This is a genomic window from Streptomyces sp. NPDC093109 (genome assembly GCF_040701725.1).
Lineage (GTDB): Bacteria > Actinomycetota > Actinomycetes > Streptomycetales > Streptomycetaceae > Streptomyces.
This window is the reverse complement of sequence record NZ_JBFBEZ010000001.1, coordinates 345,479-558,372: the sequence shown is the minus strand read 5'-3', so window position 1 is coordinate 558,372 and position 212,894 is coordinate 345,479. Positions and strand designations below refer to the sequence as shown.

The 212,894-nt window shown below is 71.7% G+C and carries 180 protein-coding genes and 4 pseudogenes (1 of these 184 cut by a window edge); 97 read left to right on the top strand and 87 right to left on the bottom strand.

The annotated features are described in order from the left end of the window. Nucleotides 1-6 precede the first annotated feature (6 nt). Complete coding sequence (locus AB0389_RS02370) at nucleotides 7-3,228, top strand: amino acid adenylation domain-containing protein (RefSeq protein WP_366393444.1); 3,222 nt, start codon at nucleotides 7-9, stop codon at nucleotides 3,226-3,228. A gap of 16 nt (nucleotides 3,229-3,244) precedes the next feature. Continuing rightward, nucleotides 3,245-3,457, top strand: a complete 213-nt coding sequence (locus AB0389_RS02365) for an MbtH family protein (protein WP_366393443.1) — start codon at nucleotides 3,245-3,247, stop codon at nucleotides 3,455-3,457. Between the two features lie 165 nt (nucleotides 3,458-3,622). On the opposite strand, the gene AB0389_RS02360 is transcribed toward AB0389_RS02365, so the two are convergent. The 5 genes from AB0389_RS02360 to AB0389_RS02340 all read right to left on the bottom strand — a co-directional run bounded on the left by AB0389_RS02360 (nucleotide 3,623) and on the right by AB0389_RS02340 (nucleotide 8,460). Then, complete coding sequence (locus tag AB0389_RS02360) at nucleotides 3,623-4,588, bottom strand: pirin family protein (protein ID WP_366393411.1); 966 nt, start codon at nucleotides 4,586-4,588, stop codon at nucleotides 3,623-3,625. A gap of 170 nt (nucleotides 4,589-4,758) precedes the next feature. Further along, the gene (locus tag AB0389_RS02355) at nucleotides 4,759-6,465 is read right to left on the bottom strand and encodes a putative PEP-binding protein (protein WP_366393410.1); all 1,707 of its coding nucleotides are present in this window, start codon (nucleotides 6,463-6,465) and stop codon (nucleotides 4,759-4,761) included. 8 nt (nucleotides 6,466-6,473) lie between these two features. After that, a complete protein-coding gene (locus AB0389_RS02350) occupies nucleotides 6,474-6,743 on the bottom strand; it encodes an HPr family phosphocarrier protein (protein WP_366393409.1) in 270 nt (89 codons plus the stop codon). A gap of 74 nt (nucleotides 6,744-6,817) precedes the next feature. Continuing rightward, entirely contained in the window at nucleotides 6,818-7,429 is a 612-nt protein-coding gene (locus tag AB0389_RS02345; RefSeq protein WP_366393408.1) for a histidine phosphatase family protein, read from the bottom strand. Next, nucleotides 7,426-8,460, bottom strand: coding sequence for a Gfo/Idh/MocA family oxidoreductase (locus AB0389_RS02340; RefSeq protein WP_366393407.1), 1,035 nt, complete (start codon nucleotides 8,458-8,460; stop codon nucleotides 7,426-7,428). The genes AB0389_RS02345 and AB0389_RS02340 overlap by 4 nt, the downstream gene beginning before the upstream one ends. 425 nt (nucleotides 8,461-8,885) lie before the next feature. On the opposite strand from AB0389_RS02340, the gene AB0389_RS02335 reads away from it, so the two are divergent. The 7 genes and pseudogenes from AB0389_RS02335 to AB0389_RS02305 all read left to right on the top strand — a co-directional run bounded on the left by AB0389_RS02335 (nucleotide 8,886) and on the right by AB0389_RS02305 (nucleotide 18,441). Next, nucleotides 8,886-10,775, top strand: a complete 1,890-nt coding sequence (locus AB0389_RS02335) for a beta-glucoside-specific PTS transporter subunit IIABC (RefSeq protein WP_366393406.1) — start codon at nucleotides 8,886-8,888, stop codon at nucleotides 10,773-10,775. Nucleotides 10,776-10,783: 8 nt separating this feature from the next. Then, nucleotides 10,784-12,226 (top strand): glycoside hydrolase family 1 protein, encoded by a 1,443-nt coding sequence (locus AB0389_RS02330; protein ID WP_366393405.1) that lies wholly within the window; start codon nucleotides 10,784-10,786, stop codon nucleotides 12,224-12,226. A 77-nt stretch (nucleotides 12,227-12,303) separates the two neighbouring features. Beyond that, on the top strand, nucleotides 12,304-13,167 hold the full coding sequence (locus tag AB0389_RS02325) for a PRD domain-containing protein (protein ID WP_366393404.1): 864 nt from the start codon (nucleotides 12,304-12,306) through the stop codon (nucleotides 13,165-13,167). Then, the gene (locus AB0389_RS02320) at nucleotides 13,154-13,447 is read left to right on the top strand and encodes a PTS transporter subunit EIIB (RefSeq protein WP_366393403.1); all 294 of its coding nucleotides are present in this window, start codon (nucleotides 13,154-13,156) and stop codon (nucleotides 13,445-13,447) included. The genes AB0389_RS02325 and AB0389_RS02320 overlap by 14 nt, the downstream gene beginning before the upstream one ends. Nucleotides 13,448-13,491: 44 nt before the next feature. After that, a pseudogene (locus tag AB0389_RS02315) lies at nucleotides 13,492-13,584 on the top strand (short-chain dehydrogenase/reductase); the annotation flags it as partial. Nucleotides 13,585-13,816: 232 nt separating this feature from the next. Further along, entirely contained in the window at nucleotides 13,817-16,060 is a 2,244-nt protein-coding gene (locus tag AB0389_RS02310; RefSeq protein ID WP_366393402.1) for a protein kinase, read from the top strand. A gap of 830 nt (nucleotides 16,061-16,890) precedes the next feature. Continuing rightward, a complete protein-coding gene (locus AB0389_RS02305) occupies nucleotides 16,891-18,441 on the top strand; it encodes a stealth conserved region 3 domain-containing protein (protein ID WP_366393401.1) in 1,551 nt (516 codons plus the stop codon). A 533-nt stretch (nucleotides 18,442-18,974) separates the two neighbouring features. Here the strand turns inward: AB0389_RS02305 and AB0389_RS02300 are convergent. Further along, nucleotides 18,975-19,676, bottom strand: a complete 702-nt coding sequence (locus AB0389_RS02300; protein WP_366393400.1) for a MerR family transcriptional regulator — start codon at nucleotides 19,674-19,676, stop codon at nucleotides 18,975-18,977. Between the two features lie 88 nt (nucleotides 19,677-19,764). Here AB0389_RS02300 and AB0389_RS02295 point away from each other — a divergent pair, with 88 nt between their 5' ends. The 11 genes from AB0389_RS02295 to AB0389_RS02245 all read left to right on the top strand — a co-directional run bounded on the left by AB0389_RS02295 (nucleotide 19,765) and on the right by AB0389_RS02245 (nucleotide 31,972). Continuing rightward, nucleotides 19,765-20,190: a DUF3291 domain-containing protein gene (locus AB0389_RS02295; RefSeq protein WP_366393399.1), complete on the top strand. Its 426-nt coding sequence runs from the start codon at nucleotides 19,765-19,767 to the stop codon at nucleotides 20,188-20,190. A 350-nt stretch (nucleotides 20,191-20,540) separates the two neighbouring features. After that, nucleotides 20,541-21,797: an ATP-grasp domain-containing protein gene (locus tag AB0389_RS02290; RefSeq protein WP_366393398.1), complete on the top strand. Its 1,257-nt coding sequence runs from the start codon at nucleotides 20,541-20,543 to the stop codon at nucleotides 21,795-21,797. Between the two features lie 47 nt (nucleotides 21,798-21,844). After that, nucleotides 21,845-22,729 carry a DUF364 domain-containing protein gene (locus tag AB0389_RS02285; RefSeq protein WP_366393442.1) on the top strand — a complete coding sequence of 295 codons (885 nt, stop codon included), beginning with the start codon at nucleotides 21,845-21,847 and terminating at the stop codon, nucleotides 22,727-22,729. Then, nucleotides 22,726-23,811 carry a cysteine synthase family protein gene (locus tag AB0389_RS02280; protein ID WP_366393397.1) on the top strand — a complete coding sequence of 362 codons (1,086 nt, stop codon included), beginning with the start codon at nucleotides 22,726-22,728 and terminating at the stop codon, nucleotides 23,809-23,811. The genes AB0389_RS02285 and AB0389_RS02280 overlap by 4 nt, the downstream gene beginning before the upstream one ends. Beyond that, complete coding sequence (locus tag AB0389_RS02275; RefSeq protein ID WP_366393396.1) at nucleotides 23,808-24,965, top strand: dipeptide epimerase; 1,158 nt, start codon at nucleotides 23,808-23,810, stop codon at nucleotides 24,963-24,965. The genes AB0389_RS02280 and AB0389_RS02275 overlap by 4 nt, the downstream gene beginning before the upstream one ends. Then, a complete protein-coding gene (locus AB0389_RS02270; protein WP_366393395.1) occupies nucleotides 24,962-26,227 on the top strand; it encodes an MFS transporter in 1,266 nt (421 codons plus the stop codon). The genes AB0389_RS02275 and AB0389_RS02270 overlap by 4 nt, the downstream gene beginning before the upstream one ends. Before the next feature lie 11 nt (nucleotides 26,228-26,238). After that, on the top strand, nucleotides 26,239-27,093 hold the full coding sequence (locus AB0389_RS02265; protein WP_366393394.1) for a class I SAM-dependent methyltransferase: 855 nt from the start codon (nucleotides 26,239-26,241) through the stop codon (nucleotides 27,091-27,093). A gap of 10 nt (nucleotides 27,094-27,103) precedes the next feature. After that, entirely contained in the window at nucleotides 27,104-28,699 is a 1,596-nt protein-coding gene (locus AB0389_RS02260) for an ABC transporter substrate-binding protein (RefSeq protein ID WP_366393393.1), read from the top strand. Continuing rightward, nucleotides 28,696-29,670, top strand: a complete 975-nt coding sequence (locus AB0389_RS02255) for an ABC transporter permease (protein WP_366393392.1) — start codon at nucleotides 28,696-28,698, stop codon at nucleotides 29,668-29,670. The genes AB0389_RS02260 and AB0389_RS02255 overlap by 4 nt, the downstream gene beginning before the upstream one ends. Then, nucleotides 29,667-30,491, top strand: a complete 825-nt coding sequence (locus tag AB0389_RS02250; RefSeq protein ID WP_366393391.1) for an ABC transporter permease subunit — start codon at nucleotides 29,667-29,669, stop codon at nucleotides 30,489-30,491. The genes AB0389_RS02255 and AB0389_RS02250 overlap by 4 nt, the downstream gene beginning before the upstream one ends. Before the next feature lie 29 nt (nucleotides 30,492-30,520). After that, nucleotides 30,521-31,972, top strand: a complete 1,452-nt coding sequence (locus tag AB0389_RS02245) for an ATP-binding cassette domain-containing protein (RefSeq protein ID WP_366393390.1) — start codon at nucleotides 30,521-30,523, stop codon at nucleotides 31,970-31,972. Between the two features lie 163 nt (nucleotides 31,973-32,135). On the opposite strand, the gene AB0389_RS02240 is transcribed toward AB0389_RS02245, so the two are convergent. Beyond that, on the bottom strand, nucleotides 32,136-33,080 hold the full coding sequence (locus AB0389_RS02240; RefSeq protein ID WP_366393389.1) for a sugar-binding domain-containing protein: 945 nt from the start codon (nucleotides 33,078-33,080) through the stop codon (nucleotides 32,136-32,138). Between the two features lie 155 nt (nucleotides 33,081-33,235). Here AB0389_RS02240 and AB0389_RS02235 point away from each other — a divergent pair, with 155 nt between their 5' ends. From AB0389_RS02235 to AB0389_RS02195, 9 genes are all read left to right on the top strand, one after another. Beyond that, nucleotides 33,236-34,852 (top strand): sugar ABC transporter ATP-binding protein, encoded by a 1,617-nt coding sequence (locus AB0389_RS02235; RefSeq protein WP_366393388.1) that lies wholly within the window; start codon nucleotides 33,236-33,238, stop codon nucleotides 34,850-34,852. Further along, nucleotides 34,849-35,865 (top strand): ABC transporter permease, encoded by a 1,017-nt coding sequence (locus AB0389_RS02230; protein WP_366393387.1) that lies wholly within the window; start codon nucleotides 34,849-34,851, stop codon nucleotides 35,863-35,865. Before AB0389_RS02235 ends, AB0389_RS02230 begins: the two co-directional genes overlap by 4 nt. A 129-nt stretch (nucleotides 35,866-35,994) precedes the next feature. Continuing rightward, entirely contained in the window at nucleotides 35,995-37,065 is a 1,071-nt protein-coding gene (locus tag AB0389_RS02225) for a substrate-binding domain-containing protein (RefSeq protein WP_366393386.1), read from the top strand. Nucleotides 37,066-37,172: 107 nt separating this feature from the next. Further along, on the top strand, nucleotides 37,173-37,847 hold the full coding sequence (locus AB0389_RS02220; protein ID WP_366393385.1) for an SIS domain-containing protein: 675 nt from the start codon (nucleotides 37,173-37,175) through the stop codon (nucleotides 37,845-37,847). After that, on the top strand, nucleotides 37,844-39,307 hold the full coding sequence (gene xylB / locus AB0389_RS02215; RefSeq protein WP_366393384.1) for a xylulokinase: 1,464 nt from the start codon (nucleotides 37,844-37,846) through the stop codon (nucleotides 39,305-39,307). The genes AB0389_RS02220 and xylB overlap by 4 nt, the downstream gene beginning before the upstream one ends. After that, the gene (locus AB0389_RS02210; protein ID WP_366393383.1) at nucleotides 39,304-40,065 is read left to right on the top strand and encodes a hypothetical protein; all 762 of its coding nucleotides are present in this window, start codon (nucleotides 39,304-39,306) and stop codon (nucleotides 40,063-40,065) included. Before xylB ends, AB0389_RS02210 begins: the two co-directional genes overlap by 4 nt. Continuing rightward, nucleotides 40,062-41,120, top strand: a complete 1,059-nt coding sequence (locus AB0389_RS02205; protein WP_366393382.1) for an NAD(P)-dependent alcohol dehydrogenase — start codon at nucleotides 40,062-40,064, stop codon at nucleotides 41,118-41,120. The genes AB0389_RS02210 and AB0389_RS02205 overlap by 4 nt, the downstream gene beginning before the upstream one ends. A gap of 64 nt (nucleotides 41,121-41,184) precedes the next feature. After that, a complete protein-coding gene (locus tag AB0389_RS02200) occupies nucleotides 41,185-41,949 on the top strand; it encodes an SDR family oxidoreductase (RefSeq protein WP_366393381.1) in 765 nt (254 codons plus the stop codon). 15 nt (nucleotides 41,950-41,964) lie between these two features. After that, nucleotides 41,965-43,002: an alcohol dehydrogenase catalytic domain-containing protein gene (locus AB0389_RS02195; RefSeq protein WP_366393380.1), complete on the top strand. Its 1,038-nt coding sequence runs from the start codon at nucleotides 41,965-41,967 to the stop codon at nucleotides 43,000-43,002. A gap of 101 nt (nucleotides 43,003-43,103) precedes the next feature. Here AB0389_RS02195 and AB0389_RS02190 read toward each other — a convergent pair whose 3' ends face one another. After that, the gene (locus AB0389_RS02190; RefSeq protein ID WP_366393379.1) at nucleotides 43,104-43,898 is read right to left on the bottom strand and encodes a DUF3050 domain-containing protein; all 795 of its coding nucleotides are present in this window, start codon (nucleotides 43,896-43,898) and stop codon (nucleotides 43,104-43,106) included. A gap of 238 nt (nucleotides 43,899-44,136) precedes the next feature. Between AB0389_RS02190 and AB0389_RS02185 the strand changes: the two genes are divergently transcribed. The 5 genes from AB0389_RS02185 to AB0389_RS02165 are packed head-to-tail and all read left to right on the top strand — an operon-like array spanning nucleotide 44,137 to nucleotide 51,250. Next, nucleotides 44,137-44,748, top strand: coding sequence for a hypothetical protein (locus tag AB0389_RS02185; RefSeq protein ID WP_366393378.1), 612 nt, complete (start codon nucleotides 44,137-44,139; stop codon nucleotides 44,746-44,748). A gap of 23 nt (nucleotides 44,749-44,771) precedes the next feature. After that, nucleotides 44,772-46,940 carry an aminodeoxychorismate synthase component I gene (gene pabB / locus AB0389_RS02180; protein WP_366393377.1) on the top strand — a complete coding sequence of 723 codons (2,169 nt, stop codon included), beginning with the start codon at nucleotides 44,772-44,774 and terminating at the stop codon, nucleotides 46,938-46,940. Beyond that, nucleotides 46,937-48,439: an AMP-binding protein gene (locus tag AB0389_RS02175; RefSeq protein WP_366393376.1), complete on the top strand. Its 1,503-nt coding sequence runs from the start codon at nucleotides 46,937-46,939 to the stop codon at nucleotides 48,437-48,439. The genes pabB and AB0389_RS02175 overlap by 4 nt, the downstream gene beginning before the upstream one ends. Before the next feature lie 14 nt (nucleotides 48,440-48,453). Next, nucleotides 48,454-50,070, top strand: a complete 1,617-nt coding sequence (locus tag AB0389_RS02170; protein ID WP_366393375.1) for an AMP-binding protein — start codon at nucleotides 48,454-48,456, stop codon at nucleotides 50,068-50,070. Between the two features lies 1 nt (nucleotide 50,071). After that, nucleotides 50,072-51,250, top strand: a complete 1,179-nt coding sequence (locus AB0389_RS02165) for an FAD-dependent oxidoreductase (RefSeq protein ID WP_366393374.1) — start codon at nucleotides 50,072-50,074, stop codon at nucleotides 51,248-51,250. 102 nt (nucleotides 51,251-51,352) lie between these two features. Here the strand turns inward: AB0389_RS02165 and AB0389_RS02160 are convergent, their stop codons facing one another. Beyond that, on the bottom strand, nucleotides 51,353-51,844 hold the full coding sequence (locus AB0389_RS02160) for a carboxymuconolactone decarboxylase family protein (RefSeq protein WP_366393373.1): 492 nt from the start codon (nucleotides 51,842-51,844) through the stop codon (nucleotides 51,353-51,355). Nucleotides 51,845-51,920: 76 nt separating this feature from the next. Next, nucleotides 51,921-52,793 (bottom strand): aldo/keto reductase family oxidoreductase, encoded by an 873-nt coding sequence (locus tag AB0389_RS02155; RefSeq protein WP_366393372.1) that lies wholly within the window; start codon nucleotides 52,791-52,793, stop codon nucleotides 51,921-51,923. A 143-nt stretch (nucleotides 52,794-52,936) separates the two neighbouring features. On the opposite strand from AB0389_RS02155, the gene AB0389_RS02150 reads away from it, so the two are divergent. Continuing rightward, nucleotides 52,937-53,800: a LysR family transcriptional regulator gene (locus AB0389_RS02150; RefSeq protein ID WP_366393371.1), complete on the top strand. Its 864-nt coding sequence runs from the start codon at nucleotides 52,937-52,939 to the stop codon at nucleotides 53,798-53,800. A gap of 106 nt (nucleotides 53,801-53,906) precedes the next feature. Here AB0389_RS02150 and AB0389_RS02145 read toward each other — a convergent pair whose 3' ends face one another. After that, the gene (locus AB0389_RS02145; RefSeq protein WP_366393370.1) at nucleotides 53,907-55,409 is read right to left on the bottom strand and encodes an MFS transporter; all 1,503 of its coding nucleotides are present in this window, start codon (nucleotides 55,407-55,409) and stop codon (nucleotides 53,907-53,909) included. A gap of 127 nt (nucleotides 55,410-55,536) precedes the next feature. Next, nucleotides 55,537-56,739 carry a sensor histidine kinase gene (locus AB0389_RS02140; protein ID WP_366393369.1) on the bottom strand — a complete coding sequence of 401 codons (1,203 nt, stop codon included), beginning with the start codon at nucleotides 56,737-56,739 and terminating at the stop codon, nucleotides 55,537-55,539. Nucleotides 56,740-56,903: 164 nt separating this feature from the next. Between AB0389_RS02140 and AB0389_RS02135 the strand changes: the two genes are divergently transcribed. Further along, nucleotides 56,904-57,482 carry a MarR family transcriptional regulator gene (locus AB0389_RS02135; RefSeq protein ID WP_366393368.1) on the top strand — a complete coding sequence of 193 codons (579 nt, stop codon included), beginning with the start codon at nucleotides 56,904-56,906 and terminating at the stop codon, nucleotides 57,480-57,482. Nucleotides 57,483-57,554: 72 nt separating this feature from the next. Next, a complete protein-coding gene (locus AB0389_RS02130; RefSeq protein WP_366393441.1) occupies nucleotides 57,555-58,499 on the top strand; it encodes a RimK family alpha-L-glutamate ligase in 945 nt (314 codons plus the stop codon). Nucleotides 58,500-58,743: 244 nt separating this feature from the next. Here the strand turns inward: AB0389_RS02130 and AB0389_RS02125 are convergent, their stop codons facing one another. The 6 genes from AB0389_RS02125 to manD all read right to left on the bottom strand — a co-directional run bounded on the left by AB0389_RS02125 (nucleotide 58,744) and on the right by manD (nucleotide 66,946). Then, the gene (locus AB0389_RS02125) at nucleotides 58,744-60,174 is read right to left on the bottom strand and encodes a cellulase family glycosylhydrolase (RefSeq protein ID WP_366393367.1); all 1,431 of its coding nucleotides are present in this window, start codon (nucleotides 60,172-60,174) and stop codon (nucleotides 58,744-58,746) included. Nucleotides 60,175-60,247: 73 nt separating this feature from the next. Beyond that, nucleotides 60,248-61,369, bottom strand: a complete 1,122-nt coding sequence (locus AB0389_RS02120) for a cellulose binding domain-containing protein (RefSeq protein WP_366393366.1) — start codon at nucleotides 61,367-61,369, stop codon at nucleotides 60,248-60,250. Between the two features lie 187 nt (nucleotides 61,370-61,556). After that, nucleotides 61,557-62,651 (bottom strand): L-idonate 5-dehydrogenase, encoded by a 1,095-nt coding sequence (locus AB0389_RS02115; protein ID WP_366393365.1) that lies wholly within the window; start codon nucleotides 62,649-62,651, stop codon nucleotides 61,557-61,559. Next, nucleotides 62,648-64,096, bottom strand: coding sequence for an MFS transporter (locus AB0389_RS02110; RefSeq protein ID WP_366393364.1), 1,449 nt, complete (start codon nucleotides 64,094-64,096; stop codon nucleotides 62,648-62,650). Before AB0389_RS02110 ends, AB0389_RS02115 begins: the two co-directional genes overlap by 4 nt. A gap of 124 nt (nucleotides 64,097-64,220) precedes the next feature. After that, nucleotides 64,221-65,732 carry a mannitol dehydrogenase family protein gene (locus AB0389_RS02105; protein WP_366393363.1) on the bottom strand — a complete coding sequence of 504 codons (1,512 nt, stop codon included), beginning with the start codon at nucleotides 65,730-65,732 and terminating at the stop codon, nucleotides 64,221-64,223. 5 nt (nucleotides 65,733-65,737) lie between these two features. Further along, the gene (gene manD / locus AB0389_RS02100) at nucleotides 65,738-66,946 is read right to left on the bottom strand and encodes a D-mannonate dehydratase ManD (RefSeq protein WP_366393362.1); all 1,209 of its coding nucleotides are present in this window, start codon (nucleotides 66,944-66,946) and stop codon (nucleotides 65,738-65,740) included. 180 nt (nucleotides 66,947-67,126) lie between these two features. On the opposite strand from manD, the gene AB0389_RS02095 reads away from it, so the two are divergent. Both AB0389_RS02095 and AB0389_RS02090 read left to right on the top strand, forming a co-directional pair. Continuing rightward, nucleotides 67,127-67,840: a GntR family transcriptional regulator gene (locus tag AB0389_RS02095; RefSeq protein ID WP_366393361.1), complete on the top strand. Its 714-nt coding sequence runs from the start codon at nucleotides 67,127-67,129 to the stop codon at nucleotides 67,838-67,840. Between the two features lie 47 nt (nucleotides 67,841-67,887). Beyond that, nucleotides 67,888-68,316: a protein-tyrosine phosphatase family protein gene (locus AB0389_RS02090; protein ID WP_366393360.1), complete on the top strand. Its 429-nt coding sequence runs from the start codon at nucleotides 67,888-67,890 to the stop codon at nucleotides 68,314-68,316. A gap of 43 nt (nucleotides 68,317-68,359) precedes the next feature. On the opposite strand, the gene AB0389_RS02085 is transcribed toward AB0389_RS02090, so the two are convergent. The 3 genes from AB0389_RS02085 to AB0389_RS02075 all read right to left on the bottom strand — a co-directional run bounded on the left by AB0389_RS02085 (nucleotide 68,360) and on the right by AB0389_RS02075 (nucleotide 70,242). Then, nucleotides 68,360-68,545, bottom strand: coding sequence for a hypothetical protein (locus AB0389_RS02085; protein WP_366393359.1), 186 nt, complete (start codon nucleotides 68,543-68,545; stop codon nucleotides 68,360-68,362). Nucleotides 68,546-68,677: 132 nt separating this feature from the next. Continuing rightward, nucleotides 68,678-69,079: a DUF6221 family protein gene (locus AB0389_RS02080; RefSeq protein ID WP_366393358.1), complete on the bottom strand. Its 402-nt coding sequence runs from the start codon at nucleotides 69,077-69,079 to the stop codon at nucleotides 68,678-68,680. A 191-nt stretch (nucleotides 69,080-69,270) separates the two neighbouring features. Next, the gene (locus AB0389_RS02075) at nucleotides 69,271-70,242 is read right to left on the bottom strand and encodes an acetylxylan esterase (protein WP_366393357.1); all 972 of its coding nucleotides are present in this window, start codon (nucleotides 70,240-70,242) and stop codon (nucleotides 69,271-69,273) included. 177 nt (nucleotides 70,243-70,419) lie between these two features. On the opposite strand from AB0389_RS02075, the gene AB0389_RS02070 reads away from it, so the two are divergent. From AB0389_RS02070 to AB0389_RS02040, 7 genes are all read left to right on the top strand, one after another. Further along, complete coding sequence (locus tag AB0389_RS02070) at nucleotides 70,420-71,721, top strand: alpha/beta fold hydrolase (protein WP_366393356.1); 1,302 nt, start codon at nucleotides 70,420-70,422, stop codon at nucleotides 71,719-71,721. Nucleotides 71,722-71,902: 181 nt separating this feature from the next. Continuing rightward, nucleotides 71,903-72,160 (top strand): DUF5133 domain-containing protein, encoded by a 258-nt coding sequence (locus AB0389_RS02065; RefSeq protein ID WP_366393355.1) that lies wholly within the window; start codon nucleotides 71,903-71,905, stop codon nucleotides 72,158-72,160. 151 nt (nucleotides 72,161-72,311) lie between these two features. Next, nucleotides 72,312-73,286, top strand: a complete 975-nt coding sequence (locus AB0389_RS02060) for an NADPH:quinone oxidoreductase family protein (protein ID WP_366393354.1) — start codon at nucleotides 72,312-72,314, stop codon at nucleotides 73,284-73,286. Further along, nucleotides 73,283-74,515, top strand: a complete 1,233-nt coding sequence (locus AB0389_RS02055; RefSeq protein WP_366393353.1) for an acyl-CoA dehydrogenase family protein — start codon at nucleotides 73,283-73,285, stop codon at nucleotides 74,513-74,515. Before AB0389_RS02060 ends, AB0389_RS02055 begins: the two co-directional genes overlap by 4 nt. Beyond that, the gene (locus AB0389_RS02050) at nucleotides 74,512-75,615 is read left to right on the top strand and encodes an acyl-CoA dehydrogenase family protein (RefSeq protein ID WP_366393352.1); all 1,104 of its coding nucleotides are present in this window, start codon (nucleotides 74,512-74,514) and stop codon (nucleotides 75,613-75,615) included. Before AB0389_RS02055 ends, AB0389_RS02050 begins: the two co-directional genes overlap by 4 nt. 118 nt (nucleotides 75,616-75,733) lie before the next feature. Beyond that, nucleotides 75,734-75,928, top strand: coding sequence for a hypothetical protein (locus tag AB0389_RS02045; protein ID WP_114664233.1), 195 nt, complete (start codon nucleotides 75,734-75,736; stop codon nucleotides 75,926-75,928). A 159-nt stretch (nucleotides 75,929-76,087) separates the two neighbouring features. Beyond that, a complete protein-coding gene (locus AB0389_RS02040; protein ID WP_366393351.1) occupies nucleotides 76,088-76,543 on the top strand; it encodes a lamin tail domain-containing protein in 456 nt (151 codons plus the stop codon). Nucleotides 76,544-76,584: 41 nt separating this feature from the next. Here the strand turns inward: AB0389_RS02040 and AB0389_RS02035 are convergent, their stop codons facing one another. Then, nucleotides 76,585-77,274 (bottom strand): pyridoxal 5'-phosphate synthase, encoded by a 690-nt coding sequence (locus AB0389_RS02035; RefSeq protein ID WP_366393350.1) that lies wholly within the window; start codon nucleotides 77,272-77,274, stop codon nucleotides 76,585-76,587. 157 nt (nucleotides 77,275-77,431) lie between these two features. Between AB0389_RS02035 and AB0389_RS02030 the strand changes: the two genes are divergently transcribed. After that, entirely contained in the window at nucleotides 77,432-79,099 is a 1,668-nt protein-coding gene (locus AB0389_RS02030; RefSeq protein ID WP_366393349.1) for a serine/threonine-protein kinase, read from the top strand. A 45-nt stretch (nucleotides 79,100-79,144) separates the two neighbouring features. Here the strand turns inward: AB0389_RS02030 and AB0389_RS02025 are convergent, their stop codons facing one another. From AB0389_RS02025 to AB0389_RS02015, 3 genes are all read right to left on the bottom strand, one after another. Then, nucleotides 79,145-79,828 (bottom strand): response regulator transcription factor, encoded by a 684-nt coding sequence (locus AB0389_RS02025; RefSeq protein ID WP_366393348.1) that lies wholly within the window; start codon nucleotides 79,826-79,828, stop codon nucleotides 79,145-79,147. 49 nt (nucleotides 79,829-79,877) lie between these two features. Continuing rightward, complete coding sequence (locus AB0389_RS02020) at nucleotides 79,878-81,062, bottom strand: sensor histidine kinase (protein ID WP_366393347.1); 1,185 nt, start codon at nucleotides 81,060-81,062, stop codon at nucleotides 79,878-79,880. Nucleotides 81,063-81,173: 111 nt separating this feature from the next. Continuing rightward, nucleotides 81,174-83,384 (bottom strand): MMPL family transporter, encoded by a 2,211-nt coding sequence (locus AB0389_RS02015; protein ID WP_366393346.1) that lies wholly within the window; start codon nucleotides 83,382-83,384, stop codon nucleotides 81,174-81,176. A gap of 209 nt (nucleotides 83,385-83,593) precedes the next feature. Between AB0389_RS02015 and AB0389_RS02010 the strand changes: the two are divergent. Continuing rightward, nucleotides 83,594-83,728: pseudogene (locus tag AB0389_RS02010) on the top strand (cytochrome P450); the annotation flags it as partial. 129 nt (nucleotides 83,729-83,857) lie between these two features. On the opposite strand, the gene AB0389_RS02005 reads toward AB0389_RS02010, so the two are convergent. Next, the gene (locus tag AB0389_RS02005) at nucleotides 83,858-84,253 is read right to left on the bottom strand and encodes a DUF5997 family protein (RefSeq protein WP_366393440.1); all 396 of its coding nucleotides are present in this window, start codon (nucleotides 84,251-84,253) and stop codon (nucleotides 83,858-83,860) included. Between the two features lie 59 nt (nucleotides 84,254-84,312). Between AB0389_RS02005 and AB0389_RS02000 the strand changes: the two genes are divergently transcribed. Further along, on the top strand, nucleotides 84,313-85,101 hold the full coding sequence (locus AB0389_RS02000; RefSeq protein WP_366393345.1) for a LysR substrate-binding domain-containing protein: 789 nt from the start codon (nucleotides 84,313-84,315) through the stop codon (nucleotides 85,099-85,101). Between the two features lie 41 nt (nucleotides 85,102-85,142). Here the strand turns inward: AB0389_RS02000 and AB0389_RS01995 are convergent, their stop codons facing one another. Together AB0389_RS01995 and AB0389_RS01990 are read right to left on the bottom strand one after the other, a co-directional pair. Further along, nucleotides 85,143-86,138, bottom strand: coding sequence for a sugar phosphate isomerase/epimerase (locus AB0389_RS01995; protein WP_366393344.1), 996 nt, complete (start codon nucleotides 86,136-86,138; stop codon nucleotides 85,143-85,145). Nucleotides 86,139-86,248: 110 nt separating this feature from the next. Further along, on the bottom strand, nucleotides 86,249-87,430 hold the full coding sequence (locus AB0389_RS01990) for a Gfo/Idh/MocA family oxidoreductase (protein WP_366393343.1): 1,182 nt from the start codon (nucleotides 87,428-87,430) through the stop codon (nucleotides 86,249-86,251). Between the two features lie 216 nt (nucleotides 87,431-87,646). Between AB0389_RS01990 and AB0389_RS01985 the strand changes: the two genes are divergently transcribed. Then, entirely contained in the window at nucleotides 87,647-88,735 is a 1,089-nt protein-coding gene (locus tag AB0389_RS01985) for a LacI family DNA-binding transcriptional regulator (protein ID WP_366393342.1), read from the top strand. A 90-nt stretch (nucleotides 88,736-88,825) separates the two neighbouring features. On the opposite strand, the gene AB0389_RS01980 is transcribed toward AB0389_RS01985, so the two are convergent. After that, a complete protein-coding gene (locus AB0389_RS01980; protein ID WP_366393341.1) occupies nucleotides 88,826-89,704 on the bottom strand; it encodes a deoxyribose-phosphate aldolase in 879 nt (292 codons plus the stop codon). Between the two features lie 319 nt (nucleotides 89,705-90,023). On the opposite strand from AB0389_RS01980, the gene AB0389_RS01975 reads away from it, so the two are divergent. Genes AB0389_RS01975 through AB0389_RS01965 form a run of 3 tightly spaced genes read left to right on the top strand, consistent with a single transcriptional unit; the run spans nucleotide 90,024 to nucleotide 93,026 of the window. Beyond that, the gene (locus AB0389_RS01975) at nucleotides 90,024-91,034 is read left to right on the top strand and encodes a sugar ABC transporter substrate-binding protein (RefSeq protein ID WP_366393340.1); all 1,011 of its coding nucleotides are present in this window, start codon (nucleotides 90,024-90,026) and stop codon (nucleotides 91,032-91,034) included. A gap of 5 nt (nucleotides 91,035-91,039) precedes the next feature. After that, nucleotides 91,040-92,113: an ABC transporter permease gene (locus AB0389_RS01970; RefSeq protein WP_366393339.1), complete on the top strand. Its 1,074-nt coding sequence runs from the start codon at nucleotides 91,040-91,042 to the stop codon at nucleotides 92,111-92,113. Nucleotides 92,114-92,120: 7 nt separating this feature from the next. Further along, nucleotides 92,121-93,026, top strand: a complete 906-nt coding sequence (locus AB0389_RS01965; protein WP_366393338.1) for an ATP-binding cassette domain-containing protein — start codon at nucleotides 92,121-92,123, stop codon at nucleotides 93,024-93,026. Nucleotides 93,027-93,098: 72 nt separating this feature from the next. On the opposite strand, the gene AB0389_RS01960 is transcribed toward AB0389_RS01965, so the two are convergent. From AB0389_RS01960 to AB0389_RS01950, 3 genes are all read right to left on the bottom strand, one after another. Further along, on the bottom strand, nucleotides 93,099-94,103 hold the full coding sequence (locus AB0389_RS01960) for a Gfo/Idh/MocA family oxidoreductase (RefSeq protein ID WP_366393337.1): 1,005 nt from the start codon (nucleotides 94,101-94,103) through the stop codon (nucleotides 93,099-93,101). Between the two features lie 84 nt (nucleotides 94,104-94,187). Next, nucleotides 94,188-94,964, bottom strand: coding sequence for an SDR family oxidoreductase (locus AB0389_RS01955; protein WP_366393336.1), 777 nt, complete (start codon nucleotides 94,962-94,964; stop codon nucleotides 94,188-94,190). Between the two features lie 15 nt (nucleotides 94,965-94,979). Beyond that, nucleotides 94,980-96,158 carry a phytanoyl-CoA dioxygenase family protein gene (locus AB0389_RS01950; RefSeq protein WP_366393335.1) on the bottom strand — a complete coding sequence of 393 codons (1,179 nt, stop codon included), beginning with the start codon at nucleotides 96,156-96,158 and terminating at the stop codon, nucleotides 94,980-94,982. A 109-nt stretch (nucleotides 96,159-96,267) separates the two neighbouring features. On the opposite strand from AB0389_RS01950, the gene AB0389_RS01945 reads away from it, so the two are divergent. Next, the gene (locus tag AB0389_RS01945; RefSeq protein WP_366393334.1) at nucleotides 96,268-97,302 is read left to right on the top strand and encodes a LacI family DNA-binding transcriptional regulator; all 1,035 of its coding nucleotides are present in this window, start codon (nucleotides 96,268-96,270) and stop codon (nucleotides 97,300-97,302) included. Here the strand turns inward: AB0389_RS01945 and AB0389_RS01940 are convergent. Both AB0389_RS01940 and AB0389_RS01935 read right to left on the bottom strand, forming a co-directional pair. Continuing rightward, entirely contained in the window at nucleotides 97,284-97,571 is a 288-nt protein-coding gene (locus AB0389_RS01940) for a Gfo/Idh/MocA family oxidoreductase (protein ID WP_366393333.1), read from the bottom strand. The two genes, AB0389_RS01945 and AB0389_RS01940, sit on opposite strands and share 19 nt — an antisense overlap. Next, the gene (locus tag AB0389_RS01935; protein WP_366393332.1) at nucleotides 97,568-98,773 is read right to left on the bottom strand and encodes a Gfo/Idh/MocA family oxidoreductase; all 1,206 of its coding nucleotides are present in this window, start codon (nucleotides 98,771-98,773) and stop codon (nucleotides 97,568-97,570) included. The genes AB0389_RS01940 and AB0389_RS01935 overlap by 4 nt, the downstream gene beginning before the upstream one ends. A gap of 170 nt (nucleotides 98,774-98,943) precedes the next feature. On the opposite strand from AB0389_RS01935, the gene AB0389_RS01930 reads away from it, so the two are divergent. The 5 genes from AB0389_RS01930 to AB0389_RS01910 all read left to right on the top strand — a co-directional run bounded on the left by AB0389_RS01930 (nucleotide 98,944) and on the right by AB0389_RS01910 (nucleotide 106,288). Then, nucleotides 98,944-99,960, top strand: coding sequence for a LacI family DNA-binding transcriptional regulator (locus AB0389_RS01930; protein ID WP_366393331.1), 1,017 nt, complete (start codon nucleotides 98,944-98,946; stop codon nucleotides 99,958-99,960). A gap of 281 nt (nucleotides 99,961-100,241) precedes the next feature. Then, nucleotides 100,242-101,819: a tannase/feruloyl esterase family alpha/beta hydrolase gene (locus tag AB0389_RS01925; protein WP_366393330.1), complete on the top strand. Its 1,578-nt coding sequence runs from the start codon at nucleotides 100,242-100,244 to the stop codon at nucleotides 101,817-101,819. 263 nt (nucleotides 101,820-102,082) lie between these two features. Further along, entirely contained in the window at nucleotides 102,083-104,326 is a 2,244-nt protein-coding gene (locus AB0389_RS01920; RefSeq protein ID WP_366393329.1) for an MMPL family transporter, read from the top strand. A 7-nt stretch (nucleotides 104,327-104,333) separates the two neighbouring features. Beyond that, nucleotides 104,334-105,602 carry a sensor histidine kinase gene (locus AB0389_RS01915; RefSeq protein WP_366393328.1) on the top strand — a complete coding sequence of 423 codons (1,269 nt, stop codon included), beginning with the start codon at nucleotides 104,334-104,336 and terminating at the stop codon, nucleotides 105,600-105,602. Further along, nucleotides 105,599-106,288 (top strand): response regulator transcription factor, encoded by a 690-nt coding sequence (locus AB0389_RS01910; RefSeq protein ID WP_366393327.1) that lies wholly within the window; start codon nucleotides 105,599-105,601, stop codon nucleotides 106,286-106,288. The genes AB0389_RS01915 and AB0389_RS01910 overlap by 4 nt, the downstream gene beginning before the upstream one ends. A 40-nt stretch (nucleotides 106,289-106,328) precedes the next feature. Here the strand turns inward: AB0389_RS01910 and AB0389_RS01905 are convergent, their stop codons facing one another. Further along, nucleotides 106,329-107,558 (bottom strand): FAD-dependent monooxygenase, encoded by a 1,230-nt coding sequence (locus tag AB0389_RS01905; RefSeq protein ID WP_366393326.1) that lies wholly within the window; start codon nucleotides 107,556-107,558, stop codon nucleotides 106,329-106,331. Further along, entirely contained in the window at nucleotides 107,555-108,949 is a 1,395-nt protein-coding gene (locus AB0389_RS01900) for an MFS transporter (protein ID WP_366393325.1), read from the bottom strand. Before AB0389_RS01900 ends, AB0389_RS01905 begins: the two co-directional genes overlap by 4 nt. A 363-nt stretch (nucleotides 108,950-109,312) precedes the next feature. Between AB0389_RS01900 and AB0389_RS01895 the strand changes: the two genes are divergently transcribed. After that, nucleotides 109,313-110,677: a glycoside hydrolase family 43 protein gene (locus tag AB0389_RS01895; protein ID WP_366393324.1), complete on the top strand. Its 1,365-nt coding sequence runs from the start codon at nucleotides 109,313-109,315 to the stop codon at nucleotides 110,675-110,677. A 25-nt stretch (nucleotides 110,678-110,702) separates the two neighbouring features. Then, complete coding sequence (locus AB0389_RS01890) at nucleotides 110,703-112,730, top strand: alpha-glucuronidase (protein ID WP_366393323.1); 2,028 nt, start codon at nucleotides 110,703-110,705, stop codon at nucleotides 112,728-112,730. On the opposite strand, the gene AB0389_RS01885 is transcribed toward AB0389_RS01890, so the two are convergent. From AB0389_RS01885 to AB0389_RS01865, 5 genes are read right to left on the bottom strand one after another with little or no spacing between them, the layout of a single operon-like run. Then, on the bottom strand, nucleotides 112,692-114,767 hold the full coding sequence (locus AB0389_RS01885) for a beta-galactosidase (protein WP_366393322.1): 2,076 nt from the start codon (nucleotides 114,765-114,767) through the stop codon (nucleotides 112,692-112,694). The genes AB0389_RS01890 and AB0389_RS01885 overlap by 39 nt on opposite strands. Next, nucleotides 114,764-115,456: a hypothetical protein gene (locus tag AB0389_RS01880; protein WP_366393321.1), complete on the bottom strand. Its 693-nt coding sequence runs from the start codon at nucleotides 115,454-115,456 to the stop codon at nucleotides 114,764-114,766. Before AB0389_RS01880 ends, AB0389_RS01885 begins: the two co-directional genes overlap by 4 nt. A 6-nt stretch (nucleotides 115,457-115,462) precedes the next feature. Continuing rightward, nucleotides 115,463-117,118 (bottom strand): extracellular solute-binding protein, encoded by a 1,656-nt coding sequence (locus AB0389_RS01875; RefSeq protein ID WP_366393320.1) that lies wholly within the window; start codon nucleotides 117,116-117,118, stop codon nucleotides 115,463-115,465. A gap of 42 nt (nucleotides 117,119-117,160) precedes the next feature. Further along, nucleotides 117,161-117,979, bottom strand: a complete 819-nt coding sequence (locus AB0389_RS01870; protein ID WP_366393439.1) for a carbohydrate ABC transporter permease — start codon at nucleotides 117,977-117,979, stop codon at nucleotides 117,161-117,163. 56 nt (nucleotides 117,980-118,035) lie between these two features. Continuing rightward, entirely contained in the window at nucleotides 118,036-118,959 is a 924-nt protein-coding gene (locus AB0389_RS01865; RefSeq protein WP_366393319.1) for an ABC transporter permease subunit, read from the bottom strand. 310 nt (nucleotides 118,960-119,269) lie between these two features. On the opposite strand from AB0389_RS01865, the gene AB0389_RS01860 reads away from it, so the two are divergent. Continuing rightward, nucleotides 119,270-120,259, top strand: coding sequence for an acetylxylan esterase (locus tag AB0389_RS01860; RefSeq protein WP_366393318.1), 990 nt, complete (start codon nucleotides 119,270-119,272; stop codon nucleotides 120,257-120,259). A gap of 333 nt (nucleotides 120,260-120,592) precedes the next feature. Continuing rightward, nucleotides 120,593-121,558: pseudogene (locus tag AB0389_RS01855) on the top strand (non-reducing end alpha-L-arabinofuranosidase family hydrolase); the annotation flags it as partial. A 6-nt stretch (nucleotides 121,559-121,564) separates the two neighbouring features. On the opposite strand, the gene AB0389_RS01850 reads toward AB0389_RS01855, so the two are convergent. Next, a complete protein-coding gene (locus AB0389_RS01850) occupies nucleotides 121,565-123,343 on the bottom strand; it encodes a DUF4328 domain-containing protein (protein WP_366393317.1) in 1,779 nt (592 codons plus the stop codon). A 207-nt stretch (nucleotides 123,344-123,550) separates the two neighbouring features. Here AB0389_RS01850 and AB0389_RS01845 point away from each other — a divergent pair, with 207 nt between their 5' ends. Then, a complete protein-coding gene (locus tag AB0389_RS01845; RefSeq protein WP_366393316.1) occupies nucleotides 123,551-125,239 on the top strand; it encodes a protein kinase in 1,689 nt (562 codons plus the stop codon). Between the two features lie 30 nt (nucleotides 125,240-125,269). Here the strand turns inward: AB0389_RS01845 and AB0389_RS01840 are convergent, their stop codons facing one another. Continuing rightward, the gene (locus AB0389_RS01840; RefSeq protein ID WP_366393315.1) at nucleotides 125,270-127,684 is read right to left on the bottom strand and encodes an excinuclease ABC subunit UvrA; all 2,415 of its coding nucleotides are present in this window, start codon (nucleotides 127,682-127,684) and stop codon (nucleotides 125,270-125,272) included. Nucleotides 127,685-127,762: 78 nt separating this feature from the next. On the opposite strand from AB0389_RS01840, the gene AB0389_RS01835 reads away from it, so the two are divergent. The 5 genes from AB0389_RS01835 (at nucleotide 127,763) to AB0389_RS01815 (ending at nucleotide 132,748) form a co-directional block, all read left to right on the top strand. Further along, a complete protein-coding gene (locus tag AB0389_RS01835) occupies nucleotides 127,763-128,542 on the top strand; it encodes an AraC family transcriptional regulator (RefSeq protein WP_366393314.1) in 780 nt (259 codons plus the stop codon). A 216-nt stretch (nucleotides 128,543-128,758) separates the two neighbouring features. Then, nucleotides 128,759-129,814 (top strand): iron-siderophore ABC transporter substrate-binding protein, encoded by a 1,056-nt coding sequence (locus AB0389_RS01830; RefSeq protein WP_366393313.1) that lies wholly within the window; start codon nucleotides 128,759-128,761, stop codon nucleotides 129,812-129,814. Then, nucleotides 129,811-130,854, top strand: coding sequence for an iron ABC transporter permease (locus AB0389_RS01825; protein ID WP_366393312.1), 1,044 nt, complete (start codon nucleotides 129,811-129,813; stop codon nucleotides 130,852-130,854). The genes AB0389_RS01830 and AB0389_RS01825 overlap by 4 nt, the downstream gene beginning before the upstream one ends. Continuing rightward, the gene (locus tag AB0389_RS01820; RefSeq protein WP_366393311.1) at nucleotides 130,851-131,903 is read left to right on the top strand and encodes an iron chelate uptake ABC transporter family permease subunit; all 1,053 of its coding nucleotides are present in this window, start codon (nucleotides 130,851-130,853) and stop codon (nucleotides 131,901-131,903) included. The genes AB0389_RS01825 and AB0389_RS01820 overlap by 4 nt, the downstream gene beginning before the upstream one ends. Next, nucleotides 131,900-132,748 (top strand): ABC transporter ATP-binding protein, encoded by an 849-nt coding sequence (locus AB0389_RS01815; RefSeq protein ID WP_366393310.1) that lies wholly within the window; start codon nucleotides 131,900-131,902, stop codon nucleotides 132,746-132,748. Before AB0389_RS01820 ends, AB0389_RS01815 begins: the two co-directional genes overlap by 4 nt. Here AB0389_RS01815 and AB0389_RS01810 read toward each other — a convergent pair. From AB0389_RS01810 to AB0389_RS01795, 4 genes are all read right to left on the bottom strand, one after another. Then, nucleotides 132,720-133,817, bottom strand: coding sequence for a hypothetical protein (locus AB0389_RS01810; RefSeq protein ID WP_366393309.1), 1,098 nt, complete (start codon nucleotides 133,815-133,817; stop codon nucleotides 132,720-132,722). The two genes, AB0389_RS01815 and AB0389_RS01810, sit on opposite strands and share 29 nt — an antisense overlap. Before the next feature lie 51 nt (nucleotides 133,818-133,868). After that, nucleotides 133,869-134,378, bottom strand: coding sequence for a carboxymuconolactone decarboxylase family protein (locus AB0389_RS01805; protein WP_366393308.1), 510 nt, complete (start codon nucleotides 134,376-134,378; stop codon nucleotides 133,869-133,871). Between the two features lie 22 nt (nucleotides 134,379-134,400). Next, complete coding sequence (locus AB0389_RS01800) at nucleotides 134,401-134,919, bottom strand: VOC family protein (protein ID WP_366393307.1); 519 nt, start codon at nucleotides 134,917-134,919, stop codon at nucleotides 134,401-134,403. A 90-nt stretch (nucleotides 134,920-135,009) separates the two neighbouring features. Beyond that, on the bottom strand, nucleotides 135,010-136,002 hold the full coding sequence (locus tag AB0389_RS01795) for a zinc-binding dehydrogenase (protein ID WP_366393306.1): 993 nt from the start codon (nucleotides 136,000-136,002) through the stop codon (nucleotides 135,010-135,012). Nucleotides 136,003-136,167: 165 nt separating this feature from the next. On the opposite strand from AB0389_RS01795, the gene AB0389_RS01790 reads away from it, so the two are divergent. Further along, nucleotides 136,168-136,827: a TetR/AcrR family transcriptional regulator C-terminal domain-containing protein gene (locus AB0389_RS01790; RefSeq protein WP_366393305.1), complete on the top strand. Its 660-nt coding sequence runs from the start codon at nucleotides 136,168-136,170 to the stop codon at nucleotides 136,825-136,827. A 15-nt stretch (nucleotides 136,828-136,842) separates the two neighbouring features. Here AB0389_RS01790 and AB0389_RS01785 read toward each other — a convergent pair whose 3' ends face one another. Continuing rightward, entirely contained in the window at nucleotides 136,843-137,562 is a 720-nt protein-coding gene (locus tag AB0389_RS01785; protein WP_366393304.1) for a PAS domain-containing protein, read from the bottom strand. A gap of 159 nt (nucleotides 137,563-137,721) precedes the next feature. Here AB0389_RS01785 and AB0389_RS01780 point away from each other — a divergent pair, with 159 nt between their 5' ends. Beyond that, on the top strand, nucleotides 137,722-140,937 hold the full coding sequence (locus AB0389_RS01780) for a cytochrome P450 (RefSeq protein ID WP_366393303.1): 3,216 nt from the start codon (nucleotides 137,722-137,724) through the stop codon (nucleotides 140,935-140,937). A gap of 14 nt (nucleotides 140,938-140,951) precedes the next feature. Here AB0389_RS01780 and AB0389_RS01775 read toward each other — a convergent pair whose 3' ends face one another. Continuing rightward, nucleotides 140,952-142,262 (bottom strand): DUF3533 domain-containing protein, encoded by a 1,311-nt coding sequence (locus tag AB0389_RS01775; protein ID WP_366393302.1) that lies wholly within the window; start codon nucleotides 142,260-142,262, stop codon nucleotides 140,952-140,954. A 141-nt stretch (nucleotides 142,263-142,403) separates the two neighbouring features. Beyond that, the gene (locus AB0389_RS01770) at nucleotides 142,404-143,207 is read right to left on the bottom strand and encodes an MBL fold metallo-hydrolase (protein ID WP_366393301.1); all 804 of its coding nucleotides are present in this window, start codon (nucleotides 143,205-143,207) and stop codon (nucleotides 142,404-142,406) included. Between the two features lie 240 nt (nucleotides 143,208-143,447). On the opposite strand from AB0389_RS01770, the gene AB0389_RS01765 reads away from it, so the two are divergent. Then, a complete protein-coding gene (locus tag AB0389_RS01765; protein WP_366393300.1) occupies nucleotides 143,448-144,098 on the top strand; it encodes an NAD(P)-binding oxidoreductase in 651 nt (216 codons plus the stop codon). 23 nt (nucleotides 144,099-144,121) lie between these two features. Here AB0389_RS01765 and AB0389_RS01760 read toward each other — a convergent pair whose 3' ends face one another. Beyond that, the gene (locus AB0389_RS01760; RefSeq protein WP_366393299.1) at nucleotides 144,122-146,077 is read right to left on the bottom strand and encodes a BTAD domain-containing putative transcriptional regulator; all 1,956 of its coding nucleotides are present in this window, start codon (nucleotides 146,075-146,077) and stop codon (nucleotides 144,122-144,124) included. Between the two features lie 436 nt (nucleotides 146,078-146,513). Here AB0389_RS01760 and AB0389_RS01755 point away from each other — a divergent pair, with 436 nt between their 5' ends. The 8 genes from AB0389_RS01755 to AB0389_RS01720 all read left to right on the top strand — a co-directional run bounded on the left by AB0389_RS01755 (nucleotide 146,514) and on the right by AB0389_RS01720 (nucleotide 156,489). After that, nucleotides 146,514-147,686, top strand: a complete 1,173-nt coding sequence (locus AB0389_RS01755; protein WP_366393298.1) for a radical SAM protein — start codon at nucleotides 146,514-146,516, stop codon at nucleotides 147,684-147,686. Next, nucleotides 147,674-148,702, top strand: a complete 1,029-nt coding sequence (locus AB0389_RS01750) for a radical SAM protein (RefSeq protein WP_366393297.1) — start codon at nucleotides 147,674-147,676, stop codon at nucleotides 148,700-148,702. Before AB0389_RS01755 ends, AB0389_RS01750 begins: the two co-directional genes overlap by 13 nt. After that, nucleotides 148,699-149,472, top strand: coding sequence for an iron-containing redox enzyme family protein (locus AB0389_RS01745; protein ID WP_366393296.1), 774 nt, complete (start codon nucleotides 148,699-148,701; stop codon nucleotides 149,470-149,472). Before AB0389_RS01750 ends, AB0389_RS01745 begins: the two co-directional genes overlap by 4 nt. 81 nt (nucleotides 149,473-149,553) lie before the next feature. After that, entirely contained in the window at nucleotides 149,554-151,200 is a 1,647-nt protein-coding gene (locus AB0389_RS01740) for an MFS transporter (RefSeq protein WP_366393295.1), read from the top strand. A gap of 63 nt (nucleotides 151,201-151,263) precedes the next feature. Further along, nucleotides 151,264-151,467, top strand: a complete 204-nt coding sequence (locus tag AB0389_RS01735; RefSeq protein ID WP_366393294.1) for an aroma-sacti cluster domain-containing protein — start codon at nucleotides 151,264-151,266, stop codon at nucleotides 151,465-151,467. Nucleotides 151,468-151,544: 77 nt separating this feature from the next. After that, nucleotides 151,545-155,021 carry an adenylate/guanylate cyclase domain-containing protein gene (locus AB0389_RS01730; RefSeq protein ID WP_366393293.1) on the top strand — a complete coding sequence of 1,159 codons (3,477 nt, stop codon included), beginning with the start codon at nucleotides 151,545-151,547 and terminating at the stop codon, nucleotides 155,019-155,021. Then, entirely contained in the window at nucleotides 155,018-155,839 is an 822-nt protein-coding gene (locus tag AB0389_RS01725) for a S8 family serine peptidase (protein WP_366393292.1), read from the top strand. The genes AB0389_RS01730 and AB0389_RS01725 overlap by 4 nt, the downstream gene beginning before the upstream one ends. 77 nt (nucleotides 155,840-155,916) lie before the next feature. Next, complete coding sequence (locus AB0389_RS01720) at nucleotides 155,917-156,489, top strand: GAF domain-containing protein (RefSeq protein ID WP_366393438.1); 573 nt, start codon at nucleotides 155,917-155,919, stop codon at nucleotides 156,487-156,489. A gap of 44 nt (nucleotides 156,490-156,533) precedes the next feature. On the opposite strand, the gene AB0389_RS01715 is transcribed toward AB0389_RS01720, so the two are convergent. From AB0389_RS01715 to AB0389_RS01665, 11 genes are all read right to left on the bottom strand, one after another. Next, nucleotides 156,534-157,496 carry an alpha/beta hydrolase gene (locus AB0389_RS01715; protein WP_366393291.1) on the bottom strand — a complete coding sequence of 321 codons (963 nt, stop codon included), beginning with the start codon at nucleotides 157,494-157,496 and terminating at the stop codon, nucleotides 156,534-156,536. A 46-nt stretch (nucleotides 157,497-157,542) separates the two neighbouring features. Next, nucleotides 157,543-161,685, bottom strand: a complete 4,143-nt coding sequence (locus AB0389_RS01710; protein WP_366393290.1) for a bifunctional nitrate reductase/sulfite reductase flavoprotein subunit alpha — start codon at nucleotides 161,683-161,685, stop codon at nucleotides 157,543-157,545. A gap of 204 nt (nucleotides 161,686-161,889) precedes the next feature. Further along, entirely contained in the window at nucleotides 161,890-162,615 is a 726-nt protein-coding gene (locus tag AB0389_RS01705; RefSeq protein WP_366393289.1) for a class I SAM-dependent methyltransferase, read from the bottom strand. Between the two features lie 87 nt (nucleotides 162,616-162,702). Next, complete coding sequence (locus AB0389_RS01700; RefSeq protein ID WP_366393288.1) at nucleotides 162,703-163,458, bottom strand: ferredoxin reductase; 756 nt, start codon at nucleotides 163,456-163,458, stop codon at nucleotides 162,703-162,705. Next, nucleotides 163,451-164,056, bottom strand: coding sequence for a sulfite oxidase-like oxidoreductase (locus tag AB0389_RS01695; protein ID WP_366393287.1), 606 nt, complete (start codon nucleotides 164,054-164,056; stop codon nucleotides 163,451-163,453). Before AB0389_RS01695 ends, AB0389_RS01700 begins: the two co-directional genes overlap by 8 nt. Then, on the bottom strand, nucleotides 164,053-165,372 hold the full coding sequence (locus tag AB0389_RS01690; RefSeq protein ID WP_366393286.1) for an amidohydrolase: 1,320 nt from the start codon (nucleotides 165,370-165,372) through the stop codon (nucleotides 164,053-164,055). The genes AB0389_RS01695 and AB0389_RS01690 overlap by 4 nt, the downstream gene beginning before the upstream one ends. Further along, nucleotides 165,369-166,121, bottom strand: a complete 753-nt coding sequence (locus tag AB0389_RS01685; protein WP_366393285.1) for a purine-nucleoside phosphorylase — start codon at nucleotides 166,119-166,121, stop codon at nucleotides 165,369-165,371. The genes AB0389_RS01690 and AB0389_RS01685 overlap by 4 nt, the downstream gene beginning before the upstream one ends. After that, entirely contained in the window at nucleotides 166,118-166,987 is an 870-nt protein-coding gene (locus AB0389_RS01680) for an ABC transporter permease (protein ID WP_366393284.1), read from the bottom strand. Before AB0389_RS01680 ends, AB0389_RS01685 begins: the two co-directional genes overlap by 4 nt. Beyond that, nucleotides 166,987-168,072, bottom strand: a complete 1,086-nt coding sequence (locus AB0389_RS01675; RefSeq protein WP_366393437.1) for an ABC transporter permease — start codon at nucleotides 168,070-168,072, stop codon at nucleotides 166,987-166,989. Before AB0389_RS01675 ends, AB0389_RS01680 begins: the two co-directional genes overlap by 1 nt. A gap of 19 nt (nucleotides 168,073-168,091) precedes the next feature. Next, nucleotides 168,092-169,705 (bottom strand): ABC transporter ATP-binding protein, encoded by a 1,614-nt coding sequence (locus AB0389_RS01670; RefSeq protein WP_366393283.1) that lies wholly within the window; start codon nucleotides 169,703-169,705, stop codon nucleotides 168,092-168,094. Beyond that, a complete protein-coding gene (locus AB0389_RS01665) occupies nucleotides 169,686-170,744 on the bottom strand; it encodes a BMP family ABC transporter substrate-binding protein (RefSeq protein WP_366393282.1) in 1,059 nt (352 codons plus the stop codon). The genes AB0389_RS01670 and AB0389_RS01665 overlap by 20 nt, the downstream gene beginning before the upstream one ends. Nucleotides 170,745-171,111: 367 nt before the next feature. Between AB0389_RS01665 and mtnA the strand changes: the two genes are divergently transcribed. Further along, complete coding sequence (gene mtnA, locus AB0389_RS01660) at nucleotides 171,112-172,131, top strand: S-methyl-5-thioribose-1-phosphate isomerase (RefSeq protein WP_366393281.1); 1,020 nt, start codon at nucleotides 171,112-171,114, stop codon at nucleotides 172,129-172,131. A gap of 60 nt (nucleotides 172,132-172,191) precedes the next feature. Here mtnA and mtnB read toward each other — a convergent pair whose 3' ends face one another. The 11 genes from mtnB to AB0389_RS01605 form a co-directional block, all read right to left on the bottom strand. After that, nucleotides 172,192-172,800: a methylthioribulose 1-phosphate dehydratase gene (gene mtnB, locus AB0389_RS01655; protein ID WP_366393280.1), complete on the bottom strand. Its 609-nt coding sequence runs from the start codon at nucleotides 172,798-172,800 to the stop codon at nucleotides 172,192-172,194. Next, complete coding sequence (gene mtnC, locus AB0389_RS01650; RefSeq protein WP_366393279.1) at nucleotides 172,797-173,519, bottom strand: acireductone synthase; 723 nt, start codon at nucleotides 173,517-173,519, stop codon at nucleotides 172,797-172,799. Before mtnC ends, mtnB begins: the two co-directional genes overlap by 4 nt. Beyond that, nucleotides 173,516-174,115: a cupin gene (locus AB0389_RS01645; protein WP_366393278.1), complete on the bottom strand. Its 600-nt coding sequence runs from the start codon at nucleotides 174,113-174,115 to the stop codon at nucleotides 173,516-173,518. Before AB0389_RS01645 ends, mtnC begins: the two co-directional genes overlap by 4 nt. 381 nt (nucleotides 174,116-174,496) lie before the next feature. Then, nucleotides 174,497-175,588, bottom strand: a complete 1,092-nt coding sequence (locus AB0389_RS01640) for an LLM class flavin-dependent oxidoreductase (protein ID WP_366393277.1) — start codon at nucleotides 175,586-175,588, stop codon at nucleotides 174,497-174,499. Next, nucleotides 175,585-177,414 carry an ABC transporter ATP-binding protein gene (locus AB0389_RS01635; protein WP_366393276.1) on the bottom strand — a complete coding sequence of 610 codons (1,830 nt, stop codon included), beginning with the start codon at nucleotides 177,412-177,414 and terminating at the stop codon, nucleotides 175,585-175,587. The genes AB0389_RS01640 and AB0389_RS01635 overlap by 4 nt, the downstream gene beginning before the upstream one ends. Continuing rightward, nucleotides 177,396-178,355 carry an ABC transporter permease gene (locus AB0389_RS01630; RefSeq protein ID WP_366393275.1) on the bottom strand — a complete coding sequence of 320 codons (960 nt, stop codon included), beginning with the start codon at nucleotides 178,353-178,355 and terminating at the stop codon, nucleotides 177,396-177,398. The genes AB0389_RS01635 and AB0389_RS01630 overlap by 19 nt, the downstream gene beginning before the upstream one ends. Beyond that, nucleotides 178,352-179,311, bottom strand: a complete 960-nt coding sequence (locus AB0389_RS01625) for an ABC transporter permease (protein WP_366393274.1) — start codon at nucleotides 179,309-179,311, stop codon at nucleotides 178,352-178,354. Before AB0389_RS01625 ends, AB0389_RS01630 begins: the two co-directional genes overlap by 4 nt. 3 nt (nucleotides 179,312-179,314) lie before the next feature. After that, nucleotides 179,315-180,946 (bottom strand): ABC transporter substrate-binding protein, encoded by a 1,632-nt coding sequence (locus AB0389_RS01620; RefSeq protein ID WP_366393273.1) that lies wholly within the window; start codon nucleotides 180,944-180,946, stop codon nucleotides 179,315-179,317. 228 nt (nucleotides 180,947-181,174) lie between these two features. Beyond that, nucleotides 181,175-181,300, bottom strand: a complete 126-nt coding sequence (locus tag AB0389_RS01615) for a putative leader peptide (RefSeq protein WP_366393272.1) — start codon at nucleotides 181,298-181,300, stop codon at nucleotides 181,175-181,177. 113 nt (nucleotides 181,301-181,413) lie between these two features. After that, nucleotides 181,414-182,169 carry a glutathione S-transferase C-terminal domain-containing protein gene (locus AB0389_RS01610; protein WP_366393271.1) on the bottom strand — a complete coding sequence of 252 codons (756 nt, stop codon included), beginning with the start codon at nucleotides 182,167-182,169 and terminating at the stop codon, nucleotides 181,414-181,416. 142 nt (nucleotides 182,170-182,311) lie between these two features. After that, complete coding sequence (locus tag AB0389_RS01605; protein WP_366393436.1) at nucleotides 182,312-182,383, bottom strand: putative leader peptide; 72 nt, start codon at nucleotides 182,381-182,383, stop codon at nucleotides 182,312-182,314. A 516-nt stretch (nucleotides 182,384-182,899) separates the two neighbouring features. Between AB0389_RS01605 and AB0389_RS01600 the strand changes: the two genes are divergently transcribed. From AB0389_RS01600 to AB0389_RS01580, 5 genes are all read left to right on the top strand, one after another. Continuing rightward, nucleotides 182,900-183,754, top strand: coding sequence for a GNAT family N-acetyltransferase (locus tag AB0389_RS01600; protein WP_366393270.1), 855 nt, complete (start codon nucleotides 182,900-182,902; stop codon nucleotides 183,752-183,754). Nucleotides 183,755-183,803: 49 nt separating this feature from the next. Then, the gene (locus tag AB0389_RS01595; RefSeq protein WP_366393269.1) at nucleotides 183,804-183,929 is read left to right on the top strand and encodes a putative leader peptide; all 126 of its coding nucleotides are present in this window, start codon (nucleotides 183,804-183,806) and stop codon (nucleotides 183,927-183,929) included. 93 nt (nucleotides 183,930-184,022) lie between these two features. Then, a complete protein-coding gene (locus tag AB0389_RS01590; RefSeq protein WP_366393435.1) occupies nucleotides 184,023-185,240 on the top strand; it encodes an LLM class flavin-dependent oxidoreductase in 1,218 nt (405 codons plus the stop codon). A 19-nt stretch (nucleotides 185,241-185,259) separates the two neighbouring features. Next, complete coding sequence (locus AB0389_RS01585) at nucleotides 185,260-186,660, top strand: NtaA/DmoA family FMN-dependent monooxygenase (protein ID WP_366393268.1); 1,401 nt, start codon at nucleotides 185,260-185,262, stop codon at nucleotides 186,658-186,660. Between the two features lie 20 nt (nucleotides 186,661-186,680). Continuing rightward, nucleotides 186,681-187,808, top strand: coding sequence for an LLM class flavin-dependent oxidoreductase (locus AB0389_RS01580; protein ID WP_366393267.1), 1,128 nt, complete (start codon nucleotides 186,681-186,683; stop codon nucleotides 187,806-187,808). Nucleotides 187,809-187,857: 49 nt separating this feature from the next. Here the strand turns inward: AB0389_RS01580 and AB0389_RS01575 are convergent, their stop codons facing one another. After that, nucleotides 187,858-188,862, bottom strand: a complete 1,005-nt coding sequence (locus tag AB0389_RS01575; RefSeq protein WP_366393434.1) for an NADP-dependent oxidoreductase — start codon at nucleotides 188,860-188,862, stop codon at nucleotides 187,858-187,860. 108 nt (nucleotides 188,863-188,970) lie between these two features. Here AB0389_RS01575 and AB0389_RS01570 point away from each other — a divergent pair, with 108 nt between their 5' ends. Continuing rightward, nucleotides 188,971-189,546: a TetR/AcrR family transcriptional regulator gene (locus AB0389_RS01570; protein WP_366393266.1), complete on the top strand. Its 576-nt coding sequence runs from the start codon at nucleotides 188,971-188,973 to the stop codon at nucleotides 189,544-189,546. A 49-nt stretch (nucleotides 189,547-189,595) separates the two neighbouring features. On the opposite strand, the gene AB0389_RS01565 is transcribed toward AB0389_RS01570, so the two are convergent. Then, nucleotides 189,596-190,462 (bottom strand): alpha/beta hydrolase, encoded by an 867-nt coding sequence (locus AB0389_RS01565; protein WP_366393265.1) that lies wholly within the window; start codon nucleotides 190,460-190,462, stop codon nucleotides 189,596-189,598. Between the two features lie 165 nt (nucleotides 190,463-190,627). Further along, a pseudogene (locus tag AB0389_RS01560) lies at nucleotides 190,628-190,741 on the bottom strand (NADP-dependent oxidoreductase); the annotation flags it as partial. Nucleotides 190,742-191,012: 271 nt separating this feature from the next. Here AB0389_RS01560 and lpdA point away from each other — a divergent pair. Further along, complete coding sequence (gene lpdA, locus AB0389_RS01555) at nucleotides 191,013-192,425, top strand: dihydrolipoyl dehydrogenase (RefSeq protein WP_366393264.1); 1,413 nt, start codon at nucleotides 191,013-191,015, stop codon at nucleotides 192,423-192,425. 16 nt (nucleotides 192,426-192,441) lie between these two features. Here the strand turns inward: lpdA and AB0389_RS01550 are convergent, their stop codons facing one another. Then, a complete protein-coding gene (locus tag AB0389_RS01550; protein ID WP_366393263.1) occupies nucleotides 192,442-193,497 on the bottom strand; it encodes an aldo/keto reductase in 1,056 nt (351 codons plus the stop codon). A gap of 60 nt (nucleotides 193,498-193,557) precedes the next feature. Continuing rightward, nucleotides 193,558-194,244 (bottom strand): SDR family oxidoreductase, encoded by a 687-nt coding sequence (locus tag AB0389_RS01545; RefSeq protein ID WP_366393262.1) that lies wholly within the window; start codon nucleotides 194,242-194,244, stop codon nucleotides 193,558-193,560. Nucleotides 194,245-194,359: 115 nt separating this feature from the next. On the opposite strand from AB0389_RS01545, the gene AB0389_RS01540 reads away from it, so the two are divergent. The 4 genes from AB0389_RS01540 to AB0389_RS01525 all read left to right on the top strand — a co-directional run bounded on the left by AB0389_RS01540 (nucleotide 194,360) and on the right by AB0389_RS01525 (nucleotide 197,132). Next, entirely contained in the window at nucleotides 194,360-194,920 is a 561-nt protein-coding gene (locus AB0389_RS01540; protein WP_366393261.1) for a TetR/AcrR family transcriptional regulator, read from the top strand. Nucleotides 194,921-195,012: 92 nt separating this feature from the next. After that, nucleotides 195,013-195,639, top strand: coding sequence for a GNAT family N-acetyltransferase (locus AB0389_RS01535; protein WP_366393260.1), 627 nt, complete (start codon nucleotides 195,013-195,015; stop codon nucleotides 195,637-195,639). 94 nt (nucleotides 195,640-195,733) lie between these two features. Continuing rightward, a complete protein-coding gene (locus tag AB0389_RS01530) occupies nucleotides 195,734-196,576 on the top strand; it encodes an alpha/beta hydrolase (RefSeq protein ID WP_366393259.1) in 843 nt (280 codons plus the stop codon). Between the two features lie 22 nt (nucleotides 196,577-196,598). Continuing rightward, nucleotides 196,599-197,132 (top strand): TetR/AcrR family transcriptional regulator, encoded by a 534-nt coding sequence (locus tag AB0389_RS01525; RefSeq protein WP_366393433.1) that lies wholly within the window; start codon nucleotides 196,599-196,601, stop codon nucleotides 197,130-197,132. Between the two features lie 42 nt (nucleotides 197,133-197,174). Here AB0389_RS01525 and AB0389_RS01520 read toward each other — a convergent pair whose 3' ends face one another. From AB0389_RS01520 to AB0389_RS01510, 3 genes are all read right to left on the bottom strand, one after another. After that, nucleotides 197,175-197,999 carry an SDR family oxidoreductase gene (locus AB0389_RS01520; protein ID WP_366393258.1) on the bottom strand — a complete coding sequence of 275 codons (825 nt, stop codon included), beginning with the start codon at nucleotides 197,997-197,999 and terminating at the stop codon, nucleotides 197,175-197,177. A gap of 53 nt (nucleotides 198,000-198,052) precedes the next feature. Next, a complete protein-coding gene (locus tag AB0389_RS01515; protein WP_366393257.1) occupies nucleotides 198,053-198,538 on the bottom strand; it encodes a VOC family protein in 486 nt (161 codons plus the stop codon). Nucleotides 198,539-198,725: 187 nt separating this feature from the next. Then, nucleotides 198,726-199,433 (bottom strand): response regulator transcription factor, encoded by a 708-nt coding sequence (locus AB0389_RS01510; protein WP_366393256.1) that lies wholly within the window; start codon nucleotides 199,431-199,433, stop codon nucleotides 198,726-198,728. 110 nt (nucleotides 199,434-199,543) lie between these two features. Between AB0389_RS01510 and AB0389_RS01505 the strand changes: the two genes are divergently transcribed. Genes AB0389_RS01505 through AB0389_RS01485 form a run of 5 tightly spaced genes read left to right on the top strand, consistent with a single transcriptional unit; the run spans nucleotide 199,544 to nucleotide 203,727 of the window. Continuing rightward, entirely contained in the window at nucleotides 199,544-200,107 is a 564-nt protein-coding gene (locus AB0389_RS01505) for an RNA polymerase sigma factor (protein WP_366393255.1), read from the top strand. After that, nucleotides 200,104-200,952: a zf-HC2 domain-containing protein gene (locus AB0389_RS01500; RefSeq protein WP_366393254.1), complete on the top strand. Its 849-nt coding sequence runs from the start codon at nucleotides 200,104-200,106 to the stop codon at nucleotides 200,950-200,952. The genes AB0389_RS01505 and AB0389_RS01500 overlap by 4 nt, the downstream gene beginning before the upstream one ends. Next, nucleotides 200,949-201,782 carry an ABC transporter ATP-binding protein gene (locus AB0389_RS01495; RefSeq protein WP_366393253.1) on the top strand — a complete coding sequence of 278 codons (834 nt, stop codon included), beginning with the start codon at nucleotides 200,949-200,951 and terminating at the stop codon, nucleotides 201,780-201,782. Before AB0389_RS01500 ends, AB0389_RS01495 begins: the two co-directional genes overlap by 4 nt. Next, nucleotides 201,779-203,170 carry a hypothetical protein gene (locus tag AB0389_RS01490; RefSeq protein ID WP_366393252.1) on the top strand — a complete coding sequence of 464 codons (1,392 nt, stop codon included), beginning with the start codon at nucleotides 201,779-201,781 and terminating at the stop codon, nucleotides 203,168-203,170. The genes AB0389_RS01495 and AB0389_RS01490 overlap by 4 nt, the downstream gene beginning before the upstream one ends. Next, entirely contained in the window at nucleotides 203,167-203,727 is a 561-nt protein-coding gene (locus tag AB0389_RS01485) for a hypothetical protein (RefSeq protein WP_366393251.1), read from the top strand. Before AB0389_RS01490 ends, AB0389_RS01485 begins: the two co-directional genes overlap by 4 nt. A 77-nt stretch (nucleotides 203,728-203,804) precedes the next feature. Here the strand turns inward: AB0389_RS01485 and AB0389_RS01480 are convergent, their stop codons facing one another. From AB0389_RS01480 to AB0389_RS01455, 6 genes are all read right to left on the bottom strand, one after another. Beyond that, on the bottom strand, nucleotides 203,805-205,337 hold the full coding sequence (locus tag AB0389_RS01480) for a polysaccharide deacetylase family protein (protein ID WP_366393250.1): 1,533 nt from the start codon (nucleotides 205,335-205,337) through the stop codon (nucleotides 203,805-203,807). Between the two features lie 208 nt (nucleotides 205,338-205,545). After that, nucleotides 205,546-208,215: an endo-beta-N-acetylglucosaminidase gene (locus AB0389_RS01475; RefSeq protein ID WP_366393249.1), complete on the bottom strand. Its 2,670-nt coding sequence runs from the start codon at nucleotides 208,213-208,215 to the stop codon at nucleotides 205,546-205,548. Between the two features lie 40 nt (nucleotides 208,216-208,255). Continuing rightward, the gene (locus tag AB0389_RS01470) at nucleotides 208,256-210,529 is read right to left on the bottom strand and encodes a glycoside hydrolase family 3 N-terminal domain-containing protein (RefSeq protein WP_366393248.1); all 2,274 of its coding nucleotides are present in this window, start codon (nucleotides 210,527-210,529) and stop codon (nucleotides 208,256-208,258) included. Between the two features lies 1 nt (nucleotide 210,530). Further along, nucleotides 210,531-211,370, bottom strand: a complete 840-nt coding sequence (locus AB0389_RS01465) for a carbohydrate ABC transporter permease (protein ID WP_366393247.1) — start codon at nucleotides 211,368-211,370, stop codon at nucleotides 210,531-210,533. Then, nucleotides 211,370-212,320, bottom strand: coding sequence for a sugar ABC transporter permease (locus AB0389_RS01460; RefSeq protein ID WP_366393246.1), 951 nt, complete (start codon nucleotides 212,318-212,320; stop codon nucleotides 211,370-211,372). Before AB0389_RS01460 ends, AB0389_RS01465 begins: the two co-directional genes overlap by 1 nt. Next, nucleotides 212,317-212,894: the 3' portion of an extracellular solute-binding protein gene (locus tag AB0389_RS01455; protein ID WP_366393245.1), read on the bottom strand. Its footprint extends 724 nt past the window's final position; only the last 578 of its 1,302 coding nucleotides appear in the window; the start codon falls outside the window, past its right edge; its stop codon occupies nucleotides 212,317-212,319. Before AB0389_RS01455 ends, AB0389_RS01460 begins: the two co-directional genes overlap by 4 nt.

Genomic DNA, 212,894 nt, shown 5'->3' with positions numbered 1-212,894 from the left:
GACGACCTGGTCGGGTTCTTCGTCAATACTTTGGTGATGCGTACGGATCTGTCCGGTGATCCGACGTTCGTGGGTCTGCTGGAGCAGGTTCGTGATAGTGGCCTGGCGGCGTTCGCGCATCAGGATGTGCCGTTCGAGCGGCTGGTGGAGGATCTGGCTCCGGCGCGGTCGATGGCCCGCCACCCGCTCTTCCAGGTCATGCTCGCCCTGCAGAACAACGCCGAGGCAGCACTGGACCTGCCGGGTATCGACGCCGAACCCGTACCCACCGGCGAACCGGCAGCCAAATTCGACCTGTTCTTCGCTTTGAGCGAGACCTTCCACACCGACACCGACACCGACACCGACCCCGATACCAGCATGGGTACGGGTGATCGTCCGGCCGGTCTGCGCGGCGGTATCGATTACGCCCTCGACCTGTTCGACCCCGAAACGGTGGAGACACTGGCCGAACGCTTCATCCGCGTCCTGGACACTGTCACCGCCAACCCGCACCAGCGGGTCAGCGGTGTGGAGGTGCTGTCGGCGGAGGAGCGGCACCGGGTGGTGACGGAGTGGAACGACACCGACCAGGAGGTGCCCGGGGCGGCGCTGCCGGAGCTGTTCCAGGCCCGGGCCGCGAGGCATCCTGGCGCGGTCGCGGTGGTCTTCGGCGGCGTTGAGGTGACGTATGCGCAGCTCGACGAGCGTGCGAACCGGCTTGCCCGGTTGCTGATCCGTCGCGGTATCGGTCCCGAGCGCATCGTCGGGCTGGCCGTCCCCCGCTCGGTGGACCTGATCGTCGGTCTGCTGGCGGTGCTGAAGTCGGGCGCCGGTTACCTGCCGATCGATCCGGAGTACCCGGCCGAGCGGATTGCCTTCATGCTGGCCGATGCCGTCCCCTCGCTGACGCTGACCACCGCGGAGGTCGCCGGGCGCGTGGCTGCCGGGCCCGCGCTACTGCTGGACGACCCCGCGGTCGTCGTCGAACTCGGCACACTGCCGGCCGGCGCTCCCGGTGACGAGGAGCGGACCGGTCCGCTGCTGCCGCAGCACCCCGCGTATCTGATCTACACGTCCGGCTCGACCGGGCGTCCCAAGGGTGTGGTGATGTCCTGCGGCGGGCTGGTCAATCTGATGTCCTGGCACGCTTCCGCCATCCCCGCCGAGGCCGGCTCGCGGGTCGCCCAGTTCACCGCGATCAGCTTCGACGTCTCGGCCCAGGAGATCCTCTCAACCCTCTTGGACGGCAAGACCCTTGTGATACCGGACGAGGAGATCCGGCGTAGCCCGGAAGAGTTCGCGGTGTGGCTGAGGGAGCAGGAGGCCACCGAGCTGTACGCCCCCAACATGATGGTGGACGCGCTCGGTGAGGCGGTGGCGGAGCTGGGCACGGACCTGCCGCGGCTGCGCCATGTCTCGCAGGCCGGCGAGGCCCTTGTGCTCGGTGACCGGGTCCGTGACCTGTGCGGGGCGACCAGGACGGTGCTGCACAACCACTACGGTCCGTCCGAGACCCATGTGGTCACCGCCCATACCCTGCCCGGGGACCGGTCGGCATGGCCCGTGGGTACGGCGCCGATCGGCCGTCCGGTGTGGAACACCCGGGTCTATGTCCTGGACACGGCTCTGCGGCCGGTGCCGGTGGGTGTCGCGGGGGAGCTGTACGTCTCCGGCGCCCAACTGGCCCGCGGCTACCACGCCCGGCCAGGCTTGACCGCACAGCGGTTCGTCGCGAACCCCTTCAGCGCGGGGGAGCGGATGTACCGTACGGGCGACCTGGCCCGGTGGAACACCGACGGTCAGCTCGAATACCTGGGCCGTACGGATGACCAGGTGAAGGTCCGTGGCTTCCGTATCGAGCTCGGTGAGGTCGAGGCCGCGCTGAGCGCGCATCCGTCCGTGGCCCGGGCGGCGGTGACGGTGCGAGAGGACCGCCCCGGTGACAAGCGCCTGGTCGGCTACCTCGTCCCCAACGGTGGCAACACCGGCGGTGACGGCGACACCGCCGTGTGCGACCTGACTGCCCTGCGCGCCCATCTCGGCACGATGCTGCCGGAGTACATGGTGCCGTCCGCGCTGGTGGTGCTTGACGCGCTGCCGTTGACGGCGAACGGGAAGCTGGACCGACGGGAACTCCCGGCGCCGGAGTACACCTGGTCCGCACCGAGCCGGGAGCCCTCCTCGATCCAGGAGGAAGTCCTGTGCGGAATTTTCGCCGAAGAGCTGAATATGCCCCATATCGGGGTCGATGACAATTTCTTCGAATGCGGCGGGCATTCGCTTCTGGCGGTCAAGCTGGTGAGTCGGATTCGTTCGGTCATGGGTGTCGATGTCTCCGTCCATATGCTGATGGAAGCCCCCAGCGTCGCCGGACTTGCGCATCGGCTCAGTCTTCCCGCGATGAAGGACTCGCTCCGTACGCTTCTTCCCATCAGGACACAAGGGAACCTGCCGCCCCTTTTCTGTGTCCACCCGCGTTCCGGGCTGAGTTGGTGCTTCGCGCCGCTGGCCGGATTCGTACCTCCTGGCATTCCCTTGTACGGCCTGCAGGCGCGGGATGTCGACGGTTCGGGTGAGCTGCCGGGATCCATCCGGGAAATGGCGCAGGAGTACGTCAAGGAGTTGCGCACCGTGCAACCTTCCGGTCCCTATCGTCTGCTGGGATGGTCGATGGGAGGCCGCGTGGCCCAGGAGATGGCGGTACAACTCCAGGAAGACGGCGAGCAAGTGGCACTCGTCATCATGGGAGGCTACGCACCCGCCCCGATCGGCACACTCGACTCGGACGAGATCGGCCGGGAGTCCGCAGAACTTGTCCGGCAAGCGATCCAGGAACGGGCCGGCGGCGACGACGATCATTCGGATATGTCGGAAACCATCGACGAAGCGCCTTCTCTCCGCGATCTCGCCGGACTTCCGGACTACTTCCGCAGCGAGATTTCGGAAGAGGAGGCTGAAGTAAGGGCGAGGATTATCGCGAACAACACCCGTATCTATGTGAACAATTATCCTCGCAGATTCCGCGGCGATGTCCTCTTCATCTCGTCGGACGAACTCGAGGACGGTTGGGGCCGTGCCATGTGGCAGCCCTATACTTCCGGCCGGATAAGTGAGTCACGGTTGCCCTGTTCTCACGACGAAATGGCTGATCCCCCCATGCTCTCTCTGCTGTGGGGTTCGATTGCTGGTTGGCTTTCCATGGAATGGACCGGGGCCGGCCGCCCCGATGCTGCTACCTCCGAGTGACGGATAGGAATAAATGATGACGAACCCTTTTGAGGATCAGGACGCCACCTACCTTGTTCTGAAGAACGAGGAGGGTCAGTTCTCGCTCTGGCCCACATTCGTCGATGTGCCGGACGGATGGGAGCCGGTCTTCGGCGAGGCGGACCGTCAGGGATGCCTCGACTTCATTGAGAAGACCTGGACGGACATGCGCCCCAAGAGCCTGATTGACGCGATGGACGCCGGCTGAGCGGGCGCGGGGGCTGGAGCGGTGGTACTGCTGCTCCGTTCCGGCCCCCGTCGGGCATGCCGGTGCGGTGTTGCCCGCCGCCGAGGAACCCGGGAACCGCCGAAGCGCTTGATGCTGCCCGGCAGCGCGCGAAGCCGACCTCCTGGCCATCGGCATAAGGGCAGCTCAACGTACCCTTCCCCGCGGTTTAAGCCGAGTCGCGGGCAGTTCCGGGGCCGGAAGCGGAGGGCCGTCGTAGCCCCTCACCTCGCCGAAGCGGGTGCCGTTCATCCAGTCCTCGCGGGCCTGTTCGATCTCCTCCTGGGACCGTCCGATCCAGTTCCAGAACATCACGATCTCCTCCTCGAAGGGCTCGCCGCCGAGGAGCATCAGGCCGGCTTCGGAGTCGGCGCGCAGGGGGAGTTCGGTGCGGCCGCAGCCGAGGTAGAGCATGGAGCCGGCGGTGACGGGGACTCCGTCGACATGGGCCTCGCCCGACATGGCCAGGACGGCGTACTCGAAGTCCGGGTCCAGCGGGAGGCGGGTCTCGCTGCCTCGGGCCAGGGCGAGATCGGCGCCGACGAGCGGGGTGTAGGTGGTGCCGGGCGAGACGGCTCCGTCGAGTGTGCCCATGATGACCGTGGCCGTTACTCCGGGGGCGGTGACGACGGGCAGGTCGGCGTGGTGCTCGAAGTGGGGCGCGACCTGGCGGTGCGCGGCCGGGAGGGCGACCCAGAGCTGGGCGCCGTGCAGGAAACGGGCGTGCGGGCGCGGGCTCTCCTCGGAGTGGGAGATCGCCCGTCCCGACATCATCAGGCCCAGCTCCCGGGGGCGTACGGTCTGGAGACTGCCGAGACTGTCGCGGTGCAGCACCTCGCCCTCGTGCAGCCAGCTGACCGTCTGGAGGCCCATGTGCGGATGCGGCGGCACCTGCATACCGGGCTCGTCCGCGATGTCGTCCGGGCCGTAGTGGTCGACGAAGGCCCAGGCGCCGATCATGCGGCGGCCCAGGTTGGGCAGCAGTCTGCGGACCTCCGTGGACTCGCCCAGCTGGACGCGGCGGGGGCTCAGCAGTTCCCGTACCGGCTCGGCGACGACGAACCCGCGCCCGCCGCAGACGGAGACGGCGGCCTGACGATCAAGATTACTCATGCCGCCCAACCTAATCCTCCGCCCCCGCAACCAGGTCGCGTGACCGTTGACCGGTTCATATCCCGGTACTGGCATACGCGTTTACGTACCCGCACGCTGATCACAACTGCCCAACGTCACGGGTCCCGACGGCGCACTCGCCGAGAGTCCACGCGCTGTGCCGGTGTGGCTCAGACGGCCACGGGGACGGTGAACCGCGCGTCCGCGAGGGCGAGGGCGGCCCGGCGGGCCTCCACGGCGGTCGGTGCGGCCGACGCGGCCTCGGCGATCGCCCGGCAGCGGGCGAGCGAGTGGTGACGGAGGGCGTGGCGTACCGCGGGCAGTGCAGGCGCGGACATCGAGAGGCTGGTCACGCCCATTCCCGTGAGGGCCAGGGCCATCAGGGGATCGGCCGCGGATTCCCCGCACACCCCGACCGGTTTGCGCGCCCGCTCCCCGGCGCGGGCGGTCGCCGCGACGAGATCCAGCACGGCGGGCTGCCAGGGGTCGAGCAGGTCCGCGAGATCGCCGCCGGTACGGTCGGCCGCCATCGTGTACTGGGCGAGGTCGTTGGTACCGACGGAGACGAAGTCGACCTCAGCGAGGATCGAGGCGGCCCGGAGGGCGGCGGCCGGGACCTCGATCATCGCTCCGACGGTCCGGATACCGTGCGCCCGGGCGAGACGGGCGAAGGTCCGGGCCTCGTCGGCGGTGGAGATCATCGGAGCCATCACCCAGATACGGGCGCGCTCCGCCGGCGGCAGCGCACGCGTGGCCCCGCCCAGGGCAGCGAGCTGCTCTTCGAGCAGGTCGGGCACCGTACGGACGAGCCGGTAGCCGCGTACCCCCAGCGCCGGGTTCTCCTCGTCCTCCTGGGCGGCGAACGCGAGCGGCTTGTCGGCGCCCGCGTCGAGGGTGCGCACCACCGTCCTGGCGCCCTTCACCGCGGCGAAGGCGCGCGCGTACACCGGGGTCTGCTCTTCGCGCGACGGCGCCCGCACCGCGTCGAGGAAGAGCACTTCGGTACGGAAGAGCCCCACGCCCTCGGCGGCCGAGGGGCCGAGCCGCTCGATGTCGTGGACGGTGCCGACGTTGGCGAGCAGCGCGACCGGACGGCCGTCCTCGGTCGCGCCGGGAGAGGTGTCCTCGGCCAGTCCGCGCTCGCTCTCCGCTCGGGCGCGGAGGGAGTCGACCAGTGCCGGTCCGGGGTCGGCCGTGACGGTTCCGTTCGCGGCGTCGACGGCGACGACTGTCCCCTCGGGAATGCGCGTCGCCCCGGTCGCCCGTACGACACACGGTATGCCGAGCTGCCGGGCGATGATGGCCGTGTGGCCGGTCGGCCCGCCCGACTCCGTGACGAGAGCGGCCACTTTCGTCAGATCGAGGGAGGCGGTGTCGGCGGGGGAGAGGTCGACGGCACAGACGACGGACGGGCCACGCAGTCCTGACAGTCCGGGTGCGGGCAGCCCGAGTATGCGGGCGACCGCGTGATCGCGCACGCTCGTCAGATCGGTCGAACGCTCGGCGAAAAGCCCCCCGGCGGCGGTCAGCAGCGCCATGATCTCGGCGATGGCTCCGTCCACGGCGACGGCCGGGCCCTGACCGTCCTCGATCCGGTCGCGCACCCTGTCCGCCAGCTCGGGATCCGCCGCCATACCGGACGTGGACCGCAGTACGTCGCCGAGCGCGCCCGGTGCGGCGGCGGCCCGTTCGGCGAGATCGGCGGCCACCTCGGCCAGCGCGCGCCGGGCCAGGGCGAGCGCCGCGGGGGCGTCCGACGGATCGAGCGGGCGCCGTGCCTCCGGGGGGATGACGGGCGCGGACCGGACGAGGACGAGCGGCGCGACGGCGCCCGAGCGCCCGACCCCCAGTCCAGACACCGTACGGGGCTGGTTCACGGTGGCCGTCACTGTCCGTCGAGCTCGGTGGCGAGCAGCGCCGCGAGCCGGTCGAGTGCGGGCCCCGCCGTGTCGTCGTCGGAGGCGAGGACGACGTTCTCCCCCTCCTTGAGGCCCAGGCTCATCAGCATGAGCGTGCTGCTCGCCGAGACCGGGTTCCCGTCCGCCCGGCGGATGGTGACGCGGTGACTGGTCTCCGCCGCCGCGCGGGCGAGGGCGGCGGCGGGTCGGGCGTGCAGCCCCTGCGAGCACAGAACAGTGGCGTGGCGCTCCGGCATTTTCCACTCCTTGGATATGTAAATCACGAGCGCCGCTCAATTCACGACGCTGAGGGGGGTAATGGGGAAATGGGTCAGACGGTGGTACGGCCGACGGGTACGGGGGGTACGAACCCCACGCGGACGATCTCGGTACGGGCCCCGGTGATCTCGACCGTCGACACGCTGCAATTGGCAAGAGGTATGACGCCCGTGCTCCCGACGAGTGTCAGATAGGTAACCAGCGTGATGCCATGACTGACGACCAGGATCTCGCCGTCCGGGTGGGCACGCGCGATCCGTTGGAAGGCATCGGCGACGCGGGAGAGGTAGACGGCGGCCGGTTCCCCGCCGGGCAGCCCCGGATGTCTTCCACCGATCACATCCGCAAAGAACTCACGGGGATCGGTCCGACCGAACAGCTCGCTCTCGGGCTGCCCGTCCAGCGAGCCGAACGCGTACTCCCGCAGTCCGTCGTCCGCGCGCAGCCCCAGCCCTTCATGGTGCCCGAGGATCTCCCGCGCGGTGGCCATCGTCCGCCCGGAGGGGCTGGCCCACGCCGCCGTCAGCTCGATGCCGGCCAGGTGGGCGGCGGTCGCCCGCAGCTGTTCGCGGCCGTCGGGCGTCAGGGGCGAGTCGCACCAGCCCTGGAGCCGGCCGGCGGCGTTGTACTCGGTGCGCGCGTGCCGTACGAGATGCAGCCTCATCGCGGGCCCGCCCCCGGAGCGAGTGCCGGTGCGGCGCCTGCCGGTGCGGCGGGGCCGACGATTTCGGCGCGGATCAGGTCGAGCGCGCTCATCACCGCGACGCTCTCGTCCAGCGGCATGAGCGGGCTCTCCCGCTCGCCCGCACGCAGGCACCGTTCCACTTCGAGAGCCTGGAAGTGCATGCCGCGCCCGGGATGGGCGGGCGGTTCGTAGCGCCGTACGGGGCTGCCGGGGCGGCCCGCGTCGTACCGCGTGAAGCCCGTCGAGGTGAACCAGTAGGGGTCCAGCTCGATCCATCCCTCCGTGCCGATCACGGCGGCGCTGTTCGGACCGGGCGTGTCCATGCTGGTGACGGTGGTGGACGTCGTCCCCCCGCCGTGCCGCATCAGGACCGCAGCGCTCGTGTCGACGCCGGCCGGGGTCGCGGAGCCCGTGACGGTGATTCCGTGCGGGGGGCCCAGCAGGTGGAAGGCGCACGAGAGCCCGTACACGCCCAGGTCCGCGACGGCGCCGCCGCCGAGCGCCGGGTCGTAGTGCCGGCCGGACGGTGAGCCGTCCAGCTTCTGGAAGTGATGGGTGACGACGCTTCTGAGCTCCCCGATCGCGCCGCGGGCCAGCTCGGCACGTACCTCGCCGAACGTGGGCAGGAACCGGGTCCACATCGCTTCCATCAGGAACACCGACCGGCCGCGGGCCGCGTCCACCAGGCGGCGTGCCGAGGGGGCGTCGGAGGTGAACGACTTCTCGACGAGTGCCGCCTTGCCCGCCTCGATCGCGAGCAGCGCCTGGTCGGCGTGGAAGGGCTGCGGTGTCGCGACGTACACGACGTCCACCTCGGGGTCCTCGACGAGGGCCCGGTACGAGCCGTGGGCGCGCGGTATCCCGGTCTCCCGCGCGAACCGCTCCGCACGGGCGGGGTCGCGTGCCGCCACCGCCGACACATGCAGCCCGGCGGCGGCGAGGTCCGCCGCGAAGACACGGGCGATCTTGCCCGCGCCGAGGATTCCCCACTGGACGTCACGCGTTCGCATTCGCCACTCCCGGTCGCCGTAAAGCCGCCTCTGACGGACGTGCCCGCACAAAAAAAGACCCGGGAGCGCCGCCTCTCGGCAACTCGTCCCAGGTCTTGCCCGACTGACGCCGGTCACAATCCGTCTGCCGCACGGTAGCCGCGAGTCCGTCCCGACGTCAATGCCACCGCCACCACGCCGTATACGACCCTCGTCGGGCAAACTGGTCGTGCGTGACCTCTGGACACGGATAAAACCGACGTCTACTGTCTCGCCCCAAGACACCTCCGGGTGTCGCACCAAAGCTGGGATTGTTACTGGACCACAGGCAAAACCCAAGCTGAGACCCGCCTATTCTCCGGAATGGCGAAGGGGTCGCGGCTTGGGTTTTTTTGTTGCCCGATACCGGGCACGCGGTTCAGGGCAGCGGGGCTCAAGGAGGAGCCGTGACAACCACAAGCACGAGCAAGTACGCATTGATCGCCGAAGAGGTCCTGAAGGGCGTCGGCGGCAAGGAAAACGTCAGGTCCCTCGCCCACTGCGCGACCCGGCTGCGCTTCGTTCTCGTCGACCCGGCCAAGGCCGACAAGGCCGCCGTGGAGTCCACACGCGGTGTCATCACGGTCGTCGAGGCGGGCGGCCAGTTCCAGGTCGTCATCGGCAACACGGTCGGCCAGGTGTACGAAGAGGCCGTCTCCCAGGGCGTGGAGACGGGCGGCACCGGCGCCGGCGGCGGGAGCCTTCTCGCCCGCACGATCGACCTCGTCACCAGCATCTTCACCCCGTTCCTGTGGGTCCTGGCGGCCGTCGGCCTGCTCAAGGCGTTCCTCACGGTCGCGGTGAAGATCAGCCCGGACTTCGGCACCACGTCGACGTACGCGATCTGGTTCGCGGCCTCCGACGCCGCGATCCAGTTCCTGCCGATCCTGCTGGCCATTACGGCCGCCAAGCGCTTCAAGGCGAACCAGTTCACGTCGGTCGCCATCGCCGCAGCCCTGGTCTACTCCGCCACCATCGCCGTCATCCCCGGCCCGGACGGCACGAGTGTGACGCTCCAGGCATTCGACCAGGCCGGCGGAGATCTGACCTTCCTCGGTATCCCGGTGGTGATGGTCAGCTATCTGTCCGCCGTCATCCCGACCATCCTGGCGGTGTACTTCCAGTCGCACGTGGAGCGCCTGGTGGGGCGGGTGCTGCCGGAGGTGGTGCGCAACTTCGTCACTCCGCTGGTCACCCTCGCGGTCGTCGTCCCCGTGACGTTCCTCGCCATCGGGCCGGCCTCGACCTGGGTCGGCGACGGCCTCGCGTCCGGCGTCGACTGGCTCTGGGGGGTGGCCCCCTGGGCGGCCGGCGGTGTGCTCGCCGGTCTCTGGCAGGTCTTCGTCCTCTTCGGTGTCCACTGGGCCTTCGTGCCGATCATCGTCCAGCAGCTGGCGAACACGGGCCACTCGGAGATGACGGCGGCGCTGTTCGCCCCGGTGCTGGCCCAGGCGGCGGCGACCTTCGGGGTGTTCCTCAAGACGCGCAACCGTGATCTCAAGGTGGTGGCCGGTCCGGCCGCCGTCTCCGCCTTCCTGGCGGGCATCACCGAACCGGCGATCTACGGTGTCACACTGCGGCTCAAGCGCCCGTTCGTCTTCGCCTGCGTCGGCGGCGCGATCGGCGGAGCCGTCGCGGCGGCGGGCGGCACGGCGGCCACGGGCTTCGTCGTCCCGGGCGCCATCACCGTGACCGCGACCCTGGGTGTCGGCAACTTCGCTCTCCAGCTGATCGGCTGCGCGGTCGGCATGATCGTCGCCTTCACCCTGACGATGGTCGTCGGATTCAAGGACCTGCCCGCGACGGTCGGGACGGCCGAGGGCAGTGCGGACGCCGCGGCCGAGGAGGTCGTGGCGACGCTCCAGACGCCGGTCGCGGGCAAGGTCGTACCGCTGGACGAGGTTCCCGACCAGGTGTTCGCCTCCGGGGCGATGGGATCCGGCCTGGCGGTGATCCCCAGCGAGGGCAAGGTGTACGCGCCCGTGTCGGGCACCCTCCTGAGCGTGATGCCGCACGCCTTCGGCATCCGCAGCGACACCGGTGTGGAGGTGCTCGTGCACATCGGACTGAACACCGTCGAACTGAAGGGCCGGGGATTCACCCCCGCCGTCACCCAGGGACAGCGGGTGCACGCCGGCGATCTGCTGACCGACGTCGACCTTCAGGTGATCACCGACGCGGGCTACAACCCCATCACCGTCCTGATCGTGACCGACCCGGGCAGCCACACCGCCGTCGTGCCCACCGCCACCGGCGACGTACAGCCCCGTCACGCCGCACTCGAACTCATCGGCTGAGGAGAGACATGACCGACCCGACCACCCCGCGCCCCTTCCCCGCGAACTTCCTGTGGGGCGGCGCGACGGCCGCCAACCAGATCGAGGGCGCCCACGACGCGGGCGGCAAGGGCGTATCCATCCAGGACGTCCTGCCCCGTGGCATCTTCGGCCCGCGCGCCGAGCACCCCACGCCCGACAACCTCAAGCTGGAGGGCATCGACTTCTACCACCGCTACGCCGAGGACATCGCCCTCTTCGCCGAGATGGGCTTCACCGTCTTCCGCTTCTCGATCGCCTGGAGCCGCATCTTCCCGAACGGCGACGACGAACTGCCCAGCGAGGAGGGCCTGGCCTTCTACGACCGCGTCCTCGACGAGCTGGAGAAGCACGGGATCGAACCGCTCGTCACGATCTCCCACTACGAGACACCGCTGGCGCTGGCGGACAAGTACAACGGCTGGGCCAGCCGCGAACTGATCGGCTTCTACGAGCGGTACGTCCGCGTCCTGTTCGACCGCTACGGCCGTCGCGTGAAGTACTGGCTGACGTTCAACGAGATCAACTCGGTGCTGCACGTGCCCTTCATGAGCGGCGCCATCGCGACGCCGAAGGAGGAACTGTCCCAGCAGGAGCTCTTCCAGGCCGTCCACCACGAACTGGTGGCCAGCGCGCTGGCCACCAAGATCGCCCGCGAGACGGTGCCGGACGCGAAGGTGGGCTGCATGGTGATCGCCATGCCCCTGTACCCGCTCACCCCCCACCCCTCCGACGCCCTCGCCGTGATGCACGCCGACCACGCCAACCTGATGTTCGGCGACGTCCACGTACGGGGCGCCTACCCGGGATACGCGCTGCGCCACCTGCGCGAGAACGGCATCGAACTCGACATCACCGACGAGGACCGCGAGATCCTCACGCACACCGTCGACTTCGTGTCCTTCAGCTACTACATGAGCATCTGCGAGACCGCCGACCCCGAGCTGCGCAAGGCGGGCGAGGGCAACATCATGGGCGGTGTGCCGAACCCGACCCTCGAAGCCAGCGAGTGGGGGTGGCAGATCGACCCGACGGGTCTGCGCATCGTGCTGAACCAGTTCTGGGACCGGTGGCAGAAGCCGCTGTTCATCGTCGAGAACGGCCTCGGGGCCAGGGACGAACTGATCCAGGTGGACGGCCGGCCCACGGTGGAGGACGACTACCGCATCGCCTACCTCAACGACCACCTGGTCCAGGTCGGCGAGGCGATCGCCGACGGCGTCGACGTCCTCGGCTACACCTCCTGGGGCTGCATCGACCTCGTCAGCGCCAGCACCGCCCAGATGAGCAAGCGCTACGGGTTCGTCTACGTCGACCGCGACGACGACGGCGGTGGCACCCTCGCACGCCACCGGAAGAAGTCCTTCGGCTGGTACGCCGATGTCATCCGCAGCCAGGGCGCCAGCCTGCTGCGGGGCGACGGGACACCGTAGCCCCGCCCTGCTCCCCGCGAGGCCCAGGAGCACGACTATCCTGCTCCTGGGCCTGGTCAGTAAGGACTCACGCAACGATGCGCGTCAAGAAGATCTTCAACAACAACGTGGTGCTCGGCGTGGACGAGCACGGCGCCGAAACCGTGTTCCTGGGCCGGGGGCTCGGCTTCCAGGTCAAGCCCGGAGACGCGGTGGACGCCGACCGGGTCGAGCGGCAGTTCGTGGCGCAGGCGATGCCCGCCGAGCGTCTCGCCGCCCTGGCCGCCGAGATCCCCCTCGACGAGATCGCGGTCATGGAAGAGGTCGTCGCCGCCGCACGGGCCCGGCTCGGCGAGAAGATCAGCGAACACGTCCTGCTGCCCCTGGCCGACCACGTCCACTTTGCCCTCGCCCGTGCCCGCGCCGGAGCGTCGATCGAGTACCCGCTGAAGTGGGAGATCGAGAATCTCTACCCGGCGGAGACCGAGATGGGCACGGTGGCCCTGGACATCATCGAGCGGCGGCTCGGTGTGCGGATGGACCCGGCCGAGGCACTGCCCCTCGCCCTCCACTTCGTCAACGCCCAGATCGGTTCCGGCGACATCGCGGCGACCGTGGAGATGACGCAGTGGCTGAGGGTCGCGCTCGAGACGATCGGTGAGGACTTCGGCGTCACGATCGACCAGCGCTCCCTGTCGGCGGCGCGCTTCGTCACCCATCTGCGCTACCTCTTTCTGCGCGCCCGGGACGGCAAGCAGTCTCCCGAGGTCGGCGACCAGATCGGCGACGCGATCAAGAACGCCAGACCGCTTGAGTACGCCTGCGCCGAACGGCTGGCGCACCGGATGGAGGAGCTGTTCGACTGGGAGGTCGGCCGGGAGGAGATCCTCTACCTCGCGCTGCACGTCAGCCGGCTGACGGGGCAGTCCGACACGGCGGAGGGGACCCATGCCGGCGCTTAGCGGGGAGCAGGGAGGCGAACAGGGAGGCGAGCAGGGACCGGACGCGATTCTCCGTGGCGTCGGCGGCCGGGAGAACGTCACCCGGCTGACACACTGCTTCGTCCGCCTCCGGTTCAGGCTGCGTGATCCGCAGGCCACCGACCTCGATGCCCTCCGAGCGCATCCTCTCGTCGCCTTCGCCCTGTGGCAGGCGGACGAGCTGCACGTCGCGCCCCGCCGCGACCTCTTCCGGCTGTTCGCGGAGCTCCACGACGCGCTCGGCGACACCGGAACCCCCTGAGCACGGCGACAACCCGGTGGGATCGGCACCCTGTGGACGCCGCCGCCACGGCTCGCAAGCCCGAGCAGCCGGACGACCTCGCTCAGCGGTACGGCGACCGCGTACTGCCCGTCGCCCTCGACGTCACCGACCGGTCGTCACCATCGTCGTCGTCAGTGCTCCTCCCCGGAAGTGTCCTCCGCATCAGATGCCGGTCCCTGTACGCGTCCAGCTCCGGGCGCGGTGAACCAGTCGGCCGGGAGCGCCCCCGGGCTCCCTGTTTGTCCCCCGCTTTGCACTGCGGTACTGCCCTGCGGCTAGTTTGTGTGCAGGAACAGGTACGCGGGCCCGTGGCGACAGAGGTGCACGGGGAACGAGAGGTCGGGAAGAGTGTCGCTGCGCGGAGGTGATCCAGCCGAGATCGGCGGCTATCCGCTTGAGGCGCGGCTCGGTTCGGGAGGCATGGGCACGGTCTTTCTGGCCCGTACCAGCTCGGGACGGCCTGTCGCGATCAAACTGATCCATCAGCAGTTCGCGGGGGACGACGAGTTCCGCATCCGTTTCCGGCAGGAGGTGGCGGCGGCGCGGCGGGTGAGCGGCGCGTTCACCGCCGCCGTGGTCGACGCCGCCCCCGAGGCCGAGCAGCCGTGGATGGCGACGACGTATATCGAGGGACCCACCCTCGCCCAGCACATCGCGGCGAAAGGCCCGCTGAACGGAGCGGAGCTGAGGAGTCTCGCCATCGGGCTGGCGGAGGCGCTGCGCGACATCCACCGCGTGGGGGTCGTCCACCGTGACCTGAAGCCCTCGAACGTGGTGCTCTCGCCCGAGGGCCCGCGCGTCATCGACTTCGGTATTTCGCGCGCCGTGGACCAGGAGACGCTGACGATGACGGGGCGGGTCATCGGTACGCCGCCCTTCATGTCGCCGGAGCAGCTGCAGGCGCCGCGGGGTGTGGGGCCGCGGTCCGATGTCTTCTCGCTGGGCACGCTGCTGGTGTACGCGGCGACGGGCCGCGGGCCCTTCGACGCGGACAGCCCGTACTTGACGGCGTATCAGGTCGTGCACGAGGAGCCGTCGCTGGGTGCCGTGCCGGCGGCCCTGCGCGCGGTCGTCGGGTCGTGCCTGGCCAAGGAGGTCGAGGAGCGCCCCTCGACGGACGAACTCCTCGTGCTGCTCCGGGACTTGCCGGCCGACCTCGGCGGGACCGACGCGGACGGGGTCGGCGCGGGCCACACCCGCGACGAGATCACCCAGCAGCACGTGGCGGTGCGGGCCACCCCGGCACCGACCGACCCGGCCACCGACCCGGCCGGTCCCGATTCAGGGAGTACGGTCACCTCCGTCCGCCGCGGTCTCCGTCGCCGATGGCGGCCCGTGCTCACGGCCGCGGTCGCGGTGGCCGCGATCGGCGGGGGAGCCGCCGTGCTGAGGGCGGGCAGCGCCGGGGAGAACAGCGGCGGCGACAAGCGCAACACCGTCGCGGCGCCGGGTGCCGCGCTTCCGGACGGCTTCGCGCCGTGGCACAGGATTGTGCGGGGCGGCCGTGAGGACATCCCCGACGAGCTGCGCTGCGTCGCGCACGACGAGGCGCTGTTCTGCGGGGGCGGCGGTGTTGTCGCCACGCGTATCAGCGCCTCGGACGGCTCGCGGGCGTGGACGGTGAAGAGTCCTGGCATCCCCGTCCAGGGCGAGCACCTGGTCGGCGCCACCGACGACACGGTGCTCGGTTACCGCAACGCCGCCCAGGACTCCCCGCAGGGCCCGCCCAGCGAGGTGGTGGCCGTCGACGCGGACAGTGGCCGGGAGTTGTGGTCCGTGCCGTCCGGAGCCCAGTCGGCGGCCGTCACGGGCCGGACCCAGGACGCCGTGGTGGTCGGCTCCACCGTGGTGACGGTCAACGCTTCCGACTCCGGCTTCGAGGCCCGGGATGCGCACAGCGGAACGGTCACCTGGCGGACGCCGTTCCCCGCGGGCACCCAGTGCGCTCCCGTACCGGTGGGCGCGCGGCTCCTCGCGATGTGCGCGACGGATACGGAGGCGGACGCCCTGGAGGTGCGCCACCTCACCCTGTACACGGTCGCCCTCGCCTCGGGGACCCTGGGCGCGCCCATCGCGGTGGACGGCCCCGCCGTGCCGATGGGCGTCTCGAACGGCAGGCTCGTGCTCCTTCAAGTACACATGGAGGGAACGGCGTCGGCCGGCTACGACAGGGTGGCGCTGGTCCACCCGGCCTCGCGGAAGGTCACGTACTCCGCGCTGGCCAAGACGTACGAGGGGACGCCCGGTATGGCGGACGGCACCCTCTACATGAGCGGGCAGACCGGTCTCGTCACGGCGCTCGACCCCGCGACCGGCCGGGCGAAGTGGTCCCGGCAGACGAGCGTGGAAGGCGCGTCGGGTCCCGTGGCGGGAGCCGGGGCGCTGTACTTCAGCTCGGCCACCGGCCGGGTGGTCGCGCTGTCGCCGGATGACGGCACACCCCTGTGGGCCACGGATCCGCAGGCCGACGGCCTGACGGGCGAGCAGGGCGCGAGCCCGCGTGTGACCGTCGTGGGGCGTGCGGTGATCGTGGCCGCGGCCCAGAACACTCTCTTCGCCTTCGACACGCGGAAGCCGCCGAAGGCGGGCTGACCCCGGGGAACGAGCCGAGACACCGCCCCGGACGCCCGGTGCGTGACGGAGCTCGGTCCCGTTCTGGCGCCGCCTGCTCCGCGGTGGTCACCCGCGCGACCGTCAACGACCGTCCCGTCGCGATGACCTCCAGCGGCTCCGGCGACCTGTCCGTGTGGGACATGACCACCCACCGGCTGCGCCGGCGGAACGACCCGGCCGCTCAGTGTCAGCACGGTCGCCCGTCACGCGGCCACGGGCGCGTCGCAGAAGATGCCTCGCCAGCAACATGCCACAGGCCCCCAGAAGGAGCACTGAGACAACCCTCAGCCAGGGCTCGGTGCCGCCACTGGCCGCTGTCCATCCGCAGGACAGGATGCCCAAGCCCATCCAGCCCGGGCTGTCGTCAGAGTGCCTCTCGTGTCGCGACATATCCGTCCCCCTCCGCCTTCAGTAAAAACCGTCTCCACCCTCGCGATCCGCGCCCGCGGCTCCTTCAGTGTGGCGGATGTGACGTACGGACAGTTCCGGGGCCCATGTCGAACGTGGCAGGTGGAGGGAGAGCACGAGTCGATAAAGATGAATGGTCGGTGAAACTTTCGAGGACATTCCCACATCCAGGAAGTTAATATGAAGGGGGCCGTCGCGAGCTGCTTCCCCCCGGTCAGCGCAACGTCAGCCACCTCAGAACGCTGTCGCCTCCCGGAGTGGAAAAAATGAGTCTGCGTACCGTCGTCCCCGTTCCCGTCCGCAGAAGAATCATGGCGGCTCTGCCGCCGGAATACGCGGACAAAGTACGGGTAGCGGCGCTCAACGGGGGTCCCAGGAAGCGGACTCGGCGTGTTCTGCAGATGCGCCGCGCCAGCGCCCAGTCCCGTGCACTGCTCGGTTCGACGGGGGACATCAAGGTCGCGCACATCGGCAGCCGGGCATGGGTCTGCCATGTCGAGGACGGGGTCAGCGCGGAGGAGGCACGGCGGCGCAACCTCGCGCTGGTCGCCGACGCGCTGGAGAACGAGGGCATCGAGTACTGGGTGCTCGACAGCGGGAACCGGCCGCGCGTCACCATCGGCGCCCGCCAGGAGGACCGCGCCCGCGCCCTGGCCGCACTGCGGTCCGTGTACGCGCGCAGCGCCGTCTACGCCGGTGACCTGACCAGGTCGGCCGGGCGCAGCAGGCTGGTGGCCACACTGCCCGACACCGAGACCGGCACCCGGGGTGTGCGGGTGTTCCGGGTCTATCTGTCGTCCTCGGGGACCGCGTCGCTCGGTGCCAAACACGCCTGCGAGCTGGAGTTCTGGGACACCGACGAGGAGGACGGCTCGCTGGTCGCGCCGGTCTCGAACCGGACCGCGCCACGCGTTCCCGCCGCCGATCTGATCCCCGCCGTACTGCCGGTCGGAGACCGCGCCTTCCCGACGCTCCAGCCGTTCTCCGGGCCTCATCTGTTCGACGTCACCTTCCCCGTCGACGCCGTCTACACCTGGGTCGACGGCAGCGACCCGGCGTGGCGGGAGCGCAAGTCGCGGACGATGGTCTCGCACGGGCTCGGGCAGCTCAACGAACAGGCGGCCAACGACTCGCGCTTCACGAGCCGCGACGAACTCCTGTACTCCCTGCGGTCGCTGGAGAAGTTCGCCGGATTCATCCGCAATGTCTTCATCGTCACCGACGACCAGGTCCCGGCCTGGCTGAACACCGCGCACGAGCGGATCCGGGTCGTCTCGCACAAGGAGATCTTCGGCGACGCGGGTCGGCTCCCCACCTTCAACTCGCATGCCATCGAGACCCGGCTGCACCACATCGAGGGCCTGGCCGAGCACTACCTCTACCTCAACGACGACATGATCTTCGGCAGGCCGGTCACCGCCGAGAAGTTCTTCCACGCCAACGGACTGAGCAAGTTCTTCCTGTCGAAGGCCCAGCTGGAACTGGGGGCGCCGAGCCCCGAGGACCTGCCGGTGATGGCGGCGGCCAAGAACAACCGCGACCTCATCGAGGCCGCGTTCGGGCGCGTGCCGCGCAACAAGTTCAAGCACACGCCCTACCCGCAGCAGCGCAGTGTGCTCATGGAGCTGGAGGAGAAGTACCCGGAGATCTTCGCCGAGACGAGCAAGCACCAGTTCCGGCACGCCGGTGACTACGCCATCCCCTCGTCGCTCGTGCACTACTACGCGTACATGACCGGGCGGGCCATGCCCAGCAACATCCAGTACACGTACCTGGACCTCGCCAGTCCCGACACCCCCGCCCGGCTGCGCAGGCTGCTGGCCCGCCGAGACATGGACGTCTTCTGCGTGAACGACACCGACTCGGGGCCCGAGGAGTTCGAGGCGCAGGAGAAGTACCTCTCCGCCTTCTTCGACGCGTACCTGCCCGAGCGCGGTTCGTTCGAACTCTGAGCGGCGGCGAGCGGGGCGAAGCCGACGGCCGTACGCCGTGTCAGGCTCTGTCGGAACGGGAGCGGGAACGGGAGCGGATCGCGGGGGCGCCTCAGCAGGGTTCCGAACGCGGGCGTGGCCGAGCGCCGGATTGGCGATGCGTCGGCCACGCCCTGCACCAGGGGCGCGAGGAGTCTGCCGTCATGCCGAAAGGGAACCGCCCATGTAGTGGTGAAGACGTTCGTCCTCAACTTCTCGCTGTGCCCCGGACCCGTGGAGACGAAGTTCTTCGAGGCGATCGGCGCCCGCGACGCCGCCGTCGCCGGCAGCTTCACCACAACCCGAGCCGGTCGTCCGCTCGGCGCCGGCGGCCCTCGACCGCGACCGTGCGTATGTGACCCCCGGGCTGGGCAACGCGCTCGCGGCGCATCTGACACCCCGCCGGCCGCGCACCCCGGTGGTCTGGGTGGGCGAGCGGATCTGCCGCAAGGCACTGAGGCCGGGACGTCCCGCCCCGGGACTGGGGCCCGCCCCCGGGCGGAGACGAGTACCGCTCACTCATGTTCCACGGCGGGTTCCGGATCGGACGGGGGATCGGACGGGGGACCGGCGGGCGAGCGGCCCTCGCCGTAGCGGACCGTCGACTCGTCCTCCTGCGCGAGCCGGCGCAGCGCCATCAGGGCCGGTTCCAGCAGGAAGGTCAGCAGCACCGCCCGCTCGGCCTTCTCCAGCGGGTCCGTGAAGTGCTGGAGCTCGTCCAGGTCGTGCCGCGCCGTCTCCTCCGCCAGCCGGGCGTACGGCAGCAGGTGCCGCCAGTCGTAGTCCATGCCCAGTGAGCGCAGGGTCCGTACGGTCTGGTCGATGATCTGCCGGGCCGGGTTGTAGTCCGAGACCGTCCAGCCCATCGCGTCGACCAGCGCGCCGGCCTCCGGGCTCGACCCGGCGGGGTTCTCGCCTTCGGCCGTCTCGGGTGCGCCGGTGTCCGAGGGCCAGATACCGAAGACCAGCCCGAGTGTCCGGTGCGTGTCGGTGTGGTCCTCGGCGAGCATGTCCAGGACCTTCTTGGTCGCCGCGACGGACAGCCCGCGGACCCCGATGAGCGCGCGGATCAGGCGCAGCCGTTTGAGGTGCGACTCGTCGTACTCCGCCTGGGTCGCCCCCGTGGCGCGCCCGGCGGGCAGCAGCCCTTCGCGCAGGTAGTACTTGATCGTCGCGTTGGGTACACCGCTGAGACGGCTGAGTTCCGAGATCCTCATATGCTTCTCCGCTCTTCCGCTGGCGATTGGTGAGTGGCACTGTCTAATATGGACAGTGCCACTCACCAATCGTGGAGGCGAGACTACCGTGCCAACTCTTCCCTGGGTCAAACCGAACCCGGCCCGCCCTGACACCAGTGCCTTCGTCATGGCCTCCCGGCTCGAGGTGCGCTCCAAGAAGGACGTCCCCCGCTTCTTCCTGAAGTCCCTCTCCGCGTGGGGCCAGGTCCGCAAGGCGCCGGGAGCGCTCGGCGCCTCCCTGGAGGCCCAGTTGTTCAGCGGGGTCTTCTACACCCTGTCCGCGTGGGAGAGCCGGGACGCGCTCTACGCCTACGCCAGGGCGGAACCCCACAAGAGCATCATGATCGGCCTGCGCGCCACGATGCGGGACTCGACCTTCACCTTCTGGGAGGTTCCGGCCGATCAGCTGCCGATCGACTGGAAGGACGCCAAGCGGCACATCGAGGAGCAGGCGCGCAAAGACGCGGCGAACGGCCCTCGCGCCGCCCGCTGAACGCCTGCCCCGAGGTCGCCTCCGCCCTCGGGCCGGGCTCCGTCTCTGTCGGGGGAAGTGTCGTGGGAGTCACCGCCCGGCGGTGACTCCGCGGCGCCCGGCTCGTCGGGTGCGACAGGACGCACCACAGGTACGCAGGACGCGCCGCACCCGTTCCGGGGTGCGGCGCTTTCGTCGTTGTGCGCGACGCGCGGGCCGCGGAAAAAGGCCGGGGAGGAAGAGAGGTGCCGAATCGGATGACAATGAAAACGATTGTCGATAGCGTGGCGTCCAGTCACGGTGCGCGGCCCTCCGGCAGAGGGCCGCCGCCCCGTCGTGCTTTCTCAACCAGCCTGTGAAGAGGGGTAGTTGTGTCTCATCTGCTGATGGTCGAGAGCTGGGTCGGGTCAATGAGCCGGCTGTTGCCCCGGGCGATCAGGGAGGGCGGACACGCATTCACCTTCCTCACCCGCGATCTCCACCATTACCTGCGCGCGGCCCCGGAGGGCACCGCGCATCCGCTGCTCGGCGCCCGCCATGTGCTGACGGCGGAGACCAACGAGACCGACGCACTGACGGACTTCGCCGCGCGCGCCCACGAAACCCTCCGGTTCACCGGGGTGATCACCTCCTGCGACTACTACCTGCCTGCCGCGGCCCGGATCGCCGCCAGGCTCGGACTGCCGGGCCCCTCCGCCGAGGCCGTCGAGAACGCCTGCCGCAAGGACGCGACCCGCCGGATCCTGGCCGAAGCCGGGCTGCCGGGACCGGAGTTCGCGGTCTGCGAGGAGTGGGCCGAGACCGCCGCCGCGGCCCGGGAGATCGGCTATCCGCTGGTCCTCAAGCCCGTCGACCTGTGCGCCGGCATGTACGTACGGCGCGTGGACGACGAAGCCGGACTGGCAGCCGCTTACCACGCGCTGGCCGCCTTCCCCGTCAACGCGCGCGGCCGGCGCCGTACGCCCGTGGTGCTGCTCGAAGAGCTGCTCGACGGGCCCGAAGTCAGCGTCGAGACCGTGTCGTTCGGCGGCACGGCGCACGTGATCGGAGTGACCGACAAGAGCGTCGGCGCGGCACCGGCCTTCGTCGAGACCGGCCACATGTTCCCCGCCGCGCTCGACCCGGCGGACGAGGCCGCCGCCCGTGACACCGCGCTGTACGCGCTGAAGGCCCTCGGCCTCGACGACATCGTCGCGCACACCGAGATCAAACTGACCTCCGGCGGACCGCGGGTGGTCGAGGTCAACCCCCGCCCGGCCGGCAACCGCATCACCGAACTGGTCCGCCACGTCACCGGGATCGACCTCGCCGCCGCCTGCGTGGACGTCGCCCTCGGCCGCGAGCCCGATCTGCGGCCCCGGCCCACCGGACTGCGCAGCGCCGCCATCGGCTTTCTGGTGCCGGACACCGAAGGGGAGCTGGAGGCGATCGACGGCGCCGACGCCCTGCGCGCGGAACCCGGGCTGCTGGAGGTCCAACTCGCCGACCCCGGAAGGGCGGTGAGAGCGGCACAGAGCAACAACGACTACCTCGGGCACATCATGGCCGGCGACCCCGACGGCCCCGGCGCCCGTGACCGGGTGGCCGCGCTGCTGGCGGGACTCGGGCCGCGGGTGGTGACCCGATGACCCCCACGATCCCCATGCCCTCCGGGCCTCCCACGACGACGGCCAGGATGCCCGCCGCCACCGCCACCGCCGCAACCTCAGCCGCCACCTCGTACGACGACCTCCTCGCCCGCGTCCTCGCCGGTGAACTCGGCCCCGACCCGCGCACCCGCCGCGTCTCCGTCGCGTTCACCACCCGTCAGGCCGTACGTCACGAGGGCCGCTCCACCGGCTACCGCAACGAAGTACTCAGCCTGCGGCTCGCCGAAGCCGTCGGCTCCTGCGCGGTCGAGCCCGGCACACTGCCCGACGGCGCGCTCGACGACTGCGTCGGCGCCGACATCGCCCGGCTGCTGGCGCACGAGCTGACGCCGGTACGGGTCGCCGCGCTCGACGCGTATCTGATGCACATCCTCCCGCACGCCCCCACCACCGGCGCCCGCTCCTGCCCGCTGCCGGCCGGCGGTTCGCTGGACAAGTCCCGGTCCCGCGCCCGGGCCGTCGCCGGACTGCTCGACGCGGCGGCCCCGGGACGTACGACCGTCCTGGTCGTGGGGGTGGTGAACTCCCTGCTGGCGGCGGTACGGGAGCGCGGATTCACCTGCGTACCGTGCGACCTCAAGGGCGGTACGACGGAGTGGGGCGAGCCGGTGAGGACCGACGCGCTCGCCGAACTGGAGCGCTGCGACGCCGTACTGGCCTCGGGCATGACGCTCGGCAACGGCACCTTCGAGCCGCTGCGCGCCCATGCCCTGCGCCACGGAAAGCCCCTGGTGATGTTCGCCCAGACCGGCAGCGCGGTCCTGCCCCGGCTGATCGGCGCCGGTGTCAGCGCGGTGTGCGCCGAGCCGTACCCGTTCTTCTGGCTGGACGGCGGACCCGGGACGATCCACCTGTACGGAGCGGATGCCGCCGCGGTCGTCACCGAGGGCGCCGCCGGGGCCGCCCTGTGACCACCGCCGTACTGCGCCCCGCGGGCAACCGGGAGCTGCTCGCGCTCCTCGGACGGACCCCGCTCGCCCGCGTCACCGTCGATCTGCCCTGCCCGCAACCCGGCTTCTGGGCCAAGCTCGAAGGGCTCGGCGCGGGCGGCATGAAGGCCCGCGCCGCCGTGTCCATGCTCCTGGGCGCCGAGGAGCGCGGCGAACTCCGCCCGGGAGCACCCGTGGTGGAGTCCACCTCCGGCACGATGGGCCTCGGCCTCGCCTACGCCGGTCAGGCGCTCGGGCATCCGGTCGTCCTGGTCGGTGACGCCGAACTCGAACCGTCCATGCGGCAGTTGCTGCGCGCCCACGGCGCCCGCCTCGAACTCGTCGACCGCCCGGCCGCGCACGGCGGCTGGCAGGCCGCCCGGCTGGACCGGCTGCGCGACGTGCTGGCGCGGCTGCCGGACGCGTACTGGCCCGACCAGTACAACAACCCCGACAACAAGGCCGGTTACGCCTCCCTCGCCGCCGAACTGACCGCACACCTCGACCATCTCGACATTCTCGTGTGCAGTGTGGGCACCGGGGGCCACAGTGCCGGCATCGTGGGACCGCTGCGCGGATACTGGCCGGGCCTGCGGCTGATCGGTGTGGACGCCACCGGTTCGACGATCTTCGGCCAGCCCGCCGGACCCCGCCTCATGCGCGGCCTCGGCAGCAGCATCCATCCCCGCAATGTCGCCTACGAGGCGTTCGACGAGGTCCACTGGGTCGGTCCGACGGAGGCGGCGGACGGCTGCCGGCGGCTGGCGCGGGGCAACTTCGTCAGCGGCGGCTGGAGTACGGGCGCGGTCGCGCTCGTCTCGGCGTGGGCCGCCCGCGTCCACCCGGGCGCGGTCGTCGCCACCGTCTTCCCCGACGGCCCGCACCGCTATCTCGGCAGTGTGTACGACGACGACTTCGCCGCCGCCCACGGGCTCGACCCCGCGGGCGCGGCCACCCGCCCCGTGGAGATCCCGCACCCGCGGGCCGCGGTGGCCACCGGCTGGGCGCGATGCGGCTACGTGACCGACCCGACGAGGGACCACCGGGGGGAGGAGGCCGGGTGAAGCTCGCCCATCGCACCGTACGGCTCCAACTCGCCGAACCCCTGCGGATATCCCGCTCCACCATGGCGGCCAGGGACGCGGTATGGGTCTTCATCGAGCACGAGGGGCGGTGCGGCCGGGGAGAGGCGGTCGCCAGCGCGTACCAGGGCCTCGACGCGCACACCATCGAACGGCTGCTGGCGTACCAAGTCGCCCCGGAGATAGGCGCGTTCGGTGACCCCGAGAGCGCGCTGGACACACTGCGCGCCCGGAACACACCGCACGCCCGGCACCCGGCCGTACGGGACACACCGTCGTCACCGACCCTGCCCCCGGCGGTCACCGCCGCCGTCGAGTCCGCGCTGCTCGACCTCGTCGGCAAGCGGGCCGGTCTCCCCGTGCACCGCCTCCTGGGCACCCGTACCCCGCCCCGCGCGGCCACCGCCCGTACCATCGGCATCACCTCGCCCGGCGGCGCCGCGGCCCGCGCGGCCCGCCTCGCGCACGCCGGATTCTCCGTCATCAAACTCAAGGCGGGCTCGGCCGACCCCGAGGACGATCTCGCGCGCGTACGGGCCGTCCGCGCCGCCGCTCCCCACGCGCGGCTGCTCGTCGACCCCAACGGCGGCTGGCGCGCCGAGGAGGCCGGCGTCCTGCTGGGACGCTGCGCCGAACTCGGCGTCGAAGCGGTCGAACAGCCCATCGCCCCCGGCGACCCCGAGGCGCTGGCCCGGCTCGCCGAACGCGCGCCCCTGCCCGTCATCGCCGACGAGGACGCCGTCGGCCTCGACGACGCCCGCCGCCTCGCGGGGCGGGTCCAGGGCGTCAACGTCAAGCTCGCCAAGTGCGGGGGTGTCACCGCCGCGCTGCGCATCGCCGAGCTGATCGACGGCAGCGGCACGGAGCTGATGCTCGGCTGTCTGACGGCCAGCACCCTCGGGATCGCCCCGGCCGTCCACCTCGCCGGGCGCGCCCGCTGGATCGACCTGGACGGACATCTGCTGCTAGCCCGGGACCCGTGGTCCGGCATCGGCGGCGGGGACGGAACCGTACGGGCGAGCGGCCACCCCGGTCTGGGCGTACGGCCACGTGTGGCGCGGCACACCGCACCCGGCGAACCCACCGCGGCCGACCGCACCCACCACACCCACCACCTCATGAAGGACCAACCGTGAAGACCTGGCGCGAGATACGCGCTTTCCCGCTCGCGATCCGGCTTCTCCTGGTCAATCAGCTCGGCGTCAACATCGGCTTCTACCTCCTCATCCCCTATCTCGCCCTGCACCTGAGCGACGATCTCGGGATGTCGGCCGCCGTCGTCGGCATCGTGCTGGGCGTACGCAACCTCAGCCAGCAGGGCCTGTTCCTCATCGGCGGCTCCGCCGCCGACCGGCTGGGCGCCCGTGGGGTCATCATCGCCGGCTGCGCCCTGCGCACCGTGGGCTTCGGCCTCTTCGCGCTCGGCGACGGGCTGCCCGTCCTGCTCGCCGCATCCGTGCTCAGCGGGCTCGCCGGGGCGCTCTTCAACCCCGCCGTACGCGCCTACCTCGCGCGGGAGGCGGGGGAGCGCAAGGCCGAGGCGTTCGCGCTCTTCGGTGTCTTCGCCACCACGGGCGCGCTGATCGGACCGCTGCTCGGCAGCGCCCTGCTGCTGGTGGACTTCCGTACGTCCGCGCTCACAGCGGCCGGCATCTTCGCGCTGCTGACCGCCGCCCAGGCGCTGGTACTGCCGGCGCGCCCGGCCACCCCGTCCACGAACAGCGTCCTCGGCGACTGGCGCGAAGTGGTCCGCAACCGGGCGTTCCTGGCCTTCTCCCTGGCCATGGTCGGCATGTTCACCCTGGAGAACCAGCTGTATCTGCTGCTGCCCGCCGGCGCGCGGGCCGCCACCGGCTGGGACGGCGCGGCCGGGGCCGTCTTCCTCGTCGGCACCCTCGCCAACCTCTGGCTCCAGCTCCGCGTCACCCGGGCGCTGAAGGCGCGCGGCGCCCGGGCGCGGTGGATCGGTGCGGGGCTCCTGCTGATGGGGCTCGCCTTCGTACCGCCGATGACGGTCGCGGGCGGCGGGGGAGCCACGGCCGGGGCGGGCACCGCGCCGCGTGTGCTGGCCCTGCTGCCCGTGCTCGCCGGGGCGCTGCTGCTGTACGTGGGGATCATGGTCGCGCAGCCGTTCGTGATGGAGCTGATACCCGACTTCGGCAGGCCCGAGCTGACCGGCACGTACTTCGGTCTCTTCTACGTGGTCTCGGGCATCGCGGCGGCGCTGGGCAACACACTCGTCGGCTGGGCGATGGACACCGGCGAGAGCGCGGCGGCGCACTGGCTGCCCTGGGTGTGCTGTCTCTTCTTCGGCCTGGTCTCGGCGGCCGGCGTCGGCGCGCTGCACCGGCTGAGGGCGCTGCCCACCGGTTCCGCGGCCGTACCGGCGACGGTGTAGGGGGATACGGGATGACAACGGAACACACCGAAGCGCGGCACACTCCCACCCGGCACACCGGCACCCCAGCCGCCCGCAACCTGCTCACCGACCATCCCGCGCTGTACGAAGCGCGCTTCCCCGACCCCGAACGCCTCGCCGGACGCTGGGCCGAGGACCGCCTGCGCCGGTACGGAGCCGGGCCGCGCGTCCTCGACCTCGGCTGCGGCACCGGCCGCGACGCCGCCCATCTGCACCACGCGGGCCACCGCGCGGTCACCGGCGCCGATCTGTCCGACGCGATGCTGGAGTACGCCCGCGCCCACCATCCGGGACCGCGGTACGTCCGGGCCGACCTGCGCGCCTTCGACCTGGGGAAGGGCGCCTTCGACGCCGTGGTGTGCCTGGACAGCGCGCTGCTGTACTGCCGTACCAACGACGAACTCGACGGGCTCCTCTCCTCCTGCCGGCGCGCGCTGGCCCCCGGCGGCCTGCTCGTCGCGGAGATGCGCAACGGCGCGTACCACCTGGGCCGCACGGACCTGCTCGACACCCCCGTCCAGCACACCTTCACCTGGCGGGGCACCGTCCACCGTTCCACCACCACACTCTCCGTCGACCGGGCCGCGCAGCTGCTGCGCCGCCGCCGTATCTGGACCGCCGACGACGGCTCGCCCCCCGTCGAGCAGTGCTCCGCGTGGCGGCTGCTCTTCCCCCAGGAGCTGCGGTACGTGCTCGCCCGGCACGGCTTCGAGGTGCTCGGCCTGGACGACGGGCCGGGGCCCCGTACCGAACCGCCGTGGCACGAGGGGGCCGGCGGGCCCGGCACCGCGGACGGCGACCGGCTGCATGTGACAGCGCGCCGCACCACTTCAACGACCTTCTAAGGAAGCGGACATGACCCACCACACGCACCTCCCCGGCCCGCACCGCCGGAGCCTGCTCACCGCCGCCGGAGGCCTCGCCGCCGGGCTCGGCGCGCTCGCGCTCACCGGCTGCTCGGGCCAGGACACCCCCCGTACCTCCTCCGACAACAACAGCGGCGGAAAGCCGAGACGCGGCGGGCGGCTGCGCGCCGCCTTCGCCGGCGGCGGCGCCAGCGAGACACTCGACCCGCATCTGAGCAACCTCTTCGCCGATGTCGCCCGCGCCAAGGCGCTCTTCGACAAGCTCGCCGACTACGGACCCGATCTCGCCGCGCGACCGCGCCTGGCCGAGAAGTGGGAACCCAACGCGCGCCTCGACCGGTGGAAGGTCACCCTGCGCGAGGCGGCCTTCCACCACGGCAAGCCGGTGACGGCCGCCGACGTCCTGTACAGCTACCGCCGGATCGCCGACCCGAAACAGGCGTTCCGCGCCAGGGCGTCCCTGGAACCCATCGACCTGACCGCCAGCAGGGCGCCGGACGACCGCACCGTCGAGTTCGTCCTCAAGCGGCCGACCGCCGAATTCCCCAATGTGCTCGCGGCGTTCGGCGCGTACATCGTCCCGGAGATCTCAGGACCGGCGGACTTCGACAAGAAGCCCGTCGGCAGCGGCCCCTTCCGCCTCGTCTCCTTCGCCCCTGGCCGTTCCGCGCTCTTCCGGCGCAACGACGACTACTGGGACGGCCCGCCGCACCTCGACGAGCTGGAGATCGTCGTCGCCAACGAGGAGTCCGCGCGCGTCAACGCGCTCCTCGGCGGCCAGGTCGAGTACGCGCACGAACTCAACCCCGCCACCGCCCGCGCCCATGAGAACAAGGGGCGGATCGAGATCGTGCGGCTGCGCAACAGCGCCATGCAGGCGTTCGCCATGAAGACCGACCGGCCGCCGTTCGACGACCGGCGGGTCCGCGAGGCGTTCTTCCTGATCGCCGACCGCGAGGAACTGGTGGCCGGAGCGCTGTCCGGGGCGGGCGAGATCGGCAACGACCTGTTCGGCAAGGGGTACGAGTACTACGCCGACGGCCTGCCCCAGCGCACCCAGGACCTCGACCGCGCCCGCGCCCTGCTGAAGAAGGCGGGCGCCGACGGCCTGCGGGTCACCCTCGACACCTCGCCGGTGGCGGCCGGATTCACCGAGGCCGCCACCGTCTTCCGGGACCAGGCGGCGAAGGCCGGGGTGAGGATCGAGGTGCGCACGGGCAGCAAGGACAGCTACTGGAAGGACATCCTCGACTCCGGGACGCTGTGCAGCTACCGGTCCGGGGCCATGCCCATCGAGTCGCACATCTCCCAGCGCCTGCTGACCGATTCGACGACGAACGCGACCAAGTGGCACCACCAGGACTTCGACGACCTCTACCAGCAGGCGCAGTCCACCGGGGATCCCGCCCGCCGGGCCGCCGTCTACGTGCGCATGCAGCGCCGGCTCCATGCCGAGGGCGGCTTTCTGATCTGGGGATTCGCCGACTGGATCCTGGGAACGTCCCCGAAGGTGAAGGGAGTTGCCCCCCAAGCACCGGCCAACACACTGGACTGGGCACGCTTCGACAAGGTGTGGCTGGCGTGAGACGGGACGGTCCTGCCTTCACACCGCTCCGGAGCTGGACCGCGCGACGGCTGCTCCTCGGGACGGCGCAGACCGCGGCCGTGGTGCTGCTCGTCTTCGTCCTCACCGAGGCGCTGCCGGGCGACGCCGCCGTGGCGCTCGCCGGTGACCAGCCCGATCCGGCGCGCATCGCCGCCATCCGCGAGGCGATGGGGCTGGACCGGCCCGCGTACGTACGTCTGCTGGACTGGACGGCGGGGCTGGCGCACGGCGATCTCGGCACCTCGCTGGCCTCGGGCCGGCCCGTCTCCTCGTACCTCGCCGACGGCTACGGACCGACCCTGCTGCTCGCCGCCCTCACCGTGACACCGCTGGTGCCGCTCGGTGTCGGCCTGGGGGTGCTGGCCGCCCGTTACGAGGGGCGTCTGCCGGACCGGCTGGTCAGCTCGGTGACGCTGGGCGTCTACGCCGTACCGGAGTTCGCCCTCGGCACCCTGCTGATCACACTCTTCGCGCTGCGCCTGGAGTGGCTGCCGCCGACCGCGTTGGGGTACGGCACGGATCTGCTGTCCCATCCGGCGGCGCTGGTGCTGCCGGTGCTGATCCTGCTGTCGCGGCCGGTGTGTTCCCTGACCCGGCTGGTGCGGGCGGGCATGATCGACGCGCTGGCGTCACCGTACGCCGCGCAGGCCAGGCGGTACGGGATCGCCGGGGCCCGGGTCCGCTACGCGCACGCCCTGCCGAACGCGATCGCACCGGCGGTGCAGCAGCTGGCGCGTACGGTCGACTGGCTGCTCTGCGGTGTGATCGTGGTGGAGGCGCTGTATGTGATCCCGGGGCTGGGGACCGTACTGATGAACGCGGTGGCGGAGCGCGATGTGCCGGTGGTGCAGGGGCTGGCGGTCGTCTTCGGGGTCACCACCGTCGTCCTCAATCTGGGGGCGGATCTGGTGGCGCGCAGGCTGACGCCGCGGGCGGGGATGGCGGCGTGAGCGCGCGACCTGGCGCCGGTGGGGGCGCGGTGCGGGTGGCGGCGGCCGTACTCTTCGCCGTTCCGGCCGTACTGGCCGTGTGCGGACCGCTGTGGGCGGGGGAACCCGGCCCGCGCGGCACGTCCTTCACCACGGGCGGCGGCCACTGGCTGGGGACGGACTTCGTGGGGCGCGACGTGTGGCGCCTGGTGCTGCTGGGAGGCCGCCCCGTACTGCTGACCGCCCTGGCGGCGACGGCCCTGACGTACACGGTGGCGCTGCCGCTGGCCCTCACCGCCGCGCTCACGCACCGCCGCCGGCTCGAAGAGCTGCTGATGCGGCCGCTGGACGTGCTGCTCGCCGTGCCGTCGCTGCTGATGATCCTGCTGGTCTCGGCCGTGCTGGCGCCCGGTCCCGTGGGTCTCGCGGTGCTGGTGGCGCTCGTCAACATCCCGGACGCGGCCAGGATCGTACGGGCCGCGGCGGCGGAGGCGGCCTCGCGTCCGGCGGTCGAGGCGCTGCGGATGCAGGGGGAGACCTGGTGGCGTACGGCGGTCGGCTATGTCGGCAGATCGACCGCCCGCACCGTGGCCGCGGACATGGGAGTGCGCCTGACGGGCGTGCTGTATCTGGTGTCGACAGCGGCCTTCCTGGGCGTGGGAGTCGCTCCGGACGCGGCCGACTGGGCGGTGATGGTGGACCGCAACCGTACGGGGCTGTTCCTCCAGCCCTGGGCCGTGGTGGTGCCGGCCCTGCTGATCGTCGCCCTGACGATGGGCGGCAATGTGCTCTTCGACGCCGTGCGGGACCGGCGGCCGGCCGTGGACGAGAGGCACCAGTGAACGCGATCGCCGAGGTCAGGGACTTGAGGGTGGAGATTGGAGGCGGCGCGGGCCGGGTGGGCCGTGCGATCGTCGACGGGGTGAACCTGCGCGTCGAGCCCGGCAGGATCATCGCGCTGGTGGGCGCCTCCGGCAGCGGCAAGACGACGACGGGCCTGGCCCTGCTGGGCGAGTTCCCGGCGGGGGCGAGGGTGACGGGCGAGGTACGGGTGCCGGACGGGCTGGTCGGATACGTACCGCAGCACCCGGCCGCGGTGCTGAATCCGGCGCGCCGGGTGGACGCGCTGCTGCGGGACATCGCGCGGGGCGGGCGGGGGGAACCGCGCCGCCGCGACCGGAGAGCGACGGCGCGTGCACGGGTGCGCCAGGCGCTTCGGGACGCCCAGCTCGACCCGTCCGAGGCCCTGCTGAGCCGCTATCCCCATCAGCTGTCGGGCGGCCAGCAGCAGCGGGTGGTGCTGGCGCAGGCCCTGCTGCTGGGCGCCCGGGTGCTGGTGGCGGACGAGCCGACGACCGGCCAGGACCCGCTGACGAAGAGGCTGATCGCCGAGCAGCTGGCGGCGGTGGCGCGCCGGGGCATGGGGGTGCTGCTGCTCACCCATGACCTGGGCATCGTCAGGGAGTTGGCGGACGAGGTGCTGGTGATGCGCGGCGGAAGAGTGGTGGAGTCGGGACCGCCGGAGCGGCTGTGGGAACGGCCGAGGGACAGCTGGACGAAGGAACTGCTGTCGAGCGAGGACGAGGCGACGGCGACGGTGAACGCGCCGGCGGAGCCCGGAAGGACGGTCCTGGAGGCCCGGGGCATCACGGTGGGACACCGCGGCGGGCGGCACACCGCGCTGACACTGCGCGGAGCCGCCCTGACGGTGCGCGAGGGCGAGTTCCTGGCGGTGGTGGGCCGCTCGGGCAGCGGGAAGACGACCCTGGCCCGCTGTCTGGCGGGGCTGCACCGGGACCACGAGGGGGAGGTACTGCTGGACGGCGTCCCGCTGCCGCGCAGTGTGCGGGCCAGGAGCAGGGAGCAACTGGCGGCGGTGCAGTACGTGTTCCAGGACGTGCGCGCGGCGTTCGACGAGTACCGCCCGGTCCTCGACCAGGTGGCCCGTACGGCCGTACGGCTGCGGAACACGCCCGCCCCCGAGGCCCTGGCCGAGGCACTGACCACGCTGAACGCGCTGGGCCTCGATGACGATGCGGTACGCCGGCGCCCAACGGACCTGTCCGGCGGCGAACTTCAGCGTGCCGCCCTGGCCCGCGCGCTGCTGGCCCGCCCCCGCGTACTGATCTGCGACGAGATCACGTCCGGGCTCGACACCGTCACCCGCCGCTCCCTCCTGTCCCTCCTCGCCACGCTGCCGCACACCCACAACGGTCTGTCCCTGGTCCTCATCACCCACGATCCGCACACCGCGGCCCGGGCCCACCGGGTCGTCCGGCTGACGGACGGGGTGTGCCGGAGCGATCCGCCTAGGGCGTGTTGAGAAAGTAGCGCCGTCCGCCCGTAGGGCGGGCCTGGCGGCGTCTGGTGCGTGCGATCGCAAGGCGGAGGGGCGCCCCAGTACTGGACGTACTGGGGTGATCCCGACAACGCGGCGAGCGTGCGTGCCAGGCGTCGCCTGGCAGGCGGGACTTTCTCAACACGCCCTAGGGCCAGGTGAGCAGTGCGCGGGCGGTGGGTTCGTCGACGACGAGGGTGTTCAGGATCCCGGAGCGGAGAAGCGCCGAGATGGCGTCGCGCTTGGTGGGTCCCCCCGCGACGCCGATGACGTTGTCGATGGCGCGGAGATCCTGGAGCGAGATGCCGATCCTGCGGTCGTCCAGGCCGCGCAGCGCCTGGCCCTCGGCGTCGAACATGAGGGCGCAGGTCTCGGCCGCCACGCCGGAGGCCAGCAGCGCTTCCCGCTCGGCCGGGACGAGCCGGTCGTACACCTGTGACTCCGGCGGAGTCCACGAGCCGACCGAGACGACGGCCCGGGTCACCTTGCGGTACTGGGCGATGGTCGACTTGACGCCGGGCTGACGGCGGAGCGACTCGGCGGAGTCGGGGTCGGGCGTGATCATCGGGGCGTAGATGGGATGGGCCCGGCCCCCGCTGACCGAGGTGATGCGGCCGAGTATCTCCAGGCCCGTCTGCTGGACCGTGCCGGTCAGCCCGGTGAGCTGGACGACGTCGCACGGCGGCAACCGGGCCAGATGGTCCGCGATGTGACTGACCGTCCGCCCGCTGTCGAGGCCGAGGACATCGTCCTTGGTGACCGTCTCGGCCAGGACGCCGGCGGCCACTCTGCCGAGGCGGTCGTGGATCTGCGCGCGGTCCGCCTCCTCGTCGCCGGTCTCGTCGACCCGTACCGCGTACGCGTGCCGCAGCCCGAACCGTCCGGCGAGGGCGTCGGAGACCTCCGGCGCGATGAGGGCGCTGGGCTTGATGGTGATGGTGACCAGGCCCGTCTCCAGCGCGGCGTCCAGCAACCGGCCCGTCTTGAACCGGGAGATGCCGAGGCGCTCCGCGATCTGAACCCGGGTCAGACCGCCCAGGTAGTACAGGCGCGCGACGCGCCCCATGAGTTCCACATCTCTTGTCCCGGCCATGACGTCATCCTGCCCTAATGTGAGTCGAGTCAGCAAATGAGTGCTCACATGAGCAATGCATTGACGTGTGAGCAATCCGGGGTCAGCATGGCACCACTCGCCACGGGAGGCGGGGAGAACGCCCCAGCCATCGTTGCCTCGGGGAAGGAGCCGTGATGGATAGCGACGGAGCAATAGCAGCCGCGCCCGCCATGCTGGAATGCCGGGAGCTGTACAAGTCCTTCGGCGGCGTGCCGGTCCTCAAAGGAGCCGGTCTCGCCCTGCAGCCGGGGACGGTCACCGCCCTCGCCGGGGAGAACGGCGCCGGCAAGTCGACCATGATGAAGATCGCCTCGGGCCAGCTCAGGGCCGACCGCGGCGTCGTACACGTCCGCGGGGAGCGGCTGACCGCGGGCGACCCCAAGGCCGCCCACCGGCTCGGGGTCGCGATCGTGCCGCAGGAGCTGGCCTCCATCGACGACATGACCGTCTACGAGAACCTGTTCGTCGGCCACGAGACCCGCACACGCCTCGGGCTGCTGGACCGGCAGGCCATGATCGCCGCCGCCCGCAGCGCCCTGGACGTCTTCGAGGTCGGGATCGAACCGACCACGCGGATGTCCCGGCTGCCGGTGGGACTGCGCCAGATCGTGGAGATCGTCAAGTGCACCCACCGCGGTGCGAAGGTCCTGCTGCTCGACGAGCCGACCTCGGCCATCGCCAAGCACGAGGTCGACAGCCTGTACACACTGATCAGGCGCCTCAGGTCGACCGGCGTGGCCGTGATGTACACCACGCACAAGATGGAGGAGATGCGGGCGCTCGCCGACCGGGTGGTGGTCCTGCGCGACGGCACCCTCGTCGCCGACCGGAGCATGGCCGAGGTGAGCGACGACGACATCGTGACCGCCATGATCGGCCGCGATCTGGAGAGCCTCTTCCCCCCGGTGCGGCCCCCCGCCGCCGAACCGGTCCTGGAGGTCCGCGACCTGCGGGTCACCGGCAGCCCGGCACCGGTCACCCTCACCGTCCGCAAGGGCGAGATCCTCGGCCTCGCCGGTCTCGTCGGCGCCGGGCGCACGGAGCTGCTGGAGAGCATCTTCGGGGCGCGCTCCGACGACGGCGGAACGGTCTCCGTGGACGGCACCCCCGTGGCACGGCGCACCCCGGCAGGATCGATCCGCAGCGGGATCGCGTTCGTACCGGAGGACCGCAAGGGCGCCGGGGCCGTGCTGTCCATGAGCATCCTCGACAACGCCACACTGCCCCGCCTCGCGGACTTCAGCATCGCCGGCTGGCTCAGGAACTCCGCCCGTACCAGCAAGATCGACAAGGCCATGGAGTCGGTACGGCTGCGCAGCCGCGGCACCGGCCAGTCCGTCGGCACCCTGTCCGGCGGCAACCAGCAGAAGGTCGTGATCGCCCGCTGGCTCACCAGCGACGTCCGCGTACTGCTGCTGGACGAGCCCACCCGGGGCGTGGACGTCGGCGCGCGGTCGGAGATCTACCGGATCATCGCCGACCTGGCCGCCGAGGGCATGGCCGTGGTGATGGCCTCGTCCGACATGCCGGAGATCCTCGGTCTCTCCCACCGGGCGCTGGTCCTGCGCGGCGGCGCCGTCGCCGCGGAGCTGGACCGCGAGCAACTCGACAGCGCCGATGTACAGGCCACCATCTTCCGGATCGCGGCCGGTCTGGCGGGCAGTGGGACGACTGCCGCACCGGCCGGCCGCCCCGCCCCATCGCCGGCGGACACACCATCCCCCTCACCGGGCAAGGACAACGCCTCATGACCGCACTCTCCACCCACGACACCTCCCCGGGCCCCTCGGCGCCGGACGGGCAGGGCAGCCGCATCAGCGCCGCCTGGCTGAAGGCCATGGCGCTGCGGTACTCGATGTTCCTCGTACTGCTGCTGGTGATCGGCTACTTCTCGTACCGCAGCGCCCGGTTCGGAACGGTCGACAACCTCCAGACCATCCTGATCGCCGCGGCCCCGTTCGCGCTGATCGCCCTGGGCCAGACCCTGGTGATCCTCACCGGGGGCATCGACCTCTCCGTCGGCTCGGTCATCGCCGCCTCGGGGATGACCGCGGCCTGGACCGCGAAGAACTACCCGGGCAACCTGTTCCTGCCCATCGTGGCCGCCATGCTGGTCGGGCTGGTGGCGGGGTCCGTCAACGGATTCCTCGTCTCCCGGCTCAACGTGCCACCGTTCATCGCCACCCTCGGCATGCTCACGGCCGGCAGCGGGATCGCGTACGTCATCGGCGGCGGTGCGCCCATCAGCGGGCTGTCGTCCGACTTCGGGAAGATCGCCAACTCCAGCTTCCTGGGCCTCAAGGTCCCGGTGATCGTCATGATCGTCGGAATCGTCGTCCTCGCGGCGATCATGCGCAGGACGGCCTACGGCCTGCGCGTCTACGCCGTCGGCGGCAACCGCGTGGCCTCCGAGATCGCCGGCGTCAACGCCCGCAACGTGCTCTTCAGCGTCTACGCGATCTCCGGGATGCTCGCCGGCCTCTCCGGGGTCATGCTCGCCTCCCGGGTGATCTCCGGCGCCCCCGACCTCGGCCGGGGGTACGAACTCGACGCCATCGCGGCGGTCGTCATCGGCGGCGCCAGCCTGATGGGAGGCCGCGGCACGGTCTTCGGCACCGTCCTGGGCCTGCTGCTCATCCAGACGCTCAACAACGGCCTGGACATCCTGACGGTCCCCGCCTACTGGCAGAACGTGATCAAGGGCGTCCTGATCGTCGCGGCGGTCGCCGTCGACACCTGGTCCGCCCGCCGACGCGTCACCTAGCGGTACGCCGCGACTCGTAAGCCGTACGCGTTGAGCCCCGAGCCCCGCGCCCCCGCACCTTCTCCGCCACTTCCTCCTCCGTGCTGCCCGTGTGCCCGCACGCCCGTACCAGCAAAGGAAAAAAGAGCCATGAACCGTCCCGCCAGAAACAGAATCCTCACCGGTATCGCCGTCTCCGGCATGGCCGTCGGCCTCGTGGCCTGTGGCGCCGGGGACCCGGCCAAGAACTCCGGCGGCAACGACGCGGACCGCCGTCTGCGCGTCGGTGTCACCGTCTACAACATGTCCTCCTTCATCACCGAGGGCAAGGAGGGCATGGAGACCTACGCCAAGGCCAACAACATCGAGCTGGTCTGGAACTCGGCCAACAACGACGTCTCCACTCAGGCCAACCAGGTCGACCAGCTGATCAACGCAGGCGTCGACGCCATCATCGTCGTCCCCGTGCAGGCCGACTCCCTGGCCCCGCAGATCGCCGAGGCCAAGAAGAAGAAGATCCCCGTCCTCGCCGTCAACGCCGAACTCAACAGCAGCGACCTGGCCGCGAGCGTGCAGCCGGACGATGTCGCCGCCGGCGCCCAGGAGATGGAGATGATGGCGAAGAAACTGGGCGGCAAGGGCAACATCGTCGTCCTCCAGGGTCCGCTCGGCGGCTCGGGCGAGATCAACCGCGGCAAGGGCATCGACAAGGTCCTGGCCAAGTACCCGGACATCAAGGTCCTGGCCAAGGACACCGCGAACTGGAAGCGGGACGAGGCCGTCAACAAGATGAAGAACTGGATCTCCGCCTTCGGCGGAAAGATCGACGGCGTCGTCTCCCAGAACGACGACATGGGCCTGGGCGCCCTCCAGGCGCTCAAGGAAGCCGGCCGGAACGTCCCGATCGTCGGTATCGACGGCATCCAGGACGGCCTCAACGCGGTCAAGGACGGCAGCTTCATCGGCACGTCGCTCCAGAACGGCACCGTCGAGCTCTCCGCCGGACTCGCCGTCGCTGACAAGATCGTCCGCGACGAGAAGGTCTCCACCGAGCCCGTCTACATCATGCCCGCCATCACGAAGGACAACGTCGGGGTCGCCATCGAGCACGTCGTCACCGGCCGGTCGGACTTCCTGGCCCAGCTGCCGAAGATGACGGAGGAGAACCTCAAGACGGGCGACATCGCCTACGAGGGCATCCCCGGCCAGAAGCAGCAGTGATTCCCCGCGGGAAGCAGACCGGGCGCGACCGCCCCGGCCGGGACCCCCGGCCGGCCGAGAGAGCCCGGCTGCTTCCCACCACGTTCCTACACCCCCACGAGGCGCCCATGAACGGCACGCCCGACGCGTCCGTCCAGACCATACTCGACGCCGCTCGCGACCTGATCCGGCTCGAAGCGGCCGCTCTGACCAACCTGGTGGACCAGGTGGACCGGAGCACCGCCCATGTCGTCGGCCTGATCCTCGCCGGAACCGGCAAGGTGATCACGACGGGGACCGGCACCTCCGGCATCATGGCCGAGCGCCTGTCCCATCTGCTCGCCGTCACGGGCACCCCGGCGTTCTACCTCCCCTGCCTGGACGCCCTGCACGGCGGAATGGGCTCGATCGCCCCCTCCGACCTCGTCATCGCCTTCTCCAAGGGCGGCAAGTCCGCGGAACTGACCCAGCTGGTCACCCGGCTGGAGGAGCGCGACGTCCGGGTCGTCGCCGTCACCGAGAGCCCGGCCTCCGAATTCGCCGCCGCCGCCAGCCATGTCGTCACGATCACCACCGACCCGGCGGAAGCGGACCTCGGCGGACTCGTCGCCACCGGATCCACCCTGGTGGCGGGCGCCTGGGGAGACGCCCTGGTCGCCGTGTTGATGAGCGCGCGCCAGTACAGCTGGGCCGAGGTCATCTCCACCCATCCCGGAGGTATCGTCGGGCAGCAGGAGACCCTCCCGGACCAGATGCGTCTGGACACGCACACCGGACCCCGTACCGCCGAGGAGGCCCCGTGACCGGCACACTCGTCGCAGGTGTGGACTCCTCCACACAGTCGTGCAAGGTCGAACTGCGCGGCCTCCACGACGGCCGGCTCGTGGGCAGCGGCTCGGCCCCGCACCCGCCGGCCACCCCGCCGGCCAGTGAGCAGGACCCGCAGGCCTGGTGGGACGCGTTCGTCCTGGCCTTCGCCGCCGCCGTGCGCGACGCCGGCGCGGCGCCCGGCGACATCGCCGCCATCAGTGTCGCGGCGCAGTGCCACGGACTGGTCGTGCTCGACGCCCACGACGAGGTGATCCGGCCGGCCAAACTCTGGAACGACACCACCTCCACCCCCGAACTCCTCGACCTGCGCTCCCGGATCGGCGACACGGCCCTCATCCACCGCACCGGATCCCTGCCCACGGCGGCCTTCACCCTGAGCAAGATCGCCTGGCTGGCCCGCCACGAACCGGACTCCTTCGCCCGGGTGCGCCGCATCCTGCTGCCGCACGACTACCTCACGTTCCGGCTCACGGGCCGCGCCGTGACCGACCGCTCCGAGGCGTCGGGCACCGCGTACTACGACGCGTCGGAGAATCGTTACCTCACCGAGCACCTGGACCTCATCACCGCCGCCGACTGGCTGCCCATGCTCCCGGCCGTCCTCGGACCCGACGAGCCGGCCGGCGAGCTCACCTCCGAGGCGCTGAACGCCCTGGGCCTGCGCGGACCGGTCCTGGCCGGCGCCGGCGGCGGCGACCAGCACGCCGCCGCCCTGGGGCTCGGCATGGTCCCGGGCGACCTCATGTACTCCTTCGGCACCTCCGGTGTCGTCATGGGCGTCAGCGAGAACGCCGTCCACGACCTGGAGGGCTTCGTCGACGGTGTCGCCGACATGGCCAACGGCTATGTCCCCCTGGTCAGCACGCTCAACGCGGCCAAGGTCACCGACACCTTCGCCCGGCTCCTGGGCGTGGCACACGAGGAGCTCTCCCGGCTCGCCCTGAGCGCCCCGGCCCTCGGCCCGCGCCCGGTGATGGCCGCGTACCTCGACGGGGAGCGCAAGCCCAACCGCCCCGCCGCCCGCGGGCTCCTCAGCGGCATCACCTCCCACACCACCAGGGAACAACTGGCCCGCGCCGCCTACGAAGGAGTCATCTTCGGGCTCTACACGGGCCAGGGCCACCTGGAGCGCAGCGCCGTGCCCACGTCGGGACGCGTGCTCGCGGTGGGCGGCGGCGCCCGCTCCGCCGCGTACACCCAGCTGCTGGCCGACACCGTCCGGCGCCCGGTCCTGCTGGCCGACGCCGCAGAGGCGACGGCCCGCGGCGCCGCCGTACAGGCCGCGGCCGTCGCCACCGGCACACCGGTCGTCTCCGTACGCGACGCCTGGGCCCCGCCCACCCGTGTCGCGGCCGAACCCGGTACGTTCCCGGCGGGGGCGTGGCACGACTACCGGGCCACCGCCGCGGTGACCGGGCTGGACCCGGCATGACCGCGACCGCGCACGACCCCCTCCGTGATCCTCGCGATCCGCTGCGCGACTGGTACCGGGAGTTCCCGCCCTTCACCGTCGGCGGCAGCCTCTACGCCGTACCGCCCGCGCACCGCGCCACCACCGCGGCGGCGCTGGCCGCGCGCGACTGCCGGGTGCACGTCGACATCATCGTCGACGCCACCGGGCGCGGCCTCGGTGTCAGCGGGCGGGAGCTGGCGGCGGCGCGCGCCGCCGCTCCGCACGCCAGGATCGATCTGCACCTCATCGCCGCGGACACCCTGCCCGCCGCCCTGGCCGCCGAACTCGTCGAGGAGACGGTCGCGACCGCAGTCCGCGCCGGTGCGGAGGCCGTCACCATGGACCTCGCCCGTATCGGCGGGCACCCCGCCGCGATCGACACGCTCCACCGCGGCGGGGTCGCGCTCTGGCTGGAACACACTCCGCGCGCGCGGGTCCTGGAGCTTCCCCCCGGCATCGACGGCGCGCTCGTCATGTTCATCCCGCCGGGCACCAAGCAGAGCGCCGACCCGTCGATGCTCACCGAGGTCACCCGCCTCGCCGCCATGCTGCCGACGGCCGTCGACGGAGGCATCACGGGGCCCGTCGCCGAGCGGTGTGCCGACCAGGGGGCCTCCTACATCGTGGCGGGCCGCAGTCTGCTCACCGCGGCGACACCCGTAACCGCACCCGTAACCGCACCCGCCGTAAGCACACCCGCGCCTCGTACCGAGACCCACCGAGAGGATCTGCCATGACCAGCACCGGCACCGTTCCGTCCACCATGAAGGCCAGTGTGCTCACCGGTCCGCGCACCCTGACCGTCAAGGAAGTCCCGGTCCCGGACTGCGCCTCCGACGAGGTCGTCATCCGCGTCGCCGCGGTCGGTGTGTGCGGATCCGACACCCACTACTTCCGCCACGGCCGCATCGGCGACTTCGTCGTGGACGCGCCCCTCATCCTCGGCCACGAGCTGTCCGGACGCATCGTGGCCGTGGGTACGGACGTCCCCGCCACGCGCGTCGGCGAACGCGTCGCCGTCGAACCGCAGCGCCCCTGCCGCCGCTGCCGGCAGTGCCGCGCGGGCCGCTACAACCTCTGCCCCGACATGGAGTTCTACGCCACCCCGCCGGTGGACGGCGCCTTCGCCGAATACTGCGTCATCCGCACCGAGTTCGCGCACACCGTGCCCGACGCACTCTCCGACGAGGCAGCGGCCCTCCTGGAGCCCCTGTCGGTGGCCATTACCACCATGCGCAAGGCCGGTATCGTCCCCGGATCCAGCATCCTCATCGCCGGCGCCGGGCCCATCGGCATCATCTGCGCCCAGACCGCGCGGGCGTTCGGAGCCGCGCGGATCGTGGTCTCCGACCCCGTCGCGGAGCGCCGCGAGCGCGCCCTGCGCTTCGGCGCCACCGAGGTGATCGACCCGGTCAACACCGACATCGCCACCGCGGGCCTCGACGTCGACGCCTTCGTCGACGCCAGCGGCGCCCCGGCGGCCGTCATGGCCGGCATCAAGGCCGTCGGGCCGGCCGGCCGCGCCGTGCTCGTCGGACTCGGCTCCTCGGAGATGCCGCTGCCCGTCGAGCACATCCAGAACCGTGAGATCACCGTCACCGGCATCTTCCGGTACACCGACACCTGGCCCGCCGCCATCCATCTGGCCGCGAACGGGCAGGTCGACCTCGACTCCCTGGTCACCGGCAGGTTCGACCTCGACCACGCCCCCGAGGCGCTGGAGAGCGACCTCGACCCGGCCGGTCTCAAGTCGGTCGTCTACCCGGTCTCCGCCCCCACCACCGCTCCGTAGCAAGGGCGTTCGCGCCACATCGGGTCCTGGCCCGGTCCCGTACTCACCGAAAGGTCACCCGCACATGTCATCTCCCTTCAGCCTGGAAGGCCGTACCGCGCTCGTCACCGGCGGCAACCAGGGGCTCGGCAAGGCCTTCGCGTTCGCCCTCGCGCAGGCCGGCGCCCGCGTCGCCATCTCCGGCCGGCGCGCCGAGGCCAACCGCGCCGCCGCCGACGAGGCCGCCGCGGCCGGCCATGAATTCGCCGCCATCACCGCCGACATCACCGACGACGCCCAGGTGACGGCCATGACGGAGGAGGCCGAGTCGGCTCTCGGCGGACACATCGACATCCTCGTCAACAACGCGGGTACGTGCTACCACGCGCCGTCCTTCGAGGTCACCGACGATCAGTGGTCCTCGGTGTTCGACCTGAACGTCCGCGCCCTGTGGAAGACCTCCCTCGCCGTCGGCGCGGGCATGTGCCGGCGGGGCTCAGGATCGATCGTCAACATCGGCAGCATGTCGGGGCTCATCGTCAACCGGCCCCAGTGGCAGCCCGCGTACAACGCCTCCAAGGCCGCCGTCCACCACCTGACCAAGTCGCTCGCGGTCGAATGGGCGCCCCACGGTGTGCGTGTCAACGCGCTGGCCCCCGGATACACCAAGACCGAGATGGCCCCGGTCGACCGTCCCGACCTGCGCCGCCACTGGATCGACGACTGCCCCCAGCAGCGCGCCGCGCTCCCCGAGGAGATCGCCCCCAGCGTGGTCTTCCTCGCCAGCGACGCCGCCAGCTTCATCACCGGATCCATCCTGGTCGCCGACGGCGGCTACACCGCGGTCTGAACAGGAGACACGCCCATGAGCACCCTCGCCACCAACCGTCAGGTCGTCGTCAACTCCGCCGACGACATCAGGGTCGAGCGGATCCCGCGCCCCGAACCCGGGCAGGGCCAGGTCCTGGTCCGCTCCACCGTCGTGGGCATCTGCGGCTCCGACATGCACGCGGTCCACGGCCGCCACCCCTTCGTCAGCCTGCCCATGCGCCCCGGCCACGAGGTGGTCGGAGTCGTCGCCGCGACGGGCCCCGGGGTGGACCCCGCGGTCACCGGCGGCCGTGTGGTCATCGAGCCCAACCTCGCCTGCGGCACCTGCGCGCAGTGTGCCCGGGGCCGCTACAACATCTGCGCCACCCTCGATGTCTTCGGCTGCCAGACCCCCGGCGGGATGACCGACTACTTCGCCATCGCCGCCGACCGGGCCGTGCCCCTCCCCGACGACCTCGACGACCTCAGGGCCGCCCTCGTCGAACCGGCGGCCACACCGGTGCACGCCGTCCGCCGGGCCGGTGACCTCACCGGGCGGCGGGTCGTCGTGGTCGGAGCAGGACCCATCGGCCTGTTCGTCCTCCTCGCCGCGCGAGCGGCCGGCGCCGCGCACATCGCCGTCGCCGACCTCCTCGGCAGCAAGCGGGACCTCGCGCTCCGCCTCGGCGCCGACTCCGTCCTCGACCCGGCGGACCCCGGCGCCGCCGACCACGCCGTCGCGGCGCTCGGCGGGAAGGCGGACGTCGTGTTCGACTGCGTGTCGCGCGAGTCGACCGTACGCCTGGCCATCAACGTCCTGGACAAGGGCGGCCTGCTGATGACCGTCGGGGTGCCCAGCGGCCCCACCTCGATCGACCTCGACCTGGTGCAGGACCGCGAACTCACCATCATGGGCAATCTCATGTACACCCGCCAGGACATCGACCGGGCCATCGAGCTGCTGCGCGACGGTACGTTCGCGCTGACCGACATCGTCACGGCGACGTACGACATCGAGGACGCCGCCGACGCCTTCCACGCGTCCGACGACCCGCAGCACGTCAAGGTGCTCGTCACCGTCGCCCAGCCCTGAGCCCCGGCACCGTCCTGACTCCCTGAGCCACCGTCCCGCCGACGGTGGCTCAGGGCTTTCCGCGCCGCTTCCGCCACACGCCCCGGGGGTCCGTGCCGGTGTTACCGCCCCGGCCCGTCGTCGATGGCCGTCACGATCGCGTCCCAGAACCGGGACCTGGCCCGCAGGGCGAGGTCCGCCGTCTCCGCCGCCTCCTGCCAGCGGGTGTCGTCGTCGCCGCAGAGCTCGGCGAGCATCGCCATGGCCATCGGAGTGTGTTCCTCGCCGTCCACCTCGATGTGGCGCGCCAGATAGTCGCGGAAGAGCGGGTACCGGTCGGCGCCCTCCTCCTTGATCACCTGGTCGAACATGTCCGGGATGAGGTCCTCCCGGGCGAAGGCGAAGGCCGCCGCCCGGCAGTGGAGCGGCCCTTCGGCGATGATCCCGAACGTTGTGCTGACGAACTCGGCAGCGGCGCGCGGGACTTGGGCGACGCGCAGCGCCGCTGTCACGTCGTGGCCCTCCACGAGCAGTGCCAGGAAGGTGTCCAGACGCGTGGTGTCGGCGCCGGCCTCGGCCATGCCGGCGCGGTACAGCTCGAAGTGGCTGATGAAGCCGGAGCCGAACGCGTCGCTCTCCTCCACCAGCACGATGTCGTTGATCAGCCGTCGGCCGACCGCCGAACCGCGCGGCACCCAGGGGACGTCCACACAGGTCAGCTCCCGCTGGAGGGACTTCAGCAGCGACATGAAGTCCCATACGGCGAAGACATGGTGCTCCATGAAGGCCGCCAGGTCTTCCCGCGTGCTCATCCGCCGGTAGATCGGATGCGTGGTGACCTCTTTCCGTGCCGGTTCGATCGCGGCGCGTGTCCTGTCGATTCCCTCGTGGGTAAGGCTCCAGTCATACCTGGACATGGATCTCCTTCTTGCTCTTTCAGGTCCGGCCAATACGGCTGCTGTGGCTGTTCGCATTGCCGCCGAAGTTGCCGCCGGGGGCCGATGTTGCCGATTTGCCGAGTGCCCGGCAAGCGATTCCGGAAATTCATGGAAGATGGCCGTCCGTTTTCTGCGACAAAGCACTCAGGAATGGACAAAAGTCAATAAGGGGCCATCTGTCGGGCGACCGAAAATAATCCGTTGAGAGTTGAACAGAATGGTCGCTCTTCCCGTAATAAGGGGCGTGACCAGCAATTCTGTAACCGTCACCATCGCCTATCGGGTGGTGCCGGGCAGTGAGGCGGCCTTTCACTCCTGGGCATGGGGGGTCCTGGGTGAGAGTGCGCGGCAGCCGGGCTTCCTGGGCGGCGGCGTACTGGTCGGCGGAGAGGTGGAGTCGCATGTGATATACCGCTTCGGCAGTGAGGCGTCGGCCCGGAACTGGGAGGAGTCGGCCGAGCTGGCGCACTGGTCGGACCGTGGTGTGAGGTATGCCCACGAGACCGGCAGAAGATCGGTGCGGGATTCGAAGATGTGGTTCGATTCGCAGTCGGCGACTGTGGCGGCACCCCGCCCGCCGCCGAAATGGAAGCTATGGTTCGTGAATATGAGCGCGGTCTTCCCGCCGGTGCTCCTGTTCAATCTCTCGGTACTTCCGTACCTCGGCAGCCTCAACCCTCTGATCCGCACTCTGCTGCTGTGCCTGGCGGTCACGGCCATTGTCACGTGGATCCTCATGCCGCGACTTCAGCGCTTCTTCAAGAAATGGCTGTACCCGCCGTTGCAGGCCCTCCGCGGCCGGCACAAACGACGGGCTGCGCCAGGCTGAGAACGAAATAGGGAGGTGAGCGGGTGAAAACCCTGCTCGTCGACAACTACGACTCGTACACGTACAACTTGTTCCAGCTGATCGCCGAGGTCAACGGCGAGGAGCCGGTGGTCGTCCTCAACGACACCCCGGCCGACGGCGTCCCGGACCTCCACGCCTTCGACAATGTGGTGGTGTCGCCGGGACCCGGACACCCCGGCGAGCCGCGTGACTTCGGGATCGGCGCGGCACTGCTCGCCCGGTCCACGATCCCCGTACTGGGCGTCTGCCTCGGCCACCAGGGCATCGCGGCGGGGGAGCGGGCCCGGGTCACGGCCGCGCCCCGGCCCCGGCACGGACATCTCTCCCGGATCCGGCACAACGGCGAGGACCTGTTCCGCGGACTGCCGCAGGACTTCACCGCCGTCCGCTACCACTCGCTGTCCGTGCGGGAGCCGCTGCCCGCGAGCCTCCAGGCCACGGCCTGGGCCGAGGACGGTGTGCTGATGGGACTGCGGCACCGCACCCGGCCGCTGTGGGGCGTGCAGTTCCACCCGGAGTCCATCCTCACGGAGTTCGGCCACCGGCTGCTCCTGAACTTCCGGAGCCTCACCGAGACCCGCCCCCGCCCGGCGACCCCCCGTACGACCCCCCGTACGAACCCCCTTACAGGCACGGCGAGTTCCCCCGCCGGGAAGACCGCGGCGATCGTTCCCGCACCCCGGCGGCCCGCGCCCGCGCCCACGGCCGGCTACCGGCTGCACACCCGCCGGATCGCGACCGCCGTGGACACCGAGGCCGCCTTCACCCGGATGTACGCCGACGCCCCGAGAGCGTTCTGGCTCGACAGCTCCCAGGTCGAGGAGGGCCGGTCGCGCTTCTCCTTCCTCGGCGACGGCAGCGGCCCGCTGGCCGAGTTCGTCCGGTACGACGTCGAGGCCGGCGTCTGCGAGATCGAACGCGAAGGGCGGCCCCCGCGCACCGTCCGGGCGAGCGTCTTCGACTATCTGAAGCGGCAGCTGACGGCCAGACACGTGGACCCCGGCGAACTGCCCTTCGACTTCACCGGCGGCTATGTCGGCTACTTCGGCTACGAACTGAAGGCCGACTGCGGCTCCCCGAACCGCCACCGGGCCACCACCCCGGACGCCTGCTGGCTCTTCGCCGACCGGCTGATCGCCGTGGACCACCGTGACGGCCACACCTACGCCGTCTGCCTCGCCGAGAACACCCCCCGGGGCACGCGCTCCGCCGTCGACTGGCTCGACAGCACGGTGGCCCAGCTGAGCTTCGTAGCGTCGGCCGGACCCGCCACAACCCCGCCGCCCGCCACACCGGACCCCGGCGCCGCCGAACCCTGGCTGGTCCGGGACCGCGCGGCCTATCTCGCCGACATCGAGGCCTGCCGACGCGAGCTGACGGCCGGCACGAGCTACGAGATCTGCCTGACCAACGCCGCCCGGCTGCCCGCGCCCCACGATCCGTACGCCTTCTACCGGGTGCTCCGCCGGCTCAACCCCGCGCCGTACGGGGCCTTCCTGAAGTTCGGCGAGCTGGACGTGGCCGGCTCGTCCCCCGAACGGTTCCTCCGGATCACCCGGGACGGGCTCGCCGAGGCCCGGCCCATCAAGGGCACCGCACCCCGCGGCGACCGGCCCGGAGAGGACGCCAGGCTCCGCGACTCGCTCGCCGCCGACCCCAAGACCCGCGCCGAGAACCTCATGATCGTCGATCTCCTCCGCAACGACCTGGGACGCGTCAGCGAGACCGGCAGCGTACGGGTGACCGGTCTGATGGCCACCGAGACCTACGCCACCGTGCACCAGCTGGTCTCCACCGTCGAAGGCCGGCTCCGCGCCGGCACGGACGCGGTGGACTGCGTACGCGCCTGCTTCCCCGGCGGCTCGATGACCGGAGCACCGAAGCTCCGCACCATGGAGATCATCGACTCGCTGGAGACCGAGGCCCGCGGTGTGTACTCCGGCGCGATCGGCTTCCTCGGCTGCGGCGGCGGCGCCGACCTCAACATCGTGATCCGGACCGCCGTCTTCACCGGCGGACAGATGCACCTCGGGGCCGGCGGCGCCATCGTGCTCGGCTCTGACCCCGTCGCGGAGTACGACGAGATGCTCCTGAAGACCGCCGCGCAGATGCGCGCCCACCACGACGTCATGGCCGCCGGGCCCGCACCCGTGCGCGAGCCGGTCCGGTGACGCCCCCGCCCTCCGCCGCCGGGAACCTGGCGGCCCGGCTCGCCGCACTCGCCGAGCGGAACGGCTGGACGTCCCGCCCGGCCTTCCACCAGGGCCACCGGACCTGGACCCACGGTGAGGTGCACGGCCTCGCGGCCCGCGCCGCGACCGTCCTGGCCGCCCGTGGCGTCCGCCCCGGCGACCGGGTGCTGCTCGCCCTGCCCGACTCCGTCGCCTGGGTGACGGCCTTCCTCGCCACCGCCAGGATCGGCGCGGTCGCGGTGCTGGTGAACCCCGAACTCCCCCCGGACGAACTCGACTTCATGGCCAAGGACACCGAGGCCGCGCTCTGCGTGAGCGGACCGGGACCGGCGGAGCGGTTCGCCGGACGGGCCCGGCTGGGCGGCGACGAGCTCGTCGCGCTCACCCCGGACGCGCCGCCCGCCACCGACGCGCACCCGGCCGGAGACCGCACCCCGCTCTACATCCAGTACACGTCGGGCACCACAGGACCGCCCAAGGGAGTCGTGCACGGCCACGGCGACCCGGAGACCTATCACACCCTCATCGGCGCACCACTGCTGCGGATCACCGAGGACGATGTCACCCTCTCGGTCTCCAAGCTGTTCTTCGCGTACGGCTTCGGCAACGCGTTCGCCTTCCCGCTCTTCTCCGGCTCCTCCGCCGTACTGGTGGACCACCGGCCGAACCCCGCCGCCGTCGACGAACTCGTCGCCCGCCACCGGGTGACCCTGCTGTACTCCGTACCCTCGGCGTACGCCGCGCTGGTGGCCGACCGGGCGGGCGGACACGAGACGTGCTTCACCTCCGTACGGGCGGCGGTGTCGGCCGGTGAGGGGATGCCCGCCGAACTCGGCGAGCGGGTCACCGAACTGCTCGGCGCGCCCGTACTGGAACAGATCGGCTCCACCGAGGCCGGGCACGCCTTCTGCGCCAACAGCCTCGGCAACCACACCCCCGGCACGGTAGGCCGCCCGGTCCCCGGCTTCGACGTCGAGCTGCGCGACCGCGAGGGACACCCGGTACCGGACGGCACCGAGGGCGAACTCTGGCTCCGGGGACCGACGTTGACCACCGGATATCTGAACCGTCCCGAGGAGACGGCGCGCACCCTGGTGGACGGCTGGCTCGCCACCAGGGACCTCGCCCGGCGCGAACCGGACGGCACCTACCGCCATCTGGGCCGGACCGACGACATGGAGATGGTCGGCGGCATCACCGTCTCGCCCCTGGAGGTCGAGGCCGTGCTGCGGACCCATCCAGCGGTACGGGAGGCCGTCGTCGTCGCCGTGGCCGACGAGCGCGGCGCCACCGGCCTGCGCGCGTACGTCGTCACCGGCGCGCCGGAGGTCCCGGGCCTGGAGGCCGAACTCATCGCCCTGGCCCGCGGCGCGCTGGCCGCCTTCAAGGTGCCCAGAGCCGTCCGGGTCGTGGCGTCGCTGCCCCGAACCCCGACCGGAAAACTCCGCCGCCACCTCGCCCGCCACGGCGCGTGGTGACGGTGGCCGCGACCATGAACACCGCAGAAAGGAACAGGCCCGTGCGACAGCCGCAGCCCATGCTCTCCGATCGTGGTTTCTACCTCGGCCCCCTGTTCGAGCAGGCCGCCGCCCGGCACGGCGCCGTCCCGGTGACCCTGGACCGGCCGCTCGACATCAGCCCCGGCCTCGGGCTCGACCTCAGCTACCCGGTGCTGGCCGGCCTCGTCGAGGAGCTGTCAGGACGGCTGTGGGAGGCCGGCGTCCGGCCGTCCGAGCAGGTCGCCGTATACAAGACGGACAACGCCGACATCGCGCTGCTGGCCTGCGCGGTCTCCCGGATCGGCGCCGTCCCCGTGCTCCTCTCACCGGGCCTCGACGGCCCCGTCGCCGGCCAGTTGCTGGCGCGGCTGCGCGATCCCTGGCTGATCACCGACCGGGCGAAGCTGACGGGACCGCTCGCGCGGGCCGACGGCGCCGGGCCCGTACGGCGGACGCTCACCGTGGACGACGGCCCCGGCGCCGACCCGCTGGAGAAGTACGCAGGAGCCCCGCCCCACGCGGCGGTCCGGCTGCACCCCCGCGAGCCCGCGCTGATCACCCACAGCTCGGGCACCACGGGCGTCCCCAAACTCGCCGTGCACTGCGCGAACACCATGTGGAACCGGCTCGTACCGCAGAAGGCCATGGGCTGGCCCACCCGGGGCGAGAGCGCCGCGCTGCACATGTCCTTCGCACACTCCCGCTTCTACCATCTGCTCGGCGTACTGCTGCACTTCGGCAGCCCGCTGCTCCTCATCACCGACCCCGAGCCCGCCGCGGCCGGTCCCCTGCTGGCCCGGCACCGTCCCGGCATCGTCGAGACCCACCCCAACACCTTCGTCCTGTGGGAGGAGCTGGCGGACGCGCCCGGCGCCCCGCTCTCCCGCGTCCGCTCGTACGGCTCCACCTTCGACGCGATCCACCCGCGCACGGTGCAGCGGCTGCTCGGGGCGTCACGGCGGCGCTCGCCCTGGCTGATGCAGCTGTACGGACAGAGCGAGACGGGCCCGGTCGCGTTCCAGTGGTACACCCGGCGCGGCGCCGCGCGCGCGGACGGCCGCCGGGTCGGGATCCCGATCCCCGGCTTCACCCGGATCCGGATAGCCGGCGACGACGGCCGGCCCGCCGGGCCCGGGACACCGGGCCGGATCGAGGCCCGCACCCGGGGGCGGATCCTGACGTATCTCGGCGCACAAGAGACCTACGACCGCCAACTGGACCGCGGGTGGTGGCAGATGGGCGACATGGGATACCGGAGCCGATGGGGCGCGCTGTATCTGATCGACCGTGAGATCGACCGCATCGACTCCGTGCACAGCAATCTGGAGATCGAGGACACACTGATGTCCCGGCTGGACGAACTGCGCGAGGTCGTCATCGTCCGCGGCGCCGACCGCGAGCCCGTGCCGGTGGTGTGTGTCCGGGGCGAAGCGCCCCTGGACGTGCGGCGCTGGCGGGAGGCCACCGCGGATCTGCCGCCGATGGCCGAGCCCCGGCAGTGGCGGTTCGACGAGCTGCCGATGACCGCCACCTGGAAGGTCAAGCGGGTGGAGATCACCCGCATGCTCACGGAGAGCGCCACCGCCGCCCGGCCCGGCAGTGGCGGCTGACATGGCGCATGTCGTCGTGGTGGGCGCAGGACCCGTGGGCCTGTCGGCCGCGCTCGGCCTGCGGGCCCACGGCCTGCCGGTCACGCTCCTGGAGGCGGATCCCCAGGGCCGCCAACGGCCGGGCAGCCGGGCCCTGTTCGTACACCGGGAGAGCCTGCGGCTGCTCGACGGGATGCGGCCGGGGCTCGCCGACACGATCACGTCGTACGGCAGTACCTGGCAGACCAGACGCACGCTGTACCGGGGCCGCGAGGTGTACGCCCGTACCTTCCCGGCGCCCGAGGGCCCGCCGCCCTTCACCAGCCTGCGCCAGGTCGACACCGAACGGTTCCTGCTGGCCGCCTGCGAGGACGCCGGGGTGCGGTTCGTCTGGGGCGCCCGTGTGACCGATGTACGGGTCACCCCCACCGGCGTCGCCCTCACCGGCGAGGACGGGCGCGGCTGGACGGGCAGCCATGTCATCGCCGCCGACGGCGCCCGCTCGGCGGTCCGGCGCCGGCTGGACATCCCCATGGAGGGCAGCCACGGGGACGGATTCCATGTGGTCGCCGATGTCGCCGACATCCCGGGGGCCGAACTCCCGCTGGAGCGGGTCTTCCACTACGAACATCCCGGGGCCGGCGGGCGCAGTGTGATGCGGGTGCCCTTCACCGGGGGCTTCCAGGTCGATCTGCAGTGCCGCGACGACGACACACGGGAGTCCTACGGGAGCGAGGCCGCGGCGCGGGAGTGGCTGCCGCCGATCATCGGCGACGGGTACGCCGAGCGGATCCTCTGGGTGTCGACGTACCGCTTCCTGCGCAAGGTCGCGGCGTCGTTCACCGACCCCCGGCACCGGGTGCTGCTCGTCGGAGAGGCGGCCCACCTCTTCCCGCCCTTCGGGGCCCGCGGCATGAACAGCGGGATCGCGGACGCGGCGGCAGCGGCGGCGGCCGTTGCCACGGGCACCGAGGAGGCGGTCGCGGAGTTCGCCGCGGCCCGCCGTGCCGCGGCCCTGTTCAACAGCGCGGCGGCCGGAACGGCCCTGGACCATCTGAGGCCGCGGCGCCGGATCGTACGGGCGAAACAGCGGGCGGCGGCGGCGCTCGCGCCCGTACTGCCGCGGTGCGGCGCCTGGCTGGAGCACGCCCCCTACGGGCCGCGCAATGGATCGCCCGCGAGCGCCGGCCGGAAATACTGAAGGGAAAAAGAGAGAAGAAAGAAACAGGAACGCGCCGGACCGAATACGGTATTCGGTCCGGCGCGCTCCGGCATTTCCCGATCGGGGCCGATGGCGGCCCGATCAGCTTTCTTTCCGGACCGGCTGATAGACGCCCGGAACCATTCGGGTCGCGATCGCGATCCGGTTGTACGCGTTGATGACGGTGGCCGCCCAGATCACCGCGGCGAGCTGTGCCTCGTCGAAGACCTCCGCCGCCCGCGCGTAGACGGCGTCGGGGACCCGGCCGTCGTGCACCAGGGTGACCGCCTCCGTCAACTCCAGTGCTGCGCGCTCCCGTTCGGAGAAGAAAGGGGCCTCCTGCCAGGCGTTCAGCGCGTGGACACGCTGCTCGCTCTCGCCCTGGGCGCGGGCGTCCTTCGTATGCATGTCGAGGCAGAACGCGCAGCCGTTGATCTGCGAGGCGCGAATCCTGATGAGCTCCAGCAGCTCCGGCTCCACTTTGGCGTCCCGCGCCGCGGAAACGGCGGCGCCATGCAGTGCGCCCATCGCACCGGACACATCGGGGGTTATTTTCTTGAGCGCCACGCGCGGCGTCATCTCATTCTTGAGCATGACCCGACTCTATACGCGCTACCCGTGCCGGGAAACGGGATGCGATAAAAGAGGGGAGGGTCAGGACCGATTTCCGCTAGCGGCCGATTCCGTCCAGCTCGGCGAGATCCTCGTCGGAGAGCGGAAGCCCCGCGCCGACGACGTTCTCGCGCAGATGCGCCACCGACGAGGTGCCGGGAATGAGCAGGATGTTCGGCGACCGCCGCAGCAGCCAGGCCAGGGCGACCGACATCGGCGTCGCGTCCAGCCGGGCGGCCACGGCGGACAGTGCCGTGGACTGCAGCGGGCTGAAGCCGCCGAGCGGGAAGAAGGGCACATAGGCGATGCCCTTGCCGGCGAGCTCGTCGATCAGCTCGTCGTCCTGGCGGTGGGCGAGGTTGTACATGTTCTGCACACAGACGATCGGCGCGATCGTCTGTGCCTCGGCGACCTGTTCCGCCGTCGCGTTGCTCACTCCCAGGTGCCTGATCAGGCCCTGCCGCTGGAGTTCGACGAGGGTCTCGAAGGGCTCGGCGAGCGAGCCGGCCACGGTTCCCCGGGCGTCGCCGAGGCGGAGGTTGACCACGTCGAGCGAGTCGACGCCGAGGTCGTCGAGGTTCTCGCGGACGGAGCGGCGCAGGTCCTCGGGCCGCCGGGCGGGGGGCCAGCCGCCCTGCTCGTCGCGGTCAGCGCCGACCTTGGTCACCAGGTGCAGCGATGCGGGGTAGGGGTGCAGCGCCTCGCGGATCAGCCGGTTGGTGACGCGCGGTCCGTAGGCGCCGGCGGTGTCGATGTGGGTGATCCCGAGGGCGACGGCCTCGCGCAGGACGGCGAGCGCGCCGTCGCGGTCGGCGGGCGGGCCCATGACCCCGGGACCGGCGAGCCGCATCGCGCCGTAGCCGAAGCGGGTGACCGTCAGATCGCCCAGGGTCCAGGTGGAGCCGGGCAGTGACGCGGAGGGTGTGTTCATGCCTGTGTCCTTCTGCGGAGCCGGATGTCGCGGAGGGCCGCTGGGCCCGTGCCGTCGATGTTCGCCCGCCGGCGAGCGGCGCATCCAATACCGACACGGTGCCCTGTCATACCCGTCGGGTATCACCGGGGTAGGCTGCGGCCGTGGACACCCTGGAGACCCGCGAGCTGAGGTACTTCATGGCCGTCGCCGAGGAACTGCACTTCGGCCGCGCCGCCGAACTCCTCGGCATGGCCCAGCCACCGCTGTCCCGGGCGATCCAGCGACTCGAACGGCGCCTCGGCGTCAGCCTGCTGGAACGCAACCGCCGCGGCGTCGCCCTGACCGCCGCCGGAGAAGTGCTCATGCACGAGGGCCGCGCGGCCCTCGACGCGACCACCGCCGCCGCTCGCCGCACCCGCCGCGCCGGTGGTGCCGCAGGACCGGGCGGCCCCCGTAACCGTCTGGTGCTGGCGGTGAAGGCCGGCGCGTCCCACGAACTGCTGCACAAGCTCCTCGGCGCCTACGCGGCCGAGCCCGGCGCCGCCGAGATCGAGGTGCTGCCGAGCGGCACGTGCGAGCAGGAGGAGATGCTGCGCGACGGCCGCGCCGATGTGGCGCTGATGCACGCGCCGTTCAACTCCCTCGCCGGGTTCGACAGCGAGGAGCTGATGACCGAGGGCCAGATCGCCATCCTGCCCGCCGGGCACCCCCTCGCCGCGCGCCGGACGCTGACCCTGGCCGACATCAGCGACATCCCGGATCTTCCGCTCGCACGCTGGGCGCGCCACGGCACGTACCCGCCCGGCCCGGGCCCCGAGATCCACGATCAGACGCAGCTGGCCCAACTCATCGCCCTCGGACGCACCGTGGCCGTCTTCCCGGACTCGGGCCGCGCCTGGCTCTGGGCCGAACACACCGCCGTCCCGCTGTCCGACGCACCACCCGTCGTCAGCCACATCGCCTGGCCCGCGCACAGCCGCTCCCTCGCCCTCGCCGGGCTGATCCGCACGGCCACACGGCTATGACCCCGGGCACCGGCGTCCCACGCGGTGTGAACAGGGGTGTGAACACACGGAACCCTCGCCGGGCACCGTTCGCGCGGTGCCCGGCGAGGGCTGTCGGCCAGGGGTGTTACGGCTTCGCTGCGACGGCCTCCGGGGCCCGCGCGCCCTCGACGGGCTCCGCCGGGTCGGCCGCGGCCGGCTCCGCCGTGACCGCGGGGCGGTGGCGGGGGAGAAAGACGGCGAGGCCGAAGGCGAGGATCGCCGCGCCCGCGCCGATGGCCATGACCGTCTTGAAGCCGCTCTCGGAGGGCAGGGCGGTGGTGCCGAACGTGGTGGTCATCTGCGCCAGGACAACACCGGCGACCGCGCTGGCGATCGACGTACCGATGGACCGCATCAGTGTGTTGAGGCTGTTGGCGGCGGCCGTCTCGGAGGCCGGTACGGCGCCCATGATCAGCGCGGGCATGGCGCCGTACGCGAAGCCGACACCGGCACCGATGACGCAGGACACCAGGACCAGGTGCCAGATCTCGGACATCAGCAGGATGTTGAGGGCGTAGCCCGCGGCGACGATGAGAGCGCCGGCCATCAGCGTGACCTTCGGCCCCCTGGCCTTGGAGATGGCGGCGGACAGCGGCGCCATGGCCATCATCACCAGGCCCTGCGGCGCCATCACCAGACCGACGGCGAGCATGGACCTGCCCAGGCCGTAGCCGGTGGCGGAGGGCAGCTGGAGCAGCTGCGGCAGGACCAGGGACATCGCGAACATCGAGAAGCCGAACGCCACCGAGGCGAGGTTGGTGAAGAGCACCTGGCGGCGGGCCGTGGTGCGCAGGTCCACCAGGGGCTGGGCGGTGCGCAGTTCATAGACGCCCCACGCCAGCAGTACGACGACCGCGGTGGCCAGCAGACCGAGGACCGTACCGCTGGTCCAGCCCCAGTCGCCGCCCTTCGAGACGGCCAGCAGCAGGGACACCAGTCCCACGGCCATGCCGAGGGAGCCGATCAGGTCGAAGCGTCCGCCGGTGCGCACCTTCGACTCGGGCACGAACGCCAGGACGAGCGCGATCGCGACGGCGCCGAGGGCGGCCGAGGTCCAGAACAGGACGTGCCAGTCGAAGTTGTCGGCGATCAGGGCGGCGGAGGGCAGCCCGAGTGCGCCGCCGACGCCCAGGGACGCGCTCATCAGCGCGGTCGACCCGGTGAGGCGCTCGGCGGGCAGCTCGTCGCGCATGATGCTGATGCCCAGCGGTACGACGGCGGCGGCCAGCCCCTGCATGACCCGTCCGGCGATCATCGGAATCAGGGAGTCGCTCAGCGCGGCGACGACCGAACCGGCCACCAGCAGACCGAGGCTGACCAGCAGCAGCCGGCGCTTGCCGAACATGTCGCCGAGGCGTCCGGCCACCGGGGTGGCCACGGCGGCGGCCAGCAGGGTGGCGGTGACGGCCCAGATGGCGTTGGACGGCGAGGCGTCCAGCAGCCGGGGCAGCTCGGGGACGATCGGGATGACCAGGGTCTGCATCAGCGAGACCACGATGCCCGCGAAGGCCAGAACCGCCACCACGGCGTTCGGCCTCGGCGGGGTGGAACCTCGGGCCTCGACGGCCCGGGCAGGGGCTTCGGACATGGGACTGCCTCCGTCAGGGGGTGCGCAGGAAGAGAATTGCTTGACTCACGCAACATAATACACTTGATTGAGTTAAGCAAATTAGAGGGAAGGTGTACGGGGAGGTGGGGGCGGGAGCGGCAGGGCTTCATCGGTGCAGCGGCAGTTCGACGACGACGTCGAAGCCGCCCCCGGGCCGGTGGCCCGCGCGGAGCCTGCCACCGGCCGCGAGGGCGCGCTCGCGCATGCCGATCAGGCCGTAACCCCCGCCCGGCGGCGGGGCGGATGCCGGGACGGGCGGGGCGGCGGCGGGCGCTGCCGTACCTCCGTCATCGGCGACGGTGATGTCCAGCCGGTCCCGCCCGTAGGCGAGCCGCACCTCGGCGGCGTCGGTGGCGGCGTGCTTGGTGACATTGGTCAGCGCCTCCTGCACGATGCGGTACGCCGTGAGATCCGCGCCGGGGGAGAGCGGTGCCGGCGGCCCTTCGGTGACGACGGTGACGGTGAGGCCCGCGCCGCGGAACGACGAGGCCAGGCCGGGGAGCCGGTCGAGCCCGGGGGCGGGCTCCGGGGGCCGTTCAGGGTCGTCCGCCTGCCGCAACAGGCCGACGACGGCCTTGAGTTCGCGGATGGCCGAGGAGGTGCTGCCGGCGAGTTCGCCGACGATCCGCTCGGCCTCGTCGGGCCGGGTGCGGATTGCCCTGGCGGCGGCGCCGGCCTGGAGGTGGGCGAGGACGAGATGGTGGGCGACGACATCGTGCAGTTCGCGGGCGATGTGTACGCGCTCCTCGGTCACCCGGTGCCGGGTCTCCTCCTCCCTGGTGCGTTCCGCGTGCTCGGCCCGAGCCCGTACGGCGTCCAGATAGGCCGCGTGGATCCGGCCGACGGTGCCCAGGGAGGTGGGCAGCAGCAGCCAGGCCGCCGGGCCGACCAGCTTGAGCACCAGCGGTTCCTCGGTGGGGCCGCCGATCAGCGCCGTACCCGCCAGCAGCGCGATGACGGCGAGGGTGCAGGTGTTCGCGGTCCTGCGGCCGGCCCGCCCGGCCAGCGAGTAGAGCGCCACCAGGAGTGCTCCCAGCAGCAGGACGGTGACGATGTAGCCGAGCGCGGTGATGGCGACGGCGCAGGCCGTGGTCAGCGCCACGGTGGTACGGGGGTGGTCGCGGCGCCACAGCAGCGCGGCGCAGGAGACCCCCGCCAGCAGCACCCCGGGCCACCACGCGGGACCGGGGGGCCGGCCCGGGAGTGTGATCATGCTGCCGGGAAAGGAACAGGCGAAGAGTGCCACGGCCATGGCCGCGTCGACGGTGCGGGGATGGTCGCGCAGCTGCCGCTGCAGGCTGTCGATCATGGAGTGGGGTCCTGTCCGGGGTGGGGGAGCGCCGCGGGGTTCCCGCGATCCGGCCCGGTCGGCGGCGAAAATGCTTGAGTTACGCAAGCATAGGGAAGTTAATTGAGTCAAGCAAGCTTCTTATGTGTTGCTTAAGTTAGGCAACTATCGGTTAGGGTGGCGGCATGTCCACACAGTCCCCCGGCGCGGCGCCCGTTTCCGCAGATGTGATCGAGGTCGAGCGGCTCCTCACCCGCATCGCCTACCTGGCCGGCGGGGTCCGGCAGCACGGGCAACTGGCGGCCGTGGCCGGGCTGCAGCTCGACCGGGCCGCCGTGGCGCTCCTGCGGCATGTCGCCGACAGCGAGCCGCTGCGCCCGGGGGAGCTGGCGGCCCGGCTCTCCGTGGAAGCGTCCCACATCACCCGCCAGCTACGGCGGTTGGAAGGCGGCGGCTATGTGATCCGGGTGCCCGACCCGGACGACCGGCGCGCCCGGCGGGTCCGCCTCACCGCCGCCGGCCGGGACGCGGACGCCCGGATCCGCGAGGTGAGCCGCCGGGTCATCGAGGTGGCGCTGTCGGAGTGGTCGCCCGAGGATCTGCGGCGGATCGCAGGGCTCTTCGACCGGCTGGTCGACGACTTCGTCGCGCACGCCGCCCCGAACGCCCCGTGCCACGATGTCGCCGCCGAGGACGCCGCCATCCGCGAGGGCCTCGACCGCTCCTGCGGTGCGGTGCCCTCTCCCCGGGTGCCCCCGGGCTGACACTCGGCGGCACCGACGGCCTGGGGATAGTCTGCTCACCGGTCCTGACGCCGAGGTGGGAAAAGGGTGCGTATGGCACGCGCGGAGCTGTTGGCACCGGCCGATGTGTGGTTGCTGGTGCGGGAGCACCCCGTTCCCCTCCAGGGCTCGACGCGCGAGCTGGCCGGCGCGCTCACCGCGCGCTTCGGAGCCCGGTTCGCGGTCTGGCACACCGACGAGTTCGTCTTCGGTGTCCGGGACGGGCGGCTGGTCCTGCGCACCCTGGCCGGCCTGGACGTGCCCGCCCCGAAGGTGGTGTGCGTACGCCAGATCCCCGGCTCGATGCGCCACGACCGCGAGGTGACCCTGCTGCGGCAACTGGAGCGCATGGGGGCCACCCTGATCAACCCGCTGGAGGGCCAGCTGGTCTGCCGGAACAAGGTGTGGCAGCTCCAGGAGCTGGGCCTGGCCGGGCTTCCGGTGCCCGACACCCTCTCGTACGCGACCGCCCCGCCGGAGGGTGTCGTCCGCGTCGCCGGTCTCGATGCGCCGTGCGTCGTCAAGTCCGTCAGCGGCTACAAGGGCAGACAGGTGTTCCTGGCCCCCGATGTCCGGCTGCTCCAGGACGTGTCGGGCGCCCTCGCGCAGGAGACGCCGTACCTCTTCCAGGAGTACGTGGCGCACTCGCACGGCCGGGACCTGCGGCTGATCGTGGTCGACGGCGAGACCGTGGCCGCGGTGGTCCGTACCTCCCGGGACGGCGGCCTCGCCTCGAACATCGCCCAGGGCGGCTCCGCCGTACGGTGCCTGGGCGACCATCCGCGCGCCGAGGCCCTGGCGGTCCGGGCGGCCCGAGCGGTGGGACTCACCGTCGCGGGCGTCGATCTGCTGTTCACGTCCCCGGACGGCTACACCGTCTGCGAGGTCAACGCGGTGCCCGGCTGGCGCCCGGAGATGACGGCGGTGGCGCCCGCCATCACCGCCTGCGTCGCGCGCCGCCTGGACGCGTGGAAACCCGCGGAGGACGTTACCCACTGAAGAGGCCCCTTCCCGCAGGGGAAGGGGCCTCCGCCGCGTTCCCAGCTCAGGACTGGGGGCGCCGGCCGTGGTTGGCGCCGTTCTTCCGGCGGGCCTTCTTCTTACGGCGTCGCTTCGATGACATGCCGTCTCCTTTCCGGACGTACTGTTCCGTCCCGTTCTGGTCCGGCCGACCAAGCTACCCGTTCCTCCGCGCCCGGCGGGGTAATTCGCCCGCGTCCGTGTCGCGACGGGCGTACGGAGGTCAGCCGGCGGTGCAGGGCGTGGAGTTGAGGGCGAAGGACGACGGCGGGCTGTTGCCGCCCGTCCACGAGGCGGTGAAGCCGACGGAGACGGAGGCACCCGGGGCGATGGCCGCCGTGTACGAGGCCGAGGCGGCGCTGACCGAGGAGCCGCTCTGGGTCGCGGTGGCTCCCCACATGTTGGTGATCTGCTGACCGTTCGGGGAGGTCCAGGCCAGCGTCCAGCCGTTGACCGCGGCCGTCCCGGTGTTGCGGATCACGATCTCCCCCTGGAAACCGCCGCTCCACTGCCCGCTGACGGTGTACGCGACCGAACAGGCGGAGGTCGTTCCGCCACCACCGCCACCGCCGCCGGAGGTCCCGTACACCGTGGCCTGCTGGGAGGTGCTGCCGATGCCGTTGGCGCCCTTGAAGATGCGCTGCCCCCAGGAGCTGAGCGTGTTCGGGTTGAAGCCGGTCGCCATGTCGAGGTACTCCACACCGCCGCTGTTGCCGCTCCACGACCAGCCGAGATAGCCGAGGCGCAGGGACTGCGTGGTGGCCATGATGGCGTCCTCGTCCGGGTTGCCGTCCGAGTGCATGTCCCCGAACTCGCCCACGAGGATGGGCAGTCCGGCGTTGACGAAGGTGTTGAGGTACGCGCTGACCTTCGCCGCCGTGTCGAAGACGCCGTACATGTGGATCGAGAACATGGTGTTGCGGTCCGGGTCGGCGGCGAAGACCGACGCGGCGTTGTCCCGCATGGTGAAGGACCAGTCCTGGCCCCAGTTGGGCGCGTCGACCATCAGGGTGTGGCCGAACCCGGCGTTGCGCAGCTTGACGATGGCCGCCTTGGTGTCGGCCGTCCATCCGGCGTAATTGGTGTTGCCGTAGGGCTCGTTGCCGATGTTGACGATGACGTAGCTCTCCTGGCCGGTCAGCGCGGACTGGACGCTGATCCAGTAGTCCGCCGCGCGGGAGAGCGTGACCGCGGCGCTCTGCTCGCCGTAGCCGGTGGTGTCGTGTGCCTCGAGCACACAGATCAGCTTGTTCTGCTTGCACTGCGCGACGATGTTCGCCACATCCGCGGTGTCGTTCCTCGTCCACTGGTCACCGGTGCTGAGCACCACACGGACGGTGTTGGCGCCGAGCGCCTTGATGTCGCTGAGCGCGGCCGTGGTCCGACCGGTGTACCAGGTGTGGGCGTGGTTGACGCCGCGCATGACGAACTCGTTGCCGTTCGCCTCCAGCAGCCTGCCGTTGCTGACCCGCAGACCGGTGGCGGCGACGGCCTTGGTGGCGGTGGCCTCCCCGGCCTGGGCGGCCGGGGCGGGCAGTGAGACGGCGAGCAGGCCGGCCAGGGCGAGAAGGGAGAGGAGCAGACCGAGGAGTGGGGCCGGGGGAGTGGTGTGCCCCGGCCTGGGCCCGGTGGTGTGCGGTGGTGCGACGCTCATGGGGGGTCTCCTGGGACGTCGTTGTTCCGGGATGGCGGAGAGCGGAGGAGCGGGGAGAGCGAGGCGGGTCGCCTCAGCGCGCCGTGCAGTCCGCGACGGTGGTCGCGGGGGTCGCCGAGGCGGGCTGGGACGCGATGAAGCCGAAGGTGGTGGTGGCCCCGGCGGCGAGTGCGCCGTTCCACGACGCGTCGGCGACGCTCGCGGTCCCCGAGCCGGCGGTGAGGGTGCCGTTCCACACCTGGGTGATCGCCTCGCCCGTCGGTACGGTGAGCCGCACCGTCCAACCGCTCAGTGGCGCCGTCCCGTTGTTGCGGACGGTCACCTCCGCCTGGTATCCGCCCTGCCAGGACGAGACCGTACGGAGTGACGCGGCGCAGCCGGTGGCGCCGGGAACCGACGGTGTGGGCGTCGGTGTCGGTGTCGAGGTACCGGGTGTCAGCAGCGGGGTGAGCGCCGGGTACCAGCGGGCGGCCATCTTGTCGTCGCCCGAGCTGTTGGGGTGGACACCGTCGTACGTGTCGGTGGCCGTGTTGAATCCCGTCCACTGGTCGACGGCGGTCACCGGCGACCTGGCGGTGGTACGGCCCGCCGCCCACGCGGGGATCCGGGCGTTGAACGCCACCGCGCGCTGGGCACACTCGGCGCAGCCGCTCGGATTCATGGGGATGATCTGGGCGACCAGGATCTTCATGTCCGGGTTGCTCGCGCGCATCTGGTCGACGAGTGTGTCGAAGGCGGCGAGGATCCGGTCCGGCGAGATGCTGCTCCACACGTCGTTCGTGCCGAAGTGCATGACAACGATGTCGGGTCGGGTGGCGGAGAGCCAGCCGGGCAGCAGGTTCTGGTCGGCCACATTGGTGGCCAGATAACCGCCGTGGCCCTCGTTGTTGCCGTCGCTCCCCTGTGCGCAGCCCTGCGGGCCGAGCGTGCCGACGAATTCCGGGGTGTAGCCGGCGTTCTGGAGCCGGTTCCTGAGCACGGCCCGCCAGCAGCCCGGCGAGCCCGTGATCGAGTCGCCCAGCGGCATGATCCGTACGGGGTCGGCCGCCGCGGAGGCGGTGCTTCCGGGGTGTGCGACGAGCGCGCCGAGAGTGAGTGCGGTGAGCGCGAGGACGGCCAGGACCGCCCTCAGCGCGGTGCTGCTCCGTAATCGTGCGTCCGTGTGCGCGGTGTGGGGTGACGTGTCGTTCCGCATATCCAAGGTCCCTTCTCGTGTATGCGGAGGCCCGAGAGGAATGGGAGCGCTCCCACCCGGGCCCGGGGGTGGGAGCGGTGGGTGTGTGTGCGGCCTGGCCACATCAACCCACTGTTGTCGAAGGCACGTCAAGGGTTGTGACGGATGTCGGCCGCCGGGACCGGCCGACTCCCGTCACCCCTGTCCCTCAGACGCCGCCCAGTCGCAGCATGACCTTGCTGCTGCCGCTCCCGGCCGCCACGGCCAGCGCCTCGTCCGCCCGGTCCAGGCCGAAGCGGTGGCTGATCACGGGGGACACATCGAGCCCGTCCCCCAGCGCGCGCAGCGCCTCGTCGATCTCGTCCACGAAACGGTACGAGCCGATCCAGCTGATCTCCCGGGTCACCAGGGCACCGAGGACGGCGGGCACGGCCGTACCGGGCAGGTTGCCGACCTGGACGAGCGTGCCGCCGCGTGCGGTCGCCGCCAGGACGGGACCGAGCGCAGCCGGGGCGCCCGAGGCGTCGAAGGACAGCTCGATGTCCACGGGCAGTTCCTCCCCGGCCGCGAGATCGACCGTACGGTCCGCGCCCATGGCCCGGGCCACGGCGAGCGAGTCCGCCGAGATGTCGGAAGCGATCACGGTCGCGGCGCCGCGGTGTTTCGCCGCGGCCACCACCAGCGCCCCGATCGGCCCCGCGCCATTGACGAGCACCGCCCTGCCCCGTACGTCACCGGCGCGGTGCACGGCGTGCAGCGCCACGGCGAGCGGCTCGGCGAGCGCGCCGTGCTCCGTACTCACGCCCTCGGGCAGCGGCCGGATCAGCTCCGCGCGGACCGTCCGGTACTCGCTGAACCCGCCGTCGGTGTGCGGGTCGAAGGCGGCCGAGCCGAAGTAGCGGACCCGCGGATACAGGTTCGTCCGGCCGGCTATCCGCTCGGGCAGCGGGTCGTTCCCGACCGGCTCCGCCGGGTGCACGGTCACCGGCTGCCCGGCCGACAGCCCGTCAACTCCCTTTCCCACAACGGCGATCCGGCCCGCGACCTCATGGCCGAGCACCAGCGGGTGCCGCAGCGTGGCGGTCCCGGAGGCGCCGTGCTTCCAGTAGGCGACATCGGAGCCGCAGATCCCGCCCCACTCCATGGCGACGAGAACCTCGCCGGCGCCCGGCTCCGGGCGGGGACGCTCGTCGATCCGGAGATCGCGCGGACCGTGCACGACGACCGCCCTCATGACCCCGGCCGCCTCGCTCGCGGCGGACTGCGCGGTGGACTGCGCGGTGGAATTCGCGGCGGATTTCATACGGCGTCCTCCAGCCGGACCAGGTCGCGTCCGCGGGTCTCGGGGGAGAGGACGGCCGACACGAGGGTGATGAGCGAGTAGACGACGAGCATCGCGGCGATCGGCCACCAGCTGCCGGTGACGGCGGTCAGGGTCGCCGCGACGACCGGCCCTATCGCGGTGGCGAGGATTCCGCCGATCTCCTTCGACAGGGCGAGCTGGGTGAAGCGGGTCCGGGAGCCGAACAGTTCGGCCATGGTGACGCTCTCCAGCGAGAACAGGCCCAGAACACCGACGTTGAGCCCGAGAACCATGCCGAGCATCAGCGCGGACGTGTTGCCCGAGGTGATCAGCAGCAGCATCGGGAACGCGAACGCCATGGTGAGCAGGGTGAGCGCGATATACATCGGACGGCGCCCGAACCGGTCCCCGAGCAGACCGATCAGCGGCACGGTGACAAAGCCCAGCAGCGAGCCGTAGACGATCGCGTCGGTCGGGACCGCCCGGTCGGCGTGGAGATTCGTGGCGATGTAGCCGACGAGGAAGGTCTGGATGAGGCCCGAGTTGCCCGCCTGGCCGAACCGCAGCCCGAGGGCGAGGAAGAACGCCTTGCCCTTGCGCTGCCGGATCCCGGCCTCCAGGACGCTCGCCGCGGGGGCGGCGGGGGAGGAGTCCGCGGCGGTGGCGTTCCCGGGCGCCGTGGCGGTCTCGGTGGCGGCGGACCCGGCGATGACCGATTCGACCTCTGTACGGGACAGCGCGACACCGTCGACCACGTCTGCCCGGCCCTCGAAGACCGGGCTCTCCTTCAGATTGCGGCGCAGCCAGACCGCGAAGATCATGAGCCCGAAGCTCAGCAGGAACGGCAGCCGCCAGCCCCACGAGAGCAGTTGTTCGTCGCTGAGCACGGCGAGCAGGATCGCCCACAGGCCCGACGCCGCCAGGGTGCCGGAGTTGGTGCCGAGCGACACCAGCGAAGCGACCAGGCCGCGGCGCTTCACGGGGGCGTACTCGGCGAGCATGACGGTGGCCCCGGCGATCTCGGCGCCCGCGCCGAAGCCCTGGACGAGCCGCAGGACGACCAGCAGGATCGGCGCGAAGATACCGATCGTCGCGTACGTGGGCAGCGCCCCGATCAGTGTGGTCGAGGCTCCCATCAGCAGGATGGTCAGGAACAGCACCTTCTTGCGGCCGATCCGGTCGCCCATCCGGCCGAAGTAGACGGCTCCGGCGAGCCGGGCGACGTACCCGACGCCGTAGGTCGCCATGGCGGCGATCAGTCCGATGGCGGGGCTGACATCCGGGAAGAAGATCTTGTTGAAGACGATGGCGGCGGCCAGCGAGTAGAGCTGGAAGTCCATGAACTCCATGGCGGTGCCGAGCCAGCCGGAGACGGCGGCTCTGGTGAGGTCGCGCGTGGTGCGCGTGGCGGGGCCCGAGGGGGCCGTCCGCGTGGTGTCGGTCATGGTGAACTCCGTTGTTCAGGGCCGTACATGAGCGGTGCGGGGGACGGGGAAGCGGAACGCGTCGAGGGGACGGGACGGGACGGGACGGGACGGGAAGGGGACGGGGAACGGGGTGGTCGTACGGTCAGATTTCGACCCGCCCGGCCCGCAGCGCGGGAAGCCGGGCGGTGACGGCGGAGACCAGCGCCGGATCGCCGGCCAGATCGGCGGCGCCGACCACACCGAGCAGCCGCCGTACGGTGTTCTCCGTGTCCGGGGTGTCCGGATCACCGCGCCGGCAGGCGGCCAGCGCGTTGGCTGCGGGGTCCGTCGTCCCGTACACCTGACGGCCACTGCCGTCGGGGGCCGGGCGGGTGGCGTTCACCCAGCCGGCCAGGGCGAGTGCGAGCACCGGGGTCTCCGCCGACGCGGCGCGCAGCGCGCGGAGCGCCCCGAACCACCGCTCGGGGATCTTCAACGACCCGTCGGAGCCGATCTGCTGGAGCAGATGCCGCATTCCGGGGTTGCGGAACCGCTCGACGAGATCGTCCGCGTAGGCCGCGGGATCGGGGCCGCCCGCCGGCAGTGTCGGTGCCACCTCGGCGCAGAGCGCCCGTACCAGCCGCTCGCCCCACTGCGTCGCCAGCGTCTCGGCGACGGATCCGCACCCCGCCGCCGCGCCGAGATGGGCCAGCGCGGAGTGTGATCCGTTGAGCAGCCGCAACTTGGTGAGCTGGTACGGCACGACGTCCGGGACGAAGAGCGCGCCGTCCCGTTCCCACGGCGGCCGGGCGCCCGCGAAGGCGTCCTCCAGAACCCACTGCCGGTACGGTTCGGCCACCACCGGCACCGCGTCGCGCACCCCGAGCGCGCGGTGGGCCGCGGCCCGGTCCGCCTCGGCCGTCGCGGGCACGATGCGGTCGACGACCGTCGAGGGGAAGGCGACCGAGGTCTCCAGCCAGTCGAGGACGGCGTGACGGTCGGACCAGGACGACGCCTCGGTGAAATCGCGGACCACCGTGGCGAGCGCCCGGCCGTTCGCGGCCATGTTGTCGCAGGACACGACCGTGACCGGGGCGCCGCCCGCCCGCATCCGCGCGGCGAGCCCGGCGGCGAGCCGGCCGACGACGGTGGCGGTACCGGCGGTGTCCCGCGCCGCGAGATCGGCCGCGATCTCCGGCGCCCCGGTGTCGAGCGCGCCGGTGCCGGGGAGGCGGTGGTACCCCTTCTCGGTGATCGTCAGGGTCACCACCGTGACCTCCGGGGAGGCCAGCAGCGCGTCGATCCGCGCGGCGTCGGCCCCCATGTGCAGCGCCTCGGTCACCGATCCGACGACCCGGGTGACCGGGCCGTCACCGCGGCGTTCGGTCACCGAGTAGAGACCGTCCTGCGCGCGCAGCGCCGCCACCGTGTCCGCCGAGCGCGGTGCGACGGCGGCGATGCCCCACGGCTCGCCGGAGCGGGCCGCGGCGTGCTCGGTGCAGACGGCCTGGTGCGCCCGGTGGAACGCGCCGAGGCCGAAGTGGACGGTACGGGACCGCAGTTCGCGCGGGTCGACGGCCGGGCGCAGTTCGGGCGCGAGCCGGTCGAGCGCGGCGAACCCCAGTGCCGACGAGGGCCGGCCGGGGGGTGTGGCAGGGGCCGGGGGCGGAGTCATGGCGTTCACCAGTCGTGCACCGACCCGTCGAGCCGTCGCGCGACGGGCAGATAGCGGGCCTGGTACGGGAACCGCTCGGCCGCCTTCTCGTCGTACGCGACCCCGAGCCCGGGCTCCTCCGACGGGTGGAGCATGCCGTCCGCGAAGGTCACCCCGCTGCGGAACACCTCGGCGGTCTCGTCCGCGTGTCCCATGTACTCCTGGATGCCGAAGTTGGGGACGGTGATGTCCACATGCACGGCGGCGGCCAGGGAGACCGGCGAGAGGTCCGTCGCCCCGTGCGAGCCGGTCCGCACCTGGTAGAGCGCGGCCAGGTCGAAGATCCGGCGCAGATGCGTGATCCCGCCGGCGTGCACGACGGTGGTGCGCACATAGTCGATGAGCTGCTCGGTGATCAGGTGCTGTACGTCCCAGATCGAGGTCAGCACCTCGCCCACCGCGATCGGAGTCGTCGTGTGCTGCCGGATGAGCCGGAACGCCTCCTGGTTCTCGGCCGGAGTCGGGTCCTCCATCCAGAACAACTGGCTCTCCTCGACGCGCTTGCCGAACCGGGCCGCCTCGATCGGGGTGAGCCGGTGGTGCACGTCGTGCAGCAGATGGAAGCCGAAGCCGAAGCGCTCGCGCACGGCCTCCAGATAGGTCGGCGCGAACCGCAGATACGCCTCGGTGTCCCAGGGCTGCTCGTCGGGGAGCGCGGTCGCGGCCGGCTCGTACACCTTGCCCTTGCGCACCCCGTAGCTGCCGCCGACGTCCGGGACGGCGGCCTGCGCTCGGACCGCCTTGTAGCCGAGTTCGAGGAACCGGTCGACATCGTCGAGCAGGGACGGTACGTCCGTACCGCTGGCGTGCGAGTAGACCATGACGCCGTCCCGTGACCGGCCGCCGAGCAGCTGGTAGACGGGGAGGCCGGCGACCTTGCCCTTGATGTCCCACAGCGCCGTGTCGACGGCGGCGATCGCGGTCATCGTGACCGGGCCGCGCCGCCAGTACGCGCCCCGGTACAGGTACTGCCACATGTCCTCGATGCGCGCCGGGTCCTTGCCGATCAGCAGCGGGACGAGATGGTCCCGCAGATAGCTCGCGACGGCCAGCTCGCGGCCGTTGAGGGTGGCGTCGCCGAGGCCGGTCACCCCGTCCGACGTGGTGATCCGCAGGGTGACGAACGTCCGCCCGGGGGAGGCGACGAACACCTCCACGCGTTCGATGGTGCTCACAGGTCCCACTCCTTCGGACGCGGCTGGGGCGCCACTGGTCGACATCGCTGGTATACAAGCACTGGTCGTGCAGCGATGCAATACTTGTGGCACGTGAGTGTGCGCTGGTCCGGCGGCTGTCCCGGCCCCGATCGGACAGGAGTGCGGCAGTGGCGACCCCACCGGCGATACGATGACCGCATGGCTCACTCGAACCGGCGGCGGACCAGCCGCCGCGCCGTCTACGCGACGCTGCGCCGCAAGGTTCTGACCCTGGAGTTCCCTCCGGGCGCGGCGCTGTCCGAGAACGAACTGGCGGCGGCGCTCGGGGTGAGCCGTACCCCCGTCCGCGAGAGCCTGATCCTGCTGTCCGAGGAGGGCCTCGTGCAGGTCTTTCCCCAGGTGGGATCCTTTGTCTCGCGCGTCGACCCGGCCCGCGTGGCCGACGCGCAGTTCCTCCGGGAAGCCGTGGAACTCGCCTCCCTCGACGACCTCCCCGCCGAACTGGACCCCGGACTCGTCGGCGAACTCCGGCAGAACCTGACGGAGCAGCAGCGTCCTGGCCTCGGCCTGGAGGACTTCTTCGAGCTGGACGAGGCGTTCCACCAGGGCCTGCTGCGGCTGAGCGGCCACGGCAGCGCCTGGGCCACCGTCGTCTCGGCCAAGGGCCACCTCGACCGGGCGCGCCGGCTCGGCCTCTACGACACGGCCTCGTCGGCCGGGTTCGCCGTCCAGCACGTCGAGATCCTCGACGCGGTCCTCGCCGGTGACGTCTCCCTGGCCCGGACCGCCATGCGCACCCATCTCCGGGCGGTCTTCGACGACGTCGAGCGGATCAGACAGCGCTCGCCGGAGCTGTTCGCCACGGACACCGGCGCGGTGCCGGTCCGGCGCAACATCGTCGTCTGGGAGTAACCGGCCGCACCGCGCCGCAGGGCACCGGCGCGGGCTATTCTCGCCCGGTGAACGCTACTTGGGAGCCCGCGACGCCGGGCGTACTGCGGCTGCCCTCGGGCCGGCTCGTCCGGGGACGGGGTCTGCGCCATCCGCTTCCGGACGGCCAACTGCCCACCTTCGGGCTCTATCTGCTGGGGCACGAGCCGCCCCCCGTCGACTGGGAGTCCCGCTGGCTGCGCTGGCCCGACTTCCGGCTGCCCGCCGACCGCGCGGACGCCGCCGAGGCGCTGCGCGCGGCCTGGGACCGTACGGAGACCGAACGTGTCGAAGTCGCCTGCGGCGGCGGCGTCGGCCGCACGGGCACGGCGCTGGCCTGCCTCGCCGTACTGGACGGGGTACCCCGCCGCGAGGCGGTCTCCTACGTCCGTACGCACTACGACCGGCGGGCCGTCGAGACGCCCTGGCAGCGCCGCTTCGTCACCCGCTTCCCCTGAGGGCGGTACCGGATTCCTCCGGTACCGCCCTCACCTCACTCGCCTACCTGACCCGGCAGTACACGTGTCCGTTGAGGATGACGCAGTCGTCGCTGGGCTGGGCGAGTCGGTGCGAGGCCGCCGGGGCCGACGGTGACGCCGACGCCGACGCCGAAACGGTGAGCGGGACAAGGGCGAACACGGTGAGAAGCAGGGTGGTGGCCGTGCGGGTGAGAGTCGTGCGCATCATTCTCATCTCTCCTCGTGGACAGCGTGAAAACAGTGCGAAAGAGCGTGAAATCCCTTTCGTTCTCCGAGAATTCCACAGGTCGGCCCACTCGTTGATCGTTCTCACCCTGATAGGCGAAATCGCCGTCCGGAGTCACTGGAAGAATCGCGGCAGCCACCCGGCCTTGTACTCCGGGTGGCCCGCGTGCTCGGCCGCCAGCTGCCGTACGACGAAGCCGAGCCCGACCGCGCGGCCCGCCCGGAAGGTCTGCTCGGGGCGGTCGACGTCCAGCTCCGCCACCTCCTCGTACTCGTCGAGCAGCACGAGACTGGTCTCGACGCGGCGGACGGTACGGGCCGGGTCCTGGAACGCGGTGTGCCGGTCGTAGCCGAAGCCCTTCAGGGTGAACGCGACCGCGCCGTTGGCGTCGTGCACCTCGCCCGGCAGATCGGGCGGGCAGCGCCAGGAGTCGCCGCCGGCGGCCCGCGCGAGCGCCTCCTCCTCGGCGAGCCGGGCGCGTACGAAAGCCACCAGAGGGGCGTTGGGGTTCTTCATCAGGGTCCGGTCCTTCGTGCAAGTCACCCGGAGGGCCCCGAGGCCCCCGCGGGTTCCGTCCGTCCGGCCCAGGATGGCGTACGGCGCCCCTCCGCGTCTCCCCGGCCCTGCCCTGACCGGCCCGAACCGGACACGGCGGGGCCGGCCGGGACCGGGCGGTGGCCGGGACGGACCGGGGTCCGTAGCACCGCTCAGGCGGTCAGCCGCGCGGGCAGCCAGGCCAGTTGGGCGGCCTGCTGGTACGCCCCGCCGCCCTCGTGGTCGTTGAAGTCGTACACCTCGATCGTCTTGTCCTCGTGCGCGTAGGCGTTGAAGGCCGCGAAGACCGTCGACGGCGGGCACGTCTGGTCCTCAAGCGCCACCGAGAACAGCGCCGGGGCCAGTGCGCGCGCCGCGAAGTGCACTCCGTCGAAGTAGCCCAGGGTGCGCCGCACCGTCTCCGTCCGGCCGCGGTACGTCTTGAGGTAGTTGCCCACCTCGCGGTACGGATGGCGGTCGGTGATCGTCGTCGCGCGCGGGAAGTCGCAGAGGAACGGTACGTCCGGCGCGACCGCCAGCAGGTCCGGCACGAGCCCGGCCACCGCGAGGGTGATCCCGCCGCCCTGGCTCGCCCCGAGGACCGCCGTGCGCGAGGCGTCGACCAGGGGATGGGAGCGGGCCGCCTCGACCGCGCGGACCGCGTCGGTGAACAGCCGCCGGTAGTAGTACGTCTCCGGGTCCTCGACGCCCCGCGTCATGAAGCCGGGGAACGAGGAGGCGCTGCCCACGGGATCGGGCGTGTCCCCGCCGTTCCACCCGGCGCCCTGGCCCCGGGTGTCCATCACGAAGTGCGCGAACCCGGCGGACGCCCAGAGCAGATGGGAGTGCGGCAGTCCGCGCCCGCCCCCGTAACCGATGTACTCCACGACCACCGGCAGCGGCTCCCGCGCGCCGGCCGGCAGCACCAGCCAGCCCTTGACGGGGTGACCGCCGAACCCGGCGAAGGTCACGTCGAACACCTCCAGCGTCGCCAGCGCCGTCGGTACGGGCTCGAAGCGGGCGGCGAGGTCGTGGCCGCGTGCCTCGGTGAGGGTCTTGGCCCAGAACTGGTCGAAGTCCGCGGGCTCGACGGACTCGCTGCGGTATCCGCGCAGCTCGTCGAGGGGAAGATCGGACAGGGACATGAGGGAACCACCTCGGTGGAGTCGGCCGCTCACACGGCGGAACGTGCGGATGATCACACCGTACGTCCGGAGGCCCGCCCGCAGAAGAGGCCGTCGGTCGGCGCCCCCGCCGCCCATGTGCTGAACTGTCGGGCGTGCGCGTCCCCGGCCCGGGGCGACCGAGCAACAGGAGCCCTCTTGACCACCAGTTACCGCCACCCCGGCGTCGTCCTCACCGATCATCGCTTCACGGTCCCGCTGGACCACGGCGATCCGTCGGGCGAGCGGATCGAGCTGTACGCGCGCGAGGCCGTCGCGAGCGCCAGAGCCGGCGAGAACCTGCCCTGGCTGCTGTATCTGGAGGGCGGACCCGGCTTCGGCGCGCGCCGGTTCATCGGCCGGCAGGCATGGCTCGGCCGCGCCCTCCAGGAGTTCCGGGTCCTCTTCCTCGACCAGCGCGGCACCGGTCTGTCCACCCCGGCGAACCGGCAGACCCTTCCGTCCCTCGGCGGTCCGGAGCGGCAGGCCGCGTATCTCACGCACTTCCGCGCCGACTCCATCGTGCGCGACTGCGAGACCATCCGGCCGCTGCTGACCGGCGGCGCCCCCTGGACCGTGCTCGGCCAGAGCTTCGGCGGCTTCTGCGCCACCCACTACCTCTGCGCCGCCCCCGAGGGACTCGACACCGTACTGATCACCGGCGGGCTGCCCTCCCTCGACGCCACGGCCGACGAGGTCTACCGGGCCGCCTACCCGCGGATCGCCCGCAAGGTCGAGGCGCACTACGCCCGCTATCCGCAGGACATCGCGCGGGCCCGCCGGATCGCGGAGTACCTGGCCGAGCACCGGCCCGTACTGCCCACCGGATACACCCTGACCCCCGAGGCGTTCCAGTCGCTCGGCATCCTGCTCGGCGGCTCCGACGGCAGCCACCAGCTCAACCACCTGCTGGAGAACGCCTTCGTCCGCACCCCGGCGGGCCCGGTCCTCTCCGACGCCTTCCAGGAGAACGTGTCGGCCGCCCTGTCGTTCGCCGGACACCCCCTCTACGCCCTGCTCCACGAGCCGGTCTACGCCCAGGACGGCCGGCCCACCGAGTGGGCCGCCGAGCGGGTACGCGCCGAGTTCGCCCGGTTCGACGCGGCCACGACCCTCGCCGGGGAGACCCCGCTGTACTTCAGCGGCGAGTCGATACACCCCTGGCACTTCGACCACGACCCCGCGCTGCGCCCGCTGCGCGAGACGGCGGAGCTGCTCGCCGCCCGTACCGACTGGCCCGCGCTGTACGACCCGGCCAGGCTCGCCGCCAACGAGGTGCCGGTCGCCGCGGCCGTCTACCACGACGACATGTATGTGGACCGGGACCACTCGCTGCGCACCGCGCGGACGATCCGCGGGCTGCGCACCTGGGTGACGGACGAGTTCGAGCACGACGGGCTGCGGGCCGGCGGACCGCGCGTCCTGGACCGGCTGCTGACGCTGGCGCGCGGCGAGGGCTGAGGCGCCCGCCGCGCCCGCAGGATCGTTTCCCCCTGCTCGCCGCGCGGATTCCTGGCGGCGGGGAGAGAATGAATGGCGGGGGATCGTGGCCCGGCCGCGCGTGAGGAAGCGCGTGGCGGACGGGCCGTTTCCGCACGTTTTCCGAGCGTTTCAGAGCGTTTCCGAGCGGAGGTGGTGGGACATGCTGCTGCCGAACAGGCATCTGGTCGCGGATCTGCTGGCCCGGTACCGGGCATGGGAGCGGCTGGTGCTCGCCGACCCGCTCGACGACACCGTCCGGGGCCGTTTCGAGGACGTCGCGTACACGCTGTGCGTGCTGATGGGTCAGCGCACCGCGCGCGAGGCGATCTGGCAGGCGGAGGCGTATCTGCGCCGGATCCGTCCCGTACCGATCTTCCCGGACCTGCCGAAGACCGCCGTACCGGCCGTCCGCGACTGACCCCGACCGCCCTGCCACCACCCGCACCACCGCTGGAGCCCGCGCGAGCCGCGTGGGCTCCAGCGGCGTTCCGGAGCCGCGCCCGAGCTGTTCCCAGAGCGGCAAGCGACCGCTTAGTATGCGCCTACTGCCCGATCGTGTGGAGGCCCGAATGCAGGCATGGCGAGTGCACCGGAACGGCGAGCCGGGCGAGGTGATGCGACTGACCGAGACGGCGCTTCCGGTGCCCGGCGACGGACAGCTCCTGCTGCGGGTCAGGGCCGCCAACATCAACTTCCCCGACGTCCTGCTCTGCCGCGGTCACTACCAGGTCAGGCCGCCGCTGCCGTTCACCCCCGGCGTCGAGATCTGTGGCGAGACCGAGGACGGGCGGCGGGTCATCGCCACCCCGGCACTGCCCGACGGCGGCCTCGCCGAGTACGCGATCGCCGACGCGGCGGCGCTGCTGCCCGCCCCCGACGCGCTGGACGACGCCGAGGCCGCCGCCCTGCACATCGGCTACCAGACGGGCTGGTTCGCCCTGCACCGGCGGGCGCGCCTCCAGCCGGGCGAGACCCTGCTCGTCCACGCGGCGGCCGGCGGCGTCGGCAGCGCGGCCGTACAGCTCGGCAGGGCCGCGGGCGCCACCGTCATCGGGGTCGTCGGCGGCCCCGACAAGGCGCGCGTCGCCCGGGAGCTGGGCTGCGACACGGTCATCGACCGCCGTACGGACGATGTCGTCGCGGCCGTCAAGGAGGCCACCGGCGGCCGGGGCGCGGACGTCGTCTACGACCCGGTGGGCGGCGACGCGTACCAGCAGTCCGCGAAGTGTGTCGCCTTCGAGGGCCGCATCGTGGTCGTGGGCTTCGCGAGCGGCACGATCCCCGCCCCCGCCCTCAACCACGCCATGGTGAAGAACTACGCGGTCCTCGGCCTGCACTGGGGGCTCTACCGCACCAAGGACCCGGCGGCGGTGGCGCGTTGTCACGAAGAGCTGACGGTGCTCGCGGACCGGGGCGACATCAGGCCGCTGATCAGCGAACGGGTGCCGATGAAGGGCGCCGCCGACGCCATGCGGCGCGTCGGCGAGGGCACCACCACCGGCCGCGTGGTCGTGCTTCCTGCGGCGGACGGGGAGCACCGATGACCGACGCCGCCGAACTGCGCGCCCGTACCGCCGCGTTGCTGGCCGCCCACCCGCCGGCCACCACCGGCCGCACCGACTTCCTCCGGGCCCGCTTCGACGCCGGTCTGGCCTGGGTGCACTACCCGGCCGGGCTCGGCGGACTCGACGCGCCCCGCTCCCTCCAGGACGTGGTGGAAGCCGAGTTGGCGGCGGCGGGTGCCCCCGGCAACGACCCGCGGCGGATCGGCATCGGCCTCGGCATGGCCGCGCCCACCATCCTGCGCTACGGCACGGCGGAGCAGAAGGAGCGCTTCCTGCGGCCCCTCTGGGTCGGCGAGGAGGTGTGGTGCCAGCTCTTCAGCGAACCGGGCGCCGGGTCCGATCTCGCGGCTCTCGCCACCCGCGCGGTACGGGAGAACGCTGGTGCGGGCGAAGGCGAGGGTGAAGACGAGGTCGAGGTTGAGGGCTCCGGCGACTGGATCGTCAACGGACAGAAGGTGTGGACGTCCAGCGCGCATCTCGCCCGCTGGGCCATCCTCATCGCCCGCACCGATCCCGGACTCCCCAAGCACCGGGGCATCACCTACTTCCTCTGCGACATGACCGACCCCGGCGTCGAGGTACGGCCGCTGCGGCAGATCACCGGCGAGGCCGAGTTCAACGAGGTCTTCCTCACCGATGTGCGGATCCCCGACGCACACCGCCTCGGTGAGGTCGGCGCGGGCTGGGCGGTCGCCCGCACCACACTGATGAACGAACGCGTCTCCATCGGGGGCGCCTCGCTGCCGCGCGAGGGCGGCATGATCGGCCCGGTCGCCCGCACCTGGCGCGATCGGCCCGCACTGCGCACCCACGACACACACCAGCGCCTGCTCACCCTCTGGACCGAGGCCGAGGTCGCCCGGCTCACCGCCGAGCGGGTACGGCAGCAACTCGTCGCCGGACAGCCGGGGCCCGAGGGCAGCGGACTCAAGCTCTCCTTCGCCCGGCTCAACCAGGAGATCAGCGCCCTTGAGGTCGAACTCCTCGCGGACGAGGGGCTTCTGTACTCCGACTGGACCATGCGCCGGCCCGATCTCGTCGACTTCACCGGCCGGGACGCCGGCTACCGCTATCTGCGCTCGAAGGGCAACTCGATCGAGGGCGGCACGAGCGAGGTACTGCTGAACATCGTCGCCGAACGCGTCCTCGGGCTGCCCTCCGAGCCGCGCGACGACAAGGACGTCGCCTGGAAGGACCTGTCCCGATGAGCCTGCCGCAGACCCCGCCCGACCTGCTCTACTCCGAGCCCGAGGACGATCTGCGCGCGGCCGTCCGCGCGCTGCTCACCGACCGCGCCGACCTCCCTGCCACGCTCGCCCGCGCCGAGGCGGGCGACCCGTACGACCCCGCGCTGTGGACCTCGCTCACCGCCGGTATCGGCGCGGCCGGGCTGCTGGTCCCGGAGAAGCTCGGCGGCCAGGGCGCGAGCCACCGTGAGGCCGCCGTCGTCCTGGAGGAGCTGGGCAGGGCCGTCACCCCCGCGCCGTATCTGACCAGTTCGGTGGTGGCGACCGAGACGCTGCTGGGCTGTGACACCGACCGCGCGGACATCGCCGGGCTGCTCACCGCGCTCGCGGGCGGCCACCGGGTCGCGGTGCTCGCCGTACCGCTCGCCACCGCCCCGGACGCGCCGCTGCCCACCGGAGCGGACACCGTGACCGGGGCCGCCGACGCCGTACGGGCCGATGTGCTGCTCGTACCGCGCGCGGACGGGCTGTACGCGGTGGAGACGGCCTCGTCCGCCGTGACCGTCGAGCCGCTCACCCCGCTCGATCTGACCCGGCCGCTCGCCGCCGTCACTTTCGCGCCCGGCGCCGGAGAGCGGATCGCGGAAGGGCCCGCCGCCGAGGCCGCCGTACGGCGCGGGCTGCTCGCCGGGGCGGGGCTGCTCGCCTCCGAGCAACTCGGTATCGCGGAATGGTGTCTTGAGGAGAGCGTCCGGCACACCAAGGAACGGCACCAGTTCAACCGCCCCATCGGTTCCTTCCAGGCGCTCAAGCACCGGATGGCACAGCTGTGGCTGGAGGTCGTCTCCGCCCGCGCCGCCGCACGCGCCGCGGCGGACGCGCTGGCCACCGGGGACCCCGACGCCCCGCTCGCGGTCGCGCTCGCCCAGGCGTACTGCGGCCCGGTCGCCGTCCACGCGGCGGAGGAGTGCGTCCAGTTGCACGGCGGCACCGGGATGACCTGGGAACACCCCGCGCATCTGTATCTCAAACGCGCCATGGCGGACCGCATCGCGCTCGGTTCGCCCGGCCGGCACCGGGAGACCCTGGCAGCCCTCGCCGACCTGCCGGGACCCCGGTAGCGGGACGCCCCGTTCCGAACCACCCGTACGGCGGACACCCAAGTCGGCCGTACGGACCGCCTCCTCCGCCACACTGGCGGCCGAATGCCGCATACCGGTGCGGCGGAGGAGGTTGTCCGTGGCTATTTCCATCTCAGTGCTGCTGCTTCTGATGATTCTCGCGGTGGTGTTCCTGCGCAGCGGCGGGCTGAAACTCTTCCACGCGGTGGTCTGTGTCCTGCTCGGGTTCCTGCTCGCGGGCACCAGCATGGCGCCGTCCATCGCGAACGGCATTTCGGCGACGGCCGGGGTGGTCAGCGGCCTCAACCCATAACCGGGGAGGGCGCGTTGGGCCCGGTAGGAGACTAATCGGGGACTAATCACAGATTGCCACGTTCCGCAACCTGCGCCCATTCGCCCGCTCCATGTCCTTATCCTGTGCGTCTGCCGGGCTGCCATTGGGGGGTGCCCGGCCCGAACACAAGGATGTCCGATGCGCCACACCCGCATAGCCAACGCCGCCGCGCTCGCGGCGGCGTTCGCCGGTACGGTCCTGCTGCCCGCCCAGGCGCAGGCCGCCACCGGATCGATACACCTGTACAAGATCTACTACAACAGCCCCGGACCGGACAACCGTTCCAACGCCAGCCTCAACGCCGAGTGGGTGCAGATCAAGAACACCACCTCGAAGGCCGTCAGCCTCAAGGGCTGGACGCTGACCGACGCCTCGAAGCACGAGTACACCTTCGGCACCTTCACGCTCGGCAAGGGCAAAACGGTGAAGGTGCGCACCGGTAAGGGCAAGAACACGGCGGCCAACGTGTACCAGAACCGCGGCGCCTACGTGTGGAACAACGACAAGGACACCGCGACGCTGCGCAAGGCGTCCGGCGCCAAGGTCGACACCTGCTCGTACAACAACCCCAAGGCCGACTACAAGCTCTGCTGATCCCCGGGGACGATCCCGCCGCGTCGGGGCCGGAGCGTGCGTCAGGGCCAGAGCCGGGTACGGTCCCAGGCCGTGCCGTCGTCTCCGGCCCTGACGAAGCGCAGCCGTACATGGCACCGTTCGCGGTCCGCCTGCCAGAACTCCACCTCGCGGGCGCGCAGGGCGTAGACCGTGTGGGCCGCGGGGACGGTGCCGGCGTCCGTCCGGAGCAGCTCGGCGGCCCGGGCGGCGGCCCGTCCGTACTCGGCGGGGTCGCCGAGCGGCTCGCTCTGCCGGCCCACCAGGGAGGCGATCTTCGAGAGCGGCGGGCGCGCCCGGAACTCCTCCGCGCAGTCGTCCGGTGCCCAGGCGCGCACTGTGCCGCGGATCCGGACCTGCCGGCCCAGGAGCGGCCAGTACAGCGACAGCGCCGCCGCCGGGTTCGCGGCGAGCTGCACGCCTTTCGGGCTGTCCGAGTCCGACGCGAACACCCAGCTCCCACAGGCGAGATCGACATCCCGGAGGATGACGATCCGCGCGTCCGGTGCGCCGTCCGCGTCCACGGTGGACAGGGTGACGGCCTGCGGATCGAGAACTCCGCGGCCGATCGCCCCGGTCAGCCACGCGACGAACAGCTCCGCCGGGTCGGACGGAGCGGACTCCGCGTCGAACGGGGGCAGTTCACGGCGCAGCGGCGTGAGCCCGCCCAGCAGCCGGGCCACCGGACCGTAGCCATCCTTGGAACGGCTCATCAGATCTTCTCTCCCTCTTTCCGGCGGACTTCCCGGCGGACTTCCCGGCGGACTTCCCGGCCGAAGGGAATCATGACATCCATGACTTCACGTCACCTTTCCTACCCGAAGAGTGCGCGTGGGCCGGGGTGTTCGGGGATCTCGTATGCTCCGGGCCATGAACAGCGGGGAGAGCGGAGGACGCGTCGTCGACGGGCGGTTCGCGCTGGAGGCGCGGCTCGGCGGCGGCAGCATGGGCACGGTGTGGCGCGCACGCGATCTGGTGCTGGACCGGGCCGTTGCGCTCAAGGAGGTACGACCGCCCGATCCGGCGCTCGCCGAATCCCACCCGGAGGCCGCGCGCACGCTGCGGAACCGGGTGCTGCGGGAGGCCCGCGCGCTCGCGCGCGTCGACCATCCCCATGTCGTGACCATCCACCATGTCGTGGACGGCGGCGGGGACACCGACTATCCGTGGCTCGTGATGGAGCTGGTGACGGGCGGGTCGCTCAGGGAGCGGCTGGCCCGGGGGCCGATGGAGCCGGCGGCGGTGGCGCGCCTCGGCCGGGATGTGCTGGCCGGGCTGCGCGCCGCGCACGCCGCCGGGATCCAGCACCGGGACGTGAAGCCCGGCAACGTCCTGCTGCGGCCCGACGGCCGCCCCGTCCTCACCGACTTCGGTGTCGCCGCGCTCCACGAGTCGACCGCCCTGACCGCGACCGGAGCCCTCCTCGGCACCCCCGACTACATGGCGCCCGAGCGGATCACCGGGGACGACGGCGGTCCCGAGTCCGACCTGTGGTCGCTCGCGATGACGCTGTACGTGGCCGTCGAGGGCCGCCATCCGCTGCGCCGGCGCACGACGATGGCCACGCTCGCCGCCGTCCTCAACGAGGAGCTGCCCCCGGCGCGGCGGGCGGGGCCGCTGACGGACGTACTGACCGCGCTGCTGGTCAAGGACCCGGCCGCGCGCCCGGACGCGGAGACGGTGGACGCGATGCTGGCCGCCGCAGCGGGGGAGGAACCGCCGGTGGCCGGGGCGGTGGCGCCGGCCGGCGCGTCCGGGCCCGGGCCGGCCGTACCGCCCGTACCGCCGGATCCGCCCGGGTGGCCCGCGCCGTCCGGTGCCCCTTCGTACGGCTCGACGCTCCAGGACCCGCCTCCGTCGGTGCCGCCGGGCGCGGCCTCGGCACCCCGCCGGCTTGGCCCTGCCGCCCGCCGGCTCGCGATCGGCTTCTCGCTCGTCGCCACGGCGCTGACGGCCGCCGTGGCGTGGGCGCTGCTCCCGGGGCCGGACGGCACCCGCGTTCCGGACGCCGACGCGGCAGCCCCCTCGGCCGGCATCTCCGCACCGGCGTCGGTACAGCCGACCCCGAAGGAGAGGGAAGAGCCGGATGATCTGCTGACCCCCGACGGCATCCGGCTGGCCGTGAAGGCGCTGGAGGCAGAGATGGGCACCGACCGGGTCGGCAGCTTCGTCGTCTACTCGGAGTACATATCCGCGCAGGGCATGGTCAAGGGCAGTGAGAAGCGGTACGACACCTACACCTACCGCGTCGGTGGGGGAGTCTCCCGCGCCCCCATCAGCGGAACCCTCACGGGCGGCCAACTCCCGGTGGAGCTGGGAACGTTCGACTGGGACACCGTGCCCGCGCTGCTGCGCCGCGCGGACCGGGACCTGAACGTGGACCGGCCCACCTCCCGCTATCTGCTGGTCAGGCAGCCGAACGAACTCTTCGGCTCCGCCGCCGGAGTGTCCGTGTTCCTCTCCGACGACTACGGCACCGGCTACCTGGAGGCCGACAGCAGGGGCAGGGTGACGCGGGTGGTGCCGGTCGAGTCCTGACCGGACACCGTGCTCGTCCGCTCGTCCGCTCGTCCGCTCGTCCGCTCAGCCGGCGGGCGGTGGGGTGGGCCGGACGAGTCCCGACCGGTAGGCGATGACGACCAGCTGGGCGCGGTCGCGGGCGTGCAGCTTGGTCATGGCGCGGTGGACGTGGGTGCGTACGGTCAGCGGGCTGACGAAGAGCTTCTCGGCGATCTCGTGGTTGGACAGGCCCTCGGCGGCCAGCGCAGTCACCTCCAGTTCGCGCGCGGTGAGCGCGGCCAGCCGGGCCGGTGGGGCCGCCGTGGTGGCGCGGTCCGGGGTGGCGAGGAAACGGGAGATGAGGGCGCGCGTGGCCGCGGGGGAGAGCAGCGAGTCGCCGGCGGCCACCGTACGGATGCCGTCGAGGAGCACCTCGGCGCTGACGTCCTTGCCCAGGAATCCGCTCGCGCCGGCGCGCAGCGCCTGGGCCACGTACGCGTCGGTCTCGAAGGTGGTGAGGATCAGCACACGGGTGGCGGCGAGGGCGGGATCCGCGCAGACGGCGGTGGTGGCGGCCAGTCCGTCGGTGCCGGGCATCCGGATGTCCATCACGACGATGTCCGGGTGGTGGGCGCGGGTGAGTGCGATCGCCTCGCTTCCGTCCACGGCCTCGGCGACGACTTCCATGTCGTCGCAGGAGTCGATGAGGATGCGGAAGGTCGCCCGCAGGAGGGCTTGATCGTCGGCGAGCAGAACGCGGATGGTCATCTGTTCCGTCATCTTCCGGGGCAGGTGCGGGGGTGGCTGTCGGGGGTGGTCAGGGGAGGATGGGCAGTGCCGTGGTCACCCGGAAGCCGCCTTCGGGCCGGGGCCCCACCTCCAGACTGCCACCGACCGACCGGGCGCGTTCTTCTATCCCGATGAGGCCGAAGCCACCGCCCCGGGCGGGAACACGAGCGGGGACGCGACCGGGAACACGAGCGGGGACGCGACCGGGAGGGGCGCCCCCGTTGTCGCTGACCGTGATGGTCAGCCGGTGGTGGGAGTACGCCAGTCTCACCTGGGCCGCCACCGCGGCGGTGTGCCGGGTGACATTGGTGAGCGCCTCCTGCACGATCCGGTACGCGGTCAGATCCACCCCCGGCGAGAGCGGTCTGACCTCGCCCTCGGTGGTGACGGTGACCACGAGGCCCGCGGCCGTGAACGCGGCTGTCAGCCCCGGGAGCTGCCCGAGGCCGGGGGACGGCGCGAGCGGTGCCTCGCTCTCGCCGGCCTGGCGCAGCAGGCCGAGGGTGGTCCGGAGCTCGCGCAGCGCCGAGGACGTGGTGACCGCGAGATCGGCGAGGATCTGCCCGCTGCGGTCGGGGTGCGTATGGACGAGATGCGCGGCCGTGCCCGCCTGGGCGTTGGCCACGGCGAGGTGGTGGGCGACGATGTCGTGCAGTTCGCGGGCGATGCGCATGCGCTCCTCGGCGACCCGGTGCCGCTCCTCCTCCCGTACGGCCTCCAGATACAGGCGCCGCAGCCGTACGGCCGTGCCCGTGGCCACCGGCAGCAGCACCCAGAAGGCGGGACCGACCGTCTTGAGCAGCAGCGCGTGGTGGAAGGGGTCGGAGACCAGCGCCGTAGGCACCAGCAGCGCCACGACGACGACCAGGCTGACGCGCGCCGTCCGCCGGTCGGTGCTGACGGCCAGCCAGTACAGCGCGGCCATGACCGGCGCCAGCAGCAGCGGAGTGAGCAGATAGCCCACCGCGCCCGCCGTGTTGGCGCAGACCACGGTGGTGGCGACGACGGTCCGGGGCAGGCGGCGGTGCCACCACAGGGCGACGCAGGCGGCACCCTCCAGGAGGACGCCGGGCCACCAGGCGATCCGTTGGCCCGAGGGTTCGACGCTGCCCACCCAGCAGCCGAGGCACCCGATCCCGAAGAGCAGCGCGATGACCAGCGCGTCCACGACGCGGGGGCGGTCCTTCACGTACTGCTGCCATGTGACGATCATCGGGTTCTCCGGTCGGGCGGGCCCGGCCGCGGTGTGCGAACGCGACGGGGAAAACGGCCGGCGAGGGCCGCTCGTGTCCCGTACGAGCGGCCCTCGGGGCATGGACAGGGTTCAGACGCGGGCGGTTTCCCGGTCGGCCGCGCCGTCCCGGTCGGGGGCGGCGGAGGGCAGCCGGCTCAGCGCCTCGCCCTCCACGTCGACCCGGGGCAGCAGCCGGTCCAGCCAACGCGGCATCCACCACGCCGCCCGGCCGAGCAGCGCCAGTACGGCGGGTACGAACGCCATACGGACGACGAACGCGTCGAACATGACCGCGATGGCGAGCCCGAACCCGATCATCTTGATCATGGATTCGCCGGCCCCGATGAACCCGGAGAACACCGCCATCATGATGAGCGCCGCCGCGACGACGACCCGGGCGCTGTGCCGGAACCCACTGACCACGGCCTGCCCAGGACCGTCCCCGTGGGTGTACGCCTCCCGCATCCGGGCGACGAGGAAGACCTCGTAGTCCATGGCGAGTCCGAAGACGATGCCCACCAGGAAGATCGGCATCACGCTCATGATCGGGCCGGTCTGCTCGACACCGAGGAGATTGGCGCCCCAGCCCCACTGGAAGACCGCGACGACCGACCCGAGCGCCGCCAGCACCGACAGGAGGAAGCCGAGGGCCGCCTTGATCGGCACGAGGATCGAGCGGAAGACCACCATCAGAAGAAGGATGGCCAGGCCCACCACGACCACGAGATACGGGATCAGCGCGTCCTGCATCTTCTGGGCGACGTCGATGTTCAGCGCGGTGGTGCCGGTGACCTCGAACTCCGCTCCGGTGGCGGACTCGGTCGCGGGCCGCTCGGTACGGATGGTCTGGACGAGGCTCTTGGTCTTCTCGCTGGTGGGCGCGTCGGCCGGCACCGCGGAGAACATCGCGGTGTCACCCGCCGGGTTGAACCGGGCGGCGGAGACCGAGACGACCCCCTTCGTGGCGCCGATCTTCTCCTCGATGGTCTTCACCGCGGCCTTCGGGTCATCGGCCTTCCTGGCGTCCACGACGATGGTCAGCGGTCCGTTGAAGCCGGGACCGAAGCCCTTGGCGAGATCGTCGTAGGCGCGCCGCTCGCTGGTGGAGGTGGGTTTGGCCTCGTCGCCGCTCGTCCCGAGCTGCAGGCCCATCACCGGGACCGCCAGTACGCCCAGGCCCGCGACCGAGAGGAGGAGTACGGGCAGGGGGCGGCGCAGTACGAACCGGGCCCAGCGGCTGCCGCCGTTGTTCTCGCCTGACTCCTTGATCCGGCCGCGCCGCCGGGAGGAGCGCGACAGTACGGCGTTCGGCCAGAAGGCGAGAACGGCCGGGACCAGGGTCAGCGCGATGACGACGGCGATGACGACCGCGCCGGCGGCGGCCAGGCCCATCTTGGTGAGCATGGGGACGCCGACCACCGAGAGCCCGGCCAGCGCGATGACGACGGTGAGCCCGGCGAAGACGACGGCCGATCCGGCGGTGCCGGCGGCCAGTCCGGCCGCCTCCTGCGGGGTGTGCCCCTTGGCCCGCTCCTCGCGGTAACGGGAGACGATGAAGAGCGCGTAGTCGATACCGCACGCGAGGCCGAGCATCGTGGCCAGGGTGCCGGTCGTCGAGGACAGCCCCAGGGTGCTGGCCAGGGCCAGGATCGAGGTCATGCTGACGGCGACGCCGATGATCGCGGTCAGCAGCGGCAGCCCGGCGGCGGCCAGCGATCCGAAGGTCATCAGCAGGACGACGGCCGCGATGGCGATACCGATCATCTCGGCCGAGCCGCCCGCCGAGGGCTGTGTGGCCAGCGCGGTCCCGCCGACCTCGACGGTCAGCCCCGCGTCCCTGGCCTGCTGGAGGGTGTCCTCAAGGCTGGTCTTGGTGGCGTCGGTGAGATCGTCCGGCTTCACCTGGTAGGTGACGGTCGCGTACGCCGTCGAGGCGTCCTTGCTCACCGCCCGCGCCTGGAAGGGGCCCACCGCGCCGGCGACCTGCGACCCGTGGCCCATGTCCTCGACGGCCCGGTCGACGGCCGCGCGGTGCGCGCTCGCGGTGATCTTCTGGCCGTCGGGAGCGACGAAGACGACCCGGGCGCTCGCCCCGTCGGCCTTGGAGCCGGGGAAGCGCTGGTCCATCAGGTCGAACGCCTTCTGGGACTCGATTCCCGGCATGGAGGTCCCGGCGTCGGGCGCGGCGGGCGCGGTGACGGCGCCGAAGCCGACGACGGCCAGGATCGCCACCCACAGCAGGACGACGTACCGGCGGCGCCGGAAGGCCAGCCGGCCCAGTCGATAGAGAAAAGTAGCCACGGGACGGGTCTCCACATCTGGATCTCGGGAACCCCATCAGGCTGTCCCGCGGCGGCCCCTCCCGTCGTCGTGCGCCTGTCGTGACTCCGCACTACTGAGAACGCAGTAGGCGGCGCCGCTGTGTCGGCCGTCAGCATGACAGCGAGAGGCCGGGCCGATCCGGTCGAGACGGTGGCGGCCCCTCCACCCTGATCGCCGTCCGCGCCACCGAGGCGGACCGGCTCTCCGCACACGAACTGGTCAGCATGGCCGCCCAGTTGCTGATCGCGGGCCACGAGACGACGGTGAACGGCCTCGGCAACGCGGTACTCAACCTGCTGCGCCACCCCGACCGGCTCGCGGCGCCGGCGTACGAGATCAAGTGGCGGGAGACCGCCATCATGCGCAGTGTCGAGGCGCTTCCCGTCACCTGCACCGCGCGGAGCTGAGCCGCCGGCGAGCGCGGGGAGAGGGGGCGCGCGGGGCGCGGGACGTCAGGAGCGGGGCCGGGTGGCCCGCTCCGCGTTCCGCTCCTTGATACGTACGGACTCCTTGCGGACCTCGGCCTGGGTGGCGCGCTCCCGCTCCAGCCACTCGGGCTTGTCCTCCTTGAGGGCGTCGATCTCGGCGGTGGTGAGCGCGTCCGTGACACCGCCCCGCGCGAGACCGGCGATGGAGACGCCCAGCTTCGCCGCGACGACCGGCCGGGGGTGCGGTCCTTCGCGCCGCAGCTCCAGCAGCCACGCGGGCGGATCGGCCTGGAGGGCGGTCAGCTCGCCGCGCGTCACGACACCGTCCTGGAACTCTGCGGGGGTGGCTTCGAGATACACACCCAGCTTCTTCGCCGCGGTCGCGGGCTTCATCGTCTGGACGGTCTTGTGCGAGGTCATGGGGTCCAGGGTATCGAGCATGTGCGCCACCTCCGACCACCGCCCGATACCCTGGCCCGGTGACAGGCTCGGAAACACCTTCCTCGTTCCGGCTCGCCTACGTCCCCGGCGTGACGCCCACGAAGTGGGTGCGGATCTGGGACGAGCGGCTGCCCGGCGTCCCGCTGACCCTTGTGCCGGTCCCGGCCGCCGAGGCGCTCGGGCTGCTGCGGAGCGCCGGCGCCGACGCCGGGCTCGTACGGCTGCCGGCCGACGGCGAGGACCTCAGCGCGATCCCGCTCTACGCCGAGACGACGGTCGTGGTGGTGCCCAAGGACCATGTGGTGGCGGCGGTCGACGAGGTCAGCGTCGCGGACCTGGACGGTGAGACCGTGCTGCACCCCCTCGACGACACCCTCGGCTGGGAGAGCCCGCCGGGCGTGCCCGCGCTGGAGCGCCCCGCCACCACGGCGGACGCCGTGGAGCTGGTGGCGGCGGGCATCGGGCTGCTCGTCGTCCCGCAGTCGCTCGCCCGGCTGCACCACCGCAGGGACCTCACCTACCGGCCGCTGACGGACGCCCCCGAGTCGCGCGTCGCGCTGTCGTGGCCGCGGGACGCGACCACCGATCTGGTGGAGGAGTTCATCGGGATCGTCCGGGGCCGTACGGTCAACAGCACCCGGGGCCGCCCGCCGACGCCGCCCCAGCCGAAGGCCAAGCGCGCGGAGCGCAAGCCCGCCCCGGGGAAGACGGCGGGCAGGGGAGCGCGCGGCGGTGCCGGTGGCTCCGGTTCCGGCGGGGCCAGGAGCGGCAAGGCCGGCAAGAGCGGTCAGGGCGGCAAGAGCGGACGGCCCCGGCGCCGCTCGTAACGGAACGAGCGGCGCCGACGACGGATGCCAGTGGCCGCGGGTCAGATCTTGGCCGCGGCGGCCTTGAGGTTCTCGGCGGCGAGGCTCAGGCCCTCGATCTGGTCCAGCTCCTGGTCCTCGTGCTCGATGTTGACCGCCATGTCCGGGTCCACCTTCTGCAGGGCCCTGAGGAACTCGGTCCAGAAGGCCGTGTCGTGCCCGCGGCCGACGGCGACGAAGTCCCAGGACGCGTTCTCGGGCCAGCGGCTGAGCGTGTACCGGCCGCCGAGGGAGACGGCGCCCGGCTCATCGGCGCCGACCCGCCCGTGGCGGTGGTCGAGGACGCCGTTGATCTTGGCCTCCTCATTGATACGGGTGTCCTTGGCGGCGGCGTTGTAGACCAGACCGCCGAGCCGGTTCACCGCGGCGACCGGGTCGATGCCCTGCCAGAACAGATGGCTGGGGTCCATCTCGGCGCCGACGTGGGTCGCGTCGATCTCGGTGGCCAGGCGCTCCATCGTGCCGACGTTGTAGACCAGGTTGTGGGGGTGCATCTCGATGCAGACCTTCACATCGGCCGCCGCGGCACGGGCCTGGATGTCCCGCCAGAAGGGGATCGCCACGTCGTTCCACTGGTAGTCCATCGCGTCGAGGTAGGCGCTGTCCCAGGGCAGGACCGACCAGGAGGGGAGCCGGCCGCCGGGGTCGGAGGCGGGCAGTCCTGACATCGTCACGACGCGCTTGACACCGAGGAGGGCGGCCAGTTCGATCGCGTCCCGGATGTCCTGCGCGTGCTTCTCGCGCACCTCCGTGTCGGGGTGCAGCGGATTGCCGTTGCAGTTCAGCGCGGTGAGGGTGATGCCGGCCGCCGCGAACTGGGCGAGGTACGCGTCGCGCGCGTCCTGGCCGGCGCGGATCGCGTCGATCGGCAGGTGCGGCGCGGGCAGGAAGCCACCGGAGTTGATCTCCGCGCTGTCCAGGCCGAGTTCACGCAGGACGCGCAGGGTCTCGTCGAGGGGCTTGTCGTGCAGTACGGCGGTGTACGCACCGAGTTTCATGGGGGTGTTCCTTTGCGGGGCGAGGTCGGTCGGGGCGGTGTGCGGGATGCGGTGTGGCTTGGCTGTGCGGTGTGCGCGGCGCCGGACCTGGTCGTCCGGGCCGGGCGGTGTCACTGGACGGTGACGCTCTTGCCACCGGCGTGGGCGGAGGCCGTGATCGCCTCGATCACCCGCAGGTTGTGCAGCCCCTCGGCGAAGGTGGCGCAGCGCGGCAGCCGGTCCAGGCCCGCGATCTCCTCCAGGAAGGAGCGCGCCTGCCAGACGAAGAACTCGTGCTGCCCGTGGCCGACGCTGGGGAAGTCCATCGGCAGCCCGCCGGCGATGTAGGGGTGCTCGGGGCCGATGACGACCCGGCGGTAGCCGTTGATGTGGCCGGGCGCGGCGGTGTCGGCGAGGGTGAACTCGGCGGGGCGGGACAGGTCGAAGAGCGCGGCGCCGCCCTCGGAGAAGACTTCGAAGCCGAGCGCGTTGGCCAGACCGAAGGCGACCCGGGAGACGGAGAAGGTGCCGACGGAGCCGTTCCGGAAGACCGCGGTGAAGGTCGCGATGTCCTCGTTCTCGACCGTCTCGCGCTGCTCGCCGACCGCCACATCGGCCGAGTGTCCGACGGCGGTGCCCAGCGGTACGGGGCGGTCGGGCACCTGGGTCGACAGTACGGCGCCCTGCACGCTCTCGACCGGTCCGCAGAAGTACTCGCCGAGGTCGACGAGGTGGCTGCCGATGTCGGAGAGCGCCCCGGAGCCGAGACCGCCCTTGTAGCGCCAGCTCATGGGGGCGTTGGGGTTGTGGCCGTAGTCGCACCAGTAGTGCCCGTTGAAGTGCTGTACGCGGCCGAGCGCCCCGTCCGTCACCTCCCGGCGGATGGCGTTGATCGACGGGGAGCGGCGGAAGGTGAAGCCGGTCGCGGCCACCAGGCCGGTGCCTGCGGCGGCGTCCGCCATCGCCCGGGCGTCCTCGACGCCGGGGGCGAGGGGCTTCTCGCACAGCACGTGCTTGCCCGCCGCCAGCAGGCCCTCGACGATCTCGCGGTGCAGGTGGTTGGCGACCACGACGCTGACCGCGTCGATGTCGGGGGCCGCCGCGATCGCCCGCCAGTCGGTCTCGGCGCGCTCGAATCCGTAGCGGCGGGCGGCGTCGCGGGCGAACGGCTCGTACGCGTCGGCCACGGCGACCAGCCGGATCTCCGGCAGACCGGCGTCGTACAGCGTGGAGGCCGTCCGGTAGCCGTTGAGATGGGCCCGGCCCGCCATACCGGCTCCGATGACGGCCACGCCGATCGACTTCTGAGTCATCGCGTTTCCTCTCCCGGCGCGTACACCGCGCCACGGCTTGCGAGTTGAGGGGTGTGTGCCCTGTGGGCCGGCTCCGGACCATGCTCCTGCGCGTGGGGCGCGGGCCCTGGAATGTCCGATCGACAGGACTTTTTAAAGCGCTTTAAAACACCGGTACTATGAATCCGGCAGCGTGGGCGTGTCAAGAGTGTGGTGCCGAGGAAGTGCGGAGAAACGATGACGGAGCGGGTGGACGGTTCGGATACGGCCGCGTCGGGCACGGGCACGGACACGGCCGCGGGTGCGGCTGCCGGCCCACCGCGTCCTGGCGGGGGGCCGCGACCGCGGCTGGAGGAGGTGGCGGCGCGGGCCGGGCTGTCGACGGCCTCCGTCTCCCTGGTGCTGCGCGGTGCGCCGGGACCCAGTGAGCGCACCCGCAAGAGAGTCCTCCAGGCCGCCGCGGACCTGGGGTACCGCCCGGACCGCAACGCCAGCCTCCTGGCCCGTCGGCGCAGCCGGCTGCTCGGCGTCCTGGTCGATATGCGCAGCGCCTTCCACGCGGAGCTGGTCGAGGATCTGTACATCGCGGCCGAGGGGATCGGTTACGACCTGGTCCTGTCCACGGTGACCCGTACCCGCGACGAGGCCAAGGCGGTCGAGACCCTCCTCGACTTCCGCTGCGAGGCGCTGATCCTGCTGGGCACGGAGGCGCCCGCCGCGCGGCTGACGGCCCTGGGCCTGCGGCTGCCCGTCGTCGTGGTGGGACGCCGGGTCGGCGCGGCGGACCTCGACGTCGTCCGCACGGCGGACGAGGACGGGGTGGGGCAGGTCATCGACCATCTGGCGGGGCTGGGGCACCGCTCCATCGCCTTCGTCGACGGCGGGAAGGGCGTGATCGCCACCGACCGCCGCCGGGGCTACCGGGGCGCGATGCGCCGCCACCGCCTCGACGAGCACATCCGGGTCGTGCCCGGCGATCACACCGAGGAGTCGGGCGAGCGGGCGGCCAGGCGGCTGCTGGCGGACGGCGGCCGGCCCAGCGCGGTGGTCGCGTCCAACGACCGGTGCGCGGTGGGTGTCCTGGCCACCCTGAGCCGTGCGGGCGTGGACGTCCCGGGCGCCGTCTCCGTCGTCGGCTACGACGACAGCGCGCTGTCCCGGCTGTCCTGCTTCGACCTCACCACGGTGAGCCAGAGCGCCGCCGACCAGGCGCGGCACGCCGTCACGGCCGCCGTCGAGCGCCTCGACGAGGGCCGGACGGAGCCGCGCGAGATCGTCCTCGCCCCCCGGCTGGTGGTGCGGGGCACGACGGCCGCGGCCGGCTGACTCCGCGGCCGTACCGGCGTCCGGAACGGCCCGTGTCCGGCGTCGGGAACGGTCCCTGTCCGGTGTCAGGACGGTCCCTGACCGGTGTTTTCAGAGCAGGGAAACCGCGGTGTCCACGGCGGTCTCCACATCGCCCGTGGCGGGGTAGAGCAGGGACCGGCCCACGACCAGGCCCTGGACGGTGGGCAGCCGCAGGGCCTTGCGCCATCTCTCGTACGCGCCGTCCTGGTCCGCGCCCACCTCGCCGCCCAGCAGCACGGCGGGCAGCGTGGAGGCCGCCAGCGCCCCGGCCATGTCGTCGGGGTCGCGCGTGACGGGCAGCTTGAGCCAGGTGTACGCGGAGGTGCCGCCGAGGCCCGAGGCGATGGCGATGGACCGGGTGACGGCCTCGGCGCTCAGATCATTGCGTACGGCGCCGTCCGCCCGGCGCGACAGGAACGGCTCGACGAACAGCGGCAGCCGGCGCGCCGCCATGTCGTCGACGGCGCGGGCCGTGGTGTGCAGTGTGTCCAGCGAGCCGCGGTCGTCGTAGTCGATGCGCAGCAGCAGCTTCCCGGCGTCGAAACGGAGCCGTTCGATGTCCTCGGCGCGGTGGCCGGTGAAGCGGTCGTCCAGCTCGAAGGAGGCTCCGGCGAGCCCGCCGCGGTTCATGGAGCCCATGACGACCTTGTTCTCCAGGACGCCGAGGAGCAGCAGGTCCTCCAGGATGTCGGCGGTGGCGAGCACCCCGTCCACCCCGGGCCGGGAAAGCGCGGTACAGAGGCGTTCCAGGAGGTCGGCGCGGTTGGCCATGGCCAGGCTGTGGCCGCCGACGGCGAGCGAGCCGCGCGCCGGGTGGTCGGCGGCCACGATCATCAGGCGCCCGCTGTCGCCGATCAGCGGCCGGCGGACCCGGCGCGCGGCCGCTTCGGCGATGGCCTCGGGATGCCGGGCGCGTACGGTGGCGAGATCGGAGATGTTGACACTCAAGAGACGGGCTCCGTTCAGAGGTGCGGCGGTCGGTCGCGAACGAGCGGCGTCCGGTGCCTCTCAGGTGTAGATCTCACGGCCGGTGCTGTCAATGGTTTGTACAGACATTCGGACCTGCTTCTGAAATGATGTCTTAACAAAGTATTGACAGGTGGGTGCGGCAGGGGCTTGTATCCCTTCCCAAGTGACCCGGCCGCGCCACCGGCGCAGGACAGGACTCCTCGTCCAAGCCCTGCGAGGGTGCCGCGCCCGGGGAGTTCCCGCCGTTCCGTTCCCTTTCCCCCTTGTCGCACAGTGAAGTGCAGGAAAGTTGGACCGCATGTTTCACCCTCGTTTCCGCAGAGTCGCTCCGGTCGTCGCCCTCGCCGCGGCGTCCGCCCTCCTCGCCGCGGGCTGCGCCAGCAGCTCCGGCGGCAAGAAGTCGGAGGAAAGCGCCTCCAACCCCTCGGCCGGCAAGGCCAGCACACCGAGGATGACCATCGCGATGGTCACCCACGCGCCTCCCGGCGACACCTTCTGGGACACCATCCGCAAGGGTGCCGAGGCAGCCGCCGCCAAGGACAACGTCAAGCTGATCTACTCCGGCGACCCCATCGCGGGCAACCAGGCCAACCTGATCCAGAACGCGATCGACCAGAAGGTCGACGGAATCGCGATCACCCTGGCCAAACCGGACGCCATGAAGGACGTCGTCGCCAAGGCGAAGCAGGCGGGCATACCCGTCGTCGCCTTCAACTCCGGACTCGACGACTGGAAGAAGCAGGGGCTCCTGGAGTACTTCGGCCAGGACGAGCGCGTCGCCGGTGAGGCCCTCGGCAACAAGCTCAACACGCTGGGCGCCAAACACAACATCTGTGTGATCCAGGACCAGGGCCACACCGGCCTGGAGGCCCGCTGTGCCGGTGTGAAGTCGGCCTTCAAGGGCAAGACCGAGACCCTCTACGTCAACGGCACCGACATGCCGTCCGTGAAGTCGACGATCACCGCCAAGCTCAAGCAGGACCCCTCGATCGACTACGCAGTCACCCTCGGCGCCCCCATCGCGCTGACCGCCGTGCAGTCGGTCGCCGACGCGGGCAGCAAGGCCAAGGTCGCCACCTTCGACCTCAACAAGGACCTGGTCAGCGCCGTCGAGGACGGCAGCATCCAGTTCGCGGTCGACCAGCAGCCCTACCTCCAGGGCTACCTCTCGGTCGACTCCCTGTGGCTCTACAAGACCAACGGCAACTTCAGCGGTGGCGGTGTGGAACCGGTGCTGACCGGACCGGCGTTCGTCGACAAGACCAATGTCGAGGACATCGCCAAGTTCGCGGCGAAGGGCACTCGGTGATGGCTATGACCCAGGCAACGGCACCGGCGGCGCGCCGCGAGCCGACGTCTCCGCCGGCCACGCAGAAGGACGGACGCACCGCAGAGCGCTCCCTGGGCCGCAGGCTGCTCGCCCGCCCCGAGATCGGCGCGCTGATCGCGGCGGTCGCGGTGTACGTCTTCTTCTTCGCGGTGGCCCCGGCCTTCCGTGACGTGGGCGCGCTCTCCACGGTGCTCTACCAGGCGTCGGTCATGGGCATCATGGCGATCCCGGTGGCCCTGCTGATGATCGGCGGAGAGTTCGACCTCTCCGCCGGTGTCGCGGTGACCACATCGGCGCTCACCGCCAGCATGATCAGCTTCCAGCTCTCGATGAACGTGTGGACCGGCGTCATCGTCTCGCTGGTGGTGGCACTCGCCATCGGAGCGTTCAACGGCTGGCTGCTGGTGCGGACCGGAATGCCCAGCTTCCTGATCACCCTGGGCTCCTTCCTGATCCTCCAGGGCGCCAACCTCGCCGTCACGAAGATCTTCACCGGCAACGTCGCCACCGACTCGATCAGCGACATGCAGGGCTTCGACCAGGCGAAGGCGGTGTTCGGATCCGAGGTCAGTATCGGCGGCGTCGGCTTCAAGATCACCATCTTCTACTGGCTGTTCTTCGCCGGGATCGCCACCTGGCTCCTGCTGCGCACCAAGTTCGGCAACTGGATCCTCGCGGTCGGCGGCAACAAGGAGAGCGCCCGCGCTGTCGGTGTGCCCGTCAACTTCACGAAGATCGCCCTGTTCATGGGCGTGGGCGCGGGCGCCTGGTTCGTCGGTATGCACCTGCTGTTCTCGTTCAACACGGTGCAGTCCGGCGAGGGTGTGGGCAACGAGTTCCTGTACATCATCGCCGCGGTCATCGGCGGCTGTCTGCTCACCGGCGGCTACGGCTCGGCCGTCGGCCCGGTCATCGGCGCCTTCATCTTCGGCATGGTCTCCCAGGGCATCGTCTACGCCAACTGGAACCCGGACTGGTTCAAGGCATTCCTCGGTGTGATGCTCCTGCTCGCCGCCCTCGTCAATCTGTGGGTCCGCCGCCAGGCGACCCGGAGGTGAACCACCCATGACAACAGCCAACGGATCCTCCACGCCCATCGTCGAACTGCGCGGCGCGGGCAAGTCGTACGGCAATGTGCGCGCCCTGCACGGTGTCGACCTCGCCGTCAGTCCGGGCCGGGTGACCTGCGTCCTGGGCGACAACGGCGCCGGCAAGTCGACCCTGATCAAGATCATCTCCGGGCTGCACCAGCACACCGAGGGCGAGTTCCTCGTCGACGGCGAGCCGGTGCGCTTCAGCACCCCGCGCGAGGCGCTGGACAGCGGCATCGCCACCGTCTACCAGGACCTCGCCACGGTGCCGCTGATGCCGGTGTGGCGGAACTTCTTCCTGGGCTCCGAGATGACGCGGGGCCGCTGGCCGCTGCGCCACCTCGACATCGCGCGGATGAAGCGGACCGCCGACGACGAACTGCGCGAGATGGGCATCGTCCTCGACGATCTGGACCAGCCCATCGGCACACTCTCCGGCGGCCAGCGCCAGTCCGTGGCCATCGCGCGCGCCGTGTACTTCGGTGCGCGGGTGCTCATCCTGGACGAACCCACCGCCGCGCTCGGTGTCAAGCAGTCGGGTGTGGTGCTGAAGTACATCGCCGCCGCCCGCGACCGCGGCCTCGGCGTCATCTTCATCACGCACAACCCGCACCACGCCTACATGGTCGGTGACCACTTCGGTGTGCTCCGGCTCGGCACGATGGACCTGAACGCGGCCCGCAGTGAGATCAGCCTGGAGGAGCTGACCAACCACATGGCCGGCGGCGCCGAACTCGCCGCACTCAAGCACGAGTTGGCGCAGGTGCGCGGGGTGGACGTCGACGCGCTCCCCGAGGAGACCGATCTGCGTGTCTCCGCGGCGGCCTCCTCCGCCGCCTCCCCGGTGGCCTCCTCGGCCTCCTCCGAGAAGGCGTCCTGACCGACCGATACCGATGCCCCGGGGGGCCCGCCGTCAGCGGCGGGCCCCCCGGGGCATTCGGCGTGTGCCGGGTCAGGCCCGGCGTACCTCCTCGATGGTCACCGGCCGGTGCTCGCTCAGCGACAGCGTGCACGCCTCGGCGATCCAGCCCGCCTCCAGCGCGTCGGAGACGGTGCACGGCGACGGCCGCCGGCCCGCCACGACCTCGGTGAACGCGGCGAGTTCGGCCCGGTAGGCGGCGGCGAAGCGGTCCATGAAGAAGTCGTGCGGCGTACCGGCGGGGAAGGTCACTCCCGGCTCGACGGAGCGCAGTGGCAGCCGGTCCTCCAGCCCGACGGCGACGCTGTCCTTGAAGCCGTGCAGCTCCATCCGGACGTCGTAACCGCGCGCGTTGTGACGGCTGTTGGAGACGACGGCGAGCGTGCCGTCGTCGAGGGTGAGGATCGCCGAGGTGGTGTCGGCGTCGCCGGCCTCGGCGATGTACGCCGCGCCGCGGTTGGAGCCGGTCGCGTACACCTCGGTGACCTCACGGCCGGTCACCCAGCGGATGATGTCGAAGTCGTGCACGGCGCAGTCGCGGAAGATCCCGCCGGAGGCGGCGACATACGCGGGCGGCGGCGGCGCCGGGTCCAGGGTCGTGGACCGTACGGTGTGCAGCGGGCCGAGCTCGTCGCTCCGCACCGCGTCGCGGGCGGCGACGAACCCGGCGTCGAAGCGCCGGTTGTAGCCGATCTGGATCTCGACACCGCTGCCGTTCACGGCGTCCAGGACGTCGAGGCCCTCCGCCATGGTGCGGGCGACGGGCTTCTCGCAGAAGACGGGGATGCCCGCCTTGACCGCGGCGAGGATCAGCGCGGGGTGCGCGTCGGTCGCGGCGGCGACGACGACACCGTCCACACCCGCGGCCAGCACCGCCTCGGGCGAGTCGGCCACCTGCGCGCCGAAGCGCTCGGCGGCGGCCGTGGCCGCGGCGGCGTAGGGGTCACTGACGACGAGGCTGTCGACCGCGTCGAGGCCCGCGAGGGTCTCGGCGTGGAACGCCCCGATACGGCCGAGGCCGAGGATGCCGATGCGCATGGTTCCTGGTGCTCCTTGCTGGATGTACGGGCTTGCGGGCTCGCGGGGAAAACGGGGAGGAAACGGGGGATAAGGGTGGCGGCGTCAGTCCTGCGCGCCGATGACGTTCTGGTCCCAGTCGATGACCGAGCCCGTCACCACGCCGCTGCGGTCGGAGAGCAGCAGCACCACGAAGTCGGCGATCTCGTCCGGCTGTCCGAGCCGGCCCATGGGCAGCCGGCGCGCGGCCTCCTCCAGCCAGTCGTCGCCCGCGCCGTGGAAGGCGCGCTGGGTGGCGTCCTCGCCCTCGGTGGCCGTCCAGCCGATGTTCAGGCCGTTGATACGGATCCGGTCCCACCGGTGGGCGTGGGCCGCGTTCCGCGTCAGCCCCGCCAGCCCGGCCTTCGCGGTGGAGTACGGGGCCAGATGCGGCGGCCCGCCGTGCGCGCAGTTGGAGCCGATATTGACGATCGTGCCGGGCGCCTTCCTGGCCAGCATGTCGGCCACGACGGCCTGCATGGCGAAGAACGGCCCCTTGAGGTTGATCGCGATATGCGCGTCGAACAGCTCGGGCGTCGTGTTGAGCAGCGAGCCCCGCGCGGTGAGGCCCGCCGAGTTGACCAGGCAGTCCACCCGGCCGAGAGCGGCGACGACCTCCGCCACACTGCTGAGCGCCTGCTGCGCGTCGGAGAGATCGGCCTGTACGTACAGCGCCTTGGCGCCGGCCGAGACCAGCTCGGCCACCAGCGCCTCGCCGGGCTCCGGGCGCCGCCCGGTGACGGCCACGATCGCGCCCTCGCGCGCGGCGGCCCTGGCGACGGCCGCGCCGACACCCTGACTGCCGCCGTTGACGAGGACGACCTTGTCCTGAAGCAATCCCATGATTCCTGCAACTCCTCAGCTTGTACGGCGCTCGGCGCCGGCCCGCAGCGCGTCGCGGAGCGATTCGGACGACCGGCCCTCGGACAGGGCGCGGCGGACGAGATCCGCCTGGGACGGCGGTGCCAGCCCCTCGACCGGCGGGTCGGCGTCGAGGTTGGTGGGGAAGGGGTAGCCCTCGGCGCAGGCCGCGATCACGGCGTCCAGCCACGCCGCGCCCGCGCCCTCGGCCTTGCGCCGCAGGAGCACGGGGTAGACCGCGTTCACCATGGTCTCGCGGTCGACGCTCTCCATGGCGCGCCCGAAGGCGGAGGAGATCTGGAGCAGGTTGGCCATGCGCCTGATGTCCGCCGAGCGGTTGGTGCCGGCCGCGTGGAAGAGCGCGGGGTTGAAGAACACCGCGTCCCCCTTGTCCAGCGCCAGCTGCACGTACTCGGCCTCGAAGTACGCCTGGAAGCGCGGCAGCCGCCAGGCCAGATAGCCGGGCTCGTACGACTGGGAGTACGGCAGATACATCGTCGGGCCCGACTCGACGGGCATGTCGCAGTGTGCGACCGCGCCCTGGAGCGTCAGCACCGGGGAGAGCCGGTGGACGTGCGCGGGGTACGCCGCGGCGGCCTCGTTGGAGAGGAAGCCCAGGTGGTAGTCGCGGTGCACGCGCTGGGCGGTGCCGCCCGGGTTGACCACGTTGATCTGCGAGGTGACCTGGTAGCCGGGGCCGAGCCACGCCGTGGAGACCAGTGCGACGATGTCGTTGGCGTAGTAGTCGGCGAACGCCTCCGGCGCGTGGACGGCCGTCTTCTCCAGCGCGTTCCAGACACGGTCGTTCGCGCCGGGCGTCGCGAAGTGGTCGCCGGCGACGGCGCCGGAGGCCCGCTGGGCGTCGATCAGCGCGTCGAACGCGGCGGTCGCCCGGTCGATGACACCGGCGTCGGGGAAGGCCCGCTTCAGGACGACGATGCCGGGTCCGTCGGTCAGCGCGCGGATCAGCTCGGCGCAGGCCGCACGGCTGCCCTCGGGCGTGGCCGCCGCGCCACGCAGCCGGTCGCTGTCGTAGATCAGGACACCCCGCTCCACCGAGGCGGCGTGCGGGTAGTCGGCGGGGTCGGTCGTCCGCTCGACCAGGGCGCGGAAGGCGTCGAGGTCGCAGTCGTGCTCGGACAGCCACGCGCGGTGTTCTGCGGTGGTGAAGGACATCATCGTCCTTTCGGGGGACTGGAGCGAGTTTGTGCTGTCATTCTGATGAACGTACACACATCAAACAACCAGCAGCCGACCGTCAAAAACCCCTCAAGGAGTCATTCCGATGGGCCACCCCTATCCGCTCCGGGAAATAGCCCGGCAGGCGGGCCTGAGCGAGGCCACCGTCGACCGCGTCCTGAACGGGCGTGGCGGGGTCCGCGGCAGCACGGCGGACGAGGTGCACCGGGCCGTCGCCGAACTGGACCGGCAGCGGACCCAGGTCCGGCTGGTCGGCCGCACCTTCATGATCGACATCGTGATGCAGGCGCCCGACCGGTTCTCCACCGCCGTACGGGCCGCCCTGGAGGCCGAGCTGCCCTCGCTGCACCCGGCCGTGGTGCGGTCGCGCTTCCACTTCCGCGAGACCGGCCCGGTGGACGGCCTGGTCGCCACCTTGGACCGGATCGCCCGCAGCGGCACCCAGGGCGTGATCCTCAAGGCCCCCGACGTCCCCGAGGTCACCGCGGCCGTCGGCCGGCTCGTCACCGCCGGGATCCCCGTCGTCACCCTGGTCACCGACCTCCCGGCCAGCGGCCGGCTCGCCTACGTCGGCATCGACAACCGGGCGGCGGGCGCCACCGCGGCGTACCTCATGGGCCAGTGGCTCGGCGACCGCCCCGGCAACGTCCTCACCAGCCTCAGCAGCGGCTTCTTCCGCAACGAGGAGGAGCGCGAGATGGGCTTCCGCGGCGCGATGCGGGCCCTGTACCCGGAGCGCACCCTGGTCGAGATCACCGAGGGGCAGGGGCTGGACGAGGCCCAGTACCGCCATGTCCACGCCGCCCTGGAGCGCGACCCGGAGATCCGCGCGGTCTACTCGATCGGCGGCGGCAATGTCGCCACACTGGCCGCCTTCGAGGCCCTCGGCCGCGAGTGCGCCGTGTTCATCGCACACGACCTCGACCACGAGAACACCGGGCTGCTGCGCGACCACCGGCTCTCCGCGGTGCTCCACCACGACCTGCGCCAGGACATGCGGCACGCCTGCGGGACCGTGATGCGCGCCCACGGCGCGCTGCCCCCCGCCGCCCCGGCCCCGCCGTCCACGATCCAGATCGTCACGCCGTACAACCTGCCCCCTCAGGTGCCGGCCGGCTGACCGGCGCCCGGCGCCTCCCCCGGGAAGACGATGCCGCACCGACGCCGGATCGCGTCCATCGCCCGGAGTGTGGTGAGCGAGTCGGCGATGAGCGCCCGCGCGTCGTCGGCGGTCCGCGCCCCCGGCACGGTGGCCGCCGCGGCCCGCGCCCGCTCCGTGTCGGTGTCCGCCACCAGCACGACCTCGGCCGACGGGACGTACCGGTGCAGTGTGTTCACATGGTCGGCGCCCATCACACCGGCGCCGATCACACCGATCCGTACGGTCATGACGTCGTCCCGTCCAGGGTGACCCAGCCGCCGCTCTCGGCGGACCGTGCCATGGCGTCCAGCGCGACCGCGCTGTGGACGGCGTCCTGGAGCGTGGCGCCGTACGGGGTCCGCTCCGCGACGGAGCGCAGGAAGCGGTACGCCTCGACGACCTTGAGGTCGTCGTAGCCCATGCTGCTCGCGGCGCCGGGCTGGAACGCCGCGTACTCCCCGTGTCCCGGGCCGACATGGACGGTGGCGACGGGCTGGTCCTGGTAGGCGGTGCCGCGGCTGACGCCGAGTTCGCCCATGCGGCGGAAGTCCCAGAACACCGCGCCCGTGGTGCCGTGCACCTCGAAGCCGTAGTTGTTCTGCTCGCCCACCGAGACCCGGCACGCCTCCAGGACACCCCGGGCGCCGGAGGCGAAGCGCAGCAGACAGGAGACGTAGTCCTCGTTCTCCACCGGCGCGAGCTCGCCGCCCGCGGCCCGGGTGTGACCGGCGGTGGCGCCGGCCGGGCGGGCCCGCTCGGGGACGAAGACGGCGGTGTCGGCGGTCAGCGAGGCGATGTCGCCGAGCAGGAAGCGGGCCAGGTCCACCCCGTGCGAGGCCAGATCGCCGAGCACCCCGCTGCCGCCGCGCTCGCGCTCGTACCGCCAGGTCAGGGCACCTTCCGGATGGGCCGCGTAGTCGCTGAAGAGCCGGATGCGGACATGGGTGACGGTGCCGATCTCACCGGCGGCGATCATCGCGCGGGCGGTCTCGACGGCGGGCGCGTTGCGGTAGTTGAAGCCGACCGTGGCCTGGACGCCGGCCGCGGCCGCCGCGTCGGCGACCGCGCGGGCGTCCGCGGCGGTGAGGCCGACCGGCTTCTCGATCCAGATGTGCTTGCCGGCCTCGGCCATCGCCACACCGATCTCGCGGTGCAGGAAGTTCGGCGCGGTGATGCTCACCGCCTCCACCCGGGGATCGGCGGCCACCTCCCGCCAGTCGCGAGCCGTGCCGGCGAACCCGTACTGCCCGGCGGCCTCCTCCGCCCGGCCCGGCACCTCCTCGGCGACCGTCACCAGCCGGGGCCGTACAGCCAGCCGCGGGAAGTGGTGCAGTACGCGGGCGTACGCCTGGGTGTGCACCCGGCCCATCCAGCCGAAGCCGACCACCGCGACGCCGAGGGGCCGCCGATCGGACTCCCTGGCCTGGTCGTTCGTGACGTCGTTGTCCATGACCCACCTTCTTGGACCGGTCCAAATATTCTGGGCCTCACCCTGAATCCCCAAAGAGCCCCTGTCAACACCTTTGACAACATCACCGACACGCTGAGAGAGTCGGAAGGACCATGTGGAACGGTCCAAGAAGCAAGAGAAGCCCAAGAAGCCCAAGAGGTGGCTGAGACGTGGCCGATACGTCGTCCGGACGCCCGACGATCCGTACGGTCGCCGAGCGCGCCGGGGTCTCCAAATCGCTGGTCTCCCTCGTGCTGCGCGGCTCCGACCAGGTACGTCCCGAGAAACGGCAGGCCGTGCTCGACGCCATGCGGGAGCTGGGCTACCGGCCGAACGCGGCGGCGCGCAGCCTCAGCGAGCGGCGCACCCGCACGGTCGGCGTCCTCCTGCACGACCTGCGCAACCCCTGGTTCGTGGACCTGCTCGACGGCCTCAACTCCCTGCTGAACGACAACGGGCTGCACATGCTGCTGGCCGACGCCCGGCTGCACCGCCGCGCGGGCCAGGAGCTCACCCGGCCCTTCCTCGACCTCCAGGTCGACGGCCTGGTGGCGGTCGGCACCCTGCCCGATCCCGCCGTGCTCGCCTCGGCCGCCGAGCGGATCCCGGTCGTCGTCGCGGGCACCCGCGAACCGGTGCTGCCCGGGGTCGATGTCGTCGCCAACGACGACGAGCACGGCGCGCGGCTCGCCACCGAGCACCTCATCGGGCTCGGCCACCGCCGTATCGCCCATATCGCCGGCTACGGCGCCGTCGGCGAGCTGCGCCGGCGCAGTTTCGAGGCCACCATGCGCGCCCACGGCCTCGGGGACGGCATGCTCGTCGAGCCCAGCGACATGACCGAGGAGGGCGGCTACCGGACCACGGTCCGGCTGCTCAGCCGCGCACTCCGGCCCACCGCCGTCTTCGCCATCAACGACACCGCCTCGGTCGGCGCGCTCTCCGCCGCCGAGGAGCTGGGGCTGCGGGTGCCCCAGGACCTCTCCGTGGTCGGCTACGACAACACGAGCGTCTCCCGGCTGCGCCACCTCTGGCTCACCACCGTCGACGGCGCGGGCCACGAGGTCGGCCGCCGCGCGGCCCGCTGCCTGCTCGACCGTCTCGCCGACCCGTCGCGGCCCGGCGGCGTCCACCTCGCGACACCGGTGCTCGAGGTCCGGGGGACCACCGGGGCGCCGCGCGACTGAGCCTGTTCCGATCAGGACTCCCGGACTCCCGGACTCCCGCACCTCCAGGAGCAGTTGATCGCGATGTGGCTCTTCACCGGCAGTGGCCCCGCCATGTGATCCGGTCACACCGGAACGCACCCATCGTTGGGTGTCCCACCCGATGACCCGCGGTGTGTGGGCTCCCTAGCCTTCTGTCGTCGAGCCCGCGCACTCGGCACCCGGACTCCCGTGCTCCGTCAGGGAGTTCCGGAGTCCGGGACAGCACATGCCGTACGGGGGAGGAGAACCAGGAGGCAAGAGTGATCCAGTGGACCAGGTGGAAACCGCTCACCCGCACGGCTCGGACGCGCAGCGGCCCGGCCCGGCGCGGGGCCCGCAGAAGATGGCTCGGTGTCCTCGCGGTACTGACCCTGGGGGTGGGGATCGGCACAACACCGCAGCATGACTCCGTGGCGGCCACCGGCACGGAATTCACCCGGCCGGTCCGCACCTGCGAAAGCCTCACGCGGATGACCTTCCCGGACGGCACCAGGGTCACCAGCGCCTCACGGACCGCCACCGCTCCCGTGATCTGCAACGTCACCCTGGTGATACCCGAGAGCATCGGTGTTCTGATGGCGCTGCCGGAGGACAACTGGAACGGTCGCTTCCATGGCACCGGTGCCGGCGGATTCGGAGGCTGGCTCTCACCGGAGCAGGTAACCGGTCCCGCACGGGCCGGCTACGCGAGCGCGGGCACCGACGGCGGACACTCGGGATCGCCCCTGGACGGCTCCTGGGCATGGTCCCCGACCGGGATGAACACGTCACTGATCGAGGACTTCGCCCACCGGGCGGCCCACGAGATGACGGTCAAGGGCAAGGCGGTCACCACCGCCTACTACGGACGGGCACCCGGCTACTCCTACTGGGACAGCTGCTCGGGCGGGGGACGGATGGGGCTCATGGAGGCCCAGCGCTACCCGGAGGACTACGACGGCATCGTGGCCGCCGCCCCCGCGCTGAACGCCGACCGCTTCGTACCCGCGGGAATGTGGCCGCAGGTCGTGATGCGGGAGGCGGGCGACTACGTGCCGCAGTGCAAGTTCGAGGCGTTCACCCGCGCCGCCGTCGCGGCATGCGACGGCCTGGACGGTGTGACCGACGGCGTCATCGATCCGCGGACCTGTGCCTTCGATCCGGCGAAGCTGGTCGGCCTCCGCACTCCGTGCGGTCGGATCACGGCCGAGGACACCACCGTGATGAGGAAGATCTGGGACGGGCCGCGCCGCGCGAACGGTTCACGGCTCTGGTACGGCATCCCGCGGGGAGCCCCACTGAGCGCATACGCCAGTACTTCGGAGACCGACGGGCTGCCGAACCCGCTGCCCGGCGACTGGTTCAGGTACTGGCTCGCCAAGGACCCCAACTGGGACTGGCACACACTGACCAGCGCCAACTTCGCCACCTATTTCGAGCAGTCCCGTCGCGCCTACGGAGATCTCCTCGCCACCGACGATCCCGACCTCAGCGCCTTCCGTGACACCAACGGGAAGATGATCATCTGGCACGGCTGGGCGGACGAGGTGGTCATGCCGCAGGGAACGGTCGACTACTACACACGGCTCGTCGGCGCCATGGGCGGAAAGGCGAAGACGGAGCGTTTCGCCCGGCTCTTCATGGCACCCGGCGTACAGCACTGCGTCGGCGGTCCCGGTGCCTTCCCGGCCGATCCGCTGGCTGATCTCGTGAAGTGGGTCGAGCGGGGACAGGCCCCCGACACTCTCCTCGCGAGGAACGGGAACACGTCCCGCCCGCTGTGCCGCTGGCCGGCCGCCGCCCGCTACACCGGACACGGAAGCACCGACGACGTTGCCAACTTCCGCTGCTCCACCTGACGCGGGAGGTGTGACGCGGGAGGTGTGACGCTGCGGCTGCGGCTGCGGCTGCGGCACAGGCACTGAGCTCCGGGTGAAGCTCCGTCGGGACCCCAAGTCGCCCTGGTGCGTGGGCACCAGGACACATGAGTGGCTGGTCCGGAAGGACCAGGGCAAGACGGCGACTGGGGACGATGCCCGGCGGGGCGCCTGAGGGGAGTGTGGGAGGCGCGTGAACCTCGCGCATTTCCCTCGTACCAGCAGGTGTCTGGAGTGATCAGCAGGTGGCAACGTATCTTTATCTGATCGGGCGGTGGGCCTTCCGGCGGCGTCGGCTCGTGAGCTGTCTGTGGCTGACCGCCCTGGTGCTCGCCGGGGTCGCCGCCGCTACGGCGCCGGTCGCGGAGGAGGGTGACTTCTCCATGCCGGGCACCGAGTCGCAGAAGGCGTTCGACCTGCTGGACGAGCGCTTCCCCCAGAGCAACTCCCAGGGTGCCGAGGCCCGTCTGGTGTTCCAGGCCCCGGACGGGCAGCGCGTGACGGCCAAGGAGAACAAGGCCGCCGTCGAGGAAGCGATCGGCTCGCTCGACAAGGGCGGTCAGGTCGCGTCGGCCACCGACCCCTTCGAGACCGGCGCTGTCAGCGAGGACGGCACCATCGCCTACTCCACGGTCACCTACACGGTGGGCACCGTCCATCTGACCGAGTCGGCGAAGAGCGCCCTGGAGAGCGCCGTGAGCCAGGCCTCGGGCACGGGGCTGACCGTGGAGGTCGGCGGCTCGGTCCTGGATGTGGAGGAGTCACCGGGCGGTACGACGGAGATCGTCGGCGTGGCGGTGGCGGCCGTGGTGCTGGTCCTCACCCTCGGGTCGCTGGTGGCGGCCGGACTGTCGCTGATGACCGCCCTCACGGGGGTGGCCATCGCCTTCTGCCTGATCACCGCGCTCGCCTCCGCGCTGAGCCTGTCGTCCACCGTCACCATCCTGGCGCTGATGCTGGGGCTGGCGGTCGGCATCGACTACGCGCTCTTCATCACCTCCCGCTTCCGCGACGAGTGTGCCCGGGGCGGCGCACCGGAGGAGGCCGCAGGCCGGGCGGTGGGCACGGCCGGATCCGCCGTCGTCTTCGCCGGTTCGACCGTCGTCATCGCCCTGGTCGGGCTGGGGGTCGTCGGAATCCCCGAACTCACCAAGATGGGCATGGGCAGCGCGGGCGCCGTCGTCCTGGCCGTACTCGTCGCACTGACCCTGGTCCCCGCGCTCTTCGGCTTCTTCGGCCGGCGGATACTGTCCCGCGCCGTGCGCAAGGCCACCCAGCCGGGAGGCGAGCGCCCGCACCGGGTGCCCACCGCGGCCGGCCGGCCCGGGCTCGGCACCCGCTGGGCACGGTTCGTGCTGCGCCGGCCCGTGGCCGTACTGATGGTCGCGGGACTCGGTCTCGGCGCCGTCGCCGTACCGGCGATGAGCCTCGAACTGGGGCTGCCCGGAGACGAGGCCAAGTCGGTGGAGACCACCCAGCGGCGCGCCTACGACCTGCTGTCGGAAGGCTTCGGCCCCGGCTTCAACGGTCCGTTGACCCTGGTCGTCGACATGGCATCGGCCTCGGACACCCGGGCCACCACCGAACTGGTCGCCAGGACCGTACGGGAAGTGGACGGGGTCGCGTCGGTCGGTGACCCGATTCTCAACCGGAGCAAGGACACGGCCATCCTCACCGCCGTCCCGCGGACCGCGCCGACCAGCGGCGAGACCAAGGACCTGGTGCAGGCGATCCGGAGCGCGGTCTCCGGCGTCGAGGCCGACACGGGCGCCGGCATCCTGGTCACCGGTGCCACCGCGCTGAACATCGACATCTCCGAAGCCATGTCGGACGCACTCGTTCCCTATCTGATCGTGGTCATCGGCCTCGCGGTGCTCCTGCTGATGGTGATCTTCCGGTCGATCCTGGTCCCGATCAAAGCAGCGCTCGGCTTCCTGCTCTCGGTGGGTGCCGCCTTCGGCGTCCTCGTCGCCGTCTTCCAGTGGGGCTGGGCGGCGGACTTGATCGGCATCGAGCAGAGCGGCCCCGTCATGTCGCTGATGCCGATTCTCATCATCGGAATCGTCTTCGGCCTCGCCATGGATTACGAGGTCTTCCTCTTCATCCGGGTGCGGGAGGCATACGTCCACGGCGCGTCCCCCGGCGAGGCGATCGTCAGCGGCTTCCGGCACAGCGGACGTGTGGTGGCCGCTGCCGCGATCATCATGATCAGTGTGTTCGCCGGATTCATCGGTCTGAACGAACTGACCGTCCAGACCCTGGGTGTTGGTCTGGCCTCCGCCGTCGCCTTCGACGCCTTCGTGGTCCGGATGGCGATCGCACCCGCGGTCATGGCGCTGTTCGGTCACCGGGCCTGGTGGCTGCCCCGTATCCTCGACCGTGTGCTGCCGAACGTGGACATCGAGGGTGAGGCACTGAGCGAGCACGCCCCGGGCCCCGCGCCCGAGCCGGACGCGGTGGTGCCGCAACTCCCCGTCGGCGGGCGCTGAACCGGCCATGACGGACACGGGGGGAGACGGCCCGCGACCACGGAGCACGTGGTCGCGGGAGGGGGCGATCGTAGCGACGGCGTTCGTGGTCTGTGTGGTGGGTGGCGTGATGCGGGCCGACGGCACGCCGGCGTCGCCGCCTGCCGCCGCCTACCTCATCGCCATGGTGTCCAGCGCCGTGCTGCCGATACGGCACCGGGCGCCCCTGGCCGCCATGGCGGCCACGACCGCGTGCGGTGTGCTGGCGCAGCCCCTGGGCTTCCTGGTGAGCCCGCTCATCGTGGCCCCCGCCCTGATCGCCGCCTACTCCTACTCGCTCGCCACGCGCACCGAACGGCGCGTGGCGAGCGTGGTGCCGTTCACCTCCGCGGCGCTGCTGGGCACCTCCGCGGCGCTGCTGGTCATCTCCACCCCCTTGTTCGGGGACCTCTCGTGGCAGGACGCGAGCAGGATGGGAGCGGTGGCGGCGTCCCCACTGGTGGCCGGCGTACTCGGTCACTCGGTGCAGAACCGACGGGCCTATCTGGCGGGCGTGGAGGAGCGGGCCCTGCGGGCCGAGGAGAGCCGGGACAGCGAGGCGCGCAGGCGAGTGGCCGACGAACGGGTGCGCATCGCCAGGGAACTGCATGACCTCGTGGCCCACCAGATCACCCTGGCCAACGCCCAGGCGATGGTCGCCGCCCATCTCTTCGACGCCCGCCCGGAGCAGACCCGCACGAGCCTGAAAGAGATCGTCGAGACCACCGGTCACGCGCTCGACGAACTGCGGGCCACGGTCGGTCTGCTGCGTCAGTCCGGGGACGCGGCCACACCGGCCGAACCGGCGCCCGGACTCTCCCGGCTTCCCACGCTCCTCGAGTCCTTCCGCCGCGCGGGTCTTGAGGTGTCGGTCCACCAGGAGGGCGCTGCCAGGCCGCTGCCGCCGGGAGTGGACCTCACCGCCTACCGCATCGTCCAGGAGGCCTTGACCAACGTGACCAAACACGCCGGAAGCGGTAGCGCCCGGGTGTACCTCGTCTGGAGCCGCGATCACGTGATCATCACCATCGCCGACGACGGGTGGGATGCCCGTCGGGGGCCAGGAGCGTTCACACTGCCGGACCGTCCACCCGGTTACGGCCTGATCGGGATGCGTGAGCGTGCCACCGCGGTCGGGGGACACCTCGTCGCGGGCAGGCGCCCGGAGGGCGGCTTCCGCGTCTCCACCCAATTGCCCCTCCCGCCCGCCAGGGACACGACGCGGACGGCTGACGGAAAGGCGGGGGACACGCCGTGACGCTCCGAGTGCTGCTCGCCGACGACCAGGCCCTGCTGCGCGGTGCCTTCAGGATGCTCCTTGACACGGCCGCCGACATCACCGTGGTCGGCGAGGCCGCCGACGGCAGGGAGGCGGTGAGACTCACCAGGGAGCTGCGCCCGGACGTGGTGATCATGGACATTCGTATGCCCGAGGTGGACGGTCTCACCGCCACGTCGGAGATCTGCGCGGACCCGGAACTGCGGGCCAGCCGCATCCTGATCCTCACCACGTACGAGACCGACGAGTACGTCGCCCAGGCGCTGCGCGCGGGAGCCGGCGGCTTCATCGGCAAGGGCATCGGGGTCGAGGCCCTGCTGCACGCCGTGCGCACGATCGCCGACGGCGACACTCTTCTGTCGCCTGCCGCGACCAGCTCCTTGGTCGCCCGCTTCCTGGCCACGCCGGACGCGGCCACGCCGCACCACCCCGAACTCGCGGTGCTCACCCCGCGCGAACGCGAGATGGTGGCTCTGGTCGCGACCGGCCTGTCCAACCAGGAGATCGCCGAGCAGATGTTCCTCAGCCCCTTCACCGTCCGCGCCCACGTACAGCGCGCGATGACGAAACTGGAGGCCCGCGACCGGGCGCAACTCGTCGTCATCGCCTACCGGACGGGCCTGGCCCGGGCCGCCCCCGGCGGCGGTACCGGGCGCCTGCCGTAGTCCGGTACCGCGCACACCGACCCGTCCCGCGGGTGCCGTATCAGCTCACGGCACCGTGGCGCATGTCGGGCAGCACAAGGGCCGAGTGGGCCGGTCGTGCCGGCGCCGAGGGCAGGGCGGCGAGGGCGCGCAGCCTGGTGTTGCGCTGCTCCAGGGCCGGCACCGTGGTGGGGAAGAGGGTGGCCGCGCCGTTGTCGACCAGCGCCTGATTCATGTTGACGAACGCGCGAACGCCGCGTTCGTACGCGGTGAAGGCCGCGGTGTGGTCCCGGTGCGTGGCCAGGGCGTCGGCGAGCATATAGGCACCGGCCAGCGCGAGACTCGATCCTTGTCCGGTGAGGAACGAGGGCGCGTACGCGGCGTCGCCGACGAGCGCGACCCGGCCGATGGACCAGCGGGGCATGCGGATCTGACCGGCCGTGTCGAAGAACAGGTCGTCCGCGTCACGCATGGCGCTGACCATGCCGGGGACCCGCCATCCCGCGCCCGCGAAGACCGAGGCGACCAGGTCCCGTTGGGCGTCGGGGTTCCGGAGGGCGTCGAACGGCGGTTCCGGCTGGTGAAAGTTGAGGAAGGCGTGCAGCTCGTCGTCGTCCCCGACGGCGTAGAGGGCCGCGGTCCTCCCCGGGGTGTTCCACATCATGAGCTCGCGGGAGAGCCCGAAGGTGTTCGGCATGGTGAATATGGCGAAGCAGTGGCCGAGGTAGCGGTGGAACTGTTCTTCGGGGCCGAACAGGGATTCCCGGGTGTGGGAGTGCATACCGTCGGCGCCGACCACCACGTCGAACGTGCGCTGCTGCCCGCTGTGGAAAACGATGTCGACCCCGTGTCCGGACTGGTCGAGGGTGGCGATGGAGTCGTCGAACAGGAACTCCACGTCGTCGCGGACCGTCGCGTAGAGGGCCGCGGCCAGATCTCCGCGACGCACTTCGAGGTCCTGTCCCTCGACACCGCCGGCAACGGCGCTCGGGGTGAGCGAGGTGACTTCACCGCCGTCGGCGTCGAGGAACGTACAGCGAAGCGAGTCGATGTGCGCGGCCCGCAGCCGCGGCAGTATCCCCATCCGCCGGACCACCTCTGTCGCGGTACCGCGGATGTCGATCGGATAGCCACCGGCGCGCAGTGCGCCGGCCTTCTCCACCACGGTGACCGCGAATCCGGATCGGTGCAGCCAGTACGCCAGCGCGGGACCGGAGATGCTGGCCCCGGAGATCAGAACGGTGCGCTTCGCGGTAGTACTCACGTTCATCGGTACTCCGGTAGGTGTCATGCCTGGGCTTCTTCCTTCGTGAAGTGGACAAAGAGCAGTGACAGGGCGGCGACGAGACCGGCCATGGCGAAACCTGTGACGAAGGCCGATTCGTGCGGCAGACCCGTCATCGGGTCGGCCCCGGAGGAGAGGATCGCGCCGCCGACCTGGGCTCCCAGGGCGGCGCCGATCACGCGTGTCACCACGAGCAGGCCGGTGGCGACACCGGTGTCCTTGGTCGCGACTGCGGTGGCGGTGCTGGAGAGCAACGCCGTGGCACCGATGCCCGCCGCGAACGCGATGAGCACCTTCGCGACGACGAGCTGCCACTCCTGGGTGTGCAGCGCCGCCAGGGCGAGCAGCGTGGCCGCGGTGACGACGGTGCCCACGACGATCACGGCCCGCGGACCGAAACGCCGCGCCGCGATCCCGCCGACCGAATCGCTCGCCGCCCCGGCGATGGCGCCGGGCAGCAGGAACAGTCCGATGTCGGTTGTATCGGCACCGAATCCGTACCCGTCGGCCGATACCCCGAACAGCTGCGGGAGCAGAAAGGACACCATCCCGAAACTGGCGGTGATGACGAAGGTGAGCACGCAAGCGTGCCACATCGCCGGCTTCGCCAGCATGCGCAGATCGACCATCGGCGAGGCCGCCCGGCGCTCGACGGCGACCCATCCGCTCGCGAGGGCGGCCACGGCCACCGCGATGGCACCGATCCCGAGTGGCGGCAGGCCGCCGTCCCTCGTCACCGTCACGAGCCCGAGCATGAACGCGAGCAGTGTGCCGCTCAGCAGCACCACGCCGGGCCAGTCGATCTTCTCGTCCGAGGTCGGGGGATCATGCGGCATCACCCGGATCACGACCAGCGTCGTCGCGATGATCGCGATCGTCGGCAGCGCGAACATCCAGTGCCAGGACACTCTTTCCGAGATCGGTCCGGCAAGCAGTGTTCCCACGATGCCGCCGCCCGTGAACAACGCGACGACCAGCCCGATCGCGACCTGTGACTGTGCGGTCGGGAGGTGTCTGCGTACCAGGATGAAGGAGAGGGGCAGCGCACCCACCATGGCGCCCTGCAGTACCTGACCGAGTAACAGCACCGGCAGGTTCGGCGCCAGGCTGGACAGCAGACCACCGGCCGAGACCACGGCCATCAGCCGGAGCAGCACCCGTTTTCCGCCGTAGCGGTCGCCGAGTTTGCCCGCTACGGGGGTGATGACCGCGCCGGTGATGAGCAGCGCGTTGCCGATGAGCGCCCCTTCGGCAGGACTGACCTCCAGCTCGCGTTGGAGCAGCGGGAGCGCGGGCTCCACCACTGCCTGCATGGTGCCGAGGGCGAGTGCCAAGATGCCGAGGGCACCGATCGACAGCTTCCCGATACGGGCCGGGGAGACCGTGACTTCGGACATGGGCGTCCTTCTCATCGTTGGGTGCGAGTACGTGCGTGGATCTGCTCGAAGGGGGACGGATCGCGCTGTTCCTCCCCACTGCCGCCGGGCAGGGGGAAATGCGCGAGGCTCACGCGGCTCCCACACTCCCCTCCGGCGCCCCGCCGGGCATCGTCCCCAACCGCCGTCTTCTTCTGGTGCTCCCGGACCAGCCGCTCACCTGTCCTGGTGCTCAGGCACCACGGGCCCCGGCCACCACGGGACCGCGCGGCGTCGCGGCACCAATCGCGTCCGAACGATTGACGTGTACATAGCGCTTATCTATCTTCTGGTCGAAGCTGCGCACGCCGTTCGACATACCGCACAAAGCAAGCGGAGGACGTGTTGAAGAGATCCACCAGGCCCCTGCTCACCCTGCTGGTCATGGCGCTCGCCCTGCTGGGCCTGCCCGCCACGGGCAGCGCCTCCGCGGCGGCGCCGCCCGCCGGGCAGGCGACGCGGTACACGATGACCGCGTTCACCAACGCCAACGAGTCGAACATGTACGTGTACGACTCGCCCGACGCCACCGGCTTCACCCTGCGCAGCGGCCCGGCCTACACGCCGCCGTCCGGGCTGATCCGTGACCCCAGCGTCTTCAGACACACCGACGGCTACTACTACCTCACCTACACCACCCGCACCTGGTCCGCGCTGAGCACCACCATCGGCTTCGCCCGCTCCACCGACCGCCTCAACTGGACCTTCCTGTACGACTACACCGTCCCCATCAGCGGTCTGGCCCGCACCTGGGCCCCGGAGTGGTTCGTCGACACCGACGGCAGTGTCAACATCATCCTGTCGGCGTCCACCACCGCCGGCGGCGAGTACATCTTCACGCCGTACAAGCTCACCGCCACCAACTCCGCTCTGACCGCCTGGAGTTCGCCCACGGTGCTGAGCGGCATCAGCCCCAACTACATCGACACCTTCCTCGTCAAGGTCGGCTCCACCTACCACGCGTTCACCAAGAACGAGACGACCAAGTACATCGAGTACGCCACCGCCACCAGCCTCACCGGCCCGTACACCCTCCGGAAGACGGGCGACTGGGCCGGCTGGGGCTCGTACCGCGAGGGCCCGGCGCTGGTACAGCTCGACAACGGCGGCTGGCGGATCTACTTCGACGGCTACGGCGCCGGAAAGTACTTCTTCAGCGACAGCTACGACAACTTCGCCACCTGGTCCACCCCCGCCGAACTGCCCGGCCTGACCGGGACCGTCCGCCATCTCACCGTGCTCAAGGAGACGGTCGCCGGCGGTGTCACCCTGCCGCTGAACACCACCCGCTCCCTCCAGTCCGTCAACTACCCCGAGCGCTACGCCGTCGTACGGTCGGACGGCCTCGGCTACACGGACCCGGTGACCTCGGCCAGTACCACCGCCGTGAAGCAGAGCGCGACACTCACCGTCGTGCCCGGCCTGGCCGACGCGAACTGCTACTCGTTCCGCGACACCTCCGGCCGCTATCTGCGGCACTGGGACTTCCGGATCCGCTTCGACACCACCGACGGCACGGGCGTGTTCGGCAGGGACGCGACGTACTGCGCCCGGCCGGGATCGGCCGCCGGATCGGTCCGGCTGGAGTCGTACAACTACCCGGGCCGCTATCTGCGCCACTACAACTACGAGCTGAGAGTGGACCCTTACCAGGCCACGGCCACCTTCCTCGCCGACAGCTCCTTCACGGCCGTCACCGCCTGGTCCTGACCGCCTCACCAGCCGAGGGGAACCCGTGACCGCTCCCGCCGCCCGTCCCGTACCGCGCACGGACGCCGACCCCGCGTGGCTGCCGCCCGAGGCGTTCCGCGCACTCGGCTCCCGGCACGTCCTCGTGTGCGGCACCGGCGCCCCGACCGACACCGTGCACGGCGAAGTGGCCGCGGCCTGCGCGGAGTTCGGCGGTACGGTCGCGCGGTCGGCGGGCCCGGTACCGGAGGCGGACGACCGGCCGTACGACCTGCTGCTGTGCCTCGACGAGCCGGAGAACAAGGCCGACGACGAGGCGTTCACCCTGGTGCGGGAGCGCGGCCTGACCACGGTGAGCGGCGCGGGCGGGCGCGGGCTGCTCCAGGGGCTGTTCCATGTGGTCCGCCTCGGCGAGGCGGCGTTCGGCGCCGACCGGGCGCCCGAAACACACCGCCCCGCGTCGGCCACCCGCATGCTGAACCACTGGGACAACGTGGCCGTCCACCCGGTGATGGGCCAGGTGGAGCGCGGCTACGCGGGCGGCTCGCTGTTCTGGCGCGACGGCCGGGCGCGCGGCGGCCTCGACCGGGTGCGGGCGTACGGGCGGCTGCTCGCGGCCTGCGGCATCAACGCCGTCTGCGTCAACAACGTCAATGTGCACACGGCCGAGGCACACCTGCTGACCGACCGGATCGGGGAGGTCGGCGGCCTCGCGGACGCGCTGCGGCCCTACGGGATCCGCACCCATCTGGCGGTCACCTTCGCCGCGCCCCTCGTGCTCGGCGGACTCGCCACGGCCGATCCGCTGGACACGTCGGTACGCGCCTGGTGGGCCGCGGCCACCGCACGGGTGTACGCGGCGATCCCGGACTTCGGCGGATACGTGGTGAAGGCCGACTCCGAGGGGCAGCCGGGCCCCTTCGCCTACGGCCGCAGCCACGCGGACGGCGCGAACCTGCTCGCCGACGCGCTCGCCCCGCACGGCGGCACCGTGTACTGGCGGGCCTTCGTCTACAACCACCGCCAGGACTGGCGGGACCGCACGACGGACCGGGCGCGCGCCGCGTACGACCACTTCGTACCGCTCGACGGCGCCTTCCGCGACAACGCCGTCCTCCAGGTCAAGCACGGGCCGGTGGACTTCCAGCCGCGCGAGCCGGTCTCCCCGGTCATCGGCGCCATGGAGCGCACCCGGATCGCGGTGGAGATACAGGCCACCCAGGAGTACACCGGCCAGCAGCGGCACGTGTGCGCGCTCGCGCCGATGTGGAGCGAGGCGCTCGGCTTCCGCCCCGGCGGCGGCGCCTCGCCCACCGTCGGCGAACTGGCGCGCGGCGGGCTCGTGGCCGTCTCCAACGCAGGTGACGACCCGTACTGGACCGGGCACCCGCTCGCCCAGGCCAATCTGTACGCGGCCGGCCGGCTCGGTGTACGGCCCGGCGCCGACCCCCTCGCGGTCCTGGACGAGTGGATCGAACTGACCTTCACCCCGGACGCCTGCCCCGAACCGGAGCGCCTGCGGGCCGGGCTCCGCGCCGTACTGCGCGGCTCGTGGCGTACGTACGAGAAGTACACCGCGCCGCTCGGTGTGGGCTTCATGGTCCAGCCGGGCCACCACTACGGGCCGAGCGCGGACGGCTACGAGTACAGCCCCTGGGGCACCTACCACTTCGCCGACCGGGACGGCGTCGGTGTCGACCGCAGCCGCGCCACGGGCACCGGATACGCGGGGCAGTACGCCGAGCCGTGGGCGAAGGTGTACGAGTCAACGGCCACCTGCCCGGACGAACTGCTGCTGTTCTTCCACCATGTGCCGTACGGCCATGTGCTGCACAGCGGGACGACGGTCATCCAGCACATCTACGACACCCACTTCGAGGGCGTGGCGGAGGCCGCGGCGGCGCGGGACGTCTGGGCCTCGCTCGCCGGCCTGGTGGACGGCGCGCGCCACGCGCGGGTGGCGGAGCGCTACGAGGAGCAGCTCCGCTCCGCCCGTGAGTGGCGCGACCACATCAACAGCTACTTCTTCCGGAAGTCAGGGGTGCCGGACGCGCGGGGCCGCCGGATCCACTGAGCGGGCGCGCAGCACCGCGACACCGCGCGGGTCCAGGGTGAGGGGCTCGCCCCGTTCGATGTGTCTGCCCGTCAGCAGGTCGGTGGCGGTGACATGGGCGGTCAGCCGGGCCGGTTCCGACGCGTGGTTGAGGAGGAAGTGCAGGTGTGTTCCGTCGGGGGCGACCCGGGTGGCGCTCTCCACGGCCGGACGGTCGGCGTACGGGCCGATCAGACCGTGCCGGCCGAGGACGCGGCGTACGACCAGGTCCACACCGGGCCGGTCCAGGGCCGTGGCGACGTACCAGCCCTCGCCCGCCCCGAAGCGGTGGCGGGTGACGGCCGGGGTGCCCGCGTAGAAGTCGGCGCCGTACGTGCCGACCGGTTCGGCGCCGCGGGGCAGGACGATCTCGAAGACCAGCCGCGCGTCGGCTTCCGAGGTCCGGGCAGGGTCCTCTCCGCCGCCGAGGGTGACGGGGTGGGCGGTGTCCGCCGGGCGGGCGTCCCACTCGTCCACCCGGATGCCCATCAGGGGGGCCAGCGGGCCGGGGACATCGGCGAGAAAGGCCCGGTCGTGTACGTCGACACGGCCGGAGAGGAAGGTGGCGAGGACCGTGCCGCCGCGCGCGGCCACCGCCTCCAGCCGGGCGGCGAGATCGCCCTTGACCATGTGCAGGGTGGGCGCGAGGACCACGTCGTACGCGTCGAGCCCGGCGGTCACCGGGACGACATCGACATCGGCCCCCGCCTCCCGGGCGGCCCGGTAGTAGGTGTGCACCTGCTCCTGGTAGCGGACGAGCCGGGAGGGGCCGTCGGAGATCTCCAGCGCCCACCAGCTGTCCCAGTCGAAGAGGAGGGCGACCCGGGCCGGGGTGCGGGCGGCCAGCGAGATATCGCCCAGCAGCTCCAACTCCCTTCCCAGTTCGCTCACTTCGCCGAAGACCCGGGTGTCGTCGCGGCCCGCGTGGCCGATGACGGCGCCGTGGTACTTCTCGCAGGCGCCGCGCGAGGCGCGCAGCTGGAAGTAGAGGACTGCGTCGGCGCCGTGCGCCACCGCCTGCCAGCTCGCCAGCCGCAGCTCACCGGGGCGGCGCAGCGGGTTGACATCCCGGCAGGCCGTGGTGGAGGGGGTCTGCTCCATCAGCCAGAAGGGGGCGCCGTCCTTGAGGCCGCGCATCAGATCATGGCCGAGCGCGGCCACGGACGGCGGGGCGTCCAGCGGCGGATAGCTGTCCCAGGAGGCGAAGTCGAGGTGGGGCGCCCAGCGGTGGTAGTCCAGCGGCCGGTACATCCCCATGAGATTGGTGGTGACGGGGGTGTCAGGACTGTGCTCGCGGATCGCCGTCTTCTCGGTGAGGAAGCAGCCCAGGAGCGCGTCGGTGGTGAAGCGCAGATAGTCCAGGGTGATGCCCTGGAACGCGGTGTGGTCGGGTCCGCGCCAGTGCTCGGTGAGCGCGCTGGGCGGCTCGATCTCGTCCCAGTCGGTGTACCGGTGCGACCAGAAGGTGGTGCACCAGGCGTCGTTGAGGGCGTCGAGGGTGCCGTGGGCAGTACGCAGCCACCCACGGAAGGCGGCGGCACACCGCTCGCAGTAGCAGGCACCGCCGTACTCGTTGCCGATGTGCCAGGCGAGCAGCGCCGGGTGGCCCGCGTACCGCTCGGCGAGCCGGCCGGCGAGGGCGCCGGCCGCCGCCCGGTAGACGGGCGAGCTCGGGCAGAAGCTGTGGCGCTGTCCGTAGCGGTGGCGGCGGCCCTCGAAGTCGGTGCGGTTGACCTCGGGGTGGGCGCGGGCCAGCCACGGCGGGAGGGCGGCGGTGCCGGTGGCCAGGCACACCCGGCGGCCCTCGGCGGCGGCGCGCGCCAGGATGCCGTCGAGGACGGAGAAGTCGTACACGTTCTCGGCGGGCTGGGTGAGGGACCAGACGAACACACCGACGGTGAGGGTGTCGATCCTGGCCCGGGTGAAGAGCCGGTGGTCCTCGTCCCGGAGGGTCTCGGGCCACTGCTCCGGGTTGTAGTCGCCGCCGTAGCGGATCTTGCCGGTGGGGGGCGGAGTCATACGGTGAACCTCTCCTCGGTCTCGGTGATCACCGGACGGCCCGCGTGCAGCAGGGACAGCAGCAGAAGCGGGGCGAGCAGGGCGGGCAGGGCCTCGGTGGCGAGCAGGGTGAGGCCGGCCGCGAGGACGAGCAGGGAGGCGGCGCCGAGCGTGCTGCGGCCGTGCCGGAACAGGTAGTACGCGGCGAGCCGGCAGGTGTCCGCCGTGCGGAAGACGAAGAGCGAGGTCAGGACCAGGGCGTGCGCGCCCCAGAGCAGGCCGCCGAGGCCGAGCGCCGCCAGCAGCACGGCCCACCAGCCGGGCAGCCCGGTGACCGGGAAGTGGGTGAGGGAGACGGCGATGACGGTGAGCCAGCCCAGCAGCGGCGCCCACACCTTCAGGGCGGGCCCGGCGTTCAGCCGCCAGCCGCGCCAGTAGTCGCGGGCCGGGTGCAGATCGGTGAGATCACGGCTCCGGTGGTGCAGCGCGTACAGGGCGGCGGCGAGCGCGGGGCCGAGCGGCAGCAGACCGAGCGCGGCGAGCGGCAGACCGGCGGGGGTGCGGCCCGCACCGAGCAGCACCAGGAGGCCCGGCGACGCCGCGACGAGCAGCATCGCCTCCACGGTGAGCAGGGTGTGGACCAGGGCGGCGGCGCGGGAGAGCGGGCCGTCCCCGAAGAGACGGCCCGCGGTGGGGCTCACCTGTGACACGCCGGGTCAGCCCTTCTCCCGCCGGAAGCGCTCATGCGCCTTGTTGTGCAGATCGACGTACCGCTCCATGTTCTTGCTCTTCAACTCGCCGAGATAGGTGTCCCATTCGGACAGGGGACGCTTGCCGAGGGCGAACTTCATGGTGTTCTGGGCCACATGGTCCTTCAGCGGGGTCTCCCAGAGGACGGCCTGCTCCTGCTCCTCCGCCCGCAGCGGATGGGCGGGCTCGACAGGAAGCAGCCGCCAACCCGCCATGGCCTCCTGGAACTTCCGCTCGTCCGCCGCGAAGGACGAGGAGACCAGCGCCCGGCTGCCGCCGTACGCGAAGACACCGTTGGAGAAGCCGAAGTCCTTCTGGAGGTCCTTCGGGGCGTCCGCCGGGGTGCCCATGAGCCCGATGCCGTCCGCGACCCGGTACCGGCCGGGCCCGGTACGGGTGTAGGTGACGCCCTCGACACCGTACTTGCTGAACTCCAGTCCGGCGTCGGAGTACCAGAGCCAGTCCACGAACTGCATCAGCGCGACGAAATGGTCGCTCCTGAGCGCCGCGGCGGCGATCATGACACCGTTCTCCAGCCGGCCGTCGGCCATCACCTCGCCGGCCGGGCCGACCGGCATCGGGATCATCTCGACGGTGGCGCCCCTGACCTGACGGGCGAGGTTGTAGCGGTAGTTCTGCACCAGCTCCTGCGGATTGGAGCTGATCACGAACGACTTCTCGGAGAGCAGTTTCCGCACCGCCTCGTCGTCGGACTGGGTGAAGCTCTCCGGGTCGAGCAGCTTCTCCGCGCAGAGTGAGTGCAGGAAGTCGAGCATCTGCCGGTACTGGTCCATGGCACCGGTGAAGACGAACTCGCCCGCCCCGGCGTCGAAGGTGACGTTCTCGTAGTCCCAGCCGCCCTTGGTGCCGTACGCCCGGGAGAGGTACTTGAGCAGCGATCCCGCGGGGTAGGTGGGGACGCTCCACCGGTCCGAGAACGGATAGCGGTCCGGGTACTCCCGCCTGAGCGCCCTGAGCACCTCGCGGACCTCGTCCCAGGTGCCCGGCAGCGCCAGGCCGAGCCGCTCCAGGACATCGGTGCGCAGTGCCAGCGAGTAGCCGGGCTTGGGCTTCTCGTGCAGGCCGGGCAGCAGATAGAACCGGCCGTCGGACTGGCGGATGGAGTCGAGCTCGCCGGCCAGCCCCCAGGCCTTCACCTTCGCCGTGAAGTTCGGCATGAGATGCGTGTACTCGCTGACCGGGAGGACCGCGCCCGAGGAGACGAACGCGGCCTCCTGGGGGTGGTAGGTCTTGGGAATGATCCACGGCGCGTCACCCGCGCCGATCATCAGGCTGCGCTTCTTCTCGTAGTCGCTGTTCGGCACCGCCGTCGGTTTGAAGGTGACGTTCGTACGCTTGGTGACCTCCTTCCAGAAGAGCCAGGAGTCCTTCATCGGGTAGTTCGGCATGTTGTTGTGCAGGACCGGGAAGGTGAGCGCCGAGGCCGCCAGGAACTGGTCGCCCACGCCGTACTTCTCCATCGCGCCGGCCCGCTTCTTCGACAGGTCCGCGGAGCCCCCGTCGTCCTCGCTCCCGCCGCCGCAGCCGGTGAGGGCGGCGAGCCCGGCGAAGCCCGCCGCGGCGAGCAGACCGCGGCGTGACAGCTGTCCGGAGTTCTTCACGGATACTCCCTTGTCCTGGAGGTGGGGTACGGGACGTGGCGGTCAGCCCTTGACGGCGCCGAGCATGACGCCGGAGACGAAGTAGCTCTGGACGAACGGGTACACACAGAGAATGGGCAGCGCGGTGAGCACGATGGTGACCGACTGGATGTTCGAGGCGACCTGGGTGAGCTGCTCCGTACTCGCCCCCGCGTTGGTCCCGCCCGTGGCGCCCACGATGAGATTGCGCAGATAGACGGTGACCGGCATCAGCTCCGTGCGGTCCATGTAGAGGAACGCCGAGAACCAGGAGTTCCAGAAGGACACCGAGTAGAAGAGCACCATCGTCGCGATGACCGCCTTGGACAGCGGCAGCACGATCCGCAGCAGGATGCCGTACGTGCCGAGGCCGTCGATCTGCGCGGCCTCCTCCAGCTCGCCCGGCAGGCTCTCGAAGAACGCCTTCATCACCAGAAGGTTGAACACACTGATCGCGTTCGGGATCACCACCGCCCAGAGCGTGTTCTTCATGCCGAGGCTGGTGATCAGCACGTAGTGGGGGATCAGCCCCCCGGAGAAGAACATCGTGAACACGGCGACACCGACAAGGACGCCGCGCCCCCTGAGGTCCCTCTTCGACAGGACGTAGGCGTAACAGGTCGTCAGGACCATCGCGACGGCGGTGGCGACGACCGTGTAGAGGACGGTGTTGCCGTAGTTCCGCCAGAACATCCCGTCCCCGAGGACGATCCGGTACGTGGTGAGGTTGAAGCCCTCCGGCCACAGATTCACCCCGCCGGCCCTGATGCTGCTCTCGGAGCTGAACGACCGCGCGACGATGGTGAGGAACGGGTAGAGGGTCACCACCACGACACCGGTCATGATCAGCGCGTTGACCCCCTGGAACACCCGCAGGCCGCGCGTCGGCCGGCCGGCCGTCACCACAGGCTCGTCCCCACCGTGCGGCGGGACAGCTGGTTGGCGGAGAGGATCAGGATCAGGCCGATGACCGCCTCGAAGAGGCCGATGGCCGCCGCGTAGCTGAAGTTGTTGGACTCGACGCCCGTCCGGTAGAGATACGTGGAGATGACGTCGGCGGTCGGATAGGTCAGCGGGTTGTAGAGCAGCAGGACCTTCTCGAAGCCGACGGCCATGAACGTGCCGATGTTGAGGATCAGCAGTGTGATCATGGTCGGCCGGATGCCCGGCAGTGTGACATGCCAGATCTGGCGCCACCGGTTCGCGCCGTCGATACGGGCCGCCTCGTACAGATCCTCGTCGATGGTGGTCAGCGCGGCGAGATAGAGGATGGTGCCCCAGCCGGCGGTCTGCCAGATCTCCGAACCCACGAAGACGGTACGGAACCAGCCGGGCTCCTGGAGGAAGGGGACCGTGTCCCCGCCGAAGGCCCTGAGCGCCTGGTTGACGGGCCCGTCCGTGGCGAGCAGCTGCATGGTGATGCCCGCGACGATCACGATGGACAGGAAGTGCGGAAGGTACGACACCGACTGCACGAAGCGTTTCAGCGCCCGGCTGCGGAACTCGTTGAACAGCAGCGCCAGCACGATCGGCACCGGGAAGCAGAACACCAGGGTCAGGGTGCCCAGCCACAGTGTGTTCGTGAACACCTGCCAGAACGTGGGATCGGTCAGGAACATGCGCACATAGCGCAGCCCGACCCACCGTTCGCCCAGGAGGGAGCCGCCCGGCTCGAAGCGCCGGAAGGCGATCACATTGCCGATCATCGGCAGATAGCGGAACACCAGGAAGAACAGCAGCGGCAGCACCACCAGCGAGTACAGCTGCCAGTCCCGGCGCAGCGCCCGCCGCCAGGTGCGGCGGCCGGCGGTGGCGGTCGTCATGGTCGGGCCTCCCGTGGCGAGGTGCGGGGGAAGGGCGGCGCGCGTCCGAAGGGCCCGTCAACAGGGCGTAGGAGTCGGGAAGTTCTCCGAATATTTCGGTAATGAAGCCGCAACATATGGGCGGGTGAATCCGGTGTCAATGGGTTCTGCAGGAAGTCATGGTGCGTAAGACTCGGTGTGAGCCGGTATATCTCCCCAGGGAATGGGGAGTTGTCCTGCTATCGGTCAGCCGTCGGCCGCTCGAAAGTTTCTGTCACTGAGGCGTAATGATCGGACGGTTTCGGCCGTCCCCGGCCAGCTGTGAGGTGCCATGCCCGCGTTCGATCTGCCGCTCGACGCACTGGAGAACCACCGCCCCGACCCCGGGGAACCCGCCGACTTCGACACCTTCTGGGAGGCCACCCTCAAGGAGGCGGGAGGGAGCGCGCCGGTCCTGTCCGCCGTCCCGGTCGACAGTGGGCTGCGCCTGGTCGAGACCTGGGACGTGACCTTCCGCGGCTTCGCCGGCGAGCCGGTACGCGCCTGGTACACCCGGCCCGCCAGGGACCCGCTGGCCCGCCCGGCCGTCGTCGAGTACGCGGGGTACGGACGCGGGCGCGGCCTGCCGCACGAGCGGCTCACCTGGGCCTGCGCCGGCTACGCCCATCTGCTCATGGACAACCGCGGCCAGGGTGACCAGTACGGGAGCGGCGGCGACACCCCCGACCCGCACGCCGCGGCGCCGGGCGGGCCGGGCCCGGCCGTACGCGGGCTGCTGGACCCGCACGACTACCACTACCGGCGGCTGATCACCGACGCGGTACGCGCGGTCGCCGCCCTGCGGGCCCTGCCCGGTGTGGACCGTACGCGGGTGGCGGCCGTCGGCAACAGCCAGGGCGGCGGACTCGCCCTCGCCGTCGCCGGACTCGTCCCCGACCTCGCGGCGGTGCTGGTCAGCGCGCCGCTCCTGTGCGGCATCCGGCGCGCCCTCGATCTCACCGACGCCGGCCCGTACGGCGAGATCGCCGGCTATCTCGCCGTGCACCGGGACGCCGTCGCCGCCGCCCGCCGCACCCTCGGCTATGTCGAGGGCATCTCCTTCGCCCGCCGGGCCACCGCCCCCGCGCACTTCGGGGTCGGGCTGCGCGACACCGTCTGCCCGCCCAGCGGCGCCTACGCCGCGTACAACCGTTACGGCGAACTCGGTGGCCACGACCCGGTCCGGGAGATCCACGCCTACCCGTTCAACCAGCACGAGGGCGGTGACGCCGTGCACGTCCGGCGCCAACTCGACTGGCTCGCCGGGGTCCTGGCGCCGTGAGCCGCACACGGAGCACAGGGCGCACGAGGTATTGACGCGACGCGCGGGACTCCTATCATCTCGGCACACCGTCTCCTCGGCACCAACGGCACCGAACACACCCCCCTCCAGGGATCCGTCTCCGACCGTTCAAGGAGAGACATGAACCTGCTGAACCGGTTCCACCGGGGCCGCGCCGCGCTCTGGGCGCTGCCGGCCGCGGCGTTGGTGACAGTGGCACTGTTACTGCCCGGCCCGGCCGTCGCCGCACCGGCGGCCCCGGCCGCGCGGCCGGCCCCGAACGCGCAGCCGACCCCGAACGCGCAGCCGACCTCTGACGCGCAGCCGGACCGGGCCGCCGCCGCGCTGCCCACCAGTTTCGCCTGGCGCTCCAGTGGCGCGCTCATCTCGCCGAAGCCGGACGCGACCCACAACATCGCCGGGCTGAAGGACCCGTCGGTGGTGTACCACAACGGCAGATGGCACGTCTTCGCCAGTGTGGCCGCCGCCTCCGGATACAACCTGGTGTACCTGAGCTTCACCGACTGGTCCCAGGCGGGCTCCGCCACCCACTACTACCTGGACCAGAGCGCCATCGGCACCGGATACCGGGCCGCGCCGCAGGTGTTCTTCCACGCACCGCAGAACACCTGGTACCTGGTTTACCAGACCGGCAACGCGTCGTTCTCCACCAACACCGACATCGGCAACCCGTACGGCTGGAGCGCGCCCCGCCACTTCTACGCGTCGATGCCGGCCATCATCGCCCAGAACATCGGCAACGGGTACTGGGTGGACATGTGGGTGATCTGCGACAGCGCCAACTGCTACCTGTTCTCGTCCGACGACAACGGGCATCTCTACCGTTCGCAGACCACCGTGGGCCAGTTCCCGAACGGGTTCACCAACACCGTCATCGCGGCACAGGACTCCAACAGATACGCCCTGTTCGAAGCGAGCAATGTGTACAAGGTGCAGGGCAGCGACCAGTATCTGCTGCTGGTGGAGGCGATCGGATCGGACGGCCGGCGCTACTTCCGCTCCTGGACCGCGACCAGCCTCGCCGGCTCGTGGACCCCGCTGGCCGCCTCCGAGGCCAACCCCTTCGCCCGGGCCGGTAACGTCACGTTCCCCTCGGGCGCCTGGACCAGGGACATCAGCCACGGTGAGCTGGTCCGCGCGAGCAACGACCAGACGCTGACCATCAACCCCTGCGCGATGCAGTACGTGTACCAGGGCCTGGACCCGAACGCGTCCGGCGACTACAACACCCTGCCGTGGCGGCTCGGCCTGCTCACCCAGGCCAACTCCGCCTGCTGACCGGGCCTACCCTCCCATCCGGGTCCGCTGGAGGGAGGTGAGCCGGAGTACGAGGGCGAGGGCCAGCAGGACGGTCAGCATGCCGAGGAGATTCGTGGCCTGCCCGAGGTTGATGGTGTCCATGGCGCCGCCGGCGTAGTCCTTCTCGTACCAGCTGACGGCCGAGTCGCGCAGGGACAGGACGGAGTAGCCGATCCAGCACCACCACCAGGAGTGCAGCAGCCACCGTGAGGCGCCCGTCGCGCGGCCGGTCGACGCCGTCCAGATGTCGTTGCCGATCCGCTTGGGCAGGCAGAAGTTGAGGAAGGGGATGAACCAGGAGCCGACCGCCATCCCGGTCGAGTGACGGATCCGTCCCGGGGCGAACGACTCGGCGTTGAGCCGCACGCGGTGGAACCAGAACGACCACGCGATCACCACGGTCACACCGGACACCACGGTGAGGACATCGGCCGTGAACGTCGCGAACCGCAGCGTCGTGAAGTCCGGGACGGTATCCGTGGCGGTCAACTGCTTCTCCTCGCCGAGCTGGGAGAACGCCACCTCCAGGACGTAGGACCGGAACAGCAGGGGCAGCAGGTACAGGCCGAGGAGCAGGGCCAGGACCGTGGCGATCCCGCGGGCCGGACGGGCGAGCGGGGCGGGCGGGAACGCCGGGGTGAAGGCCGGGGCCGGGAAGCCGGCGGAAGGAGCGGCCACCGGGGAGAGGCTGCCCGGGTGCGGGGTGGACCACAGGGGCGCCGCGGGCGCGTACGTGAGGGGCGGGCCGAAGCCGGGTACGGGGGCGGGGGCGGGCGCCGGGCCGGCCCCCTGCCCCTGCCCGGTTCCCTTCGCACCGCCGGGGAGTGTGCCGCCCTCCGGGTCCTCGCTGTCCAGCAGCCGTACGGCGTGCCTGCCCAGCTCCGCCAGCACCTCGCCCGGCAGCCACGAGCCACCCGGCGCGGCATCAGTGTCCGCGCTCCCCATGCCCTCGATATGCGCCAACAGGGCGTCCAGCGTGGGCCGTTGGGCGGGATCCTTGACCAGGCAGGCCGCGATCAGGTCCTGCCACCGCTCGGGTATCCCCGTGAGGTCGGCCTCCCCCTCCGCGATACGGAAGAGCAGCGCGTGGACCCCGCCCTCGCCGCCCCCGAAGGGCTGCCGTCCCGTCGCCGTGTACGCCAGCACGGCACCGAGGCAGAAGATGTCGGTGGCGAACGTCACCTGCTCCCCGCGGACTTGCTCGGGCGCCATGAAGCCGGGCGATCCCAGGAGCGCGCCCGTACCGGTGAGTCCGCCGCCGGACTGCGTGGCCGCGTCGAGGGCGCGGGCGATGCCGAAGTCGATGACACGGGGCCCGTCGATCGTCACCAGCACATTGGAGGGCTTGAGGTCGCGGTGCACGAGCCCCGCGCCGTGGATCGCCCGCAGCGCGTGGACGAGGCCGGTAGCCAGCGCGCGCACGGACTTCTCGGGCAGCGGACCGTACTGTTTCTCCACCACCCGGGAGAGCGCGGGCCCGGCGACGTAACCGGTGGCGACCCAGGGCGTCGCGGCTTCCGTGTCGGCGTCCAGCACCGGCGCCGTCCACTCGCCGCCGACCCGCCGCGCCGCCCGCACCTCCTGCGCGAAGCGCTGCCGGAAGTCGGATGTGCGGGCCAGCTCTTCCTTGACGACCTTGACCGCGACCGTACGCCCGCGGTCGGAACGGGCGAGGTACACCCGTCCCATGCCGCCCTCGCCGAGCCTGCCGAGCAGCCGGTAGCCGCCGATCCAGCTCGGATCATTCGGGTCCAACCCATCCATACGTGTGCTCCCTGTGCCCCAGGTGATGCGTCCGCACGAGGATAGGAGACGTGGCGCAAGGGAGTGTCGGTGCCTGCCCCTACTATGAGATCTCCGGCGGAGTCCAGGGGCGATGATGTCCCTTCCGTGGCAAGCGGGTTGGCGGACTGCCGAGCCGACGCCACCGGAGCGTACATCTGCTACCGCTTTTCTGGGAGGGCGTGTTCGGTGCATCCGCTGCATGAGACCGATCCGACGGACATGGGCCGCTACCGCCTGGCCGGCCGGCTCGGCGCCGGCGGGATGGGCGATGTCTACCTGGGCCGTACACCGGGCGGCCGGCCCGCCGCAGTCAAGGTGATCAGCGCCCAATTCCAGTCCGATCCACAGGCGTTGAGCCGTTTCCGCCGTGAGGTGGAGACGCTCAGGACGGTCCACAGCGCGTACACGGCCGCACTCATCGACGCGGAGGTGACCACACCGCCGTACTGGATGGCCACCGAGTACATACCGGGGCCGACCCTCTCCGACGCGGTCCGCGGGACCGGGCCGCTGCCGCCCGAGCTGTGTCTGGCGCTGCTGGCCGCGCTGGCCGAGGGCCTGACGGACATCCATGTCCGCGGGGTGCTGCACCGCGACATCAAGCCGCAGAACGTCATCCTCTCCGCCACCGGACCCCAGCTCATCGACTTCGGCATCGCCCGCGGCTTCGAGCCCTCCGACCTCACCCAGGCCGGTGTCGCCATCGGCACGCCCGGTTTCATCGCTCCCGAGACGATCACGGAGAGCGCGACCGGTCCCGCGGCCGACGTCTTCGCGCTCGGCGCCACCCTCGCCTTCGCCCTCACGGGCCGTCCGCCGTACGGCGAGGGATCCATGATGACGGTCGCCTACCGCACGGTGCACGAGGAGGTGGATCTGCGCGGGGTCCCCGCCGGCATCGCGGAGCTGGTCGCCCGGTGTGCCCACCGCGACCCCGGCCGGCGGCCCGACCCGCAGGAGATCGTGGACCTCTGCGGGGCGGGGACCGACCTCGTCCAGCACCCGGCCTACCAGCGGGCCGCCGCCGCGGTGGCCACCTCCGGTGCTCCGGCGCCCGCGGACACCACGCCGCCGGTGCCCACCGCGCAGACGCCCGCCGCCCCGCAGGCGGCCACCGCGCTCGTCGCCGCTCCCGCCCCCACGGCCGCCGCGACGGTGTTCGCGCCGGGTGCGCTGGCACCGCCGCCCGCCACCATGGTGGACACCGGGGGCCCGGCGACGGCGGTGCCCGGCACCGCAGGGACGGCCGCCCCCGACGTGGCGAAGCCAGGACGGCGCCGCCGGCTGGCGCTCGTACTCGGCGCGGTGGGCACGGCGGGGGCCGTGACCGCGACGGTGTTCGCGCTCATGACCCCCGGTACGGGCACGGGCGACCAGGCGGGCGAGAAGCCGACCGCCGGCCGGAGCGCGGGCGGGGCCGGCCAGGCGAACGGTGGCAAGGACCGTCCCTCGGCGGAGACCGGTGAGGCCGGCGCGGACGCCCCGGCGGAGCAGGACAGCCCCCCGCCGGACGCCCCGGCGCCGGAGCTACCGCCGGAGCTACCGGAATCGCTGGTCGTCCCGGGCGGACTCACCCTGAAAGTGGGCGAGTTCATCGAGGCGGCACGCGCGAAGCTGGTCATGCAGGCGGACGGCAACCTGGTGCTCTTCGACGAGAACGGCGAGGCCCGCTGGTCGAACCAGATGGCCGGCAGCGACTACAACACGGTCTTCCAGACGGACGGCAATCTGGTCACCTACGACGCCGCGCACCAGGCGATGTGGGCCAGTCAGACCGACGGCGCGGAGAACGCCGTCCTCGAACTGCGCGCCGACGGGAACATGGTCATCACCAAGGACGGCCAGGACCTCTGGCAGACCGATACGGCCCACTGACCCGGCGGGGGCCGGTCCCCGCCGACCCGGTCAGCCGCCGACGTAGGCCGCCAGGTGCTCGCCGGTCAGGGTGGAGCGAGCGGCCACCAGATCGGCGGGGGTGCCCTCGAAGACGACCGTTCCGCCGTCGTGGCCGGCCCCTGGACCGAGGTCGATGATCCAGTCCGCGTGCGCCATGACCGCCTGGTGGTGCTCGACCACGATCACCGACTTCCCGGCGTCGACGATCCGGTCGAGCAGGCCGAGCAACTGCTCCACATCGGCGAGATGGAGACCGGCGGTCGGCTCGTCGAGAACGTACACACCGCCCTTCTCGCCCAGGTGGGTCGCCAGCTTGAGCCGCTGCCGCTCGCCGCCGGACAGTGTGGTGAGCGGCTGCCCGAGGCTCAGGTAGCCGAGCCCGACATCGGCGAGCCGGTCGAGGATCCGCCGCGCGGCCGGGGTGTGCGCCTCGCCCGGGCCGAAGAACTCCTGGGCCTCGGTCACCGGCATCGCGAGCACCTCGCTGATGTCACGGCCCCCGAGGTGGTGATCGAGCACCGAGGCGTGGAACCGCTTCCCCTCGCACTCCTCGCACGTGACGGCCACACCGGCCATCATCGCCAGATCGGTGTAGACGACACCGGCGCCGTTGCAGGTCGGGCACGCGCCCTCGGAGTTGGCGCTGAACAGCGCCGGCTTCACGTCGTTGGCCTTCGCGAACGCCTTGCGGACCGGGTCGAGCAGCCCCGTGTACGTCGCCGGGTTGCTCCGCCGCGAACCGCGGATCGCGCCCTGGCCGATCGACACCACATCGACGCCGTCGGCCCCCGGTCGCCGGCCCAGCGACCCGTGCACGAGCGAGCTCTTGCCCGAGCCCGCGACACCGGTGACGACGACGAGCACCCCGAGCGGAATGTCGACGTCGACGTCCCGCAGGTTGTTGGCCGTCGCGCCGCGGATCTCCAGTGTGCCGGTGGGCTCGCGCACCGACTTCTTCAGGGCGGCCCGGTCGTCGAAGTGGCGGCCGGTGACGGTGCCGCCGGTGCGCAGCCCCTCGACGGTGCCCTCGAAGCAGACGGTGCCGCCCGCCGTACCGGCGCCGGGGCCGAGGTCGACGACATGGTCCGCGATCGCGATCGTCTCCGGCTTGTGCTCCACGACGAGCACCGTGTTGCCCTTGTCCCGCAGCCGCAGCAGCAGGTCATTCATCCGGCTGATGTCATGGGGATGCAGTCCCGTGGTGGGCTCGTCGAAGACATAGGTGGTGTCGGTGAGCGAGGAGCCGAGATGGCGGATCATCTTGACGCGCTGCGCCTCGCCGCCCGACAGTGTGCCCGACGGCCGCTCCAGCGAGAGATAGCCGAGGCCGATCTCCACGAACGAGTCGAGGGTCCCCCGCAACGACGCGACCAGCGGCGCCACCGAGGGTTCGTCGAGCCCGCGGACCCAGCCGGCCAGGTCGCTGATCTGCATCGCGCAGGCGTCGGCGATGCTGATCCCGCCGATCTTCGACGACCTGGCCCCCTCGCTGAGCCGGGTGCCGTCGCACTCGGGACACCTGGTGAACGTGACCGCGCGGTCCACGAACGCCCGGATGTGCGGCTGCATCGCCTCCTTGTCCTTGGCGAGCATCGACTTCTGGATCCGCGGGATCAGCCCCTCGTAGGTCATGTTGATGCCCGCGATCTTCATCCTGGTCGGCGCGCGGTGCAGGAAGTCGCCCAGCTCCTTCTTGGTGTACTTACGGATCGGCTTCTCCGGATCGAAGAAGCCCGACTCGCTGTAGAGCCGGTAGTTCCAGCCGCCCGCCTTGTAACCGGGAATGGTCAGCGCGCCCTCGGCGAGCGACTTGGAGTCGTCGTACAGCTCCGTGAGGTCGACATCGGAGACCGCGCCCCGGCCCTCGCACCGCGGACACATGCCACCGGTGACGCTGAAGCTGCGCCGCTCCTTCACCGTCTGCCCGGCGCGCTCCACGGTGACCGCGCCCGCCCCGCTGATCGAGGCGACGTTGAAGGAGAACGCCTGGGGCGAGCCGAAGTGCGGCTGCCCGAGCCGGCTGAAGAGGATGCGCAGCATCACGCCCGCGTCGGTGGCGGTGCCGACCGTGGAGCGCGGATCGGTGCCCATCCGCTGCTGGTCGACGATGATCGCGGTGGTCAGCCCGTCGAGTACGTCGACCTCGGGCCGTGCCAGTGTCGGCATGAACCCCTGCACGAAGGCGCTGTAGGTCTCGTTGATCAGCCGCTGCGACTCCGCGGCGATCGTGCCGAACACCAGCGAGCTCTTGCCCGATCCCGATACCCCCGTGAACACCGTCAGCCGGCGCTTCGGGATCTCGATATGGACGTCCTTGAGGTTGTTCTCGCGCGCGCCGTGCACACGGATCAGATCGTGGCTGTCGGCGACGTGCGGCGCGGCCGGGCGCGGCTCTGTCCTCGGGGTCCCGCTGCTCGTGTTCATGGCCGTTACGGTAGGCGCGGACCGGCCGCCGCGCTTCTCGATTCCTGACCGGTTCCGCCCCGTCGCTACTGTGGGGGCATGCGACCGACGAGGGAGACCCGTACCCTGCCGGCGCTCGCCCCGGGCGCGGTGCGGGTGCCGTTCGTCATCATGGGGTACGACGAGGTCGTCGAGCACGACACCAGCTGGAACGCGCACTCCCACCCCTGGCACGAGCTGCTCTGGAACGAGCGGGGCGCCTCCATGACCGTGGTGGGCGCGCGGGCGTGGACGGTCACCCCCACCCTGGGTCTCTGGATGCCCGCCGGCACGATGCACTCCGGCTCGGCCGTCGCGGGAACCTGGTTCCGCGCCGCCTTCTTCGGCTTCACCACCACCCCCTCGCTCTCCGACGTGCCCGTGACCGTCGAGATCACACCGCTGCTCCGGCTGCTGCTGGAACGGCTCGGCGACCCCGGCCTGCCGCCCGCCTCCCGGGCGGCGACGGAGACGATGGTGCTCGACGTGCTCACACCGTCCTCGCGGGAGCTGCTCGTCCAGATCCCCGCCTCCCCGCTGCTGCGCCCGATCGCCGACGCGGTACGGGAGAACCCCGGCGACCCGCGGACCCTGACCCGCTGGGCGGCCGAACTGGGCGTGAGCCCCCGGACGGTCACCCGTGCCTTCAACGCCGAGACGGGCGTCAGCTTCGCGCGCTGGGTCGCCTCGGTACGGGCGCAGCACGCGGTCGCGCTCCTGACCCGGGGCTGGGGGGTGGACGACGTCGCGGAGGAGGTCGGCTACCGCTCGGCGAGCGCGTTCGGGGCGGCCTTCCGGCGTACGACGGGGCTGACACCGGGCATGTTCCGGGCCTCCTGAGCGCCACCGGGTGTCCGGATCGCTACAGCCGCTGTCGTGAACGATTGATTGCGACACGTGCCCCCTTTTCGTAAGGTTCGAAGGCAAGCCTTACCTAAGACCGGTCGGTCCAAGTCGCTTGCGCCAGTACGGTGCACCGCTCCACGGCCGCGTTCCCGCGACCCCACACGTGCGAGGTCCGGCACCATCCCCCACCCGGAAATGGAGTACGGATCCATGCGTGCACATCGCCTTCGCACGGTCGCCCTCGCGGCGGCCCTCCTGCTCGGACTCACCGCCTGCGGCGGGGAGTCCGACACCGAGGAAGCGGAGAAGGCCGAGGGAGGGAGCGACAAGGCCGCCGGCGCGAGCGCCTTCCCCCTGACGATCAAGCACGCCCTGGGGACGACGACGATCCCGGCGAAGCCCAAGCGCGTGGCGACGGTCAACTGGGCCAACCACGAGGTGCCGCTGGCCCTCGGAGTCGTCCCGGTCGGCATGGCCGCCGCCAACTTCGGTGACGACGACGGCGACGGGATCCTGCCCTGGGTCAAGGACCGGCTGGAGAAGCTCAAGGCCGACACCCCCGTCCTCTTCGACGAGACCGACGGCATCGACTTCGAGGCCGTGGCCGACACACGGCCGGACGTCATCCTCGCCTCGTACTCCGGGCTCACGAAGCAGGACTACAAGACGCTGAGCGAGATCGCCCCCGTGGTCGCGTACCCGGAGGCGGCGTGGGCCACGCCGTGGCGCGAGATCATCCGCCTCAACAGCGAGGCCATCGGCCTCGCCGACGAGGGGGAGAAGCTGATCGGCGAGGTCGAGGGCGACATCGCCAAGACCGTCGCCAAGTACCCCCAGCTGAAGGGGAAGTCGGCGATGTTCATGACGCACGTCGACATCAACGACGTCAGCGAGGTCGGCTACTACACGGCGCACGACACCCGCACCCTGTTCTTCGAGGACCTCGGTCTGACGATCCCGGACAGCATCGCCGAGGCGTCCAAGGGGACCAAGAAGTTCGCCCTGACCAAGAGCGCCGAGCAGATCGACGCCTTCAACGACGTCGACATCATCACCGGCTACGGCGACGACAAGGGCGAACTGCTCAAGACCCTCAAGAAGGACCCCCTGCTCTCCAAGATCCCCGCCGTCGAGCGCGGCTCCGTCTACCTCCTGCCGGGCAGCTCCCCGCTGGCCACCGCGGCGAACCCCACGCCGCTGTCCATCTCCTACGTACTGGACGACTACGCGGCAGCGCTCGCCAAGGCCGCGGACAAGGTCAAGTGACGACGCTCGACACCCGACGCACGCCGGACGCCGCCGTGGTGCGGCGTCCGGCGCGTGTGCGGATCCTGTGGCTCCTGCTCTCCCTCCTCGTGCTGGCGGCGCTCATGGTGGCCTCGGTCGCCATCGGCTCGCGCACCGTCGCCTGGTCCGACGTCTGGACGGCGCTCGGCGGCGCGGACGGCTCGCTGGAACAGGCCGCGGTCACCAAACGGATCCCGCGCACCCTGCTCGCCGTGGTCATCGGCGCCGCCCTGGGCCTGGCCGGCGGTGTCATGCAGGGCGTGACCCGCAACCCGCTGGCCGACCCGGGCATCCTCGGCGTCAACATGGGCGCGTCGCTCGCCGTCGTCACGGCGGTCGCGTTCTTCGGGCTCGCGTCACCGACGGGCTACGTATGGGTCGCCATGGCCGGAGCGGCCGTCTCGGCGGTGTTCGTCTACACCGTCGGCTCGCTGGGGCGCGGCGGCGCCACGCCCCTCAAGCTCGCCCTCGCGGGCGCCGCCACGTCCGCGGCGTTCGCGTCGCTGGTGACCGCCGTCGTGCTGCCCCGCAACGATGTCGCGGGGAGCTTTAGGCTCTGGCAGATCGGCGGTGTCGGCGGCGCGTCCTTCGAACGCATCGGACATGTGCTCCCCTTCCTCGCCACCGGCTTCGTCGTCTGCCTGCTGTCGGCGCGGGCGCTGAACTCCCTCGCCCTGGGCGACGAACTCGCCGCTGGACTCGGCGAACGGGTCGCCGTGGCCCGGGCCACGGCCGCGGTCGGCGCCGTCGTGCTGTGCGGCGCGGCGACGGCGGCGGCCGGACCGATCGGCTTCGTCGGACTCGTCGTCCCGCACGCCTGCCGCCTCATGGTGGGCGTCGACCACCGCTGGCTGCTGCCGTTCTCCGCCGTGACCGGCGCCTCGCTGCTGACCGCCGCCGATGTGGTCGGACGGGTCGTGGCCCGGCCCGCGGAGGTCGACGTGGGGATCGTGACGGCGCTGATCGGCGCCCCGTTCTTCATCCACACCGTCCGCCGTCAGAAGGTGCGTGCCCTGTGAGCGCCCCCGCCGTCCCCCGGCCGTCCGTCCGGCAGGCCGTCACCCGCGGCCGGATCAGGAACGCCGCCCGGCGACGCCTCGTCGTCCTCACCCTGGCCGTGCTCGTCGTCGCCGCGTTCGCCGTGACCCTGATGGCCGGACAGACCTTCTACCCGCCCCGGGACGTGGTACGGGTGATCCTCGGCGAACAGGTCCCCGGCGCGTCGTTCACCGTCGGACGGCTGCGGCTGCCGCGCGCGGTGCTCGCCGTGGCGGCCGGGTTCAGCTTCGGCATGGCCGGCGTCACCTTCCAGACGATGCTCCGCAACCCGCTCGCCAGCCCCGACATCATCGGCATCAGCTCGGGCGCGAGCGCCGCCGCGGCCATCGCGATCGTCACCCTGTCCCTCGACGAGACCCAGGTCTCCGCCCTCGCGATCGTCGCCGCGCTCGCCGTCGCCCTGCTCGTCTACACCCTGGCCTTCCGGGACGGCGTCGTCGGCACCCGGCTGATCCTCATCGGCATCGGCATCTCCGCCATGCTCGACAGCGTCACCTCCTACGTACTGTCCCGGGCCGCGGAGTGGGACCTCCAGGAAGCCATGCGCTGGCTGACCGGCAGTCTGAACGGGACGAGCTGGAACCAGACCGTGCCCGCCGTGCTCGCCGTCCTCGTCCTGGCCCCCGTCCTGCTCTCCCGGGCCCGCGACCTCTCCACCATGCAGCTCGGCGACGACACCGCCTCCGCCCTCGGGGTCCGCGTCGAACACACCCGCATCACGGTGATCGTCGCCGCCGTCGGCCTGATCGCGTTCGCCACGGCGGCCGCCGGGCCGATCGCGTTCGTGGCGTTCCTGTCGGGGCCGATCGCGGCCCGGCTGGCCGGCGCGGGCGGCTCCCTGCTGGTGCCCGCCGGGCTGGTCGGCTCGCTCCTGGTGCTCGTCGCCGACTTCACCGGCCAGTTCGCGCTCGGCACCCGCTACCCGGTCGGAGTCGTCACCGGCGTGCTCGGCGCGCCCTACCTCGTCTACCTGATCGTCCGTACCCACCGGGCAGGAGGCTCGATATGACCATGTCCCACTCCCTGACGGCCGAGCGGCTCACACTCGGCTACGGCGACCGTGTCGTCGTCGAGTCCCTCGATCTGGCCGTGGCGCCCGGCGAGGTCACGGCCATCGTCGGGGCCAACGCCTGCGGGAAGTCGACGCTCCTGCGCTCGATGTCACGGCTGCTCACACCCCGCGAGGGCCGGGTCGTCCTGGACGGCCGGCAGGTGCACCGGATGCCCGCCAAGGAACTCGCCCGTACGCTCGGGCTGCTGCCGCAGTCACCGGTCGCGCCCGAGGGCATCACCGTGCTGGACCTGGTCGGCCGCGGGCGCCACCCGCACCAGGGCGTCTTCACCCGCTGGAGCGAGAAGGACGATGCCGCGGTGGCGTCGGCCCTGGAGGCCACACGGACGGTGGAGCTGGCCGACCGCGCCGTGGACGAACTCTCCGGCGGCCAGCGCCAGCGGGTCTGGATCGCCATGGCGCTGGCCCAGCAGACCGATCTGCTGCTGCTCGACGAGCCCACCACCTTCCTCGACGCCAGCCATCAGATCGAGGTCCTCGACCTGCTGACCGATCTGAACCGGACGCGCGGCACGACCGTCGTGATGGTCCTGCACGACCTCAACCTCGCCGCCCGGTACGCCGACCACCTCGTCGCCCTCGCCGACGGGCGTATCCACGCCTCCGGTTCGCCCGCCGAGGTGCTCACCGCGGAGATGGTCGCGGCGGTGTTCGGCCTGGAGAGCCGGGTCATCGAGGACCCGGTCTCCGGCAAGCCCCTGATGCTCCCCATCGGCAGACACCATGTCCTGCCGGGTGCCGGTGCCGGGGCTGTCACACGTGTGCGATCGCCCGATGGGTGAAGGTGGGCGACGTGCCCGGGTTGGCCCAGGAGGCGGTCAGCTCGCTGGAGGGGAAGAACTGCAGGAAGCGGGGGTCGGCCTGGGAGCGGTCGACCAGTGTCTTCTCGACGATCAGCGAGTTGTACTGCGCGGCGGTCGTCTCGATGGTGTTGGCGTTGAGCACCACCTCCTGGCCCCAGGCGCGGGCCCAGCGGGCGATGCCCGGCATACGGGAGTGCTCGGGGGTCAGGCACTCGGCGGCGATGACGTTCTCACTGCTCGCCCAGATGCCGGTGGAGGTGTTGAGGACGAGGGTCTGGTTGCCCAGCACATGGCCGGGGGTCTCGATCACGGCGACGCCGGGACCGAGGACCAGCGAACCGTCGACGGCGAGGAACGCGTCGGGCCGTACGTCCCGGTAGGTCTCCGGCTGGTACCAGGGCCGTTGCAGCGGATGGAGCCGGGACATGGCCAGCAGCTCGTGGCGCTGCACGATGACCTTGGCACGCGGGAAGACGGGTTCCACGACGCCCAGGTCGCGCTGGGGGCGGGTAGTGCCCACCCAGCGGCGCAGGTCCTGGGTGTGGAGGTGGTCGAAGAGCAGGTAGTCGACGTCCTCGGGCTCGATGCCGAGCCGGGCCAGATGGCCCGGGACCGTGCCGTGTTCCGTGGTCAGCAGTGACCGTACGAGGCCGGGGGTGCGCCGGACCAGTTCGGCGAAGTACGGGGTGTTCTGGCCGAGTTCGTGGTCGCTGGGCTCGAACAGCAGGACCCGCTCGCGGCCGTCGCTCTCCGTCCACCGGACGACCAGCATCCGGTTGGTGATGCTGAGGAACGGCGCGATGGCGCGAGAGGCCCGGAAGAGCCCGAACCTGGTCGGGTACGGCAGTGTGATCAGATCGCAGGTCGTGACGGAGTCCGGGGTGCCGGTCGCGGCGAACTCGGCGCGGAAGTCCGTGGCCCGGTCGCGGGCCGCGGCGAGGGCGGCGCCGTAGCCGCCGGGCACTTCGGCCAGGCCGTCGAACGTGGTGACGCGGGTGCCGGGGGTGGGCATGTCGAGGACGTCGGAGTCCTGCCAGGCGAGCTTCATCGATCCTCCCGGAGGGTGTGGCGCGGTGTGTCGCGGTGTGGTGCGGGGCGGTCAGTACGGGGCTTTCTCGCCCTCGGTCGTCACACCGAAGGTGTTGAGGAAGGTGCAGACCAGCTGGTAGAAGCCGACCGTGAGGACCAGGTCGGAGAGTTCCCCGGCGGTGAGGAAGGCGAGCGCCCCGGCGCGTTCGGCCTCGGTGAGGGTGTGGTGGGCCAGCAGCCGGTCGGTCAGGTCGAGGACCGCGCTCTGCTCGGTGGACAGCCCCTCGGCGGAGCCGGTCGCGGCGGCGGCGATGCCGGCCTCGTCGAGTCCGAGGAGGCGGCCGATGTTCTCGTGGTGGTGGATCTCGTACGGTGCCCGGTAGGTGTGTCCGACCCGGAGGATGGCGAGTTCGCGCAGGGGGTGCGGCAGAGCGCCCCGGAAGATCGCGTCGGCCATGTGGAGGAAGGCGGGGGCCAGGGCGGGCGAGTGGAACACCATGCGGTAGACGTTGACGGCGGACCGCTCGGTGGCGATCTTCCGCAGCTCGTCGGGGAGTGCGCTCAGGTCGGGGTACTCCATGGTCTTCTCCTTCGTACGGGCGTCAGCCGATCCTGTTGATGGGGCTGGTGCCGTCCCATGCGGCGGCCATCTCCCGCAGCGTCGCGAAGAGTTCGCCCTTGGCGCCGCCGATGTCGGAGATCTCGATGACGGTGCCGGGGTGTGTCTCGGTGTCGAGGTAGGCGAACCGGCCGCCCCGGATCGCGCCCTCCTGGGCGACCGTGTACCCCAGGGACAGGGCCCGGTCGTAGAGCTGCTGGTAGTCCTCGCTCCAGTACGCGACGTGCTGCGCGCCCTCGTGCCCCGCGTCCAGGAAGTCCTTGTAGAGGGAGGGCTCGTCGTTGAGCGGCTGGATCAACTCGATCTGTATGTCACCGGAGTTGGCGAGCGCTGCTGCCATCTTCATGCCGGAGTCCGCGCCCCGGTACCTGAACCAGTCCAGCTCCACCGGCTCCTGGTAGAACCAGGGGCCGACGCCCTGGGCGACCCAGAAGTCCATGGCGGCGCGCAGGTCGTGAACGACGTAACCGATCTGGGCGATCCGCCCGAAGACACGGCTCATGATGCGGCTCTCTCTTCCCTCAGTGGCGTATGGCGGGTGCGGGTGGAGTCGTAGGGGCGGTGTGACGCGGCCGGAGCCGTGTTCCCGGTGTCATCCGGCCGGCATCTCCAGCACGATCTTTCCCACGGCCGTGTTGGACCGCATGTGGTCCGCCGCCGCCTTGGCGTCGTCGAAGGCGAAGACCCGGTCGACGACGGCCAGGACCCTCCCGTCCCGTACGGCCGGTACGGCATCGGCGGCGAGGGCGGCGCAGACACCGGCGAGTTCGTCGGGCGTGCGCACACTGAAGGTCGTACCGAGAACACGCAGTCGCCGGAACGCCAGCCGGTCGAGGTCGACGGTGGACGCGGCCCCGGCCAGCCGTCCGACGCTGACGACGGTGCCGCCGACGCGGGTGGCGAGGAACGCGTCGGCGAAGAGCTGTCCGCCCACGTGGTCGAGGGTGAGATCGGCGCCGGCGCCGTCCGTCACACCGCCCACGGACTCGGCGAGGCTCTCCGACGCCGTGTTGACGACGGAGTCCGCGCCGAGGGCGCTCAGGGCCGCCGCCTTGCCGGCGGAGGTGGTCGTCGCGATGACGCGGTCCGCGCCGAGCGCCTTGGCCAGTTGTACGGCGATCAGGCCGACCGACGAGGTGGCGCCGAGGACGAGGACGTTCTGTCCCGGGGCGAATCCGCCCTGGGTGAGGGCGTCGTGTTCGGTCGCGAGCGCCACGGGCAGGGCGGCGGCGTCGGTCCACGACAGCGAGTCCGGCACGGTGATCACATGGCGGTGGTCGACCAGTGCGCAGGGCGCGAAGGCGCCCAGGGTGACGCCCATGACACGGTCGCCGACGGCCGGGTGCCGCACACCGGCGCCGATCGCGTCGACCTCGCCGGCGAATTCGAGACCGGCCGTGAACAGGTCGCTCGTCCTCGCCCGGGGACTGTACGTGCCCTGGAGCATGTACAGGTCCGCCCGGTTGACGGCGGCGGCCCGTACACGCACGCGGATCTGTCCCGGCCCCGGCGCGGGCACGTCGACGTCCCGCACGTCCCACTCGGGTCCGGCGCCGCCCATGAGCGCGCGCATGGTGCTGGTCATCCCGATTCTCCGATACTTATGGTGTATGTATGCCGTTCCCGCACGCTAGGCTTACGGAATAAGTCATGTCAAGGCTCCAGCGATCCCCGGGGCGCTCCCGACTTATGAGATAAGTTGAGAGGAGGTGAGGCGCGAGAGCGCGGCAACTGGACGCAGGGAGGGGCGATGGCCCAGAGGATGACCCGCCGCGGGCCGCTGACCAGGGACGAGATCGTACGGCAGGCCTTGGTGGTGGCCGAGACGGAAGGCATGGAGAAACTGTCGCTCCACAAGATCGCCGCGGCGGTCGGGGTGCGGACCATGTCGCTGTACAACCACGTCGGCGACAAGGCCGATGTGCTCGACGCCATGGCGGACGTGATCCTCAAGGGCATCGTGATCCCCGACACGGACGACATGCCGTGGGAGGACGGACTGCGCGCCCTGGCCAGGGCGTTCCGCACCGCCGCCCTGAAGTACCCGCACTCCGCGCCCCTGGTACTGACCCGGCGCCTCAACGCTCCGGCCGCCATGCCGGTCGTCGAGACGGCGCTGCGCTTCCTGAAGCGCGCCGGTCTGGACGACGCCGCCGCCGTCCACGTACTGCGCGCCGTGATCGCCTTCCTGATCGGAACGCTCTCCCGGGAGGTGGGATTCGCGCCGACGTACGCCGGCGCGATCCCCGGCGTGGTCGCCATGCGCGAGCAGGACCTCGTCGAGAGCGGACTGCCCGCCGTGGCCGCCGCCTCCGCCGAACTGGCCGTCTGCGACCACGAGATCGAGATGGAGTTCGGCCTGGAGCTGCTCCTCGACGCGGTCCGTCGCCGCGTCGAAGCCCTGTCGTAACGGCGGCGCGGCTTCTCAGCCCGCCGGGGGCCGCGCCGGCTCCGGCGGCCAGGTGCCGGGCGCCAGGATCCCCGCCGTATACGCGCGGGCGACCAGGGCCGCCTTGCCGGACACGCCCCAGCGGCGGGACAGCCGCTTGAGGTGGTAGTTGACCCCGTCCGCGGTGAGGCCCACGGCCGAGGCGATCTGCGCCGCCGTGGCGCCGCCGGCGGTCAGCGCGAGGATACGGAGCTCGGTGCCGTCCGCATGCACCGTGCCGCCCGGGACGGCGGGCGCGGCTGTCTCCTTCTCCGGCGTCCCCGCCTCCGCCACGCGCACGATCACCAGCAGGTTCGGCTCGTCGAAGGAGGTGTCGTCGACCAGCTCGACACTGACTTCCCCGCGCCGCTCCACACCGTTCACGGTGGTCCAGCGTACGGCGACGGGATAGCGCGACCGGCGGTGCAGCCGGATGGCCTCCTCTATCGAGCGGAGCTGGCCCCAGCTCTCCGGGTGGAACAGGTCCAGGGCGCTGCGTCCGTTGAACGCCCCCGCGAGCTGCCCCCATTCGGCGGCCAGGGCCGGGTTCGCCCGCAGGATGGTGCCGTCGGTCCCGCAGAAGGCGACGGGCAGCGGGATGCGGTCAAACAGCGCCGCGGTGCGGTTGCGCCAGAAGACCGCCACCGTGCTGTCCGGCACCACAGAGCGGGAGCCCGTGGAGCCGCCCCCACAGTTCATAGGATTCTCCTCCTGCATGCTGTCTCCTCCTTCGGATGGCAAGTCCCACCGGGCCGGTGTCGCCTACCAATTCTGGTAGAGGCGCGGCGGTGACAATGGCCCGAACGGCGCAAGGCTTGAGACAGGCCGCCCGCCGGGTGGTCCGCTCAACAGCCTCGAACGCAGAGGGAACCCCACATGACCGAGGTCATCCTCCCGCCGCACACCGAGACCCGCTACGGCCTGCCCGTCGTCGGTCCCGCCCCTTCCGCCGCCGCCGGCTCGCTCGTGCGGGCGACGCTGGAGCGGGCCAGAACGTACGGACCGAACTTCTTCCAGCGGGTCGGCGACCACGATCAGCTCTTCGCCAGTGGGCTCGGCCTGGTCACCGAACTGGCCGACGAGCAGCGGTTCGCGAAGCTCGTGGGGCCGGCGCTGCTGAACGTACGCGAGTTCGTCGGCGACGGCCTGTTCACCGCCTTCAACGACGAGCCGAACTGGGCCAAGGCCCACGACCTGCTCATGCCGGCCTTCGCCCTCGGATCCATGCGCCGGTACCACCCGGTCATGCTGCGCGTCGCCCGCCGGCTGCTCGGCACCTGGGACCACCACGCCGCCGCGGGCACCCCGGTGGACGTCGCCGACGACATGACCCGGATGACGCTGGACACCATCGGGCTGGCCGGGTTCGGCTTCGACTTCGGCTCCTTCGACAGCGACCGGCCGCACCCCTTCGTCGGCGCCATGGTGCGCTGTCTGACCTGGGCCATGAACAGGACCACCCGTCCGCACGGCGCCGCCGACGGGACCGATGGGACCGACGGGACCGACGAGGCGTTCCGCGCCGACGCCGCCTACCTGGCGTCCGTGGTGGACGAGGTCATCGCCGCGCGCACCGCCGCACCGACGCCCGCCGACGACGACCTGCTGGGGCTGATGCTGAGTGCCCGGCACCCGTCCGACGGTACGACGCTGGACCTGGAGAACATCCGCAACCAGGTCATCACCTTTCTGATCGCGGGCCACGAGACCACGTCGGGCACCCTCGCCTTCGCGCTGTACTTCCTGTCCAGGCACCCGGAGGTGCTGCACCGGATGCGGCGGGAGGTGGACGGAGTGTGGGGGGAAGCCGCCGACCCCGAGCCGACGTACGAGGACATCGGCCGACTGCGCTACACCCGGCAGGTGCTGAACGAGACCCTGCGGCTGTGGCCCGCGGCCCCCGGGTTCGGCCGGCAGGCCCGCGCGGACACGGTGATCGGTGACGGCATCCGGATGCACGCGGGGCAGCCCGTCTTCGTGCCGCTCCCGATGCTGCACCGCGACCCGGTGTGGGGCGACAACCCGGAGCTGTTCGACCCCTCCCGATTCGACCCCGAGGTGGAGGCGGCCCGCTCGCCGCACGCCTTCAAGCCGTTCGGCACCGGCGAACGTGCCTGTATCGGGAGGCAGTTCGCCCTGCACGAGGCGACGATGCTGCTGGGCATGCTGGTGCACCGCTACCGGCTCATCGGCCAGGACAGCTACGAACTCACCATCAAGGAGACGCTGACGATCAAGCCCGACGGCTTCACCCTCGGCCTCGTCCGGCGCACCCCCGCCGAGCGCGCCGCACCGGCCGCGGCTCCGGTTCCCGTCCCCACCGCCGCCGACAGCTCGCTGCCCACGCGGGTCGTGGGGGGCACACGGCTGCTCCTGCTGCACGGCACCAACTACGGTGCGTGCCGCGACTTCGCGGGCCGACTGGCCGGAGCGGCGGGGGAGTTGGGATGTGACACCGAGATCGCCCCGCTCGACGCGTACACCGGCGCGCTGCCGCTCGACCGCCCGCTGATCATTACGGCCGCCTCCTACAACGGGCAGCCCACCGACGACGCGACCGCGTTCGTACGGTGGCTGGAGACCGCGGGGCCCGGCGCGGCGGACGGTGTGACCTACGCCGTTCTGGGCATCGGCGACCGCAACTGGGCGGCGACGTACCAGCGCGTTCCCACCTTCATCGACCGGCGGCTCGCCGAACTCGGCGGCACCCGGCTGCTCGCTCACGCCGAGGGCGACGCCTCGGGCGATCTGGCCGGTGCCATAAGGGAGTTCACCGAGCGGATGTGCGCCGCCATGCTGGCGCGCGCGGGCGATCCGGCATCCGCCGGCGCCACCGTCGAGGCGGGGCCCGGGTATCTCGTGCACGAGGTGGCCGGCGCGCCGCTGGAGGCGCTGGCCGCCCGCCACGGGATGACCGCGATGACCGTCACCGGGGCCGGGAGCCTGAGCGCGCCCGCGTATCCGCGCGTCAAGCGGTTCGTACGGGTGGCGCTGCCGCCGGGGCGGACCTACCGGACCGCGGACCATCTGGCCGTGCTGCCCGCCAACGACCCGGCCCTGGCCGAGCGGGCCGCCAAGGTGCTGGGCGCCGACCTCGACACGGTCCTCAGCATCACGACCGTACGGCCGCGACCCGGCGCGCTCGACGTCGACCGGCCCCTGACCGTACGGGAGTTGCTGACCCGCCACGTCGAACTCCAGGACCGGCCGACCGCCGGGCAGCTGCGCACCCTGGCCGCCGTCAACCCGTGCCCGCCCGAACAGCGGGCGCTGGCGGCGCTGGCGGACGACGAGCGGGCGCTGGCCGCCGACCCGCGCACCCTGCTCGATGTGATCGAGGAGCACCCGGCCCTGCGGGAGGCCCTGACCTGGCAGGTCGTCCTCGGCCTGCTGCCACCGGTCCGGCCGCGCACGTACTCGGTCTCCTCCTCGCCGGCCGCCGACCCGGACCATGTCGACCTGATGGTCTCGCTGCTGGAGGCGCCGGCCCGCTCGGGGCGCGGAACCTACCGGGGCACCGGCTCCGGGTATCTGCACACCGTGCGCCCCGGCGATGTCGTACTGGCCAGGCTCCAGCCCTGCCGCGAGGCGTTCCGTATCACCCATGACGACCGCGGCCCGGTCATCATGATCGCCGCGGGCACCGGGCTCGCGCCCTTCCGCGGCGCGATCGCCGACCGCCGTACGCGCGCCGCGTCGGGGGACCGGCTCGCCCCGGCGCTCTGCTACTTCGGCTGCGACGCGCCCGACGCCGACTATCTGTACGCCGAGGAGCTGCGGGCCGCCGAGGCGGCCGGGGCGGTGTCCCTGCGGCCCGTCTTCAGCGCGGCGCCGGTGGACGGGGCGCGGTTCGTGCAGCACCGGATCGCCGCCGAGGCCGACGAGGTGTGGGCGCTGCTCGAAGCGGGGGCCAAGGTCTACGTCTGCGGTGACGGCCGGCAGATGGCCCCCGGCGTCCGCCGGGCCTTCCGCGACCTGTACGCACGCCGGACTCCTGGCGGCGGCGAACGGGCGGGCGAACAGGCCGGCGAGGAGTGGCTGCGCGCGCTGATGGACCAGGGCCGGTACATCGAGGACGTGTACGCGGGCTGAGCCGGCCAAGGGGGTCACACGTGCTGCGGTGTCAGGCGCGTGTGGCCCTTGCGGTCGTAGTACGCCGTCATCGCGAAGCCGAAGAGCAGGGCGAGCGCCGCGCCGATCGCGATCATGGTCCAGGCCCGGGTGAGCCCGGCGTCGCCGCGCGCGCCGAAGTAGAGGAGCGCGCGGACACCGTCGCTGAGCTGCCGCATCGGCTCGAAGTGGGAGAGGAAGCGGTAGAACGCGGGCACCGCCTGGAGCGGCACGGTGGCGCCGGACGACGGCAGCCCCAGCACGATGAACACGAACATGGACACGAGCTGGCCGATGCCGCCGAAGGCGGCGTTGATGGCCTGCACGCCCAGGCCGACCGCGAGGGACGCGCAGTAGGAGTAGATCCACAGCAGCGGGATGTGGGTCGCGTCCATGCCGAGGACGGCGACGCAGGCGACCAGCACGAGCGTGACGCTGAGGACCGTGATGCCGGCCGTCATGGCCATCTTCAGCAGCAGCGTCTGGGTGCGGTTGACGGGCACCGTGGGGCGGCGGGTGTGCCAGGGGCCGATCTCGTTGTCGGCGTAGCCGAGGGCGGTGTCGACGCCGTTGCTGATGACGTTGCCGCCGAGGAAGCCGGCGAGCACGAGCAGCAGGGTGTAGTAGAAGGCGCTCAGGCCGAGACCGCTGTGGCCGCCGAGGGGGTGGCCGACCTGGGTGGTGACGGCGACCGGGTCGGCGAGCAGCAGCTTCTGTGTGGCGCCCGCCCCGGTGGCGGACGCGGTCAGCCGCTTGCCGATCGTCAGGGACGCCTGGTGCGCGGTGGCCGTGGTGATCTGGGTCGCCAGGGACGAACCGAGGCTGCCCTTGCCGGGGTTGGTGAGCACTGTCATCGCCGGGCGGGCGGTGGCGTCCGTGGTGGTGAGCGCGGCGACCGCGTCGGTGAAGCCGGCGGGGATGACCAGCGCGCCGTAGACCTTGCCGGAGTCCAGCGCGTCCTGGGCCTGCCGGAGGGTGAGCGGGCGCCAGGCTGCCTTGTCGTCGGAGCGGTCGGTGGTGATGGCGTGGGCGACCTGGGCGCCGAGGTTCTCCGGCTGTCCCGGCAGCGGCTTTCCGCGGTCGGCGTTGACGAGCGCGATGGGCAGGTCGTGCAGGTCGCGCTGCGGGCTGACGACCCCGCCCATGTAGAGCACGGAGAGCAGCAGGGCGAGCAGCCCGGTGAGGACCGTGGGCACCAGCCACAGCTTGGGACGGCGCAGCAGGCCGGTGGCGCGGGCCTGTGGGCGGGTGTCGGGGGTCGAACCGTCGGGGGCCGAACCGTCGGGGTTCGTGCCGTCGTCGCTCATGGTTCTCCGTCGTGTCGGGGACCGGGCGGGCGGGGGCCCGCCGGGTCAGGATGGGGAGAAGTACGGCGAGACGCCCCGAGCCTCGCCGTACCTCGTCCGGTTGGAGCAGTGAGCGGGCCGCTCAGGGGCGCGTCGGGCCTCTCACGCTGTCGTCCCCTCGCGCGCGCCCGCGCGTGCCTTCTCCAGGAGGACCGGGTCGTGGGCGCTGACGATCACGAGGCCGGGCTCGTCGCGCCGGTACAGCTCGGCGAGGCGGGCGTGGTTCTCGCGGACCTTCTTGCCGTCGTACGCGATGACCGCCTCCATGCCGCGCAGGGAGACGGGGACGGGCGTGCGGCCGTCGAGGGTGCCGTGGTGGTAGAACGCGTCCCCGGCGTGCAGGATCCAGCGCGTACCGTCGTCGACCCCGATGGCGGCGTGGCCGCGGGTGTGACCCGGGAGGGCGATCAGCACGATGCCGGGGGCGATCGTGCCGAGTTCCTTCGCCGCGGCGAACCCGCGCCATTTCTCACCCTCGGGACGGTGCTCGACGAGCCGCGGGCCGTGCGCCCACTGGGGGCTCTGATAGCGGATCCGCTCCCGCCGGGAGGGGGCGTGGACGGCGCCGCGCGCCTCGTCCGCGGTCAGGTGGACCTGGGCCTGGGGGAAGTCGGAGAGGCCGCCGATGTGGTCGGCGTCGAAGTGGGTCAGCACGATGTGACGGACGTCGTCCCGGCGGAACCCCAGCTTCTCGATCTGCCGGGCGGCGGTCTCCTCGGCGTCGAGGGCGGGCCGGATGAAGTGGCGGGCGGGCCCGATGCGCCGCTTGGGGTCGGCGATGTCGCCGAGGCCGTAGCCGGAGTCGACGAGGACCAGCCCGTTCGCGGTCTCGATCAGCAGGACGTGGCAGACGAGTTGGGCGCCGGGCGGGCGCATGGTGCCGCAGTTGAGGTGGTGGACCTTCATGTCGGGCGTCCTTGGGAGGGGTGAGGGGAGGGCGGACCCGGAACGGGCCGCCGGTGGAACACCTCAGCACACTTACGGTGTATGTCCACCACCACGGTAAACTTACGGCATAAGTGATGTCAAGCGCGGTGCCGCCGGTCGACGCCGGCCGCCCTCGGCCGATCCTGGACTTACGCCGTAAGGGTGGGGGCGTAGCATGCTTATATCGTAAGTTTCGAGAGTTCGAGTAGGAGAACAGCCATGAAGATCGTCGTACTGGGCGCCACCGGCAATATCGGCTCGCACGTCGTGAAGGAGGCGCTGTCGCGGGGGCACGAGGTCGTGGCCTACGTCCGAAACCCCGACGCCGTACGGCCGCGCGCCGGGCTGACCGTGGTGGGCGGCTCCCTCGACGACCGGCCCGCGATGGCGAAGGCCTTCGCCGGCGCCGACGTCGTGATCTCCGCCATCGGGGTGGCCCTGCGCGCGAAGAAGCCCGTCGACCTGATGCGGCGCACCCTGCCGGTCATCACCGACGCGGTGAAGGACGCCGGTGTCGAACGGTTCGTCCTGGTCTCCGCGTTCGGTGTCGGGGACACGGCGGCGAAGGCCTCGTTCGTCGGGCGGCTGGTCTACCGGACGGTCGTCGCCGCGATCTTCCAGGACAAGGAGGCCGCGGAGGAGGGCCTGGCCGCGACCGGCCTGAACTGGACGATCGTCCACCCGGTCAACCTCAAGGAGGCCCCCGCCGTCCCCGCCGTCACGGTCAGGCGCCTCGACCGGGTGGCCAGGGTCCCCGGCCTGCCGACGCTCCCGTTCGAGAACGTCGCGCGGGCCCTCGTCGAGATCGCCGCCGACCGGGACGCGTCCGGGCAGCGGCTGCTGGTCACGACCGAGAAGGGGTGGAAGTAGCCGAACCGCCTCGGCGCTTCCGTTCAGTGCACGGCGGACGGGGCGGGGGCCACGGGCAGCGGGGGCACGACGGCCGGCAGCGGGGGCGCGGTGAGGGGCAGCGGCGGTGCGGCGGCGTGCAGGTAGTGGAGCTGGTGCAGGCCGTACCCCTGCGCGCCCGCCTCCGCGAGCCTGTTCTCGGTCAGCGCCTCCAGCACCTCCTCGGCCTCCGGCGGCGGCAGCCGGAGCAGGTCCGGCGCCAGATGGCGGCCCACCACGCTGTCGCGCGGCAGGGTGCCCAGATGACGGTACGCGCGCAGCTCCGGCTCGGTGAGCCCCGCCGTGGCCCGGTCGAAGACACGGCGTACGGACAGGTCGCCGACGGCCAGTTCGGCCAGCGCCAGCGCCGGGTCCGCGAGCCGCTCCACCAGACGGGACACCGGCCAGTGCGGACGGCCCGCTATCCGGGCCCCCACCAGCCGTACCCCCAGCGGCAGATGCCCCACCAGCCGGGCCGCCTCGGCGCACGCGGCGGGCTCGGCCGCGACCCGGTCGTACCCGGCCGTGTGCGTCAGCAGCTCCCGGGACTCCTCCGGGGTGAAACAGCCCACTTCGGTGAGGTGCGCGGAGTCCAGCGCGCCCAGTCTGGACCGGCTGGTCACCAGCGTCGCGCACTGGTCCCCGCCCGGCAGCAGCGGCCGGACCTGGGCCTCGTCGACCGCGTCGTCCAGCACCACCAGCAACTGCCGGTCTGCGCAGACCGTGCGGTAGAACGCGGCCCGCTCGCTCAGCCGTTCCGCCGCCGGGGACGTGCGGTCGGCGGGGCGCGGGCAGGACCCGGCCGGCGCGCCCAAGGCCCGGCACAGCTCGTCCAGGACATCCACGCAGGAGCGGGGCGCGCCGTCGGCCGTGCGCAGCGTGACCCAGAGCTGGCCGTCGGGGAAGTACGGGCGGAGCAGATGGGCGATCCGGGTGGCCAGCACGGTCTTGCCGCTGCCGACCGGTCCGGTCAGCACGGCCAGTGTGGAGCGCGGTCCGCCGGGCCGGGGCCCGGTCAGGCTCTCGAAGAGACCGCGCCCGGTCCCGGCCCGCCCGCCGCCCGGTCCGGTGGCCGGGGCCAGCGCCCCCACCGCGTCGTCCGTCTCCCGCAGCCGCCCGACCAGATCGGGCAGATCGCGCGGGAGCTGGCAGGACTCGGGCCGGACGGTGGCAGGGCCGGTGCCCGGCGCCCCGCGCCACAGGGTGTCGCCCGCCACCGTCCCGCCGTCCAGCAGCGTGCGCTGGAGCCGCTCCAGCAGCGCGGACGGGGCGATGCCCAGCTCCCGGGCGAGCAGCCGGCGAATGTCGTCGTACGCGGACAGCGCCTCGGCCCGGCGCCCGGCCCGCTGGAGGGCGAGCATCTGGAGCACGCGCATCCGCTCGCGCAACGGGTGCTCCCGGACGAGCGGTTCGAGGGACTCCAGCAGCGCGCCCGGCGGGTCCTCGGCCGACAGGCCCGCCTCCGCCCGGTCCTCCAGCACCGTGAGGCGCAGCTCCTCCATCCGCTCCGCCGCGCCCCGCAGCGTCGGCGTCCCCTGGAGATCGGCGTACGGGCGGTCGCGCCAGAGTGCGAGGGCCGCGTCGAAGTTCCGGGCGGCGACCCGGGGCCGGGAGTCGGCGAGCGCCTGTCTGCCCTGCCGCGCGTGCCGGTCGAAGCGGTCGCGGTCGAGTTCGCCGGGGTGGACGGCGAGCCGGTAGCCGGGGGCCCGGAAGGCGAGCCGGCCCGCGGCGCCGGCCGTGTCCAGCACCCGGCGCAGGTGCCACACGTACACCTGGAGGTTCTTGTTCGCCGTGCGCGGGGGATCGTCTCCCCAGATGGCCTCGATCAACGTGTCCGCGGACACGACGGTGTTGGCCCGGTGCAGCAGCAGGCCCAGTAACACTCGTTGTTTGAGCGAGCCGAGAGGTACGGCGCCCGTCTGCGCGCGCATCTCCAGGACTCCCAGGACACCGAACTCCATGGTCCCCCCAAGACGTTCCGGGCGGCTGTCGTGCCGACCGGGCCCCCGTACCGAGATGGCGTTCGCCGGCCCGGCGGCGCACCCGTGGCCGGGGGCGTCCCGTGAAGCCGGTGCCAACCGCGCGCGGTGATGCCTTCCCCAAAGCCACCCGCGCGATACAGCGTCACATATCGAACGTCAGCGGTCACTTTCTGTCAAGAGGGCGAAGAGGACGAACAGAACAGAGCGATCGCGCAGGAGCGGGCCCTCCCGCACCCTCCTGCCGGAGCCCGGCCGACGTCCCCACCGGGCCCTCATCAGCGCGCCCACCGGGCCGTCAAAGGGCTTTCATACCGGCGTCATACCGGCATCAAGGCGCGGGCCCCCACTCTCGTAACCCACCGGTCCCTGACCACGAACCGCAGCGACCACCGTCCGACGAGGGAAGGATTCGCCCGTGCATCTGGTGGACGTCTTACGGGCCCGCTCGACTCCCGGCGGGGGCGTCATGCTCGCACTCACCCGGCGCTGCCCGCTCTCCTGCCGCCACTGCTCCACCAACTCCATGCTCAGCAGTGAGCAGCACGCCGAGTCCGTGTTCGAGGGGTTCGTGGAGACCTTCACCCCGCAGGAGCGTCCCGACTTCGTCCTGATGTCGGGCGGCGAGGTGCTGCTGAGGCCCGCGCTGGTCGAACGGATCGCGCTGCGGGCCCGGGAGTCGGGCGCCCGCAGCCACATCCTGTCGGGCATGTTCTTCGCCCGGCAGCCCGGCATTCCCGACAGGCTCCGGCGCGCCATCGACGCCGTCGACCACTTCTCGGCCAGCCTCGACGTCTTCCACGAGGAAGAGGTGCCCCGGGCCGCCGTGCTGCGGGTGCTCAAGCAACTCGCGGACGAGGGCAAGGACGTGAGCCTCCAGGTCGTCGGCCTGGACGAGGACGACCCGTACCTCGCCGAGGTCACCGACGACATCCGCACCACCCTGGAGGACCGCGTCCCGGTCTGGGTCTCCCTGGTCGGCAACGTCGGCCGGGCGAGCGAGTGGCTGCCCGCACCGGGCGGCGCCGCGACCCCGGGCGACGCCACCGGTCCGACGCCGGTCGCCGGCGGCCCCCCGCACCCCGCGCCCCCGTCCCCGTGCGAGATGGCCGCCTGGCCACTCGTCGCCTTCGACGGCACCGTCGTCGCCTGCTGCAACCAGAACGTCGTGGACGGCCTCGGCGGCCGGCTCCCCGCCCATCTGCGGCTCGGCGACGCCAGGACCGACAGCTGGCGGACCGTGATCGAACGCCAGCGCAGCCGCCATCTCCTGCGCGGGATACGGGCCTTCGGCCCCACCTACCTCGCCGAGCGGACCGGCGCGGAACCCGGCTCCTGCACCGGCTACTGCACGACCTGCTTCACGCTCTCCGCCGACCCGGCCACCGCCGACGCCGCAGCCGCCCTCATGGACCGGCCCGGCACCCGCGTGCTGGAGACCCGGATCGCCGAACTCGTCAGCGGCGGCGGCCCCGAAGGGCTCGCCCGCCGCTTCGGCACCCACCGCTACGCCGATCTCATGCTGCTCGGCTACCAGGGCCCGGAACCGGGTTCCGTCATCTCCGGAGAGGACAGCCGATGCGCCGTCTGAGCTTCGCCGACCTCCAGGAGGGCCGGGAGGAACGCGGCACCCTCGCCCTGCTGTTCATCACCGACCGGTGCCCCGTGGGCTGCGGCCACTGCTCGGTGGACTCCCGCCCCGACAGCCCCCGCATCACCGACTTCGCCCTGTTCGAAGAGGTCGTCGAAGGCATCTGCGCGCTGCCCGACGCCCGGGTCATCGGCATCTCGGGCGGCGAACCCTTCGTGGAGCGGCGCGGACTGTCCCTGGCCTCCCGCCGCATCCACGAGTCCGGCAAGGACCTGATCCTCTACACCAGCGGCTTCTGGGGACCACCCGACCCGGGCGACGACCATGCCGGGCAGGCACCCGCCTGGGCCCGTGCCGTGCTGCGCCGGGCCGCCGCCGTCTACCTCAGCACCGACGCCTACCACGAGGAGTCGGTGCACGAGCACCGCTTCACCGGCGCGGCCCGCGCGGTCGCGGCGGAGGACGTGTGGCTGGTGGTGCAGGTGGTGAACGATCCCGCGATGGTCGCCCGCGCCGAGGAACTCCTCACCCTGGCCTTCGGCCCCGGCTGGTCCTCGTACGCGGAGGTCGCGACGGCGCCCCTGCTGCCGTACGGCCGCGCCGGCGGCCTCGCGTCGCCGCTCCTCCCGAGCGAACGCCCGCGCTACGCAGGCGAGTCGTTCGGCAAGTGCCGGACCGCGAACGTCCCGACGATCCGCTACGACGGCACCTCCACGATGTGCTGCAACGAGATGGTGATCACCGGCGCGGGACCGAAGCGGCTGCGCCGCCGCTGCACCGACCGCCGCGAGGTCACCGCCGCGCTGACCGGCTTCACCCACGACTCGCTCTACCGGGCGGTCGGCACCGTGGGCCCCGGCCTGGTCACCGCCCACCCCCGCTACCAGGACCTGGCGGGCAAGGAGTTCGCCAGTGTCTGCGAACTCTGCTGGGTGATGGCCAAACGGGCCCCGGAGGAGCCGCGGGACAACCTGATCGACGCGATCCGTGTACTGGGAGAGGAACGGGTGGGATGACGACGACCGGACACGGGCTCGGACACGTACACGGGCACGGACGCGAGACCCGCAGGACCGGGTGCGCGGGCCTGCTGCGGGCCAAGATCGAGCTGACGATGCCCGAGTTCCGGGCCGTCAGCGGACGGCTCTGGAACGGCCCTTCGGTCGCCGAGCTCTACCCGGACTACCTGTGCGTCCTGCACTCGATGGTCCGCTCCACCGTCCCGCTCATGGAAGCCGCCCTGGACCGCTCCCGCGCCCTGGCCGCCGAGGGCGACCCCGTGGCCGAGGTACTCGTGCCGTACTGGACCCAGCACATCCGCGAGGAGACCGGCCACGACGAATGGCTGCGCCAGGACCTGGCGGCCATCGGCCGGGACCCCGACGAGCCCCTGCGCCGGCTGCCGACCGCCACGGCCGCCACGCTCGTCGGCGCCCAGTACTACTGGCTCTTCCACTACCACCCCGTCTGCCTCCTCGGCCATATCGCCGTGGTCGAGGGAAACCCGCCGGCCCGGGAGGTGGCCGACCTGCTGAGCGAACGGTCCGGCCTGCCCCTCGACGGCTTCCGCACGCTCGCCCGGCACGCCGCACTCGACATCAAGCACCGGGACGACCTCCTCCGGCTGGTCGACACCCTCCCGCTGACGCCCGTCCAGGAGACCGCGATCGGACTCTCCGCGCTGCACACCATGGACGCCGTGGTCCAGCTGTTCCGCGATCTGGCGGACGCCTTCGGTCCCGGCGCGCGCAGCACGGTCCCGCCGGTCCCCGTACCGGCCGGCTGACCTGCCGCCCCACTCCACGACCGGTCCCGTACCACCACCGCACTGTCCGGAACGTCCGGAGCATCCGAGGAAGGACGAGGCATGGCCCGCCTGGAATTCGCCGCACCACTGCGCCACCGCCCCTTCCGGCTGCTCTTCGCGGGCAACGCGGTCTCGGGCATCGGCGACTGGATGGACTATCTGGCCCTGGTCGTCCTGATCGCCTACACCTGGCAGCAGGGCCCGGGCGGCCTCGCCGCACTCTCGGTGGCCATGGCCGCTCCCTGGGTGCTCGTCGGACCGGCCGCCGGTGTGTTCGCCGACCGGATCGCCGACAAGCGCCGCGTCATGATCCTCTGCGATCTGCTGCGCTGCGCGCTGGTCGCCGGGTACTTCCTGGCCCCCGGGATCTCCGTCCTGCTCGTCCTGGTCTTCCTCAAGGGCGTCTGTTCCACGCTCTTCAACCCCGCCTATCAGACCGTGGTGGTCAGGGTGGTGCCCAAGGAGGACCTGCTCCAGGCCACGGCGCTGGGCATGTTCACCTCCCAGGCCACCAAGGTCGCCGGCCCCGCCGCGGGCGGACTGCTGGTCAGCGGCATCGGGGTACGCGGGGTCTTCGTCGCCGACGCGGTGACGTTCCTCCTCTCCGCCGCCCTCCTCGCCGGGCTCCGCCTCCCGGCCGCCGCCCCTTCCGCGTCCGCCGGACCGGGTACGGGGGACGCCGCGAGCGGGGCGGCCGGCGCGGGCCGGGGCGGCCGGGGGAGCCGGTTCGCCACGGAGTTCACCGAGGGCGTGCGCTTCGTCGTACGGACCCCCGCCCTGCTGGCCGTCACGATCAGCATGGCCGCCTCCCTCTTCCTCGTCCTGACCTTCGACGTACTCGCCCCGCTCGCCCTCCACCGGCTCGGCATCGACGAGTCCATGCTCGGCCTGGTGATCGCGGCGGTCGGGGCGGGCGCGGTCCTCGGCACGGTGGCCATGGCCCAATGGGGCCGGCGCGCCGACCCGTTCACCCTCATGGGCGGCGGCCAACTGGCCACCGGAGGGCTGGTCTGCGGGATCGGCGCCACCGTGGCCCTCGGACTCGCCGGCTCGCCCGCCATCTGGGTACCCGTCGCCTTCGGAATCGGCCTGGCCTCCTCGGCGATCATGGTCGTCTACCCGTACGTACTGCGCCGGGAGACTCCCGAGCATCTGATGGGACGGGTCAGCGCCACGACCGGCGCGGTGCCCAGCGTCCTCCAGCTCGCCGCACCGCCCCTGGCCGCCGCGCTCGCGGCCTGGCAGGGGCTCGCCTTCACCCTCGTCTGCTGCGGCGGCGGCCTCGCCGCGCTCGGAGTGGCGCTGTGCGCGTGGAGCGCCGGCCGCCGCCGCTCCCAGCGCCTCAGGACCACCGCCCAGGACCCCGCCCCCGCCCCCGCGCCCGGCACCGACCGGGCCCCCTCCACTCCGGCGCGCCCCGGCGCGCCGGTGGCACAGCCTGTCCCGCACCGTCCGCCCAACCCGCCGGAACCACCGGCCGGTTCCCGTCCAGAAGGAGTAACCATGAGCGAGAACCTGAGCGCGCTCGCCGCCGCGGGCATCCCCACCGACAAGATCCCCGCCGGCCAGCGGGAGGTCCTGGCATCGCTGTCCGCCGACGAACTGGCCGTCCTCACCTCGGTCAAGGAGCGCATCGACGCCGCCACCGCGGTCCAGGCGCACACCGAGGGCAAGGACGACCCGGTCGTCGGCGTCGTCATCTGGTAGCCGATCCGGCCGGCGGGTCCCCTTCCGGGCCCGCCGGCCCGTCGCTCGGACAAGGAGAGAGACATGACTCCCGAAGAGAGGATCGCGGTCCTGCGCGACTCCGGGTTCCCGGTGGACACGTTCTCCGCCGACCAGCGGGCGGTCCTGCGGCAGCTCGACGACGCCGAGGTGTCCGTCCTCGTGTCGGTCAAGGCACGGCTGGACGCCGAGGATCCCGAGGTCCGGGCGCACTCCGGCGAACCGATCATCGGCGGCGTCCTGTTCTGAGTCCTGCTTCCCGCCCCGCGGGCCGGGGCCGCCCCCGGCCCGCGTCCCCCTCGCGTCCGTCCAGGTGGAGGAGACCCGTGGCCCCAGCCTGCCCCGGTTGCCACACGCGTACGGCGCCCGGCGCCCGCTTCTGCTCCGCCTGCGGCCACGCCCTGCCCCCCGGCCCCGCCACCACCGTCGGCCCCGGGCCGGAACCGGTCGCCTCCCGGCGCACCGTCACCGTGCTGTTCTGCGACATGACGGGCTCGACCGCGCTCAGCGAACGGCTCGACCCGGAGGCCCTGCGCCATGTGATGCTGCGCTACTTCACCCGGATGCGGGCCTGCGTCGAGGACCACGGCGGCACGGTCGAGAAGTTCATCGGTGACGCCGTGATGGCCGTGTTCGGCGTACCCCTGACCCATGAGGACGATGCCCTGCGCGCCGTCCGGGCCGCCCTGGACATGCGCGACTCACTGACCGACCTCAACGCCGAACTCCGGCGCGAGCTGGGCACCACCGTGGCCGTACGGATCGGGGTCGCGACCGGTGAGGTCGTCGCCACCGTGGTGCCCGGCGCCGACCAGGCGCTCGTCTCCGGCGACACCGTCAACGTGGCGGCGCGCCTGGAACAGCACGCGCCGTCCGGCCAGATCCTCGTCGGCGCGGTCACCCGGGCGCTGGCGGGCCCGGCGGTGGAGGCCGAGCCCGTCGCGCCGCTGAGCGTCAAGGGCAAGTCGCGGCCCGTCCCCGCCTGGCGGATCCTGCGCGCCGCAGCACGCCCCGCCACGATGCTCCGCGGCGGCGACTCGGCGCTCGTGGACCGTACGGCCGAACTCGACGCCCTGCTCGCCCTGCACCGCCGCACCGCACACGACCGGACCGGACGGCTGGTCACGCTGCTCGGCGACCCCGGGGTCGGCAAGTCCCGGCTGGCCCGCGCGTACGGCCGCGAGGCGGTACGGCAGGGCGCGCTGGTCACCGGCACCGACTGCCCGCCCTACGGCAGCCCGGGGCCGTACGCGCCGCTCGCCGCCCTGCTGGAGGGGCTGGCACCGGGCCTGCCCGGGACCGGCGGGCCGTTCCGCGGCCGGGTCGCCGCGCTGCTCGGCGGGGGAGAGCCGGCCTCCGCCGCCGCGGCCCTGCTGGACCGGCTGCGCCGCGGCGAACCGCCCGGCACCGGGGCCGAGGAGGTGCACCTTGCCCTGCTCGGACTGCTGACGGCCCTCGGCCGGGACCGGACCGTCGTCGCCGTCCTCGACGATGTGCAGTACGCGGCCCCCGCCCTGCTGGACGCCGTCGCCCATCTCGCCGGCGGGCTGGCGGACGCGCCCGTGCTGCTGCTCTGTCTCGCCAGGCCCGAACTGCTCGACCACGCGCCGCGGTGGAGCGACACCGCGCCGACCGGGACCCGCCTCCCGATCCCGCCGCTGCCGAAGGCCGACTGCCAGGACCTGGTGGCACGGCTGCGCGCGCCTGCGGCCGGGACGGCGGGCGGGCCGCCGGGCGACCTCGTCCTGCACCTCGCCCCCGGCACCGCCCCCGGCGCTCCCGACGCCGTCACCGAGCGCATCGCCGAACGCGCCGAGGGCAACCCGCTGTTCGTGGAACAGATGGTCGCCATGGAGCGCGAGGGCGGCGACCCGGAAGCCGTACCGCTCTCCCTGCGCGGCCTCGTCGCAGCCCGGCTGGACCGGCTGCCCGGGGCGGAACGCGAACTGCTCGGCTGCGCCGCCGTGGTGGGCCGGGAGTTCCCGCTCGACCACCTCCGTGTGGTGCGCTCCGGCGAGCCCGGCCCGGACGGGCGCGGTGACGCCGCCCCGCCCGCCGCGCTGCTGGCCGCGCTGGTCTCGCGCCGGATCGTGGAACCGGTCCCCGAGCCCCCCTCCGGCGAGCCCCCCTCCGACGCGGCCCCGGCGCCCGCGCCGGTCCCCGGCGGCCACCGCTTCACCAGTCCGCTGATCCAGGAGGTCGTCTACGCGGGCCTGTCCCGGCGGCTGCGGGCCGAGCGGCACGAACGGCTGGCGGCCTGGCTCCTCGCGGCCGGTGCCGCCGCCGGCGCGGCCGAGCCCTCCGGGGCCCCGCCCGAGCCGCTCCTGCCCCCAACCCCACTCCTGCCTCCGCCCCCGTCACATCCCGACCACACCACCGCGGGCGGGCACCTGGAGCGCGCCTTCTGGCACCGGCACGGGCTCGGCCTGCTCGACCGCACCGCCCGCCGCACCGGAGCCGCCGCCGTCGCCCAGCTCACCGCGGCGGGGGCCGCGGCGCTGGCCAGGGGCGAGGTGGGCTGGGCCACCGACCTGCTGCGGCGCGCCCGCGCGGTGGACGACGTGTGCGCGGCCGACGCCCACGCGGACACCGTCGTACGGCTCCGGCTGCGGACCGAGCTCGCCGAGGCCCAGCTCGCCACCGGGCACACCGAACGCGCCGTCACCGCCTTCCACACCGTTCACACGGAGGCCGTACGGACCGGTGACGCGGCCACCGCCGCCCGCGTACGCCTCCAACTCGCCTACCTGGAACCGGGTTCACCGGGCTTCGGTACGGTGCTGGACGCGGCCCGCGAGTCGCTGGCGCCCCTCGCCGAGGCGGGCGACGACCTCGGGCTGGCCCGCGCCCGGCTGCGGATCGGCCAGGCCCACCAGAGCGAGGGCCGCCACGCCCGCGCCGTCACCGACTTCACCGCCGCCCTCCGGCACGCGGCCCGCGCCGAAGCGGAACTCGAACGGGCGGGCACCGTGGGCGCGTTCGGGGTCTCCCTGTGGCTGGGGCCCGAGCCGGTGCCGGCCGCCCTGCGCCGCTGCGAGGAGCTGCTCGTCACCGATCTGGACGGCCGGCGCATGGCGCAGGCCGCGCTGTCCTGCCCGATGGCCGTGCTGCTCGCCACCCGGCGCCGGTTCCCCGAGGCCAGGGAGCGGCTCGGCCTCGCCTCCCGCACCCTGCGCGACTTCGGCCACGTGTTCGCCGCGCCGGCCGTCACCGTCTTCGCCGCGACCGTGGAAACCCTCGACGGGCGCTGGGACACCGCGGAGACGATGCTGCGCGGCGCGCGGACCGACCTCGCACGGCTCGGTGACGCCCCCCTCCACGCCACCGCCACCCGCGACCTGGTCCGGGCGCTGCTGGAGCAGGGCCGCGCGGCCCAGGCGCGGGCGCTGCTGGAACCGGCCGGCGGGGATCTGATGGCCGCCGCCGAACTGCACGCCCTGCAGGGCCGGTTGCTGGCTCGCGCCGGCGACGGAGCCGGCGCGCGGACCCATCTGCGGCAGGCGCTCGACGCGGCTCGTACGACCGAGTCCCCGCTCTGCCTCGCCGACGTCGAACTGGACCTCGCCCACGCGCTCGCCGACCTCGCGGACCGGGCCGGCGCGGACCCGGAAGGACCGGCCCCGGCGACCGCGCGGGCGTACGCCTCGGCCGCGTACCACCGCTACCGAGCCAAGGGACATCTCGTCGGAGCGGCCCGCGCCCAACGCCTCGCACGTCCCGCACCCCCGGCCCGTCCCGTACCCCCGGCGCCACCCGCATCCCCGATTCCACCCGTACCCCCGGCCCCGGAGCGCGGACCATGACCGGCGTACCCGCGCTCACCTGGACCCTCGCCGGCCGTACGCCCGCCGAGATCGCCCTGTCCACCAGCTGGCCCCGGCGGGTCACCGGCGAGCAGGCGTGGGGCGACTCGACCGGCGCGGGCGTACGGGTGTGCGTCGTGGACAGCGGCGTCGAGGACGGTCACCCCCTCGTCGGCCCGGTCGCCTCCGCCCATGTGGTGCGCCGCGACGCCGAGGGAGTCCAGCGGGTCGTCCCCGACACCGAGGGCGACGAGTGCGGTCACGGCACCGCCTGCGCGGGCATCATCCGTTCCGTCGCGCCCGACTGCGAACTCCACAGCGTCCGCGTCCTGGACTCCGGCTTCGCCGGCTCCGGCGACGCGCTGATCACCGGCGTCCGCTGGGCTCTCGAACAGCGCTTCGACGTCCTCAACCTCAGCCTCTCCACCACCCGGCGCGGCTTCGCCGAGCAACTGCGCGAACTGGCCGACCACGCCTATTTCCGCGGCACGGTCCTCGTCGCCTCCGCCCACAACATGCCCGTCGAGAGCTTCCCCTGGCGGTTCGCCTCGGTCCTGTCGGTCGGCAGCCACCAGGACGACGACCCCGGGACCGTGCTCTACAACCCGTCCCCACCCGTCGAGTTCTTCGCCCGGGGCTCCCGCGTCCCCGTCGCCTGGCTCGGCGGCGGCACCTCCGTCTGCACCGGAAACAGCTTCGCCGCGCCGCATGTCGCGGGCCGCTGCGCCCTCATCCTGGCGAAGCACCCCGGTCTGAAACCCTTCCAGGTCAAGGATCTGCTCATGCTCACCTCGGACAACGTGCGAGGACAACGATGAACGACAACGGCCCCCTGCTGTCAGGACCCCCGGACGGTGCCGCTCCCGAGGACGATCTCACCCAGGTCCATCTGCGGATGCTCAGATCCGTGGTGGAGGTCGCCCGGGCGATCTTCGAGGCCCAGGCCGGCTCGATCTTCCTGCTCGACGAGGAGCGCGACGAACTGGTCTTCGCCGCCGTCTCAGGACGGGGCGAGGACTTCCTCGTCGGCCGGCGCTTTCCCGCGTCGAAGGGCATCGCCGGGTGGGTGGTCCGCTCCCGGCAGCCCATCACCGTGGACGACGTGTCGCGGCAGGGAGCGTTCGCCCACGACGTGGCCGAGGCCACCCAGTACGTACCCACCGCGCTGATGGCCGCGCCGCTGCTGTGCGGGGAGCGGGTGCTCGGTGTGCTGGAGGTGCTGGACCGCAATCCCGCGATGCGCACCTCCCTGGCCGGCATGGATCTGCTCGCCCTCTTCGCCGGTCAGGCGGCGCTCGCCCTGGAGCTGACGGAGCGCCACCGGGACCGCGCGCGCACCGCCGCTCCGGCGCCGCCGGGGCATCCGGCACACCTGGCGGAGCTGTCGGCGGTTCTGGGCGGGCTGCCCGACGAACGGACCGACGCCGGCCGCCGGCTGGTCGACGCCCTGCGGGACATCCTGGCCTGAGGGCTCGGGCCCGCAGGCCAGGGGCTCAGGCGCAGGCCCTGGTGTCAGGCGCAGGCCCTGAGGAACGCGACGAGCGCCGCGTTCACCTCGTCCGGGCGCTCCTGCTGGGTCCAGTGTCCGCAGCCTGCCAGCTCGATCGGCTCGCGCCAGAGGCTGGGCATGAGCCGGGGGAGGCGCGCGATGAGTTCGGGGGCGCCGGGGAAGGCGGGTACGGCGTCACGGTCGCCGTACATGTACAGGGCGGGCCGGGTGACGACGGCGCCGTGCCACGGAGCGGTCAGCTCCCAGTTGCGGTCCAGGTTGCGGTACCAGTTGAGCGCCCCGGTGAAGCCCCGGGAGAAACTCTCGGTGAGGACGTCGAGATCGTCCTCGGTGAGCCACTCCGGCAGCACCTCCGGGTCCGGCATGTCCGCCAGCCAGCCCCGCCCGGTGCCGACCAGCGGCTGCTTGACCTCGCCGGAGTACGGCGCGGAGCCGGAGGCAGCGTAGAAGAACTTGCGGAGGGTGGTCCGTACGTCCTTGCCGAACTCGGCGTCGGCGACCCCCGGGCGGTCGAAGTAGTTCCAGTAGAAACGGCCGCCGAACCTCTCGTCCATGGCGGCCAGCGGAGGCCGCGTCCCCCGGAAGGGCGGCGGCACACTCAGCCCGGCCACCCCGCGCACCATGTCCGGCCGCAGCAGCGCGGTGTGCCAGGCGACCGGCGCGCCCCAGTCGTGCCCCACGACGTACGCCTTCTCCTCGCCCAGCGCCCGGATCAGTCCGACGACATCGCCGACGAGATGGAGGACGGTGTACGCGCCGACGTCCTCGGGATGATCGCTGAGTCCGTATCCGCGCTGGTCGGGGGCGACCACGCGGAAGCCTGCGTCGGTCAGCGGGCCGAACTGGTGGTGCCACGAGTGCCAGGACTCGGGGAAGCCGTGCAGAAGCACCACCAGGGGGCCTTCGCCCTGCTCGGCGATGTGCAGGCGCACGCCGTTCACATCAACCATTCGATGCTCAACCATGCCCACGAGCGTACGTGCCGGGGTCTCCGGGCGCCGCCGCAGGCCGTCAGTAGACGTCGCGGACATAGCGCTTGTCCGTGGACAGGCGCCGGACGTAGGCGGCGGCTTCGTCGGTGTCCATACCGCCGTGGGTGGCGGCGATGTCCTTGAGCGCCCGGTCGACGTCCTCGGCCATCCGCCCCGCGTCGCCGCAGACGTAGAAGTGGGCGCCGTCCTGGAGCCACTGCCACAGGCGGGGGCCGTGTTCGCGCATCCGGTCCTGGACGTAGATCTTGTTGCGCTGGTCGCGGGAGAAGGCGAGGTCGAGGCGGTCGAGGTGGCCGGACGCCCGGTCCGCCGCCAGGTCCTGGCGGTAGTAGAAGTCCGTGGCCCGGCGCTGCTCGCCGAAGAAGAGCCAGTTGGGGCCGGTGTGACCGCGGGCCCTGCGGTCTTCGAGGAAGCCGACGAAGGGCGCCACACCCGTTCCGGGACCGACCATGATCATGGGGGTGGCGGGGTCGGCCGGCGGGCGGAAGTGCGGTGAGCGCCGTACGAAGACCTGCACGGGCCCGTCGTCCGCGCGGTCGGCGAGATACGTGGAACACACGCCCTCGCGGTCGCGGCCGAGGCCGTTGGTGTAGCGGACGACGGAGACCGTGACACGGACCTCGCCCGGGTGGGCGAGCGGACTGGAGGAGATGGAGTACAGCCGGGGCTGGAGCCGCCCCAGAACCCCCGCCCACTCCGCCGCCGAAGCGCGGACGGGCAGCGCGGCGGCCACGTCGGCGGCCTGACGGCCCCAACTCCACTTCGCGAGGGCTTCCTTGTTGCCGGGCCGCAGCAGGCGCTTCAGCTCGTGGCTCCCGGTACGGTCCGCCACGAACGTGAGCAGGCCGGTGGTGACGCGGGCGATGTCCAGCCGGGTGCGCAGGGCCTCCCCGAGGGGGAGCGGCGTGCCGTCGCCGAGGTCGACCGGCTCGTCGGGGGCGAGGCCGGTGAGGGCGAGCCACTCCGCGACGAGCGGGGCGCCGTTGACCGGCCATACGCCGAGGGCGTCCCCGGCGTCGTAGGCGAGCTCACCGTCGCGGGTGTCGAACGCGAACCGCCGGACCTCCTTCTGGGAGCCGGGCAGGCTCAGCAGCTTGTTGCCGATGAGCAGGGTGGCGAACGGCGCTGTTCTGGTGAAGGCGGCCGGCGCGGTGGTGACGACCGCCGGTGCGGGGGTGGCGGGGCGTACGGGCGGCCGGCCGTCGGCTGCCGCCAGGGCCGTGACGACCTGACCGAGCCAGCGCTCGGCGGCCTCTTCGAAGTCGGGCTCGCAGTCGGTACGGGGGACGAGCCGGGCCGCGCCGAGGGCGTCGAGGCGTTCGTCGAGCCGGCGGCCGTGGCCGCAGAAGTCGTGGTAGCCGGAGTCGCCGAAGGCGAGTACCGCGTACCGGACTCCCGTCAGCCGTACGGCCGTTGGGGCGGACAGCGTCTGCCAGAAGCCGGTGCCGTTGTCGGGTGTGTCGCCGTCGCCGAAGGTGCTGGTGATGAGGAGCAGGTCGGCGTCGGTGGTGAGGAGGTCCGGGGACGCGTCGGCCATGGACAGCAGTTCGGGGGTGCGGCCCGTCCGGGTGAGGTGCCCGGCGGCGCGGGTGGCGAACTCCTCGGCGGTGCCGGTCTGGGAGGCCCACAGGATGACCAGACGGCGGGCCGGTACCACAGGGGTGTCAATCGGTGCGGGTACGGCGGTGGCGGGCACGGCGGCGCGGGAGAACGTACCGGCGAGTGCGCCGTTCACCCACAGGGCGCGGTCGGGGTGGAAGGGCGCGCCCGGCGGCAGGACGGGAACGCGTCCGTCGGGCGGGGCCGCGGCGAGACCGGCGAGATAGCCGGAGAGGTACTGGCGCTCCGGCGCGGTCAGCGGTAGGGGGCCGAGCCCGTCGGCCGCGCCGGGGTCGGTGCCGGTGCCGGGGTCGGTGTCAATGTCGAACAGGGTGGCGAGCGCGCGGACGGGGGAGTCCACCGCCGCCGGAGCCGGAGCCGGGACGACGGTCAGTGCCACGGCGCAGACCTTGAACTCGGGTTGGAAGGAGAGCGGGTCGACTGCGTCGTTGGTGACGGCGTTGATGCTGAGATCGTCGCCGAACAGATCGTTCCAGTGGAAGGGCGCGAAGCAGGTACCCGGCCCGACCCGGTCGGTGACCACCACCGGGAGCACCGCCCGTCCCCGGCGGGAGGCGATCTCCAGCTGATCGCCCTCGCCGGCGCCGAGGGCTTCGGCGTCCTCGGGATGGATCTCCACGAACGGGCCGGGGTTGAGTTTCGCCAGCTTGGCGACCTTCCCGGTCTTGGTCATGGTGTGCCACTGGTGCTGCAGGCGGCCCGTGTTGAGGACGAACGGGTACGCGTCGTCGGGGAGTTCGGCCGCCGGGAGGTGCGGGCGGGCGAAGAACCGCGCGCGTCCGCTCGTGGTCGGGAAGGCCAGGCGCGGGCGGGAGCCGTCCTCGTGCACCAGGAGGGTCTGGCTGACACCGTCGTTGAGGTAGCGGATCGGGTTGCGGTCCGGGCCGTCGGCGGCCGGGGCGGGCCACTGGACGGGGGTGGCGCGCAGCCGCTCGTAGGTCACCCCGCGCAGGTCCCAGCCGGTCGTGGGGTTCCACGCCTGCTTGAGCTCCTCGAACACCTCCTCGGCGCAGGTGTATCCGAACGCGTCGGCGAAGCCCATCTCACAGGCCACCCGGGCGATCAACCGCCAGTCGGGCAGCGCCTGTCCGGGCGGGTCGACGACTCCCGGTACGAGGGTGAGGTTCCGCTCGGAGTTGACCATGACGCCGTCGGACTCCGCCCACAGGGTCGCGGGCAGCACCACATCGGCGTACGCGTTGGTCTCGGTCGCGGCGAAGACGTCCTGGGTGATGACGAGTTCGGCCGCTTCGAGACCGGCGACGACCGTCTTGCGGTTGGCGACCGAGGCGACCGGGTTGGTGCAGATGATCCAGCACGCTTTGATGTCACCGGCGGCCATCCGCTCGAACATCTCGACCGTGCCACGCCCGGTCCCGGTCCGCAGGGTGCCCTCGGGGATGTTCCACAGCTTCTCGGTGAAGGCGCGCTCGGAGTCCACCAGGACCGATCGCTGGCCGGGCAGTCCGGGGCCCATGTAGCCCATCTCGCGCCCGCCCATGGCGTTGGGCTGGCCGGTCAGCGAGAAGGGCCCCGACCCGGGGCGGCAGATGGCGCCGGTCGCGAGGTGCAGGTTGACCAGGGCGTTGGTGTTCCACGTGCCGTGGGTGGACTGGTTCAGGCCCATGGTCCAGCAGCTCATCCACTCGCCGGCCTCGCCGATCCACCGCGCGGCCAGTCGGATGTCGCTCTCGGGGATGCCGGTGACCTCCGCGACCTTCGCGGGCGGATAGTCCGCGAGGAAGGCGGGCATCTCCTCCCAGCCCTCGGTGAACTCCGCGATGAACGCGTCGTCGGTGTGACCGTTCGCGACCAGCAGGTGCAGCAGTCCGTTCAGCAGGGCGAGGTCGGTGCCCGGCCGTATGCGCAGGAAGAGATCGGCCTTGTCGGCGGTGGCATTGCGCCGTGGGTCGACGACGATCAGCTTGGCCCCGGCCGACCTGACCCGGTCCATCATGCGCAGGAACAGGATCGGATGGCAGTCGGCCATGTTGGCGCCGATGACGAAGAAGGTGTCGGCGCGGTCGAAGTCCTGGTAGGAGCCGGGCGGACCGTCCGCGCCCAGCGACAGCTTGTAGCCGGTGCCCGCGGAGGCCATGCACAGCCGGGAGTTCGACTCGATCCGGTGCGTCCGGACGAAGCCCTTGGCCAGCTTGTTCGCCAGGTACTGCGCCTCCAGGGACATCTGCCCGGACACATAGAAGGCCAGGGCGTCTGGCCCGTGCGCGTCCAGGATCGCCCGCAGCCGGCCGGCGACCGCCGTAATGGCCTCGTCCGTGTCCGTCGGGACCGGCAGGGCGCCGCGCTCGGGGCGGACCAGCGCCGTATCCGCACGCCCGGCGGCGGCCATCATGTCCGCGCTGGTCGTGCCCTTGGTGCACAGCCGGCCGAAGTTGGCGGGATGGGCCTTGTCTCCGGAGGCCTTCGCCGCCCGGCGCCGTCCGTCGGCGGGATCCCGCACCACGTCCAGCACGATCCCGCAGCCGACCCCGCAGTACGAACAGACCGTACGGACGCCGTCCTTCTTCGCGCCGGCTGTCACCGAACCTCCACCTCGTGCCGCGTACACGGGCCGCGTACACACGGCGCGGCCCCACGCTCCGTACCGTAGAAAGACCGGATTTCCGGTCCGTCACGCGCCGGGATCATCGGGGGTTACGCCCCGCGCACCGAGCGCGCCGGAGGCGTGTGAGGCGACGCCGGCGTGTGAGGCGACGGCGGCCCCCGGCCGGCGGTTCATGGCCGTTCATGGCCGTCGTGCCACGAAGACGAATTCCTTTCCCGGCCGGTCGGGCGCCTCGCGCACGTCCTCCACCACGAAACCGTGCGCCACCAGGTCCGCCTCGACCTCGTCCCGTTCCCGGAACCGCAGCGTCGAATCCGACGTCAGCACCTCCCCGTCCGCGGCGAAGACGTAGGTCGCCCGGAACGTCACCAGAGGCGGGCGCACCTCGATCAGTCGCGTCCAGCTCTCGACGGGGCCGACGCCCGGGATCTCCGTGACGTGGTGGGTGTTCTCGCGGGTCCACTCCTCCCAGGCGCGTACGGCCGGATCGCGGGTCTCGAGGACCAGATGCCCGCCGGGCCGCACCGCCTCGTACGCTCCCCGCAGCGTCGTCCGCCATGCCCGCGGATCGGCGATGGCCTGGGCGACGTTCCCCGTCATCGTCGCGAGGTCGGCCTCCAGCGGCGGAAGGTCCGCCGCGTCACCGTGGATCCAGCGCACCCGCTCGGCGCCCGGTTTGCCGCGGGCGACGCCGAGGGAGGCCGCGGCCGGGTCGACACCGGTCACCTCGATCCCGCGATCGGCCAGGAGAAGGGCGAAGACCCCGGTCCCGCAGCCGATGTCCAGCACCCGGCGTGCCGCGAACTCGTCCGCCATGCGCAGGTACGGATCGAGATCCGGACGGTCGGATTCGAGCGGATCGTAGAGCGCGGCGAGCCGCGGATGCGCGAAGCAGTCGTCAGCCATGCGCGCGAAGGTATGCGGAGCCGGGACCGGACCGCTACCGGGTTTCGTACGCCGGAAGGCCGGACCGGCTGTCACACGGGGGCGGCGTCAGCCGAAGCGCTCGATACGGATCCGGTCCACCGGCTGGCCCGCCGCCACCAGCAGGCGCGAGGCGTGCTCGGCGAACGCGTTCGAGCCGCACACATAGGCCTCCCACCCGCCGTCGGGCGGATCGGCCAGCAGCGCCGCCACATGCGCGGCCGACATCCGGCCCACGGGCGTACCCTCCGGCGCGGCGCGCGTGAACACGGGGGTGGTCTCGGCGCCGTACTCCGACGCGTAGATCAGCTCCTCGGGGCTCCGGGCCGAGACGAGCAGCCGCAGCGGCACCGGCAGACGCCGCGCGCGCCGGTGGCGGACCATGGAGATCAGCGGTACCACACCGGAGCCCGCCCCGATGAGCAGCGCGGGCCGGTCACCGGGCCAGGCGAAGAAGCCGCTGAGCGGGCCGCGCACCTCGATCTCGTCGCCGGGCCCGGCGACGGTGTGGAACCAGCCGGACACCTCGCCGCCCTCGACATGGTCGAGGGTGAGCTCGATGTGCCCGGCGTCGTCGGGCGGTGACGCGATCGAGTAGTGCCGCTGGGCGGTGTAGCCGTCCGCCGCGCGGAGCCGCAGCATCAGGTGCTGCCCGGGCAGATGGCCGGTCCAGCCGGGCACGGCGAAGCGGAAGGTCGCCGCGTGCGGTGTCTCGCGGCGGATCCCGGTGAGGGTGGCGCGCTGCCAGACGGCCGCCGCGCGGTTGCTCGCGGCGATCCGTCCCGGCACGGCGAACCGGGTCGGGGGGAGAGAGGTCTCAGTCACCGGAGTAGCGCTGTTCCTTCCAGGGGTCGCCGCGGTCGTGGTAGCCGTTCTGCTCCCAGAAACCCGGCTCGTCGTGGTCGAGGATCCGCAGGCCCGTGACCCACTTGGCGCTCTTCCAGAAGTACAGGTGCGGCACGATCAGCCGCGCCGGCCCGCCGTGCTCGGGGGGCAGGGGCCCGTCCCCGTACTCCCAGACGATCCAGGCGCGCCCGCCGGTCAGATCCGCCAGTGGCAGGTTCGTGGTGTACCCGGTGTACGAGTGGACGACGGCGTGGGTCGCCCCGGGGGCCGGGCGCGCGAGGTCGAGGAAGGCGTCCACCGACACACCCCCGAAGCGCACCCCGAACTTCGACCAGCCCGTCACACAGTGGATGTCCCCCCGGTACGCGGACGACGGCAGTGTGTGCGCCTCGTCCCAGGTCCAGGTGCGTGCCTCGGCCACCATCCCGCCGATGGTCAGCGTCCAGTCCTCGGGGGCCAGTTGGGGGGTGACCTCGGCGGACAGGATCGGCCAGTCGTCGCCCGCGTCGTACTGGCCGGGCGGCAGCCCCGCGTTGGCGACCCGCGCGCGTCCGGTGAAGCCCCTGGTCACGTTCATACGGGCGCCGTCTCCGTGGTACCGGTGAGCGCCTCAAGACCGGCGAGCACCTCCGCCTCGTTCCACGGCCCGAGCACACGGTTCTGCAGGAGGATCCGTCCGTCGACGACGGTGTCCCGCACATCGGACGAGTGCGCGGCGTACGCGAGCGTGGACCACGGGTCGTGCAGCGGGCGCAGATGGGGCGCCGCCAGGTCCAGCACGACCAGGTCGGCGCGCTTTCCGGCCTCCAGGGAGCCCAGCTGGTCGCCGAGCCCCAGCGCACGGGCGCCCTCGATCGTGGCCATCCGCACCGCCTGCTCCGCACCGACCGCGGTCGGGTCGCCGGCCGCCTTGTGGATGAGCGCGGCCTGCCGTACGGCGCCCAGCACATCCAGTGTGTTGGAGCTGACCGCGCCGTCCGTCCCGAGCCCGACGGTCACGCCCGCGTCCAGCAGCCGGGGCACCGGGGCGACGCCGCAGCCCAGTTTGAGGTTGGACACCGGGCAGTGGGCGACCGAGGTGCCGGTCCGGGCCAGCGCCGCGATCTCGGGGTCCGTCAGATCCACCGTGTGCGCCAGCAACAGATCGGGGCCGAGCAGCCCCAGCGAGTCGAGCAGCTCCACCGGGCGCTTGCCGTAGCGCTCCTCGACGGTGGCGACCTCGCTCGCGTTCTCCGCCGCGTGGATGTGCAGCAGTGCGCCGAACTCCCGTGCCAGCGCAGCGATATCGGTCAGCTGGGCGGGCGAGAGCGTATAGGCGGAGTGGGCGAACAGCGCCGGACGGATGCCCGGCCGGGGCGTGCGGCCGGCGAGATCCCGGCGCGCCCACTCCAGCCGGTCCGCGTAGGCGATGGAGTCGGCAGGGTCGGGTACGTCCATGAAGGTCGGCCCGGTGAGCAGCCGCCAGCCCGCCTCGGCCGCGACCCGCTCGGCCGCCTCGTGGAACCAGTACATGTCGAGCGCCGTCGTCACCCCGGCCCGGACGCTCTCGGCGACCGCCGCCCGGACGGCCGCGGCGACGGTCGAAGGTGACAGCAGCCGACTCTCCCAGTGGATCACTCGCTCCAGGAAGCCCTGCAGTGTCACATCGTCCGCGCGGCCCCGCAGCAGGGTCATCGCCAGGTGTGTATGGGTGTTGACCAGGCCGGGGAGGACGAGACAGCCGCTCGCGTCGATCTCCTCGGCCGCCGTGTACCGGGCGCGCAGGTCCGCCGCGGGCCCGACCGCGAGTATCTCGCCGTCGCGGACGGCCACGGCGCCGTCGGGCACGACGGTGCCGGCCCCGTCGACGGTGAGGACGGTGCCGCCGTGCACCAGCAGATCGGCGGCGGTCATCGGGCGTCCTCCGCCGCCAGCAGCCGCAGCGCCTCCAGCGAGACCACACTGCCCCGCTCCACACCGGCCGCGACCGCCTCGCGGTGCGGGTTGTAGCCCCCGGTGGCCTCCTCGTCGACGAGTTCGTCGGCGTTGGCACCGTCGATCACCAGCACGCCGCCCGTGGTCAGCCCGCGCAGACCGCCCGCGACGAAGAGCGCGGACAGCTCCATCTCGATCGCCGCGAGCCCCGCCCCGTCGTACCCGTCGAGGGGGATGAGCCCCGGCTGGAAGACGGCCCGGGTCCACACGATGCCCCGGTGGTGCGGGGCATCCTGCTCGCGGGCGGCGCGCTGGAGCGCGAGCACCGCCTCGGGGGTGGCCACCGCCGGGTACTCGGGCGGCAGGATCTGCTGGGTGACACCGTCGTCCCGTACCGCCGCCTCCGCGATGACCAGGTCGCCGTCACCGATCCCGGGCCGCATCGCACCCGCCGTGCCGAACCGCAGGATCGTCCGCACGCCCGCGTCGGCCAGCTCCTGGAAGAGCAGGATCGCGCCGGGGCCGCCGACCCCGTGCGACGCCACCGTGACCGGCAGCCCCCGCCAGCTCCCGGTGAACGTACGGTACTCACGGTGGTACGAGACCTCCCGCGCGCCGTCGAGCAGCGCGGCGACCGCCGCGGCGCGCGCCGGGTCACCCACGACGACCGCGTACGGCGGCAGCCCGGTACGGGGTATGCGGGTGATGGGAAGCAGGTCCTGCGTCATGAGGTGACTCCAGTCGTCCGGCTGTCGCGGCGGCGCCGCTGCGCCGTGCTGAGGAAGAGGGCGCCGAGGGTGACGACGTACGGCGCCGCGTCGGTCGCCTGCTGGGGCAGGCCGAGGCCCTGCAGCCGGAAGCCCGCGGCCTCGGCGAGACCGAAGAGCAGCGCGGCGAGCAGAACACCGATGGGCAGCGCGCGGCCGAGCATGACCGCGACGACGGCGATCCAGCCGCGCCCCGCGGTCATGTTCTCGGAGAACAACGTGACGTTGCCCAGGGCCAGTTGCGCCCCGGCGAGCCCGCACAGCACACCGGAGACGAGCACCGCCGCGTACTTGTACCTGGTCGGGCTCACCCCGAGCGTGGCCGCGGCGTCAGGCGCCTCGCCGACCCCGCGCAGCCGCAGACCCCACACATGCCGCGACAGCATCAGCGCGGCCACACCGACCGACGCCCAGGCCAGATACGCGAGCGGGGAGAAACCCCCGACCAGCGGGAGCCCGGCGAGGGACGGATCCCCGAAGGTGCCCTGCACACCGAAGACCGTCCGCAGCAGGAAGCTCGTCAGACCCACCGCCAGCAGGTTCATCGCGATGCCCAGCACCACCGCGTCGCCGCGCAGGGTGACCGCGCCCACGGCGAGGATCAGCGAGTACGCGGCGGCGGCCAGCGCGGCGGCCAGCACACCGAGCCAGGGGCTGCCGGTGAACCAGCTCGTCGCCACGGCCGTGAAGCAGCCCATCAGCATCATGCCTTCGAGGCCGATGTTGAAGACGCCCGCGCGCTCGCAGATGGCGCCGCCGAGCGCGGCGAGGAGGATCGGTGTCAGCGCGCGCAGCGCCGACATGAGGAAATCGGAGTCGAAGAACATCAGACGGACTCCCCCTGGGGAACGGGCTCCTGGGCGGTGGGCTCCTGGGTGACGGGCTTGCCGGCCGCCCTGCCGCGCAGGCGCGGAAGGCTCAGCCGGGCCGCCAGGAACACGATGACGATGGCCTGCAGCACCTGCGTCAGCTCGCGCGGAACGTCCGTGGTGCGCTCCATGGCGAGCCCGCCGACCTGGAGTACGGCGAAGAAGAACGCGGCCAGCAGGGTGCCCAGCGGGGCCGCCGCCGCGAGCAGCGCCGCCGTCAGACCCGTCCAGGTGTAGCCGGGGGCGGTGAGCGCGCCGTCGAGGAAGCGGTACGGGAAGCTCAGCACGCCGATCGCGCCGACGAGCCCGGCGAGCCCGCCCGACGTCGCCATCAGCCGGAGGGTGAGCCCCTTGCGCTCCACTCCCGCGTAGGCGGCGAAGCGGGAGTTGAGGCCGGTCATCCGGATCTCGTAACCGGCCACCGTACGGCGGTCGACGAACCAGTACACGGCCGCCGCCAGCACCACGAGCACCAGCCCGAGCGTCACGGTCGACGAGCCGAGGACGGGCAGGGCCACGCCCTCGGGGAGCCGGCGCGTCTGCGGAAGGCTGGAGCCCGGCTCCTTGAGGGGATAGCGCGCCAGATACGAGGCGAACGCCGTGGCCGGGTAGCTCAGCAGCAGACTGCTCACCAGCAGCGGCACACCGAAACGGTTCTCGCAGAGCGCGGCCACCGCCGCGTAGGCCGCGCCCGCCGCGACCCCGGCGGCCAGGGCGAGCACCACGGCCAGCGGCGCCGGCAGCGGTACGTACAGACCGGTGACGGCCGCGGCGATGCCGCCGAGCACCATCTGACCGTCCCCGCCGAGGTTGATGAGTCCGGCCCGCAGCGGAATCGCCAGGGCCAGCGCCATCCCGAGCACGCTGGTGCCGGTGGTGAGGGTGGATCCGATGCCGTCGGCCCCGAGCGCGCCGGTGAGGACGGCCCCGTAGGCGGCGAACGGATCGGCCCCCGTGCCCACCAGGAACAGCGCCCCGATGACGAGCCCGGCGAGGATGGAGAAGGTGACGGGGGAGCGCAGTGCCCCCGATATACGGGCCATGTCGGTCCTACGGGCCATGTCAGTCTCGTTCCGGGGCGGTTGCGTGGAGCGGGGTGGGCGCGGCGGTGACCGCGGACGCGGACGCCCCGCCCGCCATCGCGAGCCCCAGCGTCGCCTCGTCCGCCTCCGCCTTGCCGTACGAGGCGGTCACCCGGCCCTCGTACATCACCAGGACACGGTCGGCGAGGCCGCGTATCTCGCTCAGCTCGGCGGAGACGAGCAGCACGGCGTGGCCCGCGTCGCGGTAGGCGATCAGCTCGTCGTGGATGGCCTGGATCGCCCCGATGTCGACCCCGCGCGTGGGCTGCTCGACCAGCAGCAGCGGTGCCTCGTGGGTGAGTTCGCGGCCGATCAGCAGCTTCTGGAGATTGCCTCCCGACAGCGCCGAGGCGGGCACGTCGGGCGTGGCCGCCTTGATGCCGAAGCGCTCGACGAGACGCTGCGCGTGGGCGCGTACGGCGGCGGGCGGCAGCAGCCCGCGACGGGAGGCGAGCGAGGTGCGGTGGTGGCCCATGGCCAGGTTCTCCGCGATGGTCGCGGCGGGCGCGGTACCGACCGCGTGGCGGTCCTCCGGGACGTAGGCGAGGCCTTGCGCACGGCGCTCGGTGGCCGAGGCGTGCGTGATGTCCGTCCCCTTCAGGCCGATCCGCCCCGCGGTGACAGGACGCAGCCCGGCGAGGGACTCCACCAGCTCGCTCTGGCCGTTGCCCGCGACCCCCGCGACGCCGACGATCTCGCCCGCGCGGACGGTCAGCCCGACCCCGTGCACCCCCGTCGTGCTCAGCCCCTCGACGTCGAGCACGACGTCCCCGGGCGTCCCCGCCGGGTGGACCCGGTCCAGATCGACCGCACGGCCGGTCATCGCCGCCGCGATCGCGTCGGCGGTGGTGTCGGCCGTACGCAGCCGAGCGACCACCCGGCCGTCCCGCAGCACCGTGACGTTGTCGCTGCCTTCGAGCACCTCGCGCAGCTTGTGCGTGACAAGGATCACCGTACGGTCCTGCGCGGTCAGCGTCGTCAGGACCGCGAACAGGGCGTCGGCCTCGGCCGGAGTCAGCACCGCCGTCGGCTCGTCGAGGATGAGCGTCCTGGCGCCCCGGTGCAGCAGCTTCAGGATCTCCACGCGCTGCCGCAGCCCGACCGGCAGGTCGCCGACCCGGGCGTCCGGGTCGACGGACACCCCGTACTCGTCGGCGAGTTCACGCACCCGCCGCCGTGCCGCCGCACGGTCCACCAGGCCGAAGCGGCGCGGCTCGGCCCGGTAGACGATGTTCTCGGTGACCGTCAGCGAGTCGAACAGCTTGAAGTTCTGGTGCACCATGCCGAGCCCGGCGGCCATCGCCGCGCCCGGGCTGGCGAAGGACACCTCGCGCCCGTCGACGTGGATCGATCCGGCGTCCGGCCGCTCCATCCCGTACAGGACGGACATCAGCGTGGACTTGCCGGCGCCGTTCTCGCCCATCAGCGCGTGGATCTCACCGCGCCGGACGGTCAGGTCGACGCGGTCGTTGGCGAGCGTGCCGGGGAAGCGCTTGGTGATGCCCCGCAGCTCCACGGCCACGGGCCCCGCCCCGGCTGCCGCGGCCCCCACCCCGGCAGCCGCGGCGGGAGCGTCACTTGGCGGCCGGGTCATCGACCGTCAGCTTCCCGGCCACGATCCGGTCGCGCAGCGCCTCGACCTTCTTCAGCACGTCCTTGTGGTCGGCGATCACGCACTGGGAGGACTCCACCCCGTCCTCCAGACCCGTGAGGCTGATGCCGCCCTCCTTCAGACCGTACGAGACGGTCTCGCCGCCCTTGCCGCCCAGCACCTGCTCGATGCCCTCGGCGACGGCGACGTCGGTCTTCTTGATCACGTTGTCGACGACGGTGCCGGGGGCCGACGGGCACTGGTTGACATCCACGCCGTACGCGAACGCGCCCTTGGCCTTGGCCGCCTCGAAGACGCCGTAGTTGCCGGCCGCGGCGGCGGCCATGATCTGGTCGGTGCCCTTGGCGAGCAGCGAGTTCGCCTGCTCCTTGGCGCGTGCCGAGTCGTCGAACGGGGACTGGCCGCCGACGAAGCGGGTGCTCGCGGAGACCTTCGGCGCGACCTCCTTGGCGCCCGCCGCGAACGGGTCGCTGTAGCGCCGGAACTGCGGCGTGTCGAGCACGTCGACCGCGCCGACCTTGCCGCTCTTGCTCAGCAGTCCGGCCTCGGCGCCCGCCAGATAGACGCCCTCCTGCTCACGGAAGACGGCGCAGGTGACGTTCTTGAACGGCTTCGCCGTGCACGCGTCGATCATCAGGAACTGCTGCTTGGGGTGCGCCTCGGCCTGCTGGGCGACGAGGTCGGCGAACTCGAAGCCGACGAGCACGATCACGTTCGGCGAGGCGTCGACCGCGGCCTGCACGTTCTGCTGCTGGGAGGCGGTGTCGGAGGACTGGTAGACCTTCTGCGTCCCGCTGTGCGTCTTGGCCGCGGTCTTCACACCGTCGACCGCGAGCTTGAGGAACTGGTTCTGTCCCACCGGGTCCGGCGTCACCAGGGTGAAGGACGTCGCGTCCTTGCCGGCGGCGGTGCCGGCGTCCGAGGCGTCGGTGTTCTTCGCCGCCGCGTTGCAGCCGGTGGCGAGGAGCACCGTACCGGCAGCCGCCGCGGCGAACTGGAGTGAACGGGTTCTACGGGACATGGGAACGGCCTTCCGGGGCAGTGCGACGGGGGAGTCCGGCGGGGGAGCGCTCGGACGGGTGCGCTCGTGCGGGAGCGCGAAGCTTCATGGCGAAGCGCCGGAACGGGATCAGCGCCACGCGGGCCGGCGACGACAGACGTCGCTGGCGCACCGGCCGTGGTCGAGGAAGCGGCGCTTGGTCAGCAGCACATCTCCTCCTTCGTTCGGATGCCGTTCGGACGCCGTTCGGACTGCGCTCGGGACCGCTGAACCGCGGGTGCTGGACTTTAACACCGGTTTCCGGACACCTGTGCGACCGTCTCGAAGTGTGGTTCCCCGAGGTCATGTACGGTGTCGCGCACCTTCGGAACATCAGGAGTGTCCCGCCATGCCCCAGGAACTGCGCGCCGTCGAGTGGACCGGAAACGCCCTCACGCTGATCGACCAGACCGTCCTCCCGCACGCCACCGAGACCTGCAGGACCGCCGATGTGGACACGCTGGTGGACGCGATCCAGCGGCTCGTGGTGCGGGGCGCGCCGGCGATCGGGGCGGCGGGCGCGTACGGGGTGGCGCTGGCGATGATCCAGGGGGAGCGCGAGGGCTGGTCGCGCGACGAGGTGCGCGCGGCCGTCGCGAGGATCCGCTCCGCGCGGCCCACCGCGGTCAACCTCATGGTCTGCGTCGACCGCGTCATGACCCGCTTCGACGAGGGCCTCGACGCGGTGCTGGCCGAGGCCGCGGCGGTGCAGCGCGAGGACATCGAGGGCAACCGGGCGATGGGCGCGTACGGGGCTGACTGGCTCATCGAGCGGGTCGGGGTGGACCGGCCGCTGCGGATCCTGACCCACTGCAACACCGGCGCGCTGGCCACGGCGGGATGGGGCACGGCGCTCGGTGTCATCAGGGAACTGCACGCCCGTGGCCGCCTGGAGGTCGTGTACGCGGACGAGACCCGGCCCCTGTTGCAGGGGTCGCGGCTGACGGCCTGGGAACTCGCCCAGGAGGGGATCGCGCACTTCGTCCAGGCCGACGGAGCCGCCGCCGGCACGATCCTGAGCGGCAGGGTGGACGCGGCGATCGTCGGGGCCGACCGCGTCGCCGCGAACGGGGACGTCGCGAACAAGGTCGGCACCGTGGGCGTCGCGCTGGCCTGCGCCGACGCGGGAATCCCGTTCCTGGTGGCCGCGCCCACGACGACGGTGGATCTGTCCACGGCCTCCGGCGCCGACATCCACATCGAACTGCGCGGCGAGGACGAGGTGCTGGAGTGGGCGGGGGTAAGGACGGCTCCCCCGCAGTCCCGCGGCCACAATCCGGCGTTCGATGTGACACCGGGGCGGCTGGTGACCGGGCTGGTGACGGAGCGGGGCGTACGGGAGATCTCGGCGGGCGAGCTGCCGGCGTAACGCGCGCCGGACCGGGAGGGAGGCCGGCTCCGGCCTCTCCCCCCGCGCCTCGCTGAGCGCTCAGCGCTCCGTCAGCTCCAGCTCCAGCAGCCACTCCACGACTTCGGTGTGATGCCGGGCCTGGCGCGGGGTGTCGCCCCAGACGTACAGCCCGTGGCCCGCCACGACCACCGCGGGCATCCGCGGATCCCGGGCCGCCTCCAGACGGTCGCCGAGTACCCCCATGTCCTGGCTGTTGGTGATGACCGGGAGGGTCACCTCCACATCGTGGGTCGGCTGGCCGATCCCCTTCAGCATCTCCAGGTCCTTCAGGACGATGCCGCCGGGGGAGCGGCGTCCCATCGCCACGGACGCCACGGTGTGCACATGGACGACCGCCCCCGCCCCCGTGAGCGCGGCGACCCGCGCGTGCAGCGCGGCCTCGGCGGACGGCCTGCCCCCGGCCACCGCGGCCCCCTCGGCGTCCACCAGCACCACGTCCGCGGGGGTCAGCTCACCCTTGTCGTGGCCGCTCGCCGTGACCGCGAGCCGCAGCGGATCGCGGGAGAGCACGACGGACAGATTGCCCGAGGTCCCCCGCATCCAGCCGAACGACGCGAAACGCGCGGACTCGGCGGCCAGCACGGCCCCGGCCTCTTCGAGATCGAGTGCTGAGGTGGTGGTGGTCACGGGTTGCTCCTTGCGCTGATGGTGATCTCGTCGAACGTCCCCGCCTCGGGGTGGTCGCCGAGGTCCTGCTCGTAGTACGGCTCGCCCGGCCGCCGGATCCGGACCGCCTGCCAGCCCGCTTCGAGGGCCGCGTCCAGCTCGCCGGGCCGGTCGGAGAGGAACAGCAGCCGGCCAGGTACGTCGCCGGTCGCCTCCGCGATGCGGCGGTACGACTGAGGCTCCTGCTTGGGGCCCGCGTTCTCCGTGTCGTACAGGCCCGACACGAGCGGCAGCAGGTCTCCCTCCGGACTGCTCGTGAACCACGCCCGCTGCGCGGAGACGGACCCGGACGAGTACACGTGCAGTCGCAAGCCGTCGCCGTGCCAGCGCCGCAGCTCGGACACCACGTCGTCGTAGAAGTGCGAGACCAGCTCGCCCCGGGCGAATCCATCGGACCAGATGATCCCCTGGAGCGTCTTGAGCGGGGTGGCCTTGCGGTCCTCGTCGAGCCACTCGCCGAGGACCTTCTCCACCCGTACGGTGTCCGCGTCCGGTTCGCCGAGCAGCTCCCGCACCCCCGCGACCGCGCGGCGCACCTCCGGGTCGTCGGCCCGCTCCGTGAGCACCGCCGCGAAGCGGGAGCGCGAGTACGGGTAGAGCACATCGACGACGAATCCGGTGGCGCTCGTGGTGCCCTCGATGTCGAGCACCACGGCGTCCGCCTCGAACCGGAGGCTCACGCCGCGGCCCGGTCCTCGGCGTATCCGGCCGCGATGGTGTCGTAGTCGGGGAAGCGCCCGGCGATGGAGGAGCCGGTGAAGCTGCCGATCCAGCCGTCCTCCTCGTGGAAGAACCGGATCGCGGTGAACGCGGGTGCGGTGCCCATGTCGAACCAGTGGGTCGTTCCGCGCGGCACGCCCAGCAGGTCGCCCTTCTCGCAGAACACGGCGTGCACCTCGCCGCCCACGTGCAGATAGAAGATCCCGGAGCCCGAGACGAAGAAGCGGACCTCGTCATCGTCGTCGTGCGTGTGTTCCTGGAGGAACTTCTCCCGCGCGGCCTTCGCCTTCGCCGGGAATCCGGGGTCGTCGCTCGGGTGCAGCCCGAGGACATCGACCGTGGTGAACCCCTCCTCGGCGTTCAGCCTGTCGATCTCCGGTCCGTACGCGGCGAAGACGGAGTCACTGTCGGCGTCCTCGGCGAGATCCTCGCGAACGGGCCACTGCTCGTAGCGCACACCGAGCGGCGCGAGCGCGGCGGCGATCTCCACGGGGTCGGCGGTACGGCGCACGGTGGTCTCGGGGCCCGACTCCGGCCACGTCGTCAGCAGGGTCATGGAAGCAACTCCGGAAAGTGGAAGGAAGGGGAAGGAAGGGGAGTGAACGGGGAAGAAAGCTGCGGCGCTGCCCGGATGCCGGACACGGGTCCGGAGCGGGCGGAAGGCAGTGGCACGGGGGTGTGCGGGCGGAGTGGGGGCGTGGCGTCAATCGCGACACGCCGCGCCGGTACAGCGTCGTACCGCTGTCGCGCCTGGTGTTCCCATCGCATGCCTCACTGTCCCGGGCCGGGTGCCGGTCCCGGAATGGTAACCCCGGCGGAGCGGTCGGCCATGTGCGGCGAAGCCGTCGTCTCAGTCCATGAGAAGCCGGGCCGCCGCCGTCGACCGGCCGGTGGGCGGGTGCCTCGGGGTCCACGGCGTGGTGTGCCGTGGCGGTGATCACCTCGTACGGCCCGGTCCCGGTGCGGGCGGTGGGGGTACGGCCGCGCCGGAGCCCGCGCTGTCCGGCCGCCATCCCAGCTCGGGGGCGATCAGCTGCCGTACGTCGTGGAGGATCTGCTCGTACTCCTCCCGGCGGAACTCGTAGGGCAGTTCGAGGCGCAGCTCCGACACCTCCGCGACGACCGGATCCGCGGCCAGCTCCTCCAGGATCTGCTCCGCGGTCCCCACCACGTCCGGGGCGAACAGGGTCCGCTTCGGCCCCTGCGGCGCCAGTGTGCGCGCGTGCCGGCCGGCGGCGTACTCCCGGTAGCGGGCGCGGGTGGCGGCGTCCGCGCTGTCCAGCGGTACGATCACGCGCCCCAGCGCCACCCGGGCCGGCCCGGCGGGCCGAGCCTCCTGCCCGGTGGGGAGGGCGCGGCGGTACTCGGTGAGCAGGTTCAGCTGGGCCGTGGTGAAGTCGTCGGTGGACTCGCCGGTGACGATGTTTCCGGTGAGCAGATGGAGGCCGTTCCCGCCGGCCCAGCGGACCGAACGCAGGCTCCCGCCGCCGTACCAGATCCGGTCCACCAGGCCGGGGCTGTGCGGTTGCAGCCGTGGCCGCTGGGCGTTGCCCGGCGACGGGATCACCGTGTCAGGGCCGCCGAGATACGCGCCGCGCAGATTGTCGACGACGCGCGCGACCCGGCCGTAGGACAGGTCGAAGGCGCGCCAGTCACCGTCGTACACCAGATCGCCGAGCAGGTCGGCGTGCGGCATACCGGTGCTGAAGCCGACCTGGAGCCGGCCGCGGGAGAGTACGTCGGCCAGCGACAGGTCCTCGGCCAGCCGGAACGGGCTCTCGTAGCCGACCGGGATGACGGCGGTGCCCAGTTCGACCCGCTCGGTGCGCTGGCCGGCCGCGGCGAGGAACACCGCGGCCGAGCCGACGCCGTGTTCGAGGTGGCGCTGCCGGATCCAGGCGCCGTCGAAGCCGAGCCGTTCGCCGTACTCGAAGAGCCGCAGTGTCTCCTCCAGGCCGGTGGACGGGTCGCCGTCGTCGAAGTTGCCCGGGGTGAGAAAGGCCAGCGAGGTGATCCCGGGGGTGCTCATAGGGCCTTCGTCCGCATGGTGTTCTCCTGCTGTCGTCCGCCGGGGATCGCCGCGAGCAGTTCGCGGGTGTAGTCGTGGCGGGGGTGGGTGAAGAGGTCTTCGGGGGCGCCCGTCTCGACGATGCGGCCGGCCCGCATGACGGCGACCCGGTGCGCGATCTGCCGTACGACGGCCAGGTCGTGCGAGATGAAGAGGTACGCCACCCCGGTGTCCGCCTGGAGTTCGCCGAGGAGACGGAGGACCTGGGCCTGGACGGAGACATCGAGCGCGGACACCGGTTCGTCGCACACCACCAGGTCCGGGGAGAGCGCGAGGGCCCGGGCGATCGCCACCCGCTGGCGCTGCCCGCCCGACAGCTCCGCCGGCCGGCGCTCCAGTGTCGAGGCGGGGAGCGCCACCCGGTCGAGCAGATCGCGGGCGCGCGCGAGCCGGGAGGCCCGGTCGCCGACCCGGAACACCCGCAGCGGCTCGGTGATCACCTCGGCGATGGAGAACCTCGGGTCGAGCGAGGCGTACGGGTTCTGGTAGACGAGCTGGGCCCGTCTGCGCAGCTGTCTGGCCCGCGCGCCCCGGGCCGTGGTGACATCGGCGCCGTCGAACAGGACGCGTCCGGCGGTGGCGTCGGTCAGCCGGAGCACCAGGCGGGCGGTGGTGGACTTCCCCGAGCCGGACTCGCCGACCAGGGCGAGGGTCCGACCGCGGTGGAGTGTGAAGCTGACGTCGTCGACCGCGCGCACCGTCCGTGACTCGCCACCGCCCGCGCGGGGCAGCCGGAACTCCTTGACCGCGCCCCGGACTTCGACCAGCGGCGGCGTCCCGGCGGCCGAGGGCGCGGAGGCGGAGGCGGGTGTCGCGGCGGCCGGGGTACGCGGGCGGGCGGTGGCCAGGCTCGGCGCGCTCGCCAGCAGCCGCCGGGTGTAGGCGTGTTGGGGGTCGGCGAGGACGTCGCGGGTCGGACCGGCCTCGACGACCCGCCCCCGCGACATGACGACGAGGCGCTTCGACCGGTCGGCGGCGACTCCGAGATCGTGCGTCACCAGCAGGATCGCGGTGCCCAACTCCTCGGTGAGGTGCTGGAGATGGTCGAGGATGACCCGCTGCACGGTGACATCGAGCGCGCTGGTCGGTTCGTCGGCGATGATCAGCTTCGGTTCGGCGGCGATGGCGATGGCGATCAGGGCCCGCTGCCGCATTCCGCCCGACAGCTCGTGCGGGTACTGCCGGGCGCGGACGGCCGGTTCTGGCAGGCCGGCCCGTTCGAGGACGGCGATCGCGGCCGGCGGCGCGGAGCGGCGGGTCGCCAGCCCGTGGATCCGCAGCACCTCGGCGACCTGCTCGCCGATGCGCTTGACCGGGTTGAGCGACACCGAGGGGTCCTGGGGCACCAGGCCGATCCGTGCCCCGCGTACGGTACGCAGCTCCGCCTCCGTCAGCCGGGCGAGGTCGTGCCGGCCGAAGCGGATCGTGCCGGCGTCGAGGGAGGCGTTCGGCGCCAGGAGCCGGGTGATCGCGTGGGCGGTGGTGCTCTTGCCGGACCCGGACTCGCCGACCACCGCGGTCACTTCGCCCGGCCGCACATCGAGGTCGACACCCCGCACGGCCGGCACCGTACCGCCGCGGGTGCGGTACGACACCGACAGGCCTCGTATCTCCAGTGCGAGACCCTGACCGGGGGCCGGGCCGGCGTCCTGAGCGGTGTCCGGGCCGCCGCCCCGTTCGCCGTCCGGAGCGGCTTCCAGACCCTGACCGGCGCCCGGTGTTGTCCTCAAGTCCTCACCCGTTCCTGGGTCGTTGGTCGCACGGCCGGTCATCGCTGCCGGGACCATTCGCCGTCCAGCGCCCGTGCGATGCGGTTGGTGGCCAGCACGGTCGCGGCGATCGCCAGCCCGGGCAGTGCGGTGAGCCACCAGGCGTTGGCCAGATAGTTGCGGCCGTCGGAGATCAGCGTTCCCCACTCGGGCGCCGGGGGCGGCGCTCCGTAGCCGAGGAAGCTCAGCGCCGACACGGCCAGGATCGAGGAGCCGAAGTCGAGGGTGGCCAGGACGATCACCGGGCCCGCCGCGTTGGGCAGTACGTGCCGGCCGAGTACCGAGTACCAGCGGGCGCCGCACGCACGCGCGGCCTCGACGAAGACCGCCTGCCGCACCCGCAGCACCTCCGCCCGCGTCACCCGCGCGAAGCCGGCGACGCTGGCGATCCCGACCGCGACCGCCACCTTCACCGTCCCGTAGCCCAGCGCGGTGACCAGGGCCAGGGACAGGAAGAGCGCCGGGATCGACAGCAGCACATCGACGAAGCGCATCAGTACGTCATCGACCCAGCGGCCGACGAACCCGGCGACCAGACCGATCAGGCTGCCGACCACGAAGGCGACCGCCACCGCGATCAGCGTCGCCTTCAACGACAGCTGCGCGCCGTGGACCACCCGGGAGAACACATCACGCCCCAGCTCATCCGTGCCGAACCAGTGTGCGCCGCTCGGGGCCCGGAAGTTCTGTGCCGGTACCCCCTTCAGCGGATCCCGCGAGGTGAACAGCCCCGGCCCGAACGAGGCCAGCACCACCAGGACGACCACGAGGGCCGACAGCACCAGGCCGGGGCGGCGCACCAGGAACCGCAGGACGCGCCGCACATCGACACGCCCCCGCGATCCGGGACCGACCCCCGGATCGCCCGGACCGCCCGAATCACCCGGATCACCCGGATCGACCGGCCGCGTGTGGCCGGGCACGGCCCCGGCGGTGTCATGGACAAGACCCTGGCTCATGCGAATCCCGCTTTCCCGCCCGGGGCGACCACGATCCGCGGATCGAGCAGCGGATAGACGAGGTCGACGATCAGGTTCGTCATGACGAAGATCAGCGCGCCGAACACCACCACTCCCTGGACGAGCGGGATGTCCTGCGCCGTGACCGCGGCGGCCGTCACCCGGCCGAGCCCGTCCCGCGCGAACACCGTCTCGACGACCACGGAACCGGCGACGAGCTGCCCGACCAGTAGCCCCACGACCGTCAGCGCGGGCAGGGACGCGTTGCGCAGCGCGTGCCGCAGATGGACCCGCCACCGGCCGGCGCCCTTGGCGCGGGCGGTCTCCACATAGGCCTGATCCAGCGCGGTGAGCAGGCTCTTGGCGAGCACCTGCGCGACCAGCGCGCCGGTGGGGATCGCCAGTGTCACGGCGGGCAGGATCAGCCCGCGGGGCCCGTCGTTGCCGAAGGCCGGGAACCAGCGCAGCCGGAAGGAGAACGCCTCCACGAGCAGCAGCCCCACCCAGAACGTCGGGACCGACACCCCCAGCGGTGGCAGCGACAGCAGCAGCTGCCGCAGCCACCGATGGGTGGTCCAGGTCGCCAGCACCGCCAGTCCGCCGCCGAGGACCACGGCGAGCAGCAGCGCGGCGGCGGTCAGCTGAAGTGTCTGCGGCAGCGCGTCGGCCAGGGTCGAACTCACCGGCCTGCCGGTGGAGATCGCGTCGCCGAAGTCGCCGCGTACCGCCCGGCCCAGGTAGTCGGCGTACTGCGCCAGTACCGGCTTGTCGAAGCCGTACCGGTGCCGCAGCGCCGCGAGTTGTGCCGGATCGATCTCGGCCGAGTCCGCTCCGGCGCCGGCCATCGCCGAGACCGGATCGCCGGGCAGATAGTCGAGCACGAGGAACGACACCGTGTAGGCGGCCCACAGCACACCGACGGCCTGCGCGAGACGTGTGATCACATAGCGGCGCACGCGCTAGCCGATCCAGGTGTCGTGCAGCTGGATCCGGCTGGAGGCTTCAAAGTCCAGGTTGTGCACCTTGTCCGCCACGCCCAGCTGGGTCTGGAGCTCCACCACCGGCACGACATACGCGTTCCGTACGATCAACTGCTGTGCCTCGCCGACGAGTTCGGTCCGCCTGCCCGCGTCGGTGGTCGCCGCCTGCCGGGTCAGCAGCGACTCCAGCGGGCTCGCCGGCAGGCGGTAGGCGTTGGCCAGGGCGGTGGAGTACTGGGTGCGCAGGATGTCCGGATCGGCCCGGGTGAGGTTGCCCCAGAGCCCGTCGAAGTCCCCCGACTGCTGGACCTGGACGATCTGGGCGATCTGGAGCTGCTTGAGCACCACCTCGATGCCGACGGCCTTGAGCTGCTGCTGGATCAGCTCCAGGGCAGGCTGGTTGGTGGCCGAGTTCGCGAACCACTTGACGGTCAGGCTCAGTCTGGCGCCGTTCTTGGTTCGGATGCCGTCACCGCCCGCCTTCCAGCCGGCCGCGTCCAGCAGGGACGTGGCCTTCGCCGCGTCGAACGCCAGCCCGGAGCCCAGATCCCGGTAGTCCGGCGTGGTGTGTGCCAGGACGCTGGTCGCCGGCCGGGTGCCGGTCGGAAACACGGTGTCCGCGATCTCCTCGCGGTCGATCGCGTACAGAATCGCCTGTCGTACCCGGACGTCCTTGAGCGCCGGCCGTGAGTTGTTCAGCCCGAGGTTGAACACCGTGCCGGGATTGGCCCGCCGCGCCAGCCGCACCGGACCGCTCTTCAGTGTCGCCTCGTTGGCCCTGCCGACCCCGCCGATCGCGTCGACCTGGCCGGACTGGAGGCTGCCGACGCGCACCCCGGCCTCCGGCACCACCTTGAAGACGAGCTTGTCCAGGTAGGCCTCGCCCTTCTTGCGCCAGAGCGGGGAGCCCCAGGCGTATCCGGTGCGCCTGTCCAGGGTGATCGACTGGTTCTGTACGTAGTCCTTCAGCACGAAGGGCCCGGACCCGACGACTCCCTCGGCGCACTTGCGCTCCGGTGTCCTGCGGACGCTCGCCGCCGACTCGATCCCGAGCGAGTGCGTGGATGTGGCCTGCAGGAACTGTGCGTTGGGCTGCCGGAACGTGACCCGCACGGTGAGCGGGTCGACGGCGGTGGTGCTCTCCACCCCGCTCAGATAGCCCTGGGCGAGGGGTGCCAGGGCGCCGAGCTTCGGCACCGCGTCGAAGTTGTCCTTGACCACCTGCGCGGTCAGCTCGGTGCCGTCGCTGAAGGTGACACCCGGGCGCAGATGGAAGGTGAAGGTGGTGGCGTCCGCGCTGATGTCCCAGCTCTTCGCCAGCCACGGTGTGATCTTTCCGGTCTTCGGGTCCTGGTCGGTCAGCGAGTCCACGATCTGCCGCAGCGAGTAGATGGTGTCGTTGCTGCCCACCTGCTGCGGATCCACGCAGCCGCTGTCGGAACTCACCGCGAAGGTCAGGATGCCACCGGACTTCGCGGTGCCACCGCCGCTGCCACCGCCGGCGTCTGATCCGCCGCTGCCGGAACCGCAGGCGGTCAGCAGGACACTGGCGGCCAGGAGGGCGCCCAGCGGCGCCCATCGGGCGGGCCCGGCATCCGGTTGTGCTCTCACGGAGAGGTCTCCTACTCGTGTCGCCACGCGTCGGACGCCGTACGGATGACGGCGGCGCATGGGCGTGCCGCCCCGGGCGGCGTGACGCCGGCGGGCGGGGCGGTGTGCTGTTCGGGCGGGGGAGGACACACCGACAGCACCGCCGGACGCCGCGTGGGCGCCGACGGGTGGTGTCCGCGGTGGTGACGGGCGACGACGTACGTCGTCAGCGGGCCGTGGGGGAGCCGATCAGCCCCGACAGAGGCAGCTGGTGAAGCGCTGCAGGTCGATGTGGCGGCGGCGCGAGAACCGGGAGAACACCGTCGCGGCCGTGAGGGAGGGGGTCAGGGCACTCGGGTCACCGCTGTGCCGCATCTGCCTGTCCTCCCTGTCTCGGGCCCCGGACGGGGGCCACACACCGAACGAAAGAAGCCTGGATGTTGACACTGGATGCCGTTCGCGATCGTACGGAGCGGCGCTGTCGTACGTCAATGGCGGAAGGCGGGGTGGTCGCCGAGGCGGTGTACGTACTCCCGCAGCCGGGGGTACGGGCCGAGGGCGCCGGCCGGGCCGAGAGGGACGAGCGCCACCCACAGGTCCACATCCGCGGCCGTCAGATCCTCGCCCAACGCGTATGCCGTTCTGGAGAGTTGATGCTCCAGCAGGCTCAGCGCCCCCGATCGCCCCGCGGGCTGAGCGGCCGGTGTGAGGTGCCGGTCCAGCAGGTCACGGAGTGTGTCGATGTCCGGGGCGAGGGCCGGCGGGTGCAGGGCGGAGAGGCAGGCCCCGTCTGTTCCGGAGAGCGGGCCGGCGAGGTCGTGGAGGATGTCGGTGGTGCGGTTGCTGACGATGCGCCCGCTCCAGCGGTCGCGCAGCGCGGGCGCCGTCAGCGGCCCGTCGTAGTGGTACACCGTGGCCTCGTACGCGCCACGCAGCGAGGCGAAGGCTTCGGGCGTCTCGCCGGGGTGCGTCAGCAGTGTGGTGGCGACCGAGTCCTCCAGGCCGAGCAGGCGGAGGGTGATCGAGATACGCAGCGAGCGGGGACAACTCGCCGACAGATAGAGGTCGTAGCGGTGCGGCGCCGGGTAGAAACCGCCGGCGAGACCGACACCGATGCGGCTGCGGAAGCGGTACGGACGGGTGCGGGCCCCGGTCGTCCCGGGGCGGGGCCCCGAGACGGACGAACTCTGCTGACAGCCACGGGAGGTGGCTGTGCCGGCGCTGCGCGAAGCTGTCTCGGGCATGACTCTCCCTTTGGGGAACGAGGAGGCCACCGCGGCCTTGTGGGCGTCAGTGGCCTCATGCGGGGCGGCGACTGCGGAGCGACTGCGCTTGCGCACCGGTCCGGATCGCGTGGATCGCGTGATCGCACGGATCGGTGACGCGTCAGTAAGCGCTGGAGACACGCAGGAGATCGATGTGCAGGCGTCTCGTCAAGCCGTTCCTCGGCAGTGCCACCCCGTGCCACCCGTCTTAACCCTCGGCCGAAGACCACGGGAGCGGGGCGAACCCGCGCCGTGGGCGCTGACAATCGTGACCGTCCACGCCAGTCTGGGTGCGCTCCGTGACGCCGTCAAGAAGGCCGGGTATACGGTCTCACCTGGTGGGCACTCGCGTTGACATCCTTTTCGGGGCATGCATAACGTGCGGCGACCACGAGATCCCCCGGGCCGGAGAATGAGGGCGGCAGTCATGTACGCAGCTGACGGGACGGCCGCACGGCGGCGCCTCGGCCGCGTCGCCCCGCGCACGGACCGCTCCACCGGCCTGCCGCGCCCCAACGGCGCTACCTGTACCGCCGTGTCCCGCGGCCTCTGTCGACGCTGACCGCTTCCTGAGCGTCCGGCCACCGCCGCTGTCGCGGCCCGCACCCTCTTCCCGTGCTCGTTCCGCCGGGACCCTCCAGGCCGACTCCTGACCCACCGCCCGTCCCAGGGCTCTGCCGCGCTCCAGACAGGGAGACCCCGCACCGCCATGTCCACCAGCATCCACCGCGCCCCGTCGTCCCCGTCCCCGTCCCCGTCCTCGTCCCCGTCCCCGGCTCCCACTCTGTCCCCGAGCCCGCCCCTCGGTCCGCCGGCGGAACCGCACCTCCTGGACAACGCCGCCTGGGCCGCGCTGACGGGCCCTCACGCCTCTCTCGCCGAGCGTGTCGGCCGGGCCGCCCGCTACCCCACGGACGTCTCCCCGTTCACCGCACTGGCGGACCCCGCCGACCCCCGCGCCTGGGACGACCTGGCCGCGCTCGTCGGCCCCGGCACCGTCACCCCGGTCACCGGGGCCGGGATGACCGTGCCCGCCGGCTGGGAGACCGTACAGAGCGGCGACGGCGTCCAGATGGTCGACACCGCGCTGTACGCCGAACCCGCGCCCGAGGCGGTACGGCTCGGGCCCGCCGACGTGCCCGAGATCCTCGCGCTGATCGCCCTCACCCAGCCGGGCCCCTTCCTGCCCCGCACCGTGGACCTCGGCACCTACCTCGGCATCCGGGACCACGGGCGGCTGATCGCCCTGGCCGGCGAGCGCCTCCGCCCGCCGGGCTGGACCGAGATCAGCGCCGTCTGCACCCACCCGGACCACCGGGGCCGCGGCCTGGCCACCCGGCTGGTCCGCGCGGTCGCGGCGGGCATCAGGGAGCGCGGCGACACCCCGTTCCTCCACGCGGCGGCGGCCAACACCCACGCGATCCGGCTCTACGAGTCGATCGGGTTCACCCTGCGCCGCCGTACGCGGTTCGTGCTCGTCCGCACGCCGGGCGGAGAAGAAGGAGAAGAGACAGAAGCAGAAGCAGCGGCAGAAGAAGCCGGGCAGCCGGAAGAAACGGCGTAGCCGTGTTGTTCTGCTGGGCGACGACCGCGGAAGGGTGGAGGTGAGGCACATGCGTCCTCTCTCCCGCCGACGTGCCCCGGGAGCCGCCGCGCCCGCCGCGCCGCGCCGCCTGCACCTGTACTCGCGGACGCATATCGACCTGCTGCGCGTGGCCGGCGCGCTCTGTCGCGCCTGACCCGTTCTCCTCGCGGCCGGCAACCCCTCGAACCGGGGCCGGCTCCCTCGTACGGCTGATCAGGAAGGCGTCACCGCCGTGTCCGTCACTCCCGTGTCCTCCTCACCCTCCCCGCTGCATCTCGCCGTCGCTCTCGACGGCGCCGGCTGGCACCCGGCCGCCTGGCGCGAGCCCGTCGCCCGCCCCCGCGAACTGCTCACCGCCGCCTACTGGACCGACCTCGTCACCGAGGCAGAGCGCGGGCTGCTCGACTTCGTGACCATCGAGGACGCGCTCGGCCTCCAGTCCTCCTCCTTCACCGAACCCGACCACCGCACCGACCAGGTACGCGGCCGGCTCGACGCCGTCCTCATCGCCGCGCGGGTCGCCCCGCTGACCCGCCACATCGGCGTGGTGCCGACCGTGGTGGCCACCCACACGGAGCCGTTCCACATCTCCAAGGCGATCGCCACCCTCGACTATGTGAGCACCGGCCGCGCGGGCCTGCGCGTCCAGGTCTCGGCGCGCGGGAACGAGGCGGCCCACTTCGGACGCCGTACGGTCCCGCCGGTCAGCAGGGAGGACTACGGCACACCGGCCGTACAGGAGGCCGTCGCCGAACTCTTCGACGAGGCCGCCGACTACGTCGAGGCCGTGCGCCGGCTCTGGGACAGCTGGGAGGACGACGCGGAGATCCGGTCCGTCGCCACCGGCCGCTTCATCGACCGCGACAAACTGCACTACATCGACTTCGAGGGCAGGCACTTCCGCGTCAAGGGCCCCTCGATCACCCCCCGCCCGCCGCAGGGCCAGCCCATCGTCAGCGCCCTGGCCCACGCGGCCATCCCCTACCGGCTGGTGGCCAGGTCCGCCGACATCGGTTACGTCACCCCGCACGACGCCGAGCAGGCCCGTGCCGTCGTCGAGGAGATCCGCGCCGAACAGAGCGCCGCCGGCCGCGCCGACGAGACCCTGCACCTCTTCGGCGACCTGGTGGTCTTCCTCGACGACGACCCCGCCGAGGCCGCCGCCCGCCGGGAGCGACTGGACGCCCTCGCGGGCGAGCCGTACACCAGCGACGCCCGTGTCTTCACCGGCACTCCCGCCCAACTGGCCGACCTGTTGCAGGAGTTGCAGGCATCGGGGCTCTCCGGCTTCCGGCTCCGCCCCGCCGTCGCCGGACACGACCTCCCGGCGATCACCCGGGGCCTGGTCCCCGAACTCCAGCGCAGGGACGCCTTCCGCCGCACGTACGAGGCCGACACCCTGCGCGGGCTGCTCGGGCTCACCCGCCCCGCCAACCGCTACGCCGCTGCCGCCGCGACCGCCTGAGAGAAGAAGGAGCCCCACCGTGAGCAAGCCGCTCAAGCAGATCCACCTCGCGGCCCATTTCCCGGGCGTCAACAACACCACCGTCTGGAGCGACCCCGAGGCCGGCAGCCATATCGAGTTCAGCTCCTTCGCCCACTTCGCCCGGACCGCCGAACGCGCCAAGTTCGACTTCCTGTTCCTCGCGGAGGGGCTGCGGCTGCGCGAACAGGGCGGCAAGATATACGACTTGGACGTCGTCGGCCGCCCCGACACCTTCACCGTCCTCGCCGCGCTGGCCGCCGTCACCGAACACCTCGGCCTGACCGGCACCATCAACTCCACCTTCAACGAGCCGTACGAGGTGGCCCGCCAGTTCGCCAGTCTCGACCACCTCTCCGGCGGACGTGCCGCCTGGAACGTCGTCACCTCCTGGGACGGCTTCACCGGCGAGAACTTCCGGCGCGGCGGCTTCCTGCCGAAGGAGGAGCGCTACTCGCGCGCCCAGGAGTTCCTGGCCACCGCGAACGAACTCTTCGACTCCTGGCACGGCGACGAGATCGTCGCCGACCGGGAGACCGGCACCTTCCTGCGGGACGCGCGGGCCGGCGCCTTCGTGCACCAGGGCCGGCACTTCGACATCCAGGGGCAGTTCAACGTCCCGCGCAGCCCGCAGGGCCGCCCGGTGATCTTCCAGGCCGGAGACTCCGACGAGGGGCGCGAGTTCGCCGCGTCGAGCGCCGACGCCATCTTCAGCCGGTACGCCACCCGCGAGGAGGGCCGGGCGTTCTACACCGACGTCAAGGGCCGGCTGGCCCGGTACGGCCGCGACCACGACCAGCTGCTCATCCTGCCCGCAGCGAGCTTCGTACTCGGCGACACCGACGCCGAAGCGCATGAACTGGCCCACGAGATACGCCGGTCGCAGGTGAGCGGGGCCACCGCCATCAAGCACCTGGAGTTCGTCTGGAACCGGGATCTGTCCGCGTACGATCCGGAAGGACCGCTCCCCGACATCGACCCCGACCTCGGCGAACACACCATCGCCCGGGGCCGTGCCCAGGTACGGATGTACCGCGACCCGCTGGCGACGGCCCGCGAGTGGCGGGAGCTGGCGGCGGCCAACAAGTGGTCGATCCGCGACCTGGTCATCGAGACCGGCAACCGGCAGAACTTCATCGGCTCCCCGGCCACCGTCGCCGACACCATCAACGACTTCGTCCAGGCCGACGCCTCCGACGGCTTCATCCTCGTCCCGCACATCACCCCGGGCGGCCTCGACTCCTTCGCCGACCGGGTCGTCCCGCTGCTCCAGGAACGCGGTGTGTACCGCACGGAGTACACGGGCACCACACTGCGCGACCACCTCGGTCTGGCGGAACCCGCGCCCGGGCCCGTGACCGTCCCCGTATCCGCCCCCGCGCCCGTGACCGCCGGCCACTGACCACCGAGGGAGCCCCGTACATGTCCGACATCCCCCTCGGCGTCCTCGACCTGGTCCCGATCCCGTCCGGCTCCACCGCCGCCGAGGCGCTGCGCAACTCGATCGACCTGGCCCGGCAGGCCGAGAGGTTCGGGTACGCCCGCTACTGGTACGCCGAGCACCACCTCAACCCGGGCGTGGCCGGCACCTCGCCCGCGGTCGTGCTCGCCCTGACCGCCGCCGCGACCTCGGCCATCCGGCTCGGCTCCGGTGCCGTACAGCTCGGCCACCGCACCGCCCTGTCCACGGTCGAGGAGTTCGGCCTGATCGACGCGCTGCACCCCGGCCGCCTCGACCTGGGCCTCGGCCGCTCCGGCGGCCGGCCGCCCGGCGCCCCCACCACCCCGCTGCCGGCCGCGACCCCCGTGGTCGACGGCCGTACCCCGGGCGGCCTGCGCATCCCGCCCCGCTTCTCCTTCGCGTACCTGCTCGGCTCGCCGCGCATCGCGCTCCAGCGGAAGCTGCTCCTGCTGCCGAACGCCGAGTCGGCGGCCTACGGCGAGCAGATCGACGACATCCTGGCGCTGCTGGCGGGCACCTACCGCTCCGCGGACGGCATCGAGGCCCATGTCGTACCGGGGGAGGGCGCCGACATCGAGATCTGGATCGTCGGCAGCAGCGGCGGCGAGAGCGCCGAGGCCGCGGGCGCCAAGGGGCTGCGGTTCGCGGCGAACTACCACGTCAGCCCGGCCACGGTGCTGGAGGCGGTGGAGGGCTACCGCGCCGCGTTCCGGCCCTCCGACGTACTCGGCAAGCCGTACGTCAGTGTGTCCGCGGACGTCGTGGTCGCCGAGGACGACGAGACCGCCCGCGAACTCGCCACCGGCTACGGCCTGTGGGTCCGTTCCATCCGTACGGCGGAGGGCGCGATCCCGTTCCCCACACCCGACGAGGCGCGCGCCCACGTGTGGTCCGACACGGACCGGGCCCTGGTCCAGGACCGCCTCGACACCCAGTTCGTCGGTTCCCCGGGCCGGGTGGCCGACCGGCTGGCCCAGCTCCAGGAGGCCACCGGCGCCGACGAACTGCTGATCACCACGATCACCCACGGCCACGCCGACCGGGTGCGGTCCTACGAGCTGCTGGCCGAGGAGTGGCGCGGAAGGTGAACGGGCACCGGCGCCGGGTACGGGATCCGGCGCCGGGATCCGGCCTCGGTCACACCATCGTGACGACGACTTTGCCGGCCTTCGCGCGGCCCTCCCCGACGTACTCCAGGGCCTCCCGGGTCTCCGCGAACGGGAAGACACGGTCGACGACGGGGCGGATCCTCCCGGTGTCGATGAGCTCGGTGAGCGCGCGCAACTGCTCGCCGTCGGCCTTCATGAACAGGAAGGAGTACGTCACACCTCGGCGCCCGGCGCGGCGCCGCGTCCGGAAGCTCAGCGCGCTCATCACCAGCCGGAGGACAGCGTTGGCGCCCAGCTCACGGGCGAAGGCCGCGTCGGGAGGGCCCGCGACGCTGATGACCGTCCCGCCGGGCTTGAGCACCCGCAGGGACTTTTCGAGCGTCTCGCCGCCGACGGTGTCCAGGACGACGTCGTATCCGTCGAGGACCGTCTCGAAAGCCTGCCGCTTGTAGTCGACGACGATGTCCGCGCCGAGCCCCTTCACCAGGCCGGTCTTGGCCGTGCTTGCGGTGGCGGCCACGTACGCGCCCAGGTGCTTCGCCAGCTGGACGGCGATGGTGCCGACGCCGCCGGAGCCCGCGTGGATCAGTACCTTCTGGCCCGGCCGCAGCCGCGCCCGCTCGACCAGTGCCTGCCACGCGGTCAGGGCGACCAGCGGAAGGGACGCGGCCTCGGCCATGGTGAGCGCGGCCGGTTTGACCGCCAGGTCGTCCTGGTGGACGGCGATGAGTTCGGCGAACGTGCCGATACGGTCCTTGCCGGGCCGCGCGTAGACCTCGTCGCCCACCGCGAACCGGGTGACGGCCGCGCCCACTTGGACCACCACCCCGGCGAGGTCGTTCCCCAGGACGAGCGGGAGACGGTACGGCAGGATCGCCTTGAAGTCCCCGTCGCGGAGCTTGAGATCCAGCGGGTTGACGCTCGCCGCGTGGATCCTTACCAGGACATCGCCGGCCCCCACCGGCGGGTCGGGGGCCTCGCCGATACGGCCCCCGTTCCTGTCGCCGTACCGCTCGATCATGAAGGCCTTCATCGTCGTCTCCGTTTCCATTGGATTATGATTTTAATATTACATATGGCAGGTCATGGAATAGGCTGGGTAGTACGAGGGATGCCCTCACGGCGAAGGAGGAGGAGGCTCGTGGTGCGCTACGCCAAGGAGCACAAGCAGGAGACCCGGCAGCGGATCATCGAGACGGCCGGCAAGCGGTTCAAGCGGGACGGTGTGGACGGCTCGGGTATCTCCGCGCTGATGTCGGACGCCGGGCTGACCAATGGAGCCTTCTACGCCCACTTCGCGTCCAAGGACGACCTCGTCGCCCGTGTCGTGGCCGACGAACTGCGCACGCAGGTCGCGAAGTACGGGGAACTGCGGCCCGGCCGCCCCGGACTCGAGGACTTCGCCCGTGAGTACCTGTCGCCCGAGCACCGGGACCACTCCGGCGCCGGATGCCCGTCCGCGGCCCTGCTCGGCGAGATCGGCCGGTGCGGGGACGAGGCCAAGCGCGCCTACACCGACGGCGCGCGGGACATCGTGGCGGAGATAGCCGCCCGGCTGGCACCCGGGGATCCGCGGTCGGCCCGCGGGAGGGCCATCGGGCTCTTCACCATGATGGCGGGAGCGCTGCAACTCTCCCGGGCCCTCTCCGACCGGCGGTTCGCCGATGAGGTCCTTGAGCGGGGGGTCGAGAACGCCCTCGCCCTCATCGCGCTCTGAGGGGCGGCCGTTCCCTCACCGGGTGGCCGGCCTCTCACCTCGCGCCCGCTCACCGTTCGAGGAACTCGACGGCCTTCTCCACGAACTCCCGGTGGTACTGGAAGATGCCGCCGTGGCCCGCGTCCGGGTACAGCACCAGCTTGCCGTTCGGTACGCGCCGCGCCAGGTCGGCCGAGTTCTTCGACGGAACCATCCTGTCGTTCTCGCCGTTCGCGACCAGCACGGGCTGGTGGATGACGGAGAGATCGGACGGCTGCTCCAGCCCCCAGCGGTGAATGGCCTTGAGCTGGGCGCCGTACGACGACAGGGAGATCGCCTTGTCCCGGCCGCTGGTGCGCTCCTTGAGGCGGGCCAGGAACTCCTTCCCGGCCCTGCGCCCGTTGGCGGTGCGGGTGAAGAAGAGGAACTGCTTCGGGTCCTGAAGGGTGAGCAGCCCCCGGACGGTGTCGAGGTGGGACAGCCGGGTCACGTTCTTGATGCCCTCGCCGCCCGCGGGACCGGTCCCCGTGAGGATCAGCCGGCGGACGAGCCGCGGCTCGGTCTCCGCGATCACCTGGGCGATCATGCCGCCCAGTGAGAAGCCGTGGAGATCGACCTGCTCGAAGCCGAGCGCCCGGATGAAGGTGACGGCGTCCTTCGCCATCGCCCGGATGGTGTCCGGTGTCGAACCGGTGGAGGCGCCGACACCCCTGTTGTCGAACGTGATGACCCGGCGCTTGGCCGCGATGCCGTCGACGACCCGGGGGTCCCAGTTGTCGAGGACTCCGGCGAGGTGGACGAGGAAGATCACCGGGACACCGGACCGGGGGCCCAGCTCGCGGTAGGCGAAGGTCACGTCCCCGGCGGTGAGGGTGCGGGTCGGCGCGTTCCTGTACGACGACACCGCGTCGTTCCGTACTTCTTGTGAATCATTCATGGTCGTGTCCTCTGGGGTGGGGGGTCATTTAAAGTATGACCGTAATGTAATGAGCCCGCAAGTGAACGCGCCGACAAGCGGTCCTGTGCCGTGTTGTGTACGGAGGGCCGCTCGCGCGGTCCGTTGAAGCGGGTTCAGGGCCGATCGCCGCCTCCAGGTGCTCGCCCCCACGTTGTCGAAGAAGACGTCGATGCCGTCCGGCGCGGCCTGTGCCAGCTGCTCGGCGACCGGTCCGTCCTTGTAGTTGAACGCCGCGTCGTAGCCGTACTCCTCGGTCAGCGGCGCCAGGTCCGGGTCCGCCTTCTGGGCGGCCGTTCGGGCGGGCGTCCAGGTGTCAGGCGCGTGCGGTGGTGGGCAGGATCTGCTCGGACATGGGGATCAAGCCTTTCGGGGGAAACGGGAAACGCGGGGAAATGTGGAAACCGGGAGACGGCGCTTCGGTGTGGTGCCCGGGGCAGGCGTCGCTTGGGCGTGGTGCTCATGAGGTACGGATGGGTCTGTCTACTGTGAATGGCCAACTCCCGTCGTGAGCCGAGAAAAGGAAGCGTCCATGGACGAGCAGGGTGAGCACTTCGACGTCGTCGTACTCGGCGCGGGCCCCGGCGGGTACGTCGCCGCCATCCGCGCCGCCCAACTGGGCAGACGCGTCGCGGTGGTGGAGGAGCGGTACTGGGGCGGCGTCTGTCTGAACGTGGGCTGCGTTCCCACCAAGGCCCTGCTGCGCAACGCCGAACTGGCGCACATCTTCACGCGCGAGGCGAAGACCTTCGGCATCAAGGCCGACGGTCAGGTCTCCTTCGACTACGGGGAGGCGTTCCGCCGCAGCCGGAAGGTGGCGGACGGCCGGGTCAAGGGCGTCCACTACCTGATGAAGAAGAACGGCATCACGGAGATCAGCGGGCGCGGCACGTTCCTCGACCCCCACACACTCCAGGTGGGCGACTACGACGGCAACACCCGCACCATCGGCTTCGACCACTGCGTCATCGCCACCGGCGCGACTCCCCGGCTGCTGCCCGGCACCCGGCGCACCTCCCGGGTGGTGACGTTCGAGGAGCAGATCCTCTCCGACGACCTGCCGCCCTCCGTCGTCATCGCCGGCGCCGGGGCCATCGGCGTCGAGTTCGCCTACGTCCTGCACAACTACGGTGTGAAGGTCACCATCGTCGAGTTCCTGGACCGTGTCGCCCCGCTGGAGGACGCCGAGGTCTCCGCCGAACTGGCCAAGCAGTACCGGAGACTCGGCATCGATGTCCTCACCTCCACCCGTGTCGAGTCCATCGACGAGTCCGGCCCGCGGGTACGCGTCACCGTCACGGGCAAGGACGGCACCCAGCAGGTCCTGGAGGCCGACAAGGTGCTCCAGGCGATCGGCTTCGCCCCGAACGTCACCGGCTACGGCCTGGAGAACACCGGTGTGCGCGTCACCGCGCGTGGCGCCATCGACGTCGACGGCCGCTGCCGTACCTCCGTACCGCACCTCTACGCCATCGGCGACGTCACCGCCAAGCTGATGCTCGCGCACGCCGCCGAGGCGATGGGGGTGATCGCCGCCGAGACGATCGCGGACGCCGAGACGATGGAACTCGACTACGCGATGATCCCGCGCGCCACCTTCTGCCAGCCGCAGATCGCCAGCTTCGGCTACACCGAGGCACAGGCGAAGGAGAAGGGGTACGACGTCCGGGTCGCGAAGTTCCCGTTCACCGCGAACGCCAAGGCCCACGGCCTGGGCGACGCGACCGGCTTCGTGAAGCTGATCAGCGACGCGAAGCACGGCGAGATCGTCGGCGCCCATCTCATCGGCCCGGACGTCACCGAACTGCTTCCCGAGCTGACCCTGGCCCAGCAGTGGGACCTCACGGTCCACGAGGTCGCGCGCAACGTCCACGCCCACCCCACCCTGGGTGAAGCGGTCAAGGACGCCGTCCATGGCCTCGCGGGTCACATGATCAACATGTAGCCGGGGCGGCGGCCGGTCAGGCGACCGGCGCGGCCGGCTGATCGACACGGCCGGCGTCGCCTCCCTGGATACCGCCCAGGGAAGCGGCGATCGCCTCGTGGGGAACGCCGAGGGGCGTCGCGCTGACCTCCGACAGCCGGGCGAACTGCTCGGCGGTCAACTGGACGTCGAGAGCGCCCAGATAGCTGTCGAGCTGGGTGAGGCCGCGCGGCCCGATGATCGGGACGAGCGAGGTCGCGGACCGGGCGGCGCGCTCCCGTACCCAGGCCACCGCCACCTGGGCGGGTGTCGCGCCGGTCTCCTCGGCGACGGCCAGGACGGCGTCGACGACGGCGGTCTTCTGGTCGGTGCTCTCCGTGTGGATCACCGCCCCCAGGTCGCTCAGCCGCCCCTCGGTGCCGCGCCGGTACTTACCCGTGAGCAGCCCGCCGCCGAGCGGGGACCACAGGGCGGCGCCGAGTCCGAGGCTCTCGGCCATCGGGAGCAGTTCGCGGTCGGCGGTCCGCTCCACGAGGCTGTACTCGTTCTGGATGCCCACGACGGGCGCCCAGTTCCTGAGGTCCGCGAGGGCCACGGCCCGGGAGACGCGCCAGGCGGGGAAGTTGGAGAGACCGATGTGGTGGATCTTGCCGGAACTCACCAGGTCGTCGAGCCCGCGCAGGATCTCCTCGATCGGGGTGAGCTCGTCGGGGAAGTGCACCCAGAGCAGGTCGATGTAGTCGGTACCCAGGCGCTTGAGGCTGGCCTCCACCGAAGTGACCATGTTCTTGCGGCTGTTGCCCGTCCTGGAGATGCTCGGCTGCGGCGCCGCCCCGAGGGTGAACTTGGTGGCCAGGACGTAGTGGTCCCGGTCGGCGGAGATGAACTTCCCCGTCAGCTGCTCCGACTCGCCGAACTGGTAGGCGTCCGCGGTGTCGAGGAAGGTGCCGCCCGCTTCGGTGAACCGGTCGAAGATACGGCGCGCCTCGTCGGGCTCGGCCCCGGCGCCCCAGCCGGTGCCGAAGTTCGCCGTGCCGAGCGCGTACTCGGACACGCGCAGTCCGGTCAGGTGTCCAAAGGTCGTGTAACGCATCAGGTCTGTCCTTACTTCAAAGAAGCGGGAAGCGGGAAGCGGGGATCGCGGGGGCGCTGCTCACGCGGCGTTCGGCGAGGTGGCCAGGGTCTGCTTCACGTACCGGGTGGTCTCGTCGGCGAGGATCTCGGGCAGACCCGTCTCGATGCCGTGCAGGGCCTGCGCGGCGACCTCCGCGGGGTCGGCCTTCTGGTCGGCGGGGATGCCCGCGGCCATGTCCGTGTCCATGTATCCGACGTGCAGCGCCGAGACGGTGATGCCGCGCGGCGCCAGTTCCTCCCGGGCCGCGTCGGTCAGTGCCCATGCCGCGGCCTTGGCCGCCGCGTAGGAGCCGAGGGCTGCGGGGTGCAGCCAGGACAGGACGGACAGGACGTTGAGTACGGCGCCGCCGCCGTTGCCCTCGATGACGGGGGTGAAGGCGCGCGTCACGGCGAGCGGACCGAAGAAGTTCGTCTCCATCTCCAGGCGCACCGCGTCCGGTTCGCCCGCGATCAGCGGCGTGGCGGTGGAGATGCCCGCGTTGTTGACCAGCAGGGTCGCGTCGGACGCGGTGCGTGCCGCGGCCCGGATCGACTCGTCGTCCGTCACGTCCAGCCGCAGCGGGACGACGCCCGGCAGGTCCACCGTCTCGGGCCGGCGGGCCGCCGCGTACACCTTCGCGCCGCGCGCCACGAGCTGCGCGGCCAGATGCCGGCCGAGCCCCCGGTTGGCGCCGGTGACCACCACGACCGCGTCCTTCAGTTCCATGTCCACTCCCAGCGTCGTGGCCGCCGTCAGGACGGCCCGCCATCATTAGATTACGACTACAATCTAAACCCTCGCCTAGGATAGATGTCAAGCGAAATCAATCGGGAGGTGGCTGATGGGCCGCGTATCGCAGGCGCAAGCCGAGGAGAACCGCCGGCGGGTCGTGGAGACCGCTTCCCGGCTGTTCCGGGAGCAGGGAACCCATGTCAGCGTCGCCGACCTCATGAAGGCGGCCGGCCTGACCCACGGCGGCTTCTACAAGCAGTTCGCCTCCAAGGAAGCGCTCGTCGACGAGGCCACCGCTCACGCCTTCGGTGAGCTCGGCCGGCTCCACCACGACGGACTCGCGCGGCACGACGGGCGGCGGGACGAGGCCCAGCGGGCGCTGATCGACACCTATCTCTCCGTCCAGCACCGCGACAGCGCGGCTGACGGCTGCCCCGTCGCCGCGCTCGCCACCGACATGGCGCGCGAACCCGAGGACCGCGAGGCCCGCCGCACCTACACGGAGGGAGCGCGCGACTTCGCCGAGCGGCTGGCGACCGAGGACCAGGACGGCATCGCCCGGCTCTGCACCATGCTCGGCGCACTGGTCCTGTCCCGGGCCACCAAGGGCTCCCCGCTCTCCGAGGAGATCCTTGCCGCCGCGCGCGCGGCATTGACGGAATCCGGCTGAACGCGCCCCGGTACGGGGGACACTGGTGATCCCGCGGGGCTGGACGGCGGCTCCTGAGGTGAACCGAGGAAAAGGAAGAAGGCGGAGCCCGTATGACCACTCAGCCCTTCGTACGCCCGTACCGCCCCACGGACCGGCAGGATCTCTACGACATCTGTATCCGGACGGGTGAAGAGGGCGGCGACGCCCGCCACTTGTACGAGGACCACGGGCTGCTGCCCAGCGTCTTCGCCGGTCCGTACGCGGAACTCGAACCGGGTCTGGTCTTTGTCGTCGACGGCGGTGACGGCCGGCCCGTCGGCTACATCCTCGGGACCTCGGACACCGAGTTGTTCGTGGAACGCTTCCGTACGGAGTGGCTGCCCGCCGTCGCGGAGCGCTATCCGCATCCTGCCGGGCCCCCGCTCACACCGGCCGACCGGATCGCCGTGCTCCTGCACCGCCCCGAGCGCATGCTGCTGCCCGAGCTGACCTCGTACCCCGCACATCTCCACATCGACCTGCTGCCGGGGCACCAGCGCGCGGGATTCGGGCGCGCGCTGATGACACGGTTCCTCGGCGCGCTCGCCGAGAAGGGCGTACCGGCCGTCCACCTGGGGATGTCCCCGGCCAACACCCGGGCACGGGCGTTCTACGACCGGGTGGGGTTCCAGGAGATTCCGGTACAGGACGCGGGCCCGGTGACCTACCTCGGCCGCGCCACCGGGGGCGGTGTGTAGCGGGTACGCGTGGACGGGGCCGCCGTTGTTGACAGGTCTGGTTAAGGGGATTAGCTTTTGGCTAAAGAGGTTAGCCAAGCTTGAGGGGGATGCCATGACCGGGACCCAGTACCTCGCCGTCGACGGCGGCACGATCGCCTACGAGGTGGCGGGTTCCGGCCCGCTGATCGTTCTCGCGCACGGGATGGGCGACAGCCGGGCCGCGTACCGGGCCGTCACGCCTCGGCTGGTGGCGGCGGGGCATCGGGTCGCGGCGGTCGATCTGCGCGGCTGCGGCGAGTCCAGCGTCGGGTGGCCGGCCTGGAGCCGCACCGCCATCGCCGGGGACCTGCTCGCCGTGATCCGCCATCTGGGCGGCCCGGCCGTGCTCGTCGGCCACTCGATCTCCGGCGGCGCCGCCACCATCGCCGCGGCCAAGGAGCCCGCGCTGATCAGCGCCGTCGTCGAGCTGGCGCCGTTCACCCGCAAGCAGTCCGTCCGCCTCGGCGACCTGCGCGTGAAGCGCTTCCGGCAGGCCATGCTGCGGCTGCTCGGCGCGGGCGGGCTCGGCAGCGTACGGCTCTGGCGCTCGTACCTCGATGTGGCCTACCCCGGCGTGAAGCCGGCCGACTGGGCCGAGCGGCTCGGCCGCATCGACTCCCTGCTGCGCGAGCCGGGCCGGGTCAAGGCCATGCGGGGTATGGGCGGCAGCGCCCCGACCGACGCCGGTGAGCAACTCGGCAACGTACAGTGCCCGGTTCTCGTCGTGATGGGCACACTCGACCCGGACTGGGCCGACCCGCACGCCGAGGGCTCCGCGATCGTCGACGCCCTGCCGTCCGGCCTCGGCCGCCTTGAGATGATCGAGGGCGCCGGGCACTACCCGCACGACCAGTTCCCCGATCAGGTGGTTTCGCTCATGCTCGCTCTTCTCCGGCCGGACGACGCTCGTGCCTAGGGCGGGACTGGCCCCGGCGGCCGTGGTCGCGGCCGGCGCCGCGCTCGCCGACGAGGTGGGTTTCGGCCGTCTGACGATGAGTCTGCTGGCCGAGCGGGTGGGCGTGCGCACCCCGTCCCTGTACAAGCACGTCGGCGGCCAGGAAGACCTCAACCGGCGTATCGCGGCCCTGGCGTTGAGCGAGGCCGCCGACGCCGTGGGCGGCGCGGTCCAGGGGTACGCGGGCCGCGATGCCCTCGCCGCCGCGGCCCGCGCCTTCCGCGCCTTCGTCCTGGCGCACCCCGGCCGGTACGCCGCGACGATCGGTGTGGAACCCTCAGGCCCGGACGATCCGCTGGCCACCGCGGGACAGCGGCTGCTCGACGCGTTCACCGCGGTCCTGCGCGGCTACGAGATCGCGGAGCCGGACGTGGACCACGCCCTGCGCATGCTCCGCAGCCTCTGCCACGGCTTCGCCACGCTGCAGTCGGCCAACGGCTTCCAGTGGAGCGCCGACATCGACGAGAGCTTCGAGTGGCTGATCGCCTTCACCGACCGGGGCCTGCGCGCCCTCTGACCCGCTGATCCCGCTGATCCGGCACCGGCCGGGAGTGTCATCTCACCGGTCGAGCACGGCCGCACACACACCGCCGTCGACCAGGATGTCGATGCCGTTGAGGAAGCTCGCCTCCTCCGACAGCATGAAGGCGACGACGGATGCGATCTCCTCCGACCGGCCGGTGCGGCCGAGCGGCGTCGCCTCGATCAGCTTCCGCATCGACGCGTGCGCGGCGGCCTCCTGCTGACCCTGAGGGGTGTCGATGACGCCGGGCGACAGGGAACAGGCACGGGCGCCGACCGGTCCGAGCCGGATCGCCTCCTTGCGGGCGAAGCGTTGCACGCCGTACTTGGCCCACGGGTAGGCGAGCGCGGTGTTCTCGATGTCCGGGCCGACGGCGTCGCGGATCCGCGCCAGAAAGTCCGGCCGCAGCGGGTCGTCGAGAATCGCGGCGATCTCCGGGGAGGGGGAGATGTTCGCGAGCATCGCGGACATCGAGGCGAAGTACACATGGGCCGTGCCCGCGGTGGCCAGCGGGCGCAGCGCCTCGGCCAGGAGGGCGGTGCCGACGAGGTCGACCTCGAAGATACGGCGCCAGTCGGCCATGGTGGGGGAGATGCCCGCCGCGTGGGCGACGGCGCGCAGTGTGCCGAGCCCGCCGACCCGTTCGGCGAGCCGGGCCAGGCCCTCGCGGTCGGTGACGTCGAGGGCGAACGGCTCGGCGACGGCCCGGTGGCCGGCGTCGTTGAGGTCCTTCGCGACCGCCGCCGCTCCCGCCTCGTCCCGGTCGACGAGCAGCAGCACGTCCACCGTATTGGCGAGCCGGCGCGCGCACGCCTCTCCCATCCCGCGTCCGGCTCCGGTGGCTATACCTACAGTTGTCATGCTCACTCCTGGGGGAAACGTCTGGATGTGCGTGTGTGTGGTTGCGCGCGTGGCTACAGGGTCCAGCCGTGCTCCAGGGACGGCCGGGCCGCCCTGGAGACCAGTTCCACCCGGAAGCCCGTCTGCTCGGCACTGCGCAGGAACACGAAGAACGGAGCGCCGTCGGCACCCCTGCGGGTCGCCTCCGTCACGTAGCCGTGGCGTACGAGCTCGGCGGCGTCGCCCGCGACATCGTCGGACCAGTAGCCGAAGTGATGGATACCGGAACCGGCCGTCGGCTCCCACAGGGTCCCGGGGATGCGACGGATGATCTCCAGCCGGGGCGCGGTGTCCTCGGGGCCGGCGCTCGACCGCGAGTACGTGCACCGGAAGTCGAGGACGGTGTCGCCGCCGGCCGGCAGGTTCACCTCGGTGGCCCCGCCCATCTCGGCGCACCACTCGAACCCGAACAGCCGGGAGAGCTGGTCCTTCGTCGCGTGGAAGTCCTCCGCGACGATGCCTACGTGGAACTGGTCCTCGGGCCTCAGGATGCCGGTCATGGTGACTCCTCGGGTGCGGGACTCCGGAGGTACGGAGATACCGGAACAGGTGGTAGAGCGCGGTCACGTGCACTCAAGTGCGCGATCACCTGTAGCAAAGCCGGGAAGTCTGACTTCTTCCGGACGTCTCCCGGAACCCGGAGAACGTGGCCCGGGTCAGTCACACGTCAGTGTGATGCGGCACCCGTCACGCGGTGGGTTGTCCGACCGTGTAGCCGAAGCCCCGGCGCGTGTGGATCAGCGCGGGTCCCTCCTGCGCCACCTTCTGCCGCAGCCGGGAGACGAGTTTCTCGATGGCCTCGTCCGCGCGGAGGTCGCCCCAGACATGCCGGCTGATCTGCTCCTTCGACAGCACCTGTCCGGCGTTGACCAGCATGTAGCGCAGAAGCCGGTACTCGGCGGGGGTCAGATCGAGCGGCCGGGAACCGCGCCGGGCCCGGCACGTCGCGTCGTCCAGGACCAGATCGCGGTAGCGCGGCATCGCCGGCCGCTGCCCGGAACGACGGTTTCCCAGGAGGAGGATCTGGACCCGGGCGAGGATTTCGGGGGCCCGGAAGGGCTTGGTGACGTAGTCCTCCGCGCCTCCGCCGAGTTCGGGCAGGAGTGTGTGGAGATAGTCGCAGGTGATCAGGAAGAGCAGCGGCGGACGGTTCTCCAGTACGAGGCGACGGCCCCGGGCGAGGTCCTTGTTGTCCGGCAGTACGGCGTCCCAGACCACCAGGTCGAACCGCGCCCGCTTGAGCCGTGCCACTCCCTCGGAAGCGCTGCCGGCCGCGTCGACGCGGTAGCCCGCCGACTCCAGTGTCGAGACGAGCAGTTCGGTGTCTCCGGGATCGCCCGCCACGACGAGAACGTCCTGCCCGTCCCCTCGGGCCACATCGGCAGTTCCGTGCATGACCAGTCCCTTCCCGTCATCACTTGCTTGAGTATAGCAAGCATCCATGGTGTGTGACCGGTGTCACAGAAAAGGGAAAACCCGCGGCCCGGCCCCCGCGTCTAGCAGGCGTGAGAACACTCAGGAGAGCGCCGCTGCACGAACTGGACGAGGAACGTCTCGTCCGGCTCGCGGCCAAGGGCGACCGCGCGGCCTTCGAGGAGCTGTACCGGCGTACGTCGCCGTGGATGGCGGTGCGGCTGCGCCGGCGCTGCGCGGATGAACAGATCGTCGCCGAGGTCATGCAGGAGACCTATCTGGCGGTGTGGCGAGCGGCGGGCGCGTTCGCCGGGGCCGCCGCCGGCGGCTCGGCCGTCGGCTGGCTGTGGACGATCGCGGCCCGCCGCCTGGTCGACGCGTTCCGGCGCCGGGCCCACCACGCGGAGCCGCCGCCGGCCGCGGCCGTACCCGACGTGGCGCCCGCCGCCGAGGAGGAGGCGCTCGCGGCGACCGTCGGCGGTGATGTCGGGGACGCGCTGCGGCGCCTCGCGCCGGAGTTGAGACAGGTACTGCAGGCCATGGTGCTCGACGGGCTGTCCGTCCGGGAGACCGCGGTCCTGCTCGGGCTGCCCGAGGGCACGGTCAAAACCCGCGCCCGTCGGGCCCGGATCGCGATGAGGAGGGCGCTGGTATGACCGTGGAACACGCGTCGACGCGGATCATCGAGGGATACGCACGCGGCGGCGCGGACCTCGCCGCCGACGAACTGTGGGCCGTGGAGGCCCATTTGGGGGAGTGCCGGGGGTGCCGCGACCGGCTGTCCGCCGCCGTCGGGGCCGAGGCCCCCGCCGTGGCGGCACTGGTCGACACCGTATGGTCCGGTCTCGAACCCCGGCTGGCGGTCACGGCCACGATGCCGCGCGGCCGACGCTGGTCGGCGCGGCTGTCGAGGTGGATGACGCCCACGATGGTGCCGTGGCTGGCCATGGTCGTGGTCGTGACACTGCTGGCCCTGCTGCTCGACCTGGTCGACGACGGCTCCGGTGCCGGTTCCGCCTTCGGCTTCGTCCCCGGCGAGGTGTCGCTGGTGCTGCTGTTCGCACCGGTCCTGCCCGTGCTCGGCGTCGCGGCGTCCTGGTCGCGCGGTCTGGACCCGGCGTACGAGCTGACGGCCTCGGCGCCCAGGGCCGGCCTCCAGCTGGTGATGCGGCGCACCGCGTCCGTGCTCGGCGTGGTCGTCCCCGTACTGCTGGTGGGCGGATGGGCGACGGGCGTGATGGTGGCTCAGTGGCTGCTGCCCTGCCTGGCCTTCACAGCGGCGACGCTGGCACTCGGCGGTGTCGTCGGTGTGACCCGCGCCGCCGTCGTACTCGCCGCGGTGTGGGCCGCCGTGGTCGTGGCACCGACCCTGGCCACCAGCCGCACCGCCTTCGCCCTGCAGACGGACGCCCTGCCCGCGTGGGGGCTGGCCCTCGCCCTCGCAATCGGTGTCGTGATCGCCCGCAGAGGCGCGTACTCCGTACTGAAGGACCAACGATGACCATCGGAAAGGAACACCACATGAAGTCCGCGATGAGCGCGGCCGACATCGCACCGACGTCCTACGCCTGGGAGATCCAGGCCACCGGACTGAGGGTCAGGGTCGGCGGGAAACGGATGGCCGTCGACGGCCTCGATCTGTCCCTGGGCATCGGCGTACACGGACTCCTCGGTCCCAACGGGGCGGGCAAGACCACCCTCATCCGGACACTGGCCACCGTACTGCGGCCCACCGAGGGCACCCTGACGATGCTCGGCGAGTCCGTGAGCAGCAGGAACGAACACCGTGCGCTGCGCCGCCGGATCGGTTACCTGCCCCAGGAGTTCGGCTACTACAAGCGCTTCACGGTGCGCGAGTTCGTCGAGTACATGGCGTGGCTGAAGGAGGTACCCAAGGCTGACATCCCGGCGGCGGTACAGCGCGCCGTGGAGCGCGTCGGCCTCGCGGACCGCGCCGACGAGAAGATGAAGGCACTCTCGGGCGGTATGGTCCGCAGGGTCGGCATCGCCCAGGCCATCGTCAACGACCCCACCGTCCTGCTGCTGGACGAGCCGACCGTCGGCCTCGACCCGGCACAGCGACTTCGCTTCCGCGAACTGCTCCAGGAAGTCGGCACGGACACCTGCGTCCTGGTCTCGACCCACCTGGTGGAGGACGTCGCCGCCGCCTGCACCGACGTGGTGCTCTTCGCCGAAGGGCGGCTGGTCTTCCAGGGCACCCCGGACGAACTCGCGGCGGCCGGCGGCCCCGAGCACGTGGGCGACAGCCCCCTGGAGCGCGGCTACTCGGCGCTGCTGCAGGGCCCCGGCCGGGAAGGCGGAACCTGGTGAACACACGTGTTCTGCGCATCGAGCTGAAGCGCTCCCTCGCACCGTGGGCCGGCGTCGTGGTGCTGGCAACGGCACTGGTGTTCCCGTACCTGCTGGGCGTCGCCACCGGGTGGGGCACCACGGCGTGGACGGCCCAGTGGACATCCCTGGCCCTGTGGACCCGCGGTCTGCTCTTCTACCTGTGGCCGCTCGCCGTGGGGCTCGGGGCGCTGCAGGGCCTGCGCGACCACCGCTCGAAGGTGTCCGAGCTGCTGACGAGCACACCGCGGCACGCCTGGCACCGAGCCGCCGCGCCGGCGGGCGCGATGGCGGCCGTACTGGCCACGGCCTTCGCGCTCCTCGTTCTCCAGGGAGCGGTCCAGGTGTTCGCCAACACCGCCTACACACACCTCGGATGGCTGCCGATCTCCCTGGTGGGGGCGCTCTCCCTCGTCGCGGGTGCCGTGCTCGGCATGGGAGCCGGGCGCGCCCTGCCGTCCGTGCTCACCCCGCCCGCGCTGACCATGAGCGCCTTCGTGTTCATGACCCTCATGCACATGTCGCAGACCCGGACGGACCCGGCGACGGGGTTCGAAATCAGGGAGCCGAACACGCTCTCGCTGCTGTCACCGGCCGTGGCGGAGGTGAGCGACGTGTTCGTCACGCTCTCCGCCCCCGTACACCTCGGGCAGACGGTCTGGCTGCTCGGCATGGCCGCGACCGGCTTCGCGCTGCTGGTCGCCGCGGGCCCGCGCGCCCGGCTGGTCGCCCTGACGCCCCTCGTGGCGGGTGCGGTGCTCGCTCTGCTCGTCCTCCCCTCCGACCCGCGCCGGATATACGTCGCCGACAGAACCGCCGCGGAGATGGTCTGCGACGGCCCGGTGTGTGTGACGAAGGCGCATCAGGGACGGCTCCCCGACCTCGCGGATCCCGGGGAGAAGGCGCTGCGCCTGCTGCGCGGAGCCCTGGGCGGCCGGGCGCCGGCCTCGGTCCACGAGTACGTCACCGTTCCGTGGGCCGGCTCCGCACCGCGGTGGCCCCGTGAGACCGTGCTCATCAGCTTCGACGACGACATGATCGCCACGGCGAAGGGTGAGGTGCTGACCCGGGGTCTGATCGCCATCGGCCTGGTGCCGGAGTGCTCCCCCATCAGCGGGGGTGGCTCGGTCACCTACGACGACGTCACGGCGCGGACCGTCGCGGTGGGCTGGGTCCTCGGGGACCTCCAGCGGCTCGGCGGCTCCACCGACATCGGGATCGACACGATCGAGCGGGGCCGACCGGTGTGGGAGGAGCTCAGGGCGCTGCCGCGGGCCGAGCAGCTCTCACGTGTCAACGCGATGCGTGACGCCGCGCTGTCCTGCGAGGGCGGGCTGCTCGAAGCGCTGAAGGGCGGTGCGTCCCGGTGAGATGGCTGACGCTGTACGCGCGTTCGCGCCAGGTCCCCGCGTCGCTCGCCGCGGTGGTGATCAGCGCGGTGGCGGTGTCGGCGCTCGCCGGGGACGGCAACCCGCAGCTGCTCCTGCTCGTCCTCGCCGCGGGGGCGATGGCCGCCTCGGTCGGGCTCGGCGGGCAGGATCTCGCGCTGGACCGTACGGCCGCGATCCGCTGGGCGCCCCGCAGAGCGGCGCATGTGCTGCTCGCCGGCGCGGTCGTCGCCGGGGTGCTGCTCACGGCGCAGGCCCTGGGCGAGCCCATGGCCGCCACCGCGTTCATCGTCCGGGACAGCGCGGGCCTGATGGGACTGGCCGCCCTGGGCGCGGTGCTCGTGGGCGCCCAGTACGCGTGGACGCTGCCGTTCGCCTGGCTCTCGTTCTCGTTCTTCGCCCCGCCCCCGACGAGTGTGCCGACGCGGGTGGCGGCCTGGATGCTGCTGCCGCCCGGCGCGGCGGCGGGCACCTGGACGGCCCTGGTCCTCACGGTCGCCGGCACTGCGGCCTACGCCGCCGCGGGACCGCGACGGTAACGGGACCCGGGCACCGGACATGGCACGGATCGAGGGACGGCCTCCGGGAGACCGCCCCTCGATCCGCGGGCGCCGGCTCAGCCGCGTCCGAACGCGTCCTGCCGCTGGCTCAGCGGCGCACCGGCCTTCGGTCCGTCGGGGCCGTACAGCTCGGAGACCGTCACGAACTCGTACCCGTCGGCCTTCAGCTTCTCCAGCATGCTCGGCACCGCCGCCACCGAGGTGGCGTGGATGTCGTGCATCAGGACGATGTCCCCGGGCTTGACCGTGGCGGTCACCGTGGCCGAGACCTTGGCGCTGTCGTGGTACTTCCAGTCCTCGGTGTCGACGGACCACAGGATCATCGGCAGCTTGGTCGCCGCGTCGACGGTCGCGTTGTGCGCTCCGTAGGGCGGGCGCATGACGGTGGGGTCGGAGCCGGTGATCTTCTTGATCGCGGCGTTGGTACGGTCCAGGTCGGTCTGGACGTCACCGGCGGACATCTGGCTGAGGTCACGGTGTTCCCAGCTGTGGCTGCCGAGTTCGTGACCGGCGGCGACCACCTCCTTCACGACACCGGGCTGAAGCTCCGCGTTACGGCCGACCAGGAAGAACGTCGCGCGGGCGTTGTACTCCGCCAGATGCTTCAGGAGTTCCTGCGTGTACTGGCCGGGACCGTCGTCGAAGGTCAGGGCCACGCACTTGGACGTGAGGCAGTCGATGGAGCGCTTGTCCGCGGCGCCCTTGCCCGGCGCACCGGCCTGAGCGTCGTCGGGCGGGTTGCCGTCGAGGGTGAGTTCCTTGCCCGGGTTGAGGATCTGTTCCCACACCCGGCCGCCGAAGTCGGAGAGCATCGGCTTCACTTCGTCGGAGGGGACCTCCGCGGTGACCGCGCCCGCGTCCGGCGGGCCGACCGTACCGGGGCTGAAGGCGACCCGCAGGTCGCCCTTCGGGGTGAAGGACAGATTGTCGAGGCTGGACTCGCGGGACGAGACGAGTGCCTTGGTCAGCAGGGCGGGGGTGACACCGTCACTGTCCTTGAGGGAGTTCTTCACCGCGTTGGCGAACTGGAGCAGCGTGGCCTTGTTGTCGCTGATCAGGGAGAGGGCGGGCACGACCTTCCCGGTGCTGCCGTCGAACCACATGGTGGTGTCGCTGAGCCCGCCGCCCGCGCCGCCGCTCTCGTACCGGGTGAACCGCAGGCCGACCACATCGGCCGACGCGGCCAGGAAGGAGAAGCTGACGTTCAGCTCATGGCCCCCCTCGCCGGCCCCGGCGCCGTCCTCGGACGCGCCGTCGGCACAGGCCGAACCCTCGCCGTCCAGTTCCTTCCGGTTCTCGATGTAGCTGTCGCGCTGCTTCTCCACATACGCCTTGAGCGCCGCCGTCAGGGCGTCCGCCCCCGGAATCACCGGATAGCTGGTGGCCCAGCGGCAGGAGCCGCCCTCGCTGCTGTCGTTGGCGAGACGCAGCCCGGGTATCTGGGCGGGACTGACCGGTGAGCCGTCGGCGCCGGCCTTCGAGCCGGCGGAGTCCTTGCCTGCGGAGCTGTCCGACGAGTCGCTCGCGCTGCACGCGGTGACGGCAAGCAGGGTGGTGATGGTGATCAGGGCAGCCAGTGGCTGTCGCATGGGCAAGGGTCCCCTCGGGGGTTCTGTCGGGGACATCGTCTGGGCGTCCCACAATTCCGTATCGGTACTCAACTCTATGACGACGGAATTCCGGAACTGGTTCAACCACTGGAGAGTTGATTGATATCCGTCGGCGCGCGCCGGGAGCGGGGGTGAACGGCCGCCCGCGCCCCCGCTCCCTGATCCAGATCACAACCCCACACAAGCCCTAACTGCCCCGGAGGACGGTCTCGGCCTTGTTGCCCGCGTAGTCCTCCAGGACGGCCACGACCCTGCCGGTGGGACGGGACATGGTGACCGTCATCGCCGCACGGGTGGTGCGGCCGCGGATGATGTACGGCTTGTTCCCGGACCCGTAGGTCGTCGCGAACTGCTTCGGTACGCCGTCCTCAAGGATGGTGAGGGTGTGCCAGTCGGCCAGTGTGGGCCGGGAGAAGGTGAAGGTGTTTCCGCTGATACGTACGGCGGAGGCGGGGTAGGGCGTGATCTCGGTGTCGGTGAAGGTGCCGCGTACGGCGGTCGGTGTGCCGGTCCCCGCTCTCGCGGTCAGGAGGTACTTCGTGCCGTCCACCGGGACGCCGGTCAGTGTGGTGCCGGTGCTGGTGCCCGGGACGGTGACCGTCCTGGTGTAGGGGACGGACGTGTCGACACCGGTCACCTTCACGGTGATGGGCAGGCCCGAAGGGGGCGGTGTCCAGGAGACCTTGAGCGTGCCGTCCCGGCCGGCGACGGTGGTCACCTCGTCGGGCGCCGTCCCCAGATCGAACGGTACGGTGGCCGGCGCGCTGCGGCTGCCGTCCGGGCCGACCGCCACGAGCTTGATGGTCCCCGAGGTGGCGGTGAAGCGCTTGGCGTAGAAGACGTCGTCGTAGACGCCGCCGAGGTAGGTGTCGTCCAGATAGACCTCGTAGCGGCGGACGCTGTCGTAACCGCCGAGCTTCCAGCCGAGGAACAACTCATCCGTGCCGGGCAGCAGTTGGGTGATGGTCAGGCCCTTCGGGGCGGCCGGGGTGCGGTCGACGCCGTCGTGCAGGGCCAGGGAGCCCAGGTTGACCTGGTAGTTCTCGACGGTCCCCGGCCCGGCGGCGACGACGAGGCCGAGCGAGGCGACGCGCTCGCCGGCGTACGCCGACAGATCGGCCGTGACGGTCTCCCAGCCGTCGGTGTGCCGGCCGGTCCCGGCCAGCGGCACCTGCACGACCTTGTCCGGGTCCGAGGCGAGGACAAGGGCCAGCCGCAGCTCGGAACCGTCGTCGGCCGAGGGCTTGTTGTAGGTGAGGCCGAGGCTGGAGCGGGACGTCAGGGACAGGTCGGTCTTGTAGAGCCGTACCGTGTTGTCACTGGCGAGGGTGCCGCTGAGGACGAGGGAGCTGCCCCCGTCGTAGCCGCCGATCTTCCGGTAGGAGAACCTGCTCGCCGGGGTGTACCGGGGGCCGTAGTCGAAGTCCGCGGCCAGCGGTGAGCGGTCCGCGTCGATCCACCACTGCCAGGAGACGGGGATGTCCTGGACGTTGATGTTGCCCCACTCGGCGTCGCTGGACAGCCTCCCCCCGCTCCACGTCGACAGGCCGTGGCCGGTGTTGAACGACGTGGCGAACGTACTGCCCTTGATGACGGAGCGCTCCGCGATGTACTTCGAGATGCCCTTCCAGCCGCCCTCGGGCGTGGTGGCCCCCTGGGACGAGCCGGTCCACCAGCGGCGTTCCCGGTCGAAGACCTGCGCCTGGGCGTCGTCGTCGGTCTTGGCGGCGTAGTCGGAGGAGACGAAGTCGGCGCCGAGTGTCGCGATGGCGTTCATCGGGGCGCCGTCGGGGCCGAGGTTGTCGTCCAGGTTGTAGGGCTGGTTGAACTGGTACATCCCCGCCTCGACACCCGCGAACACACTGGCGCGGGAGTCGAGGCCCAGTCCGGCCGCGTACGCCTTCGAGTTGGTGAGCCGGGACTTGTTCCACCAGTAGTTCAGGAAGATGGAGTCGGACACGTCACCGAGCCGGGAGTCGCGCACGAAGGGGCCGTTGACCGCGTTGAACTCGTTCTGGTACGAGATCGAGCCGGTGGAGTTGTGGATGGAGTCGTACCACTGCACATACATCCCGCCGTCGCGCAGCTGCTTGAGGAACTGCTTGTACGCGGGTATGTCGGCCGGGGCGACGGCGCTCTCCTGGTTGACGAAGTAGCCGTCGAAACCGTAGTACTCGGCGACCTCGATGAGTTTGGCGGCGGCCGGGAAGGCACCGGAGGCGTCGCGGACGAGCAGCTCGGAGTAGTCCTGGTCACCGCGGTCGTTCGGGGAGAAGAAGACGCAGGCCAGCGACCGCACCCCGTTGGCGTGCGCGGCGTTGGTATACCCGGGGTTGGGCAGGTTCAGCATGCCGAACTCGAACCACTTCTCCCGCCAGTCCAGGTCAGGATCGTAGGAGGACACCGGTACGCCCTCGGTGGGCATCCCGTGCCAGGCCGCGTACGCGTCCGTGTACTGCCAGTAGTTGAAGAGATACTGGCTGAACTCGTTGGTGTACGGGTGGCTTTCGAAGAAGGCGTTGCCGTAGTCGCCCGCGAGGGTGAGGTGCTGGGTCTCCGCGGGCAGCGCCCGGTCGCGCTGGGTCGCGGAGTTCGGTGCCGTACGCGTCTGCAGGGGCACTTTCGCGCGCAGATACGCCGCGTCGGTGTCGTCCGCCGGGTTCCAGCGCAGCAGCTCGGTGGGGGAGTAGCCGTGCTGGTAGGGCTGGTTGGCCCCGATCGCGCTCTCCCCGGTCCATGGCAGTGTGTCGCTCGCCGCGGCACTGCCGGAGCCGAGGGTGAGGGTGAGTACCACGGCCAGGGTGCCGGCGCCGGCCCGTAACGCGGACCTTCCTCCGGTTCTGCGATTGCGCGACATGACATTTCCTCGCTTTCTCCGCAGGGGGTACGACCGGTCCTCAGGACGGGCCGGTCGGTGAAGTGCCGTACGGGCGCAGGACGGTGTGCAGGTCCTCCACGTACAGATCGGTCCGCGCGTGCCGCGTCGCGCCCTCGGCGAGACAGCGCGCGGCGGGCAGCTCCCAGACAACGGCGGTACGTGCCCGCGCCGCGACCGTGACCCGCTCGAACGCGAGCAGCTCGCGCAGCCGGGGCAGCACGGTCCCGCCGCCGCGGTGGGCGAACAGCGGTACCACGGCCTGGATTTCGGTGTCGCTCCGGTTGGTCACCGCGACCGTGACCCGTACGGTCCCGCCGGTGAGTTCCGCCGTGAGGCCGTCGAGGACGACCGGCCGGTAGCGCAGGCCGAAGCCGAAGGGGAAGAGTACCGGGTCCGCCGCGTCGCGGTAGACGCCCTCGGCCGGATGCCGGTCGTTGTACCGCACGGGTACCACGCCGGGATGGCGGGGCAGGGTGAACGGCAGCCGGCCCACCGGTTCGACGGCGCCCAGGAGCGCGTCGACGACGGCGCCGGCGCCGTGCGGGCCCGGGTATCCGGCCCACAGCACGGCGTCCGTGTGCTCGGTCACCGCCGTGAGCACATGCGGCCGGCCCGCGACGACGACGGCGACCACGGCGCAGCGCGCCCCGGCCCGTACGGCGGTGACCAGCGCGTCCTGGTCCCCGGGCAGGGACACGTCCGCGAGATCGACCCCCTCGCCCGCCGTGGCGACGGCCGGGGTCTCGGCCACGGCGCCGTTGGCGGCGAACCGGTCGGCGTAGGCGCGGTGGCTCGTTCCGCCGAGGGCGAGGACCACCAGGGAGGCGTCGCTCAGATCGGCCGCCGACGGAACACCGGGGACGCAGACCACCTCGGTGTGCGGCAGCGCCCTGCGCAGGGCGACCTCCAGGCTCTCCGCCGACCACGCGGGCAGCGGCGGCACGTAGTCCCCCAGCAGCGCGGTGACATGACGGGCGTTGGGTCCCGCCAGCACCACCTTGGTGAGGGGCCGCGGATCCAGCGGCAGGAGCCCGCCGGTGTTCCGCAGCAGCACCAGGGACTGCTGGGCCAGCCGCCTGGACAGCCGGCGCGTGGTGCGGGCCGCGAGCGTCAGCCGCTCCCGCGCCGCGGCCCGCTCCCGTACCCCGTCCCGCGGGGAGCCGGACGCGTCGCCGGGCCCCTCGGGCAGCAGCCCCATCCGGTGCTTGAGTGTGAGCACCCGGCGGCAGGCGGTGTCGACCAGCGCGGCCAGCGCCGGGTCCTCGGCCGCCGCCGAGTCCAGCAGGGCGAAGGACTCGTCCCAGAGCGAGAGGTCCACCCCGGCCGCCAGCGCCGCCGCCGCGCCGGCGGCCGGGCTGCCGGCCATGACGGCGAGCCGGTCCACGGCCAGACCGTCCGCCATGACGATCCCGTCGAACCCGCACTCGGTGCGCAGGAAGCCGGTGAGCAGCTCACGGTTGGCGCAGCACGGTACGCCGTCGATGTCGTTGTAGGCCGCCATGAACCCCCGCGCGCCCGCCTCCACCGCGGCCCGTACGCACGGCAGATGCAACTCGCGCAGGTCGCGCGGGCCGATGACGGCCGACTGGCCGTTGCGCCCGCCGACGGCCTCGCCCTGGGCGGCCAGATGCTTGAGGACGACGGCGACCCCGGTGCCCGCGGGGCCGTCGAGGCCGCTCTGCATGCCGGTCACCACGGCCCGGGTGAGCTCGGCCGCCAGCAGCGGATCCTCGCCGAAACACTCCTCGGCCCGGCCCCAGCGCGGATCGCGCAGCAGGTCGAGGGCCGACACCAGCGCGAGGTGCACACCGCTCGCCGCCAGTTCGGCGGCGACGGACGCCGCCGCCTCCTGAAGGGTGCGCGGGTCCCATCCGGCGGCGACGGCGAGGTTGGTGGGCAGCAGTGTGCCGCCGAGGGCCTGGTGGCCGTGCGGAGCCTCCTCCGAGAGCAGCACACCGATGCCGTGCCGGCCCGCCCTGACCACCTCCTCCTGGACCAGGGCGGCGACCTCGGCGCGTTCCTCGGGACGGATGCCGTTGTCCCAGGTACGGCCCGACCAGGCGTCCGCGCGGAACAGCCCGTACAGGGCCCCGAGGCCGCCCCACCGGTCCAGTTCGGCCCGCGCGCGGTCGGTGAGCCTGAATCCGCCGCCGGCGGCACGCTCCACGGCCTGCCATCCGTAGAGCCGCTGGTTGAGCTGGCCGGCCTTCTCGGTCGGGGACAGTTCGGCGAGAAGGCGCTCGACGGCGGGCGGCGAGGCCGCGGTGGGGGAGTCGGTTCCGGACCTCAGCATGTCAACCTTTCAGCCCGCCGGATTCCAGCCCGCGGAAGAAGTGGCGTTGCAGTACGGCGAAGAACGCGACGATGGGAATCAGGGCGATGACCGTACCGGCGGCGATGAGACGTGGATCGTCGTAGAAGGTGCCGCGCAGCCGGTTCAGACCGACGGTGAGGGTGTAGTTCTCCTCGCTCGACAGGACGATCAGCGGCCACAGGAAGTCGTTCCACGAGCCGACGAAGGCGAACACCGCCACCACCGTGATCACGCCCTTGACCTGGGGCACGGAGACCAGGACGAACCGCTGCCAGGCATGGGCGCCGTCGATGACTGCGGCCTCCTCGAACTCCGGCGGAAGACTCGCGAAGGCGTTGCGCATCAGCAGGACGTTCAGTGCCGCCACCAGGGTGGGCAGGGCGACGCCGAGGAGTGTGTCCGCCAGCCCGGCCGCCCTGACGGTGAGGAACTGCGAGATCAGGACGGTCTCCGACGGTACGAGCAGAGCCGCCACGACCAGCACGGTCACCAGCGACCTGCCCCGGAAGCGCAGCTTGCCCAGCGCGTAGCCGGCGCAGGTGGCCCCGACCACATTGCCGGCCACCGACATGGCCGCCACCAGAAGGGAGTTGAGCAGATAGTGCGGCACCGGAATCCGGTCGAGCACCGTCCCGAAGTGCTCGAACGTGGGGTGCTCGGGGATCACCCGGGGCGGCCGGTCGTACAGCGGCTCGCCCGCACCCTTGAGGGACAGCGAGAGCTGCCACAGCAGCGGCCCCGCCAGCAGCAGGGCCATCAGGACGAGGACGGCGTAACGGGCCGCGGCACCGGAGCGCGCCCGGGAGACGGAAGGGGCCATCAGGTGTTCCTCTGCTTGCGCTGTGCGGCGAGTTGCGCCAGGAGCAGTCCGCCGAGGATGACGAACATGACGAGGCTGATCGCGCCCGCGTATCCGGTACGCGCCTGGAGTCCGGTGCCCTCGCGCTGGATGAGCATGGTCATGGTGAGGTCGCCGCCGCCCACTCCGCCGGTGCCGTTGGTGAGGACGTAGATCTCGCCGAACACCCGGAAGGCGGCGACCGAGGACAACACCGTGACCAGCGCCATCGTTGAACGCACCCCCGGCACGGTGACACTGAGGAAGGTGCGCACCGGGCCGGCCCCGTCCACGGCCGCCGCGTCGTACAGAGCGCGGTCGATGTTCACCAGGGCCGCCAGATAGATCACCATGTAGTAGCCGAGGCCCATCCACACGGTGACGAACATCGCGCTGAAGAGGAGCAGCCAGCGGTCGCTGAGGAAGGGGAAGGGCGCGGCGGCGACACCCAGTGTGCCGGCCAGCTCGTTCACCAGGCCCCTCTTGTCGAGCATGTTCGTCCAGATCAGCCCGACGACGACGGGGGACATGACGACCGGCAGATACATGGTCGTACGGAAGAACCCGGCCAGCCGGTCCGTCGCGCTGATCAGCACCGCGAGCATCAGCGGCAGCACCACCATGACGGGCACGACGCACACCGTGTAGAGGGTGGAGTTCAGCAGAGCCGTGGTGAACCGCTCGTCGGCGAACATCCTGCGGAAGTTGTCCACGCCCACGAACCCGCCGGTTCTCAGCAACGTCGAGTTGGTGAAGGCAAGTTGGAGCGTATTGACGAAGGGCACGAGCACCATGAGGACGATGACGGTGAGCGCCGGCAGCAGGAACAGCCACGGCGTCGCAAACCAGCGGTGTGTGGCCAGCGGGCTCCGGCGGCGGAGTCCGCGTCCGCTCCGCCACCGGGAGGGTCCGCGGGACACGGTGGCTGTCATCCGTTCGCTTCCAGCCGCTCGTTGGAGTACGTGACGGACGCGTCAAGCGCCGACTGCACGGACTTCTTGCCGAGCAGGGCCTGCGCGATCTGCTCCCGCAGTGTCTCGCTGTCCGAGGACCCCGAGAACGCCGGCGGCCACCACACGACCGCCTTCCGCACCTGCTCGGTGCTCTCGATCCGTACCTTCGTCGCCGGGTCGCCGTCGTCCTCGGTGAAGTACGGGTCGTCCAGCGTCCCGGCCGACGAGGGGAAGACGGAGGCCTTCTCGGCGAAGGCGAGCTGGTTGGCCGAGTTGGTCACGTACGTGGCGAACGCCTTGGCCAGCCCCGGGTGTTTGGAGCGCGCGTTCACCACGAGGGACTCGATGTACATGTTGGGCGAGCCGTTGCTGATACGCGGCCCGATGGCCAGGTTCTTGTAGACGTCGGGCGCGGTCTCCTCGATATCGCCCAGGGTGTAGGAGCTGCCGGGCAGATACGCGAGGCGGCCGGCCTTGAACTCCTCGACCTCCTTGGTCTGGAGGTTGTTCAGTGCCTCCGCGTCGAGCCCCTTCTTCGCGTACAGCGCCCGGA

Coding starts and splice junctions, on each gene's coding strand:
- AB0389_RS02365 (WP_366393443.1), top strand. CDS start 3,245: ATGACGAACCCTTTTGAGGATCAGGACGCCACCTACCTTGTTCTGAAG.
- AB0389_RS02360 (WP_366393411.1), bottom strand. CDS start 4,588: ATGAGTAATCTTGATCGTCAGGCCGCCGTCTCCGTCTGCGGCGGGCGC.
- AB0389_RS02350 (WP_366393409.1), bottom strand. CDS start 6,743: ATGCCGGAGCGCCACGCCACTGTTCTGTGCTCGCAGGGGCTGCACGCC.
- AB0389_RS02345 (WP_366393408.1), bottom strand. CDS start 7,429: ATGAGGCTGCATCTCGTACGGCACGCGCGCACCGAGTACAACGCCGCC.
- AB0389_RS02340 (WP_366393407.1), bottom strand. CDS start 8,460: ATGCGAACGCGTGACGTCCAGTGGGGAATCCTCGGCGCGGGCAAGATC.
- AB0389_RS02330 (WP_366393405.1), top strand. CDS start 10,784: ATGACCGACCCGACCACCCCGCGCCCCTTCCCCGCGAACTTCCTGTGG.
- AB0389_RS02325 (WP_366393404.1), top strand. CDS start 12,304: ATGCGCGTCAAGAAGATCTTCAACAACAACGTGGTGCTCGGCGTGGAC.
- AB0389_RS02320 (WP_366393403.1), top strand. CDS start 13,154: ATGCCGGCGCTTAGCGGGGAGCAGGGAGGCGAACAGGGAGGCGAGCAG.
- AB0389_RS02305 (WP_366393401.1), top strand. CDS start 16,891: ATGCGCCGCGCCAGCGCCCAGTCCCGTGCACTGCTCGGTTCGACGGGG.
- AB0389_RS02300 (WP_366393400.1), bottom strand. CDS start 19,676: ATGAGGATCTCGGAACTCAGCCGTCTCAGCGGTGTACCCAACGCGACG.
- AB0389_RS02285 (WP_366393442.1), top strand. CDS start 21,845: ATGCCCGCCGCCACCGCCACCGCCGCAACCTCAGCCGCCACCTCGTAC.
- AB0389_RS02265 (WP_366393394.1), top strand. CDS start 26,239: ATGACAACGGAACACACCGAAGCGCGGCACACTCCCACCCGGCACACC.
- AB0389_RS02260 (WP_366393393.1), top strand. CDS start 27,104: ATGACCCACCACACGCACCTCCCCGGCCCGCACCGCCGGAGCCTGCTC.
- AB0389_RS02240 (WP_366393389.1), bottom strand. CDS start 33,080: ATGGCCGGGACAAGAGATGTGGAACTCATGGGGCGCGTCGCGCGCCTG.
- AB0389_RS02235 (WP_366393388.1), top strand. CDS start 33,236: ATGGATAGCGACGGAGCAATAGCAGCCGCGCCCGCCATGCTGGAATGC.
- AB0389_RS02230 (WP_366393387.1), top strand. CDS start 34,849: ATGACCGCACTCTCCACCCACGACACCTCCCCGGGCCCCTCGGCGCCG.
- AB0389_RS02225 (WP_366393386.1), top strand. CDS start 35,995: ATGAACCGTCCCGCCAGAAACAGAATCCTCACCGGTATCGCCGTCTCC.
- AB0389_RS02220 (WP_366393385.1), top strand. CDS start 37,173: ATGAACGGCACGCCCGACGCGTCCGTCCAGACCATACTCGACGCCGCT.
- AB0389_RS02210 (WP_366393383.1), top strand. CDS start 39,304: ATGACCGCGACCGCGCACGACCCCCTCCGTGATCCTCGCGATCCGCTG.
- AB0389_RS02205 (WP_366393382.1), top strand. CDS start 40,062: ATGACCAGCACCGGCACCGTTCCGTCCACCATGAAGGCCAGTGTGCTC.
- AB0389_RS02200 (WP_366393381.1), top strand. CDS start 41,185: ATGTCATCTCCCTTCAGCCTGGAAGGCCGTACCGCGCTCGTCACCGGC.
- AB0389_RS02195 (WP_366393380.1), top strand. CDS start 41,965: ATGAGCACCCTCGCCACCAACCGTCAGGTCGTCGTCAACTCCGCCGAC.
- AB0389_RS02190 (WP_366393379.1), bottom strand. CDS start 43,898: ATGTCCAGGTATGACTGGAGCCTTACCCACGAGGGAATCGACAGGACA.
- AB0389_RS02185 (WP_366393378.1), top strand. CDS start 44,137: ATGGTCGCTCTTCCCGTAATAAGGGGCGTGACCAGCAATTCTGTAACC.
- AB0389_RS02170 (WP_366393375.1), top strand. CDS start 48,454: ATGAACACCGCAGAAAGGAACAGGCCCGTGCGACAGCCGCAGCCCATG.
- AB0389_RS02165 (WP_366393374.1), top strand. CDS start 50,072: ATGGCGCATGTCGTCGTGGTGGGCGCAGGACCCGTGGGCCTGTCGGCC.
- AB0389_RS02160 (WP_366393373.1), bottom strand. CDS start 51,844: ATGCTCAAGAATGAGATGACGCCGCGCGTGGCGCTCAAGAAAATAACC.
- AB0389_RS02155 (WP_366393372.1), bottom strand. CDS start 52,793: ATGAACACACCCTCCGCGTCACTGCCCGGCTCCACCTGGACCCTGGGC.
- AB0389_RS02145 (WP_366393370.1), bottom strand. CDS start 55,409: ATGTCCGAAGCCCCTGCCCGGGCCGTCGAGGCCCGAGGTTCCACCCCG.
- AB0389_RS02140 (WP_366393369.1), bottom strand. CDS start 56,739: ATGATCGACAGCCTGCAGCGGCAGCTGCGCGACCATCCCCGCACCGTC.
- AB0389_RS02135 (WP_366393368.1), top strand. CDS start 56,904: ATGTCCACACAGTCCCCCGGCGCGGCGCCCGTTTCCGCAGATGTGATC.
- AB0389_RS02130 (WP_366393441.1), top strand. CDS start 57,555: ATGGCACGCGCGGAGCTGTTGGCACCGGCCGATGTGTGGTTGCTGGTG.
- AB0389_RS02125 (WP_366393367.1), bottom strand. CDS start 60,174: ATGAGCGTCGCACCACCGCACACCACCGGGCCCAGGCCGGGGCACACC.
- AB0389_RS02120 (WP_366393366.1), bottom strand. CDS start 61,369: ATGCGGAACGACACGTCACCCCACACCGCGCACACGGACGCACGATTA.
- AB0389_RS02115 (WP_366393365.1), bottom strand. CDS start 62,651: ATGAAATCCGCCGCGAATTCCACCGCGCAGTCCACCGCGCAGTCCGCC.
- AB0389_RS02110 (WP_366393364.1), bottom strand. CDS start 64,096: ATGACCGACACCACGCGGACGGCCCCCTCGGGCCCCGCCACGCGCACC.
- AB0389_RS02105 (WP_366393363.1), bottom strand. CDS start 65,732: ATGACTCCGCCCCCGGCCCCTGCCACACCCCCCGGCCGGCCCTCGTCG.
- AB0389_RS02095 (WP_366393361.1), top strand. CDS start 67,127: ATGGCTCACTCGAACCGGCGGCGGACCAGCCGCCGCGCCGTCTACGCG.
- AB0389_RS02085 (WP_366393359.1), bottom strand. CDS start 68,545: ATGATGCGCACGACTCTCACCCGCACGGCCACCACCCTGCTTCTCACC.
- AB0389_RS02080 (WP_366393358.1), bottom strand. CDS start 69,079: ATGAAGAACCCCAACGCCCCTCTGGTGGCTTTCGTACGCGCCCGGCTC.
- AB0389_RS02075 (WP_366393357.1), bottom strand. CDS start 70,242: ATGTCCCTGTCCGATCTTCCCCTCGACGAGCTGCGCGGATACCGCAGC.
- AB0389_RS02065 (WP_366393355.1), top strand. CDS start 71,903: ATGCTGCTGCCGAACAGGCATCTGGTCGCGGATCTGCTGGCCCGGTAC.
- AB0389_RS02060 (WP_366393354.1), top strand. CDS start 72,312: ATGCAGGCATGGCGAGTGCACCGGAACGGCGAGCCGGGCGAGGTGATG.
- AB0389_RS02055 (WP_366393353.1), top strand. CDS start 73,283: ATGACCGACGCCGCCGAACTGCGCGCCCGTACCGCCGCGTTGCTGGCC.
- AB0389_RS02050 (WP_366393352.1), top strand. CDS start 74,512: ATGAGCCTGCCGCAGACCCCGCCCGACCTGCTCTACTCCGAGCCCGAG.
- AB0389_RS02040 (WP_366393351.1), top strand. CDS start 76,088: ATGCGCCACACCCGCATAGCCAACGCCGCCGCGCTCGCGGCGGCGTTC.
- AB0389_RS02035 (WP_366393350.1), bottom strand. CDS start 77,274: ATGAGCCGTTCCAAGGATGGCTACGGTCCGGTGGCCCGGCTGCTGGGC.
- AB0389_RS02030 (WP_366393349.1), top strand. CDS start 77,432: ATGAACAGCGGGGAGAGCGGAGGACGCGTCGTCGACGGGCGGTTCGCG.
- AB0389_RS02025 (WP_366393348.1), bottom strand. CDS start 79,828: ATGACCATCCGCGTTCTGCTCGCCGACGATCAAGCCCTCCTGCGGGCG.
- AB0389_RS02020 (WP_366393347.1), bottom strand. CDS start 81,062: ATGATCGTCACATGGCAGCAGTACGTGAAGGACCGCCCCCGCGTCGTG.
- AB0389_RS02005 (WP_366393440.1), bottom strand. CDS start 84,253: ATGACCTCGCACAAGACCGTCCAGACGATGAAGCCCGCGACCGCGGCG.
- AB0389_RS01995 (WP_366393344.1), bottom strand. CDS start 86,138: ATGAAACTCGGTGCGTACACCGCCGTACTGCACGACAAGCCCCTCGAC.
- AB0389_RS01990 (WP_366393343.1), bottom strand. CDS start 87,430: ATGACTCAGAAGTCGATCGGCGTGGCCGTCATCGGAGCCGGTATGGCG.
- AB0389_RS01985 (WP_366393342.1), top strand. CDS start 87,647: ATGACGGAGCGGGTGGACGGTTCGGATACGGCCGCGTCGGGCACGGGC.
- AB0389_RS01975 (WP_366393340.1), top strand. CDS start 90,024: ATGTTTCACCCTCGTTTCCGCAGAGTCGCTCCGGTCGTCGCCCTCGCC.
- AB0389_RS01970 (WP_366393339.1), top strand. CDS start 91,040: ATGACCCAGGCAACGGCACCGGCGGCGCGCCGCGAGCCGACGTCTCCG.
- AB0389_RS01965 (WP_366393338.1), top strand. CDS start 92,121: ATGACAACAGCCAACGGATCCTCCACGCCCATCGTCGAACTGCGCGGC.
- AB0389_RS01960 (WP_366393337.1), bottom strand. CDS start 94,103: ATGCGCATCGGCATCCTCGGCCTCGGCCGTATCGGGGCGTTCCACGCC.
- AB0389_RS01955 (WP_366393336.1), bottom strand. CDS start 94,964: ATGGGATTGCTTCAGGACAAGGTCGTCCTCGTCAACGGCGGCAGTCAG.
- AB0389_RS01950 (WP_366393335.1), bottom strand. CDS start 96,158: ATGTCCTTCACCACCGCAGAACACCGCGCGTGGCTGTCCGAGCACGAC.
- AB0389_RS01945 (WP_366393334.1), top strand. CDS start 96,268: ATGGGCCACCCCTATCCGCTCCGGGAAATAGCCCGGCAGGCGGGCCTG.
- AB0389_RS01940 (WP_366393333.1), bottom strand. CDS start 97,571: ATGACCGTACGGATCGGTGTGATCGGCGCCGGTGTGATGGGCGCCGAC.
- AB0389_RS01935 (WP_366393332.1), bottom strand. CDS start 98,773: ATGGACAACGACGTCACGAACGACCAGGCCAGGGAGTCCGATCGGCGG.
- AB0389_RS01915 (WP_366393328.1), top strand. CDS start 104,334: ATGACGGACACGGGGGGAGACGGCCCGCGACCACGGAGCACGTGGTCG.
- AB0389_RS01905 (WP_366393326.1), bottom strand. CDS start 107,558: ATGACACCTACCGGAGTACCGATGAACGTGAGTACTACCGCGAAGCGC.
- AB0389_RS01900 (WP_366393325.1), bottom strand. CDS start 108,949: ATGTCCGAAGTCACGGTCTCCCCGGCCCGTATCGGGAAGCTGTCGATC.
- AB0389_RS01885 (WP_366393322.1), bottom strand. CDS start 114,767: ATGACTCCGCCCCCCACCGGCAAGATCCGCTACGGCGGCGACTACAAC.
- AB0389_RS01870 (WP_366393439.1), bottom strand. CDS start 117,979: ATGACCGGTGTCGTGGTGGTGACCCTCTACCCGTTCCTCACCATCGTC.
- AB0389_RS01865 (WP_366393319.1), bottom strand. CDS start 118,959: ATGACGACCGCCACCGCCGGCCGCCGCACCTGGCGGCGGGCGCTGCGC.
- AB0389_RS01860 (WP_366393318.1), top strand. CDS start 119,270: ATGCCCGCGTTCGATCTGCCGCTCGACGCACTGGAGAACCACCGCCCC.
- AB0389_RS01850 (WP_366393317.1), bottom strand. CDS start 123,343: ATGGATGGGTTGGACCCGAATGATCCGAGCTGGATCGGCGGCTACCGG.
- AB0389_RS01840 (WP_366393315.1), bottom strand. CDS start 127,684: ATGAACACGAGCAGCGGGACCCCGAGGACAGAGCCGCGCCCGGCCGCG.
- AB0389_RS01835 (WP_366393314.1), top strand. CDS start 127,763: ATGCGACCGACGAGGGAGACCCGTACCCTGCCGGCGCTCGCCCCGGGC.
- AB0389_RS01830 (WP_366393313.1), top strand. CDS start 128,759: ATGCGTGCACATCGCCTTCGCACGGTCGCCCTCGCGGCGGCCCTCCTG.
- AB0389_RS01815 (WP_366393310.1), top strand. CDS start 131,900: ATGACCATGTCCCACTCCCTGACGGCCGAGCGGCTCACACTCGGCTAC.
- AB0389_RS01810 (WP_366393309.1), bottom strand. CDS start 133,817: ATGAAGCTCGCCTGGCAGGACTCCGACGTCCTCGACATGCCCACCCCC.
- AB0389_RS01805 (WP_366393308.1), bottom strand. CDS start 134,378: ATGGAGTACCCCGACCTGAGCGCACTCCCCGACGAGCTGCGGAAGATC.
- AB0389_RS01800 (WP_366393307.1), bottom strand. CDS start 134,919: ATGAGCCGTGTCTTCGGGCGGATCGCCCAGATCGGTTACGTCGTTCAC.
- AB0389_RS01795 (WP_366393306.1), bottom strand. CDS start 136,002: ATGACCAGCACCATGCGCGCGCTCATGGGCGGCGCCGGACCCGAGTGG.
- AB0389_RS01790 (WP_366393305.1), top strand. CDS start 136,168: ATGGCCCAGAGGATGACCCGCCGCGGGCCGCTGACCAGGGACGAGATC.
- AB0389_RS01785 (WP_366393304.1), bottom strand. CDS start 137,562: ATGCAGGAGGAGAATCCTATGAACTGTGGGGGCGGCTCCACGGGCTCC.
- AB0389_RS01780 (WP_366393303.1), top strand. CDS start 137,722: ATGACCGAGGTCATCCTCCCGCCGCACACCGAGACCCGCTACGGCCTG.
- AB0389_RS01775 (WP_366393302.1), bottom strand. CDS start 142,262: ATGAGCGACGACGGCACGAACCCCGACGGTTCGGCCCCCGACGGTTCG.
- AB0389_RS01770 (WP_366393301.1), bottom strand. CDS start 143,207: ATGAAGGTCCACCACCTCAACTGCGGCACCATGCGCCCGCCCGGCGCC.
- AB0389_RS01765 (WP_366393300.1), top strand. CDS start 143,448: ATGAAGATCGTCGTACTGGGCGCCACCGGCAATATCGGCTCGCACGTC.
- AB0389_RS01760 (WP_366393299.1), bottom strand. CDS start 146,077: ATGGAGTTCGGTGTCCTGGGAGTCCTGGAGATGCGCGCGCAGACGGGC.
- AB0389_RS01750 (WP_366393297.1), top strand. CDS start 147,674: ATGCGCCGTCTGAGCTTCGCCGACCTCCAGGAGGGCCGGGAGGAACGC.
- AB0389_RS01745 (WP_366393296.1), top strand. CDS start 148,699: ATGACGACGACCGGACACGGGCTCGGACACGTACACGGGCACGGACGC.
- AB0389_RS01740 (WP_366393295.1), top strand. CDS start 149,554: ATGGCCCGCCTGGAATTCGCCGCACCACTGCGCCACCGCCCCTTCCGG.
- AB0389_RS01735 (WP_366393294.1), top strand. CDS start 151,264: ATGACTCCCGAAGAGAGGATCGCGGTCCTGCGCGACTCCGGGTTCCCG.
- AB0389_RS01725 (WP_366393292.1), top strand. CDS start 155,018: ATGACCGGCGTACCCGCGCTCACCTGGACCCTCGCCGGCCGTACGCCC.
- AB0389_RS01720 (WP_366393438.1), top strand. CDS start 155,917: ATGCTCAGATCCGTGGTGGAGGTCGCCCGGGCGATCTTCGAGGCCCAG.
- AB0389_RS01715 (WP_366393291.1), bottom strand. CDS start 157,496: ATGGTTGAGCATCGAATGGTTGATGTGAACGGCGTGCGCCTGCACATC.
- AB0389_RS01705 (WP_366393289.1), bottom strand. CDS start 162,615: ATGGCTGACGACTGCTTCGCGCATCCGCGGCTCGCCGCGCTCTACGAT.
- AB0389_RS01695 (WP_366393287.1), bottom strand. CDS start 164,056: ATGAACGTGACCAGGGGCTTCACCGGACGCGCGCGGGTCGCCAACGCG.
- AB0389_RS01690 (WP_366393286.1), bottom strand. CDS start 165,372: ATGACCGCCGCCGATCTGCTGGTGCACGGCGGCACCGTCCTCACCGTC.
- AB0389_RS01685 (WP_366393285.1), bottom strand. CDS start 166,121: ATGACGCAGGACCTGCTTCCCATCACCCGCATACCCCGTACCGGGCTG.
- AB0389_RS01680 (WP_366393284.1), bottom strand. CDS start 166,987: ATGTTCTTCGACTCCGATTTCCTCATGTCGGCGCTGCGCGCGCTGACA.
- AB0389_RS01675 (WP_366393437.1), bottom strand. CDS start 168,072: ATGGCCCGTATATCGGGGGCACTGCGCTCCCCCGTCACCTTCTCCATC.
- AB0389_RS01670 (WP_366393283.1), bottom strand. CDS start 169,705: ATGACCCGGCCGCCAAGTGACGCTCCCGCCGCGGCTGCCGGGGTGGGG.
- AB0389_RS01665 (WP_366393282.1), bottom strand. CDS start 170,744: ATGTCCCGTAGAACCCGTTCACTCCAGTTCGCCGCGGCGGCTGCCGGT.
- mtnA (WP_366393281.1), top strand. CDS start 171,112: ATGCCCCAGGAACTGCGCGCCGTCGAGTGGACCGGAAACGCCCTCACG.
- AB0389_RS01645 (WP_366393278.1), bottom strand. CDS start 174,115: ATGACCCTGCTGACGACGTGGCCGGAGTCGGGCCCCGAGACCACCGTG.
- AB0389_RS01640 (WP_366393277.1), bottom strand. CDS start 175,588: ATGAGCACCCCCGGGATCACCTCGCTGGCCTTTCTCACCCCGGGCAAC.
- AB0389_RS01635 (WP_366393276.1), bottom strand. CDS start 177,414: ATGGTCCCGGCAGCGATGACCGGCCGTGCGACCAACGACCCAGGAACG.
- AB0389_RS01630 (WP_366393275.1), bottom strand. CDS start 178,355: ATGAGCCAGGGTCTTGTCCATGACACCGCCGGGGCCGTGCCCGGCCAC.
- AB0389_RS01615 (WP_366393272.1), bottom strand. CDS start 181,300: ATGCGGCACAGCGGTGACCCGAGTGCCCTGACCCCCTCCCTCACGGCC.
- AB0389_RS01610 (WP_366393271.1), bottom strand. CDS start 182,169: ATGCCCGAGACAGCTTCGCGCAGCGCCGGCACAGCCACCTCCCGTGGC.
- AB0389_RS01600 (WP_366393270.1), top strand. CDS start 182,900: ATGTCCACCAGCATCCACCGCGCCCCGTCGTCCCCGTCCCCGTCCCCG.
- AB0389_RS01595 (WP_366393269.1), top strand. CDS start 183,804: ATGCGTCCTCTCTCCCGCCGACGTGCCCCGGGAGCCGCCGCGCCCGCC.
- AB0389_RS01580 (WP_366393267.1), top strand. CDS start 186,681: ATGTCCGACATCCCCCTCGGCGTCCTCGACCTGGTCCCGATCCCGTCC.
- AB0389_RS01575 (WP_366393434.1), bottom strand. CDS start 188,862: ATGAAGGCCTTCATGATCGAGCGGTACGGCGACAGGAACGGGGGCCGT.
- AB0389_RS01565 (WP_366393265.1), bottom strand. CDS start 190,462: ATGAATGATTCACAAGAAGTACGGAACGACGCGGTGTCGTCGTACAGG.
- lpdA (WP_366393264.1), top strand. CDS start 191,013: ATGGACGAGCAGGGTGAGCACTTCGACGTCGTCGTACTCGGCGCGGGC.
- AB0389_RS01550 (WP_366393263.1), bottom strand. CDS start 193,497: ATGCGTTACACGACCTTTGGACACCTGACCGGACTGCGCGTGTCCGAG.
- AB0389_RS01545 (WP_366393262.1), bottom strand. CDS start 194,244: ATGGAACTGAAGGACGCGGTCGTGGTGGTCACCGGCGCCAACCGGGGG.
- AB0389_RS01540 (WP_366393261.1), top strand. CDS start 194,360: ATGGGCCGCGTATCGCAGGCGCAAGCCGAGGAGAACCGCCGGCGGGTC.
- AB0389_RS01535 (WP_366393260.1), top strand. CDS start 195,013: ATGACCACTCAGCCCTTCGTACGCCCGTACCGCCCCACGGACCGGCAG.
- AB0389_RS01530 (WP_366393259.1), top strand. CDS start 195,734: ATGACCGGGACCCAGTACCTCGCCGTCGACGGCGGCACGATCGCCTAC.
- AB0389_RS01520 (WP_366393258.1), bottom strand. CDS start 197,999: ATGACAACTGTAGGTATAGCCACCGGAGCCGGACGCGGGATGGGAGAG.
- AB0389_RS01515 (WP_366393257.1), bottom strand. CDS start 198,538: ATGACCGGCATCCTGAGGCCCGAGGACCAGTTCCACGTAGGCATCGTC.
- AB0389_RS01510 (WP_366393256.1), bottom strand. CDS start 199,433: ATGCACGGAACTGCCGATGTGGCCCGAGGGGACGGGCAGGACGTTCTC.
- AB0389_RS01500 (WP_366393254.1), top strand. CDS start 200,104: ATGACCGTGGAACACGCGTCGACGCGGATCATCGAGGGATACGCACGC.
- AB0389_RS01495 (WP_366393253.1), top strand. CDS start 200,949: ATGACCATCGGAAAGGAACACCACATGAAGTCCGCGATGAGCGCGGCC.
- AB0389_RS01480 (WP_366393250.1), bottom strand. CDS start 205,337: ATGCGACAGCCACTGGCTGCCCTGATCACCATCACCACCCTGCTTGCC.
- AB0389_RS01475 (WP_366393249.1), bottom strand. CDS start 208,215: ATGTCGCGCAATCGCAGAACCGGAGGAAGGTCCGCGTTACGGGCCGGC.
- AB0389_RS01470 (WP_366393248.1), bottom strand. CDS start 210,529: ATGCTGAGGTCCGGAACCGACTCCCCCACCGCGGCCTCGCCGCCCGCC.
- AB0389_RS01465 (WP_366393247.1), bottom strand. CDS start 211,370: ATGGCCCCTTCCGTCTCCCGGGCGCGCTCCGGTGCCGCGGCCCGTTAC.
- AB0389_RS01460 (WP_366393246.1), bottom strand. CDS start 212,320: ATGACAGCCACCGTGTCCCGCGGACCCTCCCGGTGGCGGAGCGGACGC.